This is a genomic window from Roseateles sp. GW821-FHT09G03 (assembly GCF_059416045.1).
The window spans coordinates 451841-677274 of record NZ_JBWKOK010000003.1 but is presented as its reverse complement, the minus strand read 5'-3'; the positions used below and the strand labels follow the sequence as shown (position 1 = coordinate 677274).

The 225434-nt window shown below is 68.4% G+C and carries 210 protein-coding genes (1 of these 210 cut by a window edge); 84 read left to right on the top strand and 126 right to left on the bottom strand.

Going from position 1 to position 225434, the window contains the following annotated elements; all coding sequences use genetic code 11:
* The 4 genes from AC07OZ_RS15235 to AC07OZ_RS15220 form a co-directional block, all read right to left on the bottom strand.
* Window positions 1-679, bottom strand: the 5' portion of a protein-coding gene (locus AC07OZ_RS15235; protein WP_495467932.1) for an amino acid ABC transporter permease. It extends 56 nt beyond the left edge of the window; the window shows 679 of its 735 coding nt (coding positions 1-679); its start codon is at window positions 677-679; the stop codon falls past the left edge of the window.
* A gap of 78 nt (window positions 680-757) precedes the next feature.
* The gene (locus AC07OZ_RS15230) at window positions 758-1651 is read right to left on the bottom strand and encodes an amino acid ABC transporter substrate-binding protein (RefSeq protein ID WP_495467931.1); all 894 of its coding nucleotides are present in this window, start codon (window positions 1649-1651) and stop codon (window positions 758-760) included.
* Window positions 1652-1828: 177 nt separating this feature from the next.
* Entirely contained in the window at window positions 1829-2758 is a 930-nt protein-coding gene (locus AC07OZ_RS15225) for a LysR substrate-binding domain-containing protein (RefSeq protein ID WP_495467930.1), read from the bottom strand.
* Window positions 2759-2769: 11 nt separating this feature from the next.
* A complete protein-coding gene (locus tag AC07OZ_RS15220; protein WP_495467929.1) occupies window positions 2770-4650 on the bottom strand; it encodes an ABCB family ABC transporter ATP-binding protein/permease in 1881 nt (626 codons plus the stop codon).
* Between the two features lie 98 nt (window positions 4651-4748).
* On the opposite strand from AC07OZ_RS15220, the gene AC07OZ_RS15215 reads away from it, so the two are divergent.
* Both AC07OZ_RS15215 and AC07OZ_RS15210 read left to right on the top strand, forming a co-directional pair.
* Window positions 4749-5228: an acyl-CoA thioesterase gene (locus AC07OZ_RS15215; protein ID WP_495467928.1), complete on the top strand. Its 480-nt coding sequence runs from the start codon at window positions 4749-4751 to the stop codon at window positions 5226-5228.
* Window positions 5229-5479: 251 nt separating this feature from the next.
* Window positions 5480-6820: a dicarboxylate/amino acid:cation symporter gene (locus tag AC07OZ_RS15210; RefSeq protein ID WP_495467927.1), complete on the top strand. Its 1341-nt coding sequence runs from the start codon at window positions 5480-5482 to the stop codon at window positions 6818-6820.
* Window positions 6821-6904: 84 nt separating this feature from the next.
* Here the strand turns inward: AC07OZ_RS15210 and AC07OZ_RS15205 are convergent, their stop codons facing one another.
* From AC07OZ_RS15205 to AC07OZ_RS15165, 9 genes are all read right to left on the bottom strand, one after another.
* Window positions 6905-7135: a hypothetical protein gene (locus AC07OZ_RS15205; RefSeq protein WP_495467926.1), complete on the bottom strand. Its 231-nt coding sequence runs from the start codon at window positions 7133-7135 to the stop codon at window positions 6905-6907.
* On the bottom strand, window positions 7132-7380 hold the full coding sequence (locus tag AC07OZ_RS15200) for a hypothetical protein (protein WP_495467925.1): 249 nt from the start codon (window positions 7378-7380) through the stop codon (window positions 7132-7134). The genes AC07OZ_RS15205 and AC07OZ_RS15200 overlap by 4 nt, the downstream gene beginning before the upstream one ends.
* Window positions 7381-7590: 210 nt before the next feature.
* Complete coding sequence (locus tag AC07OZ_RS15195) at window positions 7591-8352, bottom strand: enoyl-CoA hydratase (RefSeq protein ID WP_495467924.1); 762 nt, start codon at window positions 8350-8352, stop codon at window positions 7591-7593.
* Between the two features lie 62 nt (window positions 8353-8414).
* Window positions 8415-9266, bottom strand: coding sequence for an alpha/beta hydrolase family protein (locus tag AC07OZ_RS15190; protein WP_495467923.1), 852 nt, complete (start codon window positions 9264-9266; stop codon window positions 8415-8417).
* A 172-nt stretch (window positions 9267-9438) separates the two neighbouring features.
* Window positions 9439-10653, bottom strand: coding sequence for an acetyl-CoA C-acyltransferase (locus AC07OZ_RS15185; protein ID WP_067277066.1), 1215 nt, complete (start codon window positions 10651-10653; stop codon window positions 9439-9441).
* A 26-nt stretch (window positions 10654-10679) separates the two neighbouring features.
* Window positions 10680-13076, bottom strand: a complete 2397-nt coding sequence (locus AC07OZ_RS15180) for a 3-hydroxyacyl-CoA dehydrogenase/enoyl-CoA hydratase family protein (RefSeq protein WP_495467922.1) — start codon at window positions 13074-13076, stop codon at window positions 10680-10682.
* Window positions 13077-13155: 79 nt separating this feature from the next.
* A complete protein-coding gene (locus AC07OZ_RS15175; RefSeq protein WP_495467921.1) occupies window positions 13156-13617 on the bottom strand; it encodes a DUF2147 domain-containing protein in 462 nt (153 codons plus the stop codon).
* An 83-nt stretch (window positions 13618-13700) separates the two neighbouring features.
* Window positions 13701-15491 carry an acyl-CoA dehydrogenase C-terminal domain-containing protein gene (locus AC07OZ_RS15170; RefSeq protein WP_495467920.1) on the bottom strand — a complete coding sequence of 597 codons (1791 nt, stop codon included), beginning with the start codon at window positions 15489-15491 and terminating at the stop codon, window positions 13701-13703.
* 54 nt (window positions 15492-15545) lie between these two features.
* A complete protein-coding gene (locus tag AC07OZ_RS15165; protein ID WP_495467919.1) occupies window positions 15546-16310 on the bottom strand; it encodes a TetR/AcrR family transcriptional regulator in 765 nt (254 codons plus the stop codon).
* Between the two features lie 315 nt (window positions 16311-16625).
* On the opposite strand from AC07OZ_RS15165, the gene AC07OZ_RS15160 reads away from it, so the two are divergent.
* The 10 genes from AC07OZ_RS15160 to AC07OZ_RS15115 all read left to right on the top strand — a co-directional run bounded on the left by AC07OZ_RS15160 (window position 16626) and on the right by AC07OZ_RS15115 (window position 29158).
* On the top strand, window positions 16626-17177 hold the full coding sequence (locus tag AC07OZ_RS15160; protein WP_495467918.1) for a chemotaxis protein CheW: 552 nt from the start codon (window positions 16626-16628) through the stop codon (window positions 17175-17177).
* Window positions 17174-18595, top strand: a complete 1422-nt coding sequence (locus AC07OZ_RS15155; RefSeq protein ID WP_495467917.1) for a CheR family methyltransferase — start codon at window positions 17174-17176, stop codon at window positions 18593-18595. The genes AC07OZ_RS15160 and AC07OZ_RS15155 overlap by 4 nt, the downstream gene beginning before the upstream one ends.
* Entirely contained in the window at window positions 18592-19170 is a 579-nt protein-coding gene (locus AC07OZ_RS15150; protein ID WP_495467916.1) for a chemotaxis protein CheW, read from the top strand. The genes AC07OZ_RS15155 and AC07OZ_RS15150 overlap by 4 nt, the downstream gene beginning before the upstream one ends.
* Window positions 19171-19186: 16 nt before the next feature.
* Window positions 19187-20647, top strand: a complete 1461-nt coding sequence (locus AC07OZ_RS15145) for a CHASE3 domain-containing protein (protein ID WP_495467915.1) — start codon at window positions 19187-19189, stop codon at window positions 20645-20647.
* Between the two features lie 16 nt (window positions 20648-20663).
* The gene (locus AC07OZ_RS15140) at window positions 20664-22745 is read left to right on the top strand and encodes a hybrid sensor histidine kinase/response regulator (protein ID WP_495467914.1); all 2082 of its coding nucleotides are present in this window, start codon (window positions 20664-20666) and stop codon (window positions 22743-22745) included.
* Entirely contained in the window at window positions 22742-23878 is a 1137-nt protein-coding gene (cheB, locus tag AC07OZ_RS15135) for a chemotaxis-specific protein-glutamate methyltransferase CheB (RefSeq protein ID WP_495467913.1), read from the top strand. The genes AC07OZ_RS15140 and cheB overlap by 4 nt, the downstream gene beginning before the upstream one ends.
* Window positions 23875-26853, top strand: a complete 2979-nt coding sequence (locus tag AC07OZ_RS15130) for a response regulator (protein WP_495467912.1) — start codon at window positions 23875-23877, stop codon at window positions 26851-26853. The genes cheB and AC07OZ_RS15130 overlap by 4 nt, the downstream gene beginning before the upstream one ends.
* Before the next feature lie 102 nt (window positions 26854-26955).
* Window positions 26956-27690, top strand: a complete 735-nt coding sequence (locus AC07OZ_RS15125; RefSeq protein ID WP_495467911.1) for a response regulator — start codon at window positions 26956-26958, stop codon at window positions 27688-27690.
* Between the two features lie 201 nt (window positions 27691-27891).
* Window positions 27892-28452, top strand: coding sequence for an HNH endonuclease (locus tag AC07OZ_RS15120; RefSeq protein ID WP_495467989.1), 561 nt, complete (start codon window positions 27892-27894; stop codon window positions 28450-28452).
* Between the two features lie 238 nt (window positions 28453-28690).
* Window positions 28691-29158, top strand: coding sequence for an outer membrane lipoprotein (locus AC07OZ_RS15115; protein WP_377157203.1), 468 nt, complete (start codon window positions 28691-28693; stop codon window positions 29156-29158).
* A gap of 78 nt (window positions 29159-29236) precedes the next feature.
* Here AC07OZ_RS15115 and AC07OZ_RS15110 read toward each other — a convergent pair whose 3' ends face one another.
* The 10 genes from AC07OZ_RS15110 to cyoA all read right to left on the bottom strand — a co-directional run bounded on the left by AC07OZ_RS15110 (window position 29237) and on the right by cyoA (window position 36840).
* The gene (locus AC07OZ_RS15110; protein WP_495467910.1) at window positions 29237-29407 is read right to left on the bottom strand and encodes a HepT-like ribonuclease domain-containing protein; all 171 of its coding nucleotides are present in this window, start codon (window positions 29405-29407) and stop codon (window positions 29237-29239) included.
* A gap of 10 nt (window positions 29408-29417) precedes the next feature.
* Window positions 29418-29600, bottom strand: coding sequence for a HepT-like ribonuclease domain-containing protein (locus AC07OZ_RS15105; RefSeq protein WP_495467909.1), 183 nt, complete (start codon window positions 29598-29600; stop codon window positions 29418-29420).
* Window positions 29597-29890 (bottom strand): nucleotidyltransferase family protein, encoded by a 294-nt coding sequence (locus tag AC07OZ_RS15100; RefSeq protein ID WP_495467908.1) that lies wholly within the window; start codon window positions 29888-29890, stop codon window positions 29597-29599. Before AC07OZ_RS15100 ends, AC07OZ_RS15105 begins: the two co-directional genes overlap by 4 nt.
* Window positions 29891-29977: 87 nt before the next feature.
* On the bottom strand, window positions 29978-30550 hold the full coding sequence (locus AC07OZ_RS15095) for a response regulator transcription factor (RefSeq protein WP_088406185.1): 573 nt from the start codon (window positions 30548-30550) through the stop codon (window positions 29978-29980).
* Entirely contained in the window at window positions 30537-31946 is a 1410-nt protein-coding gene (locus tag AC07OZ_RS15090) for an ATP-binding protein (protein ID WP_495467907.1), read from the bottom strand. The genes AC07OZ_RS15095 and AC07OZ_RS15090 overlap by 14 nt, the downstream gene beginning before the upstream one ends.
* 10 nt (window positions 31947-31956) lie before the next feature.
* Entirely contained in the window at window positions 31957-32733 is a 777-nt protein-coding gene (locus tag AC07OZ_RS15085; protein WP_495467906.1) for an SURF1 family protein, read from the bottom strand.
* Window positions 32733-33128, bottom strand: a complete 396-nt coding sequence (gene cyoD / locus AC07OZ_RS15080; protein WP_495467905.1) for a cytochrome o ubiquinol oxidase subunit IV — start codon at window positions 33126-33128, stop codon at window positions 32733-32735. Before cyoD ends, AC07OZ_RS15085 begins: the two co-directional genes overlap by 1 nt.
* A complete protein-coding gene (gene cyoC / locus AC07OZ_RS15075) occupies window positions 33125-33748 on the bottom strand; it encodes a cytochrome o ubiquinol oxidase subunit III (RefSeq protein ID WP_495467904.1) in 624 nt (207 codons plus the stop codon). The genes cyoD and cyoC overlap by 4 nt, the downstream gene beginning before the upstream one ends.
* Before the next feature lie 22 nt (window positions 33749-33770).
* The gene (gene cyoB, locus AC07OZ_RS15070; protein ID WP_495467903.1) at window positions 33771-35765 is read right to left on the bottom strand and encodes a cytochrome o ubiquinol oxidase subunit I; all 1995 of its coding nucleotides are present in this window, start codon (window positions 35763-35765) and stop codon (window positions 33771-33773) included.
* A 64-nt stretch (window positions 35766-35829) separates the two neighbouring features.
* Window positions 35830-36840, bottom strand: coding sequence for a ubiquinol oxidase subunit II (gene cyoA, locus AC07OZ_RS15065; protein WP_495467902.1), 1011 nt, complete (start codon window positions 36838-36840; stop codon window positions 35830-35832).
* Window positions 36841-37131: 291 nt separating this feature from the next.
* Here cyoA and AC07OZ_RS15060 point away from each other — a divergent pair, with 291 nt between their 5' ends.
* The 6 genes from AC07OZ_RS15060 (at window position 37132) to AC07OZ_RS15035 (ending at window position 44151) form a co-directional block, all read left to right on the top strand.
* Entirely contained in the window at window positions 37132-38490 is a 1359-nt protein-coding gene (locus AC07OZ_RS15060) for an MFS transporter (RefSeq protein ID WP_495467901.1), read from the top strand.
* A gap of 196 nt (window positions 38491-38686) precedes the next feature.
* The gene (locus tag AC07OZ_RS15055) at window positions 38687-39193 is read left to right on the top strand and encodes a MarR family winged helix-turn-helix transcriptional regulator (RefSeq protein ID WP_495467900.1); all 507 of its coding nucleotides are present in this window, start codon (window positions 38687-38689) and stop codon (window positions 39191-39193) included.
* A 26-nt stretch (window positions 39194-39219) separates the two neighbouring features.
* Window positions 39220-41457 (top strand): FUSC family protein, encoded by a 2238-nt coding sequence (locus AC07OZ_RS15050; RefSeq protein ID WP_495467899.1) that lies wholly within the window; start codon window positions 39220-39222, stop codon window positions 41455-41457.
* The gene (locus tag AC07OZ_RS15045) at window positions 41454-41672 is read left to right on the top strand and encodes a DUF1656 domain-containing protein (RefSeq protein WP_495467898.1); all 219 of its coding nucleotides are present in this window, start codon (window positions 41454-41456) and stop codon (window positions 41670-41672) included. The genes AC07OZ_RS15050 and AC07OZ_RS15045 overlap by 4 nt, the downstream gene beginning before the upstream one ends.
* A 92-nt stretch (window positions 41673-41764) precedes the next feature.
* The gene (locus tag AC07OZ_RS15040; protein WP_495467897.1) at window positions 41765-42649 is read left to right on the top strand and encodes an efflux RND transporter periplasmic adaptor subunit; all 885 of its coding nucleotides are present in this window, start codon (window positions 41765-41767) and stop codon (window positions 42647-42649) included.
* Complete coding sequence (locus tag AC07OZ_RS15035) at window positions 42646-44151, top strand: TolC family protein (RefSeq protein ID WP_495467896.1); 1506 nt, start codon at window positions 42646-42648, stop codon at window positions 44149-44151. Before AC07OZ_RS15040 ends, AC07OZ_RS15035 begins: the two co-directional genes overlap by 4 nt.
* Window positions 44152-44304: 153 nt before the next feature.
* Here the strand turns inward: AC07OZ_RS15035 and AC07OZ_RS15030 are convergent, their stop codons facing one another.
* Window positions 44305-46773, bottom strand: a complete 2469-nt coding sequence (locus AC07OZ_RS15030) for a CehA/McbA family metallohydrolase (protein ID WP_495467895.1) — start codon at window positions 46771-46773, stop codon at window positions 44305-44307.
* A gap of 22 nt (window positions 46774-46795) precedes the next feature.
* Complete coding sequence (locus AC07OZ_RS15025) at window positions 46796-47530, bottom strand: PEP-CTERM sorting domain-containing protein (RefSeq protein ID WP_495467894.1); 735 nt, start codon at window positions 47528-47530, stop codon at window positions 46796-46798.
* Between the two features lie 392 nt (window positions 47531-47922).
* Between AC07OZ_RS15025 and AC07OZ_RS15020 the strand changes: the two genes are divergently transcribed.
* Entirely contained in the window at window positions 47923-48987 is a 1065-nt protein-coding gene (locus AC07OZ_RS15020) for a flavodoxin family protein (protein ID WP_495467893.1), read from the top strand.
* Between the two features lie 59 nt (window positions 48988-49046).
* Window positions 49047-49295, top strand: coding sequence for a hypothetical protein (locus AC07OZ_RS15015; RefSeq protein ID WP_495467892.1), 249 nt, complete (start codon window positions 49047-49049; stop codon window positions 49293-49295).
* Between the two features lie 90 nt (window positions 49296-49385).
* Here AC07OZ_RS15015 and ubiE read toward each other — a convergent pair whose 3' ends face one another.
* The 3 genes from ubiE to AC07OZ_RS15000 form a co-directional block, all read right to left on the bottom strand.
* Window positions 49386-50117, bottom strand: a complete 732-nt coding sequence (ubiE, locus tag AC07OZ_RS15010) for a bifunctional demethylmenaquinone methyltransferase/2-methoxy-6-polyprenyl-1,4-benzoquinol methylase UbiE (protein WP_495467891.1) — start codon at window positions 50115-50117, stop codon at window positions 49386-49388.
* Between the two features lie 58 nt (window positions 50118-50175).
* The gene (locus AC07OZ_RS15005; protein ID WP_495467890.1) at window positions 50176-50607 is read right to left on the bottom strand and encodes a gamma-butyrobetaine hydroxylase family protein; all 432 of its coding nucleotides are present in this window, start codon (window positions 50605-50607) and stop codon (window positions 50176-50178) included.
* 199 nt (window positions 50608-50806) lie between these two features.
* Complete coding sequence (locus AC07OZ_RS15000) at window positions 50807-52615, bottom strand: S8 family peptidase (RefSeq protein WP_495467889.1); 1809 nt, start codon at window positions 52613-52615, stop codon at window positions 50807-50809.
* A gap of 414 nt (window positions 52616-53029) precedes the next feature.
* On the opposite strand from AC07OZ_RS15000, the gene AC07OZ_RS14995 reads away from it, so the two are divergent.
* The 4 genes from AC07OZ_RS14995 to AC07OZ_RS14980 all read left to right on the top strand — a co-directional run bounded on the left by AC07OZ_RS14995 (window position 53030) and on the right by AC07OZ_RS14980 (window position 59344).
* On the top strand, window positions 53030-55066 hold the full coding sequence (locus AC07OZ_RS14995) for a M13 family metallopeptidase (RefSeq protein ID WP_495467888.1): 2037 nt from the start codon (window positions 53030-53032) through the stop codon (window positions 55064-55066).
* 423 nt (window positions 55067-55489) lie between these two features.
* Window positions 55490-56023: a hypothetical protein gene (locus tag AC07OZ_RS14990; protein WP_495467887.1), complete on the top strand. Its 534-nt coding sequence runs from the start codon at window positions 55490-55492 to the stop codon at window positions 56021-56023.
* 74 nt (window positions 56024-56097) lie between these two features.
* Entirely contained in the window at window positions 56098-57099 is a 1002-nt protein-coding gene (locus AC07OZ_RS14985) for a Bug family tripartite tricarboxylate transporter substrate binding protein (RefSeq protein WP_495467886.1), read from the top strand.
* A 310-nt stretch (window positions 57100-57409) separates the two neighbouring features.
* On the top strand, window positions 57410-59344 hold the full coding sequence (locus AC07OZ_RS14980; RefSeq protein ID WP_495467885.1) for a methyl-accepting chemotaxis protein: 1935 nt from the start codon (window positions 57410-57412) through the stop codon (window positions 59342-59344).
* A 93-nt stretch (window positions 59345-59437) separates the two neighbouring features.
* Here AC07OZ_RS14980 and AC07OZ_RS14975 read toward each other — a convergent pair whose 3' ends face one another.
* Window positions 59438-63340 carry a DUF3683 domain-containing protein gene (locus tag AC07OZ_RS14975; protein WP_495467988.1) on the bottom strand — a complete coding sequence of 1301 codons (3903 nt, stop codon included), beginning with the start codon at window positions 63338-63340 and terminating at the stop codon, window positions 59438-59440.
* A gap of 420 nt (window positions 63341-63760) precedes the next feature.
* On the opposite strand from AC07OZ_RS14975, the gene ugpB reads away from it, so the two are divergent.
* From ugpB to ugpQ, 5 genes are all read left to right on the top strand, one after another.
* Window positions 63761-65086: a sn-glycerol-3-phosphate ABC transporter substrate-binding protein UgpB gene (gene ugpB / locus AC07OZ_RS14970; protein WP_495467884.1), complete on the top strand. Its 1326-nt coding sequence runs from the start codon at window positions 63761-63763 to the stop codon at window positions 65084-65086.
* Window positions 65087-65172: 86 nt separating this feature from the next.
* The gene (gene ugpA / locus AC07OZ_RS14965) at window positions 65173-66060 is read left to right on the top strand and encodes a sn-glycerol-3-phosphate ABC transporter permease UgpA (RefSeq protein WP_495467883.1); all 888 of its coding nucleotides are present in this window, start codon (window positions 65173-65175) and stop codon (window positions 66058-66060) included.
* Window positions 66060-66908: a sn-glycerol-3-phosphate ABC transporter permease UgpE gene (gene ugpE, locus AC07OZ_RS14960; protein WP_495467882.1), complete on the top strand. Its 849-nt coding sequence runs from the start codon at window positions 66060-66062 to the stop codon at window positions 66906-66908. Before ugpA ends, ugpE begins: the two co-directional genes overlap by 1 nt.
* Before the next feature lie 45 nt (window positions 66909-66953).
* Entirely contained in the window at window positions 66954-68039 is a 1086-nt protein-coding gene (locus AC07OZ_RS14955; RefSeq protein WP_495467881.1) for a sn-glycerol-3-phosphate import ATP-binding protein UgpC, read from the top strand.
* Window positions 68040-68095: 56 nt separating this feature from the next.
* Window positions 68096-68875, top strand: coding sequence for a glycerophosphodiester phosphodiesterase (gene ugpQ, locus AC07OZ_RS14950; protein WP_495467880.1), 780 nt, complete (start codon window positions 68096-68098; stop codon window positions 68873-68875).
* 57 nt (window positions 68876-68932) lie between these two features.
* Here the strand turns inward: ugpQ and AC07OZ_RS14945 are convergent, their stop codons facing one another.
* From AC07OZ_RS14945 to AC07OZ_RS14935, 3 genes are all read right to left on the bottom strand, one after another.
* Window positions 68933-69547, bottom strand: coding sequence for a GNAT family N-acetyltransferase (locus AC07OZ_RS14945; protein ID WP_495467879.1), 615 nt, complete (start codon window positions 69545-69547; stop codon window positions 68933-68935).
* Window positions 69548-69564: 17 nt separating this feature from the next.
* A complete protein-coding gene (locus AC07OZ_RS14940) occupies window positions 69565-70959 on the bottom strand; it encodes an MFS transporter (RefSeq protein ID WP_495467878.1) in 1395 nt (464 codons plus the stop codon).
* 347 nt (window positions 70960-71306) lie between these two features.
* The gene (locus tag AC07OZ_RS14935) at window positions 71307-72938 is read right to left on the bottom strand and encodes a gamma-glutamyltransferase family protein (RefSeq protein WP_495467877.1); all 1632 of its coding nucleotides are present in this window, start codon (window positions 72936-72938) and stop codon (window positions 71307-71309) included.
* A gap of 187 nt (window positions 72939-73125) precedes the next feature.
* On the opposite strand from AC07OZ_RS14935, the gene AC07OZ_RS14930 reads away from it, so the two are divergent.
* Window positions 73126-73398, top strand: coding sequence for a hypothetical protein (locus tag AC07OZ_RS14930; protein WP_495467876.1), 273 nt, complete (start codon window positions 73126-73128; stop codon window positions 73396-73398).
* A gap of 160 nt (window positions 73399-73558) precedes the next feature.
* Here AC07OZ_RS14930 and AC07OZ_RS14925 read toward each other — a convergent pair whose 3' ends face one another.
* Both AC07OZ_RS14925 and bfr read right to left on the bottom strand, forming a co-directional pair.
* Window positions 73559-73795: a (2Fe-2S)-binding protein gene (locus AC07OZ_RS14925; protein ID WP_431048474.1), complete on the bottom strand. Its 237-nt coding sequence runs from the start codon at window positions 73793-73795 to the stop codon at window positions 73559-73561.
* 220 nt (window positions 73796-74015) lie between these two features.
* Entirely contained in the window at window positions 74016-74492 is a 477-nt protein-coding gene (bfr, locus tag AC07OZ_RS14920) for a bacterioferritin (RefSeq protein WP_067277196.1), read from the bottom strand.
* A 233-nt stretch (window positions 74493-74725) separates the two neighbouring features.
* Here bfr and hemP point away from each other — a divergent pair, with 233 nt between their 5' ends.
* From hemP to AC07OZ_RS14880, 8 genes are all read left to right on the top strand, one after another.
* Complete coding sequence (gene hemP, locus AC07OZ_RS14915) at window positions 74726-74950, top strand: hemin uptake protein HemP (protein ID WP_067277199.1); 225 nt, start codon at window positions 74726-74728, stop codon at window positions 74948-74950.
* Between the two features lie 174 nt (window positions 74951-75124).
* Complete coding sequence (locus tag AC07OZ_RS14910; RefSeq protein WP_495467875.1) at window positions 75125-77326, top strand: TonB-dependent hemoglobin/transferrin/lactoferrin family receptor; 2202 nt, start codon at window positions 75125-75127, stop codon at window positions 77324-77326.
* Between the two features lie 16 nt (window positions 77327-77342).
* A complete protein-coding gene (locus tag AC07OZ_RS14905; RefSeq protein WP_495467874.1) occupies window positions 77343-78440 on the top strand; it encodes a hemin-degrading factor in 1098 nt (365 codons plus the stop codon).
* Complete coding sequence (locus tag AC07OZ_RS14900) at window positions 78434-79321, top strand: heme/hemin ABC transporter substrate-binding protein (RefSeq protein WP_495467873.1); 888 nt, start codon at window positions 78434-78436, stop codon at window positions 79319-79321. The genes AC07OZ_RS14905 and AC07OZ_RS14900 overlap by 7 nt, the downstream gene beginning before the upstream one ends.
* A gap of 82 nt (window positions 79322-79403) precedes the next feature.
* Window positions 79404-80477 carry a FecCD family ABC transporter permease gene (locus AC07OZ_RS14895; RefSeq protein ID WP_495467872.1) on the top strand — a complete coding sequence of 358 codons (1074 nt, stop codon included), beginning with the start codon at window positions 79404-79406 and terminating at the stop codon, window positions 80475-80477.
* Window positions 80477-81265, top strand: coding sequence for an ATP-binding cassette domain-containing protein (locus AC07OZ_RS14890; protein WP_495467871.1), 789 nt, complete (start codon window positions 80477-80479; stop codon window positions 81263-81265). Before AC07OZ_RS14895 ends, AC07OZ_RS14890 begins: the two co-directional genes overlap by 1 nt.
* On the top strand, window positions 81262-82035 hold the full coding sequence (locus AC07OZ_RS14885; protein WP_495467870.1) for an energy transducer TonB: 774 nt from the start codon (window positions 81262-81264) through the stop codon (window positions 82033-82035). The genes AC07OZ_RS14890 and AC07OZ_RS14885 overlap by 4 nt, the downstream gene beginning before the upstream one ends.
* A 12-nt stretch (window positions 82036-82047) precedes the next feature.
* Window positions 82048-83532, top strand: coding sequence for a DUF2325 domain-containing protein (locus tag AC07OZ_RS14880; protein ID WP_495467869.1), 1485 nt, complete (start codon window positions 82048-82050; stop codon window positions 83530-83532).
* 12 nt (window positions 83533-83544) lie between these two features.
* Here AC07OZ_RS14880 and AC07OZ_RS14875 read toward each other — a convergent pair whose 3' ends face one another.
* Window positions 83545-84351 carry an SDR family NAD(P)-dependent oxidoreductase gene (locus AC07OZ_RS14875; RefSeq protein ID WP_495467868.1) on the bottom strand — a complete coding sequence of 269 codons (807 nt, stop codon included), beginning with the start codon at window positions 84349-84351 and terminating at the stop codon, window positions 83545-83547.
* Between the two features lie 112 nt (window positions 84352-84463).
* Here AC07OZ_RS14875 and AC07OZ_RS14870 point away from each other — a divergent pair, with 112 nt between their 5' ends.
* Window positions 84464-85003 carry a MarR family winged helix-turn-helix transcriptional regulator gene (locus tag AC07OZ_RS14870; RefSeq protein WP_495467867.1) on the top strand — a complete coding sequence of 180 codons (540 nt, stop codon included), beginning with the start codon at window positions 84464-84466 and terminating at the stop codon, window positions 85001-85003.
* A 121-nt stretch (window positions 85004-85124) separates the two neighbouring features.
* On the opposite strand, the gene AC07OZ_RS14865 is transcribed toward AC07OZ_RS14870, so the two are convergent.
* Genes AC07OZ_RS14865 through AC07OZ_RS14855 form a run of 3 tightly spaced genes read right to left on the bottom strand, consistent with a single transcriptional unit; the run spans window position 85125 to window position 87359 of the window.
* Complete coding sequence (locus AC07OZ_RS14865) at window positions 85125-85601, bottom strand: hypothetical protein (protein WP_495467866.1); 477 nt, start codon at window positions 85599-85601, stop codon at window positions 85125-85127.
* A gap of 57 nt (window positions 85602-85658) precedes the next feature.
* Complete coding sequence (locus AC07OZ_RS14860) at window positions 85659-86117, bottom strand: hypothetical protein (RefSeq protein WP_495467865.1); 459 nt, start codon at window positions 86115-86117, stop codon at window positions 85659-85661.
* Window positions 86118-86129: 12 nt separating this feature from the next.
* On the bottom strand, window positions 86130-87359 hold the full coding sequence (locus AC07OZ_RS14855; RefSeq protein ID WP_495467864.1) for a serine hydrolase domain-containing protein: 1230 nt from the start codon (window positions 87357-87359) through the stop codon (window positions 86130-86132).
* Between the two features lie 96 nt (window positions 87360-87455).
* Between AC07OZ_RS14855 and AC07OZ_RS14850 the strand changes: the two genes are divergently transcribed.
* The 3 genes from AC07OZ_RS14850 to AC07OZ_RS14840 all read left to right on the top strand — a co-directional run bounded on the left by AC07OZ_RS14850 (window position 87456) and on the right by AC07OZ_RS14840 (window position 89536).
* Window positions 87456-87848, top strand: coding sequence for a DUF1090 domain-containing protein (locus AC07OZ_RS14850; protein WP_495467863.1), 393 nt, complete (start codon window positions 87456-87458; stop codon window positions 87846-87848).
* A 29-nt stretch (window positions 87849-87877) separates the two neighbouring features.
* Complete coding sequence (locus AC07OZ_RS14845) at window positions 87878-88282, top strand: tautomerase family protein (protein ID WP_495467862.1); 405 nt, start codon at window positions 87878-87880, stop codon at window positions 88280-88282.
* Window positions 88283-88414: 132 nt separating this feature from the next.
* Window positions 88415-89536 carry an ABC transporter substrate-binding protein gene (locus AC07OZ_RS14840; RefSeq protein ID WP_495467861.1) on the top strand — a complete coding sequence of 374 codons (1122 nt, stop codon included), beginning with the start codon at window positions 88415-88417 and terminating at the stop codon, window positions 89534-89536.
* A gap of 50 nt (window positions 89537-89586) precedes the next feature.
* Here the strand turns inward: AC07OZ_RS14840 and AC07OZ_RS14835 are convergent, their stop codons facing one another.
* The 3 genes from AC07OZ_RS14835 to AC07OZ_RS14825 all read right to left on the bottom strand — a co-directional run bounded on the left by AC07OZ_RS14835 (window position 89587) and on the right by AC07OZ_RS14825 (window position 91381).
* Entirely contained in the window at window positions 89587-89982 is a 396-nt protein-coding gene (locus AC07OZ_RS14835) for a GFA family protein (protein WP_495467860.1), read from the bottom strand.
* Window positions 89983-90148: 166 nt separating this feature from the next.
* Window positions 90149-90760 (bottom strand): hypothetical protein, encoded by a 612-nt coding sequence (locus tag AC07OZ_RS14830; protein WP_495467859.1) that lies wholly within the window; start codon window positions 90758-90760, stop codon window positions 90149-90151.
* Window positions 90761-90883: 123 nt separating this feature from the next.
* Window positions 90884-91381, bottom strand: coding sequence for a DoxX family protein (locus AC07OZ_RS14825; protein WP_495467858.1), 498 nt, complete (start codon window positions 91379-91381; stop codon window positions 90884-90886).
* Window positions 91382-91823: 442 nt separating this feature from the next.
* On the opposite strand from AC07OZ_RS14825, the gene AC07OZ_RS14820 reads away from it, so the two are divergent.
* The 3 genes from AC07OZ_RS14820 (at window position 91824) to AC07OZ_RS14810 (ending at window position 94185) form a co-directional block, all read left to right on the top strand.
* Window positions 91824-92975 carry a carbohydrate-binding protein gene (locus AC07OZ_RS14820; protein WP_495467857.1) on the top strand — a complete coding sequence of 384 codons (1152 nt, stop codon included), beginning with the start codon at window positions 91824-91826 and terminating at the stop codon, window positions 92973-92975.
* Between the two features lie 90 nt (window positions 92976-93065).
* The gene (locus tag AC07OZ_RS14815; protein WP_495467856.1) at window positions 93066-93638 is read left to right on the top strand and encodes a hypothetical protein; all 573 of its coding nucleotides are present in this window, start codon (window positions 93066-93068) and stop codon (window positions 93636-93638) included.
* 34 nt (window positions 93639-93672) lie between these two features.
* Window positions 93673-94185 (top strand): DUF2867 domain-containing protein, encoded by a 513-nt coding sequence (locus AC07OZ_RS14810; protein WP_495467855.1) that lies wholly within the window; start codon window positions 93673-93675, stop codon window positions 94183-94185.
* Here AC07OZ_RS14810 and AC07OZ_RS14805 read toward each other — a convergent pair.
* From AC07OZ_RS14805 to AC07OZ_RS14780, 6 genes are all read right to left on the bottom strand, one after another.
* On the bottom strand, window positions 94182-94769 hold the full coding sequence (locus AC07OZ_RS14805) for a hypothetical protein (RefSeq protein ID WP_495467854.1): 588 nt from the start codon (window positions 94767-94769) through the stop codon (window positions 94182-94184). The two genes, AC07OZ_RS14810 and AC07OZ_RS14805, sit on opposite strands and share 4 nt — an antisense overlap.
* A gap of 23 nt (window positions 94770-94792) precedes the next feature.
* On the bottom strand, window positions 94793-95191 hold the full coding sequence (locus tag AC07OZ_RS14800) for a hypothetical protein (protein WP_495467853.1): 399 nt from the start codon (window positions 95189-95191) through the stop codon (window positions 94793-94795).
* A 27-nt stretch (window positions 95192-95218) separates the two neighbouring features.
* Window positions 95219-95800 (bottom strand): PH domain-containing protein, encoded by a 582-nt coding sequence (locus tag AC07OZ_RS14795; RefSeq protein ID WP_495467852.1) that lies wholly within the window; start codon window positions 95798-95800, stop codon window positions 95219-95221.
* 46 nt (window positions 95801-95846) lie between these two features.
* Window positions 95847-96260: a hypothetical protein gene (locus tag AC07OZ_RS14790; protein WP_495467851.1), complete on the bottom strand. Its 414-nt coding sequence runs from the start codon at window positions 96258-96260 to the stop codon at window positions 95847-95849.
* 509 nt (window positions 96261-96769) lie between these two features.
* Entirely contained in the window at window positions 96770-97258 is a 489-nt protein-coding gene (locus AC07OZ_RS14785; protein WP_495467850.1) for a GNAT family N-acetyltransferase, read from the bottom strand.
* 29 nt (window positions 97259-97287) lie between these two features.
* Window positions 97288-98550, bottom strand: a complete 1263-nt coding sequence (locus AC07OZ_RS14780) for an MFS transporter (protein ID WP_495467849.1) — start codon at window positions 98548-98550, stop codon at window positions 97288-97290.
* A gap of 198 nt (window positions 98551-98748) precedes the next feature.
* On the opposite strand from AC07OZ_RS14780, the gene AC07OZ_RS14775 reads away from it, so the two are divergent.
* Entirely contained in the window at window positions 98749-99612 is an 864-nt protein-coding gene (locus AC07OZ_RS14775) for a curli production assembly/transport component CsgG (RefSeq protein ID WP_495467848.1), read from the top strand.
* A 96-nt stretch (window positions 99613-99708) separates the two neighbouring features.
* Here the strand turns inward: AC07OZ_RS14775 and AC07OZ_RS14770 are convergent, their stop codons facing one another.
* The 4 genes from AC07OZ_RS14770 to AC07OZ_RS14755 all read right to left on the bottom strand — a co-directional run bounded on the left by AC07OZ_RS14770 (window position 99709) and on the right by AC07OZ_RS14755 (window position 107592).
* Window positions 99709-102525 carry an alpha-galactosidase gene (locus AC07OZ_RS14770; RefSeq protein WP_495467847.1) on the bottom strand — a complete coding sequence of 939 codons (2817 nt, stop codon included), beginning with the start codon at window positions 102523-102525 and terminating at the stop codon, window positions 99709-99711.
* The gene (locus AC07OZ_RS14765; protein WP_495467846.1) at window positions 102522-103664 is read right to left on the bottom strand and encodes an amidohydrolase family protein; all 1143 of its coding nucleotides are present in this window, start codon (window positions 103662-103664) and stop codon (window positions 102522-102524) included. The genes AC07OZ_RS14770 and AC07OZ_RS14765 overlap by 4 nt, the downstream gene beginning before the upstream one ends.
* A 43-nt stretch (window positions 103665-103707) precedes the next feature.
* Entirely contained in the window at window positions 103708-104532 is an 825-nt protein-coding gene (locus AC07OZ_RS14760; protein ID WP_495467845.1) for an endo alpha-1,4 polygalactosaminidase, read from the bottom strand.
* A 183-nt stretch (window positions 104533-104715) separates the two neighbouring features.
* Window positions 104716-107592 carry a TonB-dependent receptor gene (locus tag AC07OZ_RS14755; RefSeq protein WP_495467844.1) on the bottom strand — a complete coding sequence of 959 codons (2877 nt, stop codon included), beginning with the start codon at window positions 107590-107592 and terminating at the stop codon, window positions 104716-104718.
* 418 nt (window positions 107593-108010) lie between these two features.
* Between AC07OZ_RS14755 and AC07OZ_RS14750 the strand changes: the two genes are divergently transcribed.
* From AC07OZ_RS14750 to AC07OZ_RS14730, 5 genes are all read left to right on the top strand, one after another.
* Entirely contained in the window at window positions 108011-108901 is an 891-nt protein-coding gene (locus AC07OZ_RS14750; RefSeq protein WP_495467843.1) for an EamA family transporter, read from the top strand.
* A gap of 47 nt (window positions 108902-108948) precedes the next feature.
* Entirely contained in the window at window positions 108949-110259 is a 1311-nt protein-coding gene (locus AC07OZ_RS14745; protein ID WP_495467842.1) for a D-tagatose-bisphosphate aldolase, class II, non-catalytic subunit, read from the top strand.
* An 87-nt stretch (window positions 110260-110346) separates the two neighbouring features.
* Complete coding sequence (locus tag AC07OZ_RS14740) at window positions 110347-111522, top strand: SIS domain-containing protein (RefSeq protein ID WP_495467841.1); 1176 nt, start codon at window positions 110347-110349, stop codon at window positions 111520-111522.
* Between the two features lie 77 nt (window positions 111523-111599).
* A complete protein-coding gene (locus tag AC07OZ_RS14735) occupies window positions 111600-112607 on the top strand; it encodes a BadF/BadG/BcrA/BcrD ATPase family protein (RefSeq protein ID WP_495467840.1) in 1008 nt (335 codons plus the stop codon).
* A gap of 68 nt (window positions 112608-112675) precedes the next feature.
* Complete coding sequence (locus AC07OZ_RS14730) at window positions 112676-113485, top strand: DeoR/GlpR family DNA-binding transcription regulator (RefSeq protein WP_495467839.1); 810 nt, start codon at window positions 112676-112678, stop codon at window positions 113483-113485.
* A 161-nt stretch (window positions 113486-113646) separates the two neighbouring features.
* Here the strand turns inward: AC07OZ_RS14730 and AC07OZ_RS14725 are convergent, their stop codons facing one another.
* The 6 genes from AC07OZ_RS14725 to AC07OZ_RS14700 form a co-directional block, all read right to left on the bottom strand.
* Entirely contained in the window at window positions 113647-114528 is an 882-nt protein-coding gene (locus AC07OZ_RS14725) for a ChaN family lipoprotein (protein ID WP_495467838.1), read from the bottom strand.
* Window positions 114529-114668: 140 nt separating this feature from the next.
* A complete protein-coding gene (locus AC07OZ_RS14720) occupies window positions 114669-114998 on the bottom strand; it encodes a hypothetical protein (protein WP_495467837.1) in 330 nt (109 codons plus the stop codon).
* A gap of 162 nt (window positions 114999-115160) precedes the next feature.
* Window positions 115161-116243 carry a S49 family peptidase gene (locus AC07OZ_RS14715; RefSeq protein WP_495467836.1) on the bottom strand — a complete coding sequence of 361 codons (1083 nt, stop codon included), beginning with the start codon at window positions 116241-116243 and terminating at the stop codon, window positions 115161-115163.
* Window positions 116244-116630, bottom strand: coding sequence for a Rieske (2Fe-2S) protein (locus AC07OZ_RS14710; RefSeq protein WP_495467835.1), 387 nt, complete (start codon window positions 116628-116630; stop codon window positions 116244-116246). It lies immediately after the preceding gene.
* Window positions 116631-116679: 49 nt separating this feature from the next.
* Complete coding sequence (locus AC07OZ_RS14705; RefSeq protein ID WP_495467834.1) at window positions 116680-117336, bottom strand: HAD family hydrolase; 657 nt, start codon at window positions 117334-117336, stop codon at window positions 116680-116682.
* A 32-nt stretch (window positions 117337-117368) separates the two neighbouring features.
* Window positions 117369-118370, bottom strand: a complete 1002-nt coding sequence (locus AC07OZ_RS14700) for an RluA family pseudouridine synthase (RefSeq protein ID WP_495467833.1) — start codon at window positions 118368-118370, stop codon at window positions 117369-117371.
* Between the two features lie 823 nt (window positions 118371-119193).
* Between AC07OZ_RS14700 and AC07OZ_RS14695 the strand changes: the two genes are divergently transcribed.
* The 3 genes from AC07OZ_RS14695 to AC07OZ_RS14685 all read left to right on the top strand — a co-directional run bounded on the left by AC07OZ_RS14695 (window position 119194) and on the right by AC07OZ_RS14685 (window position 125047).
* Window positions 119194-122331 carry an Rne/Rng family ribonuclease gene (locus AC07OZ_RS14695; RefSeq protein ID WP_495467832.1) on the top strand — a complete coding sequence of 1046 codons (3138 nt, stop codon included), beginning with the start codon at window positions 119194-119196 and terminating at the stop codon, window positions 122329-122331.
* Window positions 122332-122512: 181 nt separating this feature from the next.
* Window positions 122513-124036, top strand: coding sequence for a POT-type proton-dependent oligopeptide transporter (locus AC07OZ_RS14690; protein WP_495467987.1), 1524 nt, complete (start codon window positions 122513-122515; stop codon window positions 124034-124036).
* 48 nt (window positions 124037-124084) lie between these two features.
* The gene (locus tag AC07OZ_RS14685; RefSeq protein WP_495467831.1) at window positions 124085-125047 is read left to right on the top strand and encodes a hypothetical protein; all 963 of its coding nucleotides are present in this window, start codon (window positions 124085-124087) and stop codon (window positions 125045-125047) included.
* Between the two features lie 107 nt (window positions 125048-125154).
* Here AC07OZ_RS14685 and AC07OZ_RS14680 read toward each other — a convergent pair whose 3' ends face one another.
* Window positions 125155-126126 carry a LysR family transcriptional regulator gene (locus tag AC07OZ_RS14680; protein ID WP_495467830.1) on the bottom strand — a complete coding sequence of 324 codons (972 nt, stop codon included), beginning with the start codon at window positions 126124-126126 and terminating at the stop codon, window positions 125155-125157.
* Window positions 126127-126278: 152 nt separating this feature from the next.
* Between AC07OZ_RS14680 and AC07OZ_RS14675 the strand changes: the two genes are divergently transcribed.
* On the top strand, window positions 126279-127493 hold the full coding sequence (locus tag AC07OZ_RS14675; RefSeq protein WP_495467829.1) for an MFS transporter: 1215 nt from the start codon (window positions 126279-126281) through the stop codon (window positions 127491-127493).
* A gap of 48 nt (window positions 127494-127541) precedes the next feature.
* Here the strand turns inward: AC07OZ_RS14675 and AC07OZ_RS14670 are convergent, their stop codons facing one another.
* From AC07OZ_RS14670 to AC07OZ_RS14645, 6 genes are all read right to left on the bottom strand, one after another.
* Window positions 127542-127880 (bottom strand): nuclear transport factor 2 family protein, encoded by a 339-nt coding sequence (locus AC07OZ_RS14670; RefSeq protein ID WP_495467828.1) that lies wholly within the window; start codon window positions 127878-127880, stop codon window positions 127542-127544.
* Window positions 127881-127891: 11 nt separating this feature from the next.
* Entirely contained in the window at window positions 127892-128608 is a 717-nt protein-coding gene (locus AC07OZ_RS14665) for a hypothetical protein (RefSeq protein WP_495467827.1), read from the bottom strand.
* A 109-nt stretch (window positions 128609-128717) separates the two neighbouring features.
* Window positions 128718-129290, bottom strand: coding sequence for a putative glycolipid-binding domain-containing protein (locus AC07OZ_RS14660; RefSeq protein WP_495467826.1), 573 nt, complete (start codon window positions 129288-129290; stop codon window positions 128718-128720).
* A 17-nt stretch (window positions 129291-129307) separates the two neighbouring features.
* Window positions 129308-129682: a hypothetical protein gene (locus AC07OZ_RS14655; protein ID WP_495467825.1), complete on the bottom strand. Its 375-nt coding sequence runs from the start codon at window positions 129680-129682 to the stop codon at window positions 129308-129310.
* A 30-nt stretch (window positions 129683-129712) separates the two neighbouring features.
* Entirely contained in the window at window positions 129713-130108 is a 396-nt protein-coding gene (locus AC07OZ_RS14650) for a VOC family protein (protein WP_495467824.1), read from the bottom strand.
* A gap of 13 nt (window positions 130109-130121) precedes the next feature.
* Complete coding sequence (locus AC07OZ_RS14645) at window positions 130122-130766, bottom strand: LysE family translocator (RefSeq protein ID WP_495467823.1); 645 nt, start codon at window positions 130764-130766, stop codon at window positions 130122-130124.
* Window positions 130767-130865: 99 nt separating this feature from the next.
* Here AC07OZ_RS14645 and AC07OZ_RS14640 point away from each other — a divergent pair, with 99 nt between their 5' ends.
* Window positions 130866-131279: a VOC family protein gene (locus AC07OZ_RS14640; RefSeq protein WP_495467822.1), complete on the top strand. Its 414-nt coding sequence runs from the start codon at window positions 130866-130868 to the stop codon at window positions 131277-131279.
* Window positions 131280-131329: 50 nt separating this feature from the next.
* Window positions 131330-132133: a TlpA family protein disulfide reductase gene (locus AC07OZ_RS14635; protein ID WP_495467821.1), complete on the top strand. Its 804-nt coding sequence runs from the start codon at window positions 131330-131332 to the stop codon at window positions 132131-132133.
* 28 nt (window positions 132134-132161) lie between these two features.
* On the opposite strand, the gene AC07OZ_RS14630 is transcribed toward AC07OZ_RS14635, so the two are convergent.
* A complete protein-coding gene (locus tag AC07OZ_RS14630; RefSeq protein ID WP_495467820.1) occupies window positions 132162-132839 on the bottom strand; it encodes a GNAT family N-acetyltransferase in 678 nt (225 codons plus the stop codon).
* Window positions 132840-132850: 11 nt separating this feature from the next.
* Window positions 132851-133396, bottom strand: coding sequence for a demethoxyubiquinone hydroxylase family protein (locus tag AC07OZ_RS14625; RefSeq protein WP_495467819.1), 546 nt, complete (start codon window positions 133394-133396; stop codon window positions 132851-132853).
* 110 nt (window positions 133397-133506) lie between these two features.
* Between AC07OZ_RS14625 and AC07OZ_RS14620 the strand changes: the two genes are divergently transcribed.
* Both AC07OZ_RS14620 and AC07OZ_RS14615 read left to right on the top strand, forming a co-directional pair.
* Window positions 133507-133944, top strand: coding sequence for a GNAT family N-acetyltransferase (locus AC07OZ_RS14620; protein WP_495467818.1), 438 nt, complete (start codon window positions 133507-133509; stop codon window positions 133942-133944).
* An 83-nt stretch (window positions 133945-134027) separates the two neighbouring features.
* The gene (locus tag AC07OZ_RS14615; RefSeq protein WP_495467817.1) at window positions 134028-134666 is read left to right on the top strand and encodes a DJ-1/PfpI family protein; all 639 of its coding nucleotides are present in this window, start codon (window positions 134028-134030) and stop codon (window positions 134664-134666) included.
* A gap of 6 nt (window positions 134667-134672) precedes the next feature.
* Here AC07OZ_RS14615 and AC07OZ_RS14610 read toward each other — a convergent pair whose 3' ends face one another.
* The 7 genes from AC07OZ_RS14610 to AC07OZ_RS14580 all read right to left on the bottom strand — a co-directional run bounded on the left by AC07OZ_RS14610 (window position 134673) and on the right by AC07OZ_RS14580 (window position 143532).
* A complete protein-coding gene (locus AC07OZ_RS14610; protein ID WP_495467816.1) occupies window positions 134673-135845 on the bottom strand; it encodes a VWA domain-containing protein in 1173 nt (390 codons plus the stop codon).
* On the bottom strand, window positions 135842-138220 hold the full coding sequence (locus AC07OZ_RS14605) for a DUF5682 family protein (protein WP_495467815.1): 2379 nt from the start codon (window positions 138218-138220) through the stop codon (window positions 135842-135844). Before AC07OZ_RS14605 ends, AC07OZ_RS14610 begins: the two co-directional genes overlap by 4 nt.
* Window positions 138221-138272: 52 nt before the next feature.
* Window positions 138273-139379 (bottom strand): ATP-binding protein, encoded by a 1107-nt coding sequence (locus tag AC07OZ_RS14600; protein WP_495467814.1) that lies wholly within the window; start codon window positions 139377-139379, stop codon window positions 138273-138275.
* Window positions 139376-141031, bottom strand: a complete 1656-nt coding sequence (locus tag AC07OZ_RS14595) for a DUF5691 domain-containing protein (protein ID WP_495467813.1) — start codon at window positions 141029-141031, stop codon at window positions 139376-139378. The genes AC07OZ_RS14600 and AC07OZ_RS14595 overlap by 4 nt, the downstream gene beginning before the upstream one ends.
* On the bottom strand, window positions 141028-142464 hold the full coding sequence (locus tag AC07OZ_RS14590; RefSeq protein ID WP_495467812.1) for an SWIM zinc finger family protein: 1437 nt from the start codon (window positions 142462-142464) through the stop codon (window positions 141028-141030). Before AC07OZ_RS14590 ends, AC07OZ_RS14595 begins: the two co-directional genes overlap by 4 nt.
* Before the next feature lie 127 nt (window positions 142465-142591).
* Window positions 142592-143011, bottom strand: coding sequence for a lysozyme inhibitor LprI family protein (locus tag AC07OZ_RS14585; RefSeq protein WP_495467811.1), 420 nt, complete (start codon window positions 143009-143011; stop codon window positions 142592-142594).
* A complete protein-coding gene (locus tag AC07OZ_RS14580; RefSeq protein ID WP_495467810.1) occupies window positions 143008-143532 on the bottom strand; it encodes a DUF7684 family protein in 525 nt (174 codons plus the stop codon). The genes AC07OZ_RS14585 and AC07OZ_RS14580 overlap by 4 nt, the downstream gene beginning before the upstream one ends.
* A gap of 58 nt (window positions 143533-143590) precedes the next feature.
* On the opposite strand from AC07OZ_RS14580, the gene AC07OZ_RS14575 reads away from it, so the two are divergent.
* From AC07OZ_RS14575 to AC07OZ_RS14560, 4 genes are all read left to right on the top strand, one after another.
* Window positions 143591-144055, top strand: a complete 465-nt coding sequence (locus AC07OZ_RS14575) for a BPSL0067 family protein (RefSeq protein ID WP_495467809.1) — start codon at window positions 143591-143593, stop codon at window positions 144053-144055.
* A complete protein-coding gene (locus AC07OZ_RS14570) occupies window positions 144049-144501 on the top strand; it encodes an STY0301 family protein (RefSeq protein ID WP_495467808.1) in 453 nt (150 codons plus the stop codon). The genes AC07OZ_RS14575 and AC07OZ_RS14570 overlap by 7 nt, the downstream gene beginning before the upstream one ends.
* A gap of 215 nt (window positions 144502-144716) precedes the next feature.
* Window positions 144717-145220 (top strand): hypothetical protein, encoded by a 504-nt coding sequence (locus AC07OZ_RS14565; RefSeq protein ID WP_495467807.1) that lies wholly within the window; start codon window positions 144717-144719, stop codon window positions 145218-145220.
* Between the two features lie 8 nt (window positions 145221-145228).
* Window positions 145229-147088: a hypothetical protein gene (locus AC07OZ_RS14560; protein ID WP_495467806.1), complete on the top strand. Its 1860-nt coding sequence runs from the start codon at window positions 145229-145231 to the stop codon at window positions 147086-147088.
* 9 nt (window positions 147089-147097) lie between these two features.
* Here AC07OZ_RS14560 and nagZ read toward each other — a convergent pair whose 3' ends face one another.
* From nagZ to AC07OZ_RS14465, 19 genes are all read right to left on the bottom strand, one after another.
* Window positions 147098-148183 carry a beta-N-acetylhexosaminidase gene (gene nagZ / locus AC07OZ_RS14555; RefSeq protein ID WP_495467805.1) on the bottom strand — a complete coding sequence of 362 codons (1086 nt, stop codon included), beginning with the start codon at window positions 148181-148183 and terminating at the stop codon, window positions 147098-147100.
* Between the two features lie 83 nt (window positions 148184-148266).
* Complete coding sequence (gene acpS / locus AC07OZ_RS14550; protein ID WP_495467804.1) at window positions 148267-148662, bottom strand: holo-ACP synthase; 396 nt, start codon at window positions 148660-148662, stop codon at window positions 148267-148269.
* A 70-nt stretch (window positions 148663-148732) separates the two neighbouring features.
* Complete coding sequence (locus AC07OZ_RS14545) at window positions 148733-149515, bottom strand: pyridoxine 5'-phosphate synthase (RefSeq protein ID WP_495467803.1); 783 nt, start codon at window positions 149513-149515, stop codon at window positions 148733-148735.
* Entirely contained in the window at window positions 149512-150288 is a 777-nt protein-coding gene (recO, locus tag AC07OZ_RS14540; protein WP_495467802.1) for a DNA repair protein RecO, read from the bottom strand. Before recO ends, AC07OZ_RS14545 begins: the two co-directional genes overlap by 4 nt.
* A 41-nt stretch (window positions 150289-150329) precedes the next feature.
* On the bottom strand, window positions 150330-151223 hold the full coding sequence (gene era, locus AC07OZ_RS14535) for a GTPase Era (protein WP_495467986.1): 894 nt from the start codon (window positions 151221-151223) through the stop codon (window positions 150330-150332).
* Window positions 151224-151488: 265 nt separating this feature from the next.
* Entirely contained in the window at window positions 151489-152196 is a 708-nt protein-coding gene (rnc, locus tag AC07OZ_RS14530) for a ribonuclease III (protein ID WP_495467801.1), read from the bottom strand.
* 39 nt (window positions 152197-152235) lie between these two features.
* Complete coding sequence (locus tag AC07OZ_RS14525; protein WP_377157383.1) at window positions 152236-152592, bottom strand: DUF4845 domain-containing protein; 357 nt, start codon at window positions 152590-152592, stop codon at window positions 152236-152238.
* Window positions 152593-152685: 93 nt separating this feature from the next.
* Window positions 152686-153657, bottom strand: coding sequence for a signal peptidase I (gene lepB / locus AC07OZ_RS14520; protein WP_495467800.1), 972 nt, complete (start codon window positions 153655-153657; stop codon window positions 152686-152688).
* A gap of 17 nt (window positions 153658-153674) precedes the next feature.
* On the bottom strand, window positions 153675-155483 hold the full coding sequence (gene lepA / locus AC07OZ_RS14515; protein ID WP_088406281.1) for a translation elongation factor 4: 1809 nt from the start codon (window positions 155481-155483) through the stop codon (window positions 153675-153677).
* A 554-nt stretch (window positions 155484-156037) separates the two neighbouring features.
* A complete protein-coding gene (locus tag AC07OZ_RS14510; RefSeq protein WP_495467799.1) occupies window positions 156038-157594 on the bottom strand; it encodes a DegQ family serine endoprotease in 1557 nt (518 codons plus the stop codon).
* A 70-nt stretch (window positions 157595-157664) separates the two neighbouring features.
* Window positions 157665-158132: a hypothetical protein gene (locus AC07OZ_RS14505; protein ID WP_495467798.1), complete on the bottom strand. Its 468-nt coding sequence runs from the start codon at window positions 158130-158132 to the stop codon at window positions 157665-157667.
* 64 nt (window positions 158133-158196) lie between these two features.
* A complete protein-coding gene (fabF, locus tag AC07OZ_RS14500) occupies window positions 158197-159444 on the bottom strand; it encodes a beta-ketoacyl-ACP synthase II (RefSeq protein WP_495467797.1) in 1248 nt (415 codons plus the stop codon).
* 9 nt (window positions 159445-159453) lie between these two features.
* The gene (gene acpP, locus AC07OZ_RS14495) at window positions 159454-159693 is read right to left on the bottom strand and encodes an acyl carrier protein (protein ID WP_058936430.1); all 240 of its coding nucleotides are present in this window, start codon (window positions 159691-159693) and stop codon (window positions 159454-159456) included.
* Window positions 159694-159882: 189 nt separating this feature from the next.
* A complete protein-coding gene (gene fabG, locus AC07OZ_RS14490; RefSeq protein ID WP_495467796.1) occupies window positions 159883-160632 on the bottom strand; it encodes a 3-oxoacyl-ACP reductase FabG in 750 nt (249 codons plus the stop codon).
* 39 nt (window positions 160633-160671) lie between these two features.
* A complete protein-coding gene (fabD, locus tag AC07OZ_RS14485) occupies window positions 160672-161613 on the bottom strand; it encodes an ACP S-malonyltransferase (protein WP_495467795.1) in 942 nt (313 codons plus the stop codon).
* A gap of 125 nt (window positions 161614-161738) precedes the next feature.
* Entirely contained in the window at window positions 161739-162728 is a 990-nt protein-coding gene (locus AC07OZ_RS14480) for a beta-ketoacyl-ACP synthase III (protein ID WP_495467794.1), read from the bottom strand.
* Entirely contained in the window at window positions 162725-163858 is a 1134-nt protein-coding gene (gene plsX, locus AC07OZ_RS14475; protein WP_495467793.1) for a phosphate acyltransferase PlsX, read from the bottom strand. Before plsX ends, AC07OZ_RS14480 begins: the two co-directional genes overlap by 4 nt.
* Before the next feature lie 208 nt (window positions 163859-164066).
* Window positions 164067-164252 (bottom strand): 50S ribosomal protein L32, encoded by a 186-nt coding sequence (rpmF, locus tag AC07OZ_RS14470; RefSeq protein ID WP_067277410.1) that lies wholly within the window; start codon window positions 164250-164252, stop codon window positions 164067-164069.
* A 257-nt stretch (window positions 164253-164509) separates the two neighbouring features.
* Window positions 164510-165073: a YceD family protein gene (locus AC07OZ_RS14465; protein WP_495467792.1), complete on the bottom strand. Its 564-nt coding sequence runs from the start codon at window positions 165071-165073 to the stop codon at window positions 164510-164512.
* A gap of 50 nt (window positions 165074-165123) precedes the next feature.
* Between AC07OZ_RS14465 and AC07OZ_RS14460 the strand changes: the two genes are divergently transcribed.
* Together AC07OZ_RS14460 and AC07OZ_RS14455 are read left to right on the top strand one after the other, a co-directional pair.
* Window positions 165124-165735, top strand: a complete 612-nt coding sequence (locus AC07OZ_RS14460) for a Maf family nucleotide pyrophosphatase (protein ID WP_495467791.1) — start codon at window positions 165124-165126, stop codon at window positions 165733-165735.
* 70 nt (window positions 165736-165805) lie between these two features.
* Entirely contained in the window at window positions 165806-166597 is a 792-nt protein-coding gene (locus tag AC07OZ_RS14455; RefSeq protein WP_495467790.1) for an SAM-dependent methyltransferase, read from the top strand.
* A 55-nt stretch (window positions 166598-166652) separates the two neighbouring features.
* Here the strand turns inward: AC07OZ_RS14455 and AC07OZ_RS14450 are convergent, their stop codons facing one another.
* Both AC07OZ_RS14450 and AC07OZ_RS14445 read right to left on the bottom strand, forming a co-directional pair.
* Window positions 166653-168197 (bottom strand): DEAD/DEAH box helicase, encoded by a 1545-nt coding sequence (locus AC07OZ_RS14450; RefSeq protein ID WP_495467789.1) that lies wholly within the window; start codon window positions 168195-168197, stop codon window positions 166653-166655.
* A 73-nt stretch (window positions 168198-168270) separates the two neighbouring features.
* On the bottom strand, window positions 168271-169395 hold the full coding sequence (locus AC07OZ_RS14445; RefSeq protein ID WP_495467788.1) for an MraY family glycosyltransferase: 1125 nt from the start codon (window positions 169393-169395) through the stop codon (window positions 168271-168273).
* On the opposite strand from AC07OZ_RS14445, the gene AC07OZ_RS14440 reads away from it, so the two are divergent.
* The 15 genes from AC07OZ_RS14440 (at window position 169352) to AC07OZ_RS14370 (ending at window position 185607) form a co-directional block, all read left to right on the top strand.
* Window positions 169352-171586 (top strand): SLBB domain-containing protein, encoded by a 2235-nt coding sequence (locus tag AC07OZ_RS14440; RefSeq protein ID WP_495467787.1) that lies wholly within the window; start codon window positions 169352-169354, stop codon window positions 171584-171586. The genes AC07OZ_RS14445 and AC07OZ_RS14440 overlap by 44 nt on opposite strands.
* 23 nt (window positions 171587-171609) lie before the next feature.
* Window positions 171610-172731, top strand: coding sequence for a Wzz/FepE/Etk N-terminal domain-containing protein (locus AC07OZ_RS14435; protein ID WP_495467786.1), 1122 nt, complete (start codon window positions 171610-171612; stop codon window positions 172729-172731).
* A gap of 130 nt (window positions 172732-172861) precedes the next feature.
* On the top strand, window positions 172862-173788 hold the full coding sequence (gene fcl / locus AC07OZ_RS14430; protein WP_495467785.1) for a GDP-L-fucose synthase: 927 nt from the start codon (window positions 172862-172864) through the stop codon (window positions 173786-173788).
* Between the two features lie 23 nt (window positions 173789-173811).
* The gene (gene gmd, locus AC07OZ_RS14425) at window positions 173812-174936 is read left to right on the top strand and encodes a GDP-mannose 4,6-dehydratase (RefSeq protein ID WP_495467784.1); all 1125 of its coding nucleotides are present in this window, start codon (window positions 173812-173814) and stop codon (window positions 174934-174936) included.
* Between the two features lie 63 nt (window positions 174937-174999).
* Window positions 175000-175773 carry a glucose-1-phosphate cytidylyltransferase gene (gene rfbF / locus AC07OZ_RS14420; RefSeq protein WP_495467783.1) on the top strand — a complete coding sequence of 258 codons (774 nt, stop codon included), beginning with the start codon at window positions 175000-175002 and terminating at the stop codon, window positions 175771-175773.
* Window positions 175770-176843 carry a CDP-glucose 4,6-dehydratase gene (rfbG, locus tag AC07OZ_RS14415; protein WP_495467782.1) on the top strand — a complete coding sequence of 358 codons (1074 nt, stop codon included), beginning with the start codon at window positions 175770-175772 and terminating at the stop codon, window positions 176841-176843. The genes rfbF and rfbG overlap by 4 nt, the downstream gene beginning before the upstream one ends.
* A gap of 19 nt (window positions 176844-176862) precedes the next feature.
* Window positions 176863-177765 (top strand): NAD-dependent epimerase/dehydratase family protein, encoded by a 903-nt coding sequence (locus AC07OZ_RS14410; protein ID WP_495467781.1) that lies wholly within the window; start codon window positions 176863-176865, stop codon window positions 177763-177765.
* On the top strand, window positions 177755-178162 hold the full coding sequence (locus tag AC07OZ_RS14405) for a polysaccharide biosynthesis C-terminal domain-containing protein (RefSeq protein WP_495467780.1): 408 nt from the start codon (window positions 177755-177757) through the stop codon (window positions 178160-178162). Before AC07OZ_RS14410 ends, AC07OZ_RS14405 begins: the two co-directional genes overlap by 11 nt.
* A gap of 61 nt (window positions 178163-178223) precedes the next feature.
* Window positions 178224-179534, top strand: a complete 1311-nt coding sequence (locus AC07OZ_RS14400) for a flippase (protein WP_495467779.1) — start codon at window positions 178224-178226, stop codon at window positions 179532-179534.
* Window positions 179531-180529: a glycosyltransferase family 2 protein gene (locus tag AC07OZ_RS14395; RefSeq protein ID WP_495467778.1), complete on the top strand. Its 999-nt coding sequence runs from the start codon at window positions 179531-179533 to the stop codon at window positions 180527-180529. Before AC07OZ_RS14400 ends, AC07OZ_RS14395 begins: the two co-directional genes overlap by 4 nt.
* On the top strand, window positions 180526-181773 hold the full coding sequence (locus AC07OZ_RS14390) for a glycosyltransferase (protein WP_495467777.1): 1248 nt from the start codon (window positions 180526-180528) through the stop codon (window positions 181771-181773). Before AC07OZ_RS14395 ends, AC07OZ_RS14390 begins: the two co-directional genes overlap by 4 nt.
* A gap of 28 nt (window positions 181774-181801) precedes the next feature.
* On the top strand, window positions 181802-182587 hold the full coding sequence (locus tag AC07OZ_RS14385) for a glycosyltransferase family 2 protein (protein ID WP_495467776.1): 786 nt from the start codon (window positions 181802-181804) through the stop codon (window positions 182585-182587).
* Window positions 182584-183879, top strand: coding sequence for a hypothetical protein (locus AC07OZ_RS14380; RefSeq protein ID WP_495467775.1), 1296 nt, complete (start codon window positions 182584-182586; stop codon window positions 183877-183879). Before AC07OZ_RS14385 ends, AC07OZ_RS14380 begins: the two co-directional genes overlap by 4 nt.
* Window positions 183866-184795, top strand: a complete 930-nt coding sequence (locus AC07OZ_RS14375) for a glycosyltransferase family 2 protein (RefSeq protein WP_495467774.1) — start codon at window positions 183866-183868, stop codon at window positions 184793-184795. Before AC07OZ_RS14380 ends, AC07OZ_RS14375 begins: the two co-directional genes overlap by 14 nt.
* Window positions 184796-184800: 5 nt before the next feature.
* Window positions 184801-185607, top strand: coding sequence for a glycosyltransferase family protein (locus AC07OZ_RS14370; RefSeq protein WP_495467773.1), 807 nt, complete (start codon window positions 184801-184803; stop codon window positions 185605-185607).
* Window positions 185608-185667: 60 nt separating this feature from the next.
* On the opposite strand, the gene AC07OZ_RS14365 is transcribed toward AC07OZ_RS14370, so the two are convergent.
* The 16 genes from AC07OZ_RS14365 to AC07OZ_RS14290 form a co-directional block, all read right to left on the bottom strand.
* Window positions 185668-186477 carry a 2OG-Fe(II) oxygenase gene (locus AC07OZ_RS14365; RefSeq protein ID WP_495467772.1) on the bottom strand — a complete coding sequence of 270 codons (810 nt, stop codon included), beginning with the start codon at window positions 186475-186477 and terminating at the stop codon, window positions 185668-185670.
* A 7-nt stretch (window positions 186478-186484) separates the two neighbouring features.
* Complete coding sequence (locus AC07OZ_RS14360; protein WP_495467771.1) at window positions 186485-187966, bottom strand: hypothetical protein; 1482 nt, start codon at window positions 187964-187966, stop codon at window positions 186485-186487.
* A 19-nt stretch (window positions 187967-187985) separates the two neighbouring features.
* Window positions 187986-189320, bottom strand: a complete 1335-nt coding sequence (locus AC07OZ_RS14355) for a class I SAM-dependent methyltransferase (RefSeq protein ID WP_495467770.1) — start codon at window positions 189318-189320, stop codon at window positions 187986-187988.
* A complete protein-coding gene (locus AC07OZ_RS14350; RefSeq protein WP_495467769.1) occupies window positions 189317-189484 on the bottom strand; it encodes a hypothetical protein in 168 nt (55 codons plus the stop codon). Before AC07OZ_RS14350 ends, AC07OZ_RS14355 begins: the two co-directional genes overlap by 4 nt.
* A gap of 93 nt (window positions 189485-189577) precedes the next feature.
* The gene (locus AC07OZ_RS14345) at window positions 189578-191458 is read right to left on the bottom strand and encodes a polysaccharide biosynthesis protein (RefSeq protein WP_495467768.1); all 1881 of its coding nucleotides are present in this window, start codon (window positions 191456-191458) and stop codon (window positions 189578-189580) included.
* A gap of 17 nt (window positions 191459-191475) precedes the next feature.
* On the bottom strand, window positions 191476-192069 hold the full coding sequence (locus AC07OZ_RS14340; RefSeq protein WP_495467767.1) for a sugar transferase: 594 nt from the start codon (window positions 192067-192069) through the stop codon (window positions 191476-191478).
* A gap of 27 nt (window positions 192070-192096) precedes the next feature.
* Window positions 192097-193284, bottom strand: a complete 1188-nt coding sequence (locus tag AC07OZ_RS14335; protein ID WP_495467766.1) for a DegT/DnrJ/EryC1/StrS family aminotransferase — start codon at window positions 193282-193284, stop codon at window positions 192097-192099.
* Complete coding sequence (locus AC07OZ_RS14330; RefSeq protein WP_495467765.1) at window positions 193281-194006, bottom strand: class I SAM-dependent methyltransferase; 726 nt, start codon at window positions 194004-194006, stop codon at window positions 193281-193283. The genes AC07OZ_RS14335 and AC07OZ_RS14330 overlap by 4 nt, the downstream gene beginning before the upstream one ends.
* A 112-nt stretch (window positions 194007-194118) precedes the next feature.
* Complete coding sequence (locus AC07OZ_RS14325; RefSeq protein ID WP_495467764.1) at window positions 194119-195327, bottom strand: glycosyltransferase family 4 protein; 1209 nt, start codon at window positions 195325-195327, stop codon at window positions 194119-194121.
* A 61-nt stretch (window positions 195328-195388) separates the two neighbouring features.
* Window positions 195389-196537: a glycosyltransferase family 4 protein gene (locus AC07OZ_RS14320; protein WP_495467763.1), complete on the bottom strand. Its 1149-nt coding sequence runs from the start codon at window positions 196535-196537 to the stop codon at window positions 195389-195391.
* Entirely contained in the window at window positions 196534-197838 is a 1305-nt protein-coding gene (locus tag AC07OZ_RS14315; protein ID WP_495467762.1) for a lipopolysaccharide biosynthesis protein, read from the bottom strand. Before AC07OZ_RS14315 ends, AC07OZ_RS14320 begins: the two co-directional genes overlap by 4 nt.
* Complete coding sequence (locus tag AC07OZ_RS14310; RefSeq protein ID WP_495467761.1) at window positions 197835-199088, bottom strand: DegT/DnrJ/EryC1/StrS family aminotransferase; 1254 nt, start codon at window positions 199086-199088, stop codon at window positions 197835-197837. Before AC07OZ_RS14310 ends, AC07OZ_RS14315 begins: the two co-directional genes overlap by 4 nt.
* On the bottom strand, window positions 199085-199645 hold the full coding sequence (locus tag AC07OZ_RS14305; RefSeq protein ID WP_495467760.1) for an acyltransferase: 561 nt from the start codon (window positions 199643-199645) through the stop codon (window positions 199085-199087). Before AC07OZ_RS14305 ends, AC07OZ_RS14310 begins: the two co-directional genes overlap by 4 nt.
* A gap of 8 nt (window positions 199646-199653) precedes the next feature.
* A complete protein-coding gene (locus AC07OZ_RS14300) occupies window positions 199654-200757 on the bottom strand; it encodes a DegT/DnrJ/EryC1/StrS family aminotransferase (protein ID WP_495467759.1) in 1104 nt (367 codons plus the stop codon).
* Window positions 200754-201350, bottom strand: coding sequence for an acyltransferase (locus AC07OZ_RS14295; protein WP_495467758.1), 597 nt, complete (start codon window positions 201348-201350; stop codon window positions 200754-200756). The genes AC07OZ_RS14300 and AC07OZ_RS14295 overlap by 4 nt, the downstream gene beginning before the upstream one ends.
* 1 nt (window position 201351) lies before the next feature.
* Window positions 201352-202416 carry a Gfo/Idh/MocA family protein gene (locus AC07OZ_RS14290; RefSeq protein WP_495467757.1) on the bottom strand — a complete coding sequence of 355 codons (1065 nt, stop codon included), beginning with the start codon at window positions 202414-202416 and terminating at the stop codon, window positions 201352-201354.
* Between the two features lie 53 nt (window positions 202417-202469).
* On the opposite strand from AC07OZ_RS14290, the gene lysS reads away from it, so the two are divergent.
* Window positions 202470-204011: a lysine--tRNA ligase gene (gene lysS, locus AC07OZ_RS14285; protein WP_495467756.1), complete on the top strand. Its 1542-nt coding sequence runs from the start codon at window positions 202470-202472 to the stop codon at window positions 204009-204011.
* A 104-nt stretch (window positions 204012-204115) separates the two neighbouring features.
* Here the strand turns inward: lysS and AC07OZ_RS14280 are convergent, their stop codons facing one another.
* From AC07OZ_RS14280 to AC07OZ_RS14250, 7 genes are all read right to left on the bottom strand, one after another.
* Window positions 204116-204400: a DUF4148 domain-containing protein gene (locus tag AC07OZ_RS14280; RefSeq protein WP_495467755.1), complete on the bottom strand. Its 285-nt coding sequence runs from the start codon at window positions 204398-204400 to the stop codon at window positions 204116-204118.
* Between the two features lie 256 nt (window positions 204401-204656).
* On the bottom strand, window positions 204657-205445 hold the full coding sequence (locus AC07OZ_RS14275) for an enoyl-CoA hydratase (protein WP_495467985.1): 789 nt from the start codon (window positions 205443-205445) through the stop codon (window positions 204657-204659).
* A gap of 96 nt (window positions 205446-205541) precedes the next feature.
* A complete protein-coding gene (locus AC07OZ_RS14270; protein ID WP_495467754.1) occupies window positions 205542-206708 on the bottom strand; it encodes a DUF3108 domain-containing protein in 1167 nt (388 codons plus the stop codon).
* A gap of 71 nt (window positions 206709-206779) precedes the next feature.
* Window positions 206780-208546: a M61 family metallopeptidase gene (locus AC07OZ_RS14265; RefSeq protein ID WP_495467753.1), complete on the bottom strand. Its 1767-nt coding sequence runs from the start codon at window positions 208544-208546 to the stop codon at window positions 206780-206782.
* Between the two features lie 112 nt (window positions 208547-208658).
* Window positions 208659-209129: a DUF3429 domain-containing protein gene (locus AC07OZ_RS14260; protein ID WP_495467752.1), complete on the bottom strand. Its 471-nt coding sequence runs from the start codon at window positions 209127-209129 to the stop codon at window positions 208659-208661.
* A 34-nt stretch (window positions 209130-209163) separates the two neighbouring features.
* Window positions 209164-209937 carry a DsbC family protein gene (locus AC07OZ_RS14255; RefSeq protein WP_495467751.1) on the bottom strand — a complete coding sequence of 258 codons (774 nt, stop codon included), beginning with the start codon at window positions 209935-209937 and terminating at the stop codon, window positions 209164-209166.
* 40 nt (window positions 209938-209977) lie between these two features.
* Complete coding sequence (locus tag AC07OZ_RS14250; RefSeq protein WP_495467750.1) at window positions 209978-211087, bottom strand: FAD-dependent monooxygenase; 1110 nt, start codon at window positions 211085-211087, stop codon at window positions 209978-209980.
* A 247-nt stretch (window positions 211088-211334) separates the two neighbouring features.
* On the opposite strand from AC07OZ_RS14250, the gene ychF reads away from it, so the two are divergent.
* Window positions 211335-212426 carry a redox-regulated ATPase YchF gene (gene ychF, locus AC07OZ_RS14245; protein ID WP_495467749.1) on the top strand — a complete coding sequence of 364 codons (1092 nt, stop codon included), beginning with the start codon at window positions 211335-211337 and terminating at the stop codon, window positions 212424-212426.
* A gap of 70 nt (window positions 212427-212496) precedes the next feature.
* Here ychF and AC07OZ_RS14240 read toward each other — a convergent pair whose 3' ends face one another.
* The 3 genes from AC07OZ_RS14240 to AC07OZ_RS14230 form a co-directional block, all read right to left on the bottom strand.
* Window positions 212497-213597 (bottom strand): hypothetical protein, encoded by a 1101-nt coding sequence (locus tag AC07OZ_RS14240; RefSeq protein ID WP_495467748.1) that lies wholly within the window; start codon window positions 213595-213597, stop codon window positions 212497-212499.
* A gap of 173 nt (window positions 213598-213770) precedes the next feature.
* Window positions 213771-214673, bottom strand: a complete 903-nt coding sequence (gene yddG / locus AC07OZ_RS14235) for an aromatic amino acid DMT transporter YddG (protein ID WP_495467747.1) — start codon at window positions 214671-214673, stop codon at window positions 213771-213773.
* Window positions 214660-215613: an AraC family transcriptional regulator gene (locus AC07OZ_RS14230; RefSeq protein WP_495467746.1), complete on the bottom strand. Its 954-nt coding sequence runs from the start codon at window positions 215611-215613 to the stop codon at window positions 214660-214662. The genes yddG and AC07OZ_RS14230 overlap by 14 nt, the downstream gene beginning before the upstream one ends.
* A 94-nt stretch (window positions 215614-215707) precedes the next feature.
* Here AC07OZ_RS14230 and AC07OZ_RS14225 point away from each other — a divergent pair, with 94 nt between their 5' ends.
* Together AC07OZ_RS14225 and AC07OZ_RS14220 are read left to right on the top strand one after the other, a co-directional pair.
* The gene (locus tag AC07OZ_RS14225) at window positions 215708-216472 is read left to right on the top strand and encodes an SDR family oxidoreductase (protein ID WP_495467745.1); all 765 of its coding nucleotides are present in this window, start codon (window positions 215708-215710) and stop codon (window positions 216470-216472) included.
* 137 nt (window positions 216473-216609) lie between these two features.
* Window positions 216610-217515 carry a hypothetical protein gene (locus tag AC07OZ_RS14220; RefSeq protein ID WP_495467744.1) on the top strand — a complete coding sequence of 302 codons (906 nt, stop codon included), beginning with the start codon at window positions 216610-216612 and terminating at the stop codon, window positions 217513-217515.
* Between the two features lie 25 nt (window positions 217516-217540).
* Here AC07OZ_RS14220 and AC07OZ_RS14215 read toward each other — a convergent pair whose 3' ends face one another.
* The 6 genes from AC07OZ_RS14215 to AC07OZ_RS14190 form a co-directional block, all read right to left on the bottom strand.
* Window positions 217541-218410 (bottom strand): glycoside hydrolase family 16 protein, encoded by an 870-nt coding sequence (locus AC07OZ_RS14215; RefSeq protein WP_495467743.1) that lies wholly within the window; start codon window positions 218408-218410, stop codon window positions 217541-217543.
* 27 nt (window positions 218411-218437) lie between these two features.
* Window positions 218438-219763: an extracellular solute-binding protein gene (locus AC07OZ_RS14210; protein ID WP_495467742.1), complete on the bottom strand. Its 1326-nt coding sequence runs from the start codon at window positions 219761-219763 to the stop codon at window positions 218438-218440.
* Window positions 219760-220641, bottom strand: coding sequence for an MOSC domain-containing protein (locus AC07OZ_RS14205; RefSeq protein ID WP_495467741.1), 882 nt, complete (start codon window positions 220639-220641; stop codon window positions 219760-219762). The genes AC07OZ_RS14210 and AC07OZ_RS14205 overlap by 4 nt, the downstream gene beginning before the upstream one ends.
* A 34-nt stretch (window positions 220642-220675) precedes the next feature.
* Window positions 220676-222079, bottom strand: coding sequence for a glycoside hydrolase family 30 protein (locus AC07OZ_RS14200; protein WP_495467740.1), 1404 nt, complete (start codon window positions 222077-222079; stop codon window positions 220676-220678).
* A 126-nt stretch (window positions 222080-222205) separates the two neighbouring features.
* Window positions 222206-223276, bottom strand: a complete 1071-nt coding sequence (locus tag AC07OZ_RS14195) for a glycoside hydrolase family protein (protein WP_495467739.1) — start codon at window positions 223274-223276, stop codon at window positions 222206-222208.
* A gap of 59 nt (window positions 223277-223335) precedes the next feature.
* Complete coding sequence (locus AC07OZ_RS14190; protein WP_495467738.1) at window positions 223336-225324, bottom strand: RICIN domain-containing protein; 1989 nt, start codon at window positions 225322-225324, stop codon at window positions 223336-223338.
* Window positions 225325-225434: the final 110 nt, after the last annotated feature.

Sequence of the window (225434 nt, the reverse complement as noted above, 5' to 3'; positions counted from 1 at the left end):
CGCGGTTGATCGCGTAGGCGGAGACGAAGTACAGGATCGTCACGGGCAGGAAGATCTGCACGAAGCTCGACTGCTCCGACGCCTGCAGCGCGAACTGCGCCAGGTCGGGAATGCTCACCGCGAAGGCCACCGCCGAGTTCTTGACGATGTTCATGCTCTCGCTGGTCAGCGGGGGGATGACGATGCGGAACGCCATCGGCAGCAGCACGTGCCGGTAGGTCTGCGGCAGCGTCAGACCCAGCGCCTGGCCGGCGTAGCGCTGGCCCTTGGGCAGCGTCAGGATGCCGGCCTTGACCTGCTCCGAGATCCGCGCCGACGTGAACAGCCCGATCGCGATCACCACCAGCACGGCGGGCGGCAGGTCCAGCACCGGGAACAGCCGCGGCACCACGTGATACCAGATGAAGAGCTGGACGATCAGCGGAATGTTCCGGAACAGCTCCGTCCAGGACTCCCCGAACATCGCCAGTTTCCTGTTGGGCACCGTCCGCAGCACGCCGATCAGCGATCCGGCCACCAGCGCGACCAGCAGGCCGATGACCGAGACGAACATCGTCCAGCCCCAGCCGTGGATCATCGCGTCCAGGTAAGTCTCATAACCGGGAGCGCCGAAACACTTCGGCGCGACCTCCTCGGTCACCATGTCTGTGCAGTACAACTGCCAATCCCAGCTCGCCATGGCGTGCTCCATCCTTCAAAACGACGGCCTGTTGCGACAAGGCGCCCCGCGGGGCGCCTTGTGCTCAGGCGAGGACTATCACTTCTTGAGGTATTCCTCGACCGGCTTGTCGTTCGGGTTCGCCCACGCGTCCTTGGTCGCGGCCGTCGCCGGCAGACCGACCTTGGTGTTGGTCGGCGGGATCGGCTGGACGAACCACTTGTCGTACAGCTTGGAGATCTCGCCGGACTTCATCAGGCCCTTGATGCTGTCGTCCACGGCCTTCTTGAAGGCCGGGTCGTCCTTGCGGACCATGATGGCGATCGGCTCGACCGACAGCACTTCGCCGACGATCTTGAAACCGGCCGGGTTGCGCGACTTGGCGATGTTGCCGGCCAGGATCTGGCCGTCCATCACGAAGGCGTCGGCACGGCCCGACTCCAGCAGCAGGAAGCTGTCGGCGTGGTCCTTGCCCAGCACTTCCTTGAAGTCCACGCCGTTGGCGCGCTCATGCTTGCGCAGCAGCTGGACCGAGGTGGTGCCGGTCGTCGTCGCGACCGTCTTGCCGTTCAGCTGGGCGATCGAGGTGATGCCCGAATCGGCCTTCACGGCGATGCGCACTTCCTCGACGTAGGTCGTGACGGCGAAGGCCACGTCCTTCTGACGGGTCAGGTTGTTGGTGGTCGAACCGCACTCGATGTCCACGGTGCCGTTCTGCACCAGCGGCACGCGGTTCTGCGAGGTCACGGGCAGATACTTGATGTCCAGCTTGGCCAGGCCCAGCTGCTTCTGCACGTCGGCCAGCACGCGCTGGCAGATCTCGACGTGGTAGCCCACGTACTTGCCGTCGCCGAGCGTGTACGACAGCGCGCCCGAGGACTCGCGCACGCCCATGGTCACGCTGCCTGTGTCCTTGATCTTCTTGAGCGTGTCGGCCTGCGCCACGCCAACCAACGCGGCGCCAAGGGCCAGTACCAGCAATGCCTTCTTCATAGATGCTCCTGCTTTGTTCGGATTCAAAAAGCGGATTCGAGGGAGGTTCTGACAGTGAGCCCCCCAACCGGCAGAGCAGACCATGAGCGGTCGCTTTGCTGGGTAGGGAGTATCACGCATCTCGACTTGTTGCGTGGCTTACGTATGCAGGTTCCGTGCCTGCTTCAGGTCAGGAAATCAGCCATCGAGTTTCTCCGCATGGGTCAGGAAGTTCCACAGCGCCTGCGCGACCGGCTTGACCCGCCGCGCCGAGCCCTGGCGCTCGCGGTACATGCGCAGCTCCATGTTGAGTTCGTACTGGCCGGGCTCGGCGGCCCGCACCAGCCGGCGCGCCTTCACTTCCTTCTTCACCGAGCTGGCCGGGAGGAAGGCCAGCCCGTGGCCCTCGATGGCCATGGCCTTGAGGCTCTCGGCCATGTCGGTCTCGAAGACCGATTCGAAGTTGAGCGGCTGCGCCGCGCCCTTGACGATCAGCTCCACCAATCGCCCGAGGTAGGCGCCCGAGGCATAGCTGAGGAACGGGATCTTCTGACCCGGGTGTCCGGAAATCCGGAACATCGGCGCGCCGCTTGTGTCAGCTTTCGCATAGGCGGCCAGCGTCTCGTGGCCGAGCGAGACCGATTCGTAACGCTCCGGGTCCAGCTGCAAGGGCTGGCTGGGATGGTGGTAGACGACCAGCAGGTCGCAGTTGCCTTCGCTGAGCTGCAGCGTCGCGTCGTGCACGTTGAGCGCATTGAGCCGGCACTTCACCTCGCCGAAGCGCTGGCGCAGCTCCATCAGCCAGTGCGGGAAGAAGCTGAAGGACAGCGAGTGCGGGACCGCGAACTCGATCATGTCCTGCCCCGCCGACTGGTGGCTGCGCAGCATGTTGCGCGTGGCCTGCAGGTTGCCGAGCAGATCGACCGCCTGGCCGAGCAGCGTCTCGCCGGCGGCGGTCAACCGCGTCGGATAGGACGAGCGGTCGACGAGGTCGACGCCCGCCCAGGCCTCGAGCGCCTGGATGCGGCGCGAGAACGCGGGCTGCGTGACATGCCGCAGTTGAGCCGAGCGGGAGAAGCTGCGCGTCTCCGCCAGGCTCACGAAGTCTTCAAGCCATTTGGTTTCCACGGCGCGGGAGTTTATCCCTGCGGATCCGCGCGGTCCTGACCATCCTGCTGAAGGGCCCACATCTGCGCGTAACGGCCGCGCTGCGCGAGCAGCGCGGCGTGCGTGCCGCGCTCGACGATGAGGCCCTGCTCCATCACCAGGATCTCGTGCGCGTCGACGACGGTGGACAGGCGGTGCGCGATGACCAGCACGGTCTTGTCCTGCGCGGCGGCCTCGAGCTCGGCCTGGATGGCGCGCTCGTTGCGCGAGTCCAGCGCCGACGTCGCCTCGTCGAAGATCAGGATCGGCGGGTTCTTCAGCAGCGTGCGCGCGATCGCGACGCGCTGCTTCTCGCCGCCGGAGAGCTTCAGGCCGCGCTCGCCGACCATGGTCTGGTAGCCCTGCGGCAGATGGCGGATGAAGTCGTGGATGTGGGCGGACTTCGCGGCGGCCTCGATCTCCTCGGTCGTCGCCTCGGGCCGGCCGTAGGCGATGTTGTAGGCGATGGTGTCGTTGAACAGCACGGTGTCCTGCGGCACGATCCCGATCGCGCGCCGCACGCTGTGCTGCGTGACCTCGGCCAGCGACTGGCCGTCGATCGCGATGCGGCCCGACTGCGCGTCGTAGAAGCGGTACAGCAGCCGCGCGAGCGTGCTCTTGCCCGAGCCGCTCGGGCCGACGACGGCGACCTTCTTCCCCGCCGGGATCTCCAGGCTCACGCCCTTCAGGATGGGACGCTGCGGCTCGTAGGCGAAGTGCACGTCGTCGAAGCGCACGGCCGCGCCGCCCACGCGCAGCGCCTGGGCCCCGGGCGCGTCGGCGATCTCGCGCTCGCGGGCCAGCAGGCCGAACATCTTGTCCAGGTCGGTCAGGCTCTGCTTGATCTCGCGATAGATCACGCCGAGGAAGTTCAGCGGGATGTAGAGCTGGATCATGAAGGCGTTGATCATGACCAGGTCACCCAGGCTCATGCGGCCATCGACGACGCCCTGCGTCGCGCGCCACAGCATGGCCACCAGCGCGACCGCGATGATCACCTGCTGCCCGCTGTTGAGCAGCGACAGCGTGCGCTGCGATTTCAGCTGCGCGCGGCGCAGGCGCTCCAGGCTCTGGTCATAGCGGGCGGCCTCGAAGTCCTCGTTGTTGAAGTACTTCACCGTCTCGTAGTTCAGCAGCGAGTCGATCGCCTTGCTGTGCGCATGCGAGTCGAGCTCGTTGAGCAGGCGCCGGTATTTGGTGCGCCACTCGGTGACGACGATCGTGAAGCCGATGTAGAACACCAGCGCCGCGCCGGTGATCCAGGCGAAGAGCACGTCGAACTTCACCGCCAGCAGGCTCAGCACCAGCACGACCTCGACCAGCGTCGGGAAGATGCTGTAGAGCGAGTACGAGATCAGCGCGTGCACGGCGCGCGTGCCGCGCTCGATGTCGCGGGTCATGCCGCCGGTCTGGCGTTCGAGGTGGAAGCGCAGGCTGAGGTCGTGCAGGTGGCGGAACACCTGCAGCGAGATGCTGCGCGAGGCGCCCTCGGTGGCCTTGGCGAAGATCAGCTCGCGCGCCTCGGTGAACAGCGAGGTGCACAGCCGCAGCATCCCGTAGGCGAGCAGCAGGCCGACCGGCACGACCATCAGCGCCTGCGCGCTGCCGGCGGGGATGTCTAGGCTGTCGACCAGCTGCTTGAGCAGCAGCGGCACGCCGACGTTGGCCAGCTTGGCCGCGACCATGAAGGCCAGCGCGATGCCGACGCGCCAGCGGTAGCGCCAGAAGTACGGGAGCAGGCGGGCGATGGTGTGCCAGTCGCCGCGCGCTTCGGGCGGGGCGGCGGAAGAAGGGGAAGCAGCGGACGCGGCGGAGCCGTCAGCGGACGGGGCAGCGGGAGTCGGCGCGGTGCCGGCGAGTGTGGAACGGCGCATGGAGAGGGAGCGTGGCCTTGCCGTGGAGTCGGGCACCCGCCCTGGCGAGGGCGGACATGCTGGACGACAATGCCGCTCATTGTCACCGTTTGCCCATCATGAGCGACTCCACCGATCCGAATGCCCCCGCCAGCGCCGCCGGCCCCGCCAACGCCGCCGCCGCGCACCCGTCGGGCGCGCCGCTGCTGTCGCCCGAGACCATCGGCCCGCGCGAGCTGGTGATGCGCGTGATGCCGATGCCGGCGGATGCCAACGGCAACGGCGACATCTTCGGCGGCTGGATCATGGCGCAGGTCGACCTGGCCGGCTCGGTGCTGCCGGCGCGCATCTCGCGCGGCCGCATCGCGACGGTGGCGGTGAACCAGTTCATCTTCAAGCAGCCGGTGTCGGTGGGCGATCTGTTGAGCTTCTATGCGCAGGTCACGCGGATCGGCCGCACGTCGATCACGGTGCACGTCGAGGTCTTCGCGGAGCGCAACCCGGCCAATCCGCATGTGGTGAAGGTGACGGAGGCCAACCTCACCTACGTCGCGATCGATCGCGAGGGCAAGTCGCGCGTCTTCGGCGAAGCGGGCTGAACGCCGCCCGGGCGCGGCACGCTGCGCCTGGCCCCGTCGCCGTCCTCGTTGCCCGTTGGTGAACGGCGCGGCCCTGGAATGGGGCCATCCGACTGGTCTGCGCCCCGTGGTGCGAATGGGCATTCGCGCACCAGGGTTAGTACGTAGATCCCGCACACCTCGTGAATTCGTGGGTGGGATACTGCCCGGCCAGGGTGCGCAGACACGCCGGTGACGGCGCCTGCGGCCACCCGCAACCGGAGCCGTACCCCATGCTGACCCCCTCCGCTTCCGCCGCGCCGGCCTCGCCCGTGCCGTGGTATCGCCACCTCTACCTGCAAGTCGTCATCGCGATCGCGATCGGCATCACGCTCGGCTACTTCGAGCCTGCCTTCGCCGTGAAGCTGCAGCCGCTGGGCGACGCCTTCATCAAGCTGGTGAAGATGATCATCGCGCCGGTGATCTTCCTGACCATCGTGACCGGCATCGCCAGCATGACGCAGCTGAGCGCGGTCGGCCGCGTGTTCGGCAAGGCGATGGTCTACTTCCTGTTCTTCTCCACGCTGGCGCTGATCGTCGGCCTGGTGGTGGCCAACGTCGTGCAGCCGGGCGCCGGCATGAACGTCAACGTGGCGGACCTGGACCAGAAGGAAGTGCATCGCTACGTCGAGAAGACGCATGACCTGACCCTGGTCAGCTTCCTGATGGACGTGATCCCGAAGTCGCTGATCGGCGCGCTGGCGGACGGCAACATCCTGCAGACGCTGTTCGTCGCGGTGCTGTTCGGCATCGCGCTGGCGCTGACGGGCGACCGCGGCAAGCCGGTGCTGACCTTCTTCGAATCGCTGACCGCGCCGGTGTTCCGGATGGTCCACATCCTGATGAAGGCGGCGCCGATCGGCGCGCTGGGTGCGATGGCCTTCACCATCGGCAAGTACGGCCTGGCCTCGCTGCTCAACCTGGGCATGCTGGTGGGCAGCTTCTACCTGACCTCGCTGTTCTTCGTGCTGGTGATCCTGGGCATCGTGGCGCGCCTGTGCGGCTTCTCGATCCTGAAGCTGATCCGCTACCTGAAGGCCGAACTGCTGCTGGTGCTGGGCACCTCGTCGTCGGAGTCGGCGCTGCCGTCGCTGATGGAGAAGATGGAGAAGGCCGGCTGCAAGAAGACGGTGGTGGGGCTGGTCGTGCCGACGGGTTACTCGTTCAACCTGGACGGGACCAACATCTACATGACGCTGGCGGCGCTGTTCATCGCGCAGGCCACCAACACCGAGCTGACGCTGACCCACCAGATCACGCTGCTGCTGGTGGCGATGCTGAGCTCCAAGGGCGCGGCGGGCGTGACGGGCGCGGGCTTCATCACGCTGGCGGCGACGCTGTCGGTGGTGCCGGAAGTGCCGGTGGCCGGCATGGCGCTGATCCTGGGCGTGGACCGCTTCATGTCGGAATGCCGCTCGCTGACCAACTTCGTCGGCAACGCGGTGGCGACGATCGTCGTGTCGAAGTGGGAGAACGCGCTGGACCACGACGCGCTGGACGTGGCGCTGTCGGGCAAGGCGGGTGACTCGGACGACCTGCCGGTGCGCGTGGCCGGACCGGCCGAGACCGCGTGAGCGATCGACACGCATGAACGACAACGGGCCTCGAGGGGTCCGTTGTTCATTCTTCTTCGTGTTTTCGCCGTCATGATGAGGCCCTCACGCGTGGTTTGTTGGCCGTCCGTGACTGGACGGCACGAGCCATTGCCGCGACGCCTCCGCAAATCCCAAGGCGCGTTCCGCGTCTCCTTCAAAGAAGTACACGCCGTCGCCGAGCCAGTCATAGCGATTGGCAGACGGCGTGAGTCGCGCGAGGCGTCCCTTCACCAGCCTGTCGCGTACCGTGATATCGCAGCCGTGGAACGCGAGGATCAACTGGCCCTGGTTCATTGATACCTCGGCATCAGGTTTCCCTCGTCGTCGATGATGCCGGCCTTCTTCGCCAGCTCGAATGCCACCTCTGGCGAATGCACCTTCAAGCTGTCCTCGCGCGGCAACCCGAAGGTGCCGACCTTGTGCGCCCAACTCGGCGGTTCGGTGACCTTCACCGACGCCTTGGCGACCTGCCCGCAGCGCTCGCACAGACTCTTGCGCTTGGCTGGCTTCGCGTTCTTTCCGTTCGACTTCTTGCTCATCAGGAATCACTCCAATCAACAGGGGAGTGCTCATGATTCCGACGTGGCGCCGTCGTGCCAATCGCACGTTGTCGTGCAGTCGGCGCCCGCACTGACTTGGTCGAGTGGTGGCGATTGCGCGAATGAGGGTGGTCCGTCGACAAGGCGTCTCGGAAAGCAGAAAGGGCGCCCTCGGCGCCCTTTCCTTCATCGCGGCATCGCCGCGTCCGATCAGAACTTCGAGAAGTCCGGCTGGCGCTTCTGGAAGAAGGCCTGGAAGGCTTCCGTCGCCTCGGGGCTGCGCAGGCGAGCGCCGAAGATCTCGGCCTCGGCCTGAATCGTGGCCAGCACTTCGTCCTTCGACGCGCGGCGCATCAGTTGCTTGCTCTCGCGCACGGCGCTCGGGGGCAGCTTGTTGAAGCGCTCGGCGATGCGGCGCGCATGCGCCACCACTTCCGACGCCGGCAGCACCGCGTTGGCGACACCGCATTCCACCGCCTGCTCGCCGGTGAACGGGTCGCCCAGGAGGATCTTCTCAGCGGCGCGGCGCGGCCCCATCAGGCGCGGCACCAGCAGGCTGGAGCCGAACTCCGGCACCAGCCCCAGGCTCACGAAGGGCATTGCCAGGCGCGCATCGTCCGCGACATAGACGAAGTCGCAATGCAGCAGCAGCGTCGTGCCGATGCCGATGGCCGCGCCGTTCACCGCCGCCACGATCGGCTTGTCGCAGCCGACCATCGCGCGCATGAACTGGAAGACCGGCGCGTCTTCATCGCGCGGCGGGCTGCCCATGAAGTCCTCGATGTCGTTGCCCGAGGTGAAGATCTGCGGCTGGCCCTGGATCAGCACGGCGCGCACGGCGTTGTCGGCGTTGGCCGTGACCAGCGCGTCGGCCATCTCCTGGTACATCGCGCGGGTCAGCGCGTTCTTCTTTTCCGGTCGTGCGATCTCGATGGTCTGCACGCCGTTGACGATGGCGGTCTTGATGCTCATGGAGCACTCTCCTCGTGGGGTCTACCGTCTCTCGACGGCTGGTGTTCGAATGAATGTCGCGATCATGCCAGCCACGCGCTGACCTGCGGCCAGAGGCTGCGCTCGAATCGATCGCGGAAGAAACCGAAATGGCCGATGCGGCGCTCGCCGATGTCCTTGGGGGCGATGCGGCGCATCTCCGGGTGGGCGCCGGCGTAGAAGCCATGCAGGGACTCGGTATTGCGGCGGGACATGAACTCGTCGTCGGTGAAGGCGAGCGAAAGCATCGGCACCGAGAGCGACGCGTACTGCGCGCGCAAGGCGTCGCCGCCCTCGCCCATCATGTAGTCGCGGTCCAGGCACCAGCGGCGCCATTGCGCCATCACGCCGCGCGGCAGGTCGCCGACCTTGCGCAGCTTGCGGCCGGGGAAATAGCCGAAGGCCGGCAGCGCCAGCGGGACGACGACGTACCAGAGCCACCACACGTAGCGGCGAAGGCCGATGGAGTTCTCGCGCCAGTAGCCGCTGCCGCAGCCCACCGTCACGGCGCGCGAGACGCGCGAGCGGTTGGGGAGCATGCCGAGGATCTGGCCGCCCAGGCTGTGGCCCAGCCAGTGGATCTCGCGTCGATCGCCCAGCAGGTGGTCGAGGTGCGACAGCGCCGCGGCGGCGTCGCGCTCGGCCCAGGTGTGGATGTCGGCCTCGAGCCCTCGCAAGGACCGCTTCATCGCGTCAGGACGCGAGGCGCCCATGCCGCGATAGTCGAAGCTCAGCACCAGCCAGCCCTGCTCCGCCATCCAGCGCGCGAAGGCAGCGTAGTACCGCTGCTCCACACCCATCGCCGGAGCGATCAGCAATCCCGCCTTCGCGGTCGCCGCATCGCCGTAGAGATGGCCTCGAAGCTCGAAACCATCCTCCGCTCGGAAACTGATCATCGCGATCTCCCCCGATGCCGTTTGGCGTCCTGCTCAGGGCGCCTGCCTGCGCTTGGCCAAGCGCGGGCTCTCCACGACGCAGGGGGCATCCCTCCGGGAACCCCCAGCATCATTCCGGCCCCACTCGCAGTCACTGACCGCCGAAGACCGTACTTGGAGAACCGAGCGCTTCTTACAGACGCTCGATGATGCCCGCTGCGCCTTGGCCAGCGCCGACGCACATGGTGACCATGCCGTACTTGCCGCCGGTGCGGCGCAGACCATGGATCACGGAGGCCGCACGGATCGCGCCCGTCGCGCCCAGCGGGTGACCCAGGGCGATCGCGCCGCCGTTGGGGTTCACCTTGGAACGGTCCAGCACGATGCCCTTGCTGTCGAGATCGTTCAGCACGGCCAGCGATTGCGCGGCGAAGGCCTCGTTCAACTCGATCCAGCCCAGGTCCTCGGCCTTGATGCCGGCCAGCTTCAGCGCGGCCGGAATCGCCTCGATCGGGCCGATGCCCATGATCTCGGGCGGCACGCCGCGCACGGCGAACGAGACGAAACGCGCCAGCGGGGTCAGGCCGAAACGCTTGACCGCGGCTTCCGACGCCACGATCAGCGCGCCCGCGCCGTCCGAGGTCTGCGAGCTGTTGCCGGCCGTGACGCTGCCCTTGGCGGCGAAGACCGGCTTGAGCTTGGCCAGACCTTCCATCGACGTGTCCTTGCGCGGACCTTCGTCGGTGTCGACGATGCGGCTCTTGACGATGACGCCGTCACCGTTCAGGTCGGGCTGACGGTCCTTCAGTTCGAACGGGGTGATCTCGTCCTTGAAGAAACCGCCTTCGATCGCGGCCAGCGCGCGGCGATGCGATTCCAGCGAGAACTCGTCCTGCGCCTGGCGCGATACCTTCCACTTGTCGGCCACCTTCTCGGCCGTCAGGCCCATGCCGTAGGCCAGGCCGATGTTCTCGTCGCGCTCGAAGATCGCGGGCGGGAACGAGGGCTTGTTGCCGCCCATCGGGACCATGGACATGGACTCGACGCCGCCGGCGATCATCACTTCGGATTCGCCGATGCGGATGCGGTCCGCGGCCATCGCCAGGGCGGTGATGCCCGAGGCGCAGTAGCGGTTGACCGTGACGCCGCCGACCGAGTTCGGCAGGCCCGACAGGACGGCCGCGACGCGGGCGATGTTCATGCCCTGCTCACCTTCGGGGAAGGAGCAGCCGATGATGGCGTCCTCGATCACCGACGGGTCCAGGCCCGGCACCTGGGCCATGGCGGCCTGGATGACGCGCGACAGCATCTCGTCCGGACGGGTGTTCTTGAAGTAGCCCCGGCCCGACTTGCCGATGGGCAGACGGGTGGCGGCGCAGATGTAGGCGTCTTGAACTTGCTTGCTCATGATGAATTCCTTGTGTGCCGCTCGGATCAGTTGCGGACCGGCTTGCCGGTTTGCAGCATGCCCATGATTCGCTCTTGGGTCTTCGGATGCTCGAGCAGGCTGCAGAAGTGCTTGCGCTCCAGCGACATCAGGTATTCCTCGGTCACCAGCGAGCCGGCTTCGACTTCGCCGCCGCAGACGACGTCGGCGATCAGCGAGGCCAGGTGGAAGTCGTGCGCGCTGATGAAGCCGCCGTCACGCATGTTGGCCAGTTGGGCCTTGACGGTGGCGATGCCCGAACGGCCCGCGACCGGGAACTTGGCCTTGAGCGGGGCGCGATAGCCGGAGTCGGCCATCGCCTTGGCCTGCGCCGTGGCGACGTACAGCAGCTCGTCCTTGTTGGGGACGATGATGTCGCTGTCGAGCAGGTAGCCCAGCTTCTGCGCTTCCAGCGCGGAGGTCGCCACCTTGGCCATCGCGGCGTTGGTGAAGCCGTCCTTGAGGAAGGCGAAGATGTCCGCGTTGGCGTTGCCGGCCGAGGCCATCTCCGCCGCGCGGCGCGCGATGTAGGTCAGGCCGCCGCCGCCGGGGATGAGGCCGACGCCCACTTCCACCAGGCCGACATAGGACTCCATGTGCGCGACGCGGCGGGCGCAATGCACCGCCAGTTCACAGCCGCCGCCCAGCGCCAGGCCGCGCATCGCGGCGATGACCGGGACGCTGGCGTAACGCACGCGCAGCATCATGTCCTGCAGCTTCTTCTCTTCCGGGGCGATGCCCTTGGCGCCCTTGGTCATGAAGACCGGCATCAGCGCTTCCAGGTTGGCACCGGCCGAGAACACGTCGTCCGGCGACCAGATGACGAGACCCTTGTACTTGGCCTCGGCGATCTCGACGGCCTTGAGCAGGCCTTCGGTGACCGTCGGGCTGATCAGGTGCAGCTTGGCGTTGATCGAGGCGATCAGGACTTCGCCGTCCAGCGACCAGACGCGGACTTCCTCGTTCTTGAACTCCTCGGTGCCGGCCTTCAGCGGCTCGACGGCGCCTTCGCCGACCAGCGCTTCCGGGAAGGCCTGGCGCTCATAGACCGGCAGCTTGGCGCGCGGCTTGAACTTGCCTTCGGCGGCGCTCCACGAGCCGTCCTTCGAGTGCACGCCGCCGTTGTCGGCGACCGGGCCTTCGAAGACCCACGCGGGCAGCGGCGCGCTCGACAGCGTCTTGCCGGCGTCGATGTCGGCCTTGACCCACTCCGCGACCTGCTTCCAGCCGGCGGCCTGCCACAGCTCGAACGGGCCCTGCTGCGAGCCGAAGCCCCAGCGCATCGCGAAGTCGATCTCGCGCGCGGTGTCGGCGACGGTGTCCAGGTGCACGGCCACGTACTGGAACGAGTCGCGCAGGATGGACCACAGGAACTGCGCCTGCGGGTTGCTCGATTCGCGCAGCAGCTTGATGCGGTCGGCGGCCGGCTTCTTCAGCATGCGCGCGACGATCTCCTCGGCCTTGCCGCCACCGGTCACGTACTCGCCGGTGGCGAAGTCCAGGCGCTGGATGTCCTTGCCGACCTTCTTGTAGAAGCCCGCGCCGGCCTTCTGGCCCAGCGCGCCCTTCTCGATCAGGCCCGCCAGCACCTTGGGCGTGGCGTAGGTCGAGTAGAAGGGGTCATCCTTCAGGTTGTCCTGCATCGTCTTGACGACGTGCGCCATCGTGTCCAGGCCCACCACGTCCGCGGTGCGGAAGGTGCCCGACGAGGCGCGACCCAGCTTCTTGCCGGTCAGGTCGTCGACGACGTCGACGGACAGGCCGAACTTCTCGGCCTCGATCATCGTGGCCATCATGCCGGCGATGCCGACGCGGTTGGCGACGAAGTTGGGCGTGTCGTTGGCGCGCACGACGCCCTTGCCGACGGCCGAGGTCACGAAGCTCTCGAGCTGATCGATGACTTCCGGGTTGGTGGTCGGCGTGTTGATCAGCTCGACGAGGTACATGTACCGCGGCGGGTTGAAGAAGTGGATGCCGCAGAAGCGCGGCTTGATGGATTCCGGCAGGACTTCCGACAGCTTGGTGATCGACAGGCCCGAGGTGTTGGACGCCACGATCGCATGCGGCGCGACGAAGGGCGCGATCTTCGTGTACAGGTCCAGCTTCCAGTCCATGCGCTCGGCGATGGCCTCGATGATCAGGTCGCAGTCCTTGAGCAGCTCGAGGTGCTCTTCGTAGTTGGCCTGCTGGATCAGCGCGGCGTTCTCGGCCACGCCCAGCGGCGCCGGCTTGAGCTTCTTCAGGCCCTCGACGGCCTTGGTCACGATGCCGTTCTTGGGGCCTTCCTTGGCGGGCAGGTCGAACAGGACGACCGGCACCTTCACGTTGACCAGATGGGCGGCGATCTGCGCGCCCATCACGCCGGCGCCGAGCACGGCGACCTTGCGAACTTGGAATCGACTCATGGTTTCTCCAATGAACATCCCGAGGATGTAGGAATGGGGTTGGTACGGCGCGCTCATGTCGGCGCGTCCATCGATGGCTTTATTCGACGCGGATCCAGGTCTGCGTGCGGCCCAGCATCGGCATGCCGACGAAACCGCGGACCTCCAGCTTCTTGCCTCCGTCGACCGGACGCAAGCGGACGCGATAGACCTTGCCGTTGCCCGGGTCGAGGATGTCGCCGCCGTCCCAGAGTTCGGCGTCGTTGCCGTTCTTCTTGACGCCGCGCAGGATGGTCAGGCCGAGGATGGGCTGGCCCTTGCGCTCGTCGCTGCATTCGTCGCACTTGGCGGTCTGCTTGGACGGGTCGGTGATCTTCTCGATCTTGCCGGTGAGCACGCCGTTGATCTCGCTGATGCGGACCGTCGAGCGCTCCTGCTTGGTGTCGTCGTCGATCGTCTTCCAGACGCCGACCGGCGTGGTCGTGGCGGCGCTCTGCGCGAGCGCGAGGTTGGCGGACAGTCCGAGGCCCAGGGCGACGGCGGTGGCGAACAGCGGTTTCATCGTGTCTCTCTCCGATTTTTATTGGCGAACGCTGGAAGGGGAACGCGGGCGCCCCGCTCGAGGGGGCGCCCGTGACGCTGTCCTTAGAACAGCGCCTCGTCCATTTCCATGAGCGGGTTCAGACCGGCGCGCGCGGTGCGGATCAGGCTCGCGGTCTCCGGCAGCAGCTTGGCGAAGTAGAAACGCGCCGTCGCCAGCTTGGCGGTGTAGAACGGATCGCCGCTGTCCTTCTTCTCCAGCGCCAGCTTGGCCATGCGCGCCCACATGTAGGCGAAGCACAGGTGACCCACCACGCGCAGGTAGTCCACCGCGGCGGCGCCGACTTCATCGGGGTTCTGGAAGGCCTTCATGCCGATCTCGGTGGTCAGCTTGGTGACCTTGTCGCCGATGTCGGCCAGCGGGTTGATGAACTCCTGCATCGCTTCGCTGGTGCCCTCTTCCTCGACGAATTCGGCGATCTTCTTTCCGAACTTCTTCAGCGTCGCGCCGTTGTTGCCCAGGATCTTGCGGCCCAGCAGGTCCAGCGACTGCACGGTGTTCGTGCCTTCGTAGGTCATGTTGATGCGCGAGTCGCGCACGAACTGCTCCATGCCCCACTCGTGGATGTAGCCGTGGCCGCCGAAGACCTGCATGCAGTGCGAGGTCGCGATCCAGGCGTTGTCCGAGATGAAGGCCTTGATGATGGGCGTCAGCAGGGCGACTTCGTCCTCGCAGGCCTTGGCCTCGTCGGCGTCGTCGCTGGCCAGCGCCTTGTCCAGCTGCAGCGCGGTGTAGGCGGACAGGGCGCGGCCGCCTTCGGCGTAGGCGCGCGCGGTCAGCAGCATCTTGCGGACGTCGGGGTGGACGATGATCGGATCGGCCGGCTTGTCCGGCGCCTTCGGGCCCGACAGCGCGCGCATCTGGATGCGGTCCTTGGCGTAGACGACGGCGTTCTGGTACGCCACTTCGGTCAGGCCCAGGGACTGGTTGCCGACGCCCAGGCGGGCGGCGTTCATCATCACGAACATCGCCTGCAGGCCCTTGTTGGGCTGGCCGACCAGCGTGCCGACGGCGCCGTCCAGCACGATCTGCGCGGTGGCGTTGCCGTGGATGCCCATCTTGTGTTCCAGGCCGCCGCAGTAGACCGGGTTGCGCTCGCCCAGCGAGCCGTCGGCCTTGACGTTGAACTTGGGCACAACGAACAGCGAGATGCCCTTGGAGCCTTGCGGCGCGTCCGGCAGGCGGGCCAGCACCAGGTGGATGATGTTCTCGGCCAGGTCGTGCTCGCCGGCGGAGATGAAGATCTTCTGGCCGGTGATCTTGTAGGTGCCGTCGGCCTGGGGTTCGGCCTTGGAGCGCAGCAGGCCCAGGTCGGTGCCGCAGTGCGGTTCGGTCAGGCACATGGTGCCGGTCCACACGCCCGAGGTCAGCTTGGGCAGGTAGGTGGTCTTCTGCTCCGGCGTGCCGTGCGCATGCAGCGCCTCATACGCGCCATGGCTCAGGCCCGGGTACATCGTCCAGGCCTGGTTGGCCGAGTTCATCATCTCGTACATGAACTGGTTCAGCAGGACGGGCAGGCCCTGGCCGCCGAACTCCGGATCGCACGACAGCGCGGGCCAGCCGCCCTCGACGTACTGCGCGTAGGCTTCCTTGAAGCCCTTGGGCGCCTTGACCTCGTGCGTGGTCTTGTCCAGCGTGCAGCCTTCCTGGTCGCCCGACAGGTTGATCGGGGTCAGGACTTCCGACGCGAACTTGCCGCCCTCTTCCAGCACCGCGTTGATGGTGTCCTCGTCGATCTCGGCATGCGCGGGCAGCAGCTTCAGCTCGTCGACTGCGTGCAGCAGCTCGTGCAGCACGAACTGCATGTCGCGCAGGGGCGGGTTGTACTGAGGCATGAGGGCTCTCCTGAGGAATGGTTCTATGAAAGGATCGAAAGGGACTCGCCCCGCTCAGGCGCGCTTGCGTCCCGGGGCCGCGGCCACGGTCGCGCCGGCGGCGGCGGTTTGAGGAGGTGTCTGCCGCGACTCGGCATCGGCCTTGCGGCCGGCCGGCGTGGCGAAGCTGCCGAGGATGCGCTCCAGGCCCGTGCGGGCCCGGGCCAGCGCACCGTCGCTGCGCAGGAAACGCGCGTCGTGATGCAGCGACAGGATCAGGCCGTGCATCTCGAAGAGGATCTGGTCCGGATCGGCGTCCGGCACGAGGTGGCCGACCTCCTGCGCCAGCAGGATGGCCTTGCGGATCGCGGCGTGCCAGTCGCGCACCATGCCGACCAGCGCGTCGCGCACCAGGCCCGGCCGGTCGTCGAATTCGACGGCGCCGCTGATGTAGATGCAGCCCGAATCGACCTCGACCGAGGTGCGGTGCACCCAGCGCTCGAACAGCGCGCGCAGGCGCGGCAGGCCGCGGGGCTGGCGGATCGCGGTGTAGAAGACTTCCTCTTCGAACTTGGCGTGGTACTCGCGCACCACAGCGATCTGCAGTTCCTCGCGCGAGCCGAAATGGGCGAAGACGCCGGACTTGCTCATCTTCGTCACATCGGCGAGCGCGCCGATGGACAGCCCTTCCAGCCCCATGTGCGAGGCCAGGCCCAGCGCCGCGTCGAGGATCGCGGCCCGGGTCTGCGCGCCCTTCTGCAGCGAGCGCGAGCCGCTGCGCGACGAGGCGAGCGGCTTGGCGGCGACAGGCTTGGCGGAGGTGAAGGAGGAGGTGGACACGGTGCCCGGAATAATAAAACGAACGATCGTTCTATTTTGAGCAGTTCCGGGCCGGAAACGCAATCCTTGACCACCCTTTTTTAGTGATGCCGGCCTAAAAAAACAGGGGGCCCTTCCGAGTTCAACAGGCCGGCATGACCGCGTCACGACGATGTGCGCTGGACGACGAAGCCGGTGCGCGGGTTTACCCGAACCCGCGCGTCCGACTTCTCTGCGACGCTGGGTCACCTGCGGGGCGCGTGCGCCGGAGTGACCTTCGACGATGCGGGCCCGCCGGCTGCCGGCATAGACTGGCGCAAACAGGGAGCCAGAAGAATGCACAAGCCATCGAATGGCGCGAGCGGCGCGATTGGCGTGTTTCGGGTTCTGGTGTGCCGGGTGGCGGCCCGGTTGTGCGGCCTGCCGCTGGACGCCGTCGAGGAGACGCTGCGGCCGCAGCCGCTGCGGCCGCTGGCGTCGCCGGTGGTCCATGTCCTGGGGCTGGCGCGCATCCGCGGCGACTGGCTGCCGGTCCTCGACCTGGCCGCCCTGCTCGGCGTCGACGCCGTTGCCACCGATGCCGCAGGCGCCGTGGCATTGCCTCGCCGCTACGTCGTCGTCCATGCCGGCACGCGCCGCGTCGCGCTCGCCGTCACCGAGGTGCTCGGCCTGCAGGTGCTGTCCGCCGATGAGGTCCGCGCCCTGCCCCCGCTGCTGCGTGATCGCGAGCACGGCGCCATCGCCGCGCTGGCGGAACGCGACAACGACCTGATCGCCGTCCTCGACCAGGCGCGACTGCTGCCGGAAGAGGCGCTGTCGGCGCTCCACGACCTCGATGGATCGCCGCGCGACGGGACGCCGCCGGCCAGAGCGGGGACCGGCTCATGACGCGCGCCGCGCCGGCCGCCTTCGACCTTCCCCCGTTGCTGCCGCGGCTGCGTGCCTTGCTCGCCGCCCGGCTGGGACTCCACTTCGACGAACGACAGGATGACCGGCTCACCGCGGCGCTCATGCGCGTCGCGGGGCCGGTCAGTCCGGAGCGCTTCCTCGACCAGATGGAGCTGGCGCCCACGCGCGCCCGGCTCGACGCGCTGGCGGCGGAGCTGACCGTCGGCGAGACCTTCTTCTTCCGTCATCCCGAGCAGTTCGACGCGCTGCGGTTCGATCTGCTGCCCTTGCTGACGCGCGGGACCTCGGACGCCGCGCACCACGGGCGGCTTCGCGCGCTTTCCGCCGGCTGCGCCAGCGGCGAGGAGGCCTACACCCTCGCGATCACCCTTCACCGCGCCGGCCTGCAGGCACAGGGCGTGGACTGGGACGTGCTCGCGGTGGACCTCAATCCGGCCGCGCTGGCCCGGGCGGCGGCGGCCCGTTATGGCGAGTGGAGCCTGCGCGCGACGCCGCAGGAGCAGCGCGACCTCTGGTTCCGTCGCGTCGACGATCCCGGCCTGTGGACGCCGCTGCCGGCGATCCGCGAACGCGTGCGCTTCGCGCAGCGTCACCTCGGCCAACCGGACGCGGCGTTCTGGGCGCCCGGCAGTTTCGACATCATCTTCTGCCGCAACGTGCTCATGTACTTCGAGCCCGCCGCGCTGCGCCAGGCGATCCGCAACCTGACCGGCGCGCTGACGCCGGGCGGCGTGCTGTTCCTGGGCCACGCCGAGACCCTGCGCGGCACCGCCGAGGCCAAGGAAGCCGGACTCGTGCTGCGACAGGCGCACGGGTGCTTCTTCTACCGGCGCGAAGCGCCCGAGACGGCGCCGTCGTGGCCCTTCTCATGGGCGGACGGTGCGTCCGCGTCTGCCGCCGCGGCAGCGGATCCGCCGGAGCGGACGGGGCCGACCGGGGCTGGCGACACGGTCTCGTGCCTCGACCTCCCGCCTCCAGGCGAGGACGCCGACCAGGCCCTGCTCGACGAGGCGCTGCAGCTGATCGAAGCCGGCCAGGTGGAAGACGGCCTGCGCGCCTGCGCGCGGCTGATCGCGCCCGGCACGCCGGCGGCGCTGCAGGCCGAGGGGCTCTTCCTCCATGGATTGGCGATGGAAGAGCGCGGCCAGTTGCCCGCGGCTGAATGGCACCACCAGCGCGCCGCCGCCAAGGACGCCGCCTTCGCCCTGCCACATCTGCGCCTGGGCCTACTGGCGCGGCGCCGGGGCGAGATCATCGCCGCGCACCGCGAGCTGCGCCGCGCCCTGGAACTGCTGGCTCACGAATCGCCCGAGCGGCTGCGCCGCTTCGGCGGCGGTTTCGACCGCGACGACCTGCGGCGCCTGTGCCGCGACGAGATGCAGGAGACCCGCGCATGACGCAAGCGTCCCGCGAACTGCTCGCCGAATGGCGCGAGTCCTTCGACCGCTCGTTCGGCGAGCCCCGCCGCCATGCCGACGAGGAGGCGGTGCTCGACGTGCTGGGCATACGGATTGCCGGCGACCCGTTCGCCCTGAACTTGGCCGACCTGGCCGGACTGACACCCGCCATGCCCGCCGCCCCGTATCCCGCCGCCGCCCCCGGGCTGCTCGGACTCGCCGGTCATCAGGGCCAGGTCTTGCCGCTGTACGACCTGCAGGCGCTGATCGGTCGCGGCCCCGCGGGCGTCGTCCGCTGGTGGGCGATCGCGCGCGCCGCGCCGCTGGCGCTCGCCTTCGAGGGATTCGACGGCCAGTGGCGGCTCGCCGCCGGCGACCGGCTGCAGCAGAGCGACGCCGCCGGCACCGGCTGGGCCGTGCGCTGCGGCGGCGCGCTGCGCCCGCTGATCGAGCTCGACGGCCTGATCGCGGCCGTCTCGGCACACGCGCAGGTGGACGTCCACCCTGCCACCGGCCAGGACGCCCCCGCCGCGACCTTCACGACGACAACAAGCGCCGGCGCCGCCGGCCGATGACAGGGAGAACCGTGCCATGTGGACCTTCGGAAGAAAGCTGTCGGTGGGCTTCGCGCTGTCCTTCGCGCTGCTGCTGCTCATCGGGATCCTGTCCTATCGCGGCGTGGACGTGCTGACGCAGACCAGCTACCAGGTGAGCCGCACGCACTCGGCGGTGGGCCACATCGGCACGGTGCTGAGCCTGATGAAGGACGCCGAGACCGCGCAGCGCGGCTACCTGCTCACCGGCGAGGAGTCCTACCTTGAGCCCTATCGCGGCGCGCTCACCAACGTGCCGCGGGAACTGGCGGAGCTCAAGGCCTCCATCCGAGACAACCCGGCGCAACAGACCCGGCTCAACCAGGCGGCCACGATGATCGACGGGCTCATGCAGCTGCACAAGGACCGCATCGACACGCGCCGCGCCAGCGGTCTGGACGCGGCCTTGAAGACGGTGTCGCTGGGCGAGGGCAAGCGCCGCATGGACGAGTTGAGGGCGGTCATCGGCCAGATGGAGGAGGAGGAGAACGACGTGTTGCGCGAACGCGCGCGGGACGTGGAATCCACCGCCGCCACCGTGCGCGGGGTCATCGTCTGGGGCACGGTGGCGGGCGCGCTGCTGGTGCTGATCGCGGCGCTGACGCTGAGCCGCGCGCTCAGCGGCCAGGTCGGCACGGCCGTGAAGCACGTGCAGCGCTCCTCGGCGGAGCTGCAGGCCGCCGCGAACCAGCAGGCCGCCGGCGCGCGCGAGACGGCCACGTCGATGACCGAGATCTCGACCACCATCTCCGAGCTGCTGGCGACCTCGCGCCAGATCGCCGACAGCGCGCAGCGCGTCGTCGTCATCGCGGAGCAGACGGCCGGGCTGGCGCGCACGGGCGACGGCACGCTGCAGTCGGCGCGCGAGAGCATCGCCGCGATGCGGCGGCAGATCGACCTCGTCGTCGACCACATGCTGGACCTGGGCCGCAAGTCCCAGCAGATCGGGGTCGTGCTGGACCTGGTGGGCGAACTGGCCGAGCAGACCAACATCCTGGCGATCAACGCGACGATCGAGGCCACCGTGGCCGGCGACGCCGGCCGGCGCTTCAGCGTCGTCGCCGACGAGATCCGCAAGCTGGCCGACCGCATGACGGCATCGACCAAGGAGATCCGCCTCCAGATCGACGACGTGCGCGGCGCGGTCAACACCACCGTGATGGCGACGGAGACCGGGTCCAAGGCGGTCGACGCGGGGGCGCGCCAGTTCGACGACGTGGCGGCGAGCTTCGCCAAGATCGCCGGCCAGGTGGTCACGACGACCGATGCCGCGCGCGAGATCGAGCTCTCCACCAAGCAGCAGGCCACCGCCGTCGAGCAGCTCAACGTCGCGCTGTCCAACACCGCGCAGGCGTCACGCGAGACCGAGGCCAGTTCCGGGCAGACCTCGCAGACGGCCACCGAGCTGGCGGAGATGTCGCGCGACCTGCTGCGCCTGGTGCAGGCCCAGCCCACCTGACCGGGACACCCGCGCCGTGGCCAAGGACCCCTACCGCTTCTTCCGCGTCGAAGCCCGCGATCTGCTGCGGCAGATGAGCGAGGCCGTGCTCGCCGCCGAGCAGGCGCCCGCGCCCGACCTGCCGAACAAGCTGCTGCGCCTGGCCCACACGCTCAAGGGTGCCGCCAGCGTCGTGCGCCTGCCCGCGATCGCGGCGCAGGCGCATGCGATCGAGGACCTGCTGACCCCGCTGCGCGACGGCGGCGACGCGCCGGGGCGCGCCGAACTCGATGCGCTGCTGGCGCTGATCGACGCGGCGGAGGAGTCGATCACGGCGCTCGATGCGCCCGCGGCGGCTGCGCCACCGACACCGGTCCGGTCGTGGACCGCCGCCTCAAGCCCGAAGGCCGAGACGTCTTCCGGGCCGGCGTCCGCCGCGGAGCCAGCGTCGCAGCCGGAGCCGGTCGACGATCCCGTCGGCGCGCTGCTGACCATCCCGCAGTTGATGCCCGAGGAGCTCGACGGGCTGCTCGCCGACATCGCGCGCACGCAGGGTCACCTTGCGCCGCTGGAACGCGCCGGCATGCTGCTGCGCGAATTGCGCGGCGCGCTGCAAGGCCAGCAGGAGACGCTGGCCGGACCGCTCGCCCGCATCGAGGACCAGATCGAACGCGGCGCGCGCCAGCTCGCGCGCGAGCTCGTCGCCTTGCGCGACAGCGCCGAGCAGCTGCGGCTGCTGCCGGCCTCGCAGCTGTTCGCGCCCTTGCAGCGCGCGACGCGCGATGCCGCCCGTTCCCAGGACAAGCAGGCCCGTCTGACGGGCCACGGCGGTGACGTGAAGCTCGAAGCGGCGCTGCTCAACACCATCTCCGGCGCGCTGGTGCAGATGGTGCGCAACGCCGTGGCGCACGGCATCGAGCCGCCGGCCGAGCGCGTCGCCGCCGGCAAGCCGCCGCAGGGCAGCATCGAGCTGCGCATCGAACGCCGCGGCCGCGAGGTGCTGTTCTGCTGTGCCGACGACGGCGCCGGACTGGATCTGGACGCCGTGCGGCGCACCGCCGTCGACAAGGGCATCGCCGGCGCGGCGTACCTGGACGACGAGGCGCTCATCGACCGCCTGCTGCGCGGCGGCCTGAGCACGGCGCGTCGTGTCGACTCGCTGGCCGGCCGCGGCGTCGGCATGGACGTGGTCCGCGACACGGCGGACCGGCTCGGCGGCCGCCTGACGCTGCGCAGCCGGCGCGGCGAAGGCACGACCGTCGAGCTCTGCGTGCCGTTGCAACTGGCCGCGTTGCGCGCGATCCGGCTGTGCGCCGGCAGCGTGTCGGCCTGGGTCCCGCTGGAGGCCGTCGAATGCGTGCTGCAGCGCCCGGTGCTGACCGGCTCGCACGTGGCCGTGGGCGACGAACTGCTGCCCCATCTCTCGCTGGCCGAGGCGCTGCGTCCCGGCGTCGCGGCGCCCCCGCCGCGTTCGGCGCTGGTGCTGCGCGCGGGCGGACAGCGCGCGGTGCTGGGCGTGGATTCGCTGGACGGCGTGACCAGCGTCGTGCTGCGGCCGCCGCCGACGCTGCTGCCGGTGTCGCCGCTGATCTCCGGGCTGGCGCTGGACGCGGCGCAACAGCCGGTGCCGGTACTCGCGCCCGAGGGCCTGATCGCCGCGGCGCGCCAGGCGCGTCCGCGTCCCGTCGCGGCACCGGCGCGCACCGGCACGATCCTGGTCATCGACGACTCGCTGACGACGCGCATGCTGGAACAGAGCATCCTCGAAGCCGCCGGGTATCGCGTGCACATGGCCGCCTCCGCCGAGGACGGCCTCGAGGCCGCGAAGCGCGAACGGTATGCGTTGATCCTGTGCGACGTGGAGATGCCGGGCATGGACGGATTCGAATTCATGACGCGCATCCGCGCCGACGCGGCGCTGCGCGACATCCCGGCGGTGCTGGTCACCTCGCGCAACGCGCCGGAGGACCTCGCGCGCGGCAAGGCCGTCGGCGCGGACGGCTACATCGTCAAGGGCGAGTTCGCGCAGAACGAGTTCCTCGCGCAGGTCGCGCGGCTGGTCGCGCGCTCGGCCGACACCGCCACGAGTGGCGCGCCCTTGCAAGGAGCCTCGACATGAGCGGCGGTACGGGCACCGGCACGGGCGCATCGAGCGGCGGCATCGGCGGCCTGGGCGGCAGCGCGCCGCCGTCGGCGAAGGTGCTGCGCGTGCTGGTGGTCGAGGACTCGATCACCGTGCTGGCGCACATCCGCGAGGTGCTGGCCGCGCAGCCCGACATCGAGGTCGTGGGCGAGGCCCACGACGGCGCGCGGGCCGTGGCGCTGTGCCAGCAGCTGCGGCCGGACGTCGTCTCGATGGACATGATGCTGCCCGGCATGGACGGCCAGGCGGCGACCGAGGCCATCATGGCCCACTGCCCGACGCCGATCCTGATCGTCTCGTCGTCGACCAACCGCGGCGAGCTGCTGCGCACCTACGAGGCGCTGGCCGCCGGCGCCGTCGAGGTGCTGGAGAAACCCAGCGCCGGCCAGCCCGAGGGCGAATGGGAGCAGCGCTACGTGACGCTGCTGCGGCTGGTGGCGCGCATCCGCGTCATCACGCACGTGCGGGCGCGCATCGGCGGCCGGCCCGCCGCGCGCCTGCCGGCGCCCCCGCCGATGCCGCACCGCGCGGTGCTGGCGCTGGGCGCGTCCACCGGCGGTCCGGGCGCGCTGATGAAGGTGCTGCAGTCGCTGCCCGCGCCCGCGCCGCTGCCGGTGCTGATCGTGATGCACATCAACGCCGTGTTCAGCCGCGGCTTCGCCGAATGGCTGGACGCGCAGACGCCGCACCGCGTGCGTTACGCCCACGGCGGCGAGCGCCTGCGCGACCTGGCCGGCCAGGTGGTCCTGGCGCCGCCGGACGTGCACATGGTCGTGCGCGGCGGACAGATCGAGCTTGTCCACACACCGCCGCGGCACTCGTGCCGGCCGTCGGTGGACGAGCTCTTCGAATCGCTGGCCGCGGAGTTCGGCCCGGGGGTGGCCGCGGCGCTGCTGACCGGCATGGGACGCGACGGCGCGCAGGGCCTGCTCGCCATCCGGCGGGCCGGCGGCGCGACGCTGGCACAGGATGAAGCCAGTTCGATGGTGTACGGCATGCCGCGGGAGGCCGCCCAGCTGGGCGCCGCCGAGCGCGTGCTGCCGCTGGCCGACATCGGCCCCGCCCTGTTGGGCTTGAGCGGCATGGACTGGGGAGGAGCCCACACATGAACAAGAGAACCCTCATCGTCGAGGACAGCCTGACGGTCCGGATGGATCTGCGGGAGGCGCTCGAGGACGCCGGCTTCGACTGCGTCGAGTGCGCGACGCTGGCGCAGGCCCGGGCCGCGCTGGCCGACGGCATGCCCGCGCTGGTCCTGCTGGACAACCAGTTGCCCGACGGCGACGGCGGCAGCTGGCTGGCCGAGCTGCGCGCCACGCCGCAGGGCGGCGGCGAGTGCGTCGTGCTGATCCTGTCCAACGCCTCGCTGGCGGGCGACCGGCTGCGCGGCATCGCGCATGGCGCGGACGAGTACGTCGGCAAGCCCTACGACCGCACCTACGTCGTGGATCGCGCGCGCGAGCTGGTGCGCCAGCGGCAGGCGCGCGTGCAGACGCCGGAACCGCACGTCGCCTCGGTGCTGCTGATCGACGACAGCGAGACCTTCCGCGAAGCGCTGTGCGAAGCGCTGGAGCCGCACGGCTACGACATCTACATGGCCGCGCACGGCGAGGAAGGCCTGCGCCAGGCCGCCGCGCTGCGGCCCAATGCGGTCATCGTCGACCAGCACATGCCGGGCATCGACGGTGCCGCGGTGATCCGCCGGCTGCGGCTGGACCCGGCGCTGCGCCACACGCCCTGCCTGCTGCTGACCGCGGACGAAGGACCGGAAGCGGAACTGCGCGCGCTGGAAGCCGGCGCCGACGCCTTCGCGCGCAAGCAGGACGACGTGGACCTGATCCTGGCGCGCGTCGCCGCGATGCTGCGCAGCGCCAAGTCCAGCCTGCCCGAACAGGGCGCGAGCCTGCTCGGCCCCAAACGGCTGCTGCTGGTCGACGACAGCGCCAACGTGCTGGCGGAACTGGGCGCGACGCTGCGCGACGACGGCTACGACGTGATCGCCGCCGGCACCGGCGAGCTGGCGCTGGAGCTGCTCGCGGTGCAGCCGGTGGACGCCGTGCTGCTGGACGTGCAGATGCCGGGCATCGGCGGGCTGGAGACCTGCCGCCGCATCAAGTCCGCGCCCGCCCTGCGCGACATCCCGGTCGTGCTGCTGACGGCCTTCGAAGGGCGGGCATCGATGCTGGCCGGCCTCGAGGCCGGCGCGGACGACTACGTCGTCAAGGCCAACGGCGAGGTCGAGCTGCTCAAGGCGCGGCTGCGCGCGCAGCTGCGGCGCAAGCAGTTCGAGGACGAGGCCCGCCGCGTCCATGCCGAGCTGCACAGCAACGCGATGGAGGCCGCCGAGGCGCGCGCCGCCCGCAACCTGGCCGACAGCCGCGCGGAGCTGCTGGCCGTGCTGCAGCAGCGCAACGACGCGCTGGAACAGCTCAATGCCGAACTCAGCCGCGCCAGCAGCGCCAAGACCGCGTTCCTGTCGACGATGTCGCACGAGCTGCGCACGCCGCTGAATGCGGTGATCGGCTTCGCCCAGCTGATGCGCGACGGCGCGGCCGGGCCGGTCAGCGAGCGGCAGTCCGAGTTCTGCAACCACATCCACAACGCGGGGCAACACCTGCTCTCGCTGGTCAACGACCTGCTCGACATGGCCAAGATCGAGGCCGGCCGGGTCGACCTGGACATCGAGCCGGTCGACCTCGACGAGCTGCTGCGCGATGCGCTGGCGATCGTCCAGGAACGCGCGCGGCTGAACCGCATCCAGATGGACTTCTTCGGCGTCGGCGGCGGCCAGCGGCTGTGCGTCGACCGCCGCCGGCTGCGGCAGATCATCTACAACCTGCTGTCCAACGCCGCCAAGTTCACGCCCAAGGGCGGCAACATCCGGCTCGAGGCACGCCGCGTGACTCGGCTGCGCGCCCGCGAGGCGCTGCCGGGCTTCGCGGACGGGCGGCGCTCGGAGCTGCCGGACAGCGAGTACGGCGAATTCATCCAGATCAGCGTCACCGACAACGGCATCGGCATTCCGCCGGAGGGTCTGGACAAGCTGTTCCAGCCGTTCAACCAGGTCCGCAACGTGCTGACGCACAAGGTCGAGGGCACGGGCCTGGGCCTGGCCACGGTGGCGCGCCTGGTGCAGCTGCACGGCGGCGCGGTGGCGGTGAGCAGCGCGCCGGACAAGGGCAGCTGCTTCACCTGCTGGCTGCCGTGGCGCGATCCGGTGGTCCCCGACGTCATCCTGCCGGAGGAGCCGGGCGCCAGCCCCTTGGCGCTGGTGATCGAGCACAACGAGCCGGCCGCGGCGCTGATGCAGACGCAGCTGAACGCGGCGGGCTTCCGCGTCCGCCACGTGACGTCGGCCGAGGCGGCGCTGGAGCTGGCGCCGCAGTTGCGGCCCGACCTGATCACGCTCGAGGTCAACCTGCCGGGCGGGCTGGACGGCTGGGAGCTGCTGTCGCGCCTGAAGAACCTGCCGGGCTGGGCGCACATCCCGGTGGTGGTGGTGTCGGTGGATGGCGGGCAGGAGGTGGCGCTGTCGCTGGGCGCGGCGGCGGTGCTCCACAAGCCGGTGTCGCGCAAGGCGCTGAGCAAGGAACTGGAGATGCTCGGCTTCAAGCCGACGGCCACGCGCAAGTTCCTGGTGCTGGCGATCAGCGACGCGCCGGGCGAGCTGCAATCGCTCAGCGCGCACCTGTCGCAGCCGGGCTTCTCGGTGCTGCGCGCGACCGGCGGCAAGGAGGGCATCGAGCTGGCGCGGCGCCACGTGCCCGACCTGATCGTGCTGGACCTGCTGATGACGGAGGTCGACGGCATCGGCGTCGTCGAGGCGCTGCAGCGCGATCCGCTGACGGCGGCGATCCCGGTGATCGTCGTCGCGGCCTCGCAGCTGACGACGCGCGATCGCGAGCTGCTGAACCGGCACGTGCAACGCGCGACCGCCGTCCGCGATCCCGCCGACGCGGCTGCGGCACCGGCGCCGGCGTCGGGCGCACGCACGCCGGCGAACCCGCAGGGCCACTTCATGGACGAGGTCAAGCGTGCGATCAGCCGCACGAGCTGGGGCGACCTGGACCCGTTGGACGACTGACGCCGGCCGCGCCGGATGACCGGATTCTTGAACCCCTGACCCTCCGAGGACACCGCATGACGCGGTGAACCCGACGCCACGATGCAAGCCACCGCGATCCCCATGACCATCGTCCTCGTCGAGGACTCGCTGACCATCCGCCGCCAGCTGCTGCAGCGGCTCGACACGGTGCCCGGACTGCGCGTGGTCGGCGAAGCCGCCGACGAAGCCACCGCCCTGACCTTGATTGGTCACCTACGGCCGGACGCCGTGCTGCTGGACCTGTCGCTCGCGCAGGGTGGCTCCGGGCTGGCAGTGCTGAAGGCGCTGCGCAAGCAGGGTTATGCGGGGCAGGTCCACGTGCTGTCGCACCAGACCGACGCGTACCGCGCGGCGGTGCTGGCGGCGGGCGCGAACGGATTCTTCGACAAGGCCGAGGAACTCGACGTGATGCTGCGCCATCTCACCGGCCAGACGGAGGTGCCCGCGCCGGAACCGCTCTCCGCGGCGGCGCTGCGGGAGCGGTTGGACCAGACGGTGAAGCTGGCGATGCGGGACGGCTCGGAGGTCGTGGTGCACGTGATCGCCGGCCCGGCCGCCTCGCTTCCTCCGCTGGCCGCGCAACTGATCGTCGGGCTCGACGGCGCGGACCTCGTCGGCTGGAGCGGCGCGCCGGGCGACGCCCAACTGTGCGTCGTCCAGATCGACAGCGACGACACGCCGACGCTGCGGGAACGGCTGGACGTGCTGGCGCCGGATTCGCGGCTGGGACAGGCCCGGCTGCCGGACGACGCGCTGTCCGCCGGCGGCCTGGTGGCGGTCGCCGAGCTCCGGGCATTGGGGAAATTGCCTGCCTGAGCGCGTGACGACAGCGCGACCGGCAGGCGTGACCCGAACGGGTCAGCAGATCCCGGTCATTCCCCGACTTGAACCTCGGCCATCGGGCGCCTAAGTTCGGCGAACAGCTGAAATATCGTCTCGGCGGCACCACCGTGCCCGTCCGGCACTTGAGTTGCCCCCTCCGACTGGATTACTCTCTGTCGCAGGAGGTCAATGACCGTGGACGTTCTGCAGCTGGACATCTCGGGCCGACCGCAGGCCTGGATTTCGTCGAAGGAAGCAGCGGTGCTGTATGCCAGCGACGCGATCGCGTGGACGCTGGGCGCGCCCTTCCACGTCCTGCGCGGCGGCTACCAGCGGCTGACCGGGTTGCAATCGCGGATCGAGCTGCATCCGATCGTGGCGGTCCGCGGCGCGGTCCCGAGCCGTGCATGGCGACAGGCGCCGGCGCTGTCCAACTTCAAGCTCTTCGCCCGCGACCGGCATGTCTGTGCCTACTGCGGGCATGTGCTGCATGCCGACCTGCTGACGCGGGAGCACATCCAGCCGGTGTCGCGCAACGGGCGGGACACCTGGATGAACTGCATCACCGCCTGCCGCGCCTGCAACGGCCGCAAGGGCAACCGCACGCCGGAAGAGGCGCACATGGCGCTGCTCTACCTGCCCTACGTGCCCAGCCTGCACGAGGACATGATCCTGCGCGGCCGCCGCATCGTGGCCGACCAGATGGAGTTCCTGCTGGCGAGCGTGCCGAAGTCGTCGCGCCTGTATCTGCTCTAGCGCACGCCGCCACCCGGCGTCATCGGCCGCACTGCACCCCGCCTGTGAGCGGCGCCTTGCCCGCGCTGGCGTTGCAGTCGTTCACCTCTGCTTAAGAGCCTCCAAAGCCGACTCCTGTAGAGTCGTCTCATGCCCGTTGTGGGTACGGCATGCCGCATGCCGTCGAGGTAAAGACTTGTTGCCTGGTCAACGTAGGCCCACAGCTGTTCGTTGGCCGTGCATCGATTGGAGAACTGAGATGAAGAAGCTGCTGATTGCCACGATGGTGGTGGCCCTGGCCGCCTGCACGACGACGAATCCCGACGTGATCCAGCGCGGCGACGCGCAGCGCCTGTCGCAGGTGCAGGACGCCACGGTGCTGTCCTGGCGGCCGGTGACGGTGGACGGCTCGCAGAGCGGCGTCGGCGCCGTCGCGGGCGCGGTGGCGGGTGGCGTGGCCGGCGGCAGCGTCGGCGGCAGCCGCGAGGGCGTGATCGTCGGCGTGCTGGGCGCGGTGGCCGGCGCGGCGCTGGGCAACGCGGTGGAGCGCAGCACGACGAAGGAACAGGCTGTCGAGATCCTGCTGCAGCTGCGCAACGGCGAACGTCGTGCGATCGTCCAGGCTCAAGGCAACGAGAACTTCGCCTCCGGCGAGCCGGTCATCATCGTCACCACGGGCGGCAAGTCGCGCGTGATGCGCGCGCCGCAGGCGACGCGTACGAACTGAGCACTGCTCAGCCGAGCGTTGAACGCTCATCACGACGAAGGGGCCTCCCGGCCCCTTCTGTCGTTTCTGGATCCAACGTCAGCCCTCGCTGATCGCGGCAACTCGCAACGCTGGAAGTTGTTCCAGCAGGGTGACGATGTGCACGTCCATGGCCTCCCATACCACGTTGACATCGATGTCGCCGGCGCTGTGGGCGATGCGGTTGCGCATGCCCTTCATGAGACGCCACGGCACGAGAGCGTGCGCCATCACGAACGGCTCATACTCCTTCAGCAGGCGCGCGGCAGCTTCTTCCCAACACCAGGATATTCAAAAGCACCGCATGCTGCGTCTTCTTGTCGGCCAGAAAATCGGCTTTGCTCATGCCGTCCACATAGCTACAGGCGAGAGCCGCCGCTTCCTGCATGTGATTCAGGTGGTCGATCAGCCCCAAAGCGCTCATATAGGCTGCGCCTCGGCTATCGCCTGGCTGCGACACCTGATCGGCACCTCGCTGGGAAGCAGCAAACACACAGGCACGCCCAGGAACTCTTCCAGATCGAGTTGGAGACCACCTAGTTCAAAGAGACTGGCGCCAGGCAGTGCGTCAACCAGGAAGTCGAGATCACCGCCTTCTCGGTCCTCGCCGCGCACCACTGGACCGAAGACACGCAGGTTCGTCGTGGTGGGATAGCGGGCCACGATGGCGCCCAGTTGATCCCGCTTCAAGGCGAGTGCTTCAGAGGGTTTCATTCACGCTCCTTCCGCTGCGGCAACATCACCGCAGTCAGAAAAGCATAAGTCCGCTCCGACGCGCCCAAAACGAGCGGTGTTGCGGAATCACTTCACCCGCTGCTTCTCCAGCTTGCGTGCCAGCGTGCGCCGGTGCATGCCCAGCCGCCGCGCGGTTTCCGAGATGTTGAAGTCGGTCGCCGCCAGCGTCTCGTGGATGTGTTCCCACTCCAGCGTCTTGATGGACGTGGTCGCGCGGTCGGTGACCTCGACCTCGGCATCGCCCTGCGCGCGCGAGAACGCGGCCTCGATGTCGTCGGTGTTCGCCGGCTTGGCCAGGTAGTGCCGCGCGCCCAGCTTGATCGCCTCCACCGCCGTCGCGATGCTCGCATAGCCGGTCAGGACGACGATCACCATCTCCTGGTCGTGCTCGTGCAGCGTCTGCACGCAGGCCAGGCCCGAGCCGCCGCCCGCCAGCTTCAGGTCGACGACCGCGTACTCCGGCGCCTCCTCCGGACCGCGGTCGGCCAGCAGCTTCTGCACCTGCTCCACGCTGGTCGCGCGCAGCACCTGGTACCCGCGGCGCTCGAAGGAGCGCGACAACGTGCGCGCGAACGCATCGTCGTCCTCGACGATCAGCAGCAGGCGGTCGGTATCCGCGGCGAGGTCATCCGTGGTCATGGGCAGCATTGTCAGGGAGTCCCAAGGGCGCCAGTGCGGACAGGGGCATCCGGATTTCCACTTCGGCACCGCCCCCCTCCTCCGCCAGCCGGTTGCGCGCCTGCAGCTTTCCGCCCAGCGAGCGCACCACGTTCAGCGCGAGGAACAGCCCCAGCCCGCCGCCCGCCCGGCCCTTGCTCGATTGATAGGGTTTGCCGAAGCGCTCCAGCATCTCCGGCAGGAAGCCGTCGCCGCGGTCGCTGACGCGCAGCACCAGCTCACCGTCCTCGGCGAGCGCGCGCAACGTCACGGGACGGCCTGGCGCGGCCTCGAGCGCGTTGTCCAGCACGTTGTCGATCATCTGCTTGAGGCCGACGTCCGACACGATGCGCACCTTCGGCAGGTCCGGTGCCGGCAGGTACTCGAGGCCGTGATGGGGCCGCGTCGCGCGCCAGTGCGCCGTCAGGTCGTCGAGGAAGACCTGCAGCGTCGTCACCGTCGGCGCCTCGCCGCGCAGCTCGCCCGCCGACATCAGGATCCCGCTGACGATCGCCTTGCAGCGGCGCAGCTGGATCTGCATCTCCTCGATCTCCTCGCGCAGTTCGGGATCGCCAGCGAACGGCGCCATCCGCGACCAGTCGCCCAGGATCACCGACAGCGTCGCCAGCGGCGTGCCGAGCTCGTGCGCCGCGCCCGAGGCCAGCAGGCCCATGCGGACGATGTGTTCCTCCTCGGCGGCGCGCTGGCGCAGGTCGGCCAGCCGCGCGTCGCGCTGGCGCAGGTTGCGCCCGATGCGCTGGATGAAGATCACCAGCAGCGCCGCGTTGATCGCGAAGCAGATCAGCAGCCCGCCGATGTAGTGCGTCGGCAGCGCCAGCCCTTCCATGTCCGGCACCAGCAGCGGCTGGTGCCATTGCGTCAGCGCGACGAAGCAGCCGCCCGTCACCGCCACCGTGAACCAGATGTAGCGCGAGGGCAGCAGCACCGCGCCGACCGCGATCTGCAGCAGGAACAGGAAGATGAAGGGATTGGTGACGCCGCCGCTGTAGTACAGCTGGCCGCTCAGCACCGCGATGTCGACGAGCAGGCCGGCGAAGAGCTCGGCGTTGCGCACGCTGGGCACCCAGCGCGTGCGCAGCCAGCAGGCCACGTTGAACAGCACCAGGATCGCCAGCAGCGTCAGCATCTCCGGCATCGGCAGCCGGATGTGCAGCGCGAAGTGCACCGACAGGACCGTCCCGAACTGCCCCGCCGCCGCCAGCCAGCGCAGCTGCACCAGCTGCTGGAGGTTGTTGCGGCCTGCCTGCAGCGCGCCTTCGCCCGAGGAGTCCTCGATACCCAGCGCGCCCGCGGCGCCGTCCAGATAACGGCTGTCGTCGGGGTGGTCGTCGTCCGGATCGGGACGGCTCAGCGGCATGGTCGCGGCCTCAGTCCTGGGCCGCGCCGGGGTTGGCAGCGCGTCGGCGCTCCGCGCGCCACAGCCAGAAGCCAACGCCCGCGAGCATCGCCGCCATCGCGAACCACGTCAGCGCGTACTGCAGATGATGGTTGTTGAAGCGCACCACCGTCAGCCCGCCGCGCGGCCATCGCGTCTGGTCGTCCGCTGCGGCGGCATCGACGAAGTACGGCGCCACCGGCCCCTCGACGACCTGGCGCGCCTTGGCGATCGCGCCGACGTCGCGCGAGTACCAGCGGTCCTCCGCCGGCACGTTCTTGCGCAGCAGGCTGCCGTCCGGCTCCGTCAGCCGCAGCAGGCCGATGACGCGATCCTCGCCCTGCGTCTCCGACGCCGTGCGCGACGCGCGGGCCTTGAACTCCGGCGGCACGAAGCCGCGGTTCACCAGCACCCAGTCGCCGCGCTCGGTGCGCAGCGGCGTCAGCACCCAGTAGCCGGTGCCGAGCTCGGTGCTCGCGCCCACCAGCGTCTCGCGCGAATGGTCGAAGGTGCCGGTGAGCGCGACCTTGCGGTACTCGTCGCCGTCCTTCGTGATCGCGTCCCAGCGGTCCGCGCCGGGCGCGCGCTCGGGCGCGGCGGCCAGGCGCTTGTCCAGCCGCGCGATCAGGTCTTCCTTCCACGCCAGCCGCTGCACCTGCCAGACGCCGAGCGCGATGAACACCGCAAACGAAAGGGCCGCGCCCAGCAGCAGCGCCCAGAAGGCGATGCCGCGGCGCGGCCGCTGCGGTTCCGTGAGGAACGCGGTCATCAGGGCATGTTGCGCATGTCGTGGACCGGCATCATGTTGCTGTTCAGGTGGAACATCACCCAGATCGAGCCGGCCAGCATGATCACCACGACGGCGATCGTGAAGATCAGCGACAGCATCGACCAGCCGCCCTCGACCTTCGAGTTCATGTGCAGGAAATAGACCATGTGGACCACGATCTGCACGGCCGCGAAGCCCAGCAGCACGATGCCCATCGCCGCCGATGACGAGATCGACTTGGTCATGACCAGGAAGAACGGGATCGCCGTCAGGATCAGCGACAGCAGGAAGCCGATCAGGTAGCCCTTGACGGTGGCGTGGTAGCCGACGTCCTCGTGATCGTCGTGGCCGTGGGCATCGTGCCCGTGACCGTGGTCTTGGTGGCTGTTGCTCACGGCAGCACTCCCATCAGATAAACGAAGGTGAAGACACCGATCCAGATCACGTCCAGGAAGTGCCAGAACATCGACAGGCAGATCAGGCGGCGCTTGTTCTCCTTGGTCAGGCCCAGCTTGCTCACCTGGATCATCAGCGTGACCAGCCAGATGCAGCCGAAGGTGACGTGCAGGCCGTGCGTGCCGACCAGCGTGAAGAACGAGGACAGGAAGGCGCTGCGCTGCGGACCCGCGCCTTCATGGATCAGGTGCGCGAACTCATAGAGTTCCACCGCCAGGAAGCACAGGCCCAGGATGCCGGTGACCGCCAGCCAGGCCAGCGTGCCGGTCTTCTTGTTGCCCAGCATCTTGATCATGGCGAAGCCATAGGTGATCGAAGACAGCAGCAGGAAACCGGTGTTCAGCGCCACCAGCGGCAGGTCGAAGAGGTCGGCGCCCGACGGGCCGGCCGCGTAGCTGCGGCCCAGCACCGCATACGTCGCGAACAGCACCGCAAAGATGAGGCAGTCGCTCATCAGGTAGATCCAGAACCCGAGCAGCGTGCCGTGCTGCGGGTGGTGGTCGCCGTTGTCGTAGAACACCGGCGCGCCGGTGTTGTTCGTCAGGGTCGTTGCTTGCATTTGGAGTTCGCTCGCTGCGGAATCAGGCCTGGGCGGCCAGCACCTTGGTGCGGGCTTCTTCCGTGCGGGCCACTTCATCCGCGGGGATGTAGTAGTCGCGCTTGTAGTTGAAGGTGTGGACGATCGCCGCGATGACGGTCACCGCGAAGGCGACACCCGCCACCAGCCACATGTGCCAGATCAGGGCGAAGCCGAACAGCGTCGACAGGCCGGCCAGGATCACGCCGGCGCCGGTGTTCTTCGGCATGTGGATCTCCTTGAAGCCGCCGACCGGACGCTGGTGGCCGCGGGTCTTCATGTCGTGCCACGCGTCGTGGTCGTGGACCACCGGCGTGAACGCGAAGTTGTACTGCGGCGGGGGCGACGAGGTCGACCACTCCAGCGTGCGGCCCTGCCACGGATCGCCGTCGAAGTCGCGCAGCTGGTCGCGCTTGAAGTAGCTCACCACCAGCTGGATCAGGAAGCTGCCGATGCCGGCTGCGATGAGCAGCGCGCCGAAGGCGGCGATCTGGAACCAGATCTGGAACGACGGATCGTCGAAGTGGCTCATGCGGCGCGTCACGCCCATCAGGCCGAGGACGTACAGCGGCGTGAAGGCGACGAAGAAGCCGATCTGCCAGAACCAGAACGAGCACTTGCCCCAGAACGGATCCAGCTTGTAGCCGAAGGCCTTCGGGAACCAGAACGAGATGCCCGCCAGCAGGCCGAACAGCACGCCGCCGATGATCACGTTGTGGAAGTGGGCGATCAGGAACAGCGAGTTGTGCAGCACGAAGTCGGCCGGCGGCACCGCCAGCAGCACGCCCGTCATGCCGCCGATCACGAAGGTGACCATGAAGCCGACGGTCCAGTACATCGGGACCTCGAACTTGATGCGGCCGCGGTACATCGTGAACAGCCAGTTGAAGATCTTCGCGCCCGTCGGGATCGAGATGATCATCGTCGTGATGCCGAAGAACGAGTTGACGCTGGCGCCCGACCCCATCGTGAAGAAGTGGTGCAGCCACACCAGGTAGGACAGGATCGTGATCACGACGGTCGCGTAGACCATGGACGCGTAACCGAACAGCTTCTTCTGGCTGAAGGTGGACACCACTTCAGAGAAGATGCCGAAGGCCGGCAGCACCAGGATGTAGACCTCGGGGTGGCCCCAGATCCAGATCAGGTTGATGTACATCATGGCGTTGCCGCCAAGATCGGTCGTGAAGAAGTTGGTGCCGACGTAACGGTCCAGCGACAGCAGCGCCAGGGCCGCGGTCAGGATCGGGAACGAGGCCACGATCAGGATGTTCGAGCACAGCGAGGTCCAGGTGAAGACCGGCATCTTCATCATGGTCATGCCCGGCGCGCGCATCTTGATGATGGTCGCGATCAGGTTGATGCCCGAGAGCGTCGTGCCGACCCCCGCGACCTGCAGCGACCAGATGTAGTAGTCCACCCCCACGCCCGGACTGGCGAGCAGCCCCGACAGCGGCGGATAGGCCAGCCAGCCGGTGCGCGCGAACTCGCCGACGAACAGCGAGGCCATGCACAGGATGGCGCCGCCGGTGGTCATCCAGAAGCTGAAGTTGTTCAGGAACGGGAAGGCCACGTCGCGCGCGCCGATCTGCAGCGGCACGACGTAGTTCATGAAGCCCGTGATCAGCGGCATCGCCACGAAGAAGATCATGATCACGCCGTGGGCGGTGAAGACCTGGTCGTAGTGGTGCGGGGGCAGGAAGCCCAGCTGGTCGCCGAAGGCGATGGCCTGCTGCGCGCGCATCATGAGCGCGTCGGCGAAGCCGCGCAGCAGCATGACCAGGCCCAGCACGATGTACATGACGCCGATCTTCTTGTGGTCGATGCTGGTCACCCAGTCGCGCCAGAACGGTCCCCACAGGCGGAACTTGGTCATCAGCGCGAGGATCACGAGGCCGCCCAGGGCGACCATCGCGAAGGTGCCGATCAGGATCGGCTCGTGCAGCGGAAGCGCCTCTAGGCTGAGGCGCCCGAAGATGAGCTTTTGGACGTCAATCATCTTGGATCTCGGTAGTGCTTGCGATCCCGGCGGGGCTGCTCACAGCGCGCGCCGGGGACGCCGGTCAGTTACGGGTGGCCGAGGCCTGCCACTGCGAGGCGTACTGCCCCGCGTTGTCAGGCGTGCACAGCGCGGCCACGAAGATCCGCTTCTGCTCGTTGCTCCAGGGCTTGCTGGCCAGGCCGTCGATGGCGCCCTTGCCGCCGCCGCCGGCGGCGTCGATGGCCATCATCTGGCCCATGCACATCTTGGAACCGTCGACGCAGCGATTGACGACCGCGTCGAACAGGCCGGGGGCGATGCTGGAGAAGCGGCGCACCGGCTGACGCTCGGAGGGCTTCTCGAGATCGAGGTACAGCTCCTTGGTCAGCGCGACGCCGTCGGCCTTGTTGCGCTCGACCCAGGCGGCGAACTCGTCGTTCGACAGGCCGTGGAACTTGAAGCGCATGTGCGAGAAGCCGTCGCCGCTGAAGTTGGACGAGAAGCCGTCATACACGCCGGGCTTGTTGATCACGGCGTGGAGCTGGCTCTGCATGCCGGGCATCGCGTAGATCATGCCGGCCATGGCGGGCACGTAGAACGCGTTCATCACGGTGGACGAGCTGATCTTGAAGTGGATCGGGCGATCCACCGGCGCGACCAGTTCGTTCACGGTCGCCACGCCCTGGTCCGGATAGATGAACAGCCACTTCCAGTCCAGCGCCACGACCTCGACGTTCAGCGGCTCGACGCCGGCGGGGATCGCGCGCTGCGCGTCCAGCCGCTCCAGCGGGCGGAAGGGGTCCAGCTTGTGGGTGCTGATCCAGGTCATCGCGCCCAGCGCGATGATGATCAGCAGCGGCGCGCCCCAGATGATCAGTTCCAGCCGGGTCGAGTGGTCCCACTCCGGCGAGTAGGTCGCCTGGGTGTTGGACGCGCGGTAGCGGAAGGCGAAGACCAGGGTCAGGATGATCACCGGGACGATGATCAGCAGCATCAGCAGCGTCGATGCGACGATGAGCTGCGCCTGCTGGTTCGCGATGTCGCCCGAAGGTTTCATCACGACCATGTTGCAGGCGGTGAGGGGCAGCGCCATGGCCAGCAGCCCGAGACGGGCCAGTGACCGGAGGGGGCCGGCGGGACTTGTTTTTGCAGATGCTTTGAGGTACATGGGACTCAGCAGACCATCAGGCGTAGTTCACGCGGAACCCCCTCCTTCGCTTTACCTTTGCAGGAGGATCCCGTCATCGAAAACCTGGTGGGGTTTCTTCCGAAGGGAAAGCGATAAAGGGGAAAACGACACTTGTCGACCGTTGCACGCCGGGCGCAGATTTTGCCCGATTGACCAAAGCTAACTATTGGACATTTTGTCCCAGGTAGGAGACGTATGAACAGCAGCACCCTTCCAACAGCCGGGCAACACCTGGCGACCGTGGGCCAGCCGCTGCCGCGAGGCACGGGGGTGGCCACGAAAGAGGAACAGGACGCGGTCGCCCCGGGCGACATCGCGGTGGGCGTGGTCATCGGGCGGGCGTCGGAGTACTTCGACTTCTTCGTCTACGGCATCGCCTCGGTCCTCGTGTTCCCGTCGATCTTCTTCCCGCACATGGAGCGGCTGGAGGGGACGCTGTACGCTTTCGCCCTGCTGGCGCTGGCCTTCGTGGTGCGCCCAATCGGCACGCTGGTCGGGATGGAGATCCAGCGGCGCTTCGGCCGCAGCGTGAAGCTGACGGTGGCGCTGTTCCTGCTGGGCATCTCGACCTGCACGATCGCCGTACTGCCCGGGTTCAACACCTGGGGCGGCGCGGCCATCGGCCTGCTGGCGCTGTGCCGGATCGGGCAAGGCCTGGCCCTGGGCGGGTCCTGGGACGGCCTGCCCTCGCTGCTGGCGCTGAACGCCCCCGAGGGCCGGCGCGGCTGGTACGCGATGCTGGGGCAGCTCGGCGCGCCGATCGGCTTCCTGATCGCGGCGGCGCTCTACGCCTACCTGTGGAGCAGCCTGGCGACCATCGACTTCCTGAGCTGGGGCTGGCGTTTCCCGTTCTTCGCCGCGTTCGCGATCAACGTGGTGGCGCTGTTCGCACGGCTGCGCCTGGTCGTGACGCACGAGTACGAGAAGAACCTCGAGGAGCATGAGCTCGACCCCTGCGACGTCGACGAGCTGTTCGAGCAGCAGGGCGCCACCCTGTTCATCGGCGCGTTCGCGGCGCTGGCCAGCTATGCGCTGTTCCACATCGTCACGGTGTTCCCGCTGTCGTGGGTGATGCTGTACGGCGACCAGAACGTCACCCAGTTCCTGGTCGTGCAGATCATCGGCGCCCTGCTGGCGGCGGGGGCGATGCCCATCTCCGGGCTGATCGCCGACCGCATCGGCCGGCGCAGCACGCTGGGCATGCTGGCCACGACGATCGGCATCTTCAGCCTGTTCGCCCCCATCCTGCTGGACAGCGGCACCATGGGCCAGAACATCTTCATCCTGGTGGGCTTCGTGCTGCTGGGGCTGTCGTACGGCCAGTCCTCGGGCGCGGTGACGTCCAACTTCCTGCCCCACTTCCGCTACACGGGCGCGGCGCTGACTTCGGACCTGGCCTGGATCATCGGCGCGGCTTTCGCGCCGCTGGTGGCGCTGGGACTGTCGGCCAAGTTCGGGCTGTGGGCGGTGACCGCCTACCTGCTGTCGGGCGCGATCGTCACGCTGGTGGCGCTGCGCACGAACCGCATGCTCACGATGAAGGACAAGGACTGACACCCGCGGCGTCGGACGCCCTGCGCGACTGACGCCCGAAGTCGCTACACGGGCTTGACAGCCCGCGACGCGAAAAAGCAACGGCCGATCGGGAGATCGGCCGTTTTCCTTTGCCCTCGCCCGCTTGCGCGACATGCGTTCGACCGGAATGACCCTACTGAATTAGATAGCAAGCTAACTAATTAGAATCGCCGGCATGACGTCCTCGAACCCCAAGCCGCCCCGCGCCCTGACACGCACCGCCCGCGAAACGGCGCTGATGTCGATCGGCATGACGCTGCCCGTCTTGGAGCGCGCGTACCGCGCGCGAGCCAACCTCGCCATGGCGCATGTAGGCTTGTCGCAGGCGCTCGCCTGGCCGCTGGTGATGATCGGCCGCAGCGGCGACGGCTTGCGGCAAGGCGAGCTCGCGACGCTGCTGGGCATCGAGGGGCCGTCGCTGACGCGTTCGCTGGACCAGCTGATCACCGGCGGCTTCATCGAGCGCCATGAGGATCCCGGTGACCGCCGGGCCAAGACGCTGCACCTGACCGCGCCGGGCGCGGACGCCTGCGAGCAGATCGAGGACACGCTGCGCGACCTGCGCAACGCGCTCTACGAGGGCATCGCGGACGCCGACATCGAAGCCGCGCTGCGCGTCTTCGCCACGCTGTCCGAGCGCGTCGGCGCGCCGAAGGCGATCGTGCCGCCGCGGCGCAAGTGACGCCGCCATCGAAGCAGGTCCGTGGCATGAAGTTCCCCGCCCTCTCCTTCCCTTCGCTGCGTGTGCCGTCGCTGCGCCTGCCGAAGCTCCCGGTCGTGCTGCAGCCGCGTTTCACGCGCGCCGAATGGATCTTCTCGGTCAAGTCCTTCGCCGCCGCGATGCTGGCGGTGTGCCTGGCCAGCTGGGCCGGCCAGCCTCATCCCTTCTGGGCCATGATGACGGCCTACATCGTCGCCAACCCCATGGCGGGCGCCGTGCGGTCCAAGGCCGTCTTCCGCTTCTGCGGCACGCTGGTCGGGGGCACGGCAGCGGTGCTGCTGGTGCCGCGATTCGCCCATGCGCCGGAGCTGCTGAGCCTGGCGCTGGGACTGTGGGTCGCGGGCTGCCTGACCTTGTCGCTGCACGACCGCACACCGCGCGCCTACGCGTTCATGCTGGCGGGATACACGGCGGCGTTGATCGGATTCCCGTCGGTGGACGCACCGACGTCGATGTTCGACACCGCCGTCGCGCGTGTCGAGGAGATCGGCCTGGGCGTGCTCTCCGCCACACTGGTCCACAGCCTGGTCTGGCCCACCAGCCTGGCCACATCGGTCCTGGGACTGCTGGACCGCACGCTGGGCGACACGCGGAACTGGCTCACGGACATCGTCTCGCGTCGTGACGGCAAGGCGGACCGCCGCCGTGTCGCCAGCGACATCACGCAACTCCGGCTGCTGTCCACGCACATCCCCTTCGACACCGGCCACCTGCGCTGGACGGCGGAGGCCGTGCATGCAATGCAGGACCGCGTCGCCGCGTTGACGCCACTGCTGGGCAGCATCGAGGACCGCCTGCAGGCGCTGGAGGCGCATGGCGGCGTGCCGGAGGACGTGCGGGCCTTGCTCGACCGCCTCGGTCCTTGGTTGGCGTTGCCCGCCGACGATGCGCAGGCGCAACTGCCGGCGCTGCGCGCGCAACTCGCCGACTTGACGGGCGATGCGACGCGCGAAAGCCTGGCCGACGATCCCTGGGCCCGGCTGCTCCGTCTTGCGCTCGCCGAGCGGCTGTCCCAGTTGCTCGACGGCTGGCTGCACGGCCTGCAGCTGAGGGCCGACATCGATCGCGGCCTCGCGGGCAGCATGGTGCCCACGCGGACGTCGCCCGCACCGAGCGGCCCCAAGCTGCACGTGGACCTGGGCATGGCGCTGTGGTCTGGCGCGGCGGCGCTCATCGCGACCCTCGTCTGCTGCGCCTTCTGGATCCTCACCGGCTGGTCGTCGGGGTCGGGGGCCGCGCTGATGGCCGCGATCTTCTGCTGCTTCTACGCCTCGATGGACGACCCGGTGCCGGCCATCAACGGCTTCCTCACCTGGACCCTCTGGTCGATCCCGGTCGGCGCGTTCTTCGTGCTCGTCGTGCTGCCGCTGGTCCAGGACATGTGGACCCTGGCGGTGCTGTGCGCGCCGGTATTCCTGGTGGTCGGCGCCTTTCTCGGACGTCCATCGACCGTCGGGGCCGCGCTCCCCTTCCTGTTCGGCGTCATGGGCACGCTGGTGATGCACGACTCGGCGCAGGCCGACCTGACGAGCTTCGTGAACGGGACGCTGGCCCAGCTGGCCGGCGTCTTCGTGGCCTCGCGCGTGACACGGCTGATGCGCTCGGTCGGCGCGGACTGGAGCGCCCGCCGCATCCAGCGCGCGACTTGGCGTGAGCTCGACGACCTCGCCCGCCTGCCGCGTTCCGCGAGCCGCGCGCAGGCCTACCTGCTGCGCATGCTGGACCGCATCTCGCTGCTGGCGCCGCGCATCGCGCAGGCGGGTGGCTCGATCGCAGGCGTCCCGACCGACGACGCGTTGCATGACCTGCGCGTGGGTGCCGACCTCGTCGCACTCCAAGGCGCGCGCGGCCGGCTGCCCGGCGAGGCCACGCTGCCGCTGCAGCCTTTGCTGATGGCGATCGGGGACTGGCAGCGCGCGCGCATCGCTGGCAACCCCGACGCGATCGCCTCCCCGCCCGACCAGTTGCTGGAAGGACTGGACACGGCGCTCGCGCGCCTCATCGAGGTCTACCCCACGTCGCGGCCACTGCCTCCCGAGGCGATCCCCGCCGCCAGCGCGCTGATGGGCCTGCGCCGCACCCTGTTTCCTCAGGCGCCGGTACCGCGCCTGCCCGTCGAGGCACCGGATCGGTCTGATGAGATCGAGCTTTCTGAAGGGATCGCTCCATCGGACGGGATCGATACGAGCGACCCGATCGATCTGAACAAGGAGAACCCGGCATGACCGGCGCAGTGGATTTCTTCGGGCTCTACCTGCCCTGGCTGATGCCGCTCGCGGCGCTCGCGCTGCTGGCGCTGTCCGCCGTGCGGCGCCTGCTCGCGTGGGCCGGCGCGTATCGATGGATCTGGCACCCGGCCCTGTTCGACCTCGCGGTCTACGTGCTGCTGCTGTGGGGCCTGAGCGTCGCGTCGCTGCACATGCTTCATGGGCCGGGGTGACGGCGACCGTCATCACTCCCGCTGTGCACCAGCGACCGCCCCGCCTGTCCGAATCAACGAATGCCTCACTCCGGATGTCCGGCCCCGACGACATGAACACCTCCTCATTCCCCCTTCGCCGCGTGATCTCGACGGCCGTGACCCTCGCGGTGGTCGGCGGCGCCCTGTGGGCGGCCGGCAAGCTCTGGGACCGTTATGAGCTCCAGCCCTGGACACGCGACGGCCGCGTGCGCGCCAACGTCGTCCAGATCGCGCCGGACGTCTCTGGCCTGGTCACCGCCGTGCCGGTGCAGGACAACCAGCAGGTCGCCGCCGGCGCGCTGCTGTTCGAGGTCGACCGCGCGCGCTACGAGCTCGCGTTGCGGCAATCGCAGGCGCAGCTGGCGGCGCAGAAGGTCGCGCTGGCGCAGGCGCTGCGCGAGGCCGATCGCAACAAGGGACTCGGCTCGCTGGTCTCGCAGGAGGCGAGCGAGCAGACACGCAGCCGCGCCGATCAGGCGCGCGCCGCCGTCGCGCAGGCCGAGGTCGCCGTCGACAGCGCCCGGCTCAACCTGACGCGTGCCGAGATCCGCGCACCGTCCGCCGGCACGATCACGAACTTCGACCTGCGCCAGGGCGCCTACGCGACGGCGGGTCATGCGGTGCTCGCACTGGTCGACGCAGGCTCGCTCTACGTCGAAGGCTATTTCGAGGAAACCAAGCTGCCCCGCATCCACGTCGGCGACGCCGTCGAGGTCAAGCCGATGGGCGCGAGCCGCGCGCTGACGGGTCGCGTCGAGAGCCTGTCCGCCGGCATCGCCGACCGCGACCGCAGCACCAGCGCCAACCTGCTGCCCAGCGTCAACCCAACCTTCAACTGGGTGCGGCTGCCGCAGCGCGTGCCGGTGCGGGTGAAGCTCGATCCGCTGCCGGCGGGCGAGCGGCTCGTCGCGGGGCAGACGGTGACCGTGCAGGTCCTTGCCGGAGTGAAATCATGAGCCGCGCGATCAGACCCGTCCTGGCGCTCCTCGCGGCAGCGGCGCTCGCCGCCTGCTCGACAGCGCCGAAAGGCCCCGACTACAAGGTGCCGGCCGAGGCCGCCGTGCTGAAGCCGCGCGCGTCGGCGCCGTTGCTCGAGCAGCAGCGCGCCGCAGAAACGGCGCAAGCCGATCGGACGACGGCGCCCTTCGATGCCACGCCACTGCCGCCGCACTGGTGGCGCCTTTTCAACGATCCGAAGCTGGACGGACTGGTGGAGCAGGCCCTCGCGCGCAACACCGACCTGCGCCAGGCGGTCGCGAACCTCGAACGCGTCCAGGCCCTCGAATCCGAAGTCGCCGGCGGCGAGAAGCCGACCGTCAGCGTCAATGGCGGCCCGAGCTACGGGCACCCGTCGGGTCTGTCGATGCTGAAAAAGGACTACGTGCCGCCCGACACCTACCGCTACAGCGCCGGTGTGGGCCTGTCGTACCAGCTCGACCTGTTCGGTCAGATCCGCCGCGCGATCGAGTCTTCGCACGCGAGCACCGAGGCCGCCTCAGCCGCGCTCGACCTCGTCAAGGTGAACGTGGCGGCGGGCACGGCGCGCGCCTATGCGGAGGCCTGCGCGACGGGCCAGCGCCTCACGTCCGCGCAGCATTCGGTCGACCTGCAGCGCGAGGCGATCGACGTCACCGAGCGACTTCAACACGCCGGCCGCGTCGGCGAGATCGACGCGGCGCGCGCCCGCAGCCAGCTCCAGCAACTGCGGGCGGCGCTCCCGCCGTTGCTGGCGCAGCGGCAATCGGCGCTGTACCGCCTCGCGACGCTGACCGGCGAGTTGCCGGAGGACTTCCCGCGCGAGCTGGCCGACTGCCGTATCGCACCGCAGGTGGCGGGCACGATCCCGGTCGGCGACGGCGCCGCGCTGCTGCGCCGCCGTCCCGATATCCGGCAAGCCGAGCGCGAACTGCACGCGGCGACGGCGCGCATCGGGGTTGCGATCGCGGACCGTTATCCGAAGATCAGCCTGGGACTGTCGGCCGGCTCGACGGGCACGCTCGCGGGCTTCGGCAAGAGCGACACGCTGAGCTGGAGCCTCGGTCCGCTGATCTCGTGGACGCTGCCCAACAACGGCGTCGCCGACGCGCGGATCGCGCAGGCCGAAGCCGGCACGCGGCAGGCCGCGGCCCGCTTCGACGGCACGGTGCTGAACGCGCTGCGCGAGACCGAGACCGCCCTGAACCAGTACGCCCGCGAGCTGGATCGCCGCGCGGCGCTGCAGGCCTCACGTGATGAAGCCGCGATCGTCGCCGGACAGGCGCGGCGGCTGTACCAGGGCGGCAAGGTCGCCTATCTCGACGCGCTCGACGCCGAGCGCGCGCTCGCTGCCAGCGATGCCGCACTCGCCGCTTCCGAGGCCACGCTGATCGACGAGCAGGTCCAGTTGTTCCTTGCGCTGGGCGGGGGTTGGGAATCGAGCGGGGAACGACCGCAAGCGGCGACGCACGCCGCGCACTGACGCAAAAAAAGCGGCCCCTCGCGGGACCGCCTTTCTCTTGCTTCTACGGCTGCTGGCCCTCACTCCTGCCCCCTCCCACAAGCGGGAGAGGAAGCCAGAGCGGGAGCGTTCGCCCCTCCTCCTCGGCCGCCCCTCAGCGGCCGTGTTCCTGCATCAGGGATAGCTGATCGTCAGCTTGTAGGGCGAGGTCGTGCTAGCTCCCGTGTACGACATCACCTTGATGTAGACCGTCTGCGCGGTCGCGCCGTTCTGGTAGGTCAGCGACTCCGTGCTGCCGACCGCTTCCGAGCGCGCCAGGCCCGTGCCGGTGGACTTCACCACATACAGGTCGTAGTCGATGCTCGACGAGGTCGGGCCGGTCATGTCCACGCGAACGCGCTGGTTGGCGGCGAGCGTGACCTTGAAGAAGTCAATGTCGCTGGCGCTGCCGATGAAGCCGGTCAGCTGGTTGCGGCTGCCGACGGCGTTCGCGGCGGCGATCGTGTTGTTGGGCTCGACTTCGTCCGCCGCATCGACCACGTTGTTGACGGTGAAGCTCACCGGCGCCGAGGTCGTCGTGTTACCGGCCGCGTCGTAGGCCTTGGCCACGAGGCTGTGCGTGCCGTTGGTCAGCTGCGTCGAGTTGACGTCGATCGAGTACGGCGCGGTCGTGTCGATGTCGCGCAGCGCGCCGTCCAGCCAGAACTCGACCTGCGTCACGCCGACGTTGTCGCTGGCGGTGGCGGAGAACGAGATCGTGCCGGTCGTGCCGTTCACTGCGGCGGTCACCGAGGGCGGCGTCGTGTCGCCGCCGCTCACACCCTGGTTAACCCAGATCGGCGCGGACCACAGCACCTTGCCGTCGTCCTGCGTGACCTTGGCGTAGTAGAAGTGCTTGCCGTTGGCCGGCGTGATCGTCGCGGTCGGGTTGCTGCTCAGCAGGGTGACCGTGCCGTTGCGGCCGGGCACGCCTTCCCAGATCTCCGTCTGCACGACAGTGCGGCCGTTCGGGTTGAAGAACCCGACGTTCAGCGCCAGCGCGCCGGCGTTGTCGAAGCGCTCGCCCATGATCTTGCCGTTGGCGCTGAAGATCAGCTGCGAGTTCTTGTCCAGCGTCGCGAAGACGCGGCGCGCCTTCAGCGCGTCGACCAGCGAAGCCTTGCTCAGCGCCGTGCCCGTGGGGATCAGCACCGCGGTGCGGTTCGTGTAGGACTTGCCCCAGTTGGCGCAGTGGTTGTCCTGGTTGGTCGCCGGCGCCACGTGGAAACCGCGCTCCAGCAGCTTCTTCCACGAGCCCTCGTAGGAGCTGCGCGAGGTCTCGCTTTCCGTCGTGTTGGACGAGAACGCGGAGGTGTTCATCACCTCGGACATCACCATCACCTCGTCACCGTCGGCGCTGTAGGCCATGTCGGTGCCGTTGATGATGAACTGGCCGCTCGAGTCCGGATGGTTGAACTGACCGATCAGGCCCTGCGCGCGCATCACCGAGTACAGCGACGCGTAGTCGTTCTTGGCGATGTAGCGGTCGCCGAACAGTTCGTTCTGCGCGTTGTATTCCCACGAGAACAGCTCGTTGCTGTTGAAGATGTTCAGGTGGCCGCCGTTGTTGATCACGCCCCACTCCATGCCGTACACGGCCAGGAAGCCGGGGTTGGCCGCGGTGTAGTCGGTCGCGATCTGCAGGCCGCGCTGGTAGCGCGCCTTGGCCGCGGTGGCGCTGCCGCTGGTGTTGGTGCTCGACGAACCGTCGAAGTAGTGGTTGTGGTCGGTGTTGGCGAAGATGTCCAGGCCCGCGCCCTTGGCATACGGGAAGGCCGCGTCGGGACCGAAGGCGCCGGTCTGCGCCGGCTGCGACGAGCTGCAGCTGCCGATGGCGCCGCCGCCGTCGGAGTCGTTGGTCTGGCCGTGGAAGCTGCCGTAGTAGATCGTGTAGGGCCAGGAGCCCGCGCCGACCGCCGCCGACTGCGCGCGCACGCGCTGGTCGGCCTCGCCCGAGGCACCCGCGGCCAGCGGACGCAGCGTGCCCATCGCGATCTTGGCCGGCTTGCCGAGGGCGAAGCTCCAGCTCTGCTCGACCGCGTGGCCGTCCGCGCCGGCCTGCTGGGCGGCGAGGATCTCGGCGAACTGCGCGTCGCCGCCGCTGCTCTTCAGTTCGGCGTCGGCCTTGGCGCTGAGCGCGGTCAGCGTCGCGGTGTAGAGGCCGTCCGGCAGGCTCGCGTCACCGCGGCCGGCCCAGTTCAGCGCGACGGTCTTGACGTCGCCGGCGTACTTCTCGACGCCGCTCCAGCGCTTGACGACAGCACCGGCGGGCGAGCGCAGCTCGACGCGGTAGGCCAGCAGCGTGCCGGCGGGGGCGCCGACGTAGTCGAGGTGGACCGCGAACTCGCGCGCGCCGGTGGCTTCGGCGCCGGTGAACGGCACGTCGAGCGCGGCGTCGAACTCATGGTGATCGGGGTACTTCGCCGAGGGATCGGCGGTCAGCGCGGTCGCGCGGTCATCGGGCGTGGCCGCCTGCTGCTGCGTCTGCGACTTCTCGCCGTTGAGGCCGCCGCCACAGGCGGTCAACACGACGGCCATCGCGCTCAGCGTGGTGACGCGCAGCACGGCGCGTCCGGAAATGGGGAACAGGGTGCGGAAGTTCATGGGGTGTGCTCCTCGGCGTTGTTCAGGCTTGCTTGCGGCGGCGGATGCTCACGCCCATCGCGCCCAGCGCGACCAGGGTCAGCGCGATCGAAGCGGGCTCGGGCACTTCCGGCACTTCGACCTCGGGGATCAGCGAGCCGGCGAACTGCACCATGTCGTAGCGGATGGTGCCGGCGGTGCCGTAGTTGCCGCCGGTGCCGGCGTAGGCCTGCGTGCCAGGCGCGAACATGCTCACCAGTTGCACGGCGAAGTTGGCGTTGTTGTCGACGCCGGTGATGTCGCTGAAGTCGAAGCCCAGGCCCTTCACGAAGACGCTGTCGCGCAGCATGCGGAAGGTGGTGGCCTCGATCCAGTTCTCGCCGTCGAGGGTGTACAGCAGCGCGGTCCAGGCGGACGCGGTGGCGCTGTTGCGCTGGTCGAAGGTCAGGACGATGTCCTGGAAGCCGGTGGTGTCGATCGAGAACTGCACGCCGGTCGTGCGGTCGCCGGTGCCCTGGCTCGCGTAGCCGGCGGTATTGAGCGCCATGCTGCCGCCGGTGGTGTCCGACGAGCCGGACTGGCTGACGAAGGTCGTGGACACGCCGAGCGTGTCCAGGAACGCCCCGCCGTGGTCCGTGTAGGTGGGCTTGGTCGAATAGACCGGCTGGTTCTGGGCGTTGCGGCCGACTTCGTTGAAGCCCCACAGCGCCACCGTGTCGGCGTGTGCCAGACCGGTCAGCAGGAGACCTGCGGCGAGCAGGATGGATTTGAATTTCATGGCGACCCCTCGGACTGTCAAATCGTTGAACCAAAAGTTTGCGCAAACGTTTACGGCAAAACTTTGTCAGCAAATGTGTGATGTTGTGCGCTTGACTTCACGCACGAAAAGGAACGGGCGGAGCGTAGGGTCGCTTCGTGACAAGCAGGTTGCGGGGAACCCCGAAGGCGGGAATGCCGCACCCCGCGTTTGAGGGGGAAGGCCGCACGATGGGGGTGCAGGTTCGGGCGGAAGAAGCGCTGTCGGTGCGTCCCGCACCGGGCTGGATCTCCGTGTTGTGGCCGGGATAACGAGCCGTAGGACCAGACCACCAACGAAACCCTCCTCCGTCCGACGGCCCTCTGCCGTGGCCCCGCCGAATACTGTCCCCACCGCCACCCGAGAGGCCGCCGATGACCGTGATCCGCAAGGGCCAGCAGCCCGCGGAGCTGACCCGCGAGCAGTTCCACGAGCGCTTCATGCGCCGCTTCCAGGACCCGGCCTATCGCGCCGAGCACGAGGCCATCGCTCGTCTGGAGACCATTGCCTTCGATGCGATGAAGGAAGGCCGCAAGTCGCCCATCACCCGCCCTGCGGGCAACGGCTTCAAGGACCCGTCGTACGAGACTTCGGTCGAGTGGCTGGACGCCCATCAGCGCCTCAAGACGGCCCAGCAGCGCTGGAGCGATCCCGCGACCCGTTCGCGGGTGCTGCTCGTCTGCGGCAGCGACCGCAACGACGGCACCTGTCCGGGAGAGATGTCCAAGACCTGGCGCATGACCCAGATCGCCAAGGAACAGCTCACCCGCCACGACGTGATCGTCGACGTGCTCGATCTGAGCTTGATCACCTCGGAATACGGCCGGCAGATCCACCCCTGCAAGGGCTGCGTGTCGACCGCGATGCCGCTCTGCCACTGGCCCTGCAGCTGCTATCCGAATCACGCGCTCGACCAGTCCAGCGACTGGATGAACGAGATCTACGAGCGCTGGGTCTCTGCGCATGGCGTGATCCTGCTGACACCGACCTACTGGTACCAGTCGCCCAGCGCCTTGAAGCTGATGATCGATCGTCTCGTCTGTGCCGACGGCGGCAATCCCGATCCGACCTCGACCCACGGCAAGAAGGTCGAGGAGGCCAAGACCATCGAGGAGAACGGCTGGGACTATCCCAAACACCTCGAGGGTCGCGCCTACGGCCTGGTGGTCCATGGCGACGTGGCCGGCGTCGAGGCGCAACGCCGCAACCTCGGCGACTGGCTGGACTGGATGGGTCTGGTCGACGCCGGCAACCTCTCCCGGCTCGATCGCTACATCGGCTACTTCGAGCCCTACTTCAACAGCCATGAGGCGCTGGACCGCGACGAGGCCCTGCAGAACGAGGTCCGCCTCGTGGCCGACCTTGTCGGCGACGCGGTCAAGCAGTTGCGGGAGGGAAAGCTGCCCCGTTCCAATCGCAAGGCCGTCCGCCCGAAGTGACGACGGCCTCGCCATTCCGTACGACCTCCCCTCGACTCATCGATTCAAGGAGCACTCCGATGGCCCACTCCCCTTCCCGTTCGACGCATCAGTTCCGCCCCGAACTGCCGGCCGACACGCCGCCGTTCCCGACCTCCGATACCGACATCGACGCCGACGACCTCGACAGCGTCTACGGCCAGCTCGTGAAGGGCGTCGGCCATGAGTTCGTCACCGACGGGAACGTCGACGAACTCGCCCGCCGCGCCGAACAGGACGGCCATCCGATCCTCGCGACCGAACTCCGGGAGTGGAAGGCGCCTTGCTGACGCCGTCCCGCTGATGTCCGCGCCCCAATGAGCCAGGGCCCCTCTCGGGGCCCTGTTTCTTCGCGCGTGCGGGTCAGGTGTTGCCGTCGCTCAGCACTTGATGCCGGCGTGCAGCGCGACGACGCCGCCGGTCAGGTTGTGCACGTCCACGTGGCCGAAGCCCGCCGTCTTCATCATGGCCTTGAGCTCGGCCTGCGGCGGGTGCATGCGGATCGACTCCGCCAGGTAGCGGTAGCTGTCCGCGTCGCCGGCGATCAGCGAGCCGATGCGCGGCAGGATCTTGAAGGAGTACCAGTCGTAGGGCTTGCGCAGCGGCTCCGCGACCTGCGAGAACTCCAGCACCAGCAGCCGGCCGCCCGGGCGCAGCACGCGGTTCATCTCGGCCAGCGCCTGGTCCTTGTGCGTCATGTTGCGCAGGCCGAAGGCCACGCACACGAGGTCGAACGAGCCGTCCTTGTAAGGCAGCGCCTCAGCGTCGCAGAGGTTGGTCGGCAGGACCATGCCCTCGTCGATCAGACGCTCTCGGCCGGTGCGCAGCATGGCCTCGTTGATGTCGGTGTGCACGACCATGCCGCGCTCGCCGACCTTCTTCGCGAACAGGCGCGCCATGTCGCCGGTGCCGCCGGCGATGTCCAGCACGCGGTCGCCCGGTTTCAGGTTGGCCACCGCCAGCGTGTACTGCTTCCAGGCGCGGTGCATCCCCATCGACATCAGGTCGTTCATGATGTCGTAGCGCGCGGCGACCGAGTCGAACACGCCGCGCACGCGCTTGGCCTTGGCGGTTTCGTCGACGGATTCGAAGCCGAAATGGGTGGAGCTCATGAGGGGGTCCTGCTGAATGGGGGAGCGTCGGTGGCGACGGCCATGCGGGCGCGAGCGGTCAATGGCTGCTGCAGCTGCCGCCGCCATGCGAGTGGCCGCCTGCGCCCTTCGCCATCGGCGCGTCGCGGTCCAGGCCCGCAGCGGCCAGCTTCTCTTCGTAATCGCGCATCAGCGCGTCCTGGTCCCTGCCCAGCTCGTACAGATAGGCCCAGGTGAACAGGCCGCTCTCGTGACCGTCGGAGAAGGTCGGCTTCAACGCGTAGTGGCCGACCTGCTCGACCGCCACGATGGTCACGTCGCGCTTGCCGGTCTGCAGCGTCTCCTGGCCGGGACCGTGTCCCTGCACTTCCGCCGACGGGCTGCGCACGCGCATCAGCTCGAACGGGATGCGGAAACGCGCGCCATCCGTGAAGGCGAGCTCCAGCACCCTGGACTGCTGGTGCACGACGATGTCGGTGGGGAGCGGCGAATTGGGGGCGAGACCGGCCATGAAACCGCGCGGGGAACGCGTGGGAAATTGAGGGTGGCAGTGTAGCGGGCCGCTCCGGCGGGCGACGCCGGCGCGGCTTTCGCCAGGACAGACAAAAAAATCCCGCCAGCTTTCACTGGCGGGATTCAACGGGAGCCCCGTTCGGGCCCGAGGCACCCGGCTTACCAAACGAGGAGAGTGGCAAGTCCTGGCGAGCGCATTACCAGCTCAGGTTCAGCGTGTACGTACCGCTGGTGCCCGAGTAATAGAGCGCCCGCACGTACACGACGACTGCGGACGATCCGCTGTTCGTGTACGTGAAGCTGTCGACGGCGCCGGCGCCGTTCTCGCTGGCCCTGAGCTGCGTGCCGCTGCTGTTCTGCAGGTACAGGTCGAAGTCCTTGCCGGCGGCCGGGGTCAGGCTCGCGCTCAGCGTCTTGCCCGCGGGCAGCGTGACCTTGAAGTAGTCGTTGGTGTCGGACGTCGACAGGCTGCCCGTCACCTTGACCGGCGCGCTGATCGTCTGCGGCGCGGTGCGGCTGTTGTTCGGCTCGACCTCCGGGATCGTGCCGCCGCCACCGCCGCCGCCCTTGATCGCGGTGATCGCGGCGTTGGCGTCCAGGATGCCCGAGCCGCACTGGCTGCAGGTGCCGGGGAAGGCCCGGGCGCTGCTCTTGAGCGCGGCCGTGATCTCGTCCGGCGTGGCCGTCGGCTTGGCGCTGTACAGCAGCGCGGCGACGCCCGCCACGTGCGGCGTGGCCATCGACGTGCCCTGGTAATACGCGTAGCTGTCGGCGCCCGGCGTGCTGGTGCCGGCGTTCAAGGTCGACAGGATGCCGTTGCTGGCGCTGGAGCGCACGTCGCCCCCCGGCGCCGCCAGGGTCACGATCGAACCGTAGTTCGAGTAGTAGGCCCGCGAGCCGTTGCGGTCCGTCGCCGCGACCACCACCACGCCCGAGCAGTTCGCCGGGCTGGAGTTGGAGGCGTTCTGGTTCTCGTTGCCCGCCGCGACGATGATGCTGGCGCCGCGCGAGCGGGCGCCGTTGATCGCCGTCTGTGTCGTGGTGTCGCACGCGCCGCCGCCGCCCAGCGACAGGTTCAGCACCTTGGCCGGCGTCGTGTTGGCCGGCAGACCCGACACGGAGCCGCCCGACGCCCAGGTCATGCCGTCGGCGATGTCGGAGGTGTAGCCGCCGCACTTGCCCAGCACGCGGATCGGCTGGACCTTGGCGTTGAAGGCGATGCCCGCCACGCCCAGGCTGTTGTTGGTCTTGGCCGCGATCGTGCCGGCCACGTGCGTGCCGTGCCAGCTCGAGGTGGAGGCCGGGTCGCCGGCCTGGCATTCGTTGGCGGCGTTGAAATCGCCAGGATCGCTCGGGTCGCTGTCACGGCCGTTGCCGTCCACGGACACCGTGGTGTCCACGATCATGTCGTAGCCCGCGACGATCTGGCCCGACAGGTCCGCATGCGGACGGTAGCCGGTGTCGATCACCGCCACCACCACGCCCGTGCCGGTCGCCTGGTCCCAGGCCTGCGGCGCGCGGATGCCGCCGGCGGTCTCGGACAGGTCCCACTGCTGGCCGTAGCTGCTGTCGTTGGGCACCATCAGCGCGTGCATCTTGCGGTCGGGCTCGACGTACTCGACGTTGGCGTCCTGGGCCTTGATCCGGTCGCCCAGCTCGCGCAGGTCCTGCAGGTTCAGCCGGCGGTCCAGCTTGAACACGTGGGCGCCGGTGCCCATCTGGCGCACCAGCGACAGGCGGGTGCCCAGCGGGGCGGCCAGCTGCTGCAGGCGCTCGGTACGGGCGCCGATGGCGTCGCTCGCCACCGATTGCGCCTGGATGGCGGCGCCCAGGCGCCCTTGCACGACGGTGCTGCCGTCCTTGTATTTCACGATCAGACGATCGGTCTGTTCGCTCAGTTGCCGCGGGGCCTTGTCGATGTCCACCGACGACACGCCAGCCTGGGCAGCGCCCATCGTGACGAGACCCACAGCCAGCGCGAGGCTGAGCTTGTTCAATCGCAACATGCTTGTCATCTCCAGAGTTCCTCGATCGACGCCGGGTTCACCGGCGCCAGCAAAGCCCCGACACCCTGGCGCGTTGACACCTCTGGTGGGGCACGCCATCCGACCCAACTCGATTGGCGTGCGACGCAGTGTAGGAAGACAGTCGGGCGACAAACGACCCACCTGAAAGGGTTAACAGGAAGGAATACCCCTATAACCTTTTTGTGTCAAAACGCAGACTTTGATCCGCCAATCGCCCCTTTCTTACGGCTAACGCGCTGATTCGTAAGGTTTGCGCGGAGTTTGCGAGCCCGCGCGAACGGCGTGCCCGGGGTGCCGGAAGCCATGCGCGGGACGCCTCGGATGGCGGGGTCGGAGGGGCTCGATTAGCCTGTGCGCCTTGTCGTTTTCACCACACATCGGTGACAAATAACCATGTTTCCACTACGCCTGATTGCCGCCGCGGCAGCTTCCACCCTGGCCCTGTCCGTGGTTCCGGCCCGCGCGCTGGACGTCGCGAGCTTCTCGCCCGACGTCCAGCCTTGTGCTGACTTCTATGAGTACGTGAACGGCCCGTGGGTCGCCCGCACGGAACTGCCGGCCGACCGCACCCGCATCGGCAGCTTCGACGCGCTGCGCGTGGCCAACGACCGGCTGCTGGGCGACGCGTTGGCGGAACTGCTGGCCAAGCCGGCGCTGCAGAAGTCGCCGGGCCTGAAGCAGGTCGCCGCCTACTACGCCAGCGGCATGGACCGGGCGGCCATCGAGGCGCAGGGCCTCAAGCCGGTCAAGCCGCTGCTGGACCGCGTCGCATCGATGAAGTCGGCGGAGGACCTGCCCTTCGCGCTGGCGCAGTTGGGCCGCGTCGGCATCGCGGCGCCGGTGGGCGCGTCCGTGCGCGCCGACGTCAAGAACACCCGCGTGAACGTACTCACGCTGGGCCAGTCGGGCCTGGGCCTGCCGGACCGCGACGACTACTTCAAGGACACCGACATCGCCAAGAAGCTGCGCGCGGCCTACCGGCTGTATGCGCAGCGACTGCTGTCGTCGGCGGGGTTCGACGCCACGCCGGCGGCGATCGACGCCTTGATGGCCTTCGAATCCCAGTTGGCCGATGCGACGACGCCGCGCGCGCAGCTGCGCGATCCCCTCAAGGTCTACAACCCGATGACCACGCCCGAGCTCAATGGCAAGGCGCCGGGGCTGGCCTGGGACGGTTATCTGAAGGCGCTGACGCGCAGCGACACGCGCGCCGGCGGTGTCGAGCGGCTGATCGTCGCGCAGCCCGACTTCCTGACGCGCGTGGCGCAGATGGCCGAGAAGGTCCCGCTCGCCACCTGGCAGACCTACCTCCGGGTGCGGGTGCTGGAGAACAGCGCCGCCCGCCTGCCGAAGGCGTACGCCGAGGCGGACTTCGACTACCGCGGCGTGGCCATCACCGGGCTGGAGCAGCCGATGCCGCGCAACGAGGAAGTCATCCAGCTGATCGGCGGCCGCACCGGCGGCAGCCCGCTGGGACTGGCGCTGGGCGAGCTGTTCGTGTCCAAGGCCTTCTCGCCGGAAGCGCAGCGCCGCGCGACGCTGCTGATCGGCGACGTCAAGGCCGCGATGAAGACACGCATCCAGAACCTGGCGTGGATGAATCCCGAGACCAAGGTCAAGGCGCTGGAGAAGCTCGAGGCGATGCAGCCCAAGATCGGCGCACCCGAGACCTGGCCGAAGTACGAGGGCATGACGCTGGATCCGAAGGACTTCGCCGGCAACCAGCTGCGCGCCGCGGCCTGGTTCCACGGCGAGCAGATCAAGGATCTGGATCGCCCGAGCGACCGTACGCGCTGGACCATGTCGCCCTACATCGTGAACGCGCAGGCGGGCGGTCTCAACGAGATCACCTTCCCGGCCGGCATCCTGCAGCCGCCCTTCTTCGACGCGAAGGCCGACGACGCCGTCAACTACGGCGGCATCGGCATGGTGATCGGGCACGAGATCGTCCATCACTTCGACGACCGTGGCCGGCAGTTCGACAGCATCGGCAGCCTCAACGACTGGTGGACCGCCTCCGACGCCGAGAACTACAAGGCGCGCGCCGACCGCGTGGTCGCGCTCTACGAGAGCTACGAGCCGGTCAAGGGCACGCACATCAACGGTCGACTGACGCTGGGCGAGAACATCTCCGACATGGCCGGCATGCCCATCGCCTTCGACGCGCTGCAGAACGCGCTGCGCCGCACCGGGAAGACCGACAAGATCGACGGCTTCACGCCCGAGCAGCGCTTCTTCCTCTCCAACGCCATGGTCTGGAGGAACAAGTCGCGTGAAGCAGCGCTGCTGAACCAGCTGCGCACCGACCCGCATTCGCCGGGCAAGTTCCGCGTGCTGGCGCCGATGTCCAACATGCCGGAGTTCGCCAAGGCCTTCAGCTGCAAGGGCGGCGACGCGATGGTGGCGGCGGATCCGATCAAGGTCTGGTGACGCGCTGAACCTGCCGCGGCGAGGCCCTGACGCGGGCCTTGTCGCGGCCTCCGGGGCCTGCCCGCCGTGAGGCGCGGCAGGCCCCGTGCCATTCGGGACCCATGCCTTTCGGGACGGTCGCGCGGAAGTCATGGGCCGGTCCTCTCATGCCGGGGGTCAGGTCTTGTCACGGTGTCGTCATGAGACGCACCAACGCGAGTCATGCATGACTTTTGACCCGATGGATACTGGGGAAAGTCGATTCTCAACTCATCGCCGCGACCTGCGTTTCGTCGCTGAATTCGGGCGCTCCGGCCCTCGGCTTCGACGCTTGGTCGCGATCCGCTTGGTCGATGAGCTCGCGCTGCCTACGCTGAAAAAAGACCGATCGTTCCGCCACCTTGATGCGGGCCGCGACGGTTCCTCAGCCCTCAGGAGCACGACATGCACGCCACCACCCGCACCACCCGCCTCGTCCGCACGAATCTCTTCCGCGCCGCTGCCGGCCTCGCCGCGGGCGCGCTCTTCGCCGTCCTGGGCGTCGGCACCGCGCACGCCGCGCCGGACGACCTGCAGCGCGTCGAGATCTCCGGCCGCCGCCCCGGCGAGATCCCGCGCACCGACGTGCGGGCCACCTGCCCCGGCGTCGACAAGGCGCTCGGCGATCGCCTGAGCCGGGTACAGTTCATCGAGGGCAAGGAAGGACTCTCCACGGTCAGCTTCCGCCTGAACGGCAATGTCATCACCGAGGTACAGGACCGCGGTCCCCTCGCCTATCGCACCCCGCTGCGCCGGGCGGTGCGCGCGCTCCAATGCCAGGGCGCGGCGCGCGACACGCTCTACGTGATGCAGGTGTCGTTCCGCAATGAGGACTCGCGCGACGACATGAACGGCCGCATCGCGCTGCTCGAGATGGCGCCGCCGGCAGCCGGCTCGGCGGTCGGCGCGGCCAGCGCGGCGATGGCCGACGGACGCTGATCGGGTTGTTCCGGGAGGGAGCTCCGCAGGCGGCTGGCTACGATGGCCGGCACGACAACCCGGAGACCCCATCCATGCCCGTCCGTCCCACCGATGCCGCACGCCGTTCCCTGCTGATCACCGGCGCCCTGGGCGCCACGGCCGGCGCGCTCGGCTGGCCCGCCGCGGCGCGCGCGGACACCTGGCCGTCCAAGCCGATCCGCTGGGTGGTCGCGTATCCGGCGGGCGGCGGCTCCGATTTCCTCGCGCGCCAGTTGGCGCCGGTGCTCGGCAAGGCGCTCGGGCAGACGCTGATCATCGACAACAAGCCCGGCGCGGCGGGCATCATCGGCACCGACAACGCCGCCAAGTCGCCGCCTGACGGCTACACGATCCTCACCGGCGACAACGGCGCGATGGTCTTCAACAGCGCGCTCTACAAGAAGCTGCCCTACTCGCCGGCGGACTTCGCGCCGGTCGGCTTCATGGCCCGTTTCCCGCTGCTGCTGGTGGTCAATCCCAACGCCGGCTTCAGTTCCGCGAAGCAATGGCTCGAGACCATCAAGGCCAGGCCCGGCAAGTACAGCTACGCCTCGCCCGGCGTCGGCAGCCCGCACCATCTGGCGATGGAACTGCTGAAGGACCGCACCAACAGCTACATCGTCCATGTGCCGTATCGCGGCACGGCGTTCTCGACGCAGGACCTGATCGCGGGCGTCGTGCCCATGGGGGTGCTGGACACCGCCGCCGCCCTGCCTCATCTGCGCGCCGGCAAGCTCAAGGCGCTGGCGGTGCTTGCGCCCAGACGCATCGCCGCGCTGCCCGACGTGCCCAGCTTCGACGAGACCGGCGTGGCCGGCGTCGACGTCAGCGCCTGGCAGGGACTCTTCGTCCCGAAGGGCACGCCCGAGGCCATCGTCTCCCGCCTCGGCGCCGAGCTGGGGAAGGCGCTCACGCAGCCGGACCTGAAAGCGAAGCTGGAGGATTTCGGCCTCGAAGTCGCGCCGGGCGACGCCGCTTCGCTGACGCGCTTCATCCAGGCCGAGACGCAGAAATGGCATGCCCTCATCCGCAGCCGCGGCATCTCGGCCGAATGATTCTGTCGCGGGGTCTCTCTCGAGGGACTTGTTCGCCATATTCCCCTGGACATGACGCAACTCCCGACCGCCCGGTCGGTCGCCGGACCGAGCACTGATAGCGCTGTCCTCCTCTGAAGGGACCTCCCGGCGATTACTTCCGGTGAGCGTGAAATAGCTCCGGGTTATCCCTTGAAGGGCGGTAAGCGAAACGAGCCGACACGCTGTCATACGCAATAAAGTTTGACCCGGCGCAAAGACAGAACGAAAACGACGCGCTAGGAGGCCTCCCCACCACTTCCGTTCCGCCTCATCGCGGAGCCGTCCGGTCATGAACAACAACAACGCCGTGCGCGCGACGGTGGCCCGTCGCGTTTCCATCTGGTCCAGTGCCGCGATCGCGGTCCTGCTGGTCCTCATCTGCGGGGCCCTGTCCTGGGTGCTCACCAATCAGGCGCAGCAGCGCACGCTGGACTACATGTCGGCGGAGGCCGCGTCGGTGGCGCGCGTCGCGGACGCCCTGGACCGCACGGCGCGGGAATCGGCCAACCGGCTGTACGACGTGCTGGCCGGCGACTTCGAAGGCGGCGCCTTCACGCTGGACGGCGACGGGGAACTGGCCTTCAACGGCCAGAAGCTCAACGGCAACTTCGACGCGGTCGACCGCTTCACCCGCCGCACCGGCGGCGTGGCGACGATCTTCGCGCGCAAGGGCACGGACGACTTCATCCGCATCACCACCTCGCTCAAGAAGGAAGACGGCTCGCGCGCTGTCGGCACGACGCTGGACCGCGCCGGCGCCGCCTTCGGCAAGCTGTCGACGGGCGACACCTATGTGGGTCCGGCGACGCTGTTCAAGGTGCCTTACATGACGCGCTACTCGGCGATCAAGGACGCGGGCGGCAAGGTCGTCGGCATCCTGTTCATCGGCTTCGACATGCGCGGACTGCAGCAGGAACTCGTGAAGATGGCCGACGCGGTCAAGCTCTACGAGACCGGCGGGCTGTACCTGCTCGATCCGGGCAAGACGCCGGCCGACGCGCTGCTGCGCGCGCATCCGCGCTCGCAGGGCAAGAAGCTGTCGGAAGTGATGCCGGCCGACCAGGCCGAGCAGTACGTCAAGACGCTCACCGAAGATCAGGACGGCGTGCTGGAGAAGGTCCAGGCCGTCTACGGCGAGAACTACAAGGACGCGTTCGCGGTGGCGCGCAAGTCGCAGGCCACCGGATGGTGGGTCGTCGCCGAGGCCTCGCGTGCCCAGGCGCTGGCGGCGCACAACACCACGCTGTGGGTGCTGTGGGGCCTGATGCTCGCGACCGTCGTGCTGCTGGGGCTGGGTGTGACCTGGATGCTGGGGCGCTGGGTCGGCCAGCCGCTGGCGGACCTGAACGAAGCCGTCGCCGCGGTCGCGGCCGGCGACCTGACCCGGCCGGTGGTCGTGCGTCAGCAGGATGACCTCGGCGCCTTGGCTGCCGGCGTCGAACGCATGCGGTTGCAGCTCTCGCGCACCATCAACGAGGTGCGCCAGGCCAGCGATTCCATCGGCACCGCCTCGGCGGAAGTCGCCGCCGGCAGCCGCGATCTGTCGGCGCGCACCGAGCAGTCGGCCAGCCATCTCCAGGAGACCGCCTCGGCGCTGGAAGAACTCGCCAGCTCGATGAGCCAGACCGCCGCGTCGGCCGCACAGGCCCATCAGCTGGTCGGCGAGTCCGACCGCGCCGCGCAGCGCGGCGGCAACGTCGTCGCCCAGGTCGTCACCACGATGGACGCGATCTCCGCGGCCAGCCGCCAGATCGGCGACATCATCGGCACGATCGATTCCATCGCGTTCCAGACCAACATCCTGGCGCTGAATGCAGCCGTCGAGGCGGCGCGTGCCGGCGAGCAAGGCCGCGGCTTCGCGGTCGTCGCCTCCGAGGTACGCCACCTGGCCCAGCGCAGCGCGGAAGCGGCCAAGCAGATCAAGGGCCTGATCACGGCCAGCGGCGAGCGCGTCGAGTCCGGCGCCAAGCTCGTCAGCGATACCGGCGAAGCGATGCGCGACATCGTCACCAGCGTCAAGCGCGTCACCGACATCATCGGAGAGATCTCCACCGCCTCGCGGGAACAGTCGCAGGGCGTGACGCGCATCAACGGCGCGGTCGCCCAGCTGGATCAAGGCACGCAGCAGAACGCCGCGCTGGTCGAGGAAAGCACCGCCGCCGCGGAAAGCCTGCGGGAGCAGGCGCATCGGCTGGTGGAGCAGGTCGGGCAGTTCCGGGTCTGACGCAACGGACTCGACGGGCGCGAACAGCGCGCCCAAAAGCAAAGCCCGCCGGAAGGCGGGCTTTTTCGTTGGCGCTTCGGATGAGCCGGATCGTCAGACCAGCACGCGCTCGATGCCGCCGTTGTTGGCCTTGGCCACGTACTCGGGCATCCAGTTCTCCCCGAGGATCTTGCGGGCCATCTCGACGACGATGTAGTCCGCCTCCAGCAGACCGTTCTGCATGTCGTCGCCGTAGCGGCTGAGGCCTTGCAGGCAGGACGGGCAACTGGTGAGGATCTTGAGGTTCTCGTCGGCGCCGACCTTGCCGGTGTCGCGCAGTTGCGTTTCCGCCTTGCGCAGTTCCTCTTCCTTGCGGAAGCGGACCTGCGTCGACACATCCGGCCGCGTCACGCCCAGCGTGCCGCTCTCGCCGCAGCAGCGTTCGCTCTTCATGACCTCGGGCCCGACCAGCGCCTTCACCGTCTTCATCGGTTCCTGCAGCTTCATCGGCGAGTGGCAGGGATCGTGATAGAGGTAGGCCTGCTTGGTGTCGAGCTTGATCCCCTTCTCGAGCAGGTACTCGTGGATGTCGATGATGCGGCAGCCGGGGAAGATGTCCTCGAACTTGTAGCCCTGCAGCTGGTCATAGCAGGTGCCGCAGCTGACCACCACCGTCTTGATGTCGAGGTAGTTCAGCGTGTTGGCCACGCGATGGAACAGCACCCGGTTGTCGGTGATGATCTTCTCGGCCTTGTCGAACTGGCCCGACCCGCGCTGCGGATAACCGCAGCAGAGGTAGCCCGGCGGCAGCACGGTCTGCACGCCGGCGTGCCAGAGCATGGCCTGCGTCGCCAGGCCGACCTGGCTGAACAGCCGCTCCGAGCCGCAGCCCGGGAAGTAGAAGACCGCCTCCGCTTCCGACGAGGTCTTCTGCGGATTGCGGATGATGGGGACGTAGTCCTTGTCCTCGATGTCGAGCAGCGCGCGCGCCGTCTTCTTCGGCAATCCACCTGGCAGCTTCTTGTTGATGAAGTGGATGACCTGTTCCTTGATCGGCGCGGTCCCCACCGTCGCCCGCGGCGCCGCGGTCTGCTTGCGCGCGACGCGCTTGAGCAGGCTGTTGGCGATGCGCTGCGCCTTGAAGCCGACGCCGACCATCGCCGCCCGCGCGATCTTGATCGTCTCCGGGTTGGTCGCGTTGAGCATCAGCATCGCCGCCGCGTTGCCGGGACGGAAACTCTTCTTGCCCATCTTGCGCAACAGGTTGCGCATGTTCATCGTGACGTCGCCGAAGTCGATCTTCACCGGGCACGGGTTCAGGCACTTGTGGCACACCGTGCAGTGATCGGCGACGTCCTCGAATTCTTCCCAGTGCTTGATCGACACGCCGCGGCGCGTCTGCTCTTCATACAGGAAGGCCTCGACCAGCAGCGAGGTCGCGAGGATCTTGTTGCGGGGACTGTAGAGCAGGTTGGCGCGCGGCACATGCGTCGCGCAGACCGGCTTGCACTTGCCGCAGCGCAGGCAGTCCTTGATGGACTCGCTGATCGCGCCGATGTCGCTCTGCTGCATGATCAGCGACTCGTGCCCCATCAGCCCGAAGCTGGGTGTGTAGGCATTGGTGAGGTCGGCGAAGGTGGTCTGGCCGCCCTGGCCGCCGGTCCCCGGGCGCAGCAGCTTGCCCTTGTTGAAGCGGCCTTCCGGGTCGACGCGGGCCTTGTAGCCGGCGAAACCCGCCAGCTCGTCGTCGGTCAGGAACTCGAGCTTGGTGATGCCGATGCCGTGCTCGCCGGAGATCACGCCGTCCAGCGAGCGCGCCAGCGTCATGATGCGCGCGACCGCCTCGTGCGCGGTCTGCAGCATCTCGTAGTTGTCCGAGTTCACCGGGATGTTGGTGTGCACGTTGCCGTCGCCGGCGTGCATGTGCAGCGCCACCCAGACGCGGCCGCGCAGCACCTCCTTGTGGATACGCTTGCACTCCGCCACGATCGGCGCGAAGGCGCCGCCCGCGAAGACGTCCTGCAACGGCTTCAGGATCTGGCGCTTCCAGCTCGCGCGGAGCGTGTAGTCCTGCAGCTGCTCGAAGTAGGGTCGCTCGCCGTCACGGGGGAGGTCCAGCTCCTGCATCCACGTGCGCCATTGCAGGCCGACCTCGTCCAGCAGCGCCAGCGCCTGAGCGACGCGGTCCTCGAGCAGCTCGGCGCTCGGGATCTCGCCGGCGTCGTCGCCCTTGCCCAGGGGCAGGTTGCCGTTGGCGAAAAAGGTGCGCAGCGCGTCGACCAGCGCCAGCTTGTTGCGCAGCGACAGCTCGATGTTGATGCGCTCGATGCCCAGCGTGTACTCGCCCATGCGGGGCAGCGGGATCACGACGTCCTCGTTCACCTTGAACGCGTTCGTGTGCTTGGAGATCGCCGCCGTGCGCTTGCGGTCCAGCCAGAACTTCTTGCGCGCGTCGGCGCTGACCGCGACGAAACCTTCGCCCGATCGGCCGTTGGCCAGGCGCACGACCTCGCTGGTGGCGCGCGCGACTTCATCGGCATCGTCGCCGACGATGTCGCCGATCAGCACCATCTTCGGCAGACCGCCGCGCTTGCTCTTGGTCGCGTAGCCGACGGCCTTCAGATAGCGGTCGTCCAGATGTTCGAGGCCGGCGAGGATGGCCCCGTTCGGCTTCTTCATCTCCCCGAACATGAAGTCCTTGATGTCGACGATCGAGGGCACGCACTCCTTCGGATTGCCGAAGAACTCGAGGCAGACCGTACGCACGTGCGCCGGCATGCGGTGCACGATCCAGCGCGCGCTGGTGATCAGGCCGTCGCAGCCTTCCTTCTGGATGCCCGGCAGGCCCGCGAGGAACTTGTCGGTGACGTCCTTGCCCAGGCCTTCCTTGCGGAAGGTGCGGCCGGGGATGTCCAGGCGTTCGGTGCGTTCCAGCGTCCTGCCGGTCGCGTCGTAGTAGTGCAGGTCGAAGCTGGCGACCTCGACGTCGTGGATCTTGCCGAGGTTGTGATTGACGCGGACGACTTCGAGCCACTTCGCGTCCGGCGTCACCATGCGCCACGAGGCCAGGTTGTCCAGCGCCGTGCCCCACAGCACCGCCTTCTTGCCGCCGGCATTCATCGCAACGTTGCCGCCGACGCACGAGGCTTCGGCCGAGGTCGGATCGACCGCGAACACGAAGCCGTGCAGCTCCGCCAGGTCCGACACGCGCTGCGTCACGACCCCGGCTTCGGTCCAGATGGTCGGGACCTCACGGTCCAGGCCCGGCAGGCGCTGCATCTCGACGCCGCGCATGGCCTCGAGCTTCTCGGTGTTGATCACCGCGCTGTTCCACACCAGCGGCACCGCGCCGCCGGTGTAGCCGGTGCCGCCGCCGCGCGGGATCACCGTCAGACCCAGTTCGAAACAGCCGGCCACCAGCGCGGCCATCTCGGCCTCGGTGTCGGGCGTCAGCACGACGAAGGGGTACTCGACGCGCCAGTCGGTCGCGTCGGTCACGTGCGAGACGCGCGACAGGCCGTCGAACTTGACGTTGTCCTTGGCGGTGATCTTCGCGAAGACCTTGACCGCGCGCTTGCGCAGTTCGGCCACCTGCTCGAACTGGTGGGAGAACGCGCCCACCGCCGCCTCGGCCGCGGTCAGCAGTTCACCGACCCAGGCGTCGCGCTTGGCGTCGTCTTCCGGATGCCGGCGGCGCTGCACTTCGCCCAGACGATGGCGCAACGCGCCGATCAACGCCTCACGGCGCTTGGGGTTGTCCAGCAGGTCATCCTGCAGGTACGGGTTGCGCTGCACCACCCAGATATCGCCAAGCACCTCGTACAGCATGCGCGCGGATCGGCCGGTCTGGCGCTCGGTGCGCAACTGGTCCAGCAACTCCCACGCGCGGGCGCCGAGCAGGCGAAGGACGATTTCGCGATCGGAGAAGGACGTGTAGTTGTACGGAATCTCGCGCAGCCGGGCGGCGGGCGCGTGCGGCTGGTTCAGGTCGCCGGCCATCGCGGGGTCGGCGGGCATCAGCAGATGCGGTGCATTCATGGCGGCCAGGTGCTCGCGCACCGGGGTTGCGGCAGGCCGGCGTCCAGGGGGCGGACACCGATGCCAGGCTGGAAAGACAAGCGGAGAGAGCTGTGGCCGAGACCGGACAGCGCCCTGGGACTTGTGGTCCCCGCGCCCGCTGGACACGGACGTGGAAGAGGCGTTCGCGAATGGCCGCGATCAGCGGCCGGCCCGGTCTGGGCAATGGTCGGAATCCTAACCCAGCGCCAGAGGGCAATCCCCGGCGAGGGACTCTAGGGATGCACCCCCGCCCACCTCCCGGCGAACGGTTCGCCAGTGTCACAATCGATCGATAAGCTCGCCGGCCCTCGGCGGACCGTCCACCCGACGACGTCCGTCGCGAACCGCAGAACCACCCTCCCCGAGCATCGGAGACCCATGAAGCACCTCCCGACTTCCCTGCTGGCCACATCGGCCGTCGCGCTCGCCGCGCTGATCGCTCCCGCCGCCGCGTCGGCGCAGACCGAGATCCAATGGTGGCACTCGATGGGCGGCGCCCTCGGCGACTGGGTCAACGACCTGGCCAAGGACTTCAACGCCAGCCAGAAGGACTACAAGATCGTCCCGACCTACAAGGGCAGCTACGACGAGTCCATGGCCGGCGCCATCGCCGCCTTCCGCGCCGGCAACGCGCCGCACATCCTGCAGGTCTTCGAGGTCGGCACCGCCACCATGATGGCCAGCAAGGGCGCGATCGTGCCGGTGGGCCAGGTGATGCAGCAGGCCGGCGCCAAGTTCGACAACGCTGCCTACGTGCCCGCCGTCGCCGGCTACTACACCGCGCCGAACGGCCAGATGCTGAGCTTCCCGTTCAACAGCTCGACCACCGTCTTCCACTACAACAAGGACGCGTTCAAGGCCGCCGGCCTGGATCCCGAGAAGCCGCCCACCTCCTGGCCGGAAGTCGTCGCCGCCGCGGCGAAGCTGAAGGCCTCCGGCTCCAAGTGCCCGTTCACCACGAGCTGGGTCAGCTGGACGCAGCTGGAGAGCTTCTCCGCCTGGCACAACGTCGAGTACGCGACGAAGAACAACGGCTTCGGCGGCCTCGACACGCGCCTGGCGTTCAACACGCCGCTGCACGTGCGCCACATCGAGAACCTGGCCAACATGGCCAAGCAGGGCCTGTTCGTCTACAAGGGCCGCGGCAACAGCGCCGACTCGAGCTACTTCTCCGGCGAGTGCGCCATGATGACCGGCTCCTCCGGTCTCTACGCCAACGTCAAGAAGAGCGCCAAGTTCAACTTCGGCATCTCGACGCTGCCCTACTACCCGGACGTGCCCGGGGCGCCGCAGAACACCGTCATCGGCGGCGCCAGCCTGTGGGTGATGTCGGGCAAGAAGCCCGCGGAGTACAAGGGCGTGGCCGCGTTCTTCCAGTACCTGGCGCAGGCCCAGGTCGCGTCCGAGAGCCACAAGCGCACCGGCTACCTGCCGGTGACCAAGGCGGCGTACGAGCTGACCGAGAAGAGCGGCTTCTACAAGCAGAACCCCGGCACCGACGTCGCCGTGCAGCAGATGATCCGCAAGACGACGGACAAGTCGCGCGGCGTGCGCCTGGGCAACTTCGCGCAGATCCGCACCGTCATCGACGAGGAACTGGAACAGGTCTGGGCCGGCAAGAAGCAGCCCAAGGAAGGCCTGGACGCCGCGGTCAAGCGCGGCAACGAGCTGCTGGAACGCTTCCAGAAGGCCAACAAGTCCTGACCCCCGGTTGACGTCCCGGAGCGGCCGTGCCGCTCCGGGCTCAACGCGCCCCTCCTCTCCATTTCCTCCTTCGGCGCCAACCCTGGATGTCCCAACAGAAACGCGTGGTATTCCGATCGCGCTGGCTGCCCTGGCTGCTGCTGGCGCCGCAGGCGCTGGTGATCGGCGTGTTCTTCTTCTGGCCGGCGGCGCAGGCGCTGCTCCAGAGCCTGCAGCAGCAGGACGCCTTCGGCCTGTCGACCGAGTGGGTCGGCCTGGCCAACTTCCAGACCCTGTTCAACGACGACAGCTACCTCGCCTCCTTCAAGACGACGGCGGTGTTTTCGCTGCTGGTGGCCGTTCTGGGGCTGGCGGTCTCGCTGCTGCTGGCCACGATGGCCAACCGCGTCGTGCGCGGCGGCCCGGTCTACAAGACGCTGCTGATCTGGCCCTACGCCGTCGCCCCGGCGATCGCGGGCGTGCTGTGGCTGTTCATGTTCGCGCCGTCCATCGGCGTCGTCTCCTACGGCCTCCAGCGCCTGGGCATCGACTGGAACCACCTGCTCAACGCCGACCATGCGATGACGCTGGTCGTCATGGCGGCCGTCTGGAAGCAGGTTTCCTACAACTTCCTGTTCTTCCTGGCCGGGCTGCAGTCCATCCCCAAGTCGCTGCTCGAAGCCGCCGCCATCGACGGCGCCGGCCCGTGGCGCCGGTTCTGGACGATCACCTTCCCGCTGCTGTCGCCGACCTCGTTCTTCCTGCTGGTGATCAACGTCGTCTACGCATTCTTCGACACCTTCGGGATCATCGACGCGGCCACCCACGGCGGCCCCGGCAAGGACACGGCCATCCTGGTCTACAAGGTCTACTACGACGGCTTCAAGGCGCTGGACCTCGGCGGCTCGGCCGCGCAGAGCGTCGTGCTGATGGTGATCGTGGTCACGCTGACCGTCCTTCAATTCCGTTTCGTCGAGAAAAAGGTGCAGTACTGATGGTCGAGCGCCGCCCCGCCCTGACGATGCTGTCGCACCTGATCCTGGTGCTCGGCGTGCTGATCGTCGCCTTCCCGCTGTACATCGCGTTCGTCGCCTCGACGCACACCGCGACCGAGATCGTCCAGGCCCCGATGCCGATGCTCCCGGGCTCGCATTTCCTGGACAACTACGCCGCCGCGCTGTTCGGCAACAGCGGCGGCGGCTCCAAGGCCCCGGTGGGCCAGATGATGTGGGTCAGCTTCGTCTCCGCGATGGTCATCGCGGTGGGCAAGATCGCGATCTCGCTCCTGTCGGCCTTCGCGATCGTCTACTTCCGCTTCCCGGCGCGCAACTTCTTCTTCTGGGCCATCTTCGTCACGCTGATGCTGCCGGTGGAGGTGCGCATCGGGCCGACCTACCAGGTCGTCTCCGACCTGAAGATGCTCAACAGCTACGCCGGCCTGACGGTGCCGCTGATCGCCTCGGCGACCGCGACCTTCCTGTTCCGGCAGTTCTTCCTGACGATTCCCGACGAGCTCGTCGAAGCCTCGCGCATCGACGGCGCCGGGCCGCTGCGCTTCTTCCGCGACGTGCTGCTGCCCTTGTCGAAGACCAGCATCGCCGCGCTCTTCGTCATCCAGTTCATCTACGGCTGGAACCAGTACCTCTGGCCGCTGCTGGTCACGACCGACGAGAGCATGTACCCCGTCGTCATCGGCATCAAGCGCATGATCAGCGGCGGCGACGCGGCCAACGACTGGAACATCATCATGGCCACGGCGATGCTGGCCATGATCCCGCCGGCGCTGGTCGTCGTGCTGATGCAGCGCTGGTTCGTCAAGGGTCTGGTGGACGCCGAGAAATGAGCGCCGACAGGTAGGCGCCCACAAGCAGAACGAGAGAACACTCCGATGGCAAGCATTTCCCTGCGCAACGTCGTCAAGCAGTACGGCACCGGCGCCAAGGCCAACCCGGTGATCCACGGCGTCGACGCCGAGATCCGCGACGGCGAGTTCGTCGTCATCGTCGGCCCGTCCGGCTGCGGCAAGTCCACGCTGCTGCGCATGGTCGCCGGCCTGGAGGAGATCAGCGGCGGCGAGATCGCCATCGGCGAGCGCGTCGTCAACGAGATCGAGCCCGCGGACCGCGACATCGCGATGGTGTTCCAGAACTACGCGCTCTACCCGCACATGAGCGTGTTCGAGAACATGGCCTACGGCCTGAAGATCCGCAAGCTGTCCGAGGCCCAGATCCGCGAGCGCGTCGACAAGGCCGCGGGCATCCTGGAGCTCGGCCACCTGCTGCAGCGCAAGCCGCGCGAGCTTTCCGGCGGCCAGCGCCAGCGCGTCGCGATGGGCCGCGCGATCGTGCGCGACCCGCAGGTCTTCCTGTTCGACGAACCGCTGTCCAACCTCGACGCCAAGCTGCGCGTGCAGACCCGGCTGGAGATCCAGAAGCTGCACCGCGAGCTGGGCGTGACCTCGCTGTTCGTCACGCACGACCAAGTCGAGGCGATGACGCTGGCCCAGCGCATCGTCGTCATGAACGGCGGACGCATGGAACAGTTCGGCACGCCCGACGAGGTCTACGGCCGCCCGGCGACCACCTTCGTCGCGAGCTTCATCGGCTCGCCGGCGATGAATCTGCTCAAGGGCCGCGTGGAGGGCCGTCGCTTCATCATCGGCAGCAGCGCCCTGCCGCTGCCGCAGCCCGCGCCGCGCGAGGGGGAATTGATCCTCGGACTGCGCCCCGAGCATGCGCTGCCGCATGACGGCCAGATCGTTTCTGGCGAAACGACCGCTTGGCCGCTGAAAGTGGAGATGGTCGAGATGCTGGGCGCGGAGCGGCTGGTCTACGGCCGCCTCGGCGACGCCGCCTTCACGCTGCGCATCGACGGCACCGACACGCCCCCGCAGCCCGGCGACGACGTGCTGTTGAAGGCGCCCGCCGAGCGCCTGCATTGGTTCGATCCGGCGACCGGACAGCGCGTCGACTGAGCGCGACGCCGCCTCGCCTTGCTTCGCTCCGAGGATCCACGACCAGGGAGAACGACATGACGATCCGGACACCCACCCTCGACGACGAGAGCAACTGGCCCTGGTCGCTGCCTTTCTGGGTCGCGCATCGCGGCGCCGGCAAGCTGGCGCCGGAGAACACGCTGGCGGCGTTCCGGGAAGGCGCGCGCCACGGCTACCGCGCCTTCGAATGCGATGTGAAGCTGAGCGCCGACGGCGTTCCCTTCCTGCTTCATGACGCGACGCTGGACCGCACGACGAATGCGCGGGGCCGCGCTGCGGACCGCACCTGGAGCGAACTGTCGAGGCTGGACGCGGGCCGCTGGCACAGCCGGGCCTTCGCGGGTGAACCGCCGCCCAGCCTCGAAGCCATCGCCGCCTTCGTGCGCCGCAACCAGCATGCGCTGAACATCGAGATCAAGCCCACGCCGGGCGACGAGTTCCGCACCGGCGAGGTCGTCGGCGGCGAAGTGCTGCGCCTGTGGGAAGGCTCGGCGCCGGACACGGTGCTGTTCAGCAGTTTCCATCCGGAGGCGCTGCGCGGCGCGCGCGAATCCTCGCCGCAGGTGCCACGCGGGCTGCTGCTCGACAAGCTCGAGGGCGACGGCTGGCTGCAGCTGGCGCAATCGCTGGGCTGCCGCGCCGTCATCACGCATTACGCGCTGATGGATCAGGCCCTGGTGTCGCGCCTGCACGAGGCCGAGATGAAGGCCCTGGTCTACACGGTGAACGACGCCGCCGCCGCGCAATGGCTGATCGCCAACGGCGTGGACGGGATCATCACCGACGCCGTCGACCGCTTCAGCCCGACGGCCTGAGCCGGCTTTCAGAGCCGACGGTCGGAGCCGACGGTCGTCGGTCGTCGGGGTCACCGTTCAGCGCGCGGGATCGATCAATTCGTTGATCGAGATCATCCCGTAGATGTAGGTGTCGCTGAGCTGGCCGGTGACGTTGATCGCGTCATCGCGCAACAGCCCTTCCAGCGAGAAACCGCAGCGTTCGGCGACCGCGCGGCTGGCCGTGTTGCGCGAATCGGTACGGATCTCCAGTCGCCGGGCGCGCAAGGGGCCGAAGGCCAGTCTCGCCAGGGCGATCACGGCCTCCGACGCCAATCCGCGCCCCGTGTGCGCCGGGCCGATCCAGTAGCCGATCTCGTAGCGGCGCACCTTCCATTCCAGCGTGTGCAAGCCCGCGCCGCCGATCAGTCGACCCGGACTGCCGTCCGCCTCGCGTTCGTGGAGGTAGTACGCCAGGTGCTGCCGTTGCAGGAACTGCGACTGCATGCGCCGCGCGATCGCCTCCGACTGCTCGACGCTGGGCGTCTCGTGCGCCCAGGGCATCCAGGGCTTGAGATGCTCCTGGGCGTCGAGGACGGCCCGGTTCAGCACGGGCCCGAGGCCCGCGCGCGGCGAGAGGAGCAGGAGACGCGAGGTCTCCAGGCGCTCGGGGACGTCGATGAGGATGGGATCGTCGGCAGGCATGACTCGCATGGTGGAGAGCGGCTCCATCAGTTGCCGCTGGCCGGCTGCAGGTTCGTGCCGCTGGCCTGACTCGCGGGAGGGATGCCGGGCATCGCTTCGGCGCCCAGCGGAGGCTCCTCGTCCTCGACCTTGGGCAGCACCTTCACCGAGCGGATGGCCTGCACCTGCCAGGCCAGCGCCGACAGCAGCAAGGCGCCCACACCGGCGAAGGCCAGCGCGGCGCGCAGGCTGACGTGTTCGCCGAGCCAGCCGCCGATCAGCGCGCCAGGACCGGCGGGGATCAGGATCAACCAGCGCATCGTGCTGGTCATGCGGCCCAGCAGCGGCCCGGGCGTCACCGCTTGCCGCAGCGACAGGAAGTTGATGAAGATGAACACCGCGCCGATGCCGAACATGAACAGCGTGAAGGCAAAGGCCGCCACGCCCCATGCGTTGGCCGGCGCGACGCACAGCGCCGCCCAGCCGATGCCGCACAGCGCGAAGCCGCTGACCAGGCAGGGGCCGGGTCCGAGGCGCGCGCTGACGCGGTGGCCGATGGCGCTCGCCAGCACCGTGCCGGCGCCCAGCGCGATGTAGGACAGGCCGACGCTCTGCGCCGACAGCCCGAGCACGCGCGTCGCGAAGAGGATCTGCACCACCTGCGCCGCCTGGTTGAACATCTGCCAGCCGCCGACCGCGCAGGCCAGCGCGACCAGCATCGGCTTGCCGCGCACGAAGGCGACGCCGGCCTTCAGGTCGCGCCAGAAATGCGCGTCCTCGAGGCGATGCAGGGTCTCGTTGACCTTGACGCCGCGCAGGATCGCCGCGGAGGCGACCAGCAGCAACGCGTCGACCGCCAGCGCCAGCGGCGCGCCGACCAGCTTGATCAGCGCGCCCGCCACGCCGGGGCCGGCGACTTCAGCGCCCGAGGAGGCCAGCGCATTCTTCGCATGCGCCTCGACCAGCCGGTCGCGGCTCACCACCTGCGTCAGCACGATCTGGGAGGCGCTGCCGGCGATGGTGTACACGGTGCCGAGCAGGAAACCGACGAAGTACAGCCAGGGCATGCCCAGCCAGCCCATCCAGTGGGCGATCGGCACGCTGGCCACGGCCACGGCCAGCGTGAGCTCGCCGACGATGTAGACCGGCAGCTTGCGCACGCGGTCCAGCCAGACGCCGGCGGGCAACGAGAACAGCACGAATGGCGCGAGTTCCATCGCCGTCAGCACGCCCATCTGCGTCGGCGACGCATGCAGCAGCACGGCCGCGGTCAGCGGCAGCGCCAGCAGCGTGATCTGCCCGCCGAGCGAGCTGATCAGGATCGACGTCCAGAGGCGCCGGTAGACGAGGTTGCGCAGCAAATCGCCGGCGGGGAGCTGGATGAGATCCAGCAGGCGGTCGAGCAGACGGTCGACCCACGTGGTTGTCCTCTTGGGCAACATGATGAAACTCCGGATGCGGTCCGCGCGGGGCGTCGTGCGCCGGGTACGGACCGGGCGAGCGGGACGCCGTCAGCGTCGCGGTCGCGGAAAGCCAAGGACCTGGATGGCCGGCCGACTTCGGGGATTCGGGGCCGGCGGGCGTCGTGAAGACGCCTACGGTCGTCGCGCCCAGCCGGCCTGGCCAAGCGCGCGCACCGACGCCAGGGCGTCGTCTTTGGTGCGGTCGAGCAGCTTGGTCATGGATCGGCTCCGATCGTGGATCGTGGCGTGAGAGCTTCCGGGGAGGAAGAAGGCGTCGATGCTATCAGCGCCCCTGTGTCATCGACAAGTGAGGAAAGGCAGGGGCCTCACCAGCCGGCGGCCGCGCCATCGCGCCGCGGATCGCTCGCCGCGACATAGCCCTCCACCGCCGGATCGCCGAGGCGCCAGATGAACTGGCCCGCGCCGAAGTCCTGGTAGCTGTCGCTGATCTCGGCGATCTGGTGGCCGAGCGCGCGCAGTCCGGCGACGGCCCCGGGATCCATCGTCGACTCGACGTTGATCGACAGCCCCGCGTTGTAGCGCCAGCGCGGCGCGTCGCAGGCGGCCTGCGGATGCTGCCGGTGATCGACCATCCGGACCAGCGTCTGCAGGTGGCCCTGCGGCTGCATGTTGGCGCCCATCACGCCGTAGCTCATCTGCGGCTGACCGTCCTTCATCAGGAAGGCCGGGATGATGGTGTGGAACGGCCGCTTGCCCGGCGCGACGACGTTGGCGTGGCCCGCCTCGCGCGTGAAGCCGTGACCGCGGTTCTGCAACGACAGACCGTAGCCCGGCACCACGACGCCCGAACCGAAGCCGTGATAGTTGCTCTGGATGAAGCTGACCATCATGCCGCTCTCGTCGGCGGCGGTCAGGTAGATGGTGCCGCCCTTGACCGGATTGCCGGCCTGGAAGTCCTGGGCCCGGTTCCGGTCGATGAGCTTCGCGCGCTCGGCGAGGTAGGCCGGGTCCAGCAGTTCCGCCACCTGGACCTCCATCGTCCGAGCGTCGCTGACGTAGCGGTAGGTGTCGGCGAAGGCCAGCTTCATCGCCTCGATCTGCAGGTGATGGGAGGCCGCGCTGTCCACCGGCAGCGACGCGATGTCGAACTGCTTGAGGATGCCCAGCGCGATCAACGCCGCGATGCCCTGACCGTTCGGCGGGATCTCGTGCAGCGTGTGGCCGGCGTAGTCCATCGAGATCGTGTCGACCCACTCCGGCGCATACGCGGCGAAGTCGGCGGCGGTGATCGCGCCGCCGGTCTCGCGCGCGAAGGCGGCGGTGGCTTCGGCGATCTCGCCGCGGTAGAAGGCCTCGCCCTTCGTCTGCGCGATCAGTCGCAGCGTGCGCGCGGCCGCCTCGAACCGGAACACCTCGCCCACCTCCGGCGCGCGCCCCTTCGGCAGGAAGGCCTCGGCGAAGCCCGGTTGCGACACCAGGTCCGCGACCTTCGAGGCCAGGCGCCACTTGCCCTGCACGATCACCGGCACGGCGTAGCCGCGCTCGGCGATCTCGATCGCCGGGGCCATCAGGTCGGCGAAGGGCAGCTTGCCGTAGCGCTCGCTGAGCGCGGCCCAGCCGCCCACCGCGCCGGGGACCGTCACCGCGTCCCAGCCGCGCAGGGGCAACGAAGCGCCGACGCCGTGCTTGCGATCGAAGTAGTCGGGCGTCCACGCCTGCGGCGCGCTGCCGGAGGCGTTCAATCCCTGCAGGGTCTTGCCGTCCCACACGATCGCGAAGGCGTCCGAGCCCAGGCCGTTGCTGCAAGGCTCGAGGAGCGTCATGCAGGCCGCGGTCGCGATCGCGGCGTCCACGGCATTGCCGCCCTGCCCCAGGATGCGCAGTCCCGCCTGCGCGGCCTGCGGATGCGAGGTCGACACGACATTGCGCGCGAAGACCGGGCTGCGTTGGCTCGCGTAGCCGCGAGTCCAGTCGAAGGCGTGGTGAGGGGCGGTCATCGGGCGTCTCCTGAATGCGTGCGCGGCATCTTGCCCGATGGCTCCCGTGTCCGACAGCGCGCAATACCTGACCCGTGAAGGACCCGTGCGGATTGCGTAACCCATTGCAAAGCTGCGCTTGGCTGTCAACACAAGGTGTCGCGGCGTCGTTGTCTGCTCACCTTGTTCAACCCGCTGGAGAAACCAGATGCAAGCCTTCAAGACCATCAAGACCCTGGCCCTGATCCCCGCCCTGCTGATTGCCGGCGCCGCGATGGCCCAAGGCACCGCCACCCCGGCGGCGCCCGCGACGCAAGCCGCTCCGGCAGCGATGGCCGCCCCCGCGTCCGACGCCAAGGCCGAGCACAAGGGTGCGAAGCATCACAAGGCCACCGGTGACAAGGCCGCCGCGCACAAGACCGGCCACAAGAAGGCCGACAAGGCTGAGAAGCCGGCCGAAGGCGCCTCCGCCGCCAAGTAATCGGCGGGCCGGACGCGAGGCCGGGGACGCGACGATCGCGTCCTCCCCCGTCCTCTCCTCAGCTTCCTCGCGCCCAAAAAGAAACCGCAGCACCGGGTGACCGGTCTGCGGTTTTTCTTCGTCCAGCGCTCGTCTGGAAGCCGCTGAGCGGCTGGGGGAATCAGGCGGCCAGTTGGGCGATCGGAATGACGCGCGAAGAGGTGGCGCAGGTCACGCCGTGTGCGGCCGCGCAGTGGCGCAGCGCCTCATTGAAGACGTCGCGCGCGCAGTCGTGGCAGCTGCCGCAGGCGGAGGCCACCTGGGTCTCGTCCTGGAGCACGTCGAAGTTGTGAACGCCGTCGGCCACGTTGCGGCGGATGTCGCGGTCGGAAACTCGATGACAGAGGCAGACGATCATGGCGGCGGCGAGTCAGGATGAACCTGGGATGGCCGTGATACTAGCGCAAACGCGAATCCCTCTCAATTAGATTGCAGAGCCCCTGCGGCGCGTCGGACAACTGTCGGTGAACAACGACACGGAAGGCAGCCCGACGTCATCCAGACGTAAAAAAGCCCCGGCTGGCGGGGCTTCGGGGTTCCTGGCGGCGGCTGGGACCCCGGGATGGACGGGCTGGCAGTCAGCTGGCTTCGCCCATCTGGCTTTGGAGCCAATTCTGTTCGCCGATCTGCGCGATCAGCTCGATCTGGGTCTCCAGATGGTCGATGTGCTCTTCCGTGTCGGCGAGGATCTCCTCGAGCACTTCGCGGGAGATGTAGTCGCGCACGCTCTCGCAGTAGGCGATGGCTTCCTTCAGCAGCGGATGGCTGCCCATCTCGATCTTCAGGTCGCAATGCTGGGCCTCGACGGCGTTCTCGCCGATGTAGAGCTTGCCCAGGTCCTGCAGGTTCGGCAGGCCTTCCAGCAGCAGGATGCGATCCATCAGCTTGTCGGCGTGCTTCATCTCCTCGATGGACTCGGCGTACTCGTGCTTGGCCAGACGCTCCAGGCCCCAACTCTTGTACATCTTGTAGTGCAGGAAGTACTGGTTGATCGCGGTCAGCTCGTTCTTCAGCTGCGCGTTCAAGTACTCGATGACCTTGGCGTCGCCCTTCATGTTCTTCTCCTGGAATTCGGTGGAATGGCGTGCATTGTCCTCATCCCTACGGCGAATGGGGACAAGACCCGGCGGCCCCGCTCTGCATGCGAAGTATTCGCAGCACGTTTCCGTCGCTGGCCCTCTGAGAGAGGACCCTCCCCGAGGCACTCCAGCAGGCGATCCATCAAGAAAAAAACAATCGCCGCGATTCTTGGTTGCTATTGCGAATCGTTCTCATTAAGATGCGTCGCATGAATGCCCACCACCACCCCCATCTCGAAGCCCTGCAAGCCGTTGCGCTGGACAGCGCACGGGTCGCCGCAGGTTCGCCGCGCGAAGCGGTTCCGCTGGTCCAGCGCCGCCGCATCAGCAGCCAGGCGCTGATGGGCAACGACCGAGAGGTCGAGATCGAACACGCCGGCTCGCTCTACCGGCTGCGCGTGACGTCGCTGGGCAAGCTCATCCTGACCAAGTGATCCGCTGGGCGGCGCGGCCGGCCGAGGACCGGCCCGCCCGCCCGTGATCCGCGTCGCCGTTTCCGTTTCCCTCCATCCCAGAACCGCCGGCCGTCCGCGAGGACCGCCCGCCCGCACCAGCCCGCGTCGTGCCAGCCCGTGCGAGATCCCAAGAACTACAAGGATTTCGTCACCATGCAACTGCGCCCGACGCCCGTCGCGCTCGCCCTGTCGTTGGCCTTCCCGCTGGCTTTCGCCCAGACCTCGCCAACCGCTTCGACCGCCGAGAACCCCCAGCAACTCGGTGAACTGACGGTCTCCGCGACCCGCACCGAGCGCTCGGTCGACGCGGTGCCCAACACGGTCACCGTGAAGAACCGCAAGCAGCTCGACCGTCGCGACGCGCGCGACCTGAAGGACCTGCTGTCCGACGAGGTCGACCTCGACGTGAAGGCCATGACCCCGCGCTTCACGGCAGCGGGCGCGTCCACGGGCCGCTCGGGCAATGAAGGCATCAACATCCGCGGCCTGGAAGGCAACCGGGTGCTGATGATGGTCGACGGCATCCGCCTGCCGCAGAGCTTTGCGTTCGGCGCGTTCGCCAGCGGCCGGGCCGACTTCGTCGACCTCAACAGCCTGGCGAGCGTCGAAGTCCTGCGCGGGCCGACGTCCACGTCCTACGGCAGCGACGGCCTGGCCGGCGCGCTGAGCCTGCGCACGCTGTCGCCCGAGGACCTGCTGGTGAACGGCAAGACCTTCGCCGGCTTCGCGCGCCTGGGCGCCCTGAGCGTCGACGACTCCAAGCGCGCCAGCGCCGCGGTCGCCTTCGGCGCCGGCGACTGGAGCAGCCTCGTGCAGGCATCGGTCCAGCGCGGCCACGAGACGAAGAACGAAGGCGACAACGGCGCCGCCAACGCGACCCGCACCAAGCCCAATCCGACCGACGTCGATACCAGCAGCGTGATGGCCAAGCTCGGCTACCGCGTCAACGCGAACCACCGCCTGATGGGCACGCTCGAGTATCGCGAGCGCAAGATCGACACCGACGTGCTGACGGCCGTGACCGCGCCGCCGGCGGCCGGCACGCTGCCGGCGACGGCGGTGCTGGCGCTGGACGCGCACGACAAGATGGACCGCACGCGGTTCTCGCTGGAGCATCGCTACGAAGACCTCAACGCGACCTGGCTGCAGCAGACGACGACCCATGTCTACGTGCAAGACAGCGAGACGCGCCAGTTCTCCTACGAGGACCGCAACACCGCCGCCGACCGCACGCGGCTGGGCACCTACAAGGAGCGCGTGATCGGCCTGAGCTCGCAGGCGCAGACGCAGCTCGCCAGCCAGCGCCTGAGCTACGGCGTCGACCTCAGCCGCAACACGATCGAAGGCGTGCGCGACGGCACGGTCCCGCCGGCGGGCGAGACCTTCCCGAGCAAGCCCTTCCCCGACACGAAGTACACGCTCGCGGGCGCCTTCGTGCAGGACGAGATCGAGGCGGGCGACTTCACGATCATTCCCGCGCTGCGCTTCGAGCACTACAAGCTGTCGCCGAAGCCGGACGGCTACGCCGGCCAGATCGTCTCGCTGTCGGACCAGGCGGTGACGCCGCGGATCGGCCTGATCTGGCGCGCGACGCCGCTCGTCCAGCCGTACGTGAACTGGGCGCAGGGCTTCCGCGCGCCGACCCCGGACCAGGTGAACAACGGCTTCGCCAATCCGGTCCAGGGCTACCAGAGCATCGGCAATCCCGACCTCAAGGCGGAACACGCCAACAGCTGGGAACTGGGCCTGCGCGGCAAGCTGATCGACACGCTGCGCTGGCAGCTGAGCGCCTACGACAACCGCTACCGCGACTTCATCTCGCAGGAGATGGTGCGCGGCTCCTTCACGCCCGCGGACCCGGCGATCTTCCAGTACGTCAACCTGAGCCAGGCCCGGATCAAGGGCGTCGAGGCGCGCTTCGTCTGGGACATCTCGCCGACCTTCAACGTCAACGCCTCGGTGGCGAAGTCGCGCGGCCACAGCATCGAGAACGGCGTCGAGACGCCGCTCGACAGCGTGCAGCCGCTGCGCGGAAAGATCGGCGCGCACTACGAGTCCGGCCCCTGGGCCGTCGAGGCCAGCTGGCTGCACAGCTCCGGCAAGAAGCCCTCGGACGTCAGCACGGCGACCCAGTACACGCCGAAGAAGTACGACGTCGTCGACCTCGGCGGCGCGTACCGCTTCGACAAGACGTTCTCGATCTCCGCCTACGTCACCAACCTCTTCGACAAGAAGTACTGGCGCTGGGGCGACGTGACCGGCATCAGCGCCGCCACGCCGGCGGCCCTGGCCGTGATCGACAGCTACACCGCCCCCGGCCGCGCCTTCCAGGTGACCCTGCGCGCCGATTTCTGACCAGGAGTCCGTTCCCATGCATGCCAGCTTCACCGCCCTGCGTCAGGCCTTCGCCACGGCGCGCCAGGAGCGCAAGGCCCGCCACCGCGACATCGCCAGCGACCTGCGCATCTCCGAAGGCGAGCTGCTCGCCGCGCACGCCGGCCCGTTCGCGGACGACGAGTCCCCGCTGCGCGCGCGCCGCCTGCGCGCCGAGTGGCAGGACCTGATCGCCGCGCTCGAGCCGCTGGGCCCGGTCATGGCGCTGACCCGCAACGAGTCCTGCGTGCACGAGAAGGTCGGCGTCTACACCGCCGTCAGCGCGCAAGGACCGCAGCGTCAGGTCGGCCTGGTGCTGGGCGGCGCGATCGACCTGCGCGTCTTCTACAGCCACTGGCGCCACGGCTTCGCCGTCGCCGAGCGGCTGTCCGACGGCGCGCTGCAGCGCAGCCTGCAGTTCTTCGACGCCGCCGGCCAGGCCATCCACAAGGTCTTCGTGAAGCCGGAAAGCGACCTCGCCGCCTACGAGGCGCTGGTCGAGCGCTTCCTGGCGCAAGACCAGCAGCCGGGCTTCGAGCCTGGCGACGCCTGGCAGGACCCGGCGGAAGTGCCGGACGCGCGCATCGACGTCGCGAGCTTCCGCAGCGAGTGGGCCTCGCTGCGCGACACGCACGACTTCTTCGGCCTGCTCAAGCGTCACGGCCTGAGCCGCACGCAGGCGCTGCGCCTGGCGGAGCCGCGCTTTGCGCAGCCGCTGGCGCTGTCCAGCGCGCAGGAGCTGCTGAGCCGCGCCGCGCAGGAGAACGTGTCCATCATGGTCTTCGTCGGCAACCCCGGAATGATCCAGATCCACAGCGGTCCGGTGAACAAGGTCGCGATGATGGGCCCGTGGATCAACGTGCTGGATGCGGGCTTCAACCTGCATCTGCGCGAGGATCACATCGCCTCGGCCTGGCTGGTGCGCAAGCCGACGGTGGACGGACTCGTGTGCTCGCTGGAGCTGTTCGACGCGCAGGGCCGCACGATCGCGATGATGTTCGGCGAACGCAAGCCCGGCCAGGCCGAGCGCTGCGACTGGCGCAACCTGCTGGAGAGCCTCGTGGAAGGCGCGCCCGCGGAGACCGTGCCGTGCTGAGCCGCCGTCACGTCCTGTCGCTGGCGCCGGCCGCGGCGCTGCTGTCCATCGGCGGCCGCGCGTCGGCCGCGCAGCAGCGCGTCATCGCCGTCGGCGGCGCGCTGACCGAGCTGATCTATGCGCTGGGCGCGCAAGGCGAGCTGGTCGGCGTCGACAGCACCTCGCTGTATCCCTCCGCCGCGACGAAGCTGCCCAACGTCGGGTATGCGCGCACGCTCGCCGCCGAAGGCCTGCTCTCGCTGGCGCCGACGATGGTCGTCGCCACCGAGGAAGCCGGCCCGCCCGCGGTGCTGCGCCAGCTCGAGGCCGCGAAGGTGCCGCTGCACGTGCTGCGCGCGGAGCACCGCTTCGAAGGCGTGCTCGAACGGACGAAGGCGCTCGGCGATCTGCTCGGTCGTCAGCAGCAGGCCGCGGCCCTGTCGCAGCAGCTGCAGACCGAATGGACCGCGAGCCGCGCGCAGGTCGCGAAGCTGGCCGCCGGCCATCGCGCGCCGCGCGTGCTCTTCGTGCTGTCGAACGCGGCGAACCAGGCGCGCATCGCCGGTTCCGACACCGCCGCCGACGCGATGATCGGCTACGCCGCCGCGACCAATGCACTCGGCGAAGCCAAGGGCTACAAGATGCTCTCGCCGGAAGCCGCGATCGCCGCAGCGCCGGACGTGATCCTCGCGACGACGCAGGGCCTCGAGGCCAGCGGCGGCATCGAGGGTCTGCTGAAGCTGCCGGGCCTGGCGCAGACGCCGGCCGGTCAGAACCGGCGCGTGGTCGTCATGGAGACGATGGAGCTGCTCGGCTTCGGGCCTCGCACGCCGAAGGCGCTGACGACCTTGGCCCAGGCTCTGCATGCGCCCTCGGGCACAGGCGCAGGCAAGGCGGCGTGAGCGTCGGACGTCGGAAAGCACGACGGCCCCCACGACCCACCGCGCGACGAATCAAGCCACAGACCACACCACGGACCACGCGATGAGCACCATCGGATCCGCCCTACCCTCGCCGGTCGCCACGGCCTCGGTGCGGCACGCGTGGTCGCGCCCCATGCTGCTGACCGCGGCGCTGGTGCTCACGGTCATTGTGGCGGTGCAGTTCGGCGCGGTGCCGATCGCGGCGGCGGATTGGCTCAACGGTCCGTGGAGCGACGCTCCCAAGTCCGGCGGCGCGCACGTGCTGTGGCAGTTGCGGCTGCCGCGCCTCGGGCTGACGCTCGCGGTCGGCGCGGCGCTCGGCCTCTCCGGCGCCCTCAGCCAGGCGCTCTTCCGCAATCCGATGGCGGAGCCCAGCCTGCTCGGCGTCACCAGCGGCGCCGCTGCGGCCGTCGCGCTCACGCTCACCGTCTTCGCCGGCCTGCACGCCGCGCTGCCCGCGGAAGCACGCCTGTGGCTGCTGCCGCTGGTCGGGTTCGGCGGCGCGCTGGCGGTGTGTTTCTCGCTGGACCGGCTGTCGCGCTGGCTCGCGCCGGGATCGATCGCGGCGTTGCTGCTGTGCGGGCTGGCCTTGCAGGCGATGACCTTCGCGATCGTCGGCCTGTGCAGCTTCCTCGCCAACGACGAACAGCTGCGCGCGATCAATTTCTGGACGCTCGGCTCGCTGGCCGGCGCCAACTGGATCATGGCCGCGGTGATGGGCGGCGCGCTGCTGCTGCTCGGCGCGGTGGCGCTGCGGATCGCGCCGCGCCTGAATGCGCTCGCACTTGGCGAGGCGGCGGCCGCGCACGTCGGCATCGATGTCGAACGACTGCGCTGGCAGTGCATCACCATGGTGGCGCTGCTGTCGGCGCTGGCCGTCGCGTGGTGCGGCAACATCGGCTTCATCGGCCTGATGGCGCCCCACCTGGCACGGCAGCTCGTCGGCGCGGACCAGCGCCATGTGCTGCCCAACGCGATGCTCGCGGGCGCCTTGCTGCTGGTCGTGGCGGACACCTTCGCGCGGACGCTCGCGGTGCCGGCGGAGATCCCCGTCGGCGTGTTCAGCGCGCTGATCGGCGCGCCGTGGTTCCTCTTCCTGCTGCGCGGCGCGGTGCGCCGCATGGGGAGCGCGTGATGGGCTCGCTGCTGACCTTGCAGGACGTGCGCGTGACGCTCGGCAACACGACGATCGGGCCGGTGACGCTGCGCGTCGATCCGGGCGAACGCATCGCGATCCTCGGCCCGAGCGGCGCCGGCAAGTCCACCCTGCTGCGGCTGATCGCGCGCGAGCTGCGGCCGTCTTCGGGCGCGCTGCACTTCGACGGACAACCGCTCTCCGCCTGGTCTCCGGCCGAGCTCGCGCAACGCCGCGCGGTGCTGCCTCAACAGCACGGCGTCGCGTTCGGACTGCCCGTCGAGCTGGTCGTCGCCTTGGGCCGCGTCGCGCGGCAAGGCGACGGTCTCCAGGAAACGATCGTGCGCGCGGCCCTGGCGCAAGCGCAGGCCGACCATCTGCACGGCCGCCGATTCGACACGCTGTCCGGCGGCGAACAGGCCCGCGTGCAATTGGCACGCGTGTTCGCGCAGGCCTGGGATGCGCGCGACGGACTGTTGCTCGTCGATGAGCCGGTCGCGGCGCTCGACCCGGGACTGAGCGTCTCGCTGATGGCGGCGATGTCGGACTTCGCGGCGGAGCGTGGCCATGCGCTGGTCGCGGTGCTGCACGACCTCAATCTCGCGATGAATCATTTCGACCGGCTGTGGCTGCTGAAGTCGGGCCGGCTGCTGGCGGACTGCGACGCGCTGCCGGCGACGCTGCCCTTGCTTGAACAGCTCTACGACACGCGATTGCGCCTGCTGCGAGACGAGCACGGTCTCGCGATCCTGCCGATGCTCGGCGGCGCCGTGGGAGTGCGCGCATGAGCGCGACCGCACTTCACCCGCCACTGCGCCCGCCGGGCCGGATGCCGCGCTGGGGCGGCTGGGCCGTGACCGCCGCGATCCACGTGGCGATGCTGCTGGCGCTGGTGAACGCCTTCGCGCCCAAGCGCCCGCCCGGGCCGGTGCCGCTGAAGATCAGCGCGCGCCTGGTCCCTGCCGCGGCGACGCCGGCCGCGACGATCGCCCGCTCGATCCCTGTCGAACTGCCGCGCTCCGCCCTGAGCGTCCCGCCGATGCCCGACATCCCGCCGCCGCCTGTGCACATAGAGGCGACGCCGCCGGCCGCCGTCGCGACGACACCGCTGCGGTTCGATCCCCCTGCGGCCGCGGCGGTTGATCAGAACGCGTCTCCGGCCCGCCCGGCCGCCATGGCGCCTGTAGCGACGGCTGTCGCGACCGCCGCGGCCACGCCGCCTCCCGCCGTCCCCACGCCGACGAACAGCGAATCTCCCGCCCAGTTGCCCGCCGATCACCGGGCCTGCAGTGCGCAACAGACCGCGCGTCATTACCCGGCGATGCTGCGCGACCGCGGCATCCAGGGTCAGGTCGTGCTGCGCGTGAAGGTCGATGCCGACGGTCACGCGGCCGAGGTCGTCGTGGCCGGCGGTAGCGGCTGGCGCCTGCTGGACGAGGCGGCGCGTCGCGTCGCCGAGGCCTGTCCTTTCATCCCGGCCCGGCGCGGCGACCAGCGCCTGGTCAGTTGGGTCGAGTACCCGGTGCGCTTCGCGCTCCAGGCGTCCCCCTTGCAGTAAGGAGTCCACCCCATGTGCGACAAGCCCACCCCCACATCGCTCCTGGGCCTGCTGGCGCGCGCCGATGCCGGCGCTTCCGGCTTGCCGGGCGATTCCCCCTTGCTGGCCTCCGCCGCGGGCGCGGTGACGGGCGGCGGCGTCTTCATGCAGGAAGGCGACACCGTGCCCGCCGCAGTGGCGGGACTGCCGCTCGCGCAAGCCCTGGCGCGCGGTGAGGCTTCGCCCTTGTCCCCGTCCTCTTTGTCATCGTCCTCGTCCGACGACACGCCGGTCCCGCGCGGCTCGCGCCGCCGCCGGCTGTGGGAATTGCCAGCGCAGGCGCTCTGCCCGGTGATCGGCGTGTGCCTGCCGATGCCGGTGCTGCGCCGCAAGCTCGGAAAGATGCTCGGCGGAGAGGCGCTCGTCAACGACTACGAGATGCACTGCGGCGCGATCAACGAATGCGCGCGTCGCGGGCCGGTCTCCGAGATGCTGCAGAAGGAGTTGGACCAGCGCTTCTCGATCGCGCTGCGGCAGTCCTCGCAGCACAAGACGGCGGAGTCGCTGACGCGCTGGTGGAACGCCGCGCAACAGGGCAACGACGTCGGCGGCGCGTTGTGGGGCGCGCTGACGCATGCGCGTTGTGACGCGGCCTTGCAGGAGCAGGTGCTGCGCGACATCCACATGTTGCAGCACCAGGTCGGCGCGGCGAATCGCGCGGACCTGCAGCGGCTCGACGAGCTGCAGGACGAGCACGCGATCCTGACGCGCGAGCTGGCGCAGGCGCAGTCGCGCAGCACGCGGCTGCTCGCCGAGCGGGCTCGCGAACTGGAACTCTCGCAAGCCGAATGCCTGCGCCTGCGCGGCGAGCTGCTGGCACGCGACACGCTGGCGGCGGGCCTACGCGACGAGCTGCAGCAACTCGAGGAGAGCATCCCCGGCCTGCGCCATCGCCATGAACAGGCCAAGCATCTGCAGACGCAGCAGGACCGCATCCATCAGCTGGAACGCGCGCTGCTGACCTCGCGCCAGCAGGCGGAGCGCGAGCAACGCCGCGCAGACGAACTGCAGCAGGCGCTGGCACAGTCGGAACGGCAACTGGCGCAGCAGCAGACGCGGACGGCGCAGCACGCCGATTCCCAACCGGGCACAGACGGCGCGCTGCCCTCGCTGGACGAGCGCTCGGTGCTGTGCGTCGGCGGCCGGCCGGCGGTGGTGCCGATCTATCGTCAACTGATCGAGCGCACCGGCGGCCGGTTCCTCCACCACGACGGCGGCGAGGAAGACGCGGTTTCCAAGCTCGACGCGAGCCTGGCGGCGGCGGACCTCGTGATCTGCCAGACCGGCTGCATCAGCCACGACGCCTACTGGCGCGTGAAGGACCACTGCAAGCGCCACAACAAGAAGTGCGTCTACATCGAGTCGCCGAGCGCGAGCGGCATGCGTCGGGCGCTCGGATCGCTGAGCGGCGCCGAGGCCGAGGACGTCGAGACGCCTCAGGCCACTCGGGAGAGCTGAGCGGCGCGGCCGTCAGGCAACGCTGTAGCGCGACGCCGGCTTGCCCGTTTGCGTCGCGGCGAACAGTCCGGCGCGAGCGGTGTCGTACGCGGACCAGAGGCCCCCGTTCTCGACCGACGGCAGCGTGACCGTCTCGCCCAGGTCCAGACCTCGCAGCGCGGCGTCCACGCAATCCTCGACGCTCATGACGACTTCCTTCGCCAGCGCCTCCAGCGGCACGCCGGAGACCTGCTCCGACCAGATCTCCGTCGCAGTCGCCGACGGCAGGACGGCCTGCACGCGCACCTTGGAATTCGCGGCCGCCAGTTCATCCTGGATCCCGCGCGTGTAGTTCAGCACGTAGCCCTTCGTGCCGCTGTAGATGGCGCTGATCGGCAAGGCGTGAAGCGCCAGCACTGAGGCCACGTTGATGATCGTGCCGGCATCGCGCTGCTTGAAGAGCGGCAGGATGGCCTGCGTCAGACTGGTCAGCGCAACGATGTTCACCGCGATCTGTTCCGCGGTGCCGTCGGCGGCCGCGTCGATCACCGAGCCGAGGCGCGCCAGGCCGGCGTTGTTGACCAGCACGTCGATGCTGGCATCGGTGCGCAGCAGCGTTTCGACCTTCCGGACGTCCTCGGACTTCCCGAGGTCGGCGACCAGGGTCCGGACCGTCACGCCGTGCTTGCCGGCGAGGTCCTTCGAGAGCGCGGCGAGGCGATCGGCCCGACGGGCGACGATGACGAGGTCGTAGCCGCGCGCGGCCAGGCGATCAGCGTAGACGGCGCCGATGCCCGAGGAGGCACCGGTCACGACGGCAGTTTTCTTGGAGGAAGCCATGGGGATCTTTCGAGAATTCAGTTGAGCACTCAATGAATTTCATTGAGGGCTCAAATGTACACTCGGGGTTCTGGGGTCTGTCAATGGTTTTGTGCTCAACTTTTCCCGCTGAATGAAGAACACCCGAAGCCGCGCGGCGCCGCGAAGCCAGGCGCCGGACACCGAGGAGCCAGCCACCTGGGTGCTGCCGGCGTGCAACAACACGTCCTTGCGCCGGGCGGCGCGACGCCTGGGCAGCATCTATGACGCGGCGCTGGTGCCGCTCGGCCTGAAGGCCACGCAGCTGGGGCTGATGGCGGAGATCGAACGGGTCAAGGCCGGTGAGCAGGGCGTGGAACCGACGCTCCTGGAACTGGCGACGAATCTCGCCATCCAGATCTCCGCGCTGACGCATGCGCTGCGGCCGCTGGTGCGCGATGGCCTCATCGAACTCCAGCCGGACGAGCGCGACAAGCGGGTCAAGCGCGCCGTGCTGACGCCTGCCGGCATCGCCCGTCTGCACGCGGCGCTCGCGAGCTGGTCGGAGGTCAATCAGCGGTTCGAGGCGGTGCTAGGGGTCGAGGCGGCCGCGGCCCTGCGCGCGGTGGCGGACCACGTCGCGTCCGACGAGTTCATGTCGGCGTTCGAGGCGGATCGCGAGAGCGAGAGCTAGCAAGGACTGGCCCAGGGCTTCCCGAGGCAGCATCGCCGGCGTGCTCATGGATCTCCGGGCAACACTGACCAAGTGGAATCAACTGCCCTTCAGCCAGTTCCTCAATGGCAAGCTGTTTCGCCTATGCGAGACCCAAGCGACGCTCGACGATTCTGAGCCCACCCAAGTCCGCCTCGGGCCAATCCGAAGCCGGATAGCCCCCGGCTTCAATGCTGCGAAGCAAGTGGCAAATGGGCGCGAGGATGGCAGCACACGGGCCGGAGATATCCATCTGTCGGACGCCGTCATCCCCTTCCAGCGAGTCCAGACACGTCAGACGGAGTTCGACTTCTTCGCCGTTGGGTTGGAGGTCCAAGACGTATGCGCCTGGTTCAAGGAACCAATGAACGGATGACGCTCGACCGAGAGAGGCCGCATCCAGCGCACTCACCAGGTCCTGAATCGGATTGTTCACCGCATCGGAAGCATCGACCACGACTATTGAATCCGAGGTCGAGAAGGTCACGGTCAACCAGCCGTGCTCCGGCGGCGTGTGGGAGACATCAAGAAGCATCAACTGCAGCCCTTGTTCGCAAGTCCGCCAACGTTGGCTGAGCACGGGGCAGATTCGCCCTGGATACGCGCGCATTCCGTGGCGGCCAATCAGACAGCAGGTTCACTCTGCCCACGACTTCAGGACACGCAACGGCTCGACCTCGGCCGCGGGCCACAGGGCGATCCGATAGAAGTCATCGCCTTCCAGCCCGTGGTCATCGATGGCGTCCAAGCCGCCGTACATCGCCAGGACGTGATAGCGACCAGGATCGATGTCGATCCGAAGGACTTCACCACCGGTGCTCTCGTGGATCTGGAGCACGCCAGAAGGCAATGCAAGTCCGCACTGCACGACATGGTCGTAGTCGTTCCAGTCGAGCATGGGATTGCTGGCGTGGACCTCCACCGTCACCGGCACCTCCATGTTCCGCAGCGGACAGATGACCACGAGGTTCTCGGACACCTTCGCCCGGTGTTCGATGTCTTCATCGGTCCAGTCCAATGGCGCGGACGGCTCGACGACGCCATCCTGGACGTAGAACTGGAAGTAGTCGGCGAAGACCTCGACATCGAATTTCATCGCGGCATTCTCTCAGCCGTACACCGCCCGCCGCACGTCCCGATGCAGCGCCTCGTCGAATGGGACCTTCTGGGCGAAGAACACCACCGCGAGCCGGTTCGCCGGGTCGACCCAGAACAGGGTCGACGCCGCGCCGCCCCAGGAGAACTCGCCCACCGCGCTGGCCGGCTCGTCGGCTGTCGTCGGCGCGATGCGCACCGAGCCTCCGAACCCGAACCCGAGGCCCGGACTTTTCAGGAAATGACGCGGCGAGATGGCCGGATCCAGGTGATCGACGAACATGACCTTCACGGTCGCCGGGCGCAGCACGCGCACGCCGTCGAGCTCGCCTTCGCCCAGCAGCATGCGCGCGAAGCGCAGGTAGTCGTCGATGGGCCCGATCAGACCCGCGCCGCCGCTGGCGAAGGTGAAGGGCACGTCCGGCTCTCGCTGAGGCGGGCCACCGTCGGGAAGTCGGTACGTTGCGGCCAGGCGGCCCTTCCGCGACTCGGGCTGCGTCCAGTCCGTCTCCCGCATGCCCAGCGGCTGCAGGATGTGGCGGCGGACGTGCGCGTCGAAGGGCTCGTCGCCGAGCACCTCCACCAGCCGCGCCACGATGTCGGTGGAGGTCCCGTACTGCCACGCCGTGCCCGGCTCGTGCCGCAGCGGCAGCGCGGCCACCGCGCGGCTGAACGCGGCCAGGTCGCGCGAGGTCTCGAGCGGATTCGCGGCGCGGAAGGCGCGATCGGCCGGGCCGTCTTCCATCGCGTACGTGAGCCCCGACGTGTGCCGCAACACGTCGCTGACGAGGATGGGCCGCTCCGCCGGCCGTTCTCCGCGACCGTCGTCCGCATGGACCCGCATGGACTTGAACTCCGGCAGGTAGAGCGCGATCGGATCGTCGAGCCGGAAGCGTCCCGCATCCCACAGGCGCATGAGCGCCACCGACGCCACCGGCTTGGTCATCGACCAGATGCGCGCCAGGGTGTCGCGGGCCATCGGCCTTCGCGCTTCCACATCGGCCAGACCGAAGGCGCCGAAGTAGCGCTCCGCCCCGCCCTGCCAGACCACCGCCGACACGCCCGCGGCACGGCCGTCGGTCACCACGCTCTTGAGCATCCGCTCGATGCGCCGTGGCGAGAACGAGAACGACGTGCCGGCCGAACGGGGCGCGCCGCTCGGGCCAGCCGTTGCGGCGATGGAGGCGGCTGGCGCCGCCAATGCCGCTCCGAGGAGCTGGCGACGGGTAGGTGCTTGCGTCATGGTCCGATGCTAGAGCCGTACCTGCATGTAATCGATCCGTTCGTCGCCTGCGCTGGTCTAGACTGGGTCGACCACTGCTTCAAGGGAAAGAACGTCATGAAGGTACTGGTCGCGTCGCTCTTCGCCATCGCCTGCTCGACGGCGGTCTCAACGGCGGCCCATGCCGCCGACGCCCCCTCCCCCGCCTGCGCGGCCAAGCGCGCGAGCATCGAGTCCCAGATCGCCGAAGCGAAGGCCAGGAACAATCGCCGTCAGCTCTCCGGCCTGCAATCGGCGTTGGCGGCCAACAAGCGCCATTGCACGGACGCCTCGCTCGAAGCCGAGCGGCAACGCGACATCACCGCCGCGACGAAGAAGGTGACCCGTCGCGAGGCCGATCTGGCCGCCGCGCAAGCCAAGGGCGATCCGAAGAAGATCGCGAAGGAACAGAAGCAGCTCGACGCCGCGCGCGAGGCCCTGGCCGAAGCGCAGAAACCCATCCCCCAATAGCCGCATTCGGCTCGAGACCTGGATTGCCCATGCCGTACCTGCAACTGGACGTCAACGACCACTACCCTGCCGCCACCAAGCAGCGCCTGGCCGAGCGCATGAGCCGCACCTACGCCGAGATGATGTCCGTGGACATCCGACGCATCAGCGTCGCGATCCGCGAGCTCGGCGAGGGCGGCGTCTGGCGCATCCCCGATCCGGACGGCCCGCCCGTGCCGGTCTCACTGATGATGCTGGACATCCGCCACGGCCGACCGGCCGAGCTGCGGATGGCGCTGGCCAAGGCGCTGTGCGCCCACTGCATCGAGATCCTCGGCTTGCGCGAGGACCGGCTCAACGTCGAATTCACGCAGCACACCGGTGACGAGATGTACCACCCCACGCTGGGCGGCTTCAGCCCGGACTGGACGCCGGGCGAAGCTTCGCCTCCCTAGACCTTCTTTCGGACGACGGCTGCCGCTTGTCGCCGCATCCGGCCGCCGTTCTCCCAGTCGCCCAACTGTTACCGCAACCATCATCCTATTGATCACAATGGTCGGTCCTGCACGCCTGTCGCCGCACCCACCATGACCCTTGCCTTCGCCCGCCGCGCCCGCCGCCTGATCACCCTCCTGTGCCTCGCGGCCGCCTCGACGGCGCATGCCGACATCGTCATCGGCCAGGTCGCACCATTCACGGGACCGCAAGCGGTCACCGGCAAGGCGATCCGCGCCGGCGCCAAGCTGTGGATCGACGAGGTCAACGCCCGCGGTGGCGTCCGCGGCCAGAAGATCAAGCTCGTCACCCGCGACGACGCGAACAAGCCTGAGGACACCGTCCGGCTGGTCAAGGAACTGATCGGCTCGGATGCGCCCACAGCGCTGATCGGCACCGTCGGCACCTCCAACCTGGAAGCGCTCAAGCAGGACGGCGTGCTGGAGAAGTCCCGCGTCTCCATGGTCGGCGCGGTCTCCGGCGCCAACAGCATCATCACCGCGCGCGGCATGTACCCGGTCAAGGCCAGCTATCGCGAGGAAGTCGACCGCCTCTTCAAGCAGCTCGGCGAGATGGGCCGCACCAAGGTCGCGGTCGTCTACCAGGACGACGGCCTGGGCCGCGACGCGCTCGCGGGCGCACAGGCCTCGGCGAAGACCTACGGCCTCTCGCTGGTCGCGCAGTCGGGCTACGCGCGCAACACCGTCGAGGTCGGCAAGGCGGTGGCCGACATGATCAAGCAGTCGCCCGACGTGATCTTCCTCGCCGCGACCACCGCGGCCGCCATCGAGTTCACCGACAAGTACCAGACCGCGGGCGGCCACGCCGCGCTGTACGGCATGTCCATCATCGACGTGCAGGCGCTGCTGACCAAGCTCGGCCCCGACCGCGCGCGCGGCTTCGCGTTCTCGCTGGTGCTGCCGACGGACGACCGCCTCGACCGCGAGGTCGTCCGCGACTACCAGCGCCTGCGCGGCAACGCCAAGGACACGGACCTGTCCTCCCGCTCGCTCGAGGGCTTCATCGCCGCCCGCGCGCTCGTGAAGGCGCTGGAACGCACGCCGGCCGCCGGACCCGCGGCCCTGAGCGAGGCCCTGGAACGTGGCTTCGAGACTGACGTCGGCGGTCATCGCCTGACCTTCGGCAAGGGCCAGAATCCGTCGCGCTACGTGGACTTCGCCGTGCTCGGCGTGGGCGGCAAGCTGGTGCGTTGAACGGGCCGCGGCAAGACGTGACCCTCGGCCCGTGAGGCCGGACTCACCCGTCAGCGATAGTGCTCCGCGTCCGCCGGCGGGACGACCCAGCCGTGCTTCCGGTCCTCATAGACCGACACGGTCGGCGCCGGGAAGCCCGGCTCCGCGAACGCGCCGACCGGGATCGCGATGAATTCCGGCATCGCTTCCATCTCGTAGTAGACCGTCGCGCCGCAGGTCGGGCAGAAGTGGAAGATCGCGCGGGTGCCTTCGTCACCGGTCAGCGCGTACTTGGACGACGTGCCCGACGGGGTCACGTCTTGACGACAGAACCTCGCCTGCTCGGCGAAGGGGCCGCCCGTCCTGCGCTGGCAGTTCAGACAATGGCAGATGGAGATGCGGACCGGCTCGCCGACGACCCGGGCCGTGAGCTGACCGCAACTGCAGGAGGCGAGACGTGCCGTCATGGGGAAGCCCTCGTGGACAGTAGCGGTCATCTTGCCATGCGCTCGACGAGCAAGACCTGCCCCCCCCCCCGGAGCACCTCACACGGCGCGTCGGCGCGCTCGACACCCTTGGAACCCGGCGGCCAGCCACAGCACCGTCACTGGCAGCACGGGCTTGGAGGAACGCTCAGGCGTGCGCCGGCATGAGGGTGCCGATCAGCGCCATCACGATGAACAGGCTGCCCAGCACGACGCCGATCCAGTTCAGCGCGCTGAAGCGATCGTTGCGGGGCTGGCCCGGCGTGACGGCGTCGTTGACGGCGTTCATCGCGCTTTGCACCGGCATCAGGAAGGCCGGCGCGACCATCGCGATCCACCAGACCGGGTCGGGCATCTTCCACATCAGCGTGAAGACGATCCAGGCCGCCGCCATGCCGCCGGCATTGAGGGCAGAGCCCGCGCTCACGCCCGCGCCCAACTGGGAGTCGCGGACGCGACCGAACAGCGACCAGATGAAGATCACGCCGAAGATCGCGCGCATCGCCGGCAGGATGGACGTCTTCTCCCGGTCGCGCACCAGCTTCCATTGCTGATACAGCCAGTAGATGCCGTAGAGCTGCAGCGTGACGGTGCACATCACCAGCAGCTTGACCGGCGAGACGGTGAACCACATCCGCTGGCCCAGTGCCGGCTCGGGCGCGACGGCCTCGACGCGGGCCTGCGGCGGCGCGAAACGCGCGGAGATGTCGGACGTGGTGTCGGTCGGCGCGGTCGTGGCCGATGTCGGTTGCTGGGACATGAGATTTCCTCCCTGAAGGCAGATGAACAAGGCGCCGGGCCGGGGCGCGAGTCTGGGGCTCGCTGCCGCGCCGGCGCGCAGGGCGGCATGATGCCCGCCCCGTGTCATGCCTCCGATCCCGAACTACCCTTTCCTGGCTCCGGTGCGTGACGGATTCAGCATCCGCCCATCCACCGCATACGCCCCGCCGCCCCGCACGACGACGTAGGCCGCCAGCGCCGCCATCAGCACCGGGTACTCGATGCCACGGTCGATCCACGGCCAAGTGGGACCGAGCGCGACGCAGATGCCGATCATCTCCATCGTGAACGCGAGGGCCACCCAGCGCGTGCAGAAGCCGATCGCCAGCGCCACTGCCCCGACGGTCTCCAGCAGCATGACGAGCAAGGCCAGTTGCGGCGCGAAAGGCAGGCCCATCACCTGATCGATCAACCGGATCGAGCCGGCCATCGGATCCGCCATCGACCCGTGCGAGGTCCCCAGCGCCTTGGGCAGCCCATGCGTGAACAGGATGGCGCCGAAGGCGACCCGCAGCAGCGCGTAGGCCACCGGCTCGAAGCGCGCAGCCGCGCCACGGAGCGGCGTCGATCGACGGGAGACCTCAAGGGGAACGGTGGCCATCGCGGGGACTCTCGAGTTGCTGGTCCTCCGCATTCTTCGGATCCCGGCCCCGCCGGTCGAGGCGTCCCCGCGAGCATGTGAATTCAACGCGGCCCAACAATGCGCGCCGTCCCGCCCCGACCCGACTCGCCACGTCTCAGACCGGTCACCCGGGCAACACCTGGATACCGCGTCGCCAGCCCCTTTGCCATCGGACAACCGCTTGTCACCAACGAAGCGAAGTTCCGAGGGTTTTCCCGCGAGACATACTGAAAGCGCTTTCAGATAGTCGTGCCGGAGAGGCGGCGGCGCATCGACGAGCGATCGGCGACGCGCCAGCGGCCCCACGGGCTTACTTGATCTCGGGCGTCGACACCGGTCCTTGCGGCCGGCCCCCTGGAGACGCCGCTCCTGTCCTTCGCGCGCGTCTCCTCCATCCCACCACTGGTTCCGAGGAGATCCCATGACACGCTGGATTCGATCGCTCGCCGCGGTCGCGCTCGCCCTGACGGGCGTGGCGGCGCAGGCACAAAACTGGCAACTCGTCTGGCAGGACGAATTCACCAACGGCATCGGCCCGCAATGGCGGTTCGAGACCGGCACCGGTTCGGGCGGCTGGGGCAACAACGAGCTGCAGTACTACCGGCGCGAGAACGTCACCATCGAGAACGGCCAACTCGTCATCACCGCGAAGCGCGAGGACTTCGGCGGCATGCGCTACACCTCCGCGCGCATGACGACGCAAGGCATGGCCACCTTCAAGTACGGCCGCATCGAGGCGCGCATCAAGGCGCCGTCGAGCTCCGGCATGTGGCCCGCGTTCTGGATGCTGGGCAGCAACATCACGTCGGTGGGCTGGCCCGCGTCGGGCGAGATCGACATCATGGAACACGTGAATGCCGACGCCGACATCCACGGCACCATCCACTGGCAGGGGCCGGACGGCGGCCACGCCTCCTACGGCGGCCACACGGGCACCAACGTCGCGGACTATCACGTGTATGCGGTCGAATGGGACGAGCGCTTCATCCGCTGGTTCGTCGACGGCCGCGAGTTCCACGTCGCCGACATCACCAACAGCGTCAACAGCACCGAGGAATTCCATCGCGACTTCTTCCTGCTGCTGAACCTGGCGGTGGGCGGCAACTGGCCGCAGTGGAACATCGACGAGAGCAAGCTGCCCGCGAAGATGTACGTGGACTACGTGCGCGTCTACAAGAAGGACGCTGGCACGCCGGCGTTCTCGACGACGCTGCAGGCGGCCAACTTCGCGCTGCAATCGGGCATGCAGCTCGAGGCTTCGAGCGAAGGCGGCCAGAACCTCGGCTGGATCGACACCGGCGACTGGGCAGTGTGGAACCTCAACCTGCCGCAGGGCGGCACCTACACGGTCGAGTACCGCGTCGCCAGCCTGAACGGCGGCGGCAGCCTGCAGCTGGAGATGGCCGGCGGCACGCCGGTGTACGGCGCGGTGGGCGTGCCCTCGACGGGCGGATGGCAGAACTGGACGACGGTCTCGCACCGCGTCACGCTGCCGGCCGGCCAGCAGCAGATCGCGGTGAAGGCCAACGGTCCGGGGTGGAACCTGCGCTCGGTGAAGATCACGAAGTCGTGATCCTCTGATCCCCTCTTGGGGCGAATGACGCGAGGCTCCGGGGCTGGTCCAATCGGCCGGCTCCGGAGCCTTTTCATTTCTGTCCCCCTCATGTCCCGTTGGTCCTCGCTCTTGCCTCGCTGGCGTCTTGAACTCCTGTCGCTGGTCTGGGCCACGCCCTTGCTTCTCGCCCTTTACGGCGCGAGCACCGGATTCGCTCCGTCCAGCGAGATGGTGGGAAAGGCGGCCTACGTCGCCGCGCCGCTCGCCCTGCTGCTCGTCATCACGATGCCCCGCAAGGCGGATCGTCCGCCCCTGCGCTTCGGGCAGATCGTGCTTCTTGTGCTTGCGGGCCCGCCCCTGGCCTATGGGATTGCGCTCTTCACTGTGGCGTTCGGTGCAGGCCACCTCATCAACGAGACCGCCGGTCGGCCTGAGACGCAACCCTTCGTGGTGCTCAGCAAGACCGACGCGCGCTGGAAGTTGTTCCCAGGCTGTGAACTGAAGGTGCGCCTCGAACATCGAGACAGCGGCGAGCACGTCACGCCCTGCACCCCCGAGGAGTTCTGGAATCGCGTGGAGGTGAAACAGGACCTCCTGCTGCAGGTGCAGGCATCCTGGGCAGGGACTCGCGCGCTGCGCGATGCCTCGCCCGCCGAGGCCGCCTCGTCCGCGGCTCGCTAAGATCGCCGCTCCTCCACGGCCCGGTCGCTTCCCGATGTCCATCGTCCGCCGCGTCACGCCGCCGCGCGAGAGTCAGCTCGCATCGACCTACGCCGGCGCGAATCTCGCCGACGCCTTCGCCGTCACGCTGGCGGACGACGCGCCCGACGACGCGATGACATTGGCCCGCGCGACGCTGGCCGATCCGCCGTGGTGGTTCCGCGCGCTGCTCGCGATCCGCGACGCCGCAGTGAAGCCCTTCGGGCTGAAGACCTCCGCGGCGATGCGCCACCACCTCGATGACATCGGCGTCGAGCACGTCGACATCTTCCGCGTGCTCTCCGCCACGCGCGAGGAAGCAATCTTCGGCGAGCAGGACCAGCACCTCGACTTCAAGCTGTCGATCCTGGTCCGCCGCGTCGAGGGATCGACGCGGCGCGAAGCCGTGGCGACGACGGTGGTGAACTGTCACAACCGGCTCGGTCGGTTCTACCTCGCGCTGATCCTGCCGGGACACGTACTGGTCGTGCGCTCGCATCTGAAGGCTGCGGCGCGTCGCTTCGGCTAGCGGCCCTCGGAGGTCGCCGAGGAGGCTGCGATCTGCCTGATGCGCAGTTCCTCCACCACCCCCTGCGGTGTGTACCTGACCTCGATCAGACGTGTCGGGTCTCCGACCACGTACACATCCGTGAACGGAAGCGGGACTGAATGGAAGGATTGGCCCCGGACCGTCCTGGCCGGAGCGCCGAGCGTTCCGGCGATCTCGGCGTGACCGATCGATGCCCCTCCCCCGCCGTACCAGGGGATCGTCAGCACCGGCCCGCGATCGTTCTTCGCGTCGAAGGTGGCTCGCAGGTAGATCGGCGGATCCGGCAACGCCACCGCCTTGTCCGTGCGCATGCCTAGTTCCACCGCGTTCTGCACCTTGAATCCGAAGTGCTCCTCCAACGATGCCGGCTGGCGCAGCAGATCTTTCTGCAAGGCACTCCTCAGCCGTGCGAGGAGATCGCGCATCGCCTCCTCGGTCGGCGACGCGGTCGCGAGATAACGGCGCGATGCACCGGCGTCCGTCGACGCTTCCCCCGTTGGCATTTGCTGGCACGCCGCCAGCAGCAGCGTGACAGACAGGATCAATGTCTTGATGGGACGCATCCTCTTTCCGGCTGCTTCCGCGGCTAGATACAGTTGAACCGAACGCCGACGCGATGGTCCGCCACACCATCCAACGAGAGCACGTGGGGCGGCTCCAATGCCTCGATGGACACGACGACCCTCATTGGCCGAAATCCGATGAGGAACTTTCGAAGCTCCTGCACCCGGTTGCCGATGAGTTGATAGTCGTCTCGCGGCATTGAACCCGGCGCAATGCGGTACTCGATCGTCGCGTAACCCGGCACGGGGGGCTTGTAGTTGCAACGCTGCGGAATCTCCTTGATCGCCGCCCGAAGCTCCTGTTGAAGCTGCTCCGAGAGTTCGGCAGATCCATCTTCAAAAGTGACGCCAACACCCCAAGGCTCCTTGGGCGGCGCCGAACTCAAGGCGTGTGCCGAGAGGCAGATGACGGACAGAAGCAAGCAGAGGGTCCATCTCATGAGCGTGGGTCAGCGGCTGACGATCTCGATTGCATTGACGAAATTGCTGCCGCCACTATAGGTGACCAGCAACTGGCTGTTCGCTTTGCAAAAGGACTCATAGATCTCGACTCGTCCGCCCGCGATTCGCGACTGGACTTCATCAATGTTGTCGGGCTTTCCGAAGGCATCGCGAAAATCGCGCGCGACAATCCTCAGCGGAGCCACCGACTGCCAGCGCATCGTGAGCGTGGGCGTCGCCTGCCAGAAGTTCCTTGCGTAGAACGCATACATTCCCAGCGGAGGAGGCGCCTTGTCTTGGCGTTGCACCAACAAGCCGTCATCGCAGCTCAGGGAGAACGGCAAATAATCCGCCAACATCACCGGCTCAAAGATCAATCCACGAACGCAGACCTCTCGCAATTGGCTGAGCAGCGTTCCGATGGCCTCCGGGCGAGGTTCTGATGCCGCAGGTTCGGGCGGCGGCAAGTCCGCCTTTCCACGGAACGGCGTTGTCGCGAAAGCCGAGGTCATTCCCAGCAAGCAAGTGCAGATCAGCCGCTTCAGGGCTCTCTGCAATTCCTTGGGTTTGGCGTGTGTGGGGTGCGTCATGCTGACCTTTCTTCAGGTCGCTGAACGGTCCGCCGATGCGGAATTCTTAATAGATCTGCCGACCACCGGACCAGACGCTTTGGCCAATGTTGGTCTCAAATACTTCAATACGGTCATCAGAAATCTGAATCAAGATGCCATCCAGCTTCTTGAGATTGGTATATCTACCTTCAAGCACCACGCGCTTCTCCCGTCGCACGCCATCAGCTGTAGTCCATGAAATATCGAACCAAGGGGGAGGAGCGACAAATCTCCGCGCCAAACTTTCGGAGCCTGGTCGTGTGACCAAGTCCTTCGCGACGATGCCATCCGGAAAACTGGCCGTCATCGACGTGATATCCAAGGTGCCACCGTTCCTGTAAACAAACGCCATGTAAGCGCGTTGAGAGGCACAGCCAATTAGGCCGAGCAGCAGCACGAACGACAGCGCCGTCAACACGGTCCTGAAAAGCATGCGCATCGATCACTCCTTATCGTTGGTAGTCACCGGTGTTCGGGCAGTGGGCTCCATGTAGTTCTCCCCCACGCGCCCACACCCCGCCTTGACCGCGAAGCGGCCGGGCAGGTTGCGATCATCGTGCCCGCCGTTAGTCACGAGCGCGATTTCACCGGTTGATGACATTGACACACCCCGTTCGCGGACAGTCCGAAACGCCGGCCGCATGGACATGTCGTGAGGAAGTCATCAAGGTCGAACCAGACCCACGCATTCCCGGGGAGCCCTGTTTCCGGCAGACACAAACCAACCAGCTGACGTGCGAGGGCGAGAACCGCCTGCGCCACCACGAATACCCCGCCCTGTTCGCCAAGGCCGGTTATCGCGTCACGCTCGAAGAGGCGAGGTCCACGAGCCGACGCGGCAACTGGCGAAGTCCCTGCCGCTGCAGCCGCACTACGCGGCCATGACACCGGAACAGTTGGCGACGATGTCGTCGCTGTACGTGCTGGAACCTTGAGCGTCGGCGCGGTCTACCGATCTTGGCCGGAGACCGGCGCTCGCTCGCCGGTCAACTCGTACAGCACGTCGGGACAGCGCTCCTCGTTGTCCGCGCCATCCGAGAAGCCGATGGCGATGAAGCCGTGGCGCTCGTAGAACGCGCGGGCACGCTCGTTGGCCTGGAAGGTGTACAGCCGGACGGGTCGACGCAGCGCCGCCAGCGCATGCGCGAGCAACCGCTCGCCGATGCCCCGTCCGGTCCATCCCGGCAGCACGTAGAGCTGCTCGATCCACGCCGCGTCGGCCTCTTGCGACGTCGAGAGCACGCCGACGATCCGCTCGCCCTCGCAAGCCACCGTCACGTTGCCCGCGGGCAGCAGCACCTCGCGCACCCAGACCCGGACCTCCGGCGCCGGATGGGCCATCGGCGCGTACGGCAGGTGGGCCTCGCGCGAAGCCATCAGGACGTTCGCCACGTCAAGCGCGTCCCCATCGATCGCCGGCCGAAGTTCCACGGTCATGGTGTCCGTCCCTGTGAGGGTGGGTTGGATCAGAGGGCCGGCGCCGCCTTCTCCTGATCCCGCCTGCCGGCGGTGAGCCACAGGATCACCGCGAACACCGCGCCGCCGACGCTGGCGAGTCCGAAGAACAGCATCATCGACTCGTAGCCGGCGGGGTTCTGCGCGCTTGCGCCGGCGCGGTCGTTGAGCCAGCCGGCGACGAGATTGGCCCCGGCGATGCCGGCGTTCTGCGCGACCCACATCAAGCCGATGGCCGTGCCGAAGCGCGCGGGCGCGACCAGCTTGCTGGCCAGCGGCCACATCACCGCGGGCACCAGCGAGAAGCTCACGCCGATCAGCGCGGTCGAGATCCACAGGCTGGCCGAGGTGAACGCCATCGTCGCCATCGCGATGGGCAGGAGCACCGCACCGAAAGCGAGGAACGGCGCATAGCGGCCGAAGCGGTCGCACAGCCAGCCGAAGGCCGGCGTCGCGAAGACGGCCGCCAGGAAAACGTAGCTGTTCATCGCGCCCGCCGAGGCCAGGTCCAGGCCGTGCGCGTGCTGGAAGTACTTGATCGAGAAGGTGCTGCGGAACGCGAGGATCACCGAGTACCAGAGCACGCACAGCGTCAGCAGGTACCAGTAGGCCTTGCCGAAGTGCAGCAGGTCGCGCCACACGAAGGGCTGCGCCTGCTTCTCGATCTCGCCCTTGGCGGAGGCGGCGATGCGGCGGTCCATCGTCCAGTAGGCCAGCGCCGCGGCGAACGAGGCCGCTGCCATCGCGGCGGCGATCATCAGCGGCGGCTGCCAGCCCTGCGCGTAGGCATGGGGGAACCAGGTCGGTGACATGTCGGAGGAGAACGAGCCCAGCCGGCCGATGGACAGCGCCAGCCCCATCGAGAACGCGACGTTGCCGCCGACGAAGTACTGGGCGAGCGCCGCCAGCGTGGCGATCCCGAAGGTCTCCGCGCCGATGCCGAACAGCAGCCGTCCCGCGGCCATGCCGGCGAAGTTGGGACTCAGCGCGGTGAGCAGCGCGCCGAGGAAACAGACCGCCGCGGTCCAGAGCGTCATGCGCGCGGCGCCGAAGCGGTCGACGAGCACGCCGCCGACGAGGATCAGCACGACGTTGGGCAGGCTGTAGATCGCGTTGAGCAGGCCGATCTGCTGGTCGCTGAAACCGCGCTGGCTCTGCAGCGCATCGGCGACGGGGCCGATGGAGTCGTAGACGTAGTAGTTGCCGTACAGCGCGGCGGCGATCAGGGCGCACACCAGCCACGCGACGGCGCGGCTCGGGGACTTGTCGTTCATGAGGAGAGCCTCGGGGATCTTGTGCGGTCGCGGGGGACCGAAGGGGCGGATTCTCGCCTCCCCCTGGTAACCGCCCGTAAAGCTGCCGTCACGACGCGACATTCCGCGACGCAGCCACCCATCAGTGGGGGCCGGGTTCGCCCGCAATTGGGATAAGGTCCGGGCCGTTCCAGCAGCCGTTGCGTTCAGGAGATCCCCATGGCATTCGCGCGTTCCTTCGCCTCCACCGGCCCTTCCCTGCCCCGCGTGGGGGGTGTGATCGCCGCTTGCCTTGCCGTGGCGGCGGTCGCCGGCTGCGGCAAGCAGGGCGCGACGCTGGGCGACGGCAGCTCGGAGATCACCGGCTCCGCCGGTCCGGCCGGCGCCAGCAAGGCCAACCGCGAGCTGATGAAGTGCGATGCGCCGGTCGCGACGCTGTCGCTGATGGAGAACCCCAACGGCTACACGATCAGCGCGCCCAACGGCCTGCCGAATTCGCCGCTGCCGCTGGTGCGACTGCTCGCGCAGCAGAGCGGCTGCTTCCGCGTCGTCGATCGCAACTCGGGCCTGAAGGCCACGATCAAGGAGCAGGAGCTCAAGGACGCCGGCATCCTTCGCAAGGAAGGCAGCACCGTGCAGAAGGGCAAGGGCTATGAAGCCCAGTACACGCTGATCCCGAGCCTGACCTTCAGCGAGCAGGACGCAGGCCGACAGGTCGGCGGCATCCTCGGGATGATCCCGGTGCTCAACAAGTTCGTGGGGGCGGCCGAGCACATCAAGCTCAAGGAAGCGCAGGTCGCGCTGCTGTTGACCGACAACGAGACGACCGAGCAGGTCGCGGCTGCGACCGGGTCGGTGCGGGTCACCGACCTCGGCATGGGCGGACTGGTGCTGGGCAAGCTCGGCGGCGCCGCGGGCGCGGGCTGGGCCAACAGCAATGAAGGCAAGGTCATCGCCGCGGCGTTCCTCGACGCGCACAACCAGCTCGTCGTCCAGGCCCGCATGCTGCAGGCGAAGGACCTGCCGGATCCGGTGCCGATGAAGAAGGCCGGGGACACGAAGAAGGCCGCTGCGGGCGCTTGAGCTGCTCGCTGCCAGAGCGAAAAGGCTTCAGCACTGCCACCGCCGCTGGCCCTCACCCCTGCCCTCTCCCGCAAGCGGGAGAGGGAGTAAGAAGGGCTAGGCTTCGAGTCGGAGTTGCCCAAATGCAGCCGGGACATGGAAGTTCGCCTTCTCGCTACCCGTCGGATTCCACGCGCTGAACTGCCGCGACTCCTTGTTCCCCTCGACGCGGAACAGGTTGATCCGCCAGCCGTCGAGCGACTGCGCGCTGCGCGGCATCGGCACCACGAGCTCCGCGGTCCACACGCGGTGGACCTCATCCACCGACGTGCGCGCAAGGCTCTCGCCGATGAAGCGCTTGCGGCCTTGCCCGCGCACCTCGAGGTCCATCACCAGCCCATTCGGCGAGACCTCGACCTCGCGATAGCGGTCCGTGCCCGCATCCTGCGGCGTCTGCAGGAAGACCTCGACGACATCGCGCTCCCACAGCGGCCAGATGTCCGTTGCGGAGACTTCGCGCTCGTACGTCGTCAGCGCGTTGTAGCGGCTGCTGAAGCGCAGGTGCAGCGCGCCTTCCGCATGCAGCAGTTGCACGCGCGTCGACTGCGTGCCGGTCAACGGCCGGCCGCGCCAGTCGTGCGCGAAGAACAGCGCCGGCGCTTCTTCCCACGCTGACGCCAGCGCGAAACCATCGCGTCCGATCAACCGCGAAGGCAAGCGCGCGGCGCGCGCCAGCGGGCGCTCGATCGCCGAGCTCAGCACCGCCTCGATCAGCAGGTTGTCCTTGAAGCTCACCTTCAGCGTCGGCCTCGCCGCGTCGACCGAACCCAGGTCCACCCCGTTCACGTAATCGCGGATCTTCCACACGCCGGGGCCGAGCCCGCGCAGCGTCACCGTGCCGTCGAACGTCGGCGCATAGAACGCGTAGTGCATCACCCCGTTCTTCTCGACGACGTGCGTCTCCGGCTTGTCGAACGCGATGTCGTAGAGCTCGCCGCGATAGGCGCCGTCGGACAGCCCCTTCGCGTTGTGCGCGGTGATCCACTTGCGCCAGTGCGTCTCGCGCTCCGGCGTCAGCAGGAACGAATCCTTCGGCTTCGGATCCTCCGGCCACGTGAACTTCGTCGACACCACGCCGCCGACGCCCACCGCGGACGCGAAGTCCATGCCGCCGGTCGACAGCTCCACGTGGTCGCCGGCATAGGCCGACCAGCGCCCCATCTGCGCCTTCAGCGCCTTGCCCTTGTGCCGCACCTGCCAGCTCGACAACGGATCCGACGCCGGCGCCTGATCGATCCACGGCATGTTGTGGAACGCGTAGCTCGTGCCGCAAGGGCAGACCTCGACCACGGCTTCCGGATTCACCGAATGGCAGGCCTCGAACATCACGCGGTAGAAGTCCGCCATGTGTTCGTACGAATCCTCGGGCTTCTTGTGCTGGTGCTTCGGGTTGAAGCACGACGCGACGCCGTTCAGGTGCTGACCATCGACCTTGACGCCGTCGAAGCCCCAGTCCTGGATGATCTTGCGGAACATCGCCGCCGTGCGCTCCTGCGTGCCCTTCGCGCCAGGGCACAGGTAGAAGGAGTTCCACCACGTGATCATCTGCGGCGCCCCGTTCTGGTCGAGCAGCAGCAGATCCGCGTGTCCGTGCAGCTCGTCGCTGCCCGGCGCCACCGCCAGCGGCGCGATCCACAGGCGCGCCTTCATGCCGCGCGCATGGATGTCGGCGACCAGCGCCTTCATGTCCTCTTCGCCGCGCGGGAACTTCTTGAGATCGATGTCGAACCAGTCGCCCGTCTGGCGCTGCCAGCCGTCGTCCAGCACCGCCCACTTCAGGCCCAGTTCCTGCGCCTTCGGCAGCGTGGCGCGCACGCGCGCCAGCGAGAAATCGCGCTCGTAACCCCACGCGCACCAGACCGCGTCGTGCGCGCTGCGCGGCGGCTCGGGGGCGATCAGGCCTTGCGCATTCATCAATCGGCGATAGCGGTCCAGCGGGACGAAGCAATCCCCCTCGTGCACGGCGACGAAGGCCAGCGGCAGCGCCAGCGTCTCGCCCGGCGCGAGCGTGCGCGGCTCGTCGCCGCGCAGCGCGATGTCGACCTGCTCGCCCACCGCCTTCACCGGCAGCGAGACCAGGCGCGGCAGCTTGTCCAGGTGGCCGACGGCGACCCCCAGGTCGCGCCGCCACACGTCCACGAGCGGCGTGCCGCCGCCGTAGTCGGACGAATCCATGCCGAGGAAATTGCGCTGCTCGAAGCCGCGCTTGACCGGCTGCATCCAGTCGCGCCGGTCCGTGTGCGTCGAGCCCGAGTAGGTCCACCACCCGCCCGCATGCCGCGGTGCCGCCAGCAGGCGGTGCGACGCGACGGTCCAGCCCTGGACCATCAGCGGCTTGTCGGCGCGGTTGATGAAGGCGACCTCGATCAGCGCGACGCCGGGGTGCTCGTCGAGCAGCGTCACCGTCATCGTCTTCTCGACGGCGGCGCCTTCGGCCTTGCCGGTGAGGGTCAGGCGTTGCCCCGCGCCGAAGGGCGTGGCGCCGCTGCTCGGGACCGCGCTCGTCAGCGCGAAGCGTTCGAGCGTCCGTGACGTCGTGGGCGGCGGCGCGCCGGCCGCTTCGGCGCCGAGCAACGCGGCGCCCGCCGCGACGGGCTTCAATTCCGCGATGACGAGCTGCTCGCCCGCATCGAAGCCGGTCAGCGCCAGCGGACGCGCGCCGCCCAGCCGGACGATCCGGCTGCGCATGCGCTCATCGAATTGCAGCGAGAGCCGCTCATCCTGCAGCCGCACATGACCTCGCCCGAGATCGGCCGCCCGCGCCGCCGCAGCGGCACCCGGCGACGCGACGGTGGCGGCCAGAGCCAGCTTCGGCGTGATCGTCGCGACCGGGGCCGCCCCCAGCCACTGGAGGAATGCGCGGCGCCCGGTCATTGAGCCGCCTTCCAGGCGGTGGGGTAGCTCCGCTCGGCGTTGAGGTGGTACAGCTTGTCGACGACGACCTTGGGCAGACCCAGGCCCTTCACGGGTTTGGCGAGATCAGACACCTTGAACGACTCCTCCGTGTTGAAGTAGCGCCAGTGCATGCGCCACACCGGCTCGACTTCCTTCAGCAGCTCGGCCCCCGATTGTTGCGGCGGTTGCGAGACGTCGGTGCCGTACATCAGACGGTCCTGATACTTGATCATGAAGGCGCGCACCTTCTCGCGGTCACGCTGGCTCTGGTACTGCAGCTGCCCGATGCGCGCGGCCAGGTCGACCTTGGCCAGCGGGAAACGGTCCAGGAACGCGGCCAGTTCGTCGACGTTGCGCTCCAGCGAGGCCATGTGCATGCCGACGAACTTCAGCTTCGGATGCGCCGCGACCATGCGGTCGCGCGCGGCCATCTGGTCTTCCCAGCTCGGCATCTCCGGGTGCAGCGCCATGTGGTACTGGGGGTGGTGCGCAAAGTACTCACGGTCGTTGATGACCGTCATCTTGTCCAGCGGCAGCCAGCAGTTGTGCGGCTCGCCCTGGTGGCCCAGCATCGTGATGCCCTTGTCCTCGAAGTAGCTGAACAGCGGCGTGAAGCGCGCGTCGTCGATCATGACGAGCTTGCCCTGCTTGTCTCGCAGGCTCATGCCGATGTTCTTCCACACCTTCACGCCGACCGCGCCGGCGCGCAGGCCGGCATCGACGCGCTGTTTCGTCGCATCGAGCCAGCCTGGTTGATCCGAGGTCTCCGACGAGAAACTCACCGCCCATGCCACGTCCGCCGGACGCGCCTTGCGCAGCTCGATCGCCGCCTGCTGCTGCTCGTCCAGCGGCGGGAAGTCCGGGTAGTCGACGTTGATCGTCAGCACCTTGAAGCCGAGCTGGCGCGCGGCGTCGATGAACGCCGGATCGGCGTTGTGCAGATGCACGTGCGAATCGATCTTCGGGACCTTCGCGAAGTCCGCCATCGTGTAGCGGGCTCCCTCGTTGTCCTTGGACTTCGGTGCCGCCAGGACGCCTTGAGCGGCGGCCATCGCAACGGCCGTCAGTGCGGCGCTCAGCAGGGCCGGCAGCGCGGCGCGGACGGGAGTTCTCGTCATGTGGGTCATTGGATCAACTACTGTGGAAACAGTGGAGGAAAGGTCAGTTGCAGCTGTAGCGGTAGGCGTCGTCCAGATCCAGCGGCAGCACCAGCGTGCGGATCTTCGCGGCGGTCATCTTCGTGCAGAGCTTGTCGCGCGCGCCGTTGGTGTTCTTCTTGTACTTGGACGCGTACTCGGCGTTGAACACGGGCTTGTTCTTGCTCGTGAAGACCGAGTAGCCGCCGCACTCGTCGTACTGGTTGCACTGCTCGTTGACGGCCATGTCGAAGTAGGGCTCGAGCTGCGCCAGCTGGTCGACGTCGTTCTTCAGCGCGATGGCCAGGCCGCGGCCGTGGGCGGCGTTGGCGAGGTACTTGTTGTAGTCGAGCTGCGTCGCGGCCGTCAGCGGGAAGCCCGTCGCGTTGGTGTAGCCGTCGACGTTGTCCGGCTCGACGCCGTCGCAGCCCTTGGAGACGGCCAGGTCCAGCCGGCTCAGCATCACCGCGCGCACGTTGGCCGAGCGCGTGTCCAGCCACTTCTCGCCGGCCCAGCCGTCCAGCGCCTTGCCCATGTCGGCGGCGTTGAAGCTGCCGAAGTCGGCGCGCCAGTTCTCCGAGCTGCCGGCGGAGAAGTAGCAGACGACCTTGCGGCCCTGCGCCTTCAACCCGGCGATCGTCTGCGCGGAGGTGTCGAAGAGGTCGATGTCGTACACGGCCACGTTGTAGCCGGTGTTGAGCGTGCCCGTCAGTTGCCACTGCCAGGTCGTGTTCACGCCGGGCTTCCACCACGACTGCGCTTGCGCGCCGGTCGCGGCGGTGAGGCCCACCGCAAGTGCGGCAGCGGTGGCGAGGCGGGTGGCCATCGAACGGATCAGCGATCGTTTCATGAGTTCTCCTGGGATCGGGCCGGCAACGCGGCCCGCTTGTTGTGGAACGCCCAACGTCCTCTCAAGAACATCCCGACTCGAATGCGGCGACAGGATGACGCCGACTGGAAGGCCCAGTCCGGCGTCTCCTGTCTGTCCTGCTTGCTTGTCTTGCTCGTCTGTCCTTCTTCGATCAGCGCGGCATCAGAACTTGATGCTCGCCCCGATCGTGAACGCCCTGCCCCAGCGGTTGTAGCCTTGCGGCAGGGTGATGTTGCCGTCGCCCAGCGTGTACTCCTGCTTGGCGTCGGTCAGGTTGCGGCCCTCGATGGAGATCCGCAGCCACTTGTTGACCTCGTACGCGGCCTGCGCGGTCAGCCAGGTGATGGCCTTGGCGCGCTCGTTGAAGCCCGGGCCGATCACGTTGATCGCCGACACGAAGTCGTCGGTGTGGTCGGCCGTGGCGCTGATGCTCCACGGGCCCTTCTCGTACAGCAGGCCCAGCGAGGAGGTCGCCGGCGCGATGCCTTCCAGCGGGCGCTTCTCGCCGCCCACCCAGCTGTCGGAGCGGTTGCGCGTGTACTGCGCCCGCACGCCGAAGCCGTTGTCCCACAGGTGCTGGAAGCCGATCTCCATGCCGCGGACCTTGGCCTTGTCGCCGTTGATCGGCTTCATCACGTTGAACAGGTGGCCCGGCACGCCGATGTCGACGCCGGTCTCCCAGCTCGTGGTGATCTGGTTCTTGATGTCCTTCTGGAACACCGCGAAGGTCAGCGCCGAGTTGCGCGCGTAGTACCACTCCAGCGAGGCGTCGTACTGCTTGGCGCTGTAGGGCTTCAGATCGGCGTTGCCGCCGAAGACCTGCGTGAAGTCGCCCCAGGCGACGCTGGCCGTGGTGCTGGTCGGCGCGAGCTGCTCGACCGACGGACGCGCCATCGTCTTGGCCGCGCCCAGGCGCAGCTGCAGCTTGTCGGTGAAGTGCCAGACGAAGTTGGCCGACGGCAGGCCGTAGGTGTACTCGGCGTTCTGGCCGATCTCGGTCGGGTCCGCATAGACGGCCGTGTAGTTGAAGGGGCCGTTCTCGGTCAGGCTCTCGATCTTGGCGTCCCAGGCCTTGGCCGTGGTCTTGGTCTTGACCAGGCGCACGCCGATGTCCGCGTTCCACTTCTCGCCGGAGAGATCCGCCTCGATGAAGAACGAGGTCGTCTTCTCGCGCACGCGGTAGCTCTGCAGCGGGTTCCAGACCGGGCCGGCCTGGCTGAAGTCGTAGGTGCCGCCGTCCGGACGCGGCTTGCCGTTGTAGGCCTGCAGCGCCGCCAGGTAGTTGGGCACGTCGAAGCCGAGGAACGAGCGCGGGAAGCTGCCGCTGACGCCGTTCATGAAGTTGGGTGGGGTCAGGTGCTCGTTGAGCACGTTGCCGCCGAGCTGGCCGACATTGATCGCGTTGGTGCCGGAGTAGTAGTTCTCCCCGCCGTTGATCGCGTTGTCCACCAGGTCGCGGTTCTTGTCGCGCCGCGTGGCCTGCACGCCGAACTGGATCTGGTCGACGTTGAAGCGGTCCACCGTCCACGCGCCGTTCAGCGTCAGGCCGCGGATCTTGTCGTCGATGTTGTCGCCGCTCAGGCCCAGGTAGTGGGTGTTGAAGTCGCTCGGGCCGAAGGCGCCGCTGGCCAGGCCGGAGATCAGGTCGCGGCCGTCGGAGAAGGTCGTCTTGATGTCGGGCACCTGCGAGCCGGTCAGGTTCACCGTCGTCACGTTGGGCTGGTTCATGCGCAGCACCGTGTAGGTGTCCTGCCCGCCCGAGTGACGCTTGGAGGTCGACTGGTAGATGTCGCCGTTGAACTTCAGTGTCTCGGTGGCCTTCCACTCGGCGTTGATGCCGTAGACCGCGCTGTCGACGACGCGGTGCGTGGTCAGGTTCAGCAGCTCCGGATTCAGCATCAGCTCCGGATCGGTGCTGTCCATCGTGAAGCCGGTGACCACGCCGTTCTGGGTCTTGATGTTGGACCAGCGGCCCGGCGAGAACAGCGTGTAGAAGGACTGCTGATAACCGACCTGCGGCGAGTTCAGCCGCGTCTTGATGCCGTCGACGACGACCTTGAGCGAGTCGCTCGGCCGCCATTCGACCTTGCCCGAGAGCGCCGTGCGCTTCTTCTGTTCCTGGATGGTGCCGACGCGGAACTGGCCCGGTCCGATCAGGCCTTCCTCGTCCTTGTCCAGCACGCCGTTGCCGTTCGGGTCGATGTTGCCGCCCCACGCATTGCCGGTCCAGTTCGCGGCCGGATCGGAGATCGGGTTGCGCGTCCAGCCGCCGTCGTTGCCGGCCGTGTCGGTGCGGACCTTGCGGTCGGCATAGACCACGCCGAACAGCACGCCCAGCTCCTTGCCGAAGGTGTTGCTGTAGGTGGCCGAGACCTTGCCGCCGTTCAGCTTGGACATCGTGTTGCGGTCGCCCTCGACGCGGAGCAGGCCGTGCTGGCCGGGCTGGTCGAAGGGGCTGGCCGAGCGCAGGTTCACCAGGCCGCCGATCGCGCCTTCCATCACCGAGGCCTGCGCGGACTTGACGACGTCGGCGCCGCTGATGATGTCCGAGGGCAGCACGTCGAACGCGAAGTCCCGGCCTTCGCCGTCGGTGGCGAGGATGCGGTTGTTGAAGGTCGTCAGCGTGTACTCGGGACCCAGGCCGCGGACGCTGACCTTCTGGCCTTCGCCGCCGGCGGTGCGCGAGATCGACACGCCGGTGATGTGGCTCAGCGAGTCCGCCACGTTGTCATCGGGGAAGCGGCCCAGTTCGGTCGCGCTGATGCTGTCCTGCACGCCCGACGCGCTGCGCTTCAGATTCAGCGAACGTTGCAGGCTGGCGCGGGTGCCGGTGATCTCGACGCGCTCGAGCGTCTGGTCGGCGTCCTTGGCCTTCACGTCCGCCTTGGCGTCGGCGGGCGCCGAGGCGGCCGCGGCCGGCGGCTGGACCTGCGCCTGGGCCACGCCCATCGCGGTCAGCGCGGCGGCGATCGCGGCGGCGGCGGCGACGGGCCGCGGCGCGAAGCCGGCGTTCAGAAGGGAAGACAGGGGAGCTCGCATCTCATGGTTCCTTTGTTGTCTTGTCCGCCGCGTCCGGGCTCTCTTCCGGGACCGGCGGAGGGCATCCGCTGAAGGCGCGCCTTGTCTCGTGTTCTGGCTGGCGCGGAGCGCCGGTCCCTGGACCTCTGACCGGCTTGGCGCAAGTCTACGTAGTCTTTCGATTAATTTCGCATATCGTTTTTACCAACGTTTATTCTTTCGAATTGATGACGGTCGAAAGAATTCGAGCCAATCAATCCTTTCCACGCACCGCGATGGCGCCTGAATTCTCCGGGTTTTCCCGCGAAATGCGCCTGTTCAGGGCCCGTCACGGTTTCTTCCGTTGTGTTTCCGGTTTCGTTGCCCTATTCTTTCGTTCGAAAGCTTTCGACACCCCTCCAAGCGGTCGAAACCCCTCCAAGAAAGAAAGCGACCCCCCATGCAACGACATTGGCTGACCTACGCGCTTGTCACGACCCTCTTCTGGGGCGCGTGGGGCGCGTTGACGGGCTTGTCTTCCGAACGCGGCTTCCCGGACACGCTGGTCTACGTCGTGTGGGCGCTGACGATGATCCCGCCGGCCCTGTTCGTGCTGGCCCGCGCGGGCTGGCAGCTGCAGCGCGACCGCCGCGCCGTGATCCAGGGGCTGACGGTCGGCCTGCTGGGCGCGGGCGGGCAGATGCTGCTGTTCCGCGCGGTCGAGTCCGGTCCGGCCTACCTGATCTTCCCGATCGTGTCGCTGTCGCCGGGGGTCACGATCGCGCTGTCCTTCGGACTGCTGCGCGAGCGTACCGGCAAGCTCGGCGTTGCCGGCATCGTGCTGGCGCTCTTCGCACTGCCGCTCTTCGACTACCAGCCCGGCCAGCAGAGCCAGGCGCTGGGACTGTGGTTCGCGCTGGCCATCATCGTGATGGCCGCGTGGGGGCTGCAGGCCTTCTTCCTGAAGACGGCCAACAACGCCGCCAGCGCGGAGAGCATCTTCTTCTACATGACCCTCAGCGCGCTGCTGTGCATCCCGGCCGCGCTGTGGATGACGGACTTCTCCAAGCCGATTCCCTGGGGCTGGGACGGCCCCGGCCTGGCCGCCGTCATCCAGGTGCTCAACGCGATCGGCGCGCTCACGCTGGTCTACGCCTTCCGCTACGGCAAGGCGCTGGTCGTCTCGCCGCTGGTCAACGCCGGCGCCCCGCTGCTGACAGCGCTCGCGTCGATGGCGATGAGCGGCGCCGCGCCGGGCGGTTTCAAGCTGGCCGGTGTCGCGCTGGCACTGCTCGCCGCGCTGCTGCTGGCCCTGCAACCCGAAGGCGACGGCAAGGACAGCAAGGCCTGACCCCGGCGGCCGTCCGCCCCACCCTCATTCGACAGGAAGGATTCCCCTTGAAGCTCATGCTCGATCTCGTGCGGCGCCACAAGCAGTCGGCGCCGGGATCCCCGGCCGGCACGGCCGCTCCGGCCATCGGCATTCCCTCGATGTGCTCGGCCCATCCCGTCGTCATCGCCGCGACGCTGCGCGAGTGCGGCGCGCTCGGCCGCCCCGCGCTGATCGAGGCAACCTCCAACCAGGTCAACCAGGACGGCGGCTATACCGGCATGACGCCAGTGGACTTCCGCCGCTTCGTCGAAACGATCGCGAAGGCCGAGGGCGTCGATCCGGGGCTGCTGATCCTTGGCGGTGATCACCTTGGTCCCAATGCCTGGCGAAAGCAACCCGCGGCGCAGGCGATGGCCAAGGCGGAAGTGATGGTGGCGCAGTATGTCGCGGCCGGCTTCCGCAAGATCCACCTCGATTGCTCGATGTCCTGCGCGGACGATCCGGTGCCGCTGTCCGAAGCCGAGATCGCCGCCCGCGCGGTGCGCCTGTGCCTGGCCGCCGAGGCCGCCTGGCGCGACACGCCCGATCGCGGCGAGCCGCCCGTCTACGTGATCGGCACCGAAGTGCCGGTGCCGGGCGGCGCGCACGAGGACCTGGACGAGCTGGCGGTGACCTCGCCCGAAGCGGCGGGGGCGACGCTGGCGCTGCATCGCGACGCCTTCGCGAAGTCCGGCCTCGACGCCGCCTGGGAACGCGTGATCGCGATGGTCGTGCAGCCGGGTGTCGAGTTCGACCACCACAAGGTCATCGACTACAAGCCCGAGAAGGCGCGCGCGCTGAGCGCGTTCATCGAGTCGCAGCCGGGCCTGGTCTTCGAGGCGCACTCGACCGACTACCAGACGCCCGAGCGGATCGCCCAGCTCGCGCGCGACCACTTCGCCATCCTGAAGGTCGGCCCTGGCGCGACCTTCGCGCTGCGCGAGACGCTCTGGGCGCTGGCGGCCGTCGAGCGCGAATGGCTGGGCCCGCAGGCCGGCCAGGAGAACCTGGTCGACACCGTGCTCGGCGTGATGCGCGCGGAGCCCAGCCATTGGGCGCCCTACTACCAGGACCCGTCGCGCCTGCAGGTCGACCTGGCCTACAGCCTCAGCGACCGCATCCGCTACTACTGGGCGCATCCGAAGGTGCAGACCGCCTGCGCGGCGCTGCTGGACCGGCTCGAGCATTCGCCGCCGCCGCTGACGCTGCTGAGCCAGTTCCTGCCGCGCCAGTACGACGCGATCCGCGACGGCCGCCTGCGCAACCGCCCCGCGGAGCTGCTCCGCGACGGCGCCGCGCAGTCGCTGCGTCCGTACCTCGCCGCCTGCGCCGCATGAACGATTGAACGCCCGGACGTCCGAGCGCCTTGAACGCCTGAACCGCTCCGACACCCGGCCCTTTCCCACAGAACAAGACCTGTCACGATGAGCCTGCTCAACTTCGAATCCGCCGAACTCGACCGCCGCGGCGCGCCGCACACCGCGCGCGAGATCGCCCAGCAACCTCAGGTCTGGCGCACGGTGCACGCGCTGGTGCAATCGCAGCGCGCGGCGATCGACGCCTTCCTGCAGCCGCTGCTGGCGCTGCCGGACCTGCGCATCGTGCTGACGGGCGCGGGGAGCTCCGCCTTCATCGGGCAATGCCTGACCCCCGCGCTGTTGCAGCAACTGGGCGCGAAGCCCGGCCTCCGCGTCGAGGCGATCGCCACCACCGACATCGTCTCCAACCCCGCGCAATGCCTGCAGCCGGGCGTGCCGACGCTGCTGGTCTCGTTCGCCCGCTCAGGCAACAGCCCGGAAAGCCTGGCCGCGGTGGAACTGGCCGACGCGACCGTCGGCGAGTGCCATCACCTCGCCGTCACCTGCGCGGCCGAAGGCACCCTGGCGCGCCGTCTGGGCGACCGCGAGCGTGCCCACGTGCTGCTGCTGCCCGACGAGACGCACGACCGCGCCTTCGCCATGACCTCGAGCTTCACCGGCATGCTGCTGGCGGCGGCCTGGGCCTTCGGCATGGCGCTGCCCTCGGCCGAGACACTCGGCGACGCGGCGCGCCACCTGCTCGCGACCGAGGCCGCGCGGCTGGACGCGCTGAACGCGCAGCCCTTCGAGCGCGTCGTCGTGCTCGGCAGCAACGGCCTGCAGGGCCTCGCGAAGGAAGCCGCGCTGAAGGTGCTGGAGCTAAGCGACGGCCGCCTGGTCGCGCTGGCCGATTCGCCGCTGGGTTTCCGCCACGGCCCGAAGACCATCCTGAACGACCGCACGCTGGTGCTGATCGTGCTGTCCAACGATAGCTACACCCGCCGCTACGACCTGGACCTGCTGCGCGAACTGCGCCGCCAGGGCCGCGGCCGCATCGTCGCGCTGAGCACCTCGGCGCTGAACGCCGAGGACGCCCTGGCCGCGGACGACGTGCTGCTCGACCTGCCGGTCAACGCGCCCGACCTGGCGCTGGCGCCGGTGGCGCTGGTCTTCGCGCAATGCCTGGCGCTGCTGGCCTCGCTGAAGCTGGGCATCACGCCGGACAATCCCAGTGCCTCGGGCACCGTGACGCGCGTCGTCAGCGGCGTCATCATCCATCCGCTCGCCACTTCGGCGCCTTGATCCACCCGGCGCTCGCGCATCGACACGCGCAACGCCCCGTGAATGGCCCGTCCTCCGACCTGTCCACCGACCCGCTCATGACTCCCGGCATCCACGACAGCGCCGACCGTCCGATCTTCCTCGGCATCGACGGCGGCGGCACCAAGACCTCCTTCCTGCTGCTGGACGGCGACGGCCGGCTGCTCGCCCGCCACGCGACGACGACCAGCTACTACCTGGAGATCGGATTCGGCGCGCTGCGCGCGCTGCTGCGCGACGGCGTCGCCGAGACCCTGAAGCAGGCCGGCGTGGCGCCGGCGCAGGTGACCTCCGCCTTCGCCGGCCTGCCGGCCCACGGCGAGGACAGTGCGCTGATCGCGGACTTCGACAGCCTGCTCGCCGGCGCGCTGCCCCGCGCGGTCGTCGGCAACGACATGGTCTGCAGCTGGGCGGGCTCGCTCGGCGGCGACGACGGCATCAGCCTGGTCGCGGGCACCGGCTCGATCGCCTACGGCGAATGGCAAGGACGCGGCGCGCGTTCCGGCGGCTGGGGCGAAGTCTTCGGCGACGAGGGCTCGGCCTACTGGCTGGCGCGCGAGGGCCTCGCGCTGTTCTCGCGCATGGCCGATGGCCGCGCTGCGCCGGGACCGCTGCTCGGTCTGGTGCGGGAACACTTCCAGCTCGCGCACGACCTGGACCTCTGCGCGGCCATCAACGGTGACGCGGCGCGCAGCCGGCTCGCGCAGTTCGCCCGGCTCGTGTCCGCGGCGGCGGCCGACGGCGACGAGCAGGCGATCACACTGCTGGGTCGCGCCGGCGACGAGCTCGCAGCGCTCGCCGGCGCCATCGCTCGGCAGTTGGCGCTGCCGGCGGACGCGCAGGTCCCGGTCTCCTACACCGGCGGCGTCTTCGAAGCCGGCGCCACCGTCACCGATGCGCTGCGGCGCGCGCTCGCGCGCGACGTGCCGGGCGCGACACTGATCGCGCCGCGATTCGGTCCGGAGATCGGCGCGGCCATGTACGCGGCCCGCCTGGTCGGTGTGCGGCTCCGGCCTGCGACGGCTGCTGGCCCGTACCCTCTCCCGCAAGCGGGAGAGGGAGCCTGAGGGTCGGGCCGAGGCTTGCGAACATCGCCGGATCGATATCATCCGAAAGTTCATCGCTTCCGTTTCCCATGACCACCACGACTTCCACCATCGCCGAGAAACCCGACGCCGCGTTGCTGATCGACGAGCGTCGGCGGCTGATCCGCGAGCAGGTGCAGGCGCAAGGCAAGGTGACGGTGGAGGAACTGGCCGAGCGCTTCGGCATCTCGGTCGTGACGATCCGCAGCGACCTCAATGCGCTGGCCTCGACGGGCGCGCTGCTGCGCACGCACGGCGGCGCGCTCGCGCATCGCGACACCGAGGAGGTGCCGATCAGCGTCAAGCAGAAGCTGCATCATGAGCAGAAGGTGCGCATCGCCGTCGAGGCGGCCAAGCTGATCCGCGACGGCGAGACCATCCTGCTCGATTCCGGCTCGACGACGGAAGAGATCGCCAAGCAGATCCGCGGCCTGCGGCTGCAGTCGCTGAACGTCATCACCAACGCGCTGAACATCGCGGTGCTGCTGGCGACGGTGCCGGGCGTGAACGTGATCATGCCGGGCGGCCTGCTGCGGCAGAACTCGTACTCGCTGTCCGGCCCGCAGGCGGTGACGGCGTTGCAGAGCCTCTACGCGGACCGTCTGTTCCTGGGCGTCGACAGCCTGGATCCGGAGATCGGCCTGATGACGCCGCATCTGCTGGAGGCGCAGCTCAACGCGCAGATGATGAAGATCGCGCGCCAGATCGTCGCGGTCGCGGACGCCTCCAAGCTGATGAAGCGCAATCTCTCGGTGATCGCGCCGGTCGAGCAGATCGACATGCTGATCACCGACAGGGAAGCCGACGAGGGCATCGTCGGAGAACTGCGGCGCCGCGGCGTCGAGGTCGTCCTGGCATAAGCACGTCCCTTCCCCCCTTCGCCGTCCCCGGTCGCAAAACCGTGAGAGGACGACAGTGATGGGGGACGGCATTGCTTGGGGTTCAGCCGCTAGCCGGCTGCGGCCCCATGCAATGGCGGCCAACGCCCGGACCGCCGCAGGTGGGCGGTCTCATCCCGCAGTCACTTCTTGAACTGCGCGCAGGGATCCTCCCGCGACGGCGCGGGCGCGCGCTCCACGCGGTCATAGCCCCCGGCGGTCATCGCGCTACCCGGCTCCAGATACGCGATGGCGTCGATGTCCGACGCCGGCACGCCCGCCGCCTGCAGGTACACCGGCACCGCGACGTCGCGCCGCACGTGCCCATTCCCTGCGATCAGCACGACGCGTTTCGCACCCGACTTCCGCGCGTCGAGCATCGCCTGCGCCATCGCGGCGTCGCGCGCGCGTTGCGCCTGGACCATGCCGGGCAGCATTGCTTCCGGCATCGCGCCGCAGTGGCCGTCCTGGATGTCCTGGCGCAGCGTGTCCTGCTGCGTCCCATTCCACGCGGCGCGATCGCGCAGTGCGAGCAGATCGGCGGGCCAGGCGGCGTCGCCCTCTCGGACGATCCTGCGGATCTGGTCGCGATCGATGTTGCCGCCACGGACTTCAGCCCCCGACTGCAGCGCGGCATCGAACAGCGGCTGATGGAGCGGCCAGCGCCAGCCCTTGCGATCGAACTTCGCCGCGTCGATGACGGCGTTCACGTCACCGGGTTCGGCCTTGCGCGCGGCCGCGACGGCCGCGTCCTCGCTACGCGAGAACTGCTCGAAGACGATCACCGTCTTCGGCTCCTCGGCGATCAGCCGGCGCAGTTGTTCCGCGCGGGCGCGGTGATGATCGGGGTTGTCGTGCAGCTCGCCGAGCAGGACGAATTCGGGCTCGGTCCTGGAGGACGCCGGCGCCATCTGCGTCGCGGTCGTCGCGGTCGTCGCGGTTGTCGTGGACGACGCGCAAGCGGCGAGCACCAACGGCAGCAGCGGAAGAAGCGCCAGGGTGGCGCCGCGAGAGGCAATGTTCATGGAAGCGGTCCTGGATGCAGGGTGCGAACGGGCCTGGCGACGGCGCCGCGAGCCGCTGGAAGCAGCGGCCGCGGCGTTGGCTGGGTCGAACCTGCATTGTCAGGCATGCGCCCCGCATGCCGCTCCCGGAACGGGTCGGATCACACGACCGCGTTCGACTGCACCAACACGCTCGGATGGGAGTCGATCAGTGTCTGCAGGAGCTGCTCCGTCTGGACAGTCGCCGCCACGCGGGCGGCGACGTCCATGGCCAGGAACATGTTCGAGAGCGCCGCGCGAAAGTCCTCGTTCTGCGCGGGAGACATCGTCTCCTTCAGGACCGTGTTGTCGACCTCGGTCCAGGCCCCACCCAGCTGGTGGAACGAGGTCAACTGGGCGAGGAGCTCATTCGCGAACTCCCGGCCGAGTTGCTGCAATCCGTCTTCCATGGACGACGTGTTCCCCAGCGTCGTCTGCGATGCGGTGGTCATGAAAAAATCTCCTTCAGAAGTGAGGCACGTCGGGCGTGCCGGATACGGGCCGCACCGGCCGCGCGCCGCGTCGCGACGCGCGGTACCGATGCCGCGCCGTAGTCCTCTTCCGAAGGAGATCGGATCGCCGGTCCGGCGAGCGCCGGTCAGCGGATCAGCGGATCAGCGGATCGACATCGTCGACCTCATCGCCTTGACCGCGCCCTCGCCCATCGCCGCGCCGAAGCGCTTGGCGATGCGTTCCGCGACGTTGTCGCGCGGCGTGTAGTCGACGACGTCCTCGGCCTTCACCACCTCGCGGGCGACGTAGTCGAGGTTGCCCGTGCCGTCGGCCAGGCCGAGCTGGATCGCCTGCTCGCCATTCCAGAACAGGCCCGAGAACATCTCCGGCGTTTCCTTGAGCCGCGTGCCGCGGCCCTCGCGCACGACCGCGATGAACTGCTGGTGGATCTGATCCAGCATCGCCTGCGCGTACGCCTGCTGCTTCGGGGTCACCGGCGAGAACGGGTCCAGCATCCCCTTGTTCTCGCCCGCCGTCATCAGGCGGCGCTCGACGCCGACCTTCTTCATCACCTCGGTGAAGCCGAAGCCGTCCATCAGCACGCCGATCGAACCCACCACCGACGCCTTGTCGACGTAGATCTCGTCCGCGCCCGCGGCGATGTAGTACGCGCCGGACGCGCAGATCTCCTCGACGACCGCGTAGACCTTCTTCTTGTGCAGCGCCTTCAGGCGCTTGAGCTCGTCGTTGACGATGCCCGACTGCACCGGGCTGCCGCCCGGCGAGTTGATGCGCAGCACCACCGCCCGCGAGCCCGGGTCCTCGAACGCAGCCTTCAGCGCGGCGTTGATCAGCTCCGCACTGGCTTCGGTATCGGGCGCGATCTCGCCGCGCACCTCGACGAGCGCCGTGTGCGGCCCGGTCGTCGCGCCGCCGTGATGCTTGCTCGCGAACATCGACCAGATGAACAGCAGCAGCACCGACACCCAGATCAGCCGGAAGAAGGTCTTCCAGCGCCGGTCGCTGCGGCGGTCGCGCAGGTAGTCATGGGCGAACTGCTCGATCACGTGCTCGTAGCGGCCCGGCAGCGGCGCGCCGCCGGCCGATGCCTGCGAAGCGGCCGGCGTCGCGGAAGAAGGCGCGGCGGGCGCCGTGGCCTTCAGGATGTCCTCCGGGCGCGCCGTCGCGTCGGGGATCGGGCGCGGCAGGTCGCTGCCGGCGCTGGGGTCGTCGTTGGGGTTCATTCAATCCTCGAAAACGGGTCGCGTGTCGCGGGAGGGATACCAGAAGACCTGGCCGTCCTGCTCGCGCACGTCGAGCTTGGTCAGGCCGAAACGGCCGCACATGCCGGTCACGCAGCGTCCGTCCCGGGGGTGGTACACGGCGCCGTGGATGCTGCAGATGATGTATTCCTTCCTGCTGTCCAGGAACTCGCCCTCCTGCCAGTCCATTTCGGTCGGCACATGCGCGCAGCGGTTCAGGTAACCGACGACTTCCCCGTCGAAGCGCAGCACGAAGGCCGAGGCCGGCTGACGGAATTGCAGCACGTCGAAGGTATGCGCGCGACCGCGTTCCTCCAGCTCGGAGGAGGCACACAACGGCACCGGGGGCAGGTCTTGCTCAGGGGTCATGCGGAAGGGATCCGGGAAGCGGGAAAGATCGGGAGGCGGTCCAGCGCGGTCAGGCGTTGGCCAGCAGCCACTCGCGCAGCGTCGGCACGTCGTGCGCGACCAGCAGCGGCTCGAAGCCGCGCAGCGATTCGTGTTCGTGCGCGCCGTAGGTGACCGCCACCGCCGGGCAGCCGGCATTGCGCGCCAACTGGAGATCGTGGGTCGTGTCGCCGATCATCAGCGTGCGCTCCGGCTCGGCGCCGAACTCGCGCATCAGCTCCAGCAGCATCTGCGGATTGGGCTTGCCGGCGGTCTCGTCCGCGGTGCGGGTGCCGTCGAACAGCGTCTTCATGTCGACCGCGGCCAGCGCCTCGTCCAGGCCGCGGCGGCTCTTGCCGGTCGCGACGGCCAACCAGTGGTGCCGCGCCTTCAGGTCGCGCAGCAGCTCGGGCACGCCGTCGAACAGCGTCACCTCATGCGCCGACGCGAAGTAGTGGTGGCGGTAACGCTGGCCGAGTTCCGGATACCGCGCCGGGTCCAGGCCCGGCAGCGCGTACTGCAGCGCCTCGATCAGGCCCATGCCGATCACGTAGGCGGCGCGCTCGCGCGACGGCGGCTTCAGGCCGAGGTCCGCCGACGCGGCCTGCATGCAGCGCACGATGAGCGCGGTGGAGTCGAACAGGGTGCCGTCCCAGTCGAACACGATCAGGTCGAAGCGTTGAGGCATGGTGATCCGCGGAAGGTCGTCAGGGCGTCAGGTCACGGCGCCGGACGGCGCAGCGCGCCCAGGAGTTTCTCGCACTCCGGCGGCAAGGGCGCCTCCAGGGTCAAGGTCTCGCCGGTCGCCGGATGCACCACGCGCAGCAGCCGCGCATGCAGGAACATCCGGTCGAAGCGCAACGCCCCTCGCGCGATCAGGCGGTTGGCCTCGAAGTCGCCATACTTGGGATCGCCGACGATCGCGTGGCCTTCATGGGCCAGGTGGACCCGGATCTGGTGCGTGCGGCCGGTCTTGATCGTGACGTCGAGCAGGCTGTAGCCGCCGCCCTTGCCGTTGCCCGGATAGGCTTCGACCACCTTCACCAGGCTGATCGACCGCTTGGCCTGGTCTGCCTGTGGATCCTTGGGATCAGACACCGCCCTCACCCAGCGCTCGCCGTCGCTGCCGACGAATTTCAGCAGCGGGACGTCGACGACCTTCTTGCTCTTCGCCCAGGTGCCGGCGACCAGCGCCGCGTAGGTCTTGCCCGTCTCGCGGTCGCGCAGCTGGTCCTGCAGGTGCGTCAGCGCGCTGCGCTTCTTGGCGATCATCAGCAGGCCGGAGGTTTCCTTGTCCAGCCGGTGCACCAGCTCCAGGAACTTCGCCTGCGGACGTGCGCGCCGCAGCTGCTCGATCACGCCGAAGCTCACGCCCGAGCCGCCGTGCACCGCCACGCCGGCAGGCTTGTCGACGACGATCAGGTGTTCGTCCTCGAAGACGATGGGGAATTCGCGGGCAGGGACGGCGGCGGCCTGCTCGGCGGGCTTCTCCGCCAGGCGCACCGGCGGCACGCGCACCACGTCGCCGACTTCGAGCCGCGAGTCGGCGCTGCAGCGGCCCTTGTTGATGCGCACCTCGCCGGACCGGATGATCCGGTAGACCAGGGTCTTGGGCGCGCCCTTGAGTTCGCGGATCAGGAAGTTGTCCAGCCGTTGTCCGGCGGAGCCCTCGTCGACGGTCAACTGACGGACCTGGGCCGGCGCGGCCGGTTCAGCCGACACCGCCGGCTTGACTGACGTCGGTGTCGGCGCAGGTGCCGATCCCGGTCTCGGTCCCGGCCTGGACCCGGGGTTGGGCCCCGGTTTCGGAGGCGCGGCCCTCCTCGCGGCACTGCGGGCAGTCCCTGGGGCGGCCTTGCGGGCTTTAGCCCCTATAATGCTGCTTGCCACGTTTCCGTTCTAAGTATTTGATTTTTCTCATTTTACTCGGACGCACGCGTCCGAGGTCGGCGAGAACGTGGCAGTGAGCAGCGATTGTGAGTAGGCTGCTCATCACTTTTGGTGATGCAACGTCAGGTCATCGTTGTCGGGCCCGCTTCCCAAAGCGAGCGGGCAGGCGCCGAGGCCGGACGGCAGAGCAACATCGTCAGAACCATGCCCACGAGGCCGGTCGCATTCCAGGATGTCGGCAGGCGGCGCGGGCAGTACAACAAGGTTTCACGACGACAGAAGACGGGCCGCAAGGCCCCGGCGCTGACGTCAGCACCCAGGCTCCGATTCCGGATGTTTTCTTCGGTCCATTCCACCCCCCGCCGCCTGCGAGCGCGTGTTGGCTTCGTCCACACGCCAGGCTCCGGCCGTGGTCGGGTCGCGCCTCAGTCGGCGCGCTTGAGGACCAAGACAGCCGACCCGGGGCCCGCGGCGCACGCGCCAACGCTGCATCGCTGAACGGTCGAACGAGCCGTTCAATTTGCAGTCCAGGGCGATCCTTTCATTGGTTCTTTCGCGTTACTCGTGCATCGGTCGAATCGCCCGCCGGTGAACCTCCGGCGGCGGTTCTGAGGTACGCGCGTCAGCGGCAATGCCCTGGCGTGGAGGAGAACTGATGAAACGCATGCTGATCAACGCGACGCAGCAGGAAGAGCGTCGCCTGGCCATCGTCGATGGACAGAAGCTGTTGGACTTCGAGACCGAGATCGAAGGCCGCGAACAGCGCAAGGGCAACATCTACAAGGCGGTCGTGACGCGCGTCGAGCCGTCGCTGGAGGCCTGCTTCGTCGACTACGGCGAGGACCGCCACGGCTTCCTGCCGTTCAAGGAGATCTCGCGCCAGTACTTCCGCGAAGGCGCGGACGTGCGCTCCGCCAAGATCCAGGACGTGATCAAGGAAGGCCAGGAACTGCTGGTCCAGGTCGAGAAGGAAGAGCGCGGCAACAAGGGCGCGGCGCTGACGACCTTCGTGTCGCTGGCCGGCCGCTACCTGGTGCTAATGCCCAACAACCCGCGCGGCGGCGGCGTGTCGCGCCGCATCGAGGGCGAGGACCGTGAAGAGCTGAAGGACGCGCTCGACCAGCTCGAGTACCCGAAGGGCATGTCGCTGATCGCCCGCACCGCCGGCATCGGCCGTTCCGCCGCCGAGCTGCAGTGGGACCTGAACTACATGCTGAAGCTCTGGACCGCCATCGACGAAGCGTCGGGCGGCAAGGGCGCCTTCCTGATCTATCAGGAGTCGTCGCTGGTGATCCGCGCGATCCGCGACTACTTCACCGCCGACATCGGCGAGATCCTGATCGACACGGACGACATCTTCGAACAGGCCCACCAGTTCATGTCGCACGTGATGCCGGAGACGGCACACAAGGTCAAGCGCTACCGCGACGACGCGCCGCTGTTCAGCCGCTTCCAGATCGAGCACCAGATCGAGACGGCCTTCAGCCGCACGGTGAACCTGCCCTCGGGCGGCGCCATCGTGATCGACCACACCGAGGCGCTGGTCTCGGTGGACGTGAACTCGGCGCGCGCCACCCGCGGCGGCGACATCGAGGAAACCGCCACCCGCACCAACCTGGAAGCCGCCGACGAGATCGCGCGCCAGATGCGTCTGCGGGACCTGGGCGGCCTGATCGTCGTGGACTTCATCGACATGGAGGAGTCCAAGAACCGCCGCGAGGTCGAACAGCGCCTGCGCGACGCGCTGCGCCAGGACCGCGCCCGCGTGCAGTTCAGCTCGATCAGCAAGTTCGGCCTGCTGGAACTGAGCCGCCAGCGCCTGCGCCCGGCGCTGAGCGAAGGCAGCCACATCACCTGCCCGCGCTGCAACGGCACCGGCCACATCCGCGACACGGAGTCCTCCGCGCTGCAGATCCTGCGCATGGTCCAGGAAGAGTCCATGAAGGACAACACCGCCGCCGTGCACGTGCAGGTGCCGGTGGAAGTGACCTCGTTCCTGCTGAACGAGAAGCGCACCGAGATCACCAAGATCGAGCTGAAGCAGCGCGTGACCGTGCTGCTGGTGCCCAACCGTCACCTCGACACGCCGAACTACAAGCTCGAGCGCCTGCGCCACGACGATCCCCGCCTGGAGAACCTGCAGGCGAGCTACACGATGATCGAGGAGCAGCAGGAAGAGGAAAGCATCACCCGCCGCGGCGCCGAGAAGAAGAACAAGCAGGAGCCGCTGATCAAGGGCATCCTGCCGGAGCAGCCGGCCCCGATGCCGGTCGCTGCCGCGCCCAAGGCCGTCGAGCCGGTGGCCGCCGCCCCGGTGGCGGCGCCTGCGCCGGCCGCGCCCGTGGCCGCCGGTGGTGGCTTCTTCGGCTGGATCAAGAGCCTGTTCGGTGGAGAACCGGCGCCCGCGCCGGCACCGGCCCCCGCAGCCAAGGCGGCCGAGCCCGCCAAGAAGGAACGTGGCGAGCGCGGTGAACGCGGCGAACGCGGTGGTGATCGCGGCCGTGGCGGCGATCGCAACCGCCGTGGCGAACGCGGTGAGCGCGGCGAGCGTGGTGAACGCGCTGGCGGTGAACGCGGCGAGCGCGGTGAACAGAAGGCCCGCGACAGCAAGTCGCGCGGTGAAGGCAAGCCGCAGCAGGAAGGCCGCGGCGAGCGTCCGGAACGCGGCGATCGCGCCGAGCGTGGTGACCGTGCCGAGCGCGGTGGTGAACGCGCAGAGCGTGGCGACCGTGGCGAGCGCGGCGGTGACCGTCCGCGCCGCAACGAACGTGCCGACAAGCCGGAACAGGCCGTCGACGGCGCGCCGCGTCAGGAACGCACCGAGCGCGGTGATCGTCCGGAACGGGGCGATCGCCCGGAACGCGGCGAGCGTGGTGACCGGGGCGAGCGCGGCGAAGGCCGTCGCCGTCGCGAGGAACGCCCCGCTGATGCCTCGCAAGAGCAACTGACCGCGCTGGCCGGCACTGAAGCTGCCAATGTCGAGTCGCCGATCGCGTTCGCCGACACGCAACCGCTGGAGACGCCGCTGGGCGAAGCCGGCGACGAGCGTCAAGGCCGTCGTCGCCGTCGTCGCGGTGGCCGCGATCGCGGCGCCGAAGGCGTCGAGGGTGCGGAGCAGGTCGAAGGCACGCTGGTCGAAGGCCAGGCGCACTCCGGCGAGACCTCGTTCGCCGAGGGCGCCGAGTCCGCTGCCGCTCCGGTGGTCGAGGGCGAAGCCCCGGCTGGCGAAGAAGGCGCGGAAGGCCAGGGCCGCCGTCGTGGCCGTGGTCGCGACCGTTATCGCCGTGACCGCCGCGAAGGCGAAGGCGCACCGGCCGATGGCGTGACTGCCGAAGGCGACGTCGCCGCCACGCCGGCTATCGCCGCGCTGGACGGCATCGTCCTGGATGCCGGCGCCGCGCCGCGTCAGCTGGAACTGGGCGACGAGCCGAAGCAGGCGCCGGTGCAAGCACCGGTGGCGGCTGCCGCTCCAGCGCCGGCTCCGATCCAGGCCCCTGCCCCGGCTCCGGTCGCCGCTCCTGCAGTCGCAGCAGCAGCGCCGGCGCCGGCCGCGGTGCCCCGCTTCGAGCTGCCGATGACCGAGCTCAGCGCCGTCGCCGAAGGCGCCGGCCTGGTCTGGGTCAACAGCGACGCCGACAAGATCGCCGCCGCCAAGGCCGCGATCGCTGCCGAGCCGGCCGCCGCGCCGCTGGGCCGCGAACCCGTGCCGGCGGTGGTGGTCGACGAAGGCCCGCTGGTCCTGGTCGAGACCCGCAAGGATCTCAACCAGATCAAGCTTCCGTTCGAGGCTTGATCGACTGAAGATCGCGGCGGACACCTACCGGTGTTCGCCGCCGAGCCGCCGAGGCCCTGCCCGGCGGCTTTCCTTTTGGGGCGTCACGAGCGCCCCGCGACATGACGGAGACAGACTCTTGAACACGTCCACCATCGCCGCCCGGCCGGGCGACGCGGCCGGCGCCAAGGCCGCGCCGAAGATGCCGCCGCAGATCCCGTACATCATCGCCAACGAGGGCTGCGAGCGCTTCAGCTTCTACGGGATGCGCAACATCCTGACGGTGTTCCTGATGACCAGCCTGCTGCTGGCCATCCCGGAGCCGCTGCGCAAGGGCGAGGCCAAGGAGGTGTTCCACACCTTCGTCATCGGCGTCTACTTCTTCCCGCTGCTGGGCGGCTGGTTGTCGGACCGCTTCTTCGGCAAGTACAACACCATCTTCTGGCTGAGCCTGGTGTACTGCGCCGGCCATGCCTGCCTGGCGATCTTCGAGAACAACCTGCGCGGCTTCTACTTCGGCCTGTTCCTGATCGCGCTGGGCTCGGGCGGCATCAAGCCGCTGGTGAGTTCGTTCATCGGCGACCAGTTCGACAAGAGCAACCGCACGCTGGCGCAGAAGGTCTTCGATGCCTTCTACTGGATCATCAACTTCGGCTCGTTCTTCGCGTCGCTGCTGATGCCGATCTTCCTGGACAAGTTCGGCGCGAGCGTCGCGTTCGGCATTCCGGGCGCGCTGATGTTCATCGCGACGCTGATCTTCTGGAGCGGCCGCCGCAAGTACACGCACGTGCCGGCCGGCGAGTCGCACCGCGACCCGCACGGTTTCCTGAAGGTCGTGCGCACGGCGCTGCTGTCGCAGGCGCCCGGCCAGGGCCGCGGTGGCCTGATCGTCGCCGGCCTGGGCGTGGTGCTGGCCATCGGCGCGCTGGCGCTGACCCCCAACCTCGGCTTCGTGATCGCGTTCTGCTCGGCGCTGGTGCTGGTGATGGGCTTCGGCGGCGTCGGCGCCTGGATGCAGCTGGAGCGCGCCCGCGCGGTGCACCCGGCCGAGGCCGTCGAAGGCGTGCGCACGGTGCTGCGCCTGCTGGTGCTCTTCGCACTGGTCACGCCGTTCTGGTCCCTGTTCGACCAGAAGGCCTCGACCTGGGTGCTGCAGGCCGACCAGATGGCCAAGCCCGAGTGGTTCAAGTCCTCGATGATGCAGGCGCTGAATCCGGCGCTGGTCATGATCCTGATCCCGTTCAACAACCTGGTGCTGTATCCGCTGCTGGCCAAGATGGGCCTGAAGGTCACGGCGCTGCGCCGCATGGGCGCGGGCATCGCGTTCGCGGGCATCGCCTGGATCGTGGTCGGCGGCCTGCAGCTGTGGATCGACGGCGGCCACGCGGTCGACATCACCTGGCAGGTGCTGCCCTACGCGCTGCTGACGCTGGGCGAGGTGCTGGTGTCGGCGACCGGCCTGGAGTTCGCCTACAGTCAGGCGCCGCTGGCGATGAAGGGCGTGATCACGAGCTTCTGGAACCTGTCGGTGACGATCGGCAACCTGTGGGTGCTGCTGGCCAACTCCAGCGTCAAGGGCGCGGCGGTGACGGCCTACATCCAGTCGACGGGCACGAGCGTCACGGCCTTCCAGATGTTCTTCTTCGCCGGCTTCGCGCTGCTCGCGGCGCTGCTCTTCGCGCTCTATGCGCGCGGGTACCGGATGCAGGACAACTACCGGGGCTGAGGCCCCCTCGGCTCAAGCGGACTCACGCAGATTCAGGGAGAGACAGACATGGCACGAATCCTTTCACTGGTCGCCGCGCTCGCGGTGCAGGCCGCGGTGGCGGTGCCCGCCGCGATGGCGCAGGACAGCGTCAAGCTCAACATGGTGCCGCTGCCGTCGACGCGGCAGCAGGTCGACATCGCCATGGACATGAAGATGAACATGTCCATGGCGCTGCCGCCGAACGCGACCGAGCAGCAGCAAGCGCAGATGGCGCAGATGAAGGCCTCGATGCCGATCACCATGAAGATGGGCATGCGCCAGGACCTGTCGACGACGGCGAAGGCGCCCGACGGTGCCTACACGCTCAATGCCGAGGTCACCACGCTCAAGAGCGAGATGCGTGACGGCACCGGCCAGACGCGGCCCATTCCGCAGCAGGGCCCGATGCGTTTCAGCGCGCAGCTGAAGGACGACCAGTTCGGGAAGATCGATCTGGAGCTGTCCAATGCCGCGCAGGCGCAGGCGCTGAGCAAGGAGATGCAGGAGAAGATCTTCAACCAGAGCTTCGACTGGATGCGCAAGTTCAACGGCAAGTCGCTGAAGGTCGGCGAGACGCTCGAGATGCCGATCGACATGAACCTGCCGATGACCGGCGCCAAGACGGGCAAGCTGCTGGGCAAGTACACGCTGACGTCGGTGAACAAGGGCGTCGCGTCGTTCGACATCGACGTGCGGATGGACATGAGTTTCGCCGCGCCGGCGCAGCCGGCCTCGGACGCGTCGTCGCCGGCGGGCCGCCCGGTCGAGGGCGTGATGAGCGGTTCGGGCCGCGGCAAGATGGACCTGCGGCTCGCGGATCGCCTGATGGTGCGCAGCACGATGGCGATGACGATGGGCGTGGACATGGCCGGCCCGCAGGGCAACAAGATGCGCATGGACATGGAGATGGCCATGACCAGCACGGGCAAGGCGCTGCCTCCGGGGGCGAAGAAGCCGGCCGCGCCGGCGAAGCCCGCGACGAAGGGCTGATCACGGCTCGCGCTGTTCGACAGCCCAAAGAAGAAGACCGCCCTCAGGCGGTCTTCTTCTTTCTACGACAGTTCATGGGAGCAACCTGGACAGATCGGTGGATGCACTCACGTCCTGGCGCGGCGGCGGACTTCGCGCATGCCGCGCATCGTCGGAATGACGTCGCGCATCACTTGCAGGAACGCGCGCAGGCGCGCGGGCTGGAGACGCCGTGACGGATAGACCAGAGAGATCGGCAGCGGGCTCGCGCACCACTCGGGCAGGACACGGACCAGCCGTCCCTCGGCCATGTCATCGAAGACCGCCCATTGAGACACCAGTGCAAAGCCCAGGCCCCGGCGGGCTGACTCGATGAGCGCAAAGAGGCTGTCCGTCCCCAGGCGCGGCCGGAACGCGATGTGCATCCGTTCCTCGCCGTCCGCGGCACGGAGGTCCACGCCGTCGCGATAGAACGCCAGCAGCGCCAGCCACGGCTGCGCGCCGAGCAGTTCGGCGATCTCCTCCGGCGGCTTCTTGCCCAGGCCTTTCGGCAGCTTCTTCGCGAGCTGCGGCGTGGCGACCAGCACGCGGGGGATCTCGGCCAATTGCGTGGCGATCAGGTTGGGCTGGCTGATCTCGCCGACCAGCAGCGAGCAGTCGACGTTCTCTCGGCTGAAGTCCGGCAACTGGTCCTGCAGCATCCACTCCACCGACACGCGCGGATGCTTGGTGAGGAAGGCCGCCAGCGGCTCGATCAGCTGACTCTGCCCGAAGGCGTGCGGGACGCGCAGCCGAAGGGTGCCGGACAGCTCCTCGCCGCCCTCGAGTTCTTCCGCCAGGGACTGCCAGCCATCGATCAGGTCCTGAGCCTGCGCGGCGCAGCGCTCGCCCTCCTCGGTCAACCGGAGCCCGCGCGTGGAGCGCTCCACCAGCCGCGCGCCGAGCAGTGATTCCAGCATCTGCACGCGGCGGCTGACGGTCGGTTGCGTGGTCGCGAGCTGCAGCGCGGCAGCGGAGAAGCTGCCGGCCTCCGCCACGCGGAGGAAGGTCTGCAGCAGCGCGAGGCGGTCCTGGCCGCTGTCCCGGTTGGCGTCGTTCATGGCCCGCTTTATACGCCGTGCGTATGGGCGCTGTGCGAGCCGGCCCGGTTCCCGTCAGGGCCCTGAATCCGAAGAATGCGGGTCATTCGGTGCTCACCCGCACCCTCCCCCTTCTTCTTCACGCCATCTTGAACCATCCTCCGGGAGTTGCGATGTCCAGCCTTCCCATGCCTTCGAACGCCGCCGCCGCGCCGCGCGACCCCGCCATCCCGTCCACGCCGCTGATCGTGCTGCTGGCGGCGTCGGCGGGCCTCGGCGCCGCATCGCTGTACTACAGCCAGCCGATCCTCGCGCCGCTCGCGGAGGACCTGCACGCCTCGACCGCCGGCATCGGCGCCGTGCCCATGCTGACGCAGCTCGGCTACGCCGCCGGCATCCTGCTGCTGACGCCGTTGGGTGACCGCTTCGACCGCCGCAAGGTCATCCTCACCAAATTCGTGCTGCTGATCGCCACGCTGCTGCTGTGTGCGTTCGCGCCGGGCTTCGCGCCCTTCCTCGTGGCCAGCGCGGTGCTGGGCCTGACAGCGACGCTGGCGCAGGACGTCGTGCCGATGGCCGCGACCTTGAGCCCCGCCGAGCATCGCGGCCGCATCGTCGGCCAGGTGATGACGGGACTGCTGCTCGGCATCCTGCTGTCGCGCGTGATGAGCGGCGTGATCGCGCAGGCGTTCGGCTGGCGCTGGGTCTACGGCCTGGCGGCGCTGGCACTGACGGTCACGGGACTGGCCAGCTGGCGCTGGCTGCCGTCGTCACCGCCGGCGATGCGCACGACGTATGGCGCGCTGCTGCGCTCGCTCGGCGGCCTGTGGAAGACGCTGCCGACGCTGCGTCGCGCCGCGATCGCGCAGGCGCTGTTGGCGGTGGCGTTCAGCGCGTTCTGGTCGACGCTCGCGGTGATGCTGCACGAGCGCTTCGGCCTGGGCAGCGCGGTGTCGGGCGCCTTCGGCCTGGCGGGCGCGGCGGGTGCGCTGGCCGCGCCGCTGGCGGGTCGCTTCGCCGACAAGCGCGGCCCTGGCGTGGTGACCAAGCTCGGCTCGCTGCTGGTGGCGCTGTCCTTCGCGGTGATGTCGGTGACGGCCTGGCTGGACCGCGGCGCGGCGATCGTCGTGCTGGTGGTGCTCGCGATCGTCTTCGACTTCGGCGTGCAGGCCGCGCTGGTCGCGCACCAGACGATCGTCTACAGCCTCGACCCGGCCGCGCGCAGCCGCCTCAACGCGCTGCTGTTCACGGGCATGTTCATCGGCATGGCGACCGGCGCGGCGCTGGGCAGCGTGCTGCTCACCCATTGGGGCTGGATCGGCGTGACGGGACTGGCGACGGTGGCGAGTGCCGCAGCGCTGGTGGTGCGGCTCGGCGCCGACGAGTGACGCGGGAAGAATCGGGCAAGTCGGGCAAGTCGGACAAGTCTGGCGAGTTCAGTCGCCCCGCCCGAGGAAGGCCCGGATCGCCGTGATCCGGCCTTGCGCGTCGAAGTCCAGCACGTCGACGACGAACAGCTCGATGTGCCCGTCGACGAGGATGCGCAGCTCGCCGGCCACCGAGCTCGCGTGCTCCAGCGTCCGCAGCACCTCGATGTGGATTGATGCTGCTGACTCGAAGTTCTTGCGCGTCTCCGCGATGGCCGCATCGCGTCCTTTCACCGAGAGATTCCAGTCGCGCAGCGTGACGTCCTCCGAGAACATCGCGGCGATGCCGTCGAGGTCCTTGGCGGCGTAGCGATTGAGATAGTCGAGGAAACGATCTCGCAGCGTCATGGCCGTGCCCATCAAGTCGGCCGGCGCGCGATGGCCTCGTCGGTCAGGATCGGCTGCCCCGCGCAGACCCGCTCCCACAGGTCCCTGTACGCCACCACCTCGGGCACGACGAGGTCGCGCAGGCCCTCGGGCACGTTCTGCACATCGACGTACTGCTCACTGCCGTCGGGCATCGTGCGGATCACTTCCTCGTAGTCCTCGTGGTCCAGTTCCTCCCGGGCATCGAAGGTCACCAGGGCTTCGAGCTTGCCGGCGCTCATCATGTGGTCGTCCTGCAGCCACAAGGTCGTGCGGACGCGGCCCTTGAGCCACAGCTCGCCATGGTTGTAGCAACTGACGACCGCCTCGGCGATGTCGGCGTCGCCGTGGACGGTGATGGTCGCGCCACCGCTGGCGATCGAGCGCGCGGTCAGACTGCCGGTGACGACGAGGAACGGCCCGCCGTCGGTGTTGACGTTGAGCACCGAGCCACCGATCCGCAGGTTGCCGATCACGGCGATGCCGGCAATCTCGAATGCGTCTGCGCCTTGCTCGATGCCGACGCGGGCCAGCCACTGTGCGTCACCCCAGCCTGGCCAATCGAGGACCAGCGACGTGTCGAGGTGCCAGTCGCCTTCGCAGACGAGCACGTGATAACGGGAGAGATCGCGGAGGTAGTTCATCGACGACGAGGACAGAGCGAATCGCTCGGCCGCCTCGGCGCAGGTCATCACGGAGAACTTGGGCATGGCACGCGGTGCAGGAATGGCGATACGGACATGCTAGCGACCAGAGCAATGCTTCCGAGGACGGACGGCCGGCTGAAAGTCACTTCCGGGGCTTTGCTTTCGTGACGCTTCAAACCCTGCGAAACAGCTCGGGATAGTCGATCACAAGGCCGTCTTCATCGACCGGCAGTTCGACAGTGAAGCCGGAGCCGTCCAGCGACTCGAACCGATAGAGCCGCTCTTCGAGCCGCGTATAGGCCTGCGCCTGCGGCCGGACTGTCAGCGCCGTGCCATCAACCCAGGCCATGCGGAACTCCCGCCGCTCACCGATGGTCAACGGCACGCGCCGGATCGGGAAGCTGTTGGTGAAGGGCGTGGGCCAGATGTCGATGTCGAGGCAGCCATCGAGCTCGGCCAGAGCCCGCCCTTCGCCGTCCTGCCAATGACCGTCGCCATCGGACCTCAGACGCATCGAGCGAAAGGCACCGCCTTCGTCGTCGACGAGAGACAGCGTCGCTTCGCGCAATCGCCACGACTCGTCCCAGCTCAACCGGTAGGCGAGCCGGAACGGTCCGACCTCTTCGTCGACCGCGATCACGACACCGTCGGCACGACCGTCGGAGAGCAGCAGATGCTCGATGCCGACGCCCGGTTGCGCGGCGTTCCAGACCGGGATCCAGCAGACAGTGCGAGGCAGAGGCATGACGGACTCCTTGATCGCTACTTCGCCCACGCGGGCTTGCGCGTCGTCGCGCAGAAGCGCTTCATCTCTTCCACATCCGTGATCTCGATGTTCGGTTCCAGCGATTGGAGCGCGCGCATCACGGTCGCATTCGCGCGGTACTTCTTCTTCAACGCCGCAAGCTTGGCGTCGGTCCCGGTACAGCTCTGGCAGAGGTTCCAGTCGATGTCCTTCTGCCGTTCCTCGTCGCCATCGCCCGATTCGCCACGGAAGTGATCGCAGCCCTCCCGATCCTGGAGGAAGCCAGTCACGTCCTTCGGCAACGCCGGGCCAGCGGGAGCTGCCAGCACGGGCACGCCCACCGTGAGCGCGGCGACAAGCACGCCCAGCCTGAACAGGGATGTCGGGAACATATGAATCACCACCTTGAATTGGATGGCCGGTCAGGCCGGCGGCGCGTCATGACACACCACGCACAGCTTGTTCCCATCCGGATCCCGGAAGTAGGCGCCGTAGTAGTTCGGGTGGTATTGGGGACGCAGACCCGGCTCGCCTTCGCAGGTCCCGCCGTGGGCGAGTGCCGCGGCATGGACCTCGTCGACCATCGCACGCGACCCGGCCATGAACGCCGTCATCTGACCGTTGCCGAAACAGGCTTCGCCTTCCAGCGGGCGTCCGATCAGGAACAGCGGCCGCACGGTCTGCGCGGACTGCCAGCCCGCCCGTGGATAAGCCGGATCGACGAAGCGCTGCGGCTGCTTCAACGCCGCCATCACCGGCGTGTAGAACGCCAGCGCCCGGTCGAAGTCGGTGATGCCGACGAACAGATGAGAGAACATCGCTGCGCCCCTTTCACTGCGTCCGGCCGCGCCAGCCGATCAGGCTGACGCCCAGCGCGACGAAGCACGCGCCGAAGGTGCGGTTCATGAGCTTCACCCGCGTCGGCGAGGCCAGCCCGCGCCGCAGCGCCCGCGCGAGCAGCACGTAGAACGCATGCGCCAGCACCGCACAGGCGGAGAAGGTCACCGTCAGCACGACGAAGTCGCGCAGCGCCGTCTCCGGATGGTTCATGAACTGCGGGAACAGCGCGGTGAAGAACAGGATCGCCTTCGGGTTCGTCAGCGCGACCATGATGCCGCGCAGGAACAGCGCCCGACGCGAGAGGCCGGCCACCTCCGCGGCAGCGGCATCGCCCGTGGTCATCGACATCCGCGCGCCCTGGCGCCACTGCTTGATGCCCAGCCAGATCAGGTAGCAGGCGCCGAGCAGCTTCACGACCAGGAAGGCCTGGGCCGACGTGCTCAGCAGCACGCCGAGCCCGGCCGTCGTCGCCGCGGACACGGCCAGCAATCCGATCGCATTGCCCAGCGACCCGACCATCGCCCGTCGCGGCCCGACGCTGAGCGAATTCGAGATCGCCATCAGCACCGCCGGCCCCGGCGTGAAGGTGACGAACAGCGCCACACTGACAAAGCCCAACCAACTGGTCACATCCACACCGATCTCCCTAGCGCACGACACAGGAAGCGCAGATGTTAGCGGGCGCGGCTTCGGGGCTAGGATCGTCCGATCGATCACCCCTGCCCGGGAGTCCCCATGCGATCCGTGTTCCACCTGGCCTATCACGTGCGAGACCTGGACGATGCCCGCGCCTTCTACGGCGGCGTGCTCGGCTGCGAGGAGGGGCGCAGCACCGACACCTGGGTCGACTTCGACTTCTTCGGTCATCAGATCTCGCTGCACCTCGGCGAGCCGTTCCAGACGGGCAACACCGGCAAGGTCGGTGACCACATGGTGCCGATGCCGCACCTCGGCGTGATCCTGGCGATGCCGAACTGGCGCGTGCTCGCGGACCGGCTGGAGACGCGCGGCGTCGAGTTCGTGCTGAAGCCCAGCATCCGCTTCGCCGGCCAGCCCGGCGAGCAGGCGACGATGTTCTTCCTCGACCCGTCGGGCAATCCGATCGAGGTCAAGGGCTTCGCCTCCACGGACGGGATCTTCGCGACCTGAACGGTCCCGGTGACTGACCGCCCGAGCACTCGCGCACCGGACGACCCTCGATGAACGAGGCCGTCGCCATCGGCCCCCTGGTGCTGCCGTGGGCCTTCCTGCACCTGTGCGTGGCCGTGGCCGCATCGCTGGCAGTCGCAGCGTTCCTCGCGCGCAAGCGCGGGCAGGACGCGGGACCGCTGCTGTGGCGCAGCCTCTGGGTCGCCATCGTGTTCGCGCGGCTCGGTTTCCTCTACCAGTACAAGGAGCTGTACGTCGAGCACCCGCTCAGCATCTTCAACCTGCGCGACGGTGGCTGGTCACCCGAGGTCGGCATCATCGCGATGTGGATGTATGCGACCTTCCAGCTGCGGAACGTGCCGGCGATGCGGCTCTCCGCGACGGTGCCGCTGGCGCTGGGCACGGCGATCGTGGTCGCGGGACAGATCCAGCTCGCCATGCGGCCCGCCGCGGAGCCGCTGCCAGCCTTGCGCTTCGAACAGCTGAATGGGGAGCCGATCAATCTCGCCGGACTGCGAGGCAAGCCCGTGCTGATCAACCTGTGGGCGACCTGGTGCGGGCCGTGCATCCGCGAGATGCCGATGCTGGCGCAGGCGCAGCGCGACCGGCCAGACGTGCGCTTCGTCTTCATCAACCAGGGCGAGGACGCGGCCCACGTCGCGAAGTGGCTGGGCCAGCAACGCCTGACGATGAGTGGCGTCGCCATCGACGAGCACCGCCAGGCCAGCGCGGTCTTCAAGCAGGTGGGCTATCCCACCACCCTGCTCTTCGATGCCTCCGGGAAACTCGTCGGCAAGCGCACCGGCGAGCTGTCGCAGCCGGCGTTGGAGGCGATGTTGACGCAGCTGCGCTGACGCGCAGCGCAGGCGCCATGCACGCCCGTCAGGCCGATGCGCCGTAGGCCTGCATGCCCTTGCTGAACCTCAGGTAGCGGAAGCGACTGTCCTGGAGTACGGCCTTGAGCTCCGGGCTGACAAAGCAGTCTCGTCCGTCCAGCAGCATCATCCTGAGCCCGTCCAGAGGCAGGTCATCCATGTCCCGGGATCCGAAGCCGTGTCCCACCTTGAGACGCACGTGGGTGTCGATCTCCCGCTTCGACACGGGATCGAACAAAACGGCGGGCCAATAGCTCACGCGCTCGACGTCAAGCGCTCTGTCGACGGCGGCCGAGAAGTGACTCACGTCGTGCGATCGGCCAAGGTAGTCGATCATCGCGGCGACCGCGCGCGTCGCATGACCCTGCCCCCGCCCCTCGGTCGTCAGCACGTAGGCAATCCAGCAGGTGTCCTGCCATCCGGTCGTCGCCTGGACGTAGCCGATCAAGCGCCCGTCGTCGCGCCGGATCATCCAGTTGAACCACAGCTCATCGCCGTCGGGCGACTGGCCCTTCGCACGGCGCGCGTAGGCCTCGCGCAACCATTGAAGCGTGGGCGGCGCGTCCTCATTGAGGAACTCGTAGATCGACGGATCGGCCAGCACCGCGTGCATCTCTTCAGCGTGCTCGACGGAGACAGGCTCGAGGCGAAGTGGCAGCGCGTCCAGCGCGGGGAAGGGAGTCATGTCCCAGGACCTCACAACCGCAAGCCGAGCCAGATGACCGTCTTCGTCGATGCGGCCACGACCGGCGTCAGCAACTTGACCCACAGCGAGCCTTCTCCGAGTTCATCGGCGAAGGCATCGCAATGCTCCCGCTCCTCGGCCACGATGGCGCCGATGGCGTTGACCGCTGCGTCGTCCTTTCCTTGCAGGCAGGCGACCTGGGCGTCGAGATGCGTCAGCACGACCCGCTCGACGGCGACTGTGGTCGCCGCGATCGCCCGGCGGCCGAGCAACCCGGTCACGAGACCCAGCACGAAGCCGCCGAGGGCGCACGGCCAGTAGCTGCGGCATCGCGGTCGTCCTCGTCGCTGCAGCTCGCCCCAGAAGATCGCCCGGTGACCCTCTTCATGCGCCTTGAATTCGCGGAGCGCGGGGAGCATCGAGGGGGCCGTGAGGCGCGCCATCAGGATCTGTCCCGCATAGATGTGCACGGCGCCGTGTTCGCCCGCATGGTTGACCTTCAGGAAGCGATCGCCGAGCGTTTCGCCGTCGCGCAAGGAGACAACAGTGAGATCCATCCGACGAGTGTCGCGCACGCCCGGTGATGCCGTCATGCGCGGTTTCTCCAGGGGCTGGACGGCTCGCATCGCCGCGTAACATCCGATGAGTCCCTGTTCGATCACGCCTCATGACCGCCTTCACCACCGCCGCCTTCGACGATCCCAAGCCGGGTCTGGCCGCATTGGTCGAGGCCGGTCTCGACCAGCACAACGAGGCCTTCGGCGATCACGGCGCCTTCGACGGACAGCGCGGGCTGTCGAGCGCCGCATACGACGCTGGCGGCCGCGTGATCGGCGGCGCAATCGGGCGCACGCTCGGCCGCTGCTGCGAACTCAAGCAGCTCTGGGTCGATGCCGCGCACCGTCATGCCGGCGTCGGCGGCGCCGTCGTCCGCGCCTTCGAGCAGCGCGCGATCGAGCGCGGCTGCGACACGTTCTACCTGAGCACCTTCAGCTTCCAGGCCCGCCCGTTCTACGAGCGCCTCGGCTACGTCGTCCAGCTGGAGATCCCCGGCCACGGCGTGGCGGGCTCGAAGTTCTTCATGGTGAAGAAGCTCCCCGGCTGATCGCCTCGGCGTCGCGGCCGCCGGACATGGGCGGCATGGCCTGCGCGCCGGCGGCCGGGCACGTACCTTGCCGCCTTCCCGGCATGAACACCCCGACCCGTACCGTCCATCTCTACCTCTTCGAGGGCTTCGCCGACTGGGAGGCCGCCTACGCGGTCGCGGGCATCAACACGCCCGAATTCCAGAAGACGCCCGGCGACTGGCAGGTGAAGACCGTCGCCGCCGCCGGCGCCAACCTGACGCGCTCGATGGGCGGCCTGTCGGTGATGCCCGACATCCGCCTGTCGACGCTGTTCCCCGACGACAGCGAGTTGCTGATCCTTCCCGGCGGCGCGGGCTGGGACAAGGGCGAGCACATGGAAGCGGCGAAGAAGGCCAAGGAATTCCTCGATGCCGGCAAGCGTGTCGCCGCGATCTGCGGCGCCACGGCGGGCCTCGCGCGCCTCGGCGTGCTTGACGACCGGCAGCACACGAGCAATGCCTTGTCCTATCTGAAGGGCGTCGAGGAATACGCCGGCAGCGACCGCTACGTCGACGAGCCCGTCGTGTCGGACCGCGGCCTGCTCACCGCAGGCGGCATGTCGGCGCTGGACTTCGCGCGAGCGATCTTCGACACGCTCGACATCTACGAGCCCGACACGCTCGAGGCCTGGTATCAGCTCAACAGGACCGGCAAGTCGGCGTACTTCGCGAAGATGGCGCAGGCGGCCGAAGGGCGCTGAGGCGGCTCAGGCGCCCTTGGCCGCCGTGACGATGCCCTGCCCCGCCGCCCACGCGCCGATGTCGTCGCGCCGGATCGCCGCGGCCATCAGGCCCGGGAAGGCGTCCGGCGTGCAGGCGAACGACGGCACGCCCAGTGCCGCCAGCTTGGCCGCGAGCGCGCGGTCGTAGGCCGGCGCGCCCTCGTCGCTGAGCGCGAGCAAGGCCACGCATTGCACGCCGCTCTCGACCAGGGACGCCGCGCGGCGCAGCAGTTGCGGCTCGACACCGCCTTCGTACAGATCCGAGATCAGCACGAAGATCGTGTTGCGCGGCTCGCGAATCAGCGATTGGCAATACGCCACCGCGCCGTTGATGTCGGTGCCGCCGCCCAGTTGGACGCCGAACAGCAGATCGACCGGATCGTCGAGCTGCTCGGTCATGTCGACGACCGCCGTGTCGAAGACGACCAGCTTCGTGCTCACCGCCGGCAGCGACGCGAGCACCGCGCCGAAGATGCTCGAGTACACGACCGAGTTCGCCATCGACCCGCTCTGGTCGATGCACAGCACCACCTCGCGCTGCGGGCGCCGCGCCTTGCGACCGTAGCCGTGCAACGTCTCGGGGATCACGGTGCGGAGCTCCGGCTGCCAGTGACGCAGGTTCGCGCGGATCGTGCGGTGCCAGTCGATCTCCGGGAGGCGCGGCCGGCGGTTGCGCTGGCTGCGGTCGAGCGCGCCGGTCACGGCCGCGCGCATCGGTTCCTCGAGGCGCTTCATCAACTCGTCGACGACCTGACGCACGACGCGGCGCGCGGTGTCCTTCGTCCCCGCCGGGATCACCCGCGACAGGGCCATGAGGTTCGCGACCAGATGCACGTCGGGCTGCACGCCTTGCAGCATCTCGGGCTGCAGCAGCATGTCGCGCAGATTCAACCGTTCCAGCGCGTCCTTCTGCATCACCTGCACGACGGAACTCGGGAAGTACTTCCGGATGTCGCCCAGCCAGCGCGCCACGCGCGGCGCCGAGTTGCCGCGACCGCCGCGGCGGTCGTCACCCAGGCCGCCGCCGTCGCCGTACAGCGCGCTCAGCGCCTGGTCCATCTCCATCGCATCGCCGCCCAAGGCGCCGCAGCTCTCCTCGGCTTCGCCGCCGAGCACCAGGCGCCAGCGGCGCAGGCGATCCGCATCGCTCGTACTCATGCGTCCACTCCCAGCATCAGTCGCAGCAACGGCAGCGGAAGCGCCGCGCGCGCTTCGTCCCATTCCGCCGAGGCCATCACGGCGCCCGCACCGCCGCCATTGCGCGCCGCGCGTTGACCGAGGTCGCGTCGTTCGCCCGCATCGAAGTGCGCGAAGGTGCGCCGCACCAGCGGCAGCACGCGGATGAAGTGCTCGTCGTCGAGTCCGCTCAGCCACGCATCGACCAGCGGCCAGACGCCGTCGTGATGCAGCAGCACGACGGCGTTGCGGTTGAGGAAGCCGTCCAGCCACGCGGCCGCCTTGGCCGGCTCCGCCGCGCGCGACAGCTGCAGCGAGATCGCCGTGCCCGCGTCGTCCGCCGTGATCAGGCCGTCGTCCAGCAGCAGCCGCGTGCACAGGCCGCGCAGCAGCGCGTGCGCGCCTTCGCGGCCGGCCAGTTGCGCGATGGCGGCGCGCCATTGCGTCGAGGGCTCGGACTGGCGGCCCGGGTCGCGCAGCCGCACCGCCGCCTGCGCGCCGAGGAGCCGGTCGCGGACCTGCTCCGACGCGGCCTCGTCCAGCGAATCGCCCATCAGCGGCAGGCTGATCGCCGCGCGCGTCACGAGGCCGTCGAAGACATCGCCCACCATCGCCGCGTCGGTCTGACGCACGTTGCCGTAGCGGAAGACATTGGCCAGCGGCGGCAACGCGCCCAGCAGCTGGTCGGCGTCGCCCGTCACCGCAGCGTGGTCGTGCAGCGCGCGCGAGGCGATCGTCACCGCGTCCGGCAGGTCGGCGAGCAGCACGCGATCGACGAGCTCCGCCAGCGCGGCCAAGGTCGCCGATTGTCCGCAGCGCTCGGCCACCGCGGTCGTCGCGGCGTGTGCGACCGACTGGCCCCAACGGCTCGCCTCGATCAGGCGCAGCGCGAACTCCGGCTGCCATTGCAGCGTCCAGATCTCATGGAAGGTCCCGCGCGAGGACTTGCCCGTGCGCGCGATCTCGCCCCACGGCAGGTCGATCAGTCGCAGTCGATGCAGCAGATGGCTGCGCGCCAGATCGTTGGGCTGGCGCAGGTCGAGGTCCAGCGTCTTCTGCGTCGCCTCGGGCTTCATGCGCAGCGACTTCTGCAGCTGTTCCAGATCGCGCTGCAGCGGCACCGTGGGCACGTCGGCCGGCACGCTGCCCAGTCGATCGCCGATGACCAGCTCATCGCGGATGAAGCCGAGCACGGCGTCGTCGCCCAGCGTCATGACCGTGCGCGTCGCCTCGTGCAGTTCGTCCAGGCCCGGCGCGGGCCGCTGCCGCAGCGCGGCCAGCGTGTCGGCGAGACGGGTGGCCTCGATCAGATGGGCGGAGGAACAGTCCAGGTCACGCTCGCGCATCAGTCGCGCCACGCGCGCCAGCCAGCCGATCGCGCGGGGACGGCGCTCGCCGTCAAGCCCGCTCAGCCATAGATGTTCGTACCAGCCCGGAGACTGGATGCCCGCGCCGTAGCCACTCGCGCGCGCGAGGTGCCGGTAGGTCCACGGTACCCAGGTGCTCGTGACCTTGAGCTTGGGGAGTCCTTTGAGCAGCGCCTGGTCGGCCTTCGCGGTGACCTCGGCCTGGAGGCCCCCCAGGTGCCAGGCGCCGCAGACGACGGCCATGCGCTCGAAGCCCTCCTTGCGCGCCGCGCGGATGCACTGGCGCATGTGGGCCTCGCGCATCGCCTCGCGGCGGGCGCGCGGCGTCCGGGGATCGAGGGTCTCGTCGTCGCCGGACTCGGCGCGCAGCGTCGTCATCGCCTCGGAGATCGCGGCGAAGAGGTCCTCGCCGTCGCCACGCTCCTCGACCATGTGGTTCCACCAGGTCTCGCCATCGGCGTAGCCCGCCGCGCGCGCAAGCCAATCCAGCGGATCGCCGCGACGCGCCGTGCGCTCGGCCGGCGCTTCCGTTGCTTCGTCCCTCGGTGGTTCGGATGCCTCGGGCGCCCCGGATGCCTGGGGCGAATCCAAGGTCTCCGAGGATTCCCCTTCGGCGGGTTCAGGCGCCTCTGGCCCCTGCGCGGCCTCTTCTTCCCTCGCCTTCTCCAACGCGAGCGAGATTCCGACCGGCAGATCGATGAAGCGCACCGGCACGCCCGCGAGCCCGGCCCAGCGCAAGGCCTGCCACTCCGGCGAGAAGCTCGCGAACGGGTGGTAGACCGCGCGGCCGGACTCCTCCACGCCGTGCGTCAGCAGCGCCACCGGCGGTGCCATCGCGGGATCGAGCACGGCGGCGACGAGGCCGTCCGCCTCGGGCGGACCTTCGATCAGCACGCAGTCGGGCTTCAGCGCCTCGAACGCGGCCAGCAGGCTGCGCGCGCAGCCCGGACCGTGGTGCCGCACGCCGAAGTAATGGACCGGATCGCTCATGGCCGCTCGTGAAGAGTCAGGGGCTCGGGAATGAGGAATGGAAGCCGGGGGCTCAGGACTGCTCGCGGCAGGCGCGGTAGAGGTCCTTCCACTCGGTGCGTTCCTTGACGACCGTCTCGAGGTATTCGTTCCAGACGACCTGGTCCTGCACGGGATCCTTGACGATCGCGCCGAGCAGGCCGGACGCCACGTCGCGCGGCCGCAGCACGCCGTCGCCGAAGTGCCCGGCCAGCGCCATGCCGCTGTTGATCACGGAGATGGCCTCCGCCGTCGACAGCGTGCCGCTGGGCGACTTCAGCTGCGTCTTGCCGTCCTCGGTCCTGCCGTTGCGCAGCTCGCGGAAGATCTGGACGATGCGGCGCACTTCCTTGAGCGCCGGCGGTTCGGCGGGCAGCTGCAGCGCGACGCCCAGTTCGGCCACGCGCTTGACGACGATGGACACCTCGGCGTCCTCGCTCGCCGGCACGGGCAGCACGACCGTGTTGAAGCGGCGCTTGAGCGCGGCGGACAACTCGTTGACGCCCTTGTCGCGGTTGTTGGCGGTGGCGATCACGCTGAAGCCGCGCGTGGCCTGCACCTCCGAGCCGAGCTCGGGCACGGGCAGGGTCTTCTCCGACAGCACGGTGATCAGGCAGTCCTGCACGTCCGCGGGGATGCGCGTGAGTTCCTCGATGCGCGCGATCTTGCCGTCGCGCATCGCCTTCATCATGGGACTGGGCACCAGCGCCGCCTCGCTCGGGCCGTTGGCCAGCAGCTGCGCGTAGTTCCAGCCGTAGCGCAGCTGCTCCTCGCCGGTGCCGGCGGTGCCCTGGATCAGCAGCGTCGAATCACCGCTGACCGCCGCCGACAGGTGTTCCGACACCCACGACTTCGCGGTGCCCGGCACGCCGTAGAGCAGCAGCGCGCGGTCGGTCGCGAGCGTGGCGATCGCAATCTCCATCAGCCGCTCGTCGCCGATGTACTTGGCGCTGACCTCGAAGCCGTTCTCCAGCGTGCCGCCCATCAGGTAACGCAGGACGGCCCACGGCGACATCGCCCAGTTCTCCGGACGCGTGTGCGTGTCCTGGCGCTTCAGCTCGGCAAGCTCCTCGGCGAACTGGTGCTCCGCATGACGGCGCAGCAGCTGCGAGGCGGTGGAGGTCTCGGTGGAAGTGGTCATGAGGTCCTCGGGATCGAATCGGAGGGGGTCGCGTGCGGGCGGGCGCTCGACACGGTCGACGGCGTCGCCAGGGCGATCAAGGCGCGACGCAGCGCGGCCGTCTGTGCGACGGCCTGCAGCTGCTCCGCGTGGGCGGCGGTCTCGTCGGCGGCGCGGACGTCGGCCAGCGATGCGTAGGCGGGCAGGCTGTCGGCGTGCACCACCGCGCCGAAATCGACCAGCATCGCGCGGACGGCGTAGTCGTCCTTCAGCGTGCCGGCGCGGGCGCGCGTCAGGAGTTGCTCCGTCAGTGCCTGCGAGAGCTCTGCGCCGAGTGTCTCGCCGCCGCTCGCCGCCGCGATCAGCGCCGACAACGGCAACGAGCCCTGCTGCAGATGCCGCAGCCAGTGGCGCTCGCGACGGGGTTGCGGCAGCCAGTTGAGCGCCTGCGCGGTCTGATGCATCTGCAGCGGGACGTTGGCCTGCGCCGGACTGGCGGCGGACGCCCGCAGGGCGTCAAGGAAGGCTTCGCACCACTCGACGTCGCGCGTCGCGGCGAGAACGTCGAACCAGCCACGCGTCAGGGCGTCGGCCCAGTCGGTCTTGGCGGCCCAGCCGAGCAGCCCGGCGGGCGTCATGGCGGTCGTCGAGGTCCACCAGACCAGCGGGACCTGGCGTACCAACTGATAGAGCCACCAGGCGCGCTCGCCCAGCTTCTCGGAGGGCGGCCGGGCGGCGACGATCTGATCGGGCGACCAGTCGGCGGCCGCAGCCTCCGGCGCGTCGATCACCCAGTGCTGTCGCAGCAGCGCGCGCTCGCGGCGCAGCAGCGGCGAGAGCCGCTCGACGGCTCGGCGCGGATGCGCGGCGTCGGGCAGGCGGAGCAGCAGGTCGAGCGCGACGTCGCGCACTTCGCGGCTGCGATCGGCACGCAAGCGATCGAGCAGCGTCTCGTCGTCCATGCCCAGTCCGACTGCCAGTTGCGCGACCAGATCGGCGCGCTCCTTCGCGGAGAGTTCCGTCAGCGCGGCCTCGAGGCGGCGGCGGCCTGCGGCGGCATCGGCGGCGCGCTCGCGCGCCAGGAACGCGCGGCGCTGCTCCAGCGTGCCCTCGGTCCAGTGCGCCTCGCCGGGCGCATCGCCGCCTGCGCCGGCGGCGTACAACCAGTCCTCGCGCTGACGGGCCAGCCACAGTCCGCGCTCGCCGAGCACCGGCAGCAGCGGGGCACGCAGCGCGACCGAACGTCGTCCGACGTCGAGCGCCAGCGGCAGCAGCATCTCGGGCAGGCGCAGTCCCGCTGCGGCCAGATCCACGAAAGCCTGCTGTTGAAGCCGCCCGGGCGCCTCGGTCAGCGCCCACCGCAACAGCGGGCGCAGCTCACCGGTGACACCCTCGATGCCTTCGATGCGCTCGGGCGCCACGGTCAGGCGATCGACCGCGGCGGCCTCTGGCAGCGGCGTGGTCCAGACGCGGTCCTGCGTACCGGCGGCCTCGCAGGGCGCGATGATGGCCATCGCACGCAAGACATGACCCGCCGGGCTTCCCGTCGCGCCCGCAGTCTCCGCGACCTGCGCCACGAGCTTGCCGATCTCACCCGGCCATTCAGGCAGCACCCCTGACTGTCGATCGGTGCCCACCATCGCGACGGGCAACAGCGGTGTCCAGGCGCTCATGCGGCGCTCCTCGACCAGGCGGGGCCGGTGGTTCCCGACTGCCACGCGGTCAGCGGACGCAGGCCTCGGCCGTCCCATTCACCCATCACCGCGAGCGGGTGACCACCCGCCACGGCCATCAGCGACCACCAGTCGGCGTCACCGACCAGCAGCGGAACGGCTCGGCCGTCCGCGGTGAGATGCGGGCCGGCCTCGGAAGCGACCGGCGTCGCATGCGCGAGCACGACGGGATGCAGCAGCGCAAAGGGATTGGCGGCCACGCGTTCGGCGACGCGCTGCCATTCGTCCTGCCAAGGGTCCTGCCAGGGGTCCTGCCAGGCGCCCGAGCCCCCGAGCCGCGTGGCGCTGGCCGTGCCTTCTGGCTCGGGCGGCGGCGAGGCCTCGGCGATCAGCGCCCGCAACGGTGCGTTGCCGGGATAGAAGGCGAGCGTCAGATCGGCGGCGATGCCGGGCACCCACATGCCCTCGAAACCGCGACCGCCGTGCGTGTGATCGAGCAGCCAGGCGCGCCGGCCTGAGCGTGCGCCTTGCAGCCAGACGCGGCGCTCGTTCAGCCGTCCCTCGCGCTCCTCGACGATCACACCGAGCACGGCCCAGCGATCGGTGACGCGTTCGCCGGTGGCGATCACCTCCGCCTGGTCGAGCGGCCAGCCGCAGACGGTGCGCAGATCCGCCTGGACGGGTTCGGGCAGCGCCGCGCGGCGGGCGAGGCCCTCGCAGGCGAGCTGCAGCAGCCCGAGCCGCGAGAGTGTCCGTTCCGGCCAGTCGGCGCCGACGCGCCAGCCCTCCGCGGCGGCGACGATGCGCTGGCCAAGACCAGGCGCCTGGGCATCGACCATCCGCGCCGCCATCGTGCGCCAGCCGCGGATCGCGGCATCGTCGAGCGCGCCGAGGCCGCGACCGGCCTGATCGCCGAGCCAGCGCTGCAATTCGGAAGCGGCGTCCTCGATGCGGCGCCAACGCTGCGACTCGCGCCTGAGCGCGGTGTCGGGGTCGGCCAGCACCGATGCGGCCTGCGCGGGATCGACGCCGTCGGCGATCTGCGCGGCGCGTTCGGCGGCGCGCTCGACGGCCTGCTGGTCGCGCTCCTCCTTCTTCTGCGCGCGTTCGCCGCGCGAGGCGATCCACTCGGAGACCCAGGCGGGCTGCTCACCGGCGGTGAAGCGTGAGGCGTCCTGCGCCCGCAGCATCAGCAGCGCGAGGCCATGCTTGCAGGGGAACTTGCGACTGGGACAGGAGCAGCGGAAGGCCGGTCCGTTGAGGTCGACCTGTGTCTGGTACGGCTTGGACCCGCTGCCCTGGCATTCGCCCCACACGGCGGTGTCATCGGCGCCGAGCAACGGCCACTTGGCCGGCGAGGTCAGTCCCCGCGCGGCCTTCGCCGATGCCTCGTCCGGCGCCAGCGCCAGCACGCCCTCCATGGTCAGCGACATGCTGGCCCGCTCCCTGGTCGAATCGTTGTGGGTGAGTTTGGAGGCGAGTCTAGCCGGAGCGGATGACTGCCTCAGGCATCGATACGCAGCGATGCCATGCGGCGCACGACGACGCGGGCGCAGGAACTCAAGGCTGAGTCTTGAATGCCTCAAGCTGCTTGATCCGCAATTGCGCGTGATCGCGCATGCAGCCGAGGTACTGGAGGTTGCGGATCGAGCCCTCGGACCACAGGTCGAGCACCGCCTTGCAATCGGCCTCGCGGAATTTCACCCACAGGCGCTGCGCGGCGACGAGGCTGTCCTTCGGCTTCGCGGGCTTGGCGCCGCCCACCTTTGCCGGCGTCTCCGTCAGCACTCGGCGATAGACGTCGTTGAGCTGCTTCTCGACCTGCTGCTGCTCCTGCGCGGCGCAGTCGTTCATGTCGACGGTGCTCACGGCGTTCGCGCAGTCGAGCGCATGGGCGGAGGATGCTGCGCACATCGCCAGTGCCGCGAAGGCAAGTCGCCGCGCGATGGCGCGGTCCAGGCGGAAATCGTTGCTCGTCATGTTGGCTCCTCGAACTTGTAGGTCAATGCGATTCCAAAGGCAGCGTGGATCCGATCCGGGTCCGCGACGGAGGCCACGTGGATGACGATCAGTTCATCCACAGGCTCCACTGGGTGACTGGCGCATCGGATCGCGAAGTCGAAGACGTCGCTCAGTGGCTGATCGTCGTGCCAGGTCGTCATGACGAACGCATTCGCCGGCACATCGCCGCCATCGAATCTCGCGATGTTGGGCCAGTCCATCGCATCGTCCCAACTGCCCGCTGCCACGCCCCACGCCATCGCATAGAGGCATCCACCGAACACGAGCCAATCGCTGATGCGATTCTGCTGGCTGGCGGTCACGGCGACCTCGGCCACGATCACGGCGCGGAACGGCGCGCGCGCCGCGAGCACGGGCAATGCCGCGTCTGGTTCGACGTGGATGTAGATCGGCAATCGGTTAACAACCGGAAGATCACGCATGTGCATCGCCGTTTCGCGCTGTTTCATTTCTGCTTGCGGAGCGATGACCTTCGACATCGGCTTTTCCTGAAGCGGATGACTAGAGTCCCTCATCACTCTCCGATGCGACTTTGCCATGCCCGCTGACGCCATTGCGACCCGTACTTACTTCGAGCATTTCGGTGTCGTCCCCGACCCGGATCGCTTCATCGACAAGCCGGTCAAGTTGCGCGACGACGGTGCCGTGCAATGCGCCGAACTCGTGAAGCAACTCGCCGGTGCGCCACGTACTCAGCCGGACAATTGGCAGAAGGGAATGGCGTTGACAGCCGCCGTCGTCGCGACGCTCACCGCCGGCACCCCGATCGCTTCGGGTTGGGACGCACGCGGGTTCTATCCGAACAACAATTCGGGCCAGCACGCAGGCCTGTTCGGCAAGCCAGTTCTTGAGAACGGTGTCGTCGTCGGCTTTACGATCATCGAGCAGTACCGCGGTCTGCAGTTCATCCAGGAGCGCAAGGTCTACTTCGATCCTGTCGCTCGCAAGCAGAGGAACGACTATCTGCATCGCGGCTCCGCCTACGCAACGATCCAATGGTGACCATGTCCTTGCCCAGAACCGCAGTCGCACTCCTTCTCGCACTCGCCTGCCTGCAGGTCTACGCCAAGCCGGAGCCGTTCAGTTGCCCCGCCGAGTGGGCCTCCACCAAGCAAGAGGCCGCGGAGGTCCCCGAAGGCTTCACGGCGTCACGCGAGGTGCCTCAGGCGAAACACGATCTCGGCGGCTTCCGCATCAACCAGGGCCCCATCGAAGAGCATCAAGGCGCCATCTACGACGACGTGAAGACCCGGCGCGACGCCAAAGGCGGTGTCACCGAAACGCTGATCTGGAACGTCTCGACGCTGGATCGCCCGCTCGCGATCTGCAGCTACATCGGTACCCGGCTCGTGCTGACGCGACCGCTCGCCGGCTATGCCCAGTGCACGGCCACCATGCGCAAGGACCCTGGCGCCATGATGACGATCCGCTCCGTCGACTGCCGCTGAACGGCCGATCGGCATTCCTTTCGGTCATCGCGACCGCGCGTTTAGCAACGCCGGCGCAACGCCATCGCCCCGACCTCTCGCCCCTCGGTTCAGGGGCCCGTCCTATCGGCCTTAGGGATATCGCTCGCGTCGCGCGTGGCTAGGCTCTCAGTCTTCCTCGAGGCGACCGTCCGGCCGGATGCGCCGCGCTCGGGAACACTCCTGAGGAGCCCGCCATGGCCAAGACCGACAAGCTCGCCAAATCGGCGAAGCCCGACAAGACGAAGAAAGCCGTCAAAGTGAAGAAGAGCGACAAGGCCCCCGACACGACCAACATCAGCGTGGTGCCCATCGCGCCGCAAGGCAAGATCTGCAAGCCCTTCCTGCTGGAGGTGATGGTCTTCAGCCCGGAGTCGGGCTTCAAGTTCAAGGTCATAGTCGAGCGCTCCTGCACCCCGACCGCCGACCCGATCTGGAAGCTGGTCTTCGACCTGTACAAGATCGTCGACGACAAGGAAGTGCAGATCGTCCACGTCTCCTATACCGCCGGCACGCCCGTGGAAAGCCAGGCCGTGGCCACCATGGCGCGCGACGGCGTCAAGCCGGAACAGGCCTCGGTCCTCGTCCAGGAAGTACACCCCGCCGCCCGCGCCGTCGCCGGCAAGACCACGCCCCCGACGGACGAGCAGAAGGCAGCCCTGCACGGCGCCATGGCCGACGTGCTCAAGATCGAGTTCTGAGCACGTCCATGCGACGGCGTCTCTCCCCGCCGCGGCGTCGGCTGCTGGGCGGCGTGGTCGCGCTGGCCACGTCCGCCGGCCTGACGCCGCTCGCTTGGTGCGCGGAGCCGCCGCCCCTGTCGATCGAGTTCAACGGACCGCCAGGCGCATCGAGCCGTCTGGCCGCGCCGGGTACGCTGCCGCGTGCGGCCGCTCCGGATCTGCGCGTCCGCTACGTCCGCATCAAGAGCCGCTGGGCCGATGCATCGACCCTGCCCATCGCCCCATGCGATGTGCTGACGAACGACAGGATCTCGGCCGCGATGAACGCGCTCCGGCAGCAGATCGGCACCGGCCCCGCCGCGACCGGTGTGCTCGGCCAGCAAGGCCAGGCCGAAGTGCTTTTCATCGGCGTCGAGTACGACGTGTCTCCCGGCCGCGGCGACGAGTGCCCGGGAGGAGGACCGACCGCCGGCGTCACGCTGGAGCCGTACCACGTGCGCGTCGACCTCGCGCGACTGGGCGACAACGTGCTGCCGATCCCGCGCGCCGGCACGGCCTCGCTGTACGACCAGGTGCCCACGGCGTTGCGCCGCTTCGATCCTCAGGTCGGCGCCGGCTACGACGAGGCCTTCGGCCCCACCGTCACCGCGTCCGTGCGGATGCCGCTGCCGCTGTCGGACGCGGCGAGGTCGCCGATGGGCCTGAGCCTGCGCCACGAGCAGTCGACCCGCAGTGACTTCCATCGCAGCGAGGGGCGGCTGGAGTACCGCCATCAACCGGCCCCGCGCGATCCGCAAGACGTCGTTCAGGAGTTCCGCGTCTTCGCCAACGCGATCGACCGGCGCGAGCCGGTGCTCGACGGCGAACTGCAGCGCAGCGCAGGAGAAGCGGGGCTCGGCGTCACGATGAAACCGGCGATCGGCGTGCGGGTGGCACTTGACGGCTCCTGGCAGGCGGGGCGGGACGAGACCTCGCTCGCGAATGGCATGGACACCCGCACCGACACGCGCCGCCTGACCGCGCGCGTGCTCACGGAGTGGATGGTCCCGCGCGCCGAAGGTGTGCTGCGCGCTGGCCTGTGGGCCGAGCGCGTGCGGCCTGACGGTGTCGCGTCGCTCGCGCGCTGGTCGGCGCGGATCGGTTATGCGCGCGAGTTCTCGCTGGGCAGCGGACCGACCTGGGGACTCGAGGTGATGGCCGGCGCCGGCCGCGTGTCCGATCGCGCGCCGGCGGCGGAGCGCTTCTACGGCGGCGGCGCGAAAGGGCAGTTCCTGTACGACGGCCTGGGCAGTGCCGCGCTGAGCCGCGCGCCGGACGGACCGTTGCTGCGCAGCGCGGGGCAAGGCCAGGCGGGACTGCCCGGTCAGCGCGGCGGCACGCGGTACTGGCACCTCAACGCGCAGGTCGCCGTCCCGATCAAGGCCTGGTCTTCGCCGCTGATCCCGGACGAACGCGTGGACCTGGGTGACACGGACAGCAGCGGCCAGCCCATGCCACCCATCCCGTTGAAGACCTTGCTCGGCAATCAGCTCGATGTGAGCGGCCCGTCGATGCTGGTCGCGACGCTCGTCGCGCAAGGCAAGTCGAGCGAAGAGGCGAAACGCGAGGCGGACGCGGCCTTCGACGAGGTCCGTCCCGCCGCGCATTTCGTCATCGACAAGGCCAGCCTCCATGCCGTGCGTCCGTTGCTGCTGATGGACGTCGCCGGCCTGTCCGACGGGGCGGGCCAGTTCAGCGCGCGATGGGTTGCTGTCGGCGTTGGCGTCGGCATGACCGTCGTGACGGCGCGGCTGGAAGGCGGCGTGATGCGCACGGTCAGCGGCCCCGCCATCCCGGGCGGCCGCAACGCGGCCTTCCTGCGGCTGGTGTTCCAGAACCTGTTCTGAGCGCCCGCTTCAGGGCAGGCGCGCCAGCGCTTCCAAATACCGCGGCGCGAGCATCAATTCATCCCACGTCAGCGGCGCGGATTGCGGCACCAGCGCGGCGCGGCGGGCTTCGCTGTCGATCGCCGGCGACCACGTGCCCTTCGCCTGCGCGTCGGCCAGACCGTCGAGTAGTTCGTCGATCGCGCGGCCGCCCTGCTCCAGGCTCTGGTTGCACAGCAGCACCAGGTCGCAGCCCGCGCCCAACGCCGCCAGCGCCGCCTCGGTGTAGCCCACCGGACGGCCTTCGATCACGCGCGCCGCGGCCATGCCGAGGTCGTCGCTGAACACGGCGCCGGCAAAGCCCAGGCGGTCGCGCAGGATGTCCTGCAGCCAGCGCTGGCTGAAGCCCGCCGGCCGGCTGTCCACCTTGCGGTAGATCACGTGCGCCGGCATCACCGCGGACAGGCTCAGGCTCAGCCATTCGAAGGGGCGGACGTCTTCGGCCAGGATCGCCTTCAGCGAGCGCGTGTCCACCGGCACACCCACGTGCGAATCGACGCTCACCGCGCCATGTCCGGGGAAGTGCTTGCCGCAACTGCCCATCCCCGCCAGGGCCAGGCCTTGCATCAGGCTCTGCGCCAGCAGGCTGACGACGCGCGGGTCGCTGTGGAAACTGCGAGAGCCGATCACCGGGCTGATCGACTGCCGGCCCTCATCCTGGTGGTCGAGGTCCAGCACCGGTGCGAAGCTCATGTCGACACCGCAGGCCCGGAGTTCCAGCGCCAGAACGAGGCCGGTCGCCGTCGCCGCCTGGATCGCCCGCATCGCGTCGTCCATCCACAGCTCGCCGAGCGCGCGCATCGCCGGCAGCGCCGTGAAGCCGTCCGTGCGGAAGCGCTGGACCCGGCCGCCCTCCTGGTCCACCGCGATCAGCAGATCGGGGCGGATGGACTTCGCCTCGGCGCACAGCGACGTCAGCTGCGCGCGATTCTCGAAGTGGCGCGCGAACAGGATCATCCCGCCGGTCAGCGGATGCGCCAGGCGGCGACGGTCGTCCGCCGTCAGCGTCGTGCCGGCGATGTCCAGGATCACGGGGGAATGCAGGTGCTCGGTCATTGGCTGTCTCTCTCGTTGTCTCTCGTTGTCTCTCGTCGGTCGCGCGCCATCGCGTGTTCAGGCGCGTTCAGATATCGCTGGGATCAATCCCGGGTCTCGACGACGACGAACGCCGTCGCATAGTCGGTCTCGTCGCTCACGCTGACATGCGCGCTCAAGCCCTTGGCCTCGAACCACTCGGCCAGTGCGCCGTGCAGCTGGATGCCCGGCTTGCCGCTGCGCGCCTTGACGATCTCGCAGGCGCGCCACGTCATCGGCATCCGCATGCCCATGCCGATCGCCTTCGAGAACGCCTCCTTGGCCGAGAAGCGCGTCGCCAGGTAGGCGATGCCGCGTGCCTCGACCTTGGCGTAGCGCTCGCGGAACACTTCCATCTCGTGCGGGCCCAACACCTTCTCGGCGAAGCGCACGCCGCGCCGTTGGAAGGTCTCCCGGATGCGCCGGATGTCGCAGACGTCCGTGCCGATGCCGTAGATCATCGCGACCCTTTCATGCGCAGCGCGTGCGCGCTTGGTGCCCGCTGTGTGGGCGTTGCGTGCTGAAATGCAATCAGACGTACGCGCGCTGGATGCAGCGCTGGTAGTCGCGCACCGCCTCGGTGTAGCCGAGCTCCAGCGCGTCCGCGATCAGCGCGTGGCCGATCGAGACCTCCGCCACGCCCGGCACCTCGCGCAGGAAGCGCGTCAGGTTGTCGCGGTTCAGGTCGTGGCCGGCGTTGATGCCCAGGCCCTGCGCCAGCGCCGCGCGCGCCGTGGCGGCGAAGGCGGCGACCACCTCGGTCTCCCGCGGCGTGCCGAAGGCGCTCGCCCAGGTCTCGGTGTAGAGCTCGATGCGATCCGCGCCCACGGCGGCCACGTGGATCATCGCTTCCGGCAGCGGGTCCATGAACAGGCTCACCCGCACGCCCAGCGACTTGCACTCGGCGATCATCGGACGCAGCCGCTCGGCATCGGCCGGCAGGTTCCAGCCGTGGTCCGAAGTGAACTGGTCCTCGCCGTCCGGCACGAAGGTCGCCTGGTGCGGCCTCACCTCGCGGATGAAGTCCATCAGGTTCTGCGTCGGGTTGCCCTCGATGTTGTACTCGGCCTGCGGCCAGGCCTTCATCAGCGCGGCCAGCTCGCGCACGTCGTCGGCGCGGATGTGGCGCGCGTCGGGCCGCGGATGCACGGTGATGCCCTGCGCGCCGGCCTCCAGGCACAGTTGCGCCGCGCGCGTCACGCTGGGGATGCCCAGGTGCCGGGTGTTGCGCAGCAGCGCGACCTTGTTGACGTTGACCGAGAGCGCGCATCGCGCGTCGTGGCGGCCGGATTCGGGAGCGATCAGCGGGTTCATGTGAGCAGCTTCTGGACGTCGAGCAGCACTTGCCGCGTCCGCAATGGACGATGCCCGAGATGATAGTGAAGCAACGCGCGCGACAGCGGCTTCAGCGCCGGGCCCGCGAATTCGCAGGCCTGCTGCAGCGCCGCCTGGCTGCCGTGCAGCATCGCCGCCTGCAGCTGGATGAAGGCCTGCCCCGTCAATTGCGGCGCGTCATGCGTCGGGACGATCACGCCGGACTCCGGCGCGAGCATGTAGAGCCGCTCCGGATCGAGCGGCGCCTGTGTCGTCGACAGCACGCTCAGGTCGGGCAGCAGGCCGCAGATCGACAGCATCTTCAGCTCGAAGGCCCGCAACGCCGCGTGCGCGTCGTCCACCGAACGCAGTTGCGGCAGCAGCGCCGCATAGGCGTCGAAAAGCTCCGGTTGCGGGTCCTGGCGCGGCAGGAACTTCAGCAGCAGCTCGTTGACGTAGTAGCCGCTGAACAGTGCGGCGCCGCTGGGCAGCGTCTGGCCGCCGACCCACTCCGCGCCGCGCAGCGATTGCACCTCGGCCGCGCCGTCCTCGTTCATCTTCGACGGCTTGGAGAGCGTCACCTGCAGCCGCAGGAAGGGCAACAGCACCGATCTCAGCTGGGAGTACGGCCGCTTCGCACCCTTCGCGACCACCGCCAGCCGGCCGTGCTCGCGGCTGAACAGGTCCAGCACGAGGCTGGTCTCGCTCCAGTCGTAGTGGTGCAAAACAAAAGCCGCCTGCGTCGCGGGCGGCTTCGGGGCGCGTGTGGCCATGCGGGATGTCTGCGGATGTCTTCAGCGACCGCGGAGGCGGATCACTCGTAGCCGTAGCTTCTCAAGTGCTCTTCGGAATCGGCCCAGCCGGACCGGACCTTCACCCAGAGCTCCAGGAACACGCGCGCGTCCCACAGCTTCTCGAGTTCCTGACGCGTCTCGGAGCCGATGCGCTTCAGGCGCTCGCCGCCCTGGCCGATGATCATGCCCTTCTGGGCGTCGCGCTCGACCACGATGGTCGCGGCGATGCGGCGCAGGTTGCCCTCCTCTTCCCAGCGATCGATGATCACCGTGGCTTCGTAGGGCAGCTCGTCGCCGGTCAGCCTGAAGAGCTTCTCGCGGATCATCTCCGCAGCCATGAACTTCTCGCTGCGGTCGGTCAGCGCGTCTTCCTCGTAGAACCATTCCTGGCTCGGCAGGTAGGGCTTCAGGATCTGGAACAGGCGCTGCACGTCCGAGTCCTTCTTGGCCGACAGCGGCACGAACTCGGTGAAGTTGCGGCGCTCCTGCATGCTCTTGAGCCACGGCATCATCTCGGCGCGCCGGGTCACCGCGTCCAGCTTGTTGGCGACCAGCACGACCGGCTTGTTCTGCGGCAACAGCGACAGCACCTTCGCGTCGTCCAGGCCGAAGCGGCCCGCCTCGACGACGAACAGCACCAGGTCCACGTCCGCCAGCACGCCCTGGACCGTGCGGTTCAGGTTGCGGTTCAGCGCGCTGCTGTGCTTGGTCTGGAAACCGGGGGTGTCGACGAAGACGAACTGCGCCTCGTCGACCGTGCGCACGCCCGTGATGCGGTGGCGCGTGGTCTGCGCCTTCTTCGAGGTGATCGACACCTTCTGGCCGACCAGCGCGTTCAGCAGCGTCGACTTGCCGACGTTGGGCCGGCCGACGATCGCGATCAGGCCGCAGCGCAGGTCACCCTCGTACGGCATCGCGCCGATGCCGCCCTGGACCTCCGGCAGCTCCCCGTCCTCTTCACCGTCCTCGCCTTCGTCGTCTCTGTCGATGTCGTCGCCCTCGTCATGGGCGGTGGCGTCGGCGTCGTGGTCCAGCGGCGTGTCGGGGTCGTGCGGGGCGTTCAGATCGGGATCCTCGGAAACAGGGGGAAGGGAAAGAGAAGCATCGGAAAGGGAATCGGTCGGGGACGCCGGCTTCGGCGTCCTCGGAGGCTTCGGTGCGTTCATCGCAGGCTCCGCGTCAGTCGCGCAGGCCGGTGCCGGGCCGATCGCCGGCGAGCAGTTCGTCCAGCACCTGCCGGGCCGCCTCCTGCTCCGCGATCCGGCGCGAGCGGCCCTCGCCGCGGCGCGACAGCGTCAGCGAGGCCACTTCGCATTCGACGGTGAACGTCTGCGCGTGGGCCTGGCCCCGCGTCTCGGCGATGCGATAGGACGGCACCGGCAGCTTGCGCGCCTGGAGCCATTCCTGCAGCGCCGTCTTCGAATCCTTGGCCCACTGCTCGATGCCGCTGGCGGCGATCGTCTCGCCCAGCAGCCCGCGCACGATCTCGCGCGCGGCCTCGTAGCCGCCGTCCAGGAACGCGGCGCCGATCACGGCCTCCAGCGCATCCGCCAGGATGGACGGCCGCTGGCCGCCACCGCCGCGGGCCTCGCCCTCGCTCATCCGCAGCGCCTCCGGCATCTGCAGGATCAGGGCGAGCCGGTGCAGGCTGTCCTCGCGCACCAGGTGCGCGCGGATGCGGGTGAGGTCGCCTTCGTCGGAGCCGGCGAAGCGGTCGAACAGCAGCGCCGACACCGTCAGGTTGAGCACCGCGTCGCCCAGGAACTCCAGCCGCTCGTTGTGCTGCTGGCCGAAGCTGCGGTGCGTCAGCGCGCGCTGCAGCAGACCCGGCTGCTTGAAGCGGTAGCCGAGGCGTTGCTGGAGGGCGTCAAGCGCTTGCGGTGTCATGGACGGTCGTGGACGCGATGGTCGATGCGGTCAGTGGGGTCAGTGCGATTCGCCTTTGTACTTGATCACCAGGAACACCGGGCCGAACAGGGGCACTTCCTTGTCGTAGGCGAAACTGATCTTCACCTTGTCGTCGACCTTGGTGATGATCAGGTCCTTCGGCTCGATGCTGACGATCGAATACTCGATCTGCTTGGTGCGTTCGAACGAGTCGCGCGCCGCCGGCACGGTCGACGGACCGTCCTTGGCGATCTTGTCGATCGCGCGCTGGATCGTGTAGTACTCCATCACGGTCGGCACCACGCGCAGCAGGATCACCGACCCGCCGCCGATGATCACCGCCCAGAACAGCAGTCCCAGCAGGCTGATGCCCCGTTGAATCTTCCGTGCCCTCATCACGTATCGCTCCGGTTGTTGTTGGAACAGAGTAGTCGATCGTTGGCCGGCAGTCCGTGAATCGGTGTGTCAGCCGGTGTATGTCAGCCGCGGTTACTGGATGCTGCCGATGCGCTTCAGGCTGCCGAAGTTCATCCAGACGACGAAGGCGCGGCCCACGATGTTCTCATCCGGCACGAAACCCCAGAAGCGCGAGTCCATCGAGTTGTCCCGGTTGTCGCCCATCATGAAGTAGTGGCCGGCCGGCACCTTGCAGGTCACGCCTTCCAGCGTGTACTTGCAGTTTTCGCTGTACGGGAAGTCGTACTGCTTTCTGATGTTGCCCTGCGACTGCGCATCCACCAGGATCTGGTGCTCGACCGCGCCCAGCTTCTCGGTGAAGCGCGGACGGAAACGCATCGAGTTCGGATCTTCGTCGAAGTACTCGCCTTGCGAGACCGTCTCGATCAGCTTGCCGTTCACGTACAGCTTCTGGTTCAGGTAGGCGATCTCGTCACCGGGCAGGCCGACCGCGCGCTTGATGTAGTCGACGCTGGGGGTCTGCGGGTAGCGGAACACGACCACGTCGCCACGCTGCACGTCGTTGTTGCTGATGATCTTCTTGTTGATCACCGGCAGCCGCACACCGTAGTGGAACTTGTTCACCAGGATCAGGTCGCCGATCAGCAGCGTCGGCACCATCGAGCCGGACGGGATCTTGAACGGCTCGAACATGAACGAGCGCAGCAGGAAGACGATCAGGATCACCGGGAACAGGCCGGCGGTCCAGTCCAGCCACCAGGGCTGGCGCAGGATCTCCTCGCGGGCGCCTTCGACGTCGCCGTCGACGCGCTGGATGCCCTGCGCGGCCAGCGAGGCGCGGCGCTGTTCGTCGTTCTTGGCCAGCCGCTCCGCCGCGCGTTCGCGCGAGGGCTGGAAGTGGAAGCGCTCGGCCAGCCAGTACGCCAGCGTCACCGTGGTCAGGATCAGCAGCAGCAGGGAGAAGTTGCCGTTCCAGTAGCCCTGGTACCAGCCGCCCAGGTAGGCGATCAGGGTCACGTACAGCAACCCGGTCAGTGCGCTCATGGCTTTCATGCGGAGACTTATTCTTCGACTTGGAGGATGGCCAGGAAGGCTTCTTGCGGCACCTCCACCGAACCGATTTGCTTCATGCGCTTCTTGCCGGCCTTCTGCTTCTCCAGCAGCTTGCGCTTGCGGCTGATGTCACCGCCGTAGCATTTTGCCAGCACGTTCTTGCGCAGGGCCTTGATGTTCTCGCGCGAGATGATGTTGGCGCCGATGGCCGCCTGGATGGCCACGTCGTACATCTGGCGCGGGATGATCTCGCGCATCTTGGCCGCCACCTGGCGGCCGCGGAACTGGGACTGCGCCCGGTGCACGATCAGCGACAGCGCGTCGATGCGGTCGCCGTTGATCAGCATATCGACCTTGACGACGTCGGACGCGCGGTATTCCTTGAACTCGTAGTCCATCGACGCGTAGCCGCGCGAGACTGACTTCAGCTTGTCGAAGAAGTCCAGCACGATCTCCGCCAGCGGGATCTCGTAGGTCAGCATGACCTGGCGGCCGTGATAGGCCATGTTCAGCTGCACGCCGCGCTTCTGGTTGGCCAGCGTCATGACCGCGCCGACGTACTCCTGCGGCATGTACAGGTGGACCGTCACGATCGGCTCGCGGATCTCGGCGATCTTGCTCTGCTCCGGCATCTTCGAGGGGTTCTCCACCTCGATGACTTCGCCGTCGCCAAGCTGGACCTCGTACACCACGCTGGGCGCGGTCGTGATCAGGTCCTGGTCGAACTCACGCTCCAGGCGCTCCTGCACGATCTCCATGTGCAGCAGGCCGAGGAAGCCGCAGCGGAAACCGAAGCCCAGCGCCTGCGACACCTCGGGCTCGAAGCGCAGCGAGGCGTCGTTGAGCTTGAGCTTCTCCAGCGCGTCGCGCAACTGATCGTATTCGCTCGCTTCGGTCGGGTACAGGCCGGCGAAGACCTGCGGCTGGATCTCCTTGAAACCGGGCAGCGCCTCGGTGGCCGGACCCAGGTTGTTGGGGAGCTTCTTTTCCAGCGTGATGGTGTCGCCCACCTTCGCCGCGGACAGCTCCTTGATGCCGGCGATGATGAAACCCACCTCGCCCGCGTTGAGCTGGTCGCGCTTCTCCGACTTGGGCGTGAACACGCCCAGATGTTCGGCCGGGTAGATGGCGTTGGTCGCCATCATGCGGATGCGCTCGTTCTTCTTCAGCGTGCCGTCCACCACGCGGACCAGCATCACGACGCCGACGTAGTTGTCGAACCAGGAGTCGATGATCATCGCGCGCAGCGGCGCCTCGACCGTGCCCTGCGGCGGCGGCATGCGGGCGATCACCGCCTCCAGGATCTCGTCGATGCCCATGCCGGTCTTGGCCGAGCACGGGATCGCGTCGGTGGCGTCGATGCCGATGACTTCCTCGATCTCCGCCTTCGCGCCGTCCGGGTTGGCCGACGGGAGGTCCATCTTGTTCAGCACCGGCACGACTTCGACGCCGAGCTCCAGTGCGGTGTAGCAGTTGGCCACCGTCTGGGCCTCGACACCCTGGCTGGCGTCGACCACCAGCAGCGCGCCTTCGCACGCGGACAGCGATCGGCTCACCTCATAAGAGAAGTCCACGTGTCCCGGGGTGTCGATCAGGTTCAGGTTGTAGACCTGACCGTCCGCGGCCTTGTACTGCAGCGCGGCGGTCTGCGCCTTGATCGTGATGCCGCGTTCACGCTCGATGTCCATCGAGTCCAGGACCTGCGCTTCCATCTCCCGGTCCGACAGCCCGCCGCAGCGCTGGATGATCCGGTCGGCCAACGTGCTCTTGCCGTGATCGATGTGGGCAATGATGGAGAAATTGCGGATGTGGTTCATGGACTCGGACGGAGACCGCGCGGTTCGTCCGCCACTTCTCAGCGACGCTCGAGCGGCGCACGCTGATGCATGCTGAACATGCTGGGGACGGTCGGTCGAGGCGGTGATGCAAGCCCTTCGCAGGGCCTGAACGGGACACAAAAAAAAGGCACGTCTAAACGGTGACGCGCCTTCCAACAAAACGTATGGCAACTGCTTGTTGGGCTTTCATTGTAGCCAAAAGCCCCGCCCTGGAAACCGCATGGATGCGAGCTTCTCGCGCGTTGCCCTTCGCCAACAGCGATTTTGTACACAGGTTATCCACAAAACTTGAGGACATCCTGTGGATCGCTGAGCCCATCAAAATGATGCCTTCCGATTCACCGTCGGAACAGCGACAAAGCTGGCCGAACGCGGCTCGATTGTAGCGGAGCGGGGCACCAATACCCCGCCTTGGTCACATCCGTTAGCAAGCACCAACCGACGTCAAGTTGTGCACCGGATCACGCGCCGCCGGCCCGATTTCCCGCATTGCGGAAAGCCCCATGCCGGCGGTGGGTTGACGGGGGGCCGATTCAGCCCTTGCCCGGCTTCAGCACGACGTAGGTCGCGACCTCGCCCCGACGCACCAGCATCTGGAGCGACTTGCCCTTCTCGAGCTTCGCCAACGCGGCCTGGAACTGCTTGACCGTTTTCACCTCGGCGTTGTTGGCCGAGAGAATCACGTCACCCGTCTTCAGCCCCGCGCGCACGGCCGGGCCATCGACGGTGTCGATGCGCAGACCGCCGTCGACCTTGAGTTCCTTGCGCTGCGCGTCGGTCAATTCGCTGACGGTCAGACCCCAGGCCGAGGCGCCGGTCGCGGCCGGTGCCTCCGCTTCCGGCGTCGCCGCGGCGCGGTCGTCCGGCAGCGCATCGAGCGTCGCGGTCAGGTCCTTGTAGGCGCCACGGCGGAACACCTGCAACGGCACCTTGGTGCCCGGCTTGGTCGCCGCGGCGAGACGGCGCAGATCGACCGCCTTCTCCACGGTCTTGCCATCGAACTTCGTGATGACGTCGCCCAGCTGGAGGCCGGCCTTCTCGCCGGGGCCTGCCGGCGTGATGCGGCTGATCAAGGCGCCCAGTGGCTTGCCCAGGCCGATGGCCTCCGCGACTTCCTTGCTGACGTCGTCCGGATAGACCCCCAGCATGCCGCGCGTCACGCGACCGCCGGCGCGCAGTTGGTCGGCCACACGCATCGCCTCGTCGATCGGGATCGCGAACGAGATGCCCATGAACCCGCCCGACTGGCTGTAGATCTGCGAGTTGATGCCCACCACCTCGCCGCGCAGGTTCAGCAGCGGACCGCCGGAGTTGCCCGGGTTGATCGCGACGTCGGTCTGGATCAGCGGCAGCAGGTCGCCAGTGTCGCGCGCCTTGGCGCTGACGATGCCGGCCGTCACCGTGTTGTCGAAGCCGAACGGCGAACCGATGGCCATCACCCATTCACCGACCTTGAGCTTGCCCACATCGCCCATGCGCAGCATCGGCAGGTTGCTGGCCTCGATCTTGAGCACCGCCACGTCCGTGCGGCGGTCCAGGCCGACGACCTTGGCCTTGAACTCGCGCTTGTCGGTCAACGTCACCGTCACCTCGTCGGCGTCATCGACGACATGCGCGTTGGTCATCACGAAACCATCCGCGCCGATCACGAATCCGGAGCCGAGGCCGCGACGCTGCGGCGCATCGTCGTCATCGTCGTCGTCCGGGGTGGGCGCGGGCGCCGGGGCCGCTCCCGGCGGCGCACGACGCTGCGGCGGCACGGGGATGCCGAAGCGGCGCAGCAGTTCGCGCATCTGCTCGTCGATCTGCGCGTTGGCGACCTTGACCTTCTCCGACGTCCGGATGTTGACGACGGCCGGGCCGGCCTGTTCGACCAGGGCGCTGAAGTCCGGCAACGCACGCGCCAGTTCGGGCGCGGCAACCGGCACCGAGCCGACGACCGGGGCGGCCGCCGTCGCGGGCGCTGCAGGCTTCGTCGCCGCTTGCGTGGCCACCTGGGCGGCCGCGCCCAGCGAGGCGCTCAGGAATGCGGCACCGGCGAGCGCCAGGGCAAGACGTCGAGGGGAACAGGTGCGGTCGGAATTGAGCATGAACACTCGCAGGTGGCGATGCAAAAACGAAAGGCCCACATCATGCCCGGAATTCAACAAGGACATGGTGTCAGGCTGCAGCGAGAAAGAGGTGGAGCCGGAGCGACGCCCATTGCGCCTCGTGCGTGCGCCGCGACAACGCGATCCAACGCTCGGGCGGCCTGGGGCCGCGAACGCCTTCAGCGCCGGTCACGGCGTTGAGCCGCAGCAGCATCCACTGTTCGAGGTCGATGACGACGTCCGGCGTGATGGCAAGCGGCTCTCCCGCGCGCTGCCACCACCACTGCGCCCCGTCCCATCGCAACGCGGCCCGGGCCGGCGCGCGGACGGGCATCGCGGCACCCGCCAGGCTCGCGATCAGCAGGCTGAGCCAGAGACCGAGGCTGTCGTCGACCCCCGCATGGCGCGCCACCGCGACCAGCGCCGCTGCCACGCCACCGCAGAGCACCGCGCGCTGAACCCGTATCCAGCGCGGATCGTCCGCCAATGAAAAACGCCGGGCAGTGGCCCGGCGTGATGGCGATCGGTCCGGCGTCATGGGTCGCCGTCCTTCTCGTGGTTCAGGTGCTTGAGGTGCGGAACGTCTTCAGCAGCTCAAGCGATCAGACCCGCTTGAAGATCAGCGTGCCGTTGGTACCGCCGAAGCCGAAGTTGTTCTTCGCGGCGTACTCGATCGGCATCTTCCGCGCCTCGTTGGCGCAGTAGTCCAGGTCGCACTCGGGATCCTGGTTGAAGATGTTGATCGTCGGCGGGGCGACCTGGTCGTGCAGCGCCTTGACGGTGAAGACGGACTCGATGCCGCCGGCGCCGCCCAGCAGATGGCCGGTCATCGACTTCGTCGACGACACCACCAGGCCGCTCTTCGCATGCGCGCCGAAGGCCTGCTTGATCGCGTTGGTCTCGTTCGCATCGCCCAGGGGCGTGGACGTGCCGTGCGCGTTCATGTACTGGATCTGGTCCGCGTTCAGGCCGGCGTTGCGCAGCGCGTTGCGCATCGAGCGCGTCGGGCCGTCCACGTCGGGCGCGGTCATGTGATACGCGTCGGCGCTCATGCCGAAGCCGACCAGTTCCGCATAGATCTTGGCGCCGCGCTTCTTGGCGTGTTCGTACTCTTCGAGCACCAGCACGCCGGCGCCCTCGCCCAGCACGAAGCCGTCGCGATCCTTGTCCCAGGGGCGGGACGCGGTCTTGGGGTCGTCGTTGCGGGTGGACAGCGCGCGGGCCGCGGCAAAACCGCCGACGCCCAGCGGGGACACCGTCGATTCCGAGCCGCCGGCGACCATGACGTCGGCGTCGCCCGCCTCGATCATGCGACCGGCCGTGCCGATGCTGTGCAGACCCGTCGTGCACGCCGTCACGATGGCCAGGTTCGGGCCCTTGAAGCCGCACTGGATCGAGACGTGGCCCGAGATCATGTTGATGATCGACGCCGGCACGAAGAACGGACTGATCCGGCGCGGGCCGCGATTGGTCAGTTCCGCGTGGGTCTCCTCGATCATCGGCAGACCGCCGATGCCCGAGCCGACGAGCACGCCGATGCGCTCGGCCAGTTCCGGGCTCAGCGCGTCGCCGGTGGGCAGACCCGCGTCGCGGACCGCCTGCAGCGAGGCGGCCAGCCCGTAGTGGATGAACGTGTCCATGTGCCGGGCTTCCTTCGCGGGGATGTACTCATCCACCTTGAAGTCCTTGACCTCGCCCGCGAAGTGGCAAGACAAGACGCTGGCATCGAAACGGGTGATGGTGTCGATGCCGGACCGACCGGCCACGATGTTGGCCCAGCCCTGCTCGACCGTGTTGCCCACGGGCGAGATCAGGCCGAGTCCGGTGACGACGACGCGACGACGGCTCATGCTGCTTGCTTACGCCTTCTGGTGCTTGACCGCGTAGTCGATGGCCAGTTGCACGGTGGTGATCTTCTCGGCCTCTTCGTCCGGGATCTCGATGCCGAACTCGTCTTCGAGGGCCATCACCAGTTCCACGGTGTCCAGAGAATCAGCGCCCAGATCGGCGACGAAGGCCTTTTCATTGGTCACATCGGCTTCGGGCACGCCGAGCTGCTCGGCGATGATTTTCTTGACACGTGCTTCGATATCGCTCATGACTCCTCCAGGAGGGGGTGGTTTGCTAGAACAACCCGGGATTCTAAGGCCTTAGAGTGGCGCCCCTAGTCGGACCTCCCGAGGCGCGTCTTCCACGATGGATACGGCGCGCGCTCGCACTCTATCAGCCCTACACCGGCCGGGTGAATCCGGTGGGTGGCCCGCCGCCCACGGGGGGCGGCGTCCACCTCAATTCATGTACATGCCGCCGTTGACGTGCAGCTCCACGCCCGTGATGTAGCTGGCTTCCGGGGACGCCAGGAACGCCACGGCATGAGCGATCTCGGCCGGATCACCCAGGCGGCCGGCCGGGATCTGGGCCAGCAGCGCGGTCTTCTGCGCCTCGGGCAGCACCTCGGTCATGTCGGTCGCGATGAAGCCGGGGGCGACGCAGTTGACGGTGACCGAGCGGCTGCCGAGCTCACGGGCCAGGGCACGCGTCATGCCCGCGACGCCGGCCTTGGCGGCCGCGTAGTTGGCCTGACCGGCGTTGCCCGACGCGCCCACCACCGAGGTGATGTTGATGATGCGGCCGTAGCGCTGCTTCATCATCGGGCGCATCACGGCGCGGCTGGCGCGGAACACGGCCTTCAGGTTGGTGTCCAGGACGGCGTCCCAGTCCTCGTCCTTCATGCGCATGGACAGCACGTCCTTGGTGATGCCGGCGTTGTTGACCAGCACCTGGATGCCGCCATCCTGCTTGACGATCGAATCGATCAGCGCGTCGACGGCCGCGCCGTCGTTGACGTTCAGGACCGCGCCGCGGCCGCCGTGCGGCGCCAGGGCTTCAGTGATGGCCTGCGCGCCGGACTCGCCGGTCGCGGTGCCGATCACGACGAAGCCCTTCTGGGCCAGCGTCAGCGCGATCGCGCGGCCGATGCCACGGCTGGCGCCGGTCACCAGCGCCACGTGCTTGTTGTCGGTCTTGTTATCGGACATGGGAAACCTCGAGAGGGATTCAGGAAGGAGGTCGCCGGCTCAGGCCAGCAGCGCCTTGGCCTCGGCCAGCGAAGCCGGGTCCAGCACCGTGGCGCTGACGAGATCAGCGTCGATGCGCTTGGCCATGCCGGCCAGCACCTTGCCGGGGCCGCATTCGATGACCGTCGTCAGGCCGCGCGCCTTGAGCGCCTGCATGACCTCGACCCAGCGCACCGGACCGAAGGCCTGGCGGAACAGCGCGTCGCGCAGCGACTGGGCGTCGTCGGTCACGGCCACGTCGATGTTGTTGATCACCGGGAACGCGGCGCGCTGGAACGACACGGCGGCGAGCTTCTCGCGCAGGCGCTCGGCGGCCGGCTTCATCAGGCTGGAATGGAAAGGCGCCGACACCGGCAGCGGCAGCGCGCGCTTCGCGCCGGCCGCCTTGAGAGCCTCGTTGGCCTTCTCCACGCCCGCCTTCGATCCGGCGATCACCGTCTGCTTCGGGTCGTTGAAGTTGACGGCCTCGACCACTTCGCCCGATTCGGCGGCGATCTTCTGGCAGACCTCGCGGACCACCGCAGCGTCCAGACCCAGGATGGCCGACATGGCGCCGGTGCCGACCGGCACGGCTTCCTGCATCGCCTGGGCGCGGAAGCGCACCAGCGGCAGCGCATCGGCCAGGCTCAGCGCACCCGCGGCGACCAGCGCCGTGTACTCGCCCAGCGAATGGCCGGCGGCAGCGGCAGGCATCAGGCCGGTCTCGGCTATCCAGGCGCGATACGCGGCGATGCCGGCCGTCAGCATCACCGGCTGGGTATTGGTCGTCAGATCCAGCTGTTCCTTCGGACCGTTCTTGATCAGCGCACCGATGTCCTCGCCCAGCGCGGTCGAGGCCTCCGCCAAGGTGCGGACCACCTCCGGATGATCGCCCCAGGCGTCCAGCATGCCGACGGACTGCGAGCCCTGGCCGGGGAAGACGATTGCGAAGTTCTTGCTCATGGTTCGAGTCCGAGACTATCTATGAGGAGGGAGAAGCGCGCGTGACAGCAGCGCGGCACCTCGTGTGCCGCTGCTGCGCGGGCGGATCCGGCCGCCACGATCAGGCGCCGGAACGGCTTCGACGATCAGAAATCCAGCAGCACCGCGCCCCAGGTGAAACCGCCGCCGACGCCTTCCAGCATCACCGTGTCGCCACGTTTGATCTTGCCCGCGCGGACCGCGACGTCGAAGGCCAGCGGGATCGACGCGGCGGACGTGTTGCCGTGTTCGTCGACGGTCGCGATCAGCTTGTCCAACGGCATCTTCAGCTTCTTGGCCGTGCCCTGCATGATGCGGATGTTGGCCTGGTGCGGGATCAGCCAGTCGATGTCGGCATCGGTGCGGCCGGCCTTCTCGAGCACCGAACGCGCGACCTTCTCCAGCACGCCCACGGCCAGCTTGAATACGGCTTGGCCGTCCATCTTCAGGAGCGGATGACCGAGGATCTCACCACCGGACACGGTGCCCGGCGTGCAGAGGATGTCGACGTGGCGGCCGTCCGCATGCAGCTCGCTCGCGAGGATGCCGGGCTCGTCGCTGGCACCCACGACCACGGCGCCGGCGCCGTCGCCGAACAGCACGCAGGTCGTGCGGTCCTTGAAGTCGAGGATGCGCGAGAACACTTCCGCACCGACCACCAGCGCCTTGGTCGCGGCGCCGGTCTTGATCATCGAATCCGCGACCGTCAGCGCGTACACGAAGCCCGAGCACACGGCCTGCACGTCGAAGGCGGCACAGCCATGGATGCCGAGCTTCTGCTGCAGCAGGCAGGCGGTCGAGGGGAACACCATGTCCGGCGTGGACGTGGCGACGATGATCAGGTCGATCTCGTCGGCGCGCACGCCGGCGGATTCGAGCGCGGCGAGCGACGCCGGCAGGGCCAGGTCGCTGGAGGTGACGTGCGGATCGGCGAAGTGACGGGCATGGATGCCGGTCCGCTCGACGATCCAGTCATGCGAGGTCTCGATCCCGTCGCGGGCGAGGCGTTCCGCCAGGGCCGAGTTGGTGACGCGATTCGCGGGGAGGTAGCTGCCCGTACCGAGGATGCGGGCGTGGCGCGTGGAAGCAGTGGTCATGCAGCGTGGGCGGCGGTGGCCGCCGTGTCTCCTGCATCGCCGCCCTCCTCATTGGCAGACGCTGGGAGCGCCTGCAGCGTCGCGACGATGCGATCGTGAACCCGGTCTAGGAGCCGGTTGCGGGCCGCATCATACGCCCGGTTCAATGCCTGCTCGAAAGCGAAGGCATCGGCCGAGCCGTGGCTCTTGAAGACCAGGCCGCGCAACCCCAGCAGCGCGGCACCGTTGAAGCGGCGATGGTCGACGCGGTCCTTGAACCGCTGCAGCACCGGCATCGCGAGCAGCGCGATCGCCTTGGTCCACCAGCTGCGGGAAAACTCCGCCCTGATGAAACTGGAGATCATGCTGGCCAGCCCTTCGGCCGTCTTCAGCGCCACGTTGCCGACGAAGCCGTCGCAGACGACGATGTCCGTCGTGCCCTTGAAGATGTCGTTGCCTTCCACGTTGCCGTGGAAGTTCAACTGGTCGTGCGAGGCGGCCTCGCGCAGCAGTTCGCCGGCGCGCTTGATCGTCTCGTTGCCCTTGATCATTTCCTCGCCGATGTTCAGCAGGCCGACCGTGGGGTTCTCCTTGCCGTCCACCGCCGACACCAGCGCGCTGCCCATGACGGCGAACTGCAGCAGGTGTTCCGGGCCGCAATCGACGTTCGCGCCGAGGTCCAGCACCGTCGTGAAACCGCCGATCTGGTTGGGCATCACGGTGGCGATGGCCGGACGGTCGATGCCCTCGAGCGTCTTCAACAGGTATTTGGCGACCGCCATCAGCGCGCCGGTATTGCCCGCCGAGACGCAGGCATGCGCCTGCGCGGGCGTTCCATCCTTGCCCGGCTTGAGCTGCGAGAGCGCCACCCGCATCGACGAATCCTTCTTGCGCCGCAGGGCGACCTCGATCGGATCGTCCATGCTGACGACCTCGCTGGCCGCGACGATGCGCGTGCGCGGCCAGGATTCAGCGGCCTTGAGCGCGTCGGGCAGGCCGACCAGCACGAGTTCCGCCTGCGGATGCGCGGCGAGGAAGGCTTGACAAGCCGGAAGGGTGACTTGGGTGCCGTGATCGCCGCCCATGCAGTCCACCGACAGGCGGAGCGGCTCGGCGGAAGGCGATGAGCGGGTGGCGGGAGTTGCGGTCATCGAAACCTGAGAAGAACACCGGTCGAAGGTGCGACTGTAGCGACCCCGCAAGAAGCGTGCGCGACAAGGGAGGCCGTCCAGAGGACGGATCGGGAAAGGAACAGAAACGCGAAAGCCCGGCGACGCGTGATGCGGAACCGGGCTTTTTCAATCGGTGAGACCAGGCGGGAGGCCCGTGGGAGCCCTCCGGACCGGCTGATCGGATCGATCAGGCGGCGTCGCCCTTGGTCTTCAGCACCTTGCGGCCACGATAGAAGCCGTTGGGGCTGATGTGGTGACGCAGATGCACTTCACCGGTGGTCGGCTCGATCGCGGTGCCCGGGGTGACCAGGGCGTTGTGCGAGCGGTGCATGCCACGCTTGGAGGGGGACTTCTTGTTTTGCTGAACGGCCATGATGGATTCTCCTAAAGGCTTCGGCTGGCTGGTGATTCGAGGTTGCTCGGGCTCTCGAGAGAACTCGAGCTGTACCGCGGATCCGACAAGGATGCTCCGCTACCGACGCCTCGGTCCCGGTTGCGCACCCACGCTGAGCCAATCAGCCCAATCACGTGACCGCACTTCGATCCGGGAAAGCCGGAAACTATAGCACAGCACCCTTCGGGCTCGCAAATCCAGCGAACCCGAACGCCGTGCGGGTGCCCACCTGGACCTCAAGCCTTCCCGCCGGAGCCCTTCTTCAGCGCCGCCAGCGCCGCGAACGGGTTGGGCCGCTCTTCCGGCGGCGCCTCGTCTTCCTCGACGTTCGCGTGCGGCAGCGGCTCCGGGCACACGTCGTGGCGCGGCACGACCGGCAAGGTCAGCAGCAGCTCGTCCTCGATCAGCTCGCGCAGGTCCAGATGACGCGGCAGTGCCAGCACGTCGTCGTCCGAGTCCATGTCCATCTCGGCCGCCATGTCCTCGTCCTTGACGAAGCGGAACCAGCGCGACACCGCCAGGTCCTCGCGCACCGGCTGCAGACAGCGCTGGCAGGTCACCGCGACCTGGGCCTCGGCGATCAACTCCAGCCACGCCTGCGGCTCGCCGCCCTTGGGCGTGCGCAGTTCGCCATGCGTGGACCAGGACACGGGCGGCCATTGGGCCGGATCGGACTCGGGCGCGGCAGCCTCGGCCAAGCGCGTCAGGCTGGTGGCGGGCCACTCGCCCTCCAGCGTGCCGCCTTCGCGGGCAAAGACGCCGACATCGAGTTTCAGTGGATCAAACGAACGCGGTTTCATGGGGCGCAAGTGTACGAGCGGCCTCCACCTCGATGGGAGAATCCGCCCCCATGACCGATGCTTCCGGGGCCTCCCGCCCGCTCATCCTGGGCTCCACCTCCCGCTACCGGCGAGAGTTGCTGGAGCGCCTGCGGCTGCCGTTCGAAACGGCGGCGCCCGACGTCGACGAGACCCCGCGAACGGGCGAAGCGCCCGACGCTCTCGCGCGCCGGCTCGCCCTGGCCAAGGCCCGCGCGGTGGCGGCGCGTTTCCCGCAGGCGCTGGTGATCGGCTCGGACCAGGTCGCGGATCTGGACGGCCAGCCGCTCGGCAAACCGGGCACGCACGAGCGCGCCGTCGAACAGCTGCGCGCGATGCGCGGTCGCACCGTCGTATTCCAGACGGCACTGGCCGTGGTCTGCGAAGCGACAGGATTCGTTGCGGAGGATCTTGCGCCAGTGCGCGTCCGCTTCCGCGATCTGAGCGATGCCGAGATCGAACGCTACCTCCGCGCCGAGCAACCGTACGACTGCGCCGGCAGCGCCAAGGCCGAAGGTCTGGGCATCGCGCTGCTCGATGCGATCGAGTCCGACGACCCGACCGCGCTGATCGGCCTGCCCCTGATCCGCACCGCCGCGCTGCTGCGCCGGGGTGGGCTGGACGTGCTGAGCCTGCTGCCCTGAACGTCGAACGTTGGACGTTGAACGCGCCCCTTGAACCCGATGCCTTGAAGCAGAACTTCCGAGACCACCAATGACCCGCGGCCGACTCTTCCTCGTTCCCAACACCCTCGACTTCGGCATGAACGGCCAGGAGGTCGACCTGCGCGAGGTCCTTCCTGACGCGGTGCTCGCGCGCGCCGCCGCGATCACGCATTGGGCCGCCGAGAACGCCAAGACCACGCGCGCCTTCCTCAAGCGTGTCGGCGCGATCCATCCGCTGGCGGTGCCGCTGCAGGAGCAGCACATCGAGGAACTCCCGCGCCCGCAGAAGGGGCGCGGCCCCGCGGCTGGCGCCGCCACGGCATCGTCAAGCGAAGAGAAGCTCTGGCTGGCACTGCTGGAGCCGGCCATGGCCGGTCACGACATCGGTCTGATCTCGGAGGCGGGCATGCCCGCCGTCGCGGATCCGGGCGCAAAGCTGGTCGCCGCAGCGCACGCGGCGAAGGTGCAGGTCGTGCCGCTGACCGGACCAAGTTCGCTGCTCATGGCCCTCGCCGCCAGCGGACTGAACGGCCAGAGCTTCGCCTTCGTGGGTTATCTGCCGCTGGACGCGGCCGAACGCACCGCGCGCATCAAGGCGCTCGACACCTTCTCGGCCCGCGAGCAGCAGACGCAACTGATGATCGAGACGCCCTATCGCAACAGCGCGCTGCTGCAGGCGCTGCTGGCGGCGCTGAGGCCGGGCTCGCTGCTGTCGGTCAGCTGCGGACTGAGCCTGAAGGATGCGTGGACCCACACGGCCACGGTCGAGCAATGGCGCCAGGCACCGAGGGCGTTACCGGACAAGGTGCCGGCGGTGTTCGCGATCCTCGGCACACGCTGATCGGTACTCACCGACCAGGATGCTCCGATAGGACTTGCTGATCAGGATTCGTTGATCAGGATTCGCTGTCGGCCGTCACCGGCGGCGGCTTGGCGCCGAACAGCGCAGCGACCCTCTTCTTCGGTTTGATGTTGGACGACAGGGCGCCGCGCGGCCCGTTGGCCGGACCCTTTTCCCAGGCCGGCACGTCGGTGCTCTGGGTGGCCTCATAAGGCTTGTCGAACAGCGGGTCGTACGCCTGGCGCGGCGCACGCGCCGGTGCGTGCGAATGCGACCCGTGCGATCCGTAGGCTTCGTCCCGACGATCTTCGCGTTCGCGACGGAAGTCGCGACGCGGCTCGCCGCCACCCTCGCCTTGCGGAGCCCGCTCGGTACGCTCGCCGCGCGGGGCACGGTCGCTGCGCTCGCCACGATCGCCATCAAAACGGCGACGTTCGCCTTCGAGTTCGATCGGCTCCAGGTCCAGCTTGCGCTTGATGAGCTTCTCGATCTCGCCGACCAATCGGGCATCGCCCTTGGTCACCAGCGTGAAGGCCAGCCCCGACGCACCCGCACGGCCGGTCCGGCCGATGCGGTGCACGTAGTCCTCGGCATTGAACGGGACGTCGAAGTTGAAGACAGCCGGCAGATCGGCGATGTCCAGGCCGCGGGCGGCCACGTCGGTCGCGACCAGCAAGTCCACCTCGCCGCGCTTGAATGCCTCCAGCGACTTCAGACGCTCGTCCTGCGACTTGTCGCCGTGCAGGGCGGCGGTCCTCAAACCATCGCGTTCGAAGGAGCGGGCCAGGCGTGCCGCGCCGAGCTTGGAGTTCACGAACACGATCGCCTGCCGGATCTCGCGCTGACGCAGCAGCTGCTTGACCGCGGCGCGCTTGTCGTCGTCGTCGACGCTGAAGAAGCGCTGCTCGACGGTCGACGCCGTCGCGTTCGGGCGGGCGACCTCCACCAGTTCCGGATCCTGCAGGTAGCTCTGCGCCAGCCGCTTGATCTCGGGCGAGAACGTCGCCGAGAACAGCAGCGTCTGCCGCGCCTTGGGCAGGTAGCTCAGGATGCGTTGCAGGTCGGGCAGGAAACCGATGTCCAGCATCCGGTCCGCTTCGTCGAGCACGACATACTCGACGTGGTTCAGCACGGCGTTCTTGGCTTCGATGTGGTCGAGCAGCCGGCCGGGCGTGGCGATCAGGACTTCAACGCCGGCCTTCAGCTGCAGCGTCTGCGGCTTCATGTCGATGCCGCCGAAGACGCAGGCCACGCGCAGCTGCGTGTGCTTGGCGTAGGCCTTGACGTTGTTGGCGACCTGATCGGCGAGTTCGCGGGTCGGGGCCAGCACCAGCGCGCGCACAGGGTGGCGAGCCGGGGACATCGAGGCGTTCTCGTGCTTGAGCATGCGCTGCAGCAGCGGGATCGAGAACGCGGCGGTCTTGCCGGTGCCGGTCTGGGCGGCGCCCATCACATCGCGGCCGGCGAGGACGATCGGGATCGCCTTGGCCTGGATGGGCGTCATCGTCGCGTAGCCCTGATCGGACACGGCGCGCAGCAGCTTGGGGTCCAGCGGCAGCGTGTCGAAAAGAGGGTTTGGCGTCGGGGTGGTGTCGGTCATGGGCGCGGATTATCCTCCAAGCCCCCGAAAGCCCCGGGAAACCACCGATCCGCGCACGCGGATCGATGAGGGATCACTGCGCGGAATGGTCGGGGAGCTTGCGCTGGTCGCCGCGGAAGACCATCCATTTCGGCGTCCGGAATCGCACGATGCGCCAGTACAGCGCGACGTACGCGACCCCGAACAGCACCATGCACGCGCCGATCATCGGCGTCGAATCCCAGAACAGCAGCGCGGGCGCCAGCGACGAGAGGCACAGCGTCCAGAGGTAGGGCGCCGTCATCGAGTTGCGGCGCGTCATCAGACGCGCGTCGCGTGCGCCAATCGCCCAGCGCATCAGGCGGCGGTAGATCAGCGAGTGCAGATGGATGCCATCCGGATCGCCCGGGCTGGTGTTGCGCAGGAAGCGGCGGCGGTAGATGGAGAAGACCGTCTCGAACACCGGGTAGATGCACACCATGAGCGCGAACAGCGGCGACACCTGCGGATGGCGGTGGATCAGCAGGATGGCAATCTCCGCCAGATAGAAGCCCATGAAGTACGCGCCGCCGTCGCCCAGGAAGATGAGGCCGGCGGGGTAGTTCCAGACGAAGAAGCCGAGGATGGCGCCGACGCCGGCCAGCGCCCAGAGCGCGAGTTCGGTGTCGCCGACCTGGTAGGCCACGTAGGCGAGCGTCAGCAGCATCAGGCTGACGCACATCGAGGACAGACCGTTGAAGCCGTCGATGATGTTGACCGAGTTGGCCACGCCGGCGACGACGAAGATCGTGATGAGCACCGCGCCGACCGTGGTCCCGACGATGAAATCCAGGCCTGGGATGTCGGTGCGGGAGATCATGGCCTGCAGCAGCCAGCAGCCCAAACCGGCGGAGATCGCGGTGGCGATCAGGCGCTCGCGCGGGGAGACCTTCTTGGTGAAGTCCTCGATCAGGCCGGCGGCGAAGGCGGGCAGGCCGCTGAGCAGGAGCAGCAGGCCGGTCTTGGCCTGGGGGTGCTTCAGGACGTAGGCGAGCGCGACCATGCCGACGAGGCCCACGAAGATCCCGAGGCCGCCGATGCGCGGCACGGGCCGGGCGTGGAACTTCTGCGGACCGGACAGGTCGTGGTCCGCGGACAGGTGACCGTGCACCGTCGACGAGTGCACCACGTAGAGCGTGATCGCCGCCGCCAGCGCGAACGGGATGAGCAAATACAACATGGGCGGCAGTGTAACGATGGGCTTCAGGCCCAAGGCGGTTTTGGCGCAACAGCGCTGCCATAGAATGCGCCGCTGGTCGCTCCGACACCCCTGGATCCAGGTCTGTCGTGGGCGGCCAAGTTCATCTGAGACGAGATCACGCATGGAACTTCGCGCCCAACGCGCCCTTTCGCCGGTGTCGACGACTCGCGCGCGCCCCTCCTTCCACAAGCCCGTGCTGGCGGCACTGGTGACCTGCCTGATGGGAGCCTCCGCATTCGCGCAGGTCACGACGAACGGCGTCCAGACCGCGTCGGAACAGGGCAACGAAATCTCCGGGCCAGTCCGGCTGAATCCGACGAATCGCAACGCCCAAGACGCGAGCCAGCAGCAGCAGCAGCAGGGACAGACTCCGCAGAGTCGCGCGCCGAAATACGTGCCCGGCGAATTCGAGATCTACGTCAACAAGCTGTTGGGGATTGACCTGACCGATCCGCTGACCTTGGAGCAGTTGCGGCGCTCCGACGCCGGATTGGCAGACATCGGCACCGTGACGCAGTCGCAGATGGGCGCGATCGGCAAGGTCTCGACGATCTCCGCCGACAACATCGTGCGCCGGCTCGGCGCCGACCTGATACTGGACGATCGGTCCTCGCGAGGCCAACAGTCCTCCGAGGTCGACGGCCCGCGTCAAGCGCCGGCCGATTACCTGATCGGCATCGGCGATGAGATCCAGGTCACTGCCTGGGGCTCGGTGGATGCCGACCTGCGCTTGACGGTGGACCGCGCCGGTCGCGTCACCATTCCGCGCGTAGGCCCGATCCTGGTGGCCGGCGTGCGCAACGGCGATCTGAACGATGTCGTACGTGCCCGCATTGCGCAAGTGTTCAAGAATTTCCAGGTCAGCACATCGCTGGGCAAGCTGCGCACGATCCGCATCTACGTCACCGGCTTCACCGCCAGACCCGGTGCCTACACGGTCAGCAGCCTGGCCACGATCGTCAACGGCCTGATACGCGCCGGCGGCCCCTCCGCGGCCGGCAGCTTCCGCCAGATCGAACTGCGCCGCAACGGCCAGGTCGTCGCCAACTTCGACGCCTATGACCTGCTGCTCAAGGGCGACAAGGCCAGCGACCGTGCGCTGCAGGCCGAGGATGTGATCCATATCGGCCCGATCGGTCCGCAGGTGGCTGTGCTGGGCAGCGTGAACAAGCAGTCGATCGTCGAGCTCAAGCCGGGCGAGACAGTGGACGATGTGCTGGCGATGGCTGGCGGCTTCAGTGCCGTGGCTGACCGCTCGCGGGTGTCGATCGAGCAACTGAGTGACCGCAACGATCGTCGCGTGCGTGAACTGCAACTGCCGGCGCAGCAGAAGACCGTGGCCAGCAACGGCGACGTGGTGCGCGTGTTCAGCAGCGTCAATGCAGCGCTGCCGCTGGGCAAACAGTACAAGCGCGTGACGGTGGAAGGCGAAGTCGCCCGCCCGGGCGAGTACGTCCTTCCGCCGACGAGCACGCTGCAGGATGCCATCGCGGCAGCCGGCGGTCTGACGCCGCAGGCATACGTCTTCGGCACCGACTTCTCGCGTGAGAGCGTGCGCCAGTCGCAGCAGGAAAACTATGACCGGGCCCTGCGGGACCTGGAAACCGAGTTCACCAAGTACAGCAGCACACAGCGGGCCACCACGGCGGACGAGGCGGCGGGTATTGCGCAGCGCGCCGCCGGAACCGAGCGTCTGGTGGCGCGGCTGAGGGCAGTGCGCCCAAGCGGTCGCGTGGTGCTGCAACTCGAACCCGATGCACGGCTGCTGCCCACGCTGACGGTGGAGGACGGGGATCGGCTGCTGGTGCCGTCCAAGCCTTCGACGGTAGGCGTGTTCGGGAGCGTGTTCAATGCTGGCAGCTTCCTGCTGCAGAGCAGTGCGACGGTGGACGACGTGATGAAGCTGGCCGGTGGGCCGACCCGGGGCGCGGATGCTCGCGGTGCGTTCGTGATCCGCGCGAACGGCACGGTCGTGAGCGCGCGCCAGGCCAGCAGCGGTTGGCTGGGCTACGGCACCAGCCTTGCCAGCCTCCAGGCCCTGCCTGGCGACACGGTCTTCGTGCCCGAAGAGATGAACAAGTCGACTTTCATCCAGGACGCGAAGGACTGGACGCAGATCCTGGCCAACTTCGGTCTGGGCATCGCGGCGTTGCAGACGATCAAGAACTGACGCCTGGTTGAGGAGAGACCTTCGTGAGCACCCCACACCTGGCAGCCCCGCCCGCCAGCGCCCCCTTCGACAACACCGGCTTCGGACCTGTTGACCTGATCGCCATCCTTGCGCAGCGCTGGAAGCGGCTCATCGGCGGATCCATCGGAGCGGGGGCCGTGATGCTGGGCATCTCGTTCCTGATGAGCCCGACATTCACCGCGCAGACGGTATTCCTGCCGCCTCAGCCTCAGCAGAGCGCCGCCACGGCTGCCATGGCCTCGCTCGGCGCCCTGGCCGGCATCTCCGGCGGATCCCTGGGCGGCAAGACCTCGGCGGACCAGTACATCGCTCTGCTGCGCAGCGTCAATGTCGAGGAACGGCTGGTCGAACGGTTCAAGCTCATGGAGCTCTACGAGGCCAAGTACCGCTTCCTCGCGCGCCGCCGCCTGGAGCAGAGCACGACCATCTCGCTCGGCAAGAAGGACGGACTGATCACCATCGAAGTCGACGCCCACGAGCCGCAGTTGGCCGCCGACATCGCCAATCAATACGTCGCCGAGCTGCGCCGGCTGATGGGCGAACTGGCACTGACGGAGGCACAACAGCGACGGGTCTTCTTCGAGACCGAGTTGAAGCGCACGAACGAACGTCTGGCGGAAGCCCAGAAAGCGCTGCAGTCGGGCGGCTTCAATGCCAACGCCATGAAGGCCGAGCCGCGAACCGCGGCCGAGGCCTATGCCCGCATCAAGGCCGAGACCACGACGGCAGAGGTCCGTCTGCAGACCATGCGTCGCACCATGGCTGACACCTCGTCCGAGGTACAGCAGCAACTCACGATGCTGTCGGCCCTGCGCAGCCAACTGGCACAGCTTGAAGGCAGCACGACACGAGCCAACGATTCGGACTACCTGGGTCGCTATCGCGAGTTCAAGTATCAGGAAGCGCTGTTCGAGTTGTATTCCAAGCAATTCGAACTGGCACGTCTCGACGAAAGCCGGGAAGGCAGCGTGATCCAGGTGGTCGACGTGGCAACGCCGCCGGAGTACAAGAGCAAGCCGAAGCGGGCCGCCCTGGCGCTGGGGGTGGCGGTCGGCACCTTCATCCTGCTGTCGATCTGGATCCTGGCATCCTGGCTGCGCCGAACGCGGCGCGGCGCGGCCTGAAGCGGGCCAGCCTGCTGCCTGTCCCGTCCCGATAGAACCTATCGCGGCCCGCCACGCGCGGCACGATATCGCTGACAACCTGAAGGACCTCGACGCGCGGCGTCGCGGTCGTTCCACAGTTCGACAAAGCATGAACCCGAACGCCAAGATTTTCGTGACCGGTCACCGTGGCATGGTGGGCAGCGCTCTGGTCCGGCAACTGAACACTCAAGGCTACTTGAATGTCATCACCCGCTCGCGCGACGAGCTCGACCTGCTGGACCAGCGCGCCGTAGCCAGTTTCCTCACCGCCGAAAAGCCGGACTACGTCTTCATCGCCGCCGCGAAGGTCGGTGGGATCCAGGCCAACAATCAATTCCGCGCCGACTTCCTGTACCAGAACCTCATGATCGAGGCCAATCTGATCCATGGCGCGCACCAGGCCGACGTGCAGCGATTGATGTTCCTGGGCTCGAGCTGCATCTACCCGCGCGATTGTGCCCAGCCGATCAAGGAGGAATACCTCCTGACCGGACCGCTGGAACCGACCAACGAGCCCTATGCGATCGCAAAGATCGCCGGCATCAAGCTGGCCGAAAGCTACAACCGACAATACGGGCGTGAGTATGTCAGCGTGATGCCGACCAACCTCTACGGCCCGAACGACAACTACGACCTCGCCAACAGCCATGTGCTGCCGGCCCTGCTCCGGAAAGCCCATGAGGCCAAGCTCCGCGGCGACAAGGAATACGTCGTCTGGGGGTCGGGCACGCCACGTCGCGAATTTCTCTATGTCGACGATCTGGCCGAAGCCTGCGTGTTCCTGATGAAACAGGGCTACACCGGTCCGCTGCTCAATGTCGGCACCGGTGAAGACGTCACGATCCGCGAGCTCGCCGAGTCCGTGATGCGCGTCGTCGGCTTCGACGGCCGCATCGTCTTCGACAGCAGCAAACCCGACGGGACGCCACGCAAACTGCTGGATGTCGGCCGACTGGCCGCGCTGGGCTGGCGCGCGCGCACGACGTTGCCCGAAGGTATCCGTCGGGCATACGAGAGCGCGCCTTTCCGGACCTGAACCCCCTTTCCGAGATCCATCACATGTCGCAACGAAAAGTCGCCCTCATCACGGGCATCACCGGTCAGGACGGCGCCTATCTGGCGGAACTGCTGCTGGACAAGGGCTATGAAGTCCACGGCATCAAGCGGCGCGCCAGCCTGTTCAACACGGATCGCGTCGATCACCTCTACCAGGACCCGCATGTCGACAACCAGCGGTTCAAGCTGCATTACGGCGACCTGACCGACAGCACCAACCTGATCCGCATCATCCAGCAGGTTCAACCCGACGAGATCTACAACCTGGCCGCGATGAGCCACGTGGCGGTCAGCTTCGAAACACCGGAGTACACCGCCAATGCCGACGGCATCGGCACGCTGCGCATCCTTGAGGCGATCCGCATCCTCGGCCTGGAGAAGAAGACCAGGTTCTACCAGGCGAGCACGTCGGAGCTCTACGGCCTGGTCCAGGAGACCCCGCAGAAGGAAACGACGCCCTTCTATCCGCGCAGCCCCTACGCGGTGGCCAAGCTCTACGCCTACTGGATCACGGTGAACTACCGCGAGGCCTACGGAATGTATGCCTGCAACGGCGTTCTCTTCAACCACGAGAGTCCACTGCGCGGCGAAACCTTCGTCACCCGCAAGATCACGCGCGCGATCGCCCGCATCGCACTGGGCCTCCAGGACTGTCTCCACCTGGGCAACATGAGCGCGTTGCGCGATTGGGGCCATGCCAAGGACTATGTCGAGATGCAGTGGCTGATGCTGCAGCAGGACCGGCCCGAGGACTTCGTCATCGCCACCGGCGTCCAGTACAGCGTGCGCCAGTTCGTCGAATTCGCCTGCGCCGAGCTGGGCATTGGCATCCGCTTCAGCGGCGAAGGCGAGCAGGAGATCGGAACGGTCACGAGCATCGGCGATCCGTCGCGCGCGACGTGCCGGGTCGGGGACGTCATCGTCAGGGTCGACCCGCGCTACTACCGTCCGACCGAGGTCGAGACGCTGCTCGGCGATCCGACCAAGGCCAAGGAGAAGCTGGGCTGGACCCCCAAGACCACGCTGCGCGAACTGGTCGCGGAGATGGTCGAGGCGGACTACCAGTCGGCCAAGCGGGACAGCCTCGTCAAGGCGGCCGGCTACCAGGCCTACGACTACAACGAATGAGCGCGTGCCGGCGCATCAGACCGTCGCCGGCACGCAGGACGCATCGATTCTGAGGATCTCTCGATGAAAGCAGTGATTCTGGCCGGCGGCTTGGGCACCCGGCTGAGCGAGGAAACCGCCACGCGGCCCAAGCCCATGGTGGAGATCGGCGGCAAGCCGATCCTGTGGCACATCCTGAAGATGTACTCCCACCATGGCGTGAACGACTTCGTGATCTGCTGCGGATACAAGGGCTACGTCATCAAGGAATACTTCGCCAACTACTTTCTCCACATGTCCGATGTCACCTTCGACATGCGCCACAACCGCATGGAGGTGCATCACAAGCGGGCCGAGCCCTGGAACGTCACCTTGGTGGATACCGGCGACGACTCCATGACCGGCGGACGGTTGCGGCGCGTGGCGGACTACGTCAAGGACGAAGAGGCGTTCTGCTTCACCTACGGCGATGGCGTGGGCGACATCGACATCTCCGCCACGATCGCCTTCCACAAGTCGCACGGCAAGGCCGCCACGCTCACGGCAACCTACCCGCCCGGCCGCTTCGGCGCGCTCGACATCCGCCAGCACCAGGTCATGAGCTTCAAGGAGAAGCCCAAGGGCGACGGCGCCATGATCAACGGCGGCTTCTTCGTGCTCTCGCCGTCGGTGCTCGATCACATCACCGGCGACGCGACGACCTGGGAACAGGAGCCGCTGAACACGCTGGCCGAGACCGGACAGTTGATGGCTTACGAACACACGGGCTTCTGGCAGCCGATGGATACGCTGCGCGACAAGCATCTGCTGGAGTCGCTGTGGGCGTCAGGGCAGGCGCCCTGGAAGATGTGGCCATGAGCACGACGCAGCGGACCTCGCCGACGTTCTGGGCTGGCAAGCGAGTCCTGCTGACGGGGCACACCGGCTTCAAGGGCAGTTGGCTCAGCCTGTGGCTCCAGTCGATGGGTGCCGTGGTGCGCGGCGTCTCGCTGGCCCCGCCGACGCAGCCCGCGATGTTCAACGTCGCACGCGTCGCCGACGGCATGGAGCACCGGAACGCCGACATCCGCGACTTCGCGGCGGTGAAGGCGCAGATGGACGAGTTCCGTCCCGAGATCGTCCTGCACATGGCGGCGCAGCCCTTGGTGCGCCTGTCCTACCAGCAGCCGGTCGAGACCTACGCCACCAATGTGATGGGCTCGGTGCATGTCCTCGAGGCGGCGCGTCATGCCGGCTCGGTCAAGGCCATCGTCAACGTCACGACGGACAAGTGCTACGAGAACCGCGAATGGGTCTGGGGCTATCGCGAAGACGAACCCATGGGCGGCCACGACCCCTATTCCAACAGCAAGGGCTGCGTGGAACTGGTCGCCTCGGCCTACCGCAAGTCCTTCCTCAAGGACGCCGGCATCGCCATGGCGACGGCGCGTGCGGGAAATGTCATCGGCGGCGGTGACTGGGCGCTCGACCGCCTGATCCCGGACGTCCTCGGCGCGCTGCAGTCCGGCACGCCAGTCCTGATCCGCAACCCGCACGCGATCCGCCCCTGGCAGCACGTGCTGGAACCGCTGTCGGGCTACCTGCTGCTGGCCGAGCGGCTGTACACGCACGGTCAGGCCGATGCGGAAGGCTGGAACTTCGGTCCGCGCGACGACGACGCCCGCCCGGTGCAATGGATCGTCGAACGCCTGTGCGAATCCTGGGGAGACGGCGCGACATGGACGCTGCAGCCCGGCGATCACCCCCACGAGGCCAGCTTCCTGAAGCTGGACATCTCCAAGGCACGGCAGCGTCTGCAATGGGCGCCGCGCTGGACGCTAGAGACCGCGCTGGCACGCATCATCGACTGGCATCGCGCATGGCGGTCGGGGCAGGACATGCGCGCCTGCACGCTGGCCCAGATCGACGCCTTCCAACGCGATGACTGAACCAGTTCAGGGCCCCGTGATGACGCAACGCATCCTGCTCACCGGAGGCAACGGCTTTCTCGGTCGCGCGTTCGTGGATGCCGCGCCGCCCGGCACGGAGATCATCGCGCTGAGTGGCCGCAGGCATGCCCCGGACCAGGGCCTCACCGTTGATCTGCGCGACAAGGCGAGCGTGCGCGCAGCGGTGCGGGAGGTCCGTCCCACCCATGTGCTCAATTTCGCCTCGCTCGGCGTGACGCGAGACCAGAGCACCTTGTCGGAACTCCTGGCTGTCAATACCGTCGGCGCGCTCCATCTCGTGGATGCGCTGGTCGAGGAAGGGCTGGCCGCCCAGACCTTCCTGTTCGGCACCGCCTACGAGTACGCGGACTCGACCCGGCAGCTGGACGAATCGGCTCCGCTCGATCCCAAGTCGCCCTACGCGATCTCCAAGACCACGCTCCACTACAGCCTGAAGCAATATGGCGACACCCTACCGCTGACCTTCCTGCGGCTGTTCAACATCTTCGGCCCGGGCGAACCTGCCGAGCGGCTCATCCCGTTCATCGCGCGCAAGGCGCGTGCCGGCGAAGAGATCCCCCTGACCGGTGGCGAACAACTGCGTGACTTCATGTTCGTGCCCGACCTGCTCGCCGTGCTGCATCGCCTCGTCGCCACTCCGGCAGCCCCGGAACTGCGGACATTGAATGTCGGGACGGGACAAGGCATCAGCCTGCGCTCGTTCATCGGCTACGTGGCCGCGGCGCTGGAGCAGCTGGGACTGGCACCGGCGCTCAAGTTCGGCGCCCTGCCCTACCGGGCCCAGGATCCGATGCGATGCGTGGCGGACAACGCCCGACTTCGCGCACTGTTGGGCGACCTGCCCTTTACCGATCTGCAGACCGCTGTCGAGAAGACCGTTCTGGCCCTCCATGAGCACTGATCTCTATCAAATCATCGAACGTCGCAAGCTGGTCGATGAGCGCGGCTTCTTCCTGAAGACGATGACCGGCCTCGAGCCGGACCTGCCCGTGGCGTTCGGCGAGATCTATGTGATCCGCGGCGATCAGGGCAAGACTCGCGCCAACCACTATCACGACATCGCCACGGAGTGGTTCACCCTGCTGGAAGGCCAGGTGAAGCTGAACCTGCGCCACGTCGACACGGGCGAGTCCGCCTCCCTGCTGCTCAGCGACGACGCGCCTATCACCGTGCGGATCAATCCGCGAGTGGCCCATTCGCTGATCGGCGTCGATGGGCGCGATTACCTCCTCATGGCCTACACCGATCGGCGCTACGACCCCGTGGACACCGTCGCCCATCCGCCGATCGAGCTGTGACGCACCGCCGCGCGTCGGCGCGCAGTCCACGCTTGTCGGGTGTCGCCCGCGGCTCCGCCTCATGACCGGATTCCGTTTCCCCGCCTTCCTGAAGCACCGGCCCGAGGCCCGGGCGTTCAGCACCAATGTCGCCTGGCTCCTGGCGGACAAGCTGACGCGGTTCCTGGTGGCCATCTTTGTCAGCGCCTGGGTCGCCCGCTATCTCGGTCCCGAGCGCTACGGCACGCTGGCCTATGCGATCGCCTTCATCTCGATGTTCCAGGCCGTGTCGCTCCTCGGGCTGGACAACCTGGTCGTGCGCGACATCGCCGCCATGCCGTCCCAGGCCCACCGCGTCCTGGGCACGGCGCTGCGCCTTCGACTCATGGCCGCAGGCGTGGCCTATCTGGCCTTGGGTGCATGGATCACGCTGTTCCAGCGGGAGGAGGTGACGACCTCGGTCGTCGTGCTCCTGGCGGGCCTGGCAATGCTCTTCCAGGTGTCCGACGTGATCGACCTGTGGTTCCAGAGCAGGATCCAGAGCCGCCGGACCGTCGTCGCCAAGATCGCGTCCTACCTGGCGACAGCCGCATTCAAGGTGCTGCTGATCCAGCTCGGCGCCACTCTGCCGGCCTTCGCCGCCGCCAACGCCCTGGAAACCGGCCTGGCCGCCGTGGCCTTGGGCCTGGCCTACTCGGGCTACCGGACCGAGCGCCGCTGGGAGTGGGACGGCGCGCTGGCGCGCACCTTGCTGACGCAGTCCTGGCCGCTGCTGCTGTCGGGACTGTCGATCCTGCTCTACATGCGGGTCAGCGTCGTGTTCCTGCGCGAATCGGCGGGCAGTGCAGAGGTCGGGCTCTACAGCGTGGCGGCCACGCTGTCGGAGATGTGGTATTTCATCCCGATGGCGCTGGGCAGCAGCATCGCCCCCATCGTTTCCCGCCAGCGGGCCGCCGGCGGCGATGGTCATCGCCGGATCCTGCTCAAGGCCTTCGCCGCCATGTGGGGTCTGTCGCTCTCCGTGGTGGCGCTGAACGCACTGGGTGCCCGACAGTTCGTCGGCCTGCTCTACGGCGCCCAGTACGCAGCCTCTGCGCCTATCCTCATGATCCACGCGCTGACCTTCATCCCGGTCTGCCTGGGCGTCATGCAGAGCGTCTGGCTGATCAACGAAGGCAGGTCCAAGCTCGCCCTTCACCAGGCGTTGAGTGGCGCGGTGACGGCACTCCTCCTCAACCTGGTCCTGACACCGCGCTACGGCGCGTACGGCGCCGCCATCGCCACCGTCAGTTCGCAATTCGTGCAGGCTTTTCTCGTCAACGCCGTGCTCGCGCCCGACCTGTTCCGTCTGCAGTGCAGCTCGCTCCGCATCCTGAAGACGCTCCGCTCATGAGTTCCCCGACGACACCGACGCTGAGCATCTGCATTCCGACGCTGAACCGCTGCGACCTCCTGTGCGGAGCGCTGCGATCGATCTTCAAGGCGGATTGGGATCGACAGCGCGTGGAGATATGCATCTCCGACAACGCGTCCGAAGAGGACTATTCCGCGCTGCACGCCCTGCTCGCCGAGGCCCCTCCCGGATTGAGGGTGCGTTATCAGAAACAGCCACGGCGGCTCCCGATCGACGCCAGCATGTATGCCGTGCGGAACATGGCGGCCGGGGACTACCTCTACTTCCTCGGCGACGACGACCACTTCCTGGACGGCGAGCTGCCCCGGCTGCTGACCCTGATCGACCAGGAAGCCCCGGATCTGGCCATCTTCAACGGCGTCCTCATCGATGCCGCGGACCGGGTCGTCGGCAGTCATTTCAAACTTCCCGCCGGAACCTACGGCGATGTCTTCCAGGCATTCGACGACCTGCGGGACAAGGGCATGTTCGGCGCCGTCCTGGTGCGCTCTGCCCACCTGCAGGCGGTTCACTTCGAGGCGCTGTTCGGCACCGCTCACGGCTACGGCTGCTACTGGTTCTCACTGCTGGACGACCGGCATCTGGGGGGCCGGACGCCGAAAATCATGATCCCGGGTTTCCCTCTGGTCGCCCTGCGCATGGCGGCCAAGAGCTACAACCTGCTGGATGTGTATTACCGGCAGATTCCGTATGAGATCGCCGTGTACCGCCGACACCTGCCTGCAGGCCCCGCGCAGCGCGCGAACCTGCGGTTCGAGCAGGCTTTCCATCGCAAGATCTCGTCGTTCCGGTTCCTGTTGCCCATGCGTGCCACCGGCATGCCGATCCTGGAGATCCAGAATCTTTACCCGGACTTCCACGACCGCCATGCGCTCAAGCTCAAGTTCTCGGACTGGCTGGTGCGTTCTGGCACCTACGCGTGGTTGAAGACCGCCTACCGGCTGCTCCGGGGAAAGCGGGCGCGTCCGTCATGAACCTCCTTCGCGTCGTCCACTACTCCGGCGACAGGCTTGGCGGCGCGGCCCGTGCCGCCTCGCGCATCCACCAGGCACTCGGTGCCTCGCAGGAGGCGACGTCGCGCATGGTCGTGGCCGACAAGACGAATGATGACATCACCGTGCGCGGCGCCGATCCCCGGCTGACTTCGCGGCTGGCGGCAGTGATCTCGCCCACGCTCGACGGTCTCCCGCTGCGTCTCGGCGCGATGCCCGATCCCATGCCGCGGTCGACCGGCTGGTCAGGGCGCATCCGGGCCGCCGCGATCAACGCGGAACTCGCGGACGTCGTGCATCTGCACTGGATCTGCGCGGGCTTCCTGTCCGTGGAAACGATCGGCCGGATCCGCAAGCCCATCGTCTGGACGCTGCACGACATGTGGGCCTTCTGCGGCGCGGAGCACCTCGCCGAGGACACCGCCGCAGCCCGTTGGCGCCAGGGGTACGAACCTGCCTTGAAGACCGGCCGCTTCGACGTCGACCGCTGGGCATGGCGGCGCAAGCAGGCGCATTGGAAGACCCCGATGCACATCGTCACGCCCAGCCGGTGGCTGGCGCAATGCGTGGCGGGCAGTGCCCTGATGAAGTCCTGGCCGGTGTCGGTCATTCCCAATCCGCTGTGCCTGTCCCGGTTCAAACCGATGGACCGGGCGGCGGCGCGCCGATTGCTCAACCTGCCCGTCGACAAGCCCCTGGTTCTTTTCGGTGCCATCAAAGGCACGCAGCTCACTTACAAGGGGTGGGACCTGCTGCAGCCGGCGCTGGCCAAGGTCGCCCGGGAACAGCCCGGCGTCGAGGCCGTGCTGTTCGGGCAGAGCGAGCCACCGGATCCTCCCCGCCTCGGCATGCCCCTGCACTGGATGGGGCACGTGTACGACGACTACACGCTGTCGGCGCTCTACAGCGCGGCCGATCTGCTGGTCGTGCCTTCGCGGCAGGAATCCTTCGGGCAGACCGGTTCGGAGGCCCAGGCCTGCGGCTGCCCCGTCGTGGCCTTCGATGCCACGGGCCTGCGCGACGTCGTGGCGCACGGCGACAGCGGACTCCTGGCCCGGCCGTTCGACAGCGGCGATCTCGCCGATGCGATGCTGGCGCTGCTGCGCGATGATGCGCGCCGGGCCGCGATGTCCGCGCACGCACGGGCGCGTGCCGAGCGTCTCTGGTCCTACGATACCGTCGCACGCCAATACCTGGACCTCTATCGCGACGCCGCCACGCGGTAAGCGCACCGTTCCGTACAAGCCCTGCCCCATGACCACCGCTACCGACCGCCCGGCACGTCAGGACATCCTGCCGCCGCAACTGCCAACCTCCGGTGATCGCCCCCTGATCACAATCGCCACGGTGGTCCGCAACGGCGCCGCGACACTGGACGCCACGATCCGCAGCGTCGCCGCGCAGACCTTCACCGACATGGAATACGTGGTGATCGACGGGGGCTCCACCGATGGCACGCTGGACATCCTCCGCCGCCACGAGGCACACATCACCGCGTGGATCAGCGAGCCCGACAAGGGCATCTACGATGCGATGAACAAGGCCCTCGCGCTCGCACGCGGGCGCTGGCTGCTCTTCCTCGGCGCCGACGACACGCTGACCGCGCCGGACATCCTCGAGCATGTCGCCGCCCGGCTCGACGATGCGCGCTCCGTCTTCTACGGCGACGTCATCCTGAAGTCCTCGGGCCGGGCCTACTGCGGCGAGATGAGCACCTACCGGCTGATGCAGCAGAACATCTGCCACCAGGCGATCTTCTATCCCGCCGAGGTCTTCCGGTCCAAGCCGTACGACCTCGATGCCGGCCTGCTGGCCGACTACAAATACAACATCGAGCTCTGGGGCGCGGGCGTGCCGTTCCGGCACATGCCGCTGGCGGTCTCCCTGTTCGAGGACGCCGGCGCCTCCAGCCGGCCTGACACGAAGTTCGAGTCGATGCGCCTCGCCTTGATCGACCGGCACCTCGGCTGGCCGTACGGTCCGGTCAAGCGTGTCCGGAACCTGATGGTGAAAGTCCGGAACCTGCTGCTGCGCCCATGAGCCCGCTGCTCTACCTCGTCACCATCTCGGACCAGCTCGAGACCTATCTCGCGCTGCTGCTGCTTTTCGCTCCGCTGCACTACTGGCTGGCGCGCCGGCTCGCGGTCAATCTTTTCGATCCGCTGTTCCTCGTGATCCTGGCCGACTGGTTCGGCTTCACGCTGGTCACCTTCATGTGGATCAACGGCGACATCCGCGTGGGGCACCTCCAGTACTACATGGCGTCGCAGGCGGCCCTGTACGCGGCCCTGCTGTACGTCAAGCGGATGAACGCCGGCGCGCGCGCGCCGGCCTTCGATCCGCCGTACGCGCTCGTGAACTGGGTGGTCTTCTTCGCGCTGCTGGTGCATTTCTCGGCGACCGCGGTCAAGTGGGGGCTGACCGGCATCCCGCTGTTCAACGCCTCGCGGCTGGGCGCCTTCGCGGGCTCGGGCGGGCTCGGGATCATCGAACGCTTCGAGACCGGCGCCTTCTTCATCCTGAGCTTCGCCGGCCTGCTGCTCTGGACGAAGTTCCGATCGCGCGCGACCTGGATGACGCTGGGCGTCGTGACCTGGCTGCTCGTGTACATCGCGTTCTCGGGATCCAAGGGCGCGCTGCTCAGCATCCTGCAGGTCTACTTCGTGGTCCGGATCCTGGTCTCCGACCGGTCGCAGACGAGTTTCATGGGCAGCCGGCTCGGGGTCATCGCATTCGCCGCGGCCGCGGTGTTCTCTTTCGCCGTCCTGGCCGTGCAGTCGCAGGGTGACGCCGAGCAGGTGCTGTTGAATCTGGCGTTCCGGCTGGTGAGCTTCGGCGACATCTACATCTACGCCTACGTCGACGACACGATGCGCTACGTCCAGGGCGACAACCCGGTCATCGGTCTGTTCGGGGGCGCGCTCAGCACCTTCCGCGTGATCCCCGGCGACTGGATCTACAAGAACATGGGGCTGCAGTTCACCGAGATCATCTTCCCCGGCCTGGATTACCTCGCCGGCCCGAACCCGCGTCACAACGTCTTCGGCTTCCACTTCTTCGGCTGGTGGGGTGTCGTCTATTCGGGCGTGCTGGGACTGACGATAGGCTGGCTGCAGGCTCACCTCTACCAGCGCCCCCATCGCGGCTTCTTCGCCGGACTGTTGGCCTTTCTGCTGTACTTCTCGCTGATCAGCGTCAGCGGCGACGTCGACTACGCGCTGTCCACCCTGTCGAGCATCCTGCTCGCGTCCATCCTCGTGCTCATCCCCGCTCATCTGTTCCATCTGGCGGGCCTTCGCGGCCCGTCGTTGCGTCACCATGCATCAAGTTGATATCGCGCTCGGCCTGTACAACGGCGCGGCGTATCTGCCCGAATTCCTGGAGAGCCTGGACAAGCAGACATTCCAGGACTGGCGCCTGGTCGTCCGCGACGACGGCTCCGCAGACGACTCGCTCGCGATCGTGCGGCGCTGGGCAGAGCAAGGGCAGAGACCGCTGAAGGTCGTCGAGGACACGCTGGGCAACCTGCGCGTCAACGGCAACTTCTCCGAATGCCTGCGCCACACCGAGGCGCCTTACGCCATGCCGGCGGACCAGGACGACATCTGGTTCCCGCACAAGATCGCCGACGCGGTGCAGGAGATGCAGCGGCTCGAGTCGCAAACCGGCGCGCAGACCCCGATCGCCGTCTACTGCGATCTGGAGGTCGTCGACGCGGAACTCCGCCTGCTCCACCCGTCCCTGCTCGAGCTGCAGGGACAGGACGGGCGCCGCCTGCCGACGCTCGCCCAGTTGCTGGCGCAGAACCCGACGCCGGGATGCTCGATGATCGTCAACCGCGCCGTCCTCGCCACGGCGCTGCCGATCCCCGCGCGTGCCGCCATGCACGACTGGTGGTTCATGCTCCTGGCATTGGCGCTTGGACGCATCGGCCACATCCGGCGTCCCGGCATCGCCTACCGGCAGCACGGGCGCAACCAGGTCGGGGCCAAGCAGGGCGGCCTCATGACCGTGCTCCGGGAACTGCGTCGCGGTCCTGCCGGCTATCGCGCCCGCCTCCACCAGACGCGCCTGCAGGCGCTGGCACTCGCCGACCGCCTTCCCGCGGATCATCCCGACCTCCCGATGCTGCGCCTGTACGGAACGCTCGACCGCGTGCCGCCTCTGCTGCGCCAGTTCCGCGCCTGGCGCGCCGGCTTCGGCAAGGTAGGACCGATCCGGAACCTGGCCTTCTTCCTGATGATGTGACCCCGATGCGACTGACTGCTTCGCTCGTTCTCTTCAACAACCCGCCCGAGCTCTTCGAGAAGGCGATCGCGTCCTACATCGAGGGCGCGGACGACGGATTGCTGCACGTGGTGGACAACTCGCCGATCCCGCTCAGCAGCACGTGGTTCTCGCATCCGCGGGTGCGGCATGTCCATACGAAGCGGAATCTGGGATTCGGCGCGGGGCACAACGTCGCGATCCGCCAGTTGGCGGAGGACGGCGTCCATCTCCTGCTCAATCCCGACGTCGAGTTCGACGGGACCGTCCTGCCGGCGCTGCGCGAGGCCATGCGGACGTCTCCCGCCGTCACGGCACTGATGCCCCGCATCGTCTTTCCGGATGGAACGCCGCAGCACCTCTGCAAGCTGCTGCCGACGCCTTTCGACCTGTTTGCCCGCCGTTTCCTGCCGTCCGGCATGCGCGAGCGCCTGAACCGGACCTATGAGCTGCGGAGCCTCCCCCTGGACCGCCCAAGCATCGTGCCGACGCTGTCAGGTTGCATGCTCATGGTCCGGACCGCCGACCTGACCGCCATCGGCGGATTCGACGAGCGCTACTTCATGTACATGGAGGATGTGGACCTCGTTCGCCGCCTGGGCGACCGCGGCGAGATCTGCTTCCTGCCCGCGGTGCAGGCCACGCACGCCTATGGCAAGGGCTCCTATCGCAACAGGAAGCTGCTGGGGTATCACCTCGCCTCGGCGATGCGGTATTTCAGCAAATGGGGCTGGTTCCTGGACAAGACCCGGCGCCAGCGCAACGCCGCCGCCATGCGCCGGCTCCCCCGCTAGATCGTCGAACGGACGGGGCGGTCGGCCCGCCCGGAGGGTCGCGGCGTCCTCAGCGACCGATCACTTCTTGTAGTAGTGCTTGGTCTGGACCGCACCCTTGGGGAAGAGCTTGCGCAGCGACATCCGCAGCCCGGCATCGGCGCGCAGCATCAGGTCGCGCACACGTTGCTCCGGGCGTCCACGGAATGAGGTGACGTGGAAGTACGCCTGCTCGTCGGCGGGCGCCTCGGAGAAGTAGTAGTTGGAAACGCAGCAGCGCATGTCGTCGGACTTCACCGGGGAGACGGAGTGCCACGAGTGCCGGTTGGTGATCATGATGGCCAGCCGGTTGAACCGGCTCTCCACGGTCGTCTGGCCCCCCTCGATGCCTTCGGGCCACAGTTCGAGGTTGCCGCCATGGTCCATCGACCAGCCGGGCGAGACGTAATAGAGCAGGTTCAGCACCCGATACAACTGCCGATCCTTGTCGTGCGAGTTGTCCAGGTGCGGATTGAGGAAGTGCCCTCGGGACATCATCGAGATGCCTCCCGCATACAGCAGCTCGTCCGGCTGCAGTTTCTGCAGGCCGGTGATGCGTCCGACCAGATCGACGACGCGCGGGTCCTGGAAGGCATACAGAGCCTCCTCGAGGATCGGATCGTAGGCATCCATCTGGGCCGCGACGTACTTCAGTTCCCGCAAGGTCTTGCGGATCCGCATGTTCTCCCCGCGCGGATAAGCGTCCCGGATCTTCATGGCGACGTCGACCGGCAGCACGTCGTCGATGTAGCAATGGGATACCTTGCCGCTGGCGCGCCATTGCGCCGCGAGCTGATCGATGGCGTCTTCGAGACGGGCCACGATGTGGTCCGCCATTTCTGTCCTGTTCATTGCGCTCTCACTGATGCTCGGTCCGGGGCCGATCCCGCCCCTGGGGTGGCTCGGATTGTCGTCCAGTTTCATCGGGGCCCTTGTCGGCAGGCAACCGCAAGGCCGTCACCAGATCGAACAACTGCTGGTTGGAGCGATAGGGGCTCAGATCGGCAGCGGCCGCACCTTCGCCGAAGGCCCCGACGATGAGAGGCACGGCGTCGTCGGCCAGGGTGTCGGCACCCGCGCAGCGCCGTGGCGAGTAGGCACCGTTCGTGCACCACTCGCGGACCCGCAACGGATGATCCGAGGTGATGACGATCCAGGTCGGCGCGGTCGCCGCGGCGTCGCGCACCTGCTTCAACTGGCGGGCCGACCGCGCGACGAGGGCGGCTGCATGGGCGACGCCCGCGGCGTAGTGGGCCACCAGGGTCGCCTCGGGGTCCGGACCCGGCGGATGCGGGATCGGCAGATGCGCGAACAGCAGGCCCTTGCGCTCCCAGAACGGCGCGTCCCAGTACGCAGATTCCGCGCGCGCCACCAGATCGAGCCACGGCGTATTCCGCGCGCGCTGGCAACTCTCCGCCGGCGGCAGCAGCAGCCGGCGGCTGAGCGCGCAGGCCACCCGTTGGGCATCGCCGAATGCCGAGGGTGGCGACACCCTCCGGCACCACCGCAGACCTCGCATCGCGCAGTACGGGTGATAGAAACCGACCACGTCGACATCGGGCCAGCTCACGTCGACATTCGAGAAGTCCAGCAGGTCAAGGCCGCTGCAGATCGCCGCGACGCCACAGGGTCGCGCCTGCGGAAAAGGCCTGCGCAGCCACATCGCGGGGATGACCTTGGCCGTGGCGTCGCCGACGGGCGCGAGGGCACGGCGGGCGACCAAGAAACCTTCGTCGGCCAGCGCGCGCACCACCGGCTCCGCGGACTTGTCGCTGAGTTCATCCAGGATGAGCACCAGCACTTGCCCGTCCCCGGCGCTCGCGCCTCCAGGGGCGGGGCGCTCCTGAGCCCCATGGCGCGCGTCGGGCCAGGACACCTGGTGCGAGCGCGCCGCGAGCACGATCGGCGGCGCCGCGACGAAGGCGATGGCCGCCACGGTCAGCGCAACGGGTCCGCGCGACGCACCCCAACGCCGCAGACCCGCCCCCCAGCGGTGGTCGCAGAGCCAGAACAGGCCCCAGGCGCCTGCCGATGCGATGAGCGCCTCGACGAAATGGGCCAGCTTGGGCCCATTGCCCGGCACCATCCACAACCAGAGCCCCACGGCCAGCAGGAAGTGCCGGACGGAAAGACCCGCGTACGCGCCGCCAGCCTCGCGCCAGCCGAATCGCCGCAGGGCCGCGGTGACCAGGAGGTCGCCCACCACCAGGATCGGGAAGGCGGACAGCCAGGCAAAATTGTCGACCTGCGCCAGCATGTCGTGATAGCGGTCGCGCATGGTGACTTCCGCCAGCGCGGACAGCCAGACCAGAACGGTCAGGACAAGCAGCCGATGCTTCATTTCCGGAGCGGTCGGCGCTTCAACGGGTCCGCCTCAGCAGGACCAGCACCCGTTCTCCAGAGGGGAGCGGCACCCGCTCCTGCACGACGAATCCAGCGTCAAGAAAGGCCCGCAACTGGACCTCCACCGCGGGGAACGCGTCCTCGCGTTGCCGCTGCGATCGCATGAGGATGATCTGGGGATCGGTCGGCTCGATCAACTCGACCACCAGCGCGTCCCGCGTACAGGACGCGGCAAATTCGGCCACGCGCTGCAGCGGAATCGACGCACCGATCACAAGGTGATGCAGCAGGGCCAGCATCAGCGTCATGTCGGCGCCACCGCGCAGACGTTCCGGCAGGCCCGGGTGCTCCGTGCCGGACCATCCGTAGCCCCCGCGCAGATCATCCATCGGCGCCACGACCCAGTGGATGCGGGCGCTGTCCTGCCTCACCCCCGCCTGCACGGCGCCGTGATCGGCGTCGACCGCGATCACACGCGACCCAGTCGCTGCCGCCAGACGCGAGAACTCGCCCGAATTGCACCCGAAGTCCAGCACCCACTCGCGAGACTGCGCGGCAAGCCACCGTGTCAACTGCGTGCGCTTGGCCTCCAGGTCGACATCGCTGTAGTGGGCGCGTTCATTGGTGTAGTGGGTCCAGGTGGTAGCGGCACCTGCACCCCGGCGTGGATCGACCCCGCGGAGCATCCACGACAGCGACTGATGCAACCCTTCGCGGAAGCGCCGGACCGGCGCAAGATCGCCGCCCGTCGAGCGTCGGCCATCGGCGGCCACCACGGCGCCGGGCGCCGGGGCTGAGGCCCCTGCCATCAGCGGCCAGTAGCGGCCGAAAAACCGTGCGAGCCCCAGCATGTCGCGAGCCACCTCGTGCGGGACGCCATCCCGCCAGGCCTGGAAATTCTTGTGAGCGCGCAGACCACGCCGCCGCGACAGCAGCAGCGGCAGTACAAAGTGTCGCGCGAACTGCCCCGCAGCCCACCAGCGCTTGTCGCCCAGCGGCTCGAAGGACATGAGGTCGCAGAACACTGGCCGTCCGCCGTCGAAGATGACATTCCAGGCGGACGCGTCCTTCAGGTCGAAACCCGCCTCGACGGCCTCCCGTTGCAGGCGCAGCGTCAGTTCGGCCGCCTGGAACAGCTGCAGGTCACACCATTCCGGCGGCAGGCTCACGAACGTGACCCGTCGGGCGGACACCGTGCGGTCGTCCAGGATCTCGAAGTCGACGAGGTCGCCTTGCTCACGCCAGCGGCGAGCCAGATCGGAACGCAGGAAATGCGTGGGCGCCAACGGCTCCCGCAGCTCGCGCACCACGCGATCCGCCTCCATCACGAGGCGGGCGGCCGGATCCCTCATTTGCGTTTGAAGCGCTCGATCAGGCGTTTCAACGACGCCATCGGATTGCGCACGAACACGATCAACGCGCCGACCAGGGCGATCAGCCCTTGCCAGATCAACATGCCGGAGCCTGGGTCCACGTAGGCGTGGGCGCTCAACGGCACACACAGGATCAGTGCCACCGCACCGAGATGTCGAACATTCATGCAACCCCCTGGCTTCCCTCTAACGTCTGTGCGTCATCGTTTGCTTGAGGCGGCATTTTCACATCAATGTCATCGACCCTGTGCGAGCCCCGATCGGAACTCTCCGCCGAGAACCATTTGCAACAGATGGCGGGCCTCGGCATCGGGGCGGCTGCCCGACGTGCGGGCAGCGGCGAGCAAGGTGTCCACGCCGGGTCGCGTGATCGGGTCGTCCAGACGCGCCAGCAGCAGGCGATCGAAGGGCGTGGGCAGCGTCCGGTCGCTGTCGCTGAGGAGTTCCTCGTATAGTTTTTCGCCGGGACGCAGACCGGTGAACGCCAGCTTGACGTCCGCGGCGCCCTGCCCCGACATCCGGATCATCGTCTTCGCCAGATCCACGATCTTCACCGGCTCTCCCATGTCGAGCACGAAGACCTGCCCCGACTCCCCGATCGCCCCGGCCTGGACGACCAGCCGCGCCGCTTCCGGGATCGTCATGAAGTAGCGCGTGATGTCCGGATGCGTCACCGTCACCGGCCCGCCCTTCGCGATCTGCTCCTTGAACTTCGGAATCACGCTCCCGCTCGAGCCCAGCACATTGCCGAAGCGGACCGCCATGAACTTCGTCGCATGCCCCTGCCCGGCCATGTGGCTGATGACGAGCTCAGCAGCTCGCTTCGTCGCCCCCATCACGTTCGTCGGATTCACCGCCTTGTCGGTCGAGATCATCACGAAGCGCTCGGCCCCTGATTCAGCCGCCGCCGTGCATGCGTGATACGTCCCCAGCGTGTTGTTGCGGAGGGCCGCCCACGCGTTCTCCTCCTCCATCAACGGCACATGCTTGTAGGCCGCCGCATGGAAGACGATCTGCGGCCGGTACTTCCCGAACGTGAAGCGCAGGTGCTCCAGGTCCTTCACGTCCCCGATCAGCCGCACCAGCGGGATGTGCGGGAACTTCTCGCTCAGCTCCTGCTCGATCCGGTACAGCGCGAACTCGCTCAGCTCGTACAGCACGATCTTCGACGGGCCATACCGCGCCACCTGCCGGCACAGCTCCGACCCGATCGAGCCGCCCGCGCCGGTGATCAGCACCACCTTGCCGCCGATGCACTCGCTGATGCCGCCTTCGTCCAGCTCCACCGGCTCGCGGCCGAGCAGGTCCTCCGGCTCGATGTCCCGCACCTGGTTCACCGCGCGCCCCGCCAGCAGTTCCTGGCTGCTCGGCACCGTCAGCACCGCCAGCCCGGTCTTCCCGGCCAAGTCCAATGCGCGCCGCCGCTGCACCGTCGTCGCCGCCGGCATCGCCACGATCACGTGCGTGATGCCATGCATGTCCGCCAGCCGGGTCGCGTCCTCCAGCACGCCGATCACCGGCACCCCGGCCACGCGCGCGCCGCGTTTCTCCGGCGCGTCGTCCAGATAACCCACCACGACCCAGCCCTGCTGATGCTGGATCCCCGCCACCAGCAGGCGCCCGGCATCGCCCGCGCCCATCACCAGCGCCCGGCGCTGCTCCAGCGCGCTGCCGCTGATGCGGCTGCGCATGTGCTCGTAGAGCATGCGATACCCCATGCGGATCATCGCCAGCACCATCAGCGTGAACACCGGATGCAGCGCCAGCACCGCGCGCGGCACCTTGGTCAGCTGCGCCATCAGCACCGCCACCGCGGCGATCAGACCTGCGGTGACGCACACCGCCGCCAGCCGCTTGACCTCGCCGAAGCCGCTGAAGCGCCACATGCCCTTGGGCACCTGGAACAGCTTCAGCAGCGCGCCGTACAGTGCCACGATGCCCAGCATCACCCAGTGGTCGTAGTCGGGCCGGGCTTCGAACCAGCGCTCGAACCCCAGCCGGAACAGGTAGGTCGCCTGCCATGCGAGCGCCACCGCCACCATGTCCAGCGCGAGCGCAAGCGCCTCGCGGTACGGGCGGATCCGCGTCAGGAAGGCATCCAGGGACAACCAGTTCATCGTGTTCTCTTGTTCTCTCAGGCCTTGATGGCGCCCAGCGTCGCCAGGATCAGCCGGATGTCGCCGCCCAGGCTGGCATTGCGCACGTAGTCCGCCGCCAGCCGCAGCTTCATCGGCATGACGACCTCCACGTACTCGCGCTCGGGATCCTCGGCCTGCGCCAGCAGCTCGCTCTCATTGCGGAAGCTCAGCGAGGCCGGATCGGTGATGCCCGGCCGCACCGACAGCACCAGCGCCCGCAGCTCCTCCGGGTACAGCGCCACGTAGCGCGGCACCTCGGGCCGCGGCCCCACCAGGCTCATCGCGCCGCGCAGCACGTCCCACAGCTGCGGCAGCTCGTCGACCTTGCTCGCGCGCAGCCAGCGGCCGCTGCGCGTGATGCGCGCGTCGTCGCCGATCGTGATCTGCGGACCGAGCGCCGGCGCGTCGACGCGCATCGTCCGGAACTTGTGGATGCGGAAGGTGCGCCCGAAGCGCCCCACCCGCTCCTGCCGGAACATCACCGGCCCGCGCGAGTCCACCTTGACCCACACCGCCACGGCCAGCAGCAGCGGGCTCAGCAGCAGCAGGCCCACACCGGCGCAGAGGATGTCGAAGAGTCGCTTGGCCATCGGCCGTCCCGTTTCCGCCGTGGTGGCTCAGAAGCCCAGGCTGCGGCGCACCGCGACGATCACGCGCTCGACCTGCTCGTCGGTCATCGCCGTGTACAGCGGGATCGTGACCGTGCGCTCGTAGGCCTTCTGCGATTCGGGGAACATCTCCGGCGTCAGTCTGTAGAGCTCCTGCCAGTACGGATGCTGATGCAGCGGCACGTAGTGGACGCTGCAGCCGATGCCCTGCTCGAACATGCGCTCGATGAAGAGATCGCGCGAGACGTCGGTCGCGTCAGACAGGCGCAGCACGTAGAGGTGCCAGCTGTGGACGTCCTCGTTGGGCGCCTTCGGCGGCAGGATCAGCGGCAGGTCGGCGAGCGCCTCGAAGTAGCGCGCCGCGATCTGCTCGCGGCGCTTCTGGAAGGCGGGCAGCCGCTTGAGCTGGTGCAGCCCCAGCGCCGCGGCGATGTCGGTCAGGTTGTACTTGAAGCCGGGCGCGACGATCTCGTAGTACCAGCTCGGCACCTTCGCGGTGAAGCGGTCGAACGCATCGCGGTTGATGCCGTGCAGGCGCATGACGCGGGCGCGCTTGGCCAGCTCCGGATCGCGCGTGACCAGCATGCCGCCCTCGCCCGTGGTCATCGTCTTGTTGGCGTAGAAGCTGAACACGGTGGCGTTGCTGCCCATCGTGCCGATCAGCTCCTTCTCCAGCGTCGTGGGCAGCGCGTGCGCGGCGTCCTCGACCACCTTCAGGCCGTGCTTGCGCGCGATGTCCAGCAAGGTCAGCATGTCCACCGCCAGGCCGGCGTAGTGCACCGGAATGATCGCCTTCGTGCGCGGCGTGATCGCGGCCTCGATCTGGTCGATCGCGATGTTCATCGTCGCCGGGTCGATGTCGACCAGCTTCACGTCCGCGCCCAGATAGCGCACCACCTCCGCCGTCGCGGTGAAGGTGTGCGTCGTCGTGATGACCTCGTCGCCGGGGCCGATGCCCAGGGCCTCCAGTGCCAGGTGCAGGCCGGCGGTCGCGGAGTTGACGGCGATGCATTCGATCTGCGGCTCGGCGAGGAATTCGGCGAAGGCCTGCTCGAAGCGACGGGCCTTCGGGCCGGTCGTGATCCAGCCGCTCTTCAGCGTGTCGACGACCTCGGCGATCTCCTCGTCGCCCAGCTCGGGCAGCGCGAACGGCAGGAACGGGAGCTTGGCCTCGGGCTTGGGATCGTTGGTGCTCATGGTGTCTTGGTGATCAGCGCCAGCACGTGGCTGCGCAGGAAGGGGATCGTGTTGAGGACGCGGTAGGCGCCAGGGTGGACGCGACAGGCGGCACGCGCGATCGGCGGGGCCAGCGTGACGCGGCGCACCGCCATCCGGCCCTCGGGGAACAGCGCGCGCACGCGTTTCAGCGGCACGCCCCGGACGTCGGGATTGCGCGGATTGTCGACGATGAAGTCGTACCAGAGCACCGCCCCGCCCGGCGCCACCCAGCGCCACATCGCCTCGGCGAGCCGGCGCTGCAGGCCGTCGTCCAGGATCGAGGAGAACACCGTCGATTGCAGCACCAGGTCCTGGCTGCCGGCTTCGACCTCCGCCTGCGACGCGTCGCCCGCCAGCAGCCGCACCTGCTGCGGCAGCGCGGCGCGCGCGGCCTCCAGCCGCTCGGGCAGCAGCTCGATGCCGGTCAGGTGCTGCGGCTGCAGGCCGAGGCGGAGCATGTCCATCAGGTTGCCGCCGGCGCCGCAGCCGACCTCGGCCATCCGCCAGCTGCTCAGCGGCACCGTCGGATCCGCCAGCGACGCCCGGTGCGCGGCCAGCAGACGCAGCATCGCGGCCTGGCGCTCGTGCAGCATCTGCCAGACCTCGGGGCGCAGCAGGCTGTAGCGCTCCAGCCCGGCCAGCCGCTGGTCGCGCCGGGCGTAACGCTGGGCGATGGCCTGGAGTTCTCGGTCCTGGGTCATGTCGTCGTCGGCGAAGGGCCGTGGTGAGGACTGCGTTGATCGGGACTGCGGGGGACTGCGGGAATCAGGAAAGTACTGCGGGAAGCCGGACGCTGGAAACGAGGCCGACGGCTCAGGACACCGCGTCGATGAAGCGCTGTGCCAGCACCGGATAGGTGTGATTCGCCAGCACGAACTCGCGACCGCGCCGGCCCATGGCGGCGCGCTCCTCGGCCGGGACGGCGGCGAGCTTGAGCAGGCCCTCCGCGACCGCCTTCGGATCCTGCGGCGGCACCGTCAGGCCGGCACCGGCCTCGGCGACCGGATCGTTGCCCGCTTCCACCGAATGCAGCACCGGCCGCTGCGCCATCATGTAGTCCATCAGCTTGTTGGGCGCGATGCCGAAACGGTAGATCGGCGTGCGCTGCCAGCCGATGTAGGCGATGTCGAAGCCCTTCAGCAGCGACGGGATCTGCGCCTTCGGGATCGCGGGGAACATCGCGACATTGGTGAGGCCCTCGTCGCGCACGCGCGCTTCGAGCTTGTCGCGCAAGTGTCCACCGCCGACGAGCACGAAGCTCAGATCCTTCGTCAGCTTCGCCGCATCCAGCAGCACATCCAACGCGTTGGGCTCGCCCATCGAGCCCGCGTAGCCGACGACGGTCCGCCCCGCCGCCCGCTCGGCGTCGAGGTGCGCCTGGATCGCGGGCTCGAGCGGTTCGCCGTGTTCGGACCATTCATCGAGCGTGATGCCGTTGGGCACGATGTGCAGCTTCTTCAGGTCGAGGCCGTGCGCGGCCATGTGCTGATGGACCTTCGGCAGCATCGACACGACGACGTCGGCGTCGCGGTAGGCGTCGTTCTCCGCCTTCTGGCAGAGCATCGCGAACGGGTGCCACTTCGACATGCCGGACAGCTCGATCGGCGACAGCGGCCAGAGGTCGTGCACCTCGTAGACCAGCTTGGCCTTGGCCAGCTTCGCCACGCGGCGCGCGACCCAGATGTCCATCGGGTAGGTGCTGGACGCGATCACGACGTCCGGCGCGAACTCGCGCGCCAGGATGTCGGCGTCCTTCCAGACCTGGCGGCAGAAGGACCAGATGTTCTTGACCCGGCCCGTGCCGTTGCCCTGGTACTCGGGCGTGTCGTAGAACAGGTAGTTCACGCCGCTCATCGCCGCCATGCCGGGTTCGGGCTGCGTGGTGCGGACATGCGAGTACGACGCGCCCAGGATCAGCGCCTGGTGCCCGTTCCGGACCCATTCGCGGGCGAGATAGAACGGTCGGAATTCCATGCCGTGCTTCGGGGAGCCGGCGTAGTGGTTGATCAGCAGCAGCTTCATGGGAAGAAGGAAATGACTCGGGCGGCTCGAAGGGCTTGAAGAACTTGAAGGGCTGGAAGGCTCAGAGGCGCTTCAGGCGCTCGATGAAGTTCTTGACGGCGGGACCGAACATCGCGTGCTCGGCGACCCAGGCGCGGTTGGCGGCACCGAGGCGATCGGCGTCGACCGAATGGCCCGCGACATCGCTCTGGCCGACCATCAGTTGCAGGCGATCGGCCAGCGTCGTCAGGTCGTCGCCGTCCTTCAGGATCAGGCCGTGACGGCCCAGCAGCTTCGCGTTCGGGTGCATCGCCGCATCGATGCTGGCGATGCCGCCGGTGCCCAGCACCTCGTCGTTGGCGGGCAGGTCGGACAGGATGGGCAGGCACTCATGCGCCATCGCCTCCAGGACGGAGACCGACACCGAGTCGCTTTGCGGCAGGCTCAGGAACCAGCGGGCCGGCGCGTAGCGGCGGCCCTGCGTGGTCGCATCGACACGCCCGATGAATTCGACGCGGTCCGCCAGGCCGAGTGACGCGACCTGCGCCACCATGGCGTCACGCAGCGAGCCGTCATTGCCGACGACCAGTCGCGCCTCGGGCTGCTTCGCGGCGATCGCGGCGAAGACCTCGATCACGCGATGCGGCCGGTAGATCGGCTCCAGCCCTCGGTTGGTGAAGAACAGCCAGGGCTGCTTGCGCAAGTTCTGCTTGGGCAGCTGCTCCAGCCCGAACGGGAAGGTCATCACCTCGGCCGCGCCGAGCTCGCGCATGCGGGCGCTCATGTGCTCGGAGTCGGAGGTCGTGATCGCGCAGGCCTTCAGCACCTGCGTCGTGAGCCAGCGGTAGGGCCAGCCCTGCTCGGGCGTGACGAGGATGTCGCTGCCCCAGGCGGAGCCGGCGATCTTCGCGCGCAGCTTCCAGCCGCGCCGCGCGGCCCAGGCCAGCGTGCCGTGCGAGGTCAGGTAGTGCGCGTGCAGCCAGTCGGCGTCGATCTTCTTGAGCCAGGCGCCGAGCGCCGGCAATTGCTTGAGCACGGCGATGTTGCCGCCTGCATGCGCGGGATCGGTGTTCAGCGCGAGGCGGCGGTCCTCGGGGATCAGGAACTGGAACTCGGGCGCGAAGCCGCGCGTGGACGCCGCCCACAGTTCGAGCTCGCGCTGCTGCGACAGCGCACGCGCCCATTTCAGCAGGTGGGGGCTCTCGCCGTCCCCGATCAGGACCAGTCTCATGCAGGCACTCCGTGCAGGGCGGGTCGCGGCGTCGAGCCGCGCACCAGCCACGCCAGATAGATGGCGAAATAGATCGGCAGCAGCACGGCGATGGCGGCCAGCGCCGTCGTCAGCGAACCGCCGTGGCTCAGCACCAGCGCCACGGGCAGCACGTACAGCGCGTTGCCGACCAGGCTGAAGACCAGCGCGCCGCGCTGGCGGCCGGTGACCATGGGGGTGACCGTCAGCGGCGCGGCGATGAAATGCGCCGCGACGTAGGGGGCGAGCCACCGGCCGTACTCGCCGGCGCGCGCCCAGTCCGCGCCGAGCAGCCAGCCGAACAGCGCGGGCCCGACGGCGATCAGCACGACCATGCAGGGCAGCGCGACCATCGCCAGCAGCTTGATGCCGCGCAGCAGGCGGGGACGCAGGTCGACGCCCCGCTGCCAGTCCCGGGCGAGCTCGCCGAGCAGGGCTTCGGACAACGCGCCGCCGACCAGCGTCGCCGGCGCCTTCACGAGGCGCACCATCAGCGCGTAGTAGCCGGCGGTTGCTGCGTCGGCCCAGGCGGCGATCATCGCGAGCACCAGCGTCTCCTGTGCCGCGTTGACGAAGGCATGCGGGCTGTTGAGCAGCGGGAACTGCTTGTAGCGCCAGCCCAGGCGACGCAGGTGGCGCCAGTGCCAGGTCTTGCCGGCCCGGTCCAGGCGTGTCGCACGGCGCCAGCGGGCGCCACGCCTCAGCAGCCACAGCGGCGCGAGCAGCGCGGCCAGGCTTTGCGACAGCACCAGCGCCGCAACACTGGCGAATCCGCCCAGCGCGGCCGCGGCCTGGGCCGCCGCCATCACGCTCTGCTGGAGCACCCGCGCTTGCGCGATCACGTCGATGCGGCCCTGCCGGTTGTTCCAGAGGCTCAGCGCCTGCTGCATGCCGGCCAGCGCCACCACCGGAGCGAGCATCAGCAGCCACGGGTCCAACTGATCGAGCGAAACCCAGCGCCCGCCGAGCTTCGCGTGATGCGCCATCAGCAGGTGCCAGGCGCCGGCGCCGACCGCGGTGAGCAGGCCCATGCCGAAGGCGATCCACAGCGCCAGCTGCAGCACCAGCGCAGCCTCGCCGTCGCGGCGCGGCAGGACGATGGCGAATTCGTAGCGCGCGTTGGCGATGGTCGCGAGGTTCGCGGCCAGCGCCACGAACAACGCCCAGTGGCCCAGCGCCTCCGCGCCGTACCAGCGCGTCAGCAGCGGCGCGATCAGCATCGGGATCGCCTGCGTGAACATCGAGGCGCCGGCGAGCTGCGCGAAGCGGCGGCGGACGGTCATGGGGACTTGCCCCCGTGGCGTTCCGCGATCGCGCGCACGGCGGCGCGTTGCGACGGGCTCAACCGCGCATGACGACCCAAAGGCAGGTTGAGCACCGTGCGCGCGGCGCGCTCACCGTTCAGGCACTCGCCTGCGGTGTAGCCGAAACGGCGGCTGCCGCGCGGATGGACGACGTCGTCGAACCAGGTGCCGCCGACGATGCCGACGTCCTCCAGTGCCGCGATCGCCGCATCGCGCGTCGCGGCATCGGGCAGCAGCAGCGGATAGCGCAGCAGCACGGCGCCGGGCGCGCGGACGGGCCACTCCCAGCCCGGCAGGTTCGTCAGCAGCGCGTCGTAGTCCGACGCCTGCGCACGGCGCAGCGCGTGGACCTCGTCGAAGCAGCGCGCCTGCATCAGTCCGATCGCCGCGCTCAACGGGTGCAGGCCGGCGCGGTAGTCGGGCTCCGTCTCGCCGGCGACCTCGCTGTCCGGCGTCTTCGCGACGACGCCGAGCATCCGCGACGGCGCCCGCAGCAGCGCGATCAGCGCCTGCAGCGCGGGGCGCGGCAGACTCATCGTCAGCCGGTGCCAGCACAGCGTCAGCAGTTGCTTGAAGACCGTCGAGGTCGTCGGCGCCCGCAGCGCCGGCATGCGCGCCGCGAAGCGTTCGCGCGACGCGGCGTCGTGGATCACCAGCGCGCCGCCGATGCCGGTGGTCAACGGCTTCGAATACTCGAAGCTGAAGAACGCCGCGTGCCCCAAGGTGCCGATCGTGCGGCCGATCGCGTCGGTGCTGCCCCAGGCGTGGGCGGCGTCCTCGATGAAGACCACGTCGGGATGCTTCGCCCGCAGCGCGTCCAGGCCCTCGGTGACGAGGCCGAAGTTGTGCGGCACGACGACGACGCGCGTCGCCGGTCCGATCTCGTTCGAGATCGCATCGGGCGTCGGATTGAAATCGTCCCGCGCGATGTCGACGTAGCGCACCGCGAGCCCGAGGTGCATGAACACGTTGGGCACCACGACGCAGGTGTAGCCCGGCAGCAGCACCTCCGAGCCGATCGGCAGGTCCAGCGACGCGGTGAACGCATGCAGCGCCGCGCGTCCGGTGCCGAAGAGGCGGACCTCGCCGGCCTGCGACGGATCCAGGCCGAGGCTGCGGGCGAACGCGGCGCGGAAGTCTTCGGCGCTGGCCTCGCCGCGGCGGAGCCAGTGCCAGAGCGCGCCGGGCAGGTCGCGCCAGCGCAGCGCGCCGGCGACGTGCCCCTTCACGGGCCGGTCGACGGCGGACGGGCCCCGTCGATCCGGTGGAGCGGCCGGGCCGGCACGCCGCCGTAGACCCAGCCGCTGGGCAGGTGGCCGCGCACCACCGCGTGCGCCGCGACGACGACGCCGTCGTCGATGAAGCTGCCCGGCAGCACCGTCACGCGGGCGCCGATGAACACATTGCTGCCGATCCGGATCTCGCCGCGCTTGTAGTGGTCGCGGAACAGGCCGGTGGCCGTCACCGCGTTGGATTCGCAGAACAGCATCAGGCCGGGGCCGATGGCGACGTCGTCGCCGATGCTCAGACGCTGGTCGCCGACCAGCAGGTAGCCGCCCGGCGCGATGTGGCTGCGCGCGCCGATCGTGAAGCGGCCCTCGCCGGTGGCGAGGATCTGGACGTCGCGGTACAGGATGGATCCCGCGCCCAGCATGCTGCCCGCGCCGCAACGCACGCGCGCGCCGGGATGGATCTGCGCCCGGGTGCCGACATCCAGGCCCAGCCACGCGGCGACCCGCGCGCGCATCCGGGCGCGGACTGCATCCAGCGTGTAGCCGATCAGCATCGGGGCGGTCAGGTCAACGCCGCCCGCAGGGCTGCGACGACCTGGTCCTGCTGCGCCTCGCTCAGGTCGGCGCTCATCGGCAGGCTCATCACGCGCCGCGCGGCGGCCTCGGCGTTGGGCAGTGGCGTCGCGACACGGCAGCGCTGCTCGTACGCCGGCTGGCGATGCAGCGGCTTCGGGTAGTGGACCGCCGTCGGGACGCCGGCCTGCTTCAGCGCTTCCGCGACCTCATCGCGCCGGTCGAGCTGCACGGTGAACTGCGCCCAGACGCAATCGCGATCCTCGCGCACCGCGAGGCGCTGCACCGGCAGCCCGGCAATCAGGCGCTGGTAACGCTCGCCGATCGCCAGGCGCTGCGCGATCTCCCAGTCGAATCGCTCCAGCTTGCCCAGCACCACGGCGCACTGCAACGTGTCCATGCGGCCGCCGACACCGACCCGCGTGTGCGTGTAGCGCTGGCTCTGGCCATGGATGCGGATCTCGCGCGCGGCCTGCGCCAGCGCGTCGTCGTCGGTGAACAGGGCGCCGCCGTCGCCGTAGCAGCCCAGCGGCTTGCTCGGGAAGAAGCTGGTCGCGCCCCAGGTCGACAGGCCGCAGCTCTTCATCCCCTTGTAGGAAGCGCCGAAGCTCTGCGCCGCGTCCTCGATGACGGGGATGTGGCCGTGCTTCGCCGCGACCGCGTTGATCGCGTCCATGTCGCAGACCTGACCGTAGAGGCTCACCGGCATGATCGCCTTGGTGCGCGGCGTGATGGCCGCCTCGATCAGCGACGCGTCGAGGTTGCAGCTGTCGGGCTCGACGTCGACCAGCACCGGCACGCCGCCCAGCAGCACGATGGTCTCGACCGTCGCGGCGAAGGTGAACGGCGTCGTGATGACCTCGTCGCCGGGCTGCAGGTCCAACGCCATCAGCGCGATCAGCAGCGCCTCGGTGCCGCTGGCGACGGTGATGCAGTGCTTCGTGCCGACGTAGGTCGCCAGCGCGGTCTCCAACTCCTTGACCTCGGGGCCCATGATGTACTGGCCGTGGTCCAGCACGCGCTGGATGCGGGCGTCGATCGTCGTCTTCAGCGCGGCGTACTGGGCCTTGAGATCGATGAAGGAAAGGCTCATGGCTGGGGATCCTGGGGCGTGACCAGCGTCAGCGTCTGGCCGTCGAGTTCATAGAGATCGCCGCCGGCCGGGCAGGTCGCACGACCGCGGCCGTCGACGGGCAGGTCGAGCTTCTCGCCGTGGCGGCTCATCCAGCCGATCTGTCGCGCCGGCACGCCGACCATCAGCGCATACGGCTTCACGTCGCCCTTGACGACGGCGCCGGCGCCGACGAAGGCGTATTCGCCGATCGTCGCGCCGCAGACCACGGTGCAGTTCGCGCCCAGCGTCGCGCCGCGCTTCACCAGCGTGCGGCGGTACTCGCTCTTGCGCGGCACCGCCGAGCGCGGGTTGTAGACATTGGTGAAGACCATGGACGGGCCGCAGAAGACGTCGTCCTCCAGCGTCACCGCGTCATAGACCGACACGTTGTTCTGGATCTTCACGTTGCGGCCGATCGTCACGTCGTTGCCGACGTAGACGCCCTGCCCCAGCGAGCACCCGTCGCCGACGCGCGCGCCGGCGCAGACGTGACTGAAGTGCCAGACCTTGGTGCCGTCGCCGAGCTGCGCGCCGTCGTCGACGACGGCCGAGGCGTGCTGCCAGAACGCCATGTCAGAACACCAGCGGCAGGCCGACGCGCTGGCCGTCGCGCGCGCTGCGGTAGCAGGCCACCAGCAGCTCCAGCGAGCGCAGGCCCTCGTAGCCGTCGACCTGGGCCTGCGCCTCGCCGCGCAGCGTCTGGATGACGTTGTCGTAGTACGCGGCGTGGCCGAAGCCGTAAACGCTCGTCGTCTCGTAGCTGGCGTTCTTCACCAGCTCGTCGTCGGGATGCGGCGTGTCGAAGGTCCAGTGCTCGATCTTGTTGACGGCGGTGCCGCCGATCTTGACCGTGCCCTTCTCGCCGAGGATGGTGATCGAGCCTTCCAGGTTCTGCGGATAGGTCAGCATCGTCACGTTGATGCTGGCCAGGCCGCCGTGGCGCAGGCGCAGGGCCAGCACGCCGGTGTCCTCGGCCTCGATGTCGCGGTCCAGCGTGGCGGTGTAGGCGTGCACGTTGTCCACCGGGCCCACCAGCCAGTCCAGCAGGTCGACGTAGTGGCTGGCCTGGTTCATGAAGGCGCCGCCGTCCATGTCCCAGCGGCCGCGCCAGCGGGCCGCGTCGTAGTAGCTCTGCGGGCGGGTCCAGAACACGTTGACCGTGCTCATGAAGATGCGGCCGAAGCGGCCTTCTTCCAGCGCCTTCTTCACCAGTTGCACGGTCGCGTTCAGGCGGTTCTGCTTGACGACGAAGAGCTTCACGCCGGCGTCGCGGCAGGCGCGGACCATGGCCTGGCCTTCCTCGAACTTCGTCGCCATCGGCTTCTCGCTGAGCACGTGGCGGCCGGCCTGGGCGCAGACGATGGCCTGCTGCGCATGCAGGCCGCTGGGCGTGGACAGCACGATCAGGTCGGCATCGGAGCCCGCCAGCAGCGCGTCCAGCGACGCGAAGCCGCGGTCCGCGGGCAGGCCGGTCTGGGCCAGCGCGGCGGCCACGGCCTCGGGGCGCGTGTCGCAGACGGCGACCAGCTCCGCGCGACCCTGATGCCGGGTCAGCGCGTCGACGTGATTCTTCGAAATTCGGCCGCAACCGACCAGGGCGACGCGGACCGGGCGGTCCAGGATGGGGAACTGAGGCATGGGGCGCGATTTTAAGAGCCTAAAATCGCGCCCTGCCTTTTTTGCAGCCCACGATGAGCCAGCCCCAAGACCCCCAGACCGGCACCGACACGCCGGCGCCCGCCCAAGACGAGAACAAGCTGATCGCCGAACGCCGCGAGAAACTCGCCGCCGTCCGCGAAAAAGCCAAGGCCAAGGGGGTCGCGGCCTTCCCCAACGACTTCAAACCGCAGCACCGCGCGCAGCCGCTGCAGGCCCGGTACGGCGAGCTCCCCAACGAAGAGCTCGAGCCGCAGGCCGTCGCGGTGACGGTGGCCGGCCGCATGATGCTCAAGCGCATCATGGGCAAGGCGAGCTTCGCCTCGCTGCAGGACGCCACCGGCGCGATCCAGCTGTTCCTGTCCAAGGACGCGCTGGGCGAAGAGGTCTATGCCGACTTCAAGCACTTCGACCTGGGCGACATCCTGGGCGCGGAGGGCACGCTCTTCCGCACCCGCACCGGCGAACTGTCGGTCAAGGTCACGACGCTGCGCCTGCTGACCAAGTCGCTGCGTCCGCTGCCGGACAAGTTCCACGGCATGGCCGACCAGGAGCAGAAGTACCGTCAGCGCTACGCCGACCTGATCTCCGACGGCAAGGCGCGCGACCGCTTCGTGGCGCGTTCCAAGGCCGTATCGTCGATCCGCTCGTACATGGTCGAGAACGGCTTCCTGGAAGTCGAGACGCCCATGCTGCACCCGATCCCGGGCGGCGCGAACGCCAAGCCCTTCATCACGCACCACAACGCGCTGGACCAGGAGATGTACCTGCGCATCGCGCCGGAGCTCTACCTGAAGCGCCTGGTGGTGGGCGGTTTCGAGCGCGTCTTCGAGATCAACCGCAACTTCCGCAACGAGGGGATCAGTGTCCGGCACAACCCCGAGTTCACGATGATGGAGTTCTACGCGGCGTTCTGGACCCACCAGGAGGTCATGAGCTTCACCGAGGAGGTGATCCGCCACGCCGCGCGCGCCGCCACCGGCAGCGCGCTGGTGACCTACGCCGGCAAGCCAGTCGACCTGGAGAAGCCGTTCACGCGCCTCTCCGTGCGTCAGTCGCTGATCGTGCACGCGGGCGTGACCGAAGCCGAAGCCGATGACGCCGAGGTCCTGCGCGCCAAGCTCAAGGAACTCGGCGAGGAAGCGCCCAAGCATTGGGGCCTGTCGGCGCTGCAGTTCGGCCTGTTCGAGGCCGCGGTCGAAGAGAAACTCTGGGAGCCGACCTTCATCGTCGACTACCCGGTCGAGGTCTCGCCGCTGGCGCGCGCCTCGGATGCGGATCCGACGATCACGGAGCGTTTCGAGCTCTTCATCACCGGCCGCGAGTACGCCAACGGCTTCTCCGAGCTGAACGATGCCGAGGACCAGGCCGCGCGTTTCCAGTCGCAGGTCGCCAACAAGGATGCGGGTGACGAGGAGGCGATGTTCTTTGATGCCGACTTCATCCGCGCCTTGGAGTACGGCATGCCCCCGACGGGTGGCTGCGGCATCGGCATCGACCGTCTGATGATGCTGATCACCGACAGCCCGTCGATCCGCGACGTGATCCTCTTCCCGGCGCTGCGTCGCGAAGGCTGAGCGTCAAACGCCCATGCAAAAGGGACACCCTCGGGTGTCCCTTTTCTTTTGGCTCCCCCTGGCCGGCCGGTGCATCCGGCAGTGTCGAGGGGGAAGCGTTGGCCTTACTTGGCCGAAGCGCCTTCAGTCGTCGCGCCCTTCTTGGCGGCGGTCTTGACGGCAGCCTTCTTGGCGGCGATCTGGGCCGAGGTCGGCGCGTTGAGGCCGTTCTCCAGCGAGCCGACGCCCGCTTGTTCGGCGCTCAGCGCGCCGATTTCGCCGGATTCGCGAGCGGCTTGCAGCTCGGCGATGACTTCGGCGCGGGTCTTCTGGACCGGTTCGGCGGCGAAGGTGGCGCCGGCGGTCAGGAAGGCGGCGGCAATCAGGGTGGTCTTGATCAGGGTGTTCATGGCGGGCTCCTAGTCGGTTCGTTGCACCGGACTCCGCACTCCGCGTCGTCCATGGGTTGAACTCTAGGCGCCGCCGCCTAGGGGAAACACTAGGCAATCTGGAAAGATCCGTTCACGGATTGTCAACAATCCCCCAACCGCACACTTAGCGTACAGCGGTCGGAATCAAGGATTGTTTCAAAAAGAAGCTGCCTAGGCAGGGACCGCAGCCGTCTCTGGACTGATCCTGGAACGGTTGGCCCCCACCTGCCCAGCGTCACTGGTGCTTGAACGCCGGCGCGCGCTTCGCCAGGAAGGCATCCATGCCTTCGCGCTGGTCGTCGGAGCCGAACAGCGCATGGAAGTAGCGGCGCTCGATCGCGACGCCGTCGGTCAGCGGCCCCTGGTAGGCCAGGTTGACCAGCTCCTTGATCAGCATCGTCGACGGGCCGCTGAAGCCGTTGATCGTCTCCGCCGCCGTCAGCGCCTCGGCCATCAACTGCTCCGCCGGCACCACGCGCGACACCAGTCCGGCACGCTCCGCCTCGGCCGCATCCATCATGCGGGCGGTCAGCAGCATGTCCATCGCCTTGCTCTTGCTGACCGCGCGCGGCAGGCGCTGCGTGCCGCCCGCGCCGGGGATGATGCCCAGCTTGATCTCCGGTTGGCCGAAGCGCGCCGTCTCCGCCGCGATGATGAAGTCGCACATCATCGCCAGCTCGCAACCGCCGCCCAGGGCAAAACCTGCCACCGCGCCGATCACCGGCTTGCGCACCTGCAGGATGGTTTCCCAGTTTTTCGAGATCAGCCCGCTCTTGAACGCCGACATGAAGGTGTGCGGCGCCATCGTCGGGATGTCCGCGCCCGCCGCGAAGGCGCGCTCGCTGCCGGTCAGCACGATGCAGCCGATGCCGTCGTCCGCGTCGAAGACCAGCAGCGCGCGGCCCAGTTCGTCCATCAACGGGTCGCTCAGCGCGTTCAGCTGTTTCGGGCGGTTCAGCCGGATCACTCCGGTCTTGCGGTCACCGGTGCCGGCGACCTCCACCAGGATGTTCTCGAACGTCACGCCGGTCAGGGCTGCAATCATGGGATGTCTCCTTGAACTCGAATGGCGGCAACTATAGAGGCGCAAGCAGACGGAGAGGTCCGCTCGCCCTGACGCTCAGCGGCTCGTGGCCGACGCCGACGGGGCCGGCTGAGCCGGCGCCAGCGCCTGCTTCGGCGCCGACTTCAGCACCAGGTCGATGTGCGTGCGCGCATCCTTCGGCCGGTTCTGCCAGATCCGCACCCGCACCGGCAGGTACTGCAGCGACGGCGCCAGCCAGAACTCCGCCTGCATGTCGCCGCGGGTGTCTTCCATGTCCATGTCGGAGTCCACGTGCCACGCCGGGATCTGGCCCAGCGGCGTCGCGACGTCCTCCATCCCGCGCACCTTGTAGCGCCACAGGTGCACGTTGCGCGGCAATGCCAGCGGTTGCTGGATCAGCAGATCGCCCTGCGCGGCCTGGCGGCCGGTCAGGAACAGCCAGGTGAACTGCACGAACTGGCTGGCCGCATCCTGCGTGCCATCGGGCACCGGCGCGCGACGGCCATTGGCCAGGCGCACACCGCCCAGGTCGAAGAGCAGCGTCGACTGACGGCTCCCGCCCGCGAGCCCGCCGGTCACCTCGTCGAAACGCTTCGGGGCCAGGCCCAGCGGCGTGATCTCGCCGTCGCTGCTCATCCGGCGCGACATCAGGGGCGCGATCTTCGGGCCGATCCAGGCTTCGAGGTGGACCTGGTAGTGCGCGCCGTCCCGCAGCCATTGCACGCGGGCATCGCCGTAGATGGGGCCGCGGAAATCGCCGGTCAGCTGGTAGTCGAGTTCCGTCGACAGCGGCCATTCGATGCCCGGCGTCCACTCGCCGGCCGCGTCGGACACGGCGAGCGCCGGCGGCATCGCCAGCGCCTGCAGTTCAGGCGGCGGCTCGCTGGCGGCCGGATCGCGCGGCAAGGGCGCCGGGCCTTCGCCGAGCGCCGGCATCGATTCGATGTGCGGGGGCGGCGTGCCCTGCGGTCCGTCCTTGGGCGGCGTGGTCGCCGGCGATGGCGGCGGGGCCGGCGCCAGTTCCCGGATGAAGGCCGCCTGCAGCCGCTCCGGCTCTGGGATCGCCGGCGCCCACTCGTCGTGGAGCTGACGGGCGCCGCTCAACAGCCAGAGATGCGCGCCGATCACGGCACCCGTGAGCGCGGCCAGCGCCACGTGATGCCGGCGGACGGCGCGCGCCGCGTCGCGCCAGCGGCGCGGGTCGGCCAGCCGCCCCAAGCCCGCACGCGTCCATGCCAGCACCACCGACATCCCGCGGCCGACCGCCCGGCCGGCGTCCCGGATTTGCCGGAGCTCGAGGGCGAGCCGCCGTCTCAGCCACCCAGCCATGCGCGCCGCAGGCTTTGCGCGCGCGCCGGCGCCTTGTCGAGCAGGCCCAGGCAGACCGGCCGCGCGGCGCTGTCCTGCGTCGGCAGGGTCAGGGCGAGCGTCAGCATCCGCTGGTCACGCGTCACCAGCAGTTCCAGCCGTTGCGGGTCGATGTGGTTCAGCGTCAGCGGCAGGTCTTCGAACTTGCGCACGCGCCAGCCGTTGCAGGCGACGATCTCGTCCCCCGCGCTCAGTCCCGCGGCCAGCCCGGCGCTGTCGAGCAGCACGTTCTTGACGGTCACGATGCCGTCGTTCTCCGTCACCCGCAGCCCCAGGCGCTGCGCCAGCGTCGGCTTGTCCAGGCACCAGCGCACCCCGACGCGTTCCAGCAGCTGCGGCAGCGGCAGGTCCTCCGTGCCGTGCACCCAGGTCGACAACGTCTGCGCGATCGCCTCGCCGCCGATGTCGACCAGCTTCTGCAGGATCTTCGCCTCGCTGACCGGACCGCCGCCGGTGTCCTTCCACAGGCCGCGCATCAGGTCGTCCACGGACTGCGGCTTCTCGCACTTCTCCGCGCCGCGCAGCGACAGGTCCAGGGCCAGCGCCACCAGCGAGCCCTTGGCGTAGTAGCTGACGACCGCGTTGGGCGTGTTCTCGTCCTGGCGGTAGTACTTGGTCCAGGCCTCGAGACTGGACCGCGCCACGCTCTGGTGCTTGCGGCCCGGCGCACCCAGCACCTGCGTGAGGGTGCCGGCGATCAGCTTCAGGTAGCGGGCCTCGTCGATCAGGCCGGCGCGGACCAGGAACAGGTCGTCGTAGTACGAGGTGAAGCCCTCGAAGAACCACAGCAGCTCGGTGTAGTTCTCCTGCTCGTAGTCGTAGCGCTCGAACACGTCCGGCCGCAGCCGCTTCACGTTCCAGGTGTGGAAGTACTCGTGGCTGATCAGGCCGAGCAGCTTCACGTAGCCGTCGCTGGTCTCGGACTGCCCCAGGCGCGGCAGGTCGCGCCGCGCCGCGATCAGCGCGGTGCTGGCGCGGTGCTCGAGGCCGCCGTAGCCGTCGTCGGTGCAGTTGAGCAGGAACACGTAGCGCGACATCGGCGGCTTGCTCTTGCCGCAGTGCCAGAAGGCGATCTGCGTTTCGCAGATCTTCTGCGCGTCGCGCAGCAGCCGTTCGCCGTCGAAGATCGGCAGCGCGCCGGACACGACCAGTTCGTGCGGCACGCCGCCGGCGACGAATTCACCGCGCCAGAACGGGCCCAGCTCGAACGGATGGTCGGCGAGTTCGTCGTAGTCGGCGGCCTCGAACTGCAGCGGGGCGTCCTCGACCGGGGCCATCGCCGTGGCGACGTCCCAGCCCTCGGGCAGGCCGGTCAGCTCGACGCGGTGCGGCAGGTCGTCCTTGCCGTGCGCGCGCAGGCACAGGCTGGTCGCGTTGAAGAAGCCGCGCTGCGCGTCCAGGAAGGCGGCGCGCACGGAGGTGTCGAAGGCGTAGACCGAGTAGCTGATGACCAGCGCGCCACGGCCGGCGCACTCGAATTCCCAGCGGTTCTTCGCCGTCTGGGTCACGAGGACCTCGCGCTGGCCCTGGCGTGCCGTCACGGCGCCGAGGTGGCGCGAGAACTCGCGCACCAGGTAGCTGCCCGGGATCCAGACCGGCAGGCTCAAGGCCTGGCGCGGCTCGGGCGCCGGCACGGTCAGCGTGACCTCGAAGCGATGCGCGTGCAGGTCGGCGACGGCGATGCGGTAATGGATCGTGGGGCGAGCGGTCATGAGGAACAGCCTACCAAGCCCGGCGCGCGCGTGGTGCGCGATTGGGCGGTTCTCGTTCAAGTGACCCGGGCCAGGGTTCGTCCGGATCGACGCCCCTGCGGGTTCTGGGGAATCAGGTCCCCTGGGCGGCGATGAAGCAGCTGAGCGCCGCCACGGCGCTCAGCCGGAAGCGCAGCGTCAGCCACGCCGAGGCGCCCAGCGACGGGTACAGCTTGCGGTCGGCGATGTAGCAGGCGATCAGCAGGAAACCCTCGATCACCAGCCCCGCGTACGGGGGCATCGTCGAGGCGATCCAGGCCAGCAGCGCCGGCACGATGCCCCAGATGAAGGGCGCGGGCGACGGGATGGTCTGGCGCATGCCCAGGCCCCAGTGGATCGCCCCCAGGAACGTGATGACGATGGCCGCGTAGCGCGACAGGCCGTCGGTGACGTAGGGATGCGCGTCCTCCCGCACCAGCCAGACCAGCGCCGCGCCGAGCACGAACGGGATCAGGCCGGCATAACCCAGCCGCGCGGCGATCGGGTTGACGGAGGCCGAGGCGGCGTGCACCGGGGCGGCGTGGTGGGGCGTGCGGTCGCTCATGGGGCTCGATCGGGATCAGGACTGCTTCTGGGATTCAGGATTTCTTCTGCGTCTTGTCCGCTTCCTGGATCGCCTGGAAGCGTTGCTCGAGCTGCTGCGGGCTGATCGCGCCCGGAGCGCGGGTGCCGTTCTCGAACAGGATGGCGGGCGTGCCGTTGACGCGGATCTTCTGGCTCAGGGCCAGGTTGCGCTGGATGGCGGAGCTGTCGCATTTCGGATCCGCCGGGCCCGTCATCGCGCCGTCGATCATCCAGTTGCGCCAGGCGACGGTGTTGTCCTTGGCGCACCACATGGTGCGCGACTTCTCCGGCGAGTCGCCGCCGAGGATGGGGATCACGAAGGTGTAGACGGTGATGTTGTCGACTTCCTGCAGCGACTTCTCGAAGCGCTTGCAGTAGCCGCAGTTCGGGTCGGCGAAGACGGCGATGCGGCGCTTGCCGTCGCCCTTCTTCCAGACGATCGCGTCCTTGAGCGGCAGCGAGGCGAAGTCGATCGCGGTGAGCTTCTCGACGCGCTCCTGGGTGATGTTCTTGCGGTTCTTCAGGTCGAGGATCTCGCCCTCGACGAGGTACTGGCCGGCGGCGTCGGTGTAGCGGATCTCGCTGCCGATGCGGACTTCCCACAGGCCGGCGATCGGGCTGGGGCGGACCTCATCGATCTTGATCTCCTTGGGCATCACCGCGGCGAGGTTCTTGCGGATGGTGTCCTCGTTGGCCTGGGCCGAGCAACCGTACAGGCCGAGCGCGGCCAGCGAGGCGACCAGCGCAAGGGTCTTGCGGGAGAGCGAGGGGAACAGCGTGGACATCATGTGAACTTTCGAGGGCTTTCAGGTGAACGGATGACACCGTTCAGTGGCCGAGCGCGCGCGCCGTGAGCCATTTCTTGAGCGGGCCGGCGCGATCGACCAGGCGCAGGCCCTCGTTGCGGAGCCGGGCGAGCACCGGCGCCTGGCTGGCGAAGCCGCGCAGCAGACCGTCGGTCAGTTCGCCCATGGCCCAGGTCGGAGCAATGCGGGCGCGGGCGTAGCGGCGCAGCAGCTTGTCGTCACCGAGACCGCGCCAGGATTCGCGGCGCGTGATGACGTCGACCAGCGCCTCCACGTCGGCCAGACCGAGGTTGAGGCCTTGCCCCGCCAGCGGATGGACCAGGTGGGCGGCGTCGCCGAGCAACACCCATCCGGGGCCGCACAGCGCGTCGGCGCGGCACAGCTGCAGCGGCCAGGACTGGCGCTCGCCGGCGAGCTTCAGCGAGCCGGCGGCACCGCCGGTGGCTTCCAGCAGGGCGGATTCGAATTCGGCCGGACCGGCGGCCAGCAGGCGGCGGGCTTCGTCTTTGGGCAGCGACCAGACCAGGCCGTAGCTGTGGCCGGGCTCCGGGCGGTCGAAGGGCAGCAGCGCCAGCACGTCCGGCGAGCGGAACCACTGCCAGGCCTGGCCCTGATGCGGCTTGCTGGCGATCAGCCGCGTGGCGACGCCCAGGTGGCCGTAGTCGTGGCGCTCGTAGTGCACCCCGAATTCCTGCGCGGCGCCGGTGTCACGGCCTTCGCACAGGGCCTGCAGCGTGGCGGGGACAGGCTCGGTCACGCGCTGCACATGCGGGGAGAAACGCAGCGCGGCGTCGAGCTGGTCCTCGAGCGCGGCGGCGTCGACGATGTGGGCGAGCTCGCCCGCGCCCTGCTGCCAGGCGCTGAAGTGCAGCTCCGCGCCGGCGCGGTCGCCGTGGATGCGCATGTCGTGCACGGGGGTGCGGGCGTCCTCGGCGAGGCCTTCCCAGACACGCAGCCGGGTGAGCAGCGCGACGGAGGCGGCATTGAGCGCATAGGCGCGGACGTCCGCGGAGGACGGCGCGGTGGTCGGCCGGGCCAGCAACGCCACGCGCAGGCCGCGGGCGCCGAGCGCCAGGGCCAGGCTGCGACCGACGCAGCCGTTGCCGCGCACCAGGACATCGAACTTTTCCATGGACGGCGATTGTAGGCAGGGGCCATGGGGCGGTCCCGGGCGGGCCTCCAGACGGTGCCGACCACCCGATGGGCGACGGGGCCGGCGCCGGGCACGGCCGCAGGAACAGCAGCGGGCACGGCAGCGGGTTGGTGGCGGGATCGAAGGCTGAATCGGCGACGGGAGCGGCGCTTGACTAAAATGCCGGTTTCGCCCGCGCGCTGCCGCAGGCCACTCCAGCTTCCAGCATTTCCCCCGAAAGCCAACCATGAGCCTCAAATGCGGCATCGTGGGCCTGCCCAATGTCGGCAAGTCCACCCTCTTCAACGCGCTGACCAAGGCCGGCATCGCCGCCGAGAACTATCCCTTCTGCACGATCGAGCCGAACGTCGGCATCGTCGAGCTGCCCGATCCGCGCCTGGGGAAGCTGGCGGAGATCGTGAAGCCGGAGCGCATCGTGCCGGCGATCGTCGAGTTCGTGGACATCGCGGGTCTGGTGGCGGGCGCGTCCAAGGGTGAAGGCCTGGGCAACCAGTTCCTGTCGCACATCCGCGAGACGGACGCGATCGTGAACGTGGTGCGCTGCTTCGAGGATCCGAACGTGATCCACGTCAACGGCAAGGTGGACCCGATCTCCGACATCGAGGTGATCCAGACCGAGCTGTGCCTGGCGGACCTGGGGACGGTGGAGAAGAGCCTGCACCGCTACAACAAGGTGGCGCGCGCGGGCGACAAGGACGCGGCGGCGCTGGTGAAGGTGCTGGAGAAGTGCCAGGTCGCGCTGGACCAGGCCAAGCCGGTGCGGTCGATCGACTTCAGCAAGGAAGAGCTGGTCATCCTGAAGCCGCTGTGCCTGATCACGGCCAAGCCGGCGATGTTCGTGGGCAACGTGGCGGAAGACGGATTCGAGAACAACCCCTTCCTGGACCGCCTGAAGGAATACGCCGCGGGCCAGAACGCGCCGGTGGTGGCGATCTGCGCGAAGACCGAGGCCGAGCTGTCGGAGATGGAAGACGAGGACCGCGCGATGTTCCTGGCCGAGATGGGCCAGGACGAGCCGGGTCTGAACCGCCTGATCCGCGCCGGCTTCAAGCTGCTGGGCCTGCAGACCTACTTCACGGCGGGCGTGAAGGAAGTGCGCGCGTGGACGATCCACGTCGGCGACACGGCGCCGCAGGCGGCGGGCGTGATCCACACCGACTTCGAACGCGGCTTCATCCGCGCGCAGACGATCGCCTTCGACGACTTCATCCAGTTCAAGGGTGAACAGGCGGCCAAGGACGCCGGCAAGATGCGCGCGGAAGGCAAGGACTACATCGTCAAGGACGGCGATGTGTTGAACTTCCTGTTCAACGTCTGACCGCCCTTTCCCGATACCCAAGACGCCCGCGCCAGCGGGCGTTTTTCATTGAGCCGAGCGCTTGCGTTGCTCAATGCGCCTCTTGCAGTTCCGCCACCAGTTCGCCTTTGCTCTTCCCCACAAGCTCGGCTCGCTTGAGCTTCAGCTTCTCCAACATGAAGTTGTGACTCAGTTCGAAGCTGGCGAGCAGGGACGTCCAATTCATGACGTACAGCTTCAGGTTGGGGTTGTCCTCGATCAGGCCAAGGTCTCCCCGCACAACATTGCCGTGGAGGCGACTCCTGATTCGACTGTCTTTCGAAGAGATCCTGCGGCCGACCAGGATGAGTTCGAAATGCATCAGCTCTGAATCGAAGTCGGCCATCGATTTGATGATCTCGGCGTAATCCTCCAACTGACGCAGGTGCTTCTTGTTGAGCGAGATGGCCGGTCGCTTCATTTCGATGACGACGAACTTGTAGATCTGACGGCCCAGAGAATCGATGGACGGAAACTTGCGAGCGAGGAAGAGGTCCGGTTGGCGTTTCGCCGCGACCAGATCGTCCACGCAATCAACGTCCTCTTCGTCCAACTCCGGGCGCCCGACCACCCTGTCGCGGATCGCCTTCGCGATCTTGGTGAAGCTGTCATCCTCCGCTCCCAGCGTTTCGTATCGAGGCCCGAACAGCCAGGTGTTGTTCTCGATGATCCGCTGCAGGTCCGGCGTCTCAAGCACATCGCGATAGTGCTCCGTCATCAGATGCCTCAGCTTCTGCACCGCGAGCTCGCGCCGCTGCAAGACCTCGATGGACGCGGCGATGTTCTCCATGGATGAGCGGCGGAGGTGCCCGGCAAGCCGAGCCGTTGCTACCGGATCCAGATCCAGCGCGCCGTTCAGCACATCGATCAACGCATCGTTTTCGCTCGATACCGCCAGGCGATCCAGCAATCGGATGAGCACCTTGACCTGCTTCTCGCTACCGCCATCGAACAGTCGCGGGTCGGCGATGTAGATCTGCCGCACCATTTCTCGGGCGTGTTGCAGACGCCAGGCTCGCTCGCCCTCATCGAGGTCCTCAAGCAACGGGAAGTAGCCGTTGCGTTCGAACCGCTGAACCGCCGCCTCGGCCCTCTCGGTAAGCTCATTCGTCCCCATCGCCTCATCACCTTCAAAGATCACAACAGCGATCATTAAAGGCCTGTCTGGGGGGTGCGGAATTCAGGCGCCGAAGTGCCCGTTGCGCACACGCCGCAGGTGCGGCGTCAGACTTTGCAGAGTTGCGGCGCGCGATGACCTGGATAGGTCGGTTGTGACAGCACCGGACCGACCGGCAGTCGAAGCGAATCAGCCTGGGAACGCCCTGTTCAAGCGGCGGGGCGCGCGGATCTGAGACCGGCCCCGGCGATCAGCGAGCCCACGGCCACCAGCGCCGCCCCCGTCCAGAAGATGATAGGCAGAGGCGCGCTCAGCAGCACCGACGCGAACAGCGCCGACATCAGCGGCGTGCCGTTCGCCGCGAGGCCGAGCACGTGGATGTTCCCGCGCAGCACGCCGATGTTCCAGAACAGGTAGGCGAGCGTCACCGCCGCGCTCGCGAGCGCGACCTGGATGACGACATGCGTCGACCAGTTCATCGGCGGACGCTCCGCATCGAGCGCGTGCACGATCCAGAAGCCGGCCGCGCTGAGCGCCATGAAGAACCAGAGCGCGTTCTTGCCTTGGGACATGTGCTTCGTGCAGACGCTGTAGAGGGCCCACACGATCGCGCCGATGAACGCGAGGCCGTAGCTGAGCGGATTCGACGCCGCGTTGTGGAAGAAGCGGCCGAGCGACAGTCCGTCCGGCGGCGAGGACGCCGTGATCACCCCCGTGAGGGCCAGCCCCAATCCCGCGAGCATCAACACGTTCAGCCGCTTGCGATCGGCGATCGCGGAACACAGCACGGTGAGACTCGGCCAGAGGTAGTTGACCATGCCGACCTCGATCGCCTCGTGGCGCGAGCGCGCGAATCCGAGCGCCAGCACGAAGCACAGCTCGTACCCGACGAACAGCGCGGCGCCGAGCCAGAGATAGCGACGCGGCAGCTCGCGCAGCGACGTGCGTGTGGGCAGGAGCAGCAGCGCGGACACCGTGAACAGGACGGCGGGGGCGCCAGTCCGGCCGAGGAACTCGATCGTGCTGCGCGTGACCCCGACGGTGGTGCTCCAGAACAGGATGGCCACGAGACCCAGCAGCGTGGCGCCCTTCGACAGGTCAGACTTCGACATTCATGCTTTCGTGCAGGGCAAGGTTCTGGGCGACGTTTCTGGCGAATCTTCCGGGAGGCATGCCCACGTGCCGTGTGAACGCCACGCCGAACGGGCCGACGGCGCTGTAGCCGACGCGTTCGGCGATCTCCGCGATCGACAGCTCGCGTTGCCGCAGCCATTGTTTGGCCAGCGCCATGCGCCACGCGAGCAGGTAGGCCATCGGTGCGACGCCCACCGCACGGCTGAAGCGCTCGAAGAAGGCGGAGCGCGACATCGACGCCTCCTTCGCGAGCTCGACGACGGTCCACGGCAGCGCGGGCGATTCATGCATGCGCCGCAGGGCCTGCGCCAGTTTCGGATCGGCCAGGCCGCGCACGAGGCCCGGCGACTCCGCCGTGCTGGCCGTCGAGCGGAAAGCCTCGATCAGCAGCACCTCCAGCAGGCGCGACATGACGATCTCGCGCGCCGGCCGATGCGCGCGCGATTCGTCTCCGACCAATTGAACGAGCGTCGACAGGCGGCTCTCTCCGCGCACGTGAACCCATTGCGGCAGCAGCGATACCAGCAGCTCCGCGTCCGGCGAGCCGAGGACGCAGTTTCCGACGAGCATCCTCATGTCCACCGCCCCATTCGGATCGCCGATGCGCGCGCCGCCGGGCATGGGCGCGATCGGCGTCGTGACGGGCTCGCCCTCGCGCGGCGGCTGGCGATCGAGGCTGGAGGTCGCGAAATTGCGCGCGGCGGGAAGCAACACGAAATCGCCCTGGTGCACCGTGATCGTCTCGCTGCGCGTGGGCCCGTCGATCGTCAGCTGACAGGAGCCCTCGAGCGCGACGAAGTAGAACGGCCGGCCCGTCTCGCTGCGGCGCACGGCCCACGGCGCCGAGGCCACCACGAGCTTGGAGAACGGCGCCTGCGGCCGCAGCAGGGAAACGACTTCCGCCAACGGGTCGACCATCTGGACGATCTCGACAAAGGAATGGACTTCGCAGTGTAGCCAGTCCGGCGGTCCTTCCCTATCGTCCGGACATCCCCTACCGAAGGAGTTCCTGATGTCCCGCACTTCCACCGTCCTGATCACCGGCTGCTCGTCGGGCTTCGGCCTCGAGACCGCGCGCTTCTTCCTCGACAAGGGCTGGCGCGTCGTCGCGACGATGCGCTCGCCGCGCGAGGACTTGCTGCCGCGCTCCGAGCTGCTGCGCGTGCTGCCGCTCGATGTCACCGATGCCGACAGCATCCGCCAATGCCTGTGGGACGCCGGTCCGATCGATGCCTTGGTGAACAACGCCGGCGTCGGCCTGCTGTCGCCGCTGGAGGCCGTCGACATGGCCAACGCCCGCGCGCTCTACGAGACCAATGTGCTCGGCACCATCGCCATGACGCAGGCCGTGCTGCCGCAGTTCCGCGAGCGCCGCGCCGGCGTGGTGGTGAACGTCACGTCGAGCGTGACGCTGAGGTCGCTGCCGCTGCTCTCGGTCTACACCGGCAGCAAGGCGGCGGTGAATGCGTTCACCGAGTCGCTCGCGCTGGAGCTCGAGCCCTTCAACATCCGCGCGCGGCTCGTGCTGCCGGGCCGATCGCCCGGCACGAGCTTCGGCGACAACGCGCGCAAGCTGATGAGCGACAGCGTGCCGGAGGCCTACATGGCGTTCCGCGATCGCGTCTTCGCCGCGGTGCGCGATGCATCGACGCCGGTGACCCACGCGCAGGACGTGGCCGAGGCCGTCTGGCGCGCCGTCACGGATCCGCAGGCGCCGATGCGGATTCCGGCGGGGGCGGATGCGGTGGCGTTGGCGGAGACCTTGGCAGGCGCTTGATCCGCCCCTGCCTCTCTTTCGCCCGGAGCAACGTCCTGCTGCTGCGTTGTTCCGGGCATCGTCAATCTTGATGATGCGTCGCGACCACCCCCTGTCCAGAATCCGCGCGCCCTCATCTCGCTCAAAGGCGCCCGACGATGCCCGCTACCAGCACCGACCTCTCCCTCCTGGCCGACCTCCTGTTCCCGATCCAGATCGGCAAGGGCAGTCCGCCGGCGGATCCCAACGATGCGCAGTACGCGTGGCACCTGATCGCCGAAGGCGACTCGTGGTTCTCGATCGGCGGGATCCCCTCCTCGAACCTGTTGAACGACATGCGGCTCCCGCGCTGGACCCAGATCCTCAGCATCGCCGAGCCTGGCGACACGATCAAGCGCATGTCCGACATCGTCGAGAACCCGGACTTCAGGAAGTTCGTCGCCAAGCCGAACTTCAGCTATGCGTTCCACGGCCTGCTGCTGAGCGCCGGCGGCAACGACCTCATCGACAACGCGGCGAAGGTCATCGTCTCGAAGCTTCCCAAGGGGCTCTCCGCCGAGGATCCGGCCAGCTACATCGACTGGTCCGTCCTGAACGCGGTGCTCGACGGCATCCGCAAGGACATCGGCACGCTGCACGCCCTGTGGCGGTCGCCCAAGAGCAAGAGCGCGGACAGCCCGATCTTCCTGCACACCTATGACTACGCCACGCCGCGCAATGCGCCCACGATGTTCTTCGGGGCGAAGAAGCTGACCGGTCCCTGGATCTTCAAGGCCTTCGCCAAGAGCGGCCTGGCGCTGTCCGTCACCATGCAGCAACGCGTCACCGACCTGATGTTCGACGCGCTGGCCGAGGCGCTGCTGAGCCTGGACCAGGCGTCCACCACCGGCCAGGCGTTGACGGGTGTCCATGTGGTGGACACGCGCAATACGCTGGTCCGCGCCAACCCGGCCGAGATCGGCAACAGCAACGATTGGCTCAACGAGATCCACCCGAACGCCGGGGGCTACCGGAAGATCGCCGCGCGACTGAGCGCCAAGGTGGCGGAAGTCCTGTCGGCATGATGCGGCCCGGCCGGGGCGGCCGTCATCACTTCCCGACCTGATACACCTTCACGTAGTCGACCTCATACCCGATCGGGAAGATCCTGTCGTCGATCTCGCCGCCGAGGTCGCCGCCGATCGCGAGGTTGAGGATCAGGAACTGCGGCTTGTCGAACGGCCATTGCGCCGTTCCTTTCCCCAGGTTCGGATAGGCCGCGTGCACCTGGCCGTCGATGCCGAAGCGGATCTCCTTCGGCGTCCACAGCATCTGGTAGTTGTGGAACTCGCCGCAGGCCGTGGCGAGCTTGCGCCCGTCGCCCACGCCATGGCCGCCGTGCCCCGACGTCGTGTGCACCGTGCTGAAGACCCAGTCCGGCTTCTGCCCCATGTGCTCGAGGATGTCGAGTTCCCCCGACGCCGGCCAGTCGCCCTGGCTGCCCAGCATCCAGATCGCCGGCCACGTGCCCTGGCCGCAGGGCAGCTTCGCGCGGATCTCGAAGTAGCCGTAGGTCCACTCGGCCTTGCCCTTCGTGATCAGCCGCGTGGAGGTGTACTTCTGCCCGCCCCAGTCGGCCTGCGACGACAGCGACTCCTTGCGCGCCGTGATCACCAGGCGGCCGTCCTTCAGCGCGGCGTTCTCCGCGCGCGGGCCTGAGTAGTACTGCTTCTCGCGGTTGTGCCAGCCCTGCTTGTTCATGCCGGTGTCGTAGGCCCACTTCGATTCGTCGGGCAGCGCGCCCTTGTCGAATTCATCGGACCACACCAGCGCGTACCCCGCCGGCAGTCCGATCGGACCGGTCGCCGCGCCGCCCTTCCCCGTCGCCGTCTGCGCCTGCGCGAACGCCGCGCCGCTGTCGATCGCGAGGGCCGCCAGCAGCGGCAGCGCCGCCCAGCGACGCGTCAGTCGTTGCTTCATGAACCAGGTCTCCGTGTCTGTGGTTGATCAGCGCTTCGCGCGCCGCTCCAGCAGCTGCTCGGCATCCGCCAGCGCCGCCTTGATCGTCTTCTGTCCGCGCAGCACCTTGTCGAGCTCGGTCTGCACGACCTCCTCCGCGAACTTGGCCTGCTTGTGCACCGGCAGCGCCGTGATGCGCAGCGCGTCGTCGCGCCACAGCAGCCGCGCGCGCTGTCCGCCGAGGAAGTCCACCGGCTCGCTGAAAAACGGGTCGTCGTGGACGTCCCGCAGCGCGGGGAACGCGTCGTAGGACTTGAAGGCCTGCAATTGCCGCTGCGGGTCCAGCGTCATCATCTGGATGAAGCGCCACGCCAGCAGCTTGCGCGACGGCGCCGACTTGCGCGCGATCGCATAGAAGGTGCCGCCATACGGCGCGTGCGAGCCACCGGGCAGCGACGCCGCGCGCCACAGCCCCTTGGTCTCGGGCGCGACGAACGCGTTGAGCTGACCCACGAGCCAGGCGCCCGACAGTTCCGTCGCCAGCCGGCCCTGCTTGAAGCCGGCGCCCCAGTCGTTCGACCACGCTGGCACCTTCGCATCGAGTCCCTTCTGACGCGCGCGCAACGAGACCTCGAACGCACGCTCGAAGCGCGGCGAGTTCACCAGCACGCGGGACTCCGTGTCGAAGTAGATGCCCTCGCCCGGCTTCAGGCCGTCGGCGATCAGGATGTCCTTGATCTCCTGCACGTTGGCGATCAGGTACGCCCCGGTGCGGGCCTTGATGCGCTCGCCGGTCGCGACATAGCTGTCCCAGCTGCGCGTCAGTTCCTCCGGCGCAACGCCGGCGCGATCGATGATGTCCTTGCGATACAGCATCGTGCCGGGACCGATGTCCGCGGGCACGGCGACCACCGCGCCGCTGCGCGCCACGGCCTGGTCGTAGGCATAGGGCACCAGCCGTTGCCGGTAGGCCTCGATGCCGAACGGCGCCTGCCGCAGGTCGTCCAGCCCGCCGCCCTGCGCGAAGCGGCCCACGAAGCTCGACTCCAGCGCCATCACGTCCGGCAGCCCCACCGCCGTCGACAGCGCGGTCGTCATCGCCGTGTGGTGGTCGGTGTACTGGCGCATCAGGATGCGCAGCTCCACGTCGGGATGCATCGCCTGCCACGCGGGGATTGCCGCCTTGGCGATCTCGTCCATCAGCGGGAAGGCCGCGATCGTCAGCACCTCGCGCGTCTGCGCCAGCGCCGGCACGACCAGCACGCCCGACCACGCCGGCGCCGTCATCGCCGCGAGCATGCCGCGACGGGTGAGCCCCGGGCGGCCGCGACCGGCGCGGCCGCTCCGTCCGCCCTGTCCATGGTCCGCGCTCAAAAGTCGATCTCCATCGTCATGACCGTGCCTTCGCTCAGCGAGCCGCCGGTCGGCGGACGCAGGTAGACGCCGAAGCGCGACGCCAACCCCGGCCAGCGCTGCGCGCTGAGCGCCGCGATGGCCGTGGCGATGCCGGATTGCGCCTCGCCGGTGTCCGGATCGACGTCGGGCACGACGCAGCGCTCGCAGGGCGCCGCGTGCGTCATGCGACGCCACCAGCCCTCGCCGTCCCGCCAGACCAGCTGCATCAGGTGTTCCTCGATGAACGGCACCAGCGCCTCCTGCATGCCGCGCAGGACGACGTTGGGCCGCAGCCGTCGCACGTCGACGCGGGCGAGTCCGTCCGCCGCCAGGCGCTCGTTGAGCTCGACCACCGACCCCGTGGAGACCGCATGCAGCGCGTTCGGTGCCGTCGCCAGCGCGGCGCCCCGGTCGAGCTTCACGAGACGGAGGTCCTGCCCGGTGATCTCGCGCAGGAACTGCGCCGCCACGGCGCCCGCATCCCGGCCGCGATGGCTCACCATGCGGCGTTCCTCCGGATTCCAGATCAAGGCGTAGGTTGCCGCGCCTTCCGCCTCACGCGCCACGCGCAGGGGTTGCTGCCCCAGCGCGCAAAGCAGCAACGCGTCATCCAGCAGCTTGGGCTGCAGCAGCGCCAGCTTCGGGTGCGAGCCGAGCCAGGCCAGCTCGCCGCGCGCGTCGACGACGATCCACTCGCGGTCGCCGACGATCCGCCCGTCCTCGTCGAAGCGCAGGTCCGACACACGCACCCCGGCGCAGGACTTCACCGGATACACGTACAGCGCGTCGACACAGGCATACGCCGTGGAGGACATCGGGGAGGACGTCCCCGAGCGGTCACCGTGGAGGGCGTCCATGGCGGCGAGGGCGGAGTGCCGGTCCACGTCGCCCTCAGCGCGGCAGCACGTAGGTCGCGATGCAGCGCGGCGGCAGCGCCGCGACGCCCGCCAGGCCGTCGATGCGCAGCGAGAAGCGGTGCTCCCGCTCGCTGCGGTTCATCACGACCACGGCAATGCTGCCGTCCTCGTTGACGGCCGCGGTGCATTCAAGGTCCTGGCTGCTCGCCGAGCACAGCACGCGGAAGGCGCCCGGCTGGATGAAGCGGCTGAAGTGGCCGAGGTAGTCGTACGAGCTCTGCGGCATCAGCCGGTTCTGCTCGCGGTCCGCGAGCATCGGCGCGCTGCACAGGTTGCCGACATGGTTCGGCCCGCCGGTCTCGTCGAGCAGCAGGTTCCAGTCGATCCAGCCCACGGTCCAGCGGTTCAGGTCGTTGAGGATGCTGCGGCCGTAGCGCTCGCCGGTGTTCCACGAGCCGATGTGCGGGCCGCCTTCCTGGCAGCCTTCGGTGAAGAGCAGCTGCTTGTCGGGATACGCGTCGTGCAGCAGGCCGACGTGGTCGAAGTGGTCCTCGACATACCAGTGGAAGCCGCAGCCCCAGACGTACTTCGCGGCTTCGGGGTCCGAGTACACGACGTCGGCGCGCTGCACCATCTGGTCGCGGTTGTGGTCCCAGATGACGACCTTGATGCGCTGCAGCCCGGCTGCGTGCAGCGCGGGTCCGAGGTGGTCACGGACGAAGTCGCGCTCCTCCTCCGCGCTGTAGATGCACGAGTCCCAGCGCTGCACGGCGTCCGGCTCGTTCTGCACGGACACGCCCCAGACGGGCACGCCTTCGCCCTCATAGGCCTGGATGAACTTCACGTAGCACTGCGCCCAGGCCTTCGCGTACTGCGGCAGCAGCTTGCCGCCGTTGTTCATCTGGCCGTTGGTCTTCATCCACGCGGGTGGGCTCCAGGGCGATACCAGGAGCTTCATCGGGCCCGGCGCGACCTTCATCGCCGCCTGGATCATGGGCAGCAGCGCGCGGCGGTCGCGGTCGATGTTGAAGTGCGCCAGCGCCTCGTCGCCGGGCACGTCCGCATGCGCGTAGTTGCCGAGCGAGAAATCGCAGCTGTTCATGTGGACGCGGTTGAACGTGTAGCCGTGGCCCGCGTTGACGTCGAAGTAGGCGCGCAGCAGCGCGTTGGCCTCGGCGGGCGGCAGCTTCTGCCAGGTCGTCGCGGCGGCTTCGGTGAACGCGCCGCCGAAACCCTCGATGCGCTGGAAGCGCCGCGCGCTGTTCACCACCAGCTTGGGCATGCCCGCGATCGCGGCATCGGCCATCAGTTGCGCCACCGGCTGCAGCGCCAGCTCAGGCTGCGCCGCGAGGCGCGTCGAGCTCGCCAGGTCCGCGCCTTTGGCGGACAGGGTCCATCGCAGGGACGCGCGCGCGCCCGCTGAAGTTGTCTCCGTCATCGAACTACCTTTGTTGTCGTGTTCAGGCCAGCGCTTGAAAGCGCTTTCATGACGCGAGCATAGAGGCAGTCGGGACGACGGTCAATTCAGGGATGGCCCGGAGTCCTTGCACGGCCGGTGCAAGCGTCACTTCTCCGGATAAGCCTTGCGCAGCGCCTCGTACTGCGCCTTCGTGATCGGCATCATCGACCCGTGCCGCAGTTGCGCCGGCATCTCGAAGCGGTCCCACTCCTTGCGGCGCGAATTGCCCCAGACCTCCACCCACGGGCCTTCGAGACGCGGCGCCATCGACAGGCCGTAGCCGTTGCCCGCGTACTGCTCGTAGTACAGGAACCAGTCGATGCCGTTGGGCGCGCGGACCAGCGTCGGCGCCTCGCGGAACGCGGGACTCAGCGCCGGGCCGGGCTCGGGGTATGGGCCGAGCAGCTCCTGCGCGCAGGTCATGCGGATCGTCTTGCCCGTCGTCCAGATGTAGGACGGATAACGCTCGTCCTTGATCACCGCGCAGTAGCCGCCTTCCGGATTCGCGATCAGGAAGGTGTCGATGGTCGCGATCTCCCACTTGAACAGCCGCTTGGGCGGCGCGTCGAAGCGCTTCAGGTCCGGCGACAGCGCATAGAGCGTGCGCTGGCTCGACCAGTAGCGCTCGGGATCCTCGGGCACGCCCGGCACCGTCGCCGTGTGCCACAGCACGACGAACTGATTCGACGGCTTGTCGAAGTAGAGCTTGGGCGCGCCGATGCGTTGCATCGCGTTGGGCAGGCCCGCCACCTTCGACAGGTCCGGCCGGTAGGTGCCGAAGACCTGCCACTTGATCAGATCGTCGGAAACCCAGAAGCGGATGTCGGGATCGTCGTCGCTCTTGTTGCCGACCAGGTAGAAGCGCCCGTCCGGACCTTGCGCGATCGACGGGTGGCCGTGGTACTCCTCGTTGACGGCCTTGCCGCCGTTGAGCTTGTTCCAGTGCAGGCCGTCGAGGCTCACCGCGTAGTGCAGCACGCCGTAGCGGGCGTCGGTCATGTGGGCGAAGAGGTAGGCCTCGGGGCCGGTCTTCGCGAGCGCGGCCGCGCTCGGCGGCCCGGCCGTGTGGGCCGGGTTCGCCACGACGACGGGTTGCGCCGCCGAGATCTGCGCCACGGCGGTCGACACCGCGGCCATCGCCAGGATCGCGCCCGCAAGCGCCCGGATTCGTCTCATGTCTCTCTCCTTGTCTGCATTGCCGATTCGATCCTGGACGATGGCTTCTCAACGCGCCGTCACGGCGCCGAGATCGCCCATCGCTGGCAGTCGCCGCCCAGCCATTCCCATTGCTGGACCTTGGCGCCGTTGGTCGTCGAACACGCGTCCACGTCGAGCACGCGACCGCTGTTCTTGTTGATGAAGCGCCAGTAGCCCGCACCGACGTTCTCGAGGCCCCAGCGCTGCGTGGCCGCGTTGTTCGACGTCCATTGCCGCACCTGCGCGCCCATCGCGAGCGAGGCGTCCTGCACCTCGAGCTTCAGGCCGCTGTTCACCGAGGTCAGCTCGTAGAAGCCGTCCGAGGTCGCGGTGACGTTCCAGCGCTGGCAGTTGGCACCGCTGTACGGCCACTGCTGGACGAGACCGCCCGCTGCGGTCGAGCAGGCCGCCACGTCGAGCGCCTGTGCGCTGTGCTTCGCGATCACCTTGTAGGTGCCGTTGGCAACGTTGTTCGGGCTCACCCGCTCGAACTTCCAGCGCTGGCAGTCGCCGCCGATCCAGCTCCATTGCTGGACCTTGGTGCCGGCCACGGTCGAACACGCGTCCACGTCCAGCACAAGGTTGCTGTTCTTGTTGATGACGCGGAAGTAGCCGTCGCCGACCGGCTCGATGCGCCACTTCTGGCAGTTGTTGTTGACCACCGTCCAGGTCTGCACCTTGCCGCCGTTGACCGTCGAACAGCCGTCGACGTCGAGCTGCTGGCCGCTGTGCTGCGCCGTCAGCGTGTAGTCGCCGTTGCCGGTGTTGGTGACGCGCCAGCGTTGGCAGTCGCCGCCGACCCAGCTCCACTGCTCGATCTGCGTGCCGGTCGCGGTGGAGCAGCCCGTCACGTCGAGCACCTGCCCGCTGTGCTTCGCCACCAGGCGATAGACGCCGTCCGCGACCGGATGGTTCAGCGGTGCGCTCGCGAACTGCACGCGGCAGGCGATGTTGGCCATCTGCAGCACGCGCGTGCCGTCCGCCGACGGGAGCAACTGGCTGCTGTAGTTGCTGCACGGGTCGGTCCCGAAGTTCGGCGTGACCAGCGGCGCGGCCGCTTCGGTCCACGGGCCGGCGCCGCCGTTCGTGTTGAACATGTAGATGCGGCCGTTGACGTCGTCGTTGATCGCGTTGCCGGCGTTGCGGCGCACGATCTGGCCGATCAGCAGCAACCGGCCCTGCGGGCTGCCGTCATTCATCCAGGACACCGTCGGCGCATGCGAGAAATGGTTGCCCGCCGTCGACTCGACACGCGTGCCCATGTTGCTCGCCGTCCCCCAGTTGCTGCCGTTGGACGAGGTGCGGATGTACACGTCACAACTGCGCGAGCCGCAGATCTCGTAGCTCATCACGTAGCTGCCGTTGGGCAGCCGGCGCACGATGGGCATGCCGGGCCGCAGGTCGCCGTTGTCGCTGATGCCGACGTCGATCGTGTCCGCGCTCCAGGTGAGTCCGCCGTCGGTCGAGACCTTGTGCGCGATCAGCTGGTTGAAGCCGCCGGACTTGTACTCCTCGCTCGAATAGAACATCAGCAGCCGGCCGGCGCTGTCGACGGAGAACTCCGGCTCCCAGGTACCGACACTGCCCGTCGCCGCGATGGCGTGCGAGGTCCAGGTGCGGCCGACGTCCGTGCTGCGGTAGATGCGGATCGAATACGCGCTGCCGTTGCGCGTCGTCGTCGCCCAGAAGAGCGTGCCGGGCGCGGTCGAGCCCAACTGCTGCGGCACCTCCCACATCCCGCTGCAGCAGTGCCACGGCTCGGGCACGGTGACGCTGCCGACCTGGGTCCAGGTCGTGCCCTGGTTGGTGCTCTCGTAGATCAGCGACTGCGCGCCGCCGAGGTCGTAGGACGCGATCAGGCGGCCGTTGGCGCCCCCGCTGGCGGCCAGCCGGATCATCCGCGGGTAGAAGCTGTCCTGGTTGCCCAGGACCGTCTCCGCCGCCTGCGACGGACCGGCGACGAAGGCCGTCGCCGCCATCACCATCGCGAGCAGCCAGCGCCACCCACTCCAAGCGAACTTGCTCATGCGTGTCTCCATGTGCGGCCACGCGGGCCGCGTTGCTGTCGTCGATCGGCGAGGTAAGCGGCGCCGGTCAGGGGAATGGGGCGGCTCTGCGGCCACCGCCGGGGTCAGGT

Bases quoted from the DNA above. Each gene is read 5' to 3' on its own strand.
- AC07OZ_RS15230 (WP_495467931.1), bottom strand. From the start codon at position 1,651: ATGAAGAAGGCATTGCTGGTACTGGCCCTTGGCGCCGCGTTGGTTGGC.
- AC07OZ_RS15220 (WP_495467929.1), bottom strand. From the start codon at position 4,650: ATGCGCCGTTCCACACTCGCCGGCACCGCGCCGACTCCCGCTGCCCCG.
- AC07OZ_RS15215 (WP_495467928.1), top strand. From the start codon at position 4,749: ATGAGCGACTCCACCGATCCGAATGCCCCCGCCAGCGCCGCCGGCCCC.
- AC07OZ_RS15210 (WP_495467927.1), top strand. From the start codon at position 5,480: ATGCTGACCCCCTCCGCTTCCGCCGCGCCGGCCTCGCCCGTGCCGTGG.
- AC07OZ_RS15205 (WP_495467926.1), bottom strand. From the start codon at position 7,135: ATGAACCAGGGCCAGTTGATCCTCGCGTTCCACGGCTGCGATATCACG.
- AC07OZ_RS15200 (WP_495467925.1), bottom strand. From the start codon at position 7,380: ATGAGCAAGAAGTCGAACGGAAAGAACGCGAAGCCAGCCAAGCGCAAG.
- AC07OZ_RS15195 (WP_495467924.1), bottom strand. From the start codon at position 8,352: ATGAGCATCAAGACCGCCATCGTCAACGGCGTGCAGACCATCGAGATC.
- AC07OZ_RS15190 (WP_495467923.1), bottom strand. From the start codon at position 9,266: ATGATCAGTTTCCGAGCGGAGGATGGTTTCGAGCTTCGAGGCCATCTC.
- AC07OZ_RS15185 (WP_067277066.1), bottom strand. From the start codon at position 10,653: ATGAGCAAGCAAGTTCAAGACGCCTACATCTGCGCCGCCACCCGTCTG.
- AC07OZ_RS15180 (WP_495467922.1), bottom strand. From the start codon at position 13,076: ATGAGTCGATTCCAAGTTCGCAAGGTCGCCGTGCTCGGCGCCGGCGTG.
- AC07OZ_RS15175 (WP_495467921.1), bottom strand. From the start codon at position 13,617: ATGAAACCGCTGTTCGCCACCGCCGTCGCCCTGGGCCTCGGACTGTCC.
- AC07OZ_RS15170 (WP_495467920.1), bottom strand. From the start codon at position 15,491: ATGCCTCAGTACAACCCGCCCCTGCGCGACATGCAGTTCGTGCTGCAC.
- AC07OZ_RS15160 (WP_495467918.1), top strand. From the start codon at position 16,626: ATGCACAAGCCATCGAATGGCGCGAGCGGCGCGATTGGCGTGTTTCGG.
- AC07OZ_RS15155 (WP_495467917.1), top strand. From the start codon at position 17,174: ATGACGCGCGCCGCGCCGGCCGCCTTCGACCTTCCCCCGTTGCTGCCG.
- AC07OZ_RS15150 (WP_495467916.1), top strand. From the start codon at position 18,592: ATGACGCAAGCGTCCCGCGAACTGCTCGCCGAATGGCGCGAGTCCTTC.
- AC07OZ_RS15145 (WP_495467915.1), top strand. From the start codon at position 19,187: ATGTGGACCTTCGGAAGAAAGCTGTCGGTGGGCTTCGCGCTGTCCTTC.
- cheB (WP_495467913.1), top strand. From the start codon at position 22,742: ATGAGCGGCGGTACGGGCACCGGCACGGGCGCATCGAGCGGCGGCATC.
- AC07OZ_RS15130 (WP_495467912.1), top strand. From the start codon at position 23,875: ATGAACAAGAGAACCCTCATCGTCGAGGACAGCCTGACGGTCCGGATG.
- AC07OZ_RS15125 (WP_495467911.1), top strand. From the start codon at position 26,956: ATGACCATCGTCCTCGTCGAGGACTCGCTGACCATCCGCCGCCAGCTG.
- AC07OZ_RS15115 (WP_377157203.1), top strand. From the start codon at position 28,691: ATGAAGAAGCTGCTGATTGCCACGATGGTGGTGGCCCTGGCCGCCTGC.
- AC07OZ_RS15110 (WP_495467910.1), bottom strand. From the start codon at position 29,407: ATGGCGCACGCTCTCGTGCCGTGGCGTCTCATGAAGGGCATGCGCAAC.
- AC07OZ_RS15105 (WP_495467909.1), bottom strand. From the start codon at position 29,600: ATGAGCGCTTTGGGGCTGATCGACCACCTGAATCACATGCAGGAAGCG.
- AC07OZ_RS15100 (WP_495467908.1), bottom strand. From the start codon at position 29,890: ATGAAACCCTCTGAAGCACTCGCCTTGAAGCGGGATCAACTGGGCGCC.
- AC07OZ_RS15095 (WP_088406185.1), bottom strand. From the start codon at position 30,550: ATGACCACGGATGACCTCGCCGCGGATACCGACCGCCTGCTGCTGATC.
- AC07OZ_RS15090 (WP_495467907.1), bottom strand. From the start codon at position 31,946: ATGCCGCTGAGCCGTCCCGATCCGGACGACGACCACCCCGACGACAGC.
- AC07OZ_RS15085 (WP_495467906.1), bottom strand. From the start codon at position 32,733: ATGACCGCGTTCCTCACGGAACCGCAGCGGCCGCGCCGCGGCATCGCC.
- cyoC (WP_495467904.1), bottom strand. From the start codon at position 33,748: ATGCAAGCAACGACCCTGACGAACAACACCGGCGCGCCGGTGTTCTAC.
- cyoB (WP_495467903.1), bottom strand. From the start codon at position 35,765: ATGATTGACGTCCAAAAGCTCATCTTCGGGCGCCTCAGCCTAGAGGCG.
- cyoA (WP_495467902.1), bottom strand. From the start codon at position 36,840: ATGGCGCTGCCCCTCACCGCCTGCAACATGGTCGTGATGAAACCTTCG.
- AC07OZ_RS15060 (WP_495467901.1), top strand. From the start codon at position 37,132: ATGAACAGCAGCACCCTTCCAACAGCCGGGCAACACCTGGCGACCGTG.
- AC07OZ_RS15055 (WP_495467900.1), top strand. From the start codon at position 38,687: ATGACGTCCTCGAACCCCAAGCCGCCCCGCGCCCTGACACGCACCGCC.
- AC07OZ_RS15050 (WP_495467899.1), top strand. From the start codon at position 39,220: ATGAAGTTCCCCGCCCTCTCCTTCCCTTCGCTGCGTGTGCCGTCGCTG.
- AC07OZ_RS15045 (WP_495467898.1), top strand. From the start codon at position 41,454: ATGACCGGCGCAGTGGATTTCTTCGGGCTCTACCTGCCCTGGCTGATG.
- AC07OZ_RS15040 (WP_495467897.1), top strand. From the start codon at position 41,765: ATGAACACCTCCTCATTCCCCCTTCGCCGCGTGATCTCGACGGCCGTG.
- AC07OZ_RS15035 (WP_495467896.1), top strand. From the start codon at position 42,646: ATGAGCCGCGCGATCAGACCCGTCCTGGCGCTCCTCGCGGCAGCGGCG.
- AC07OZ_RS15030 (WP_495467895.1), bottom strand. From the start codon at position 46,773: ATGAACTTCCGCACCCTGTTCCCCATTTCCGGACGCGCCGTGCTGCGC.
- AC07OZ_RS15025 (WP_495467894.1), bottom strand. From the start codon at position 47,530: ATGAAATTCAAATCCATCCTGCTCGCCGCAGGTCTCCTGCTGACCGGT.
- AC07OZ_RS15020 (WP_495467893.1), top strand. From the start codon at position 47,923: ATGACCGTGATCCGCAAGGGCCAGCAGCCCGCGGAGCTGACCCGCGAG.
- AC07OZ_RS15015 (WP_495467892.1), top strand. From the start codon at position 49,047: ATGGCCCACTCCCCTTCCCGTTCGACGCATCAGTTCCGCCCCGAACTG.
- ubiE (WP_495467891.1), bottom strand. From the start codon at position 50,117: ATGAGCTCCACCCATTTCGGCTTCGAATCCGTCGACGAAACCGCCAAG.
- AC07OZ_RS15005 (WP_495467890.1), bottom strand. From the start codon at position 50,607: ATGGCCGGTCTCGCCCCCAATTCGCCGCTCCCCACCGACATCGTCGTG.
- AC07OZ_RS15000 (WP_495467889.1), bottom strand. From the start codon at position 52,615: ATGTTGCGATTGAACAAGCTCAGCCTCGCGCTGGCTGTGGGTCTCGTC.
- AC07OZ_RS14995 (WP_495467888.1), top strand. From the start codon at position 53,030: ATGTTTCCACTACGCCTGATTGCCGCCGCGGCAGCTTCCACCCTGGCC.
- AC07OZ_RS14990 (WP_495467887.1), top strand. From the start codon at position 55,490: ATGCACGCCACCACCCGCACCACCCGCCTCGTCCGCACGAATCTCTTC.
- AC07OZ_RS14985 (WP_495467886.1), top strand. From the start codon at position 56,098: ATGCCCGTCCGTCCCACCGATGCCGCACGCCGTTCCCTGCTGATCACC.
- AC07OZ_RS14980 (WP_495467885.1), top strand. From the start codon at position 57,410: ATGAACAACAACAACGCCGTGCGCGCGACGGTGGCCCGTCGCGTTTCC.
- AC07OZ_RS14975 (WP_495467988.1), bottom strand. From the start codon at position 63,340: ATGCCCGCCGACCCCGCGATGGCCGGCGACCTGAACCAGCCGCACGCG.
- ugpB (WP_495467884.1), top strand. From the start codon at position 63,761: ATGAAGCACCTCCCGACTTCCCTGCTGGCCACATCGGCCGTCGCGCTC.
- ugpA (WP_495467883.1), top strand. From the start codon at position 65,173: ATGTCCCAACAGAAACGCGTGGTATTCCGATCGCGCTGGCTGCCCTGG.
- ugpE (WP_495467882.1), top strand. From the start codon at position 66,060: ATGGTCGAGCGCCGCCCCGCCCTGACGATGCTGTCGCACCTGATCCTG.
- AC07OZ_RS14955 (WP_495467881.1), top strand. From the start codon at position 66,954: ATGGCAAGCATTTCCCTGCGCAACGTCGTCAAGCAGTACGGCACCGGC.
- ugpQ (WP_495467880.1), top strand. From the start codon at position 68,096: ATGACGATCCGGACACCCACCCTCGACGACGAGAGCAACTGGCCCTGG.
- AC07OZ_RS14945 (WP_495467879.1), bottom strand. From the start codon at position 69,547: ATGCGAGTCATGCCTGCCGACGATCCCATCCTCATCGACGTCCCCGAG.
- AC07OZ_RS14940 (WP_495467878.1), bottom strand. From the start codon at position 70,959: ATGTTGCCCAAGAGGACAACCACGTGGGTCGACCGTCTGCTCGACCGC.
- AC07OZ_RS14935 (WP_495467877.1), bottom strand. From the start codon at position 72,938: ATGACCGCCCCTCACCACGCCTTCGACTGGACTCGCGGCTACGCGAGC.
- AC07OZ_RS14930 (WP_495467876.1), top strand. From the start codon at position 73,126: ATGCAAGCCTTCAAGACCATCAAGACCCTGGCCCTGATCCCCGCCCTG.
- AC07OZ_RS14925 (WP_431048474.1), bottom strand. From the start codon at position 73,795: ATGATCGTCTGCCTCTGTCATCGAGTTTCCGACCGCGACATCCGCCGC.
- bfr (WP_067277196.1), bottom strand. From the start codon at position 74,492: ATGAAGGGCGACGCCAAGGTCATCGAGTACTTGAACGCGCAGCTGAAG.
- hemP (WP_067277199.1), top strand. From the start codon at position 74,726: ATGAATGCCCACCACCACCCCCATCTCGAAGCCCTGCAAGCCGTTGCG.
- AC07OZ_RS14910 (WP_495467875.1), top strand. From the start codon at position 75,125: ATGCAACTGCGCCCGACGCCCGTCGCGCTCGCCCTGTCGTTGGCCTTC.
- AC07OZ_RS14905 (WP_495467874.1), top strand. From the start codon at position 77,343: ATGCATGCCAGCTTCACCGCCCTGCGTCAGGCCTTCGCCACGGCGCGC.
- AC07OZ_RS14895 (WP_495467872.1), top strand. From the start codon at position 79,404: ATGAGCACCATCGGATCCGCCCTACCCTCGCCGGTCGCCACGGCCTCG.
- AC07OZ_RS14890 (WP_495467871.1), top strand. From the start codon at position 80,477: ATGGGCTCGCTGCTGACCTTGCAGGACGTGCGCGTGACGCTCGGCAAC.
- AC07OZ_RS14885 (WP_495467870.1), top strand. From the start codon at position 81,262: ATGAGCGCGACCGCACTTCACCCGCCACTGCGCCCGCCGGGCCGGATG.
- AC07OZ_RS14880 (WP_495467869.1), top strand. From the start codon at position 82,048: ATGTGCGACAAGCCCACCCCCACATCGCTCCTGGGCCTGCTGGCGCGC.
- AC07OZ_RS14875 (WP_495467868.1), bottom strand. From the start codon at position 84,351: ATGGCTTCCTCCAAGAAAACTGCCGTCGTGACCGGTGCCTCCTCGGGC.
- AC07OZ_RS14870 (WP_495467867.1), top strand. From the start codon at position 84,464: ATGAAGAACACCCGAAGCCGCGCGGCGCCGCGAAGCCAGGCGCCGGAC.
- AC07OZ_RS14860 (WP_495467865.1), bottom strand. From the start codon at position 86,117: ATGAAATTCGATGTCGAGGTCTTCGCCGACTACTTCCAGTTCTACGTC.
- AC07OZ_RS14855 (WP_495467864.1), bottom strand. From the start codon at position 87,359: ATGACGCAAGCACCTACCCGTCGCCAGCTCCTCGGAGCGGCATTGGCG.
- AC07OZ_RS14850 (WP_495467863.1), top strand. From the start codon at position 87,456: ATGAAGGTACTGGTCGCGTCGCTCTTCGCCATCGCCTGCTCGACGGCG.
- AC07OZ_RS14845 (WP_495467862.1), top strand. From the start codon at position 87,878: ATGCCGTACCTGCAACTGGACGTCAACGACCACTACCCTGCCGCCACC.
- AC07OZ_RS14840 (WP_495467861.1), top strand. From the start codon at position 88,415: ATGACCCTTGCCTTCGCCCGCCGCGCCCGCCGCCTGATCACCCTCCTG.
- AC07OZ_RS14835 (WP_495467860.1), bottom strand. From the start codon at position 89,982: ATGACGGCACGTCTCGCCTCCTGCAGTTGCGGTCAGCTCACGGCCCGG.
- AC07OZ_RS14830 (WP_495467859.1), bottom strand. From the start codon at position 90,760: ATGTCCCAGCAACCGACATCGGCCACGACCGCGCCGACCGACACCACG.
- AC07OZ_RS14825 (WP_495467858.1), bottom strand. From the start codon at position 91,381: ATGGCCACCGTTCCCCTTGAGGTCTCCCGTCGATCGACGCCGCTCCGT.
- AC07OZ_RS14820 (WP_495467857.1), top strand. From the start codon at position 91,824: ATGACACGCTGGATTCGATCGCTCGCCGCGGTCGCGCTCGCCCTGACG.
- AC07OZ_RS14815 (WP_495467856.1), top strand. From the start codon at position 93,066: ATGTCCCGTTGGTCCTCGCTCTTGCCTCGCTGGCGTCTTGAACTCCTG.
- AC07OZ_RS14810 (WP_495467855.1), top strand. From the start codon at position 93,673: ATGTCCATCGTCCGCCGCGTCACGCCGCCGCGCGAGAGTCAGCTCGCA.
- AC07OZ_RS14805 (WP_495467854.1), bottom strand. From the start codon at position 94,769: ATGCGTCCCATCAAGACATTGATCCTGTCTGTCACGCTGCTGCTGGCG.
- AC07OZ_RS14795 (WP_495467852.1), bottom strand. From the start codon at position 95,800: ATGACGCACCCCACACACGCCAAACCCAAGGAATTGCAGAGAGCCCTG.
- AC07OZ_RS14790 (WP_495467851.1), bottom strand. From the start codon at position 96,260: ATGCGCATGCTTTTCAGGACCGTGTTGACGGCGCTGTCGTTCGTGCTG.
- AC07OZ_RS14785 (WP_495467850.1), bottom strand. From the start codon at position 97,258: ATGACCGTGGAACTTCGGCCGGCGATCGATGGGGACGCGCTTGACGTG.
- AC07OZ_RS14780 (WP_495467849.1), bottom strand. From the start codon at position 98,550: ATGAACGACAAGTCCCCGAGCCGCGCCGTCGCGTGGCTGGTGTGCGCC.
- AC07OZ_RS14775 (WP_495467848.1), top strand. From the start codon at position 98,749: ATGGCATTCGCGCGTTCCTTCGCCTCCACCGGCCCTTCCCTGCCCCGC.
- AC07OZ_RS14770 (WP_495467847.1), bottom strand. From the start codon at position 102,525: ATGACCGGGCGCCGCGCATTCCTCCAGTGGCTGGGGGCGGCCCCGGTC.
- AC07OZ_RS14765 (WP_495467846.1), bottom strand. From the start codon at position 103,664: ATGACGAGAACTCCCGTCCGCGCCGCGCTGCCGGCCCTGCTGAGCGCC.
- AC07OZ_RS14760 (WP_495467845.1), bottom strand. From the start codon at position 104,532: ATGAAACGATCGCTGATCCGTTCGATGGCCACCCGCCTCGCCACCGCT.
- AC07OZ_RS14755 (WP_495467844.1), bottom strand. From the start codon at position 107,592: ATGCGAGCTCCCCTGTCTTCCCTTCTGAACGCCGGCTTCGCGCCGCGG.
- AC07OZ_RS14750 (WP_495467843.1), top strand. From the start codon at position 108,011: ATGCAACGACATTGGCTGACCTACGCGCTTGTCACGACCCTCTTCTGG.
- AC07OZ_RS14740 (WP_495467841.1), top strand. From the start codon at position 110,347: ATGAGCCTGCTCAACTTCGAATCCGCCGAACTCGACCGCCGCGGCGCG.
- AC07OZ_RS14735 (WP_495467840.1), top strand. From the start codon at position 111,600: ATGACTCCCGGCATCCACGACAGCGCCGACCGTCCGATCTTCCTCGGC.
- AC07OZ_RS14730 (WP_495467839.1), top strand. From the start codon at position 112,676: ATGACCACCACGACTTCCACCATCGCCGAGAAACCCGACGCCGCGTTG.
- AC07OZ_RS14725 (WP_495467838.1), bottom strand. From the start codon at position 114,528: ATGAACATTGCCTCTCGCGGCGCCACCCTGGCGCTTCTTCCGCTGCTG.
- AC07OZ_RS14720 (WP_495467837.1), bottom strand. From the start codon at position 114,998: ATGACCACCGCATCGCAGACGACGCTGGGGAACACGTCGTCCATGGAA.
- AC07OZ_RS14715 (WP_495467836.1), bottom strand. From the start codon at position 116,243: ATGAACCCCAACGACGACCCCAGCGCCGGCAGCGACCTGCCGCGCCCG.
- AC07OZ_RS14710 (WP_495467835.1), bottom strand. From the start codon at position 116,630: ATGACCCCTGAGCAAGACCTGCCCCCGGTGCCGTTGTGTGCCTCCTCC.
- AC07OZ_RS14705 (WP_495467834.1), bottom strand. From the start codon at position 117,336: ATGCCTCAACGCTTCGACCTGATCGTGTTCGACTGGGACGGCACCCTG.
- AC07OZ_RS14695 (WP_495467832.1), top strand. From the start codon at position 119,194: ATGAAACGCATGCTGATCAACGCGACGCAGCAGGAAGAGCGTCGCCTG.
- AC07OZ_RS14690 (WP_495467987.1), top strand. From the start codon at position 122,513: ATGCCGCCGCAGATCCCGTACATCATCGCCAACGAGGGCTGCGAGCGC.
- AC07OZ_RS14685 (WP_495467831.1), top strand. From the start codon at position 124,085: ATGGCACGAATCCTTTCACTGGTCGCCGCGCTCGCGGTGCAGGCCGCG.
- AC07OZ_RS14680 (WP_495467830.1), bottom strand. From the start codon at position 126,126: ATGAACGACGCCAACCGGGACAGCGGCCAGGACCGCCTCGCGCTGCTG.
- AC07OZ_RS14675 (WP_495467829.1), top strand. From the start codon at position 126,279: ATGTCCAGCCTTCCCATGCCTTCGAACGCCGCCGCCGCGCCGCGCGAC.
- AC07OZ_RS14670 (WP_495467828.1), bottom strand. From the start codon at position 127,880: ATGACGCTGCGAGATCGTTTCCTCGACTATCTCAATCGCTACGCCGCC.
- AC07OZ_RS14665 (WP_495467827.1), bottom strand. From the start codon at position 128,608: ATGCCCAAGTTCTCCGTGATGACCTGCGCCGAGGCGGCCGAGCGATTC.
- AC07OZ_RS14660 (WP_495467826.1), bottom strand. From the start codon at position 129,290: ATGCCTCTGCCTCGCACTGTCTGCTGGATCCCGGTCTGGAACGCCGCG.
- AC07OZ_RS14655 (WP_495467825.1), bottom strand. From the start codon at position 129,682: ATGTTCCCGACATCCCTGTTCAGGCTGGGCGTGCTTGTCGCCGCGCTC.
- AC07OZ_RS14650 (WP_495467824.1), bottom strand. From the start codon at position 130,108: ATGTTCTCTCATCTGTTCGTCGGCATCACCGACTTCGACCGGGCGCTG.
- AC07OZ_RS14640 (WP_495467822.1), top strand. From the start codon at position 130,866: ATGCGATCCGTGTTCCACCTGGCCTATCACGTGCGAGACCTGGACGAT.
- AC07OZ_RS14635 (WP_495467821.1), top strand. From the start codon at position 131,330: ATGAACGAGGCCGTCGCCATCGGCCCCCTGGTGCTGCCGTGGGCCTTC.
- AC07OZ_RS14630 (WP_495467820.1), bottom strand. From the start codon at position 132,839: ATGACTCCCTTCCCCGCGCTGGACGCGCTGCCACTTCGCCTCGAGCCT.
- AC07OZ_RS14625 (WP_495467819.1), bottom strand. From the start codon at position 133,396: ATGGATCTCACTGTTGTCTCCTTGCGCGACGGCGAAACGCTCGGCGAT.
- AC07OZ_RS14620 (WP_495467818.1), top strand. From the start codon at position 133,507: ATGACCGCCTTCACCACCGCCGCCTTCGACGATCCCAAGCCGGGTCTG.
- AC07OZ_RS14615 (WP_495467817.1), top strand. From the start codon at position 134,028: ATGAACACCCCGACCCGTACCGTCCATCTCTACCTCTTCGAGGGCTTC.
- AC07OZ_RS14610 (WP_495467816.1), bottom strand. From the start codon at position 135,845: ATGAGTACGAGCGATGCGGATCGCCTGCGCCGCTGGCGCCTGGTGCTC.
- AC07OZ_RS14605 (WP_495467815.1), bottom strand. From the start codon at position 138,220: ATGAGCGATCCGGTCCATTACTTCGGCGTGCGGCACCACGGTCCGGGC.
- AC07OZ_RS14600 (WP_495467814.1), bottom strand. From the start codon at position 139,379: ATGACCACTTCCACCGAGACCTCCACCGCCTCGCAGCTGCTGCGCCGT.
- AC07OZ_RS14595 (WP_495467813.1), bottom strand. From the start codon at position 141,031: ATGAGCGCCTGGACACCGCTGTTGCCCGTCGCGATGGTGGGCACCGAT.
- AC07OZ_RS14590 (WP_495467812.1), bottom strand. From the start codon at position 142,464: ATGTCGCTGACCATGGAGGGCGTGCTGGCGCTGGCGCCGGACGAGGCA.
- AC07OZ_RS14585 (WP_495467811.1), bottom strand. From the start codon at position 143,011: ATGACGAGCAACGATTTCCGCCTGGACCGCGCCATCGCGCGGCGACTT.
- AC07OZ_RS14580 (WP_495467810.1), bottom strand. From the start codon at position 143,532: ATGTCGAAGGTCATCGCTCCGCAAGCAGAAATGAAACAGCGCGAAACG.
- AC07OZ_RS14575 (WP_495467809.1), top strand. From the start codon at position 143,591: ATGCCCGCTGACGCCATTGCGACCCGTACTTACTTCGAGCATTTCGGT.
- AC07OZ_RS14570 (WP_495467808.1), top strand. From the start codon at position 144,049: ATGGTGACCATGTCCTTGCCCAGAACCGCAGTCGCACTCCTTCTCGCA.
- AC07OZ_RS14565 (WP_495467807.1), top strand. From the start codon at position 144,717: ATGGCCAAGACCGACAAGCTCGCCAAATCGGCGAAGCCCGACAAGACG.
- AC07OZ_RS14560 (WP_495467806.1), top strand. From the start codon at position 145,229: ATGCGACGGCGTCTCTCCCCGCCGCGGCGTCGGCTGCTGGGCGGCGTG.
- nagZ (WP_495467805.1), bottom strand. From the start codon at position 148,183: ATGACCGAGCACCTGCATTCCCCCGTGATCCTGGACATCGCCGGCACG.
- acpS (WP_495467804.1), bottom strand. From the start codon at position 148,662: ATGATCTACGGCATCGGCACGGACGTCTGCGACATCCGGCGCATCCGG.
- AC07OZ_RS14545 (WP_495467803.1), bottom strand. From the start codon at position 149,515: ATGAACCCGCTGATCGCTCCCGAATCCGGCCGCCACGACGCGCGATGC.
- recO (WP_495467802.1), bottom strand. From the start codon at position 150,288: ATGGCCACACGCGCCCCGAAGCCGCCCGCGACGCAGGCGGCTTTTGTT.
- era (WP_495467986.1), bottom strand. From the start codon at position 151,223: ATGCCGTACGAGGGTGACCTGCGCTGCGGCCTGATCGCGATCGTCGGC.
- rnc (WP_495467801.1), bottom strand. From the start codon at position 152,196: ATGACACCGCAAGCGCTTGACGCCCTCCAGCAACGCCTCGGCTACCGC.
- AC07OZ_RS14525 (WP_377157383.1), bottom strand. From the start codon at position 152,592: ATGAGGGCACGGAAGATTCAACGGGGCATCAGCCTGCTGGGACTGCTG.
- lepB (WP_495467800.1), bottom strand. From the start codon at position 153,657: ATGAGCGCACTGACCGGGTTGCTGTACGTGACCCTGATCGCCTACCTG.
- lepA (WP_088406281.1), bottom strand. From the start codon at position 155,483: ATGAACCACATCCGCAATTTCTCCATCATTGCCCACATCGATCACGGC.
- AC07OZ_RS14510 (WP_495467799.1), bottom strand. From the start codon at position 157,594: ATGCTCAATTCCGACCGCACCTGTTCCCCTCGACGTCTTGCCCTGGCG.
- AC07OZ_RS14505 (WP_495467798.1), bottom strand. From the start codon at position 158,132: ATGACGCCGGACCGATCGCCATCACGCCGGGCCACTGCCCGGCGTTTT.
- fabF (WP_495467797.1), bottom strand. From the start codon at position 159,444: ATGAGCCGTCGTCGCGTCGTCGTCACCGGACTCGGCCTGATCTCGCCC.
- acpP (WP_058936430.1), bottom strand. From the start codon at position 159,693: ATGAGCGATATCGAAGCACGTGTCAAGAAAATCATCGCCGAGCAGCTC.
- fabG (WP_495467796.1), bottom strand. From the start codon at position 160,632: ATGTCCGATAACAAGACCGACAACAAGCACGTGGCGCTGGTGACCGGC.
- fabD (WP_495467795.1), bottom strand. From the start codon at position 161,613: ATGAGCAAGAACTTCGCAATCGTCTTCCCCGGCCAGGGCTCGCAGTCC.
- AC07OZ_RS14480 (WP_495467794.1), bottom strand. From the start codon at position 162,728: ATGACCACTGCTTCCACGCGCCACGCCCGCATCCTCGGTACGGGCAGC.
- plsX (WP_495467793.1), bottom strand. From the start codon at position 163,858: ATGACCGCAACTCCCGCCACCCGCTCATCGCCTTCCGCCGAGCCGCTC.
- rpmF (WP_067277410.1), bottom strand. From the start codon at position 164,252: ATGGCCGTTCAGCAAAACAAGAAGTCCCCCTCCAAGCGTGGCATGCAC.
- AC07OZ_RS14465 (WP_495467792.1), bottom strand. From the start codon at position 165,073: ATGAAACCGCGTTCGTTTGATCCACTGAAACTCGATGTCGGCGTCTTT.
- AC07OZ_RS14460 (WP_495467791.1), top strand. From the start codon at position 165,124: ATGACCGATGCTTCCGGGGCCTCCCGCCCGCTCATCCTGGGCTCCACC.
- AC07OZ_RS14455 (WP_495467790.1), top strand. From the start codon at position 165,806: ATGACCCGCGGCCGACTCTTCCTCGTTCCCAACACCCTCGACTTCGGC.
- AC07OZ_RS14450 (WP_495467789.1), bottom strand. From the start codon at position 168,197: ATGACCGACACCACCCCGACGCCAAACCCTCTTTTCGACACGCTGCCG.
- AC07OZ_RS14445 (WP_495467788.1), bottom strand. From the start codon at position 169,395: ATGTTGTATTTGCTCATCCCGTTCGCGCTGGCGGCGGCGATCACGCTC.
- fcl (WP_495467785.1), top strand. From the start codon at position 172,862: ATGAACCCGAACGCCAAGATTTTCGTGACCGGTCACCGTGGCATGGTG.
- gmd (WP_495467784.1), top strand. From the start codon at position 173,812: ATGTCGCAACGAAAAGTCGCCCTCATCACGGGCATCACCGGTCAGGAC.
- rfbF (WP_495467783.1), top strand. From the start codon at position 175,000: ATGAAAGCAGTGATTCTGGCCGGCGGCTTGGGCACCCGGCTGAGCGAG.
- rfbG (WP_495467782.1), top strand. From the start codon at position 175,770: ATGAGCACGACGCAGCGGACCTCGCCGACGTTCTGGGCTGGCAAGCGA.
- AC07OZ_RS14410 (WP_495467781.1), top strand. From the start codon at position 176,863: ATGACGCAACGCATCCTGCTCACCGGAGGCAACGGCTTTCTCGGTCGC.
- AC07OZ_RS14405 (WP_495467780.1), top strand. From the start codon at position 177,755: ATGAGCACTGATCTCTATCAAATCATCGAACGTCGCAAGCTGGTCGAT.
- AC07OZ_RS14400 (WP_495467779.1), top strand. From the start codon at position 178,224: ATGACCGGATTCCGTTTCCCCGCCTTCCTGAAGCACCGGCCCGAGGCC.
- AC07OZ_RS14395 (WP_495467778.1), top strand. From the start codon at position 179,531: ATGAGTTCCCCGACGACACCGACGCTGAGCATCTGCATTCCGACGCTG.
- AC07OZ_RS14390 (WP_495467777.1), top strand. From the start codon at position 180,526: ATGAACCTCCTTCGCGTCGTCCACTACTCCGGCGACAGGCTTGGCGGC.
- AC07OZ_RS14385 (WP_495467776.1), top strand. From the start codon at position 181,802: ATGACCACCGCTACCGACCGCCCGGCACGTCAGGACATCCTGCCGCCG.
- AC07OZ_RS14380 (WP_495467775.1), top strand. From the start codon at position 182,584: ATGAGCCCGCTGCTCTACCTCGTCACCATCTCGGACCAGCTCGAGACC.
- AC07OZ_RS14375 (WP_495467774.1), top strand. From the start codon at position 183,866: ATGCATCAAGTTGATATCGCGCTCGGCCTGTACAACGGCGCGGCGTAT.
- AC07OZ_RS14370 (WP_495467773.1), top strand. From the start codon at position 184,801: ATGCGACTGACTGCTTCGCTCGTTCTCTTCAACAACCCGCCCGAGCTC.
- AC07OZ_RS14365 (WP_495467772.1), bottom strand. From the start codon at position 186,477: ATGAACAGGACAGAAATGGCGGACCACATCGTGGCCCGTCTCGAAGAC.
- AC07OZ_RS14360 (WP_495467771.1), bottom strand. From the start codon at position 187,966: ATGAAGCATCGGCTGCTTGTCCTGACCGTTCTGGTCTGGCTGTCCGCG.
- AC07OZ_RS14355 (WP_495467770.1), bottom strand. From the start codon at position 189,320: ATGAGGGATCCGGCCGCCCGCCTCGTGATGGAGGCGGATCGCGTGGTG.
- AC07OZ_RS14345 (WP_495467768.1), bottom strand. From the start codon at position 191,458: ATGAACTGGTTGTCCCTGGATGCCTTCCTGACGCGGATCCGCCCGTAC.
- AC07OZ_RS14340 (WP_495467767.1), bottom strand. From the start codon at position 192,069: ATGGCCAAGCGACTCTTCGACATCCTCTGCGCCGGTGTGGGCCTGCTG.
- AC07OZ_RS14335 (WP_495467766.1), bottom strand. From the start codon at position 193,284: ATGAGCACCAACGATCCCAAGCCCGAGGCCAAGCTCCCGTTCCTGCCG.
- AC07OZ_RS14330 (WP_495467765.1), bottom strand. From the start codon at position 194,006: ATGACCCAGGACCGAGAACTCCAGGCCATCGCCCAGCGTTACGCCCGG.
- AC07OZ_RS14325 (WP_495467764.1), bottom strand. From the start codon at position 195,327: ATGAAGCTGCTGCTGATCAACCACTACGCCGGCTCCCCGAAGCACGGC.
- AC07OZ_RS14320 (WP_495467763.1), bottom strand. From the start codon at position 196,537: ATGAGACTGGTCCTGATCGGGGACGGCGAGAGCCCCCACCTGCTGAAA.
- AC07OZ_RS14315 (WP_495467762.1), bottom strand. From the start codon at position 197,838: ATGACCGTCCGCCGCCGCTTCGCGCAGCTCGCCGGCGCCTCGATGTTC.
- AC07OZ_RS14305 (WP_495467760.1), bottom strand. From the start codon at position 199,645: ATGCTGATCGGCTACACGCTGGATGCAGTCCGCGCCCGGATGCGCGCG.
- AC07OZ_RS14300 (WP_495467759.1), bottom strand. From the start codon at position 200,757: ATGAGCCTTTCCTTCATCGATCTCAAGGCCCAGTACGCCGCGCTGAAG.
- AC07OZ_RS14295 (WP_495467758.1), bottom strand. From the start codon at position 201,350: ATGGCGTTCTGGCAGCACGCCTCGGCCGTCGTCGACGACGGCGCGCAG.
- AC07OZ_RS14290 (WP_495467757.1), bottom strand. From the start codon at position 202,416: ATGCCTCAGTTCCCCATCCTGGACCGCCCGGTCCGCGTCGCCCTGGTC.
- lysS (WP_495467756.1), top strand. From the start codon at position 202,470: ATGAGCCAGCCCCAAGACCCCCAGACCGGCACCGACACGCCGGCGCCC.
- AC07OZ_RS14280 (WP_495467755.1), bottom strand. From the start codon at position 204,400: ATGAACACCCTGATCAAGACCACCCTGATTGCCGCCGCCTTCCTGACC.
- AC07OZ_RS14265 (WP_495467753.1), bottom strand. From the start codon at position 208,546: ATGACCGCTCGCCCCACGATCCATTACCGCATCGCCGTCGCCGACCTG.
- AC07OZ_RS14260 (WP_495467752.1), bottom strand. From the start codon at position 209,129: ATGAGCGACCGCACGCCCCACCACGCCGCCCCGGTGCACGCCGCCTCG.
- AC07OZ_RS14255 (WP_495467751.1), bottom strand. From the start codon at position 209,937: ATGATGTCCACGCTGTTCCCCTCGCTCTCCCGCAAGACCCTTGCGCTG.
- AC07OZ_RS14250 (WP_495467750.1), bottom strand. From the start codon at position 211,087: ATGGAAAAGTTCGATGTCCTGGTGCGCGGCAACGGCTGCGTCGGTCGC.
- ychF (WP_495467749.1), top strand. From the start codon at position 211,335: ATGAGCCTCAAATGCGGCATCGTGGGCCTGCCCAATGTCGGCAAGTCC.
- AC07OZ_RS14240 (WP_495467748.1), bottom strand. From the start codon at position 213,597: ATGATCGCTGTTGTGATCTTTGAAGGTGATGAGGCGATGGGGACGAAT.
- yddG (WP_495467747.1), bottom strand. From the start codon at position 214,673: ATGTCGAAGTCTGACCTGTCGAAGGGCGCCACGCTGCTGGGTCTCGTG.
- AC07OZ_RS14230 (WP_495467746.1), bottom strand. From the start codon at position 215,613: ATGGTCGACCCGTTGGCGGAAGTCGTTTCCCTGCTGCGGCCGCAGGCG.
- AC07OZ_RS14225 (WP_495467745.1), top strand. From the start codon at position 215,708: ATGTCCCGCACTTCCACCGTCCTGATCACCGGCTGCTCGTCGGGCTTC.
- AC07OZ_RS14220 (WP_495467744.1), top strand. From the start codon at position 216,610: ATGCCCGCTACCAGCACCGACCTCTCCCTCCTGGCCGACCTCCTGTTC.
- AC07OZ_RS14215 (WP_495467743.1), bottom strand. From the start codon at position 218,410: ATGAAGCAACGACTGACGCGTCGCTGGGCGGCGCTGCCGCTGCTGGCG.
- AC07OZ_RS14205 (WP_495467741.1), bottom strand. From the start codon at position 220,641: ATGGACGCCCTCCACGGTGACCGCTCGGGGACGTCCTCCCCGATGTCC.
- AC07OZ_RS14200 (WP_495467740.1), bottom strand. From the start codon at position 222,079: ATGACGGAGACAACTTCAGCGGGCGCGCGCGCGTCCCTGCGATGGACC.
- AC07OZ_RS14195 (WP_495467739.1), bottom strand. From the start codon at position 223,276: ATGAGACGAATCCGGGCGCTTGCGGGCGCGATCCTGGCGATGGCCGCG.
- AC07OZ_RS14190 (WP_495467738.1), bottom strand. From the start codon at position 225,324: ATGAGCAAGTTCGCTTGGAGTGGGTGGCGCTGGCTGCTCGCGATGGTG.